Raw genomic sequence first — 228,071 nt, 5'->3', positions numbered from 1 at the left:
AGGACTACGTGGGTGCCGCCGACGCTTCGGATCCGCTGATCAGTCCCGTGTTCGCCGACTTGCGCGGCCTGCCGCCGCTGCTGATCCAGGCCGGGTCGAACGAGCTGCTGCTCGACGACGCGGTCAGGCTCGCAGCGCGCGCCGCCGCGGATGACGTCCCGGTCACCCTTGAGGTCACCCCCGGTGTCCCGCACCTGTTCCAGGCATTCGCCGCGATGCTGGAGGAAGGCGAAGCCGCGCTGCGGCGGGTGAGCGACTTCCTGTCCGCGGCGTTCACCTCCGGGGCTTCACGATGACCACGACGATGCGTGCCGTCCGGTTCGACCGCTACGGCGGCCGGGATCAACCCCGGTGAGGCGGCGATCCGTTCAGGCGCGCTGGCCGAACGCTTCCCCACGACGTTCCCCTCCGGCCAGGGCGGCGACTTCGCGGGCGTGGTGGCCGGTACCGGCGCCGAGGTGCTCGGCTGGACCTGGGGCCGGGCGAGCCACGCCGAGTACGTCGTCGCGCCCGAGACCCAGGTGGCGCCCAGGCCGGCCGCGCTCGGCCGGGAGGCGGCCGGGTCGCTGGCGCCCTGCGCCACGACGGGCAGTACACCGCCCTGCGCCGGACGACCGAATGACTTGAACGGCGAACCGGCGTTGGTGGTAACTGCCCTGCGTGCGGGACACGCATAACCACTCAGGGAACCTGCTGTGAGTCGGGCGCAGCCATGGCTCATGGCCGGGGGACGGTGACGGCCGTCCGATCCCGGCGAGTGTCTGCCGCCCGCCTTCGCCTGTCCGCGGCGGTGGGCTATCGCGAACGGCATTGGTGAGCAGGCTGGTTGGGGTCGGCGTGCAGGTCCGGGGCGGAGGGCTTTGGCAACTACGGCGCACCCTCGAAGGCAATGATCTGGTTCGGCCACATGCGCCGGGACCGGCTCGGCGCCATCGTCGTATCGAGGATCGTGAAGGATCGCCTCGACCCGCAGCCACACCACGTCAACGCGGACCTTCGGCAGGGCGATGCGCATCGCCTCTGGCGTCGGCGGCGTTGCCGGGTGAGCCTCGATCGAGTCACCCATGCAGCCGATGTCCGAGACCCGGTCAACTCGTGCGGACCTCAGTGGTGTTGGCTACTATGTACGTGGTTGGCGAGACTCTTGAAAGGCAAGGTGCATCGGTGCGGATGGCCGACTGGCACGGCGCGGCGGCAGAGTTTCTATAGGGGCGCCTGGCCGGCGCTCTCCTATGGCGACGCCCGTTGGGCGGCGACGTCGTGACTCAGATCCGGCGGCGGGTTGATTCCTGCCCTGGTTCCGTGACGGCGCTCTGACGATGCCTGGGAGGGCCTTCCTTGTCCGCATCCACTTCTACCTGCGACCACCGCGTGTACCACGTGGTCGTTATCGCTTTGATCTCCCTGATTGTTGGGCTTACCACCGGGGTCGGCTTTGCTGCTCTCGGGCAGTCCCCGCTCACCGCTGTTGCCTCCGGCGGGGCCGTCGTGCCGTTCGTCTTCTCTGCTGGCATGACCGCAGTCGCGTACGTGAAGCGGCAGGCACAGTAGGCGACTTCGTGGGGTGGCTCCTTCAGGCCACCCCACGCGTGTCACTCACCGAGCCCCAAGCCGTGGAGAAGCCGCACCGGTCGTGAATGAAGATGTCGGCCTCTGCACTGCGTAGCGATCGCGTTGTCGGTGCCGGGCCGGCGGAGCGTGTCCCTATAGGGGCCCGCCGATCAGTTGTGGCGTCCTCACGATTCTGACCGCCCGACGCGGCCCGGTACCGGCAACGCGACGCGCCATCGGACCGGAAGGAACGGGCATGTCCAGATCGACCATGCCCAGTACGCCGCCTGTCCCGCAGACCCGGGTGGTACAGCGGCAGCACGCGACTGACCAGCGTGAACAGCGCCCTTCGCGGCTTTGGCGCGATCGATGGCCCGGGAATGGTCCGGATCTTGACCGATGGGGTCCCTCGGGCTGGGTGGCCGCCCGGCGCCACGCAGCCGTCGGAGCCGTAAAGAGAGAGGGGCGCCACCTGCTGCACCCCTCGTTGAGCGTCGCGGGCCCGTCTTGCAGCACGTAGCGCCGACGTCCGAGGGCGAAGGTCGATTGCAGCCGTCCGGCCTCGGCGAGGACAAGCAGGTCGTTCCCGGCTTCCTGGGAGCGGATGCGGATGGCGCCCTGAAGAACTGTTCCACTCATGCCCGGTCGACCGGGCGCGGAGTAGACCCCGCGCCTGAACAGGTCAGTTGGCGGTGTGACCGCCGTCGACGTTGAGGACGTGGCCGGTGATGTATGAAGCTTCGTCCGATGCGATGAAGACGATTGCGTCGGCAAGCTCCTCCGGGAGGCCGAGGCGGCCCAGCGGAACTTCCGACGCCAACGCCGCCTTGTTCTCCGGCGCGCCCGTGAAGCGGGTGAGCATGCCGGTGTCCGTGGGGCCAGGGGCTACCGCGTTCACGCGGATTCCCGACGTGGCGACCTCCAGCGCCACCGACTTGGTGATGCCTTCGACGGCGTGCTTGCTGCCGACGTAGACGGAGGCCCCAGGCGCGCCCTCGTGCCCGTAGGTCGAGGAGATGTTGACGATGCTGCCGCTGCCCTGTCCCTGCATGACGCGCACTTGGTGCTTCATGCTCAGGATGACGCCGAGGACGTTCGTGTCGAACGTTGCGGCGTAGGTGTCCGCGGTCTGGTCCGTGATCGGGCCGGGCCGGCCTTCGGTGCCTGCGTTGTTCACCGCGACATCCAGTCGGCCGAACCGTGCGACGGTCTTGTCGACCAGTGCGCGGACGTCGTCTTCCTTGCGGACGTCGGCGTTGATGAACTCGGCCTCCGAACCGAATGAGCGCAGTTCCTCGGCGAGCGCGTTGCCGGCCTTGTCACGGCGACCGGCAACGACAACGTTCGCGCCCTTCTTGGCGAAGGCGACGGCGGAGGCGCGGCCTATGCCGCTGAGTGCTCCGGTGATCAGAATAACGGGCTTGTTCATTTCAATTCCTGTGGGTGCGTGCCGGGCGGCCTGGTCGCGGACGCGTTCGCTCCCGGACTCTGGGTCGTGCTTCTCGGTTGTATTTCGTGTCTCATCCGGCGGTGAGGTCGAATGCGTTGCCTTCGGGGTCGGCGAACGTCGTCCAGCGGGCGGACCCCTGGGTGGCGTCGACGTTCAGGCCGTACACGGTGTTGCTCATGAACGGTGTCCTCTTGAGAACCGGCGGGTTCAGATGGCGGTGCGGCCGCCGTCGACGGCGATGGTCGCGCCGGTGATGTAGCCGGCCTTCGGCGAGACGAGGAAGGCGACGGCTTCTGCGATCTCTGCGGGCTCGGCCGCGCGCTTCATCGCGGTGGTCCGGGCAAGCGCGTCGAACAGGTCGCGGGCTTCGGGGCGGGTGTGGACCGGGCCGGGGGCGACGGTGTTGAAGCGGACGCCGCGGCCGCTGTACTCGGCCGTCCAGCCTCGTGTCAGTGACGCCAGTGCAGCCTTGGTCGCGCCGTAGGCGGCGCCACCGGCCAGGCCGAGGCTGCCGGCCATGCTGCCGATGTTGATCACGCTCCCCGATCCCTTCGCCGCCATCGCCGGGGCGAACGCGGCCACGAGGAAGAAGGGCGCGCGGACGTTGCCGGCGAACATCGCGTCGTAGTCGGAGGCCTTCATCTCCTCGGTCGGTGCCCAGACGGCGTGCCCGGCATTGTTGACCAGCACGTCGACCTCCCCGACCTCGGCGGCGAGCCGGTCGATGCCGGCCGGGTCCTCGAGGTCCGCCGCGACGAACCGGGCGTGGCCGCCGGCCGCGGTGATCTCGTTGACGGTGTCGGCGCCGCGTCGGACGTTGCGGCCGGTCACGATGACGGACATTCCGTCCGCGGCGAGCCGCTTGGCGACCGCCTGGCCGATGCCGGACGTGGCCCCGGTGACCAGGGCGGTAATGGGATGCAGGTCGAGGTTGTCCGCACGCTCTACAGACATGGGATGCACCTTTCCGAGATGCCATCCAGACGGGTCTGTCTGGCAATTTCTAACCTAGACAGACCTGTCTGGATGCGTCAACGGTTGCGGGCGATCAATTGAAGACAGACAGACCTGTCTGGTAATGTTTGCCCATGTCTGAGAAGGTGCTCTCACCACGGGAACGCAGCGCGGCAGCGCGTGCGCGGCTGCTGGCCGCCGCCGACGAGTTGTTCTACGCCGAGGGCGTGCAATCGGTCGGAATCGACCGGGTCATCGAGCAGGCCGGAGTCGCCAAGGCGACGCTGTACAGCGCTTTCGGCAGCAAGAACGGCCTGGTCCGGGCCTATCTCCAGGCGCGGCACGCAGCGACCGTCGAGCGCATGACGCGCGAGCTCGAAGCGCGTTACGACACCCCGAAAGAGCGCCTGGTCGGTGCGTTCGAGGTGCAGGGACTGTCTTTCACCGAGCCGGGCTTCCGCGGCTGCGCCTTCATCGGTGCGAGTGTCGACGCCCCACCCGGCGGTGTCGTAGAACAAGCTGCGCAGGACTACCGCACCTGGCTGCACGAGCTGTTCTTCGGCCTCGCCCAGCAGGCCGGCGCCAAGGACGCGAAGTCGCTCGCCCACCAACTGGTCATCCTCTACGACGGCGCCGGCATCAGCGCCTGGCTGGACCGCGACCCCAGCGCCGAGACAGCGGCTCGCACCGTAGCAGCCGCCGTGGTCGACGCTGCCATCCCGGACTGAACCAGCCCACCTCGAACGCGATCGCTGACCCTCGATCAAGGCGACAGGCGGCGCAGGCAATGCGGAGGCAATGCGGAGGCAATTCCGAGCAGCAAGCTCCCGCTGCATCAGCGTGCCCTGGCTGGACTGGTCTACCTGCGCAGGCACGACACCCTTGCGCAGCTCGTGGCCGGCTTCGGCATCGCCGTCGGCACGGCACACGCCTGCACCACGACAGTCATCGACCTGCTCGCCGACCGCGTGCCTGGCCCGCTGCGCGTCCTGTGCGGAGCTGCCCCCGACTACGTCCTGCTCGACGGCACCCTCGCGGCGTGCGACCGGGGCGGTGACGGCCGGGCCGACTACTCGGCTGCACTGCCCGGCCGTGCCCATGACCTGACCGCCGTCCGCACCCACCGGATCATCCGGGTCTGCGAACGCCGGCGCATCCCGGTCCTCGGCGACCGCGCCCAGCTGGGCGCCGGCGCATGGGTGACGAGACCGATCAGACCCTCACCCGGCCGCGACCTCTCGCCGGCACGGCGAACGGTCAGCCGCGCGCCCTCCACGGCGCGGGCCCCGGTGGGGCGGGGCGTGGCCCGTCTGAAGTCCTGGCGATCTTCCGCAAAGCCCGGTGCAGCCCGAATCGAATGTCGGTGGTTGGTCACGTGCCGGCCCGGGCTTGCGGGCCCACGGGGCGTGATCATGTCCGTGCAGAGAGGGCCGTGGATGGTATCCACGCGGAGGCTGTCGCGGCTGAACCGCACACCGGTTCTGTTGCGCAGTCCTGGCCCCGCTCTGACCCGGATGCGGTGGAGTGGGGAAGCGCAGCTGTGCCGGCTCGGACACGGCCCTACGCGGCACCGGTGCGGCTGTGCACGTCGGTGCGCGCGCTGTCGAGGATTTCGTCGGCAAGGGCGGGGTCGGCGTCGGCGCGTGACAGAAGCAGTGCCCCGGCCATCTCGCTGAACAGTGCGATGGCCCGCGCTCGCCGCTCGCCTTCCTGGAGTCCGGGTGCTTGGGCGATCTGTGCGAAGCGGTCGAGGTTCGCAGCCAGGCCCTGCGCGTAGCGTGCGTGGCCGGCCGGGTCCAGTCGGCGGACGTCGCCTGCGAAGCCCGTGTTCGGGCAGCCGTGCTCGATGTCGGCGCGGTGTTCCGGCGACAGATACCAGTCGATTTGTTCTGCGAGCGGGTCGCTGCCGCGAGCCTGGTATGCCGGGGGATCTCGGAATGGTGATTCGATTCGCCATTCGCCATTCGCCATTCGACATTCGCCATTCGCCGTTCGGCGCGGCTGCAGCGGCTCCAGCTGGAACCCCCCGAAACTGAGATGCGCGGCGTCCGGGATGAACCGCGCCCTCCGGTCAACGGCATGTACCACTATCGGGAGTAGTGATTATGGGCAAATTGCAGGGAAAGGTAGCGGTCATCACCGGCGGCACCGAGGGGATCGGGCTGGCCACAGCAAAGCTCTTCGCCGAAGAGGGCGCCCATGTCTTCATCACCGGACGCCGCCAGAAACAACTGGATGACGCAGTGAAGGAGATCGGAGGCGCCGTGTCCGGCGTTCAGGGCGACGTCGCCGAACTGGCTGACCTGGATCGCCTCTACGAGACCGTCAAGGCGAAGGGGCGAATCGATATCCTTTTCGCCAACGCCGGTCTAGGTGAGTTCGCTTCGCTGGAAGAGGCCACGGAAGCGCATTTCGACAAGATTTTCAACGTCAACGTGAAGGGGGCGTTCTTCACGGTACAAAAGGCCCTACCGCTATTGAACGAGGGCGCGTCTATCATTCTCACGGGTTCCGTTGCGAGCGTCAAGGGGACCGCGGCGTTCTCGGTCTACGGCGCAAGCAAGGCCGCCATCCGGAATTTCGTTCGGGGGTGGACCGTGGAACTGAAGGATCGCCGTATCCGCTCCAATGTCCTCAGCCCTGGCCCGATCGAAACGCCACTTGTTGCGATGCAACCTCAAGACGCCATCGCGAAGATTGCGTCCACTATTCCGATGGGCCGCATGGGGCAGCCCGACGAAGTTGCCAAGGCGGCGCTTTTTCTGGCGTCAGATGACTCCAGCTTCGTCACGGGAATCGAACTGTTCATTGATGGTGGCAGAGCGCAAATCTGATACCGCAACGGCGGCGCCGTGCCGACCGTCCGCACGTGGCCAAGCTGTCGAGCATCGCCACCAGCCACGACTCGGCCTAGGGACTACTTGGCCGCGAGCCGCGGACCGTCGAGGAGTTCCTCACCGAGAATGCCACCCAATTCACAAAGTAGCGTCCGGCGCTGGCATGACCAGGTCCAGCTCAAGGTGCTGCACGACGTTTAAGGAGGCTGTCATGCCCTTTATCAACATGACCGTGCGAGAAGGCGCACTCACCACCGAGCAGCGCCACGAGACCATGGCCCGCCTGACAGACGCGCTCATGTTCTGGGAAAAGGTGCCCGAGACGCCCGCGGCTCGCAAGATCATGAAGGGCTGGGTCTACGAGGTCGCTGCCGACGCCGACTATATCGGCGGCAGCCCGGATCACGAGAAGCCGTTCTACTTCATCGAGGTGCGCATCCTGAGCGGACGCCTCGACGTCCTGGGCAAGCAGGGCATCATCCGCGACTTCACCGAGATCATCATGCGGCTCGAGAACAGCGAGCGCACCCCCGAGAACCTTCGTCGAGTCTGGGTGACGATCAACGAACTCGACCGCGACGACTGGGGCATCGGCGGCCACACCGACTGGCTACGCGACTACACCAGCGCTCTGGAAGAGCTCGGCTGAATCGGCGCATTGGGACGGAACAGTTCCGGTCCCGTGCTGCGGCGGCGGGAAAGCTCCGCACACCGCCCAGTCTCCTCGGCGACCAGTGCGCTGTCGGCGACTGTTCCCACGCCGCTCTGCGCGATGGAGAAGAGCAGGAGCAGTGGCAGCGCGGCGCGGGCGTAGGCGAGGACGAGGGTGTCGACCACGGAGGCGATGTGGTCGCGGCCGATGCGGATGCCCGCCCGGTACAGCCCGCGCCAGCCCATCGCCGGGTTGGCGTAGGGATGCCCCTGTCGGATGACAACGGCCTTGTGCCGTCCGCAGTTCGGCGTGGTGTAGCGCCGGTCACGGTTCGGGCGCCCTCAGCCGGTTCGGCGGCGACGACGAACCGCAGGGCAGGGTGTGGGGAAGCGAACTCGCCGAGTTGAGGTGCCGTTGACGAGCGGCGAACCGATCGACATGTAACCGAACGTGATGCCTGGACCGTGTCCTCCATGGCCATGAGCCGTTGTGAGGTGAGAGAGCAGGCGGTCGCGAACGCTGGGGTGCACATGACGTCCACTTCCCCTCATCGGGAGCTGATTCGTGTCGGTGTCGTGGGGCTGAGCGCGAGCGGCGGGTGGGCGGCCACCGCCCACGTGCCGGCGCTGGCCGGGCTCGACGGATACGAGTTGCGGGCGCTGAGCGCCAGTAGCGCCGAGTCGGCGCGTGCGGCCGGCGAGAAGTATGCGGTGCCGCTGGCCTTCGCCAGTGCAGAGGAGCTGGCCCGCAGTGAGGAAGTCGACCTCGTGGTGGTGACGGTGAAGGTTCCGCACCACCTGGAGCTCATCCGACCCGCGCTGGAAGCGGGCAAGATGGTGTTCAGCGAGTGGCCGCTCGGTGCCGACCTCGCGCAGGCCGAAGAACTGGCCGACCTCGCGCATCGCAGGGGTGTGCTCACGGCTGTCGGTCTGCAGGCCCGGTCGGCTCCGCCGCTTCGGTATCTGCGGGACCTGGTCGCCGACGGCTATGTGGGGCGGGTGCTGTCGACCAGCATGCTCGGGTCGGGCTGGATCGGGGGCGCTACGTACGACGACACCTATGCGTACATTCTGGACGTCACGAGCGGCGCCACACTGCTGTCGATCCCCTTCGGCCACTCGGTCGACGCGCTGACCATGGTGCTCGGGGAGTTCCGCGAGCTGTCGGCTCTCATCGAGAACCTGCGCCCGGAGGTCGTCCACGTCACGAGCGGGGCGGTCGCTGCCAAGAGCGCAGAGGACCAGATCGCCGTCACTGGTGTGCTGGAGTCGGGGGCCGTGGCCGCGGTGCACTTTCGCGGTGGGACCTCCCGCGCCACCGCGTTTCATTGGGAGATCAACGGCACGGAGGGCGATCTCGTCGTCAAGGCCGACCAGGCTCTGTGGTTCCAGGGGCGGCTGCGGCTGTACGGCGCCCGGGTAGAAGAAGGCGCGCTGACCGAGCTTCCGGTTCCCGTCCGCTATCAGCGCTCGCTGACGCAGTGGACCGAGCGATCCGCCGAGCCCGCCTGCAACGTCGCCCACGAGTACGCGCTTCTGCGCGACCAGATCACCGGGTGCCTTGCGCCGGACGAGGAAGGCGTTCCCGACTTCCGGCACGCCGTCCGGCGACACCGCATGCTGGAGCGGATCCGGGAAGCGGCACGCACCGGACGGAAGGTGACACTCACAGAGCAAGGCGTGTAGCCCCGCAGAGAATCCGGTCATGAGCTCGACTGTTTCGCCCTCGGCCAGGAGGCGGTAGGCCGCGGCGACCAAGGGGCGCCTGCCCTGGTTCTTGCCCGAGGTGACGACGAGCTCCAGTGGGTTCTCGGGGCGCTGGCCTCAGGCGACCGGCCCGGCCCGACCGAGGGCAGGACGTTCACCTGGAAGGCCACCCAATATCCGGAATGTCTGATGGCTGCAGCGGCGTTGGTGCCGGTGTGAGGACCTTCCTGCGACGAGAGGACGGGTGCCATGCCTCTTGAGGGCGAGTACGGACCCAGCACGACGCAGTGGGTGCGCGAGCAAGTGGAGGAGTACGAGAGCTCCGGCGGGACAAAGGGGACGACACTGTGGGACACGGGGTGGCCCGTGGTGGTGATGAGCACCCGGGGCGCCAAGACCGGCAAGATCCGCAAAGTGCCGGTGATGCGCGTCGAGCACGAGGGGCGTTATGCGGTGGTCGGCTCGCTGGGCGGATCCCCCAGGCATCCGCTGTGGTACTTCAACGTCAAGGCGGATCCGCATGTCGAACTCCAGGACGGCTCCGTACAGCAGGACATGACGGCCCATGAGGCCACCGGCGAGGAAAGGGCCGAGTGGTGGCGGCGCGCGGTCGCTGTCTTTCCCAGATACGCCGAGATGCAGAAGAAGACCTCGCGGCAGTTCCCGGTGTTCGTCCTGGAACCTGTCGTCGGGTAGTGAGCGCAGGGTGTCTCGGGGCCGGTGGCGGGCATCCGGCGATGACCAACGTGGATAGCGTCGACACCTCGACGGCAGTTCAAGGCGTTACCTCTCAGCGGGGGTCGCAGGTCGGAAGGCGGTCCCCTCGTTTCTTCGGCTACCGAGCGCCCCTCAAGGCGGCTTGGTGGCGTCCATGGAGATGCCGCCGACCGCGTGTGCAGGAGAGTTTCGAGCCGGCTCGCCGACGCCTGCCGGGTGGTTGAGGCGAGGGCGTACCCGATGCTCACTCGCCGCTCCGTACGGGACGCGGGGACGATCGCGCGCGCCGGTCCCTGTCGCACGGTCGAGTCAGGGCACGCTGGTGACGTCGGCCCAGTGGACGGCGCGTCCGGGTTCCGCACGGTCGCCGTGCGCGGCGGTGAGCTGATCGACGATCTCCAGCCCGCGGCCGTGCTCGTCGGGGGTTCAGCTGCCTGCCCAGTCGCCGTCCGCAGCGGCCGGGCCTCCGTCGGACACCTCGACGTGCACTCGCTGGGTGCCCGGGTCGAGGCTCAGTCCGAAGTTCAGTGGGGGCCGGGCATGCTCCACGGCGTTGGTGACCAGTTCGGAGACGGTCAGAAGGACCGAGTCGGCCGCGCCCTCGGTGACGCTCCACTGGGTCAGCAGCTCTGTGGCGATCTTGCGGGCTTCTCCGGCGGCTTCCGGGCGATGCGTCAGGGTCCATGTGCCGACGGATGCGGACGGACTGCGAGCAGGGTCCTGCCGTGGGGTTGCCCCTGGGGCGTAGGCGCAGGTCGCGATCATCACCTTCCTCCGGCGCCGACGTGGCGCCTGGGCTGTGACCAGAACCCTCAAAGGGCTACGAGTCATGTATATCACTCACCTATATAGTTTAGCTATATAGGTGGAGAATATAGACAAGCTATATAGAAGGTGGTATGGGTGGAGGTATGGATGAGACACCCGAAGAGGGTCTCCAGGAGGTGGCGGCGGCGTTGAACGAGCTGGCCACCGGGATGGTCAGGCACCTTCTGTCGGAGCGGCAGAGCATGAGTCTGACCACCGCCGCGACGCTCAGCCGGCTGGAGCGGGAAGGCCCGATCCGGCTGACCGTGCTGGCGGCGGCGGAGGGCATCGCCCAACCGTCGATGACCGCTCTGGTGCAGCGGCTGGAAGACCAGGGTCTGGCCACTCGAGTGGGCCATCCCGGGGACGGGCGGGTCCGCCTGGTTGCCATCACGGAAGCCGGGCGAGAGGTGATGGCCGAGCGCCGGCGCGCGCAGTGTGCCCGGGTGGCCGACATGCTGGCCGCGTTGCCCGAGCAGGACGTGCGGGTGTTGGGCGAGGCCATGCGCACGGCCCTGCCCGTCGTGCGCCGGATGGTGCAAGCCGCCTCGCGACCAAGTGTTTCCGGCGGCGAATCGCCCTCCTGAGCCTCCTGGCCGCGCTCTTCGGTGTCTCCTCCCGCAGACGGGATCTGCTCCGTCGCGCCCCGCGCGCGCCGGGGCCCGGTCCCGGCACTGCCCCCATATCCGACTTCGGAAAGGGCGGAGAACCATGAACACCTTCTCGGCATCCGGCACCGATGTGCCGTCGGCGCAGGTACCGGACTACCCCATGGCCCGCGCTGCCCGCTGCCCCTTCGATCCGCCGCCGGACCTGCACATTCTGCAGGACCAGGCTCCGATCAGCCGGGTGCGGCTGTGGGACGGCAGCACCCCGTGGCTGGTCACCCGCTACGACGACGTACGGGCTCTGCTGGCCGATCCGCGGATCAGCTCGGAGAGCGACCGCCCGCACTACCCCCATCTGAGCCCGGCCCAAAAGGAGCGCCGGAGGCAGTCGCGGACCTTCATCAACATGGATGATCCGGAGCACGCCCGGCTTCGCCGAATGGTGACCGCGTCCTTCTCCATCAGGCAGGTGGAGGCGCTGCGGCCAGCGATTGAGCAGATCGTCGACGGCCTGATCGACACCATGCTCGCCGGGCCCAGGCCGGTGGACCTGGTCGAGGCGTTCGCGTTGCCGGTGCCGTCGCTGGTGATCTGCGAGCTGCTCGGCGTCCCGTATGCCGACCACGACTTCTTCCAGGCCAACAGCAGGATCCTGGTCAGGAGAACCAGCACCGTGGAGCAGGCTCGGGTGGCCACACAGCAGCTGCTCGACTACCTGGACCGGCAGATCGGCGTCAAACTCGCCCACCCGGCCGACGACGTGCTCTCCACGCTGGCCGCGCGGGTCAGGGCCGGTGAACTCTCCCGGCATCAAGCGGCCAGCATGGGGATGCTGCTGCTGACCGCCGGGCACGAGACCACCGCCAACATGATCGCGCTGGGCACCCTGGCCCTGCTGCAGAACCCGGACCAGCTGGACCGGTTGCGCGGGAGCGCCGATCCGAAGGTGGTCGCCTCGGCGGTCGAGGAACTCCTGCGCCACCTCACCATCGTGCACAGCGGTCGGCGCCGGGTGGCCCGGGAGGACATCGAGGTCGGCGGCGTGACCATCCGCGCCGGCGAAGGTGTCGTCCTCGCCAACGACGTCGCCAACCGCGATCCCGAGGCCTTCCCCGACCCCGACGAGCTGGACGTCGACCGCAACCCCCGCCACCACGTGGCCTTCGGCTTCGGCGTCCACCAGTGCCTGGGCCAGCCGCTGGCCCGGGTGGAGCTGCAGGTCGTCTACAGCACCCTCTACCGCCGCATCCCCACGTTGAAGCTCGCCGTGGATCTCGACGAGATCCCGTTCAAGCACGACGGGAACGTCTACGGCGTCTACGAACTGCCCGTCACCTGGTGACCGGCGCACTGCCCGTCACCTGGTGAGCGCGGCCAAGTGCCGCCCCCTGAAAGGAGAATCCGATGAAGGTGATCGTCGACCAGAACAAGTGTGTGGCCTCCGGCCAGTGCGTGCTGAGCGCACCGGAGGTGTTCGACCAGCGCGAGGAGGACGGCATCGTCGTCCTGCGCGCCGAGAACCCGCCTGAGGGCCTCGCGGACGACGTCCGGCAGGCCGTCATCCTCTGCCCGGCCCAGGCGATCTGGCTGGAGGAACAGGAGGGCGAACAGTGAACCGGATCGTCGTCGTGGGAGCCTCGGCCGCCGGCCTGACCACGGCCGAGACCCTCCGTCGGCGAGGCTGGGACGGCACCCTCACGCTGATCGGTGAGGAGTCCCGTCCGCCGTACGACCGGCCGCCGCTGTCCAAGCAGATCCTGACCGGCGCCTGGGAGCCCGAACGCGCCACCCTGCGCTCCCGACAGGATCTCGCCCGGCTGGAGGCCGACCTGCGGCTCGGACAGTACGTCGCCGCCCTCGACGTCCCCGGCCACCGGGTACGCCTGGCAGGCGGCGAGAACATCGGCTTCGACGCGCTGGTCATCGCCACCGGTGTGGCTCCCCGGCGCCTGCCCGACAGCGATCTGGCCGCAGTCCACGTCCTGCGCACGCTCGACGACGCGATCGCCCTGCGCGCCGCGCTGCGATCCGGGCCCCGGGTGGTCGTCGTAGGAGCCGGATTCCTCGGCACCGAAGTCGCCGCGGCCGCACGGACCATGGGCCTGGAGGTGACCATGGTCGAGCCGGAGCCGGTCCCGGTGCGGCGCCCGTTCGGGGACCGGATCGGTGCGCTCGTCGCCGAGTTGCACCGGAGCCACGGAACCCGCCTGCGCTGCGGAGTGCCGGTGCGCAGGCTGCGTGGCGCAGGCGGCCGGGTGACCGGAGTGGATCTCGGCGACGGCACCACGCTGCCGGCCGACGTCGTCGTCCTCGCCCTCGGCGCCGCGCCCGCCACCGGCTGGCTGGAAGGTTCGGGCCTGCCGTTGGGAGACGGAGTGGAATGCGACGCGTACTGCCGGGCGGCACCCGGGATCTACGCCGCCGGCGACGTCGCCTCCTGGCCCAACGCCCACTTCGGCACCCGCATGCGGCTGGAGCACAAGATGAACGCCGTCGGACAGGCCATGGCCGCGGCCGGCAACCTGCTGGGCGACGCCACTCCGTTCGCTCCCGTGCCCTACTTCTGGACCGACCAGTACGACACCAGGATCCAGGCGTACGGGATCTTCCCGCCGGACGCGGAGATGCGGATCCTCTACGGCGACCCGTCGAACGGCCCCTTCGCCGCCGCCTACGGGCACCACGGGAGGGTGGTCGGCGTACTGGGCTGGAACGCCCCGCGCCAGGTGCGCACGCTGCGCCGCCTGGTCGTCGACCGCACATCGTGGGCCGCCTTCGCGGCCACACCCGCGCTCAGTCCGGCAACCGTGAACTGACCCGCAGCTCCCACAGGAGGCAAGGAGGGAGGGCAGCCGGTGATCCCCGACCGAACCCCCTGCCCTACGGGCACCGCCCCCGGCGTCCGGCCCCGCGGTCGCCGTGCCTGGATCGGCACCGACCACCCCCGCTACAAATGGGTGGCGCTGACCAACACCACGCTCGGCGTGCTGATCGCGACCATCAACGGCTCGATCGTGCTGATCTCGCTGCCCGGTATCTTCAGCGGCATCCGTCTCGACCCGCTGCGGCCGGGCAACGTCAGCTACCTGCTGTGGATGCTGATGGGCTATCTGCTGGTCACCGCCGTGCTGGTCGTGACCCTCGGCCGGCTCGGCGACATGCGGAGCCGGGTACGCATCTACAACGCGGGATTCGTCATCTTCACCGTCACCTCGGTGATCCTCTCCGCCGATCCGCTGCACGGCTCGGCCGGTGCGCTGTGGCTGATCGGGTGGCGGATCGTGCAGGCCGTCGGCGGTGCGATGCTGATGGCCAACTCGACCGCCATCCTCACCGACGCCTTCCCCGCCCGGCAGCGCGGCATGGCGCTCGGCGTGAACATGGTCGCCGGTATCGCCGGCACGTTCATCGGCCTGGTCCTCGGCGGCGCGCTCGTGGAGTGGAACTGGCGGGCCATCTTCTGGGTCAACGTGCCGATCGGACTGATCGGCACCGTGTGGGCGTACAAGTCGCTGCACGAGACGGGCACGCGCACCCCGGGACGCATCGACTGGTGGGGCAACCTCACCTTCGCCGCCGGCCTGACCGCGCTGCTGGCCTCCATCACCTACGGCATCCAGCCCTACGGCGGACACACCATGGGCTGGACCGACCCCTGGGTGCTCGCCGGCCTCGTCGGCGGCACGCTGACCCTGGCCGTCTTCCGCATCGTGGAGATGAAAGTCGCCGAACCGATGTTCCCGCTGCGGCTGTTCCGCAACGCCGCCTTCACCGGCGGCAACGCGGCCACCCTGCTGAGCGCGATCGCCCGCGGCGGACTGCAGTTCATGCTCATCATCTGGCTGCAGGGCATCTGGCTGCCCCTCCACGGCTACGACTACGCCCGCACCCCGCTGTGGGCCGGCATCTACCTGCTGCCCCTCACCATCGGCTTCCTCGCGGCCGGACCGGTATCCGGAGCACTGTCGGACAGATGGGGCGCCCGGCCGTTCGCCGTCGCCGGATGCATCGTGACGGCCGCCTCCTTCGCCGGGCTACTCCTGCTGCCCACCGACTTCCCCTACGGCTTCTTCGCAGCCCTGGTCCTCCTCAACGGCCTCGGAAACGGGCTGTTCGCCGCCCCGAACACCTCGATCATCATGTCCAGCGTTCCGCCGGACGCCCGCGGCGCAGCGTCCGGCATGCGCGCCACCTTCCAGAACGCCGGCACGGTACTGTCCATGGGCGTCTTCTTCTCCCTGATGGTCGCCGGACTCGCCGGCTCACTGCCGCACACCCTCAGCTCCGGGCTCACCGCCCAGCACGTGCCCGCCCCAGCCGCTCACACCGTCGCCACGCTGCCGCCGGTAGGAGTCCTGTTCGCCGCCTTCCTCGGCTACAACCCCGTCCAGCAGCTCCTCGGCCCAGCCATCCTCGGCCACCTGCCACGGGCCGACGCGGCCAACCTGACCGGGCGCGAGTTCTTCCCCCACCTGATCTCCCGGCCCTTCCACGACGGCTTGGTCGTCGTCTTCGCCCTGGCCATCGCCATGGCCCTCATCGCCGCGGCCACCTCCCTGATCCAAAGCCGCGCCGAGCCCACACCCACAGCAGCCTCTCTCAGCATCACGCCGAGAGCATCCACCGCCGTGGTGGCATCCGCCGGTTCACCGAAGGACAGATGGCTCGGCCGCGCACACTCTTCTTCGCCAGCACCCCGAGCGCAGAACAAGTCCAGGCCACCGGACAGGGCCGAGAGGCGGGAGGAACGCTTCTGATTCCTGCGGCTGCCCGGCCTCGAGCTGGGGGCCGATCTTGCCTGGCGCCTGCGCTGACGACCGCGGCGATCGGCCCCGCACGTCGCGGCGTCATGCGATGTGCGGATTGCCGTTCGAGGCACCGAGGCCACCATCGACGCGGATGTGGGCCCCGTTCACGAAACTCGCGGCCGAACTGGCCAGAAAGGTGATGACGGAAGCCGCCTCGGCAGGATCGCCGAAGCGTTGCATCGGTACACGGTTGAGCGCAGCGGCGACGATCTCGTCGTTCTGCAGGAACCCCGCAGTCATGTCAGTGGAGATCATGCTGGGGTGGACGGCGTTCACCCGCACGCCTTCCGCGCCGTGGTCGAGTGCCATCGCGTTGGTCAGGTTGGTCACCGCGCCTTTGGCGGCGTCGTAGGCGGCCAGGCCCCAGTCACCGCCGAGGCCGGATGCGGATCCGACATTGACGATGCTGCCGCCCACGGCACGCAGATGCGGAAGTGCGGCCCTGGACGCGAAGAAGACTCCGTCGAGATCGGTGGCCATGACCCGTCGCCAGCCGGTCGCGTCGATGACGGACACGGACCCCAGCGGCTCGCACGTCGCAGCGTTGTTGACCAAAGTGTCCAACCGGCCGTGGTCATGGGCCACGGCGTCCACCAGCCTGGTGATCTCCTCCTCGTTCGAGACGTCGCCGACCCGGGCGGTCAGTGTCGAGCCCGTTGGCGCGTCGGACACCACTTTGTCCAGCTTCGCCTGCGTCCGGCCGATGATCACCACCGTGGCGCCTTCGGCGACGAAGCGGTGAGCGGTGGCCGCGCCTATGCCCGATCCACCGCCGGTGACGATGACGACCTTGCCCGTGAACTTTTCCTCAGCCATCGGAGAACTCCAACTCCTCATGCATCAAACGATGTTGTCAGCCGCGCGTCTGAGCGGGCGAAAGGATCGAACAAGCCGGGACGGCCCGGGGCGGGATGTCCTGGGTCAAGTGAGGGCGCCGGTCTGGCGCAACAGGCTCAGCGCGTCGGCGACTGCCCAGTGCTCGGCCAGTTGCCCGTTGCGGTAGCCGACCATGTCCATCACCCTGAATTCGACCGGGTTGCCTGAGGGCGGGACACCGAACCACGCGCCCGTGTGCCGCCCTCGGAAGACCTTGTGGGTGGCCACCAGGTCTCCGTCGCCGACGCAGTGCAGGACCTCGACGCGCAGTTCCGAGAACGCCTCGTGCATGGCCGCCACGGTCTCGCGCACCCCCTCCCGGTCCGCCCTCTGCCCCGGCTCCACCGTGTGATTTCGGAAGTCGGAACGCACGAGCTCGTCGATCAGCTCGAGCCGCCCCTTCTCCTGCACCTGCTCGACGAAGAACCGCATGCGCTCCGCATTCGATGCTTGCTCGTTCATGCCGTACCGCCTCTCTCGGGATGGCCCCGACAGGTCGTGAGGTCGTGAGCCGTGAAGATGCGGCTGGTAGGAGTCCTGACGGTGGGCAGTCGGGTGATCACACGGTTGGCGCACCGCTGGACCGTGGGAATCGAGGACGACCTGGCTCGCGGCGGCGGCTTTGAGGGCGTGTTCGATGTCGGCACGGGTGGCGGCCTCGGTCAGGTGGCCGAGCGCCCCGGGCGTCCGCAGCCCAGGGACGTATCTCCGCATCCCCCGTGCCTTCCCGGGTGATCTGCTGGAGGGGCGGCTCAGTGTGTCCGACGAGCACCACGGTGTACCCGTCGACGGCGAATCGGAGCGCGGTCGCGGCTCCGATGCCGATGCCGATGCCGGTACCGGCGCCCGTGATGACGGCCACCGGGGCGGAATCGTGTTGGCGCACAAGCGTCTCCTCCTGGGTTTGCACCGGGCTCGAACGGGGGTTGTCCCTGCCTTCGAAGCCTAGGAAGATCGGCACAGCACCGGCTTGAACCATGGCGCCATCCGGGCAGAACATCGGCGCCAGGCGGCGTCGGAGCGACGAACGCGGAGGGGGGCGACCGTCGATGAACAGCACGGGAGCGAAAGCCTACGGGGCAGGCGTGGCGTCCTCCGCGGATTCCGCACTCCCGGACACCGCGCCGCGACCGTTCGACGCCTTCCGCAGCGGCTGGGAGACGGAGATCGGCGACGGCTTCCCGCTGCCGACCTTCAGTCCGGCCACGGTCCGTGATTTCCGGGTCAAGAGTCGCGCCGCCAAGGTGGGCGACGTGGCGATCACCGATCTGCACGGCGCCTCGCCGATCCGCACCGAGGGGCCCCTCGACGGCGTCGAGGATCAGGTACGGATGTACGTCGTGCAGCGCGGCGCATGGACGTTGGGTGCCCCGCTCGCCCGCAGCGAACAGACCGTGACGGCCGGGCAGTTCCTGCTCCGCCACATCGGACGGCCCCTGCACTTCGAGACGCCGCCGGACACGACGGCGAAGGTCCTCGTCCTGCCCGCCACCCTGCTCACACCACTGCTCGGTCAGCGGCAGGGCATCAGCGGGCCGTCGGACTGCGCCGAGGTGCGCCTGCTGGTGGCCCACTCGAACATGATCTACGAAACAGTCGCCGGCCTCGGGCCGGCGGGAGTGCATGCGGCCCACAGCACACTCATCGAGCTGGCCAAGGCGGTGGCGAGGCAGCGGGTCGACGACGCGGAACCCCAGCTGGCTCCCGCGCTCGCACAGGCCGCAAAAGACCTCGCGGACAGCCACCTTGCCGACCCCGAACTGTCCGGGACGATGCTGGCCCGTGAACTCAACGTCTCCGTACGCAACCTGCAGCGGGCGTTCGCCGCAACAGGAGAGCCGGTGACCGCCTACATCCGCCGGCGACGGCTGGAAGAGGCCCGGCTCGCCCTCACCGTGCCCTCCGGTCGGCTGAGCGTCTCCGAACTCGCTGCCCACTGGCAGTTCGCGGACAGCAGCCACTTCATCCGCGCGTTCAAGAAGCACTACGGCCGGACGCCCACCGAGTACGCCCGCTCGGCCATGTCGGCGGGGAACTGAGCGGCGAACTGCACCGACGTACGGGTGGCGAGCGCCGGGCAGACACCCTCTTGACGAGCCCCGCCGCCTGCGACCCCACGCGGCGTCGGCGCCGGGTCGACCACGCTTTCGGCCCGGCAGCGGGATCGGTCTCGGTCAGCCGGCGTCCGGTGTGAAGTGGGGCTGCTCGGAGGTGGCATGGGCGTGCATGCGGGTCCGGGGTCCGACTCATGACTTTTCTGACCGAAGTATCGACCATGTCCAGTACGCCGCCTGTCCCGCAACCTCCTGGCCCAGGGTGTGGACGTGATTGACGTGAACTGGATGGACCGAGCGGATCGCCGCCGACGCGGCAAATCGGACCCGCTCGATGCCCAGAACGCGGCGCGCGCCGTACTGAGCGGACGGGCCTGTGCGCGGGCCGAAGCAGGCGACAGGCCGGTGCAGATCGCCAGGATGTACAAACTCACGAAGGCGTCGGCCGTGAAAGCCCGCACGCGGTTCGCCGACGCGAGCAGTCGCGAGGAGGTCGGCGAGGAGTCGGTGCTGCAGGCCACTCGGATCACGTTGGGGGCCACAACCCGGAACGCCTGGACAGTGAGGCGTCCTTCGCCGCGCTGTGCGATGTCAGCCCGGCGCGAAATCGTCCGATGCCTCAATCGCTACGCGGCCCGAGAGGTCTTCCACCTGGTCAGACAGCTACAGCCAGCACCCCGCTCATAGGGGCTTTCGTGACAGATGAGAGGGTCGGGCGGGTGAGCGAGACACCACCGAACACCCTGCAATACCGCTTTGACGGGCCAGAAGACGCCCCGGTCCTGATCCTGGGTCCCTCACTGGGTACCACATGGCACAGGTAGTCTGAACCGTCTTCTGACGTCCATGTGGTCCAGGGTGACGCTGTTTGCGCAGGTGGGAACCTTGTGGTCCCGGTGCGTCGATGGGGTTCGTGATTCCCGTGTGACAGAAAAGCCGATACAGACCCCCCGCTGGCTGTCCTCAGTCGGGGGTTCTGTCGCGTACTGAGTCGGGCTCGGCCGCAGTGGCGTCCCCCTTGATGCCATATGCCATGCCGCGGGCGCCCAGCCCTTGTGCCCAGGACGACACGCTCGCCCTCGGAGCCCATCCCGATGCCTCAGTGGACCGGCCAACTGATCGCGTGGGCCGGGATGAGCCCGGAAGCCTGAACGCGCCGCTTGCCTTCTTCTGCTGCCACTGGCGCACCTTGGCTTCGGCCGCGGGCTTGCCTTCGGGGGTGGTCGAGGCGGCGGCGCGGTTCTTCCACTTCCTGATGTGCCGCTCGATCTCGTGTTGGCGCTGTCCTGCTTCGTACATGCCGTTTTGTGGCGCGCGAGGTCTACGGGTTGCGATAGACGCCATTGGTTCTTGAGTGTGACAGGCGATTGTCTTGTCGCGTCGGGAATCCAACGCCCTGCTGCACGGGGGATAGCAGCGGGGCGTCGAGTTGAGGTGTTTCCCCAGCGAGCTCCATGTTTCTTGGCATCTGCCTTGAGCTCGAACGGGACGCGTAGCCATATGCGGTCACTGTTCCGTCTCGTGAGAACGGCCCGCGAACTTTCACGCAGGGACTTCCACGCCTCGGTGGCCATAGCGCTCACGATTGCGGTGCTTCCGGCAGCCGCCAGAGCGTGTAGGTCGTCGTCCTGCTCTTCGTCCTCTTCGCTCACTGCGCCGATCCACAGGTCGTAGAAGCGGGGTTGCTCCTCTTCAGGAGCCGTCCGGGGGTGCCTGGTGCCCAACACCTCAACTAGTGCGTCAACAACCTGCCATGAGGGGAGGCGCGTGCTGGAGAAGGCGTCGTAGACCGTGCTGCGGGAGATGCCGGCTCCCTTGAGTTCTTGCGTCATGACAGCGAGGGACGGCAACCCTGCGCCCCTGTGTAAGTCGTGAAGTGCAACGTTAAGTTGAGCATGACTGCCGCTCAGTTGCGGCTTCCCTAGGGCCTGTCCGACGGGTCGCGGGACTGCCAAGTTGAAGGGCCGTGCCCGCTTCCGTAAGGCCACGGTCTGCAAAGCACGGCACCCCGGATCTCCGCGTTCGTCATGCCCAGCACGCTAGGGCCTGTCCGGCGGTTCATGCCTGGGACGTGGCGTGCTCGCGTAGGGGGGCTGTCACCCGAGCTGTGCCGAGGCGAGCAGGCAGGCCCTCGGGAATGAATCTCAGGGTCTCGTAGCTGTCGATCAGGTCGGGTGATCACAGCTGCCCGGCTCCGTGTGTGAAGTTTTGAGGGAGTGTCAGCAGTATGTCCGTCACACAGCCTGCCGCCGAGCGCGTGCGCGTCTCCGCGGAACCCGACTGGTACGAGTCGGCCGGTATCTCGCTCGGCGTCCGGGTCGGGAACTTGGTCTTCACCTCAGGGCAGGCGCCGATTGATGCCCAGGGAGCCACGGTCGGCGCGGGGGACTTCGAGAGGCAAGCCCGTCAGGCGCTCGCGAATCTGTCGACGGTCCTGACCAACGCGGGCTCCAGCCTCGCCGAGGTAGTCAAGGCGACCGTGTTCGTCACGGACATCGCACAGCAGGACATCTTCGCGAAGTTGCGCGCAGAACACTTCCCGGACAAGCCGCACCTCGCGGAGTCGTTCGTGGAGGTCTCCTCACTCGCCAACCCTGAGTGGATGATTGAGATTGAGGCCATCGGGCTCGTCCGGTGATGCTGGGTACTTACACGCTCATCGGCTGGTCTACGAGCCAAGCCACAGGCGAATTGCTGCAACGATCACGGTGCCGTGAAGGACGTAGGCCCTCTTGTCGAACCTCGTGGCCACTGCTCGGAAGTTCTTCAACGCGTTGATCGTTCGCTCAACTTCGTTCCTGCGCTTGTAGATCGTCTTGTCGAAGCCAGCGGGCCGGCCGCCCCTGCTGCCCCGGCGCTGGCGGTTGGCCCGCTGGTTCTTCGGTTCGGGGATGGTGTGGGATGCGGCGGGACGAGTACGCTCTATCGCCGCCGAGGTGGTCGGGCCGGGTGCGCGGATGCCCGCCGCCCAGGCGACTGACGCGGATGCGTTCCATGACCGGGATGAGTTGCGGGGCGTCGCCCCATTGACCCGGAGTTATCAACATGGCCAGCGGGCGGCGCCCGCCCTCACCAGCGAGATGGATCTTGCAGGTGAGGCCGCCCCGTGAGCGTCCGAGTCCCTCGTCGGGGCGGTGCTGCCGGGGGCGTGCGCGTGCACCCTTTCCCTGCACTCGGGGCGCTGTTCTGCGGGCCCCGGCGGCATGCTGGTGGGCCCTGCAGGAGGTGGAGTCCACGCTCACCATCGACCAGTCGATGCGGCCTTCTGCGTCGGCGTCAGCCAGTATGGCCGCGAAGACCTTGTCCCACGTACCGTCCGCCGACCAGCGTCTGTGCCGCTCGTACACGGTCTTCCAGGGACCGAAACGTGTGGGCAGATCCCGCCAGGGCACCCCGGTTCGCTGCCGGTACAAGATCCCGTTGATGATCCTGCGGTGGCTGACCCAACGGCCCCCGCGCCTCCCGGACTTCGGCAGATGCGGCTTCAGCCGGACCCACTCCGCGTTCGACAGATCTCCCCGCCTCATGGCCATGCCAACGACACGACACCACGACGGTCACAAGATCCGCCGGACAGGCCCTAGCCGCGCCAGCACGGTTCGAGATCACTTCATCGGGAAACGTCATGCTCTCGAAAGGAATTCGGCCGCCCAGAGCGGGTGCCCACCGTTGGAGTCGACAGTTCGGCAACTTGGGTACGCGCTGACCTGTTCCGGGCTGTCAGGACCGCTGCGGGAGGGAGCGCCGTTGGGTCGGAGGCCACGGCGGCCCGGCGGTTCCTGGAGGGCACGCTCCCTAGGTCGAAAGCTGAGGGTGAGGAGTCGGAGGTCGACTTCGCGGCTACGTGGCCGGCACTGGCCGGGCAGCGACGCGTGTGCGTCCTCGCGCTGCGGCTGTCCTGCTCAGGCAAGGCTGTGCACCGGCCCGACCGCCTCGCAGGAGGTGTTCCAGGAAGACTCATGTGGAGGCTTCGAGGTGCTGGACGGCGTGACGGCTGTATGGCGAAGCGCGGACGCCGGACAGGTTCCCAGCTTCCGCCAAGTGCCTGTCACAGCCAAGTGCCTGTCACACGGGTGGTCAGGACGGCGACGGGTGGAGTGCCGCGGATGTTCGGCGTGCCCTGTGGCCGGGAGACGTCCCTGTTCCGTAAGGCGGTCGGACGTTCCATGGCGGCCTTCCTCCGGGTGGGATGGAAGGCATGAGATCGCGCTTCTTTCCGCCCGTGTTCAAGGGCCGACTGCACGATGCCCGCACGGCGACCTCGATCGGGCGGTGGCTCGGCCTGGCGTTCGCGGTGTGCTTCTGCACCGGTTTGATCAGTCACTTCATGCAGCACCCGCCGGGATGGCTCGCGGGCGAGCTACCCAGCCGTCCGGTGTGGGGCTACCGGTTCACGCAGGGGCTCCACGTCGCGTCCGGTATCGCGGCGATCCCGTTGCTGCTCGCCAAGTTGTGGACGGTGTATCCCCGCCTGTTCGAGTGGCCCCCGGTGCGCTCGGTGCGGCACGCCCTGGAACGGGTGTCGGTGGCTGTCCTGGTCGCGGCCGCCCTCTTCGAGCTGGCGACCGGCCTGCTGAACACCGCCCAGTGGTACCCGTGGCCCTTCTCCTTCGTGGAGGTGCACTACGCCGTGGCCTGGCTGCTGATAGGAGCGCTGGTGCTCCACATCGCGGTCAAGGCACCTGAGATCGCGGCACACTGGAGCCGTCGCTCGGCGGGCACGCTGTCCCTGCCGGCCGAGGATGCCCCGGATCGGCGCTCCCTGCTCGCCGCGGTGGCAGCGGCGGTCGGCGCGGTCACCATCACCACGGTGGGGCAGTCCTTCACCCCGCTGAAGGACCTGACTCTCCTCGCACCCCGCCACCCTGACCATGGTCCCGAGGGCCTGCCGGTCAACCGGACCGCCGCCGCGGCCGGGGTCGGCCTGATCCACCCCGAGCGCTACCGCCTGACCATCTCAGGACCGCGGCCCTACACACTGACGTTGGACGAACTGCGCGCACTGCCCCAGCACGAGGTCGAGCTGCCCATCGCCTGCGTGGAGGGCTGGAGCAAGTCGGCGCACTGGACAGGCGTGCGCGTCGTGGACCTGCTGGAGCGGGCGGGCGCCCCGGTCCACGCGCGGGTACGGGTGGTGTCGTTGCAGACCCGGGGCGGTTACCGGGTCTCCGAGATGGGTCACGAGCACGCCCGGGACCCGCTGACCCTGCTCGCACTGCGGCTGAACGGTGAGGAACTGTCGCCCGACCACGGATACCCGGTGCGCCTGATCGCTCCGAACCGTCCGGGCGTACTGCAGACCAAGTGGGTCGGCCGACTGGAGGTCCTGTCATGAGAGTCAAGGTGCTGCGACTGCTGGCCGGTGCCGCCGGGCTGGCGCTGATGGGTGTCGGCGCTTCCTTGCTGTTGGACAGGCAGCAGGACCTGATGGGTGTACTGGAGTGGCTCGGCGGGGCGGTGGTGTTGCACGACGCGCTTCTCGCGCCGCTGGTGCTGCTCGTCGGACTGGTGCTGGTCCGTGGCGGGGTGCGGGGGCCCATCCGCGGGGCGCTGCTCGTAGGGGGTGCCCTTACCGCGGTGGCGCTACCGGTGCTGCTTCGACCGGGGCCGCGGGCCAACTCGACAGTGCTGCCGCTCGACTACCCGCGCAACTGGCTGCTGACCCTGGTGGCCGTGGCCACGTTCACGGTTCTGCTGGTGGTGGCGAAGGAGGTCCGCCGCAGCCGACGGCGTCCACCCTCGTAACGGCGGCGTCTTACGGGTGTCTTACGCACCGCCGGTACGGGCCCCGCCTGGCGTAGGGCATTCCTACGGTGGCGCCATGCGCACTCTTCGCACGGTGGTCCTCGTAACGGCTCCGCCCCTGTTCCTGGCTGTGGCGGGCCTGACCCACCCGCGGCATCTCACCGCGTCGACAGCCGCTCATTGGACGGCGCTGCATGTCGCCCTGCTGCCCGCCTTTCCGCTGCTGGCGCTCGGCCTGCTGGTGCCGCTGTGGGGCAGACCGTCGTATGACCTCGACGGAGCACTCACCGTGGTCGCCTGGGCCGGGTGTCTTGGTTACGCGGCCTACTACTCGGGGCTGGACGCGGTGGCCGGCATCTCTGCCGGGACAATCGCGGGCCATGGAGTGCACGAGGCGGTGGGGCGGCTGTTCTCGACCGGTGACGAGTTGGGCCGGGCAGGGGTGTACGCGCTGACCGTCGCCGCAATCGCCGCAGGCACGGTACTGCTGCGGCGCCACGGCGTCCGGGTGCTGCCCGGGGCCGTGGTGGTGCTGGGGGCGTGCTGGTCGTTCCTCGACAGTCACATCTTCTGGCCCCGCGGCGTGTTCACCATGTTCGCGTTCGCCGTGGGCTTCGGTCTGCTGAGCGTGGCGGCGTCCGGCCGGTCCGGAAGGCTTACGAACCCCTGACGGATCCGCGCCCCGGCATCCGCAGACGCGCACCCAGGCATAGCGTCGAAGCATGTTGATCCTGGTCACCGGAGGTGCGGGCTTCATCGGCTCGCACATCGTCAGCGCTTTCACCGGCGCCGGGCACGAGGTACGCGTGCTCGACGCGCTCCTGCCCGCCGCCCACCGTACGCCGCCGCCCGTTCCTGATGGTGTCGACTGGCGCCACGCGGATGTGCGCGACAGGGGAGCGGTGGCGGACGCTCTGCGGGGCGTGGATGCCGTCTGCCATCAGGCGGCGATGGTCGGGCTCGGCAAGGACTTCGCGGACGCGCCCGACTACGTCGGCTGCAACGACCTCGGCACTGCCGTACTGCTGGCAGGCATGGCTGCGGCCGGGGTACGCCGGCTCGTGCTGGCGAGTTCCATGGTGGTCTACGGAGAGGGCCGCTACGAGTGCGCCCGGCACGGCGTCGTGCGGCCGGGGCCGCGACGGATCGCCGATCTGGACGCGGGCCGTTTCGAACCGCCGTGCCCACACTGTGGCGAGCCCCTGTCCGCCGGGCTGGTGGGGGAGGAGGCGCCGACCGATCCGCGCAACGTCTACGCGGCCACCAAGCTCGCGCAGGAGCATCTGGCCGCGGCATGGGCACGGGCGACCGGTGCCCGGGTGGCATCGCTCCGCTACCACAACGTGTACGGGCCGGGTATGCCGCGGGACACCCCGTACGCGGGAGTCGCCTCCCTGTTCCGGTCCGCGCTGGCGCGCGGTGAGGCACCTCGTGTGTTCGAGGACGGCGGTCAGCGCCGGGACTTCGTGCACGTGCGGGACGTCGCGGGGGCCAACCTCGCGGCCATGGACGGGCTGGCCGCTCTGCCAGAGGGTGGATTGCGGGCGTACAACGTCGGCAGCGGCGAGCCGCACACGGTGGGGGAGATGGCCGCCGCGCTGGCCGCGGCACACGGCGGCGACGCACCCGTCGTCACCGGGGAGTACCGGCTCGGCGACGTCCGTCACATCACTGCCTCTTCGCGCAGACTCTGCGACGAGCTGGGCTGGAAACCGGTGGTGGACTTCGCCGAGGGAATGGCGGAGTTTGCGAAGGCTGCGCTGCGGGCCGGCTGAGCCTTCCCCGGTGACAACCCGGAGGGGCCGTCCATGTACTCCACAGGGACGGCCCTTCTCCGGACCGGAAAGCGCACTCAGGCGGCTGTCGGCAGGCGGACCTCGAAGCGGCAGCCGCCGGGCACGTTGTGGACGGCGGCCCGGCCGCTGTGGGCCTCGACGATGCCCCGCACGATGGCCAGTCCCAGGCCCGCACCGGCGGGCGGGGTGCGGGCGTCGGTGCCGCGCCAGCCGGTGTCGAAGACGCGGGGCAGGTCCTCGGACGGGATGCCGCCGCAGCCGTCGGTCACCGAGACGACGACGCTGCCGCCCTCCTCCCGGGCGGAGACGGCGACCGTTCCGTCGGTGGGCGTGCGGTGGATGGCGTTGACGAGAAGGTTGGCCAGGACGCGGGACATCTCGCGGCCGTCGACCTCGATCGGCACCGGTTCCACTCCGTCGCCGATGATCCGTACGCCGTGTTCCCTGGCGAGGGCGTCGGCACCCGCGATCGCGTCGCCGACGAGGTCGTAGACCGACATGCGGGCCGTGTTCAGGGCGAGTACGCCGGCCTGGATGCGGGAGAGTTCGAACAGGTCGCCGACCATCTCGCTGAGCCGCTCGACCTCTGTGCGGATCCGGGCGTGGTAGACGCTCGGATCGTCGACCACGCCGTCCTCCAGCGCCTCGGTCATCGCCTGCAGCCCGGCGAGCGGGGTGCGCAGGTCGTGGGAGATCCAGGCGACCAGCTCCCGTCGGGACTCCTCCAAGGCCTGCTCGCGCTCCCTGGAGGCGGCCAGCTTCGCACTGGTCGCGTCCAACTCTCGGACCAGTTGGGCAAGTTCAGCCGTGGGAGCGGCGCTGGGCGGGGTGAAGCGGCCCTCGTCACCGAGGGCGCGGGTGGCCTCGGCGAGGGCCCGGCTGCCCCTGACGACGCTGCGGCCCAGGACGAGCGCCACCGCGAGGGAGACGATCGCCGCTATGGAGCACACCATGGTGACGACCCACAGGTCGTGATCCGACAGCAGCATCGCCCACGACACGAGCATCGTCCCGGCGAGCATCGCCGCCACGGCGACGGCGGCGACCACGGCCAGCGACAGCGCGACCGAGCGGTTGCGCAGCAGCCTCAGCGCGGCCACACCGAGCAGTCCGGCGGCGCCCGCGCCGATCGCGGCGTACAGGGCGATCAGGAAGGTGTCACGCAGCATCGTCCGCCCCGCTCGCCTCAGGTACATCGAAGCGGTAGCCGACGCCCCACACGGTGTTGATCAGCCGGGGGCGGGCCGGGTCGTCCTCTATCTTCTCGCGCAGCCGCCGTACGTGGACGGTGACGGTGGACAGGTCGCCGAACTCCCAGCCCCACACGCGACGCATCAGTTCCTCCCGGCTGGTGGCTCGCCCGGGATTGCGCAGGAGGAACTCCAGTAGATCGAATTCCCTGATGGTCAGGGCAAGTTCCTGGCCGTGGCGGGTGGCCCGGCGGGCCGTGGGGTCCACAGCGAGCGGTCCGGCCCGTAGTCCGGTCAGGCGCGGTACGGACGGTGCGCTCCGCACCGCCGCCAGCGCTCCCGCACGGCGCAGCACCGACTCCACCCGCAGGACCAGCTCCCTCGGGCTGAAAGGTTTGGTGACATAGTCGTCGGCCCCGACCTCCAGGCCGAGGATGCGGTCCTCCTCGTCACCTCGCGCCGTCAGCATGATCACGGGCAGCGGGCCGGTCTCGCGGATTCGGCGGCAGACCTCCAGCCCGTCCATGCCGGGCAGCATCAGGTCCAGCACCACCAGTTCCGGCGGCTGTGCGGTGGCCTTGGCCACGGCGGTGGGGCCGTCGGCGGCCACAACGACGTCGAAGCCCGCCCGGGTCAGGTATCCGGCGACGACCTCGGAGACGGTCGGGTCGTCGTCCACGACGAGTACGCGGTTCACGGTATCGAGTCTCACACCGCCCCTCGGCTGTCAGGGGGAGTGGTGGCGGACGTCAGAGATCCGTAAGGACTGCCGCCGACGTCAGAGATCTGTAAGGACGCCAAGTCCCTTACGTCCCTTTTGTGTTCGTAGGGTGAGTGGGGTGATCGAGACTTCCCCCTCTTCTCCCGCCCGGGTCGATGTGGTGCTGCCCTGTCTGGACGAGGCCGAGGCCCTGCCGTGGGTGCTCGACCGGATCCCGCCCGGCTGGCGCGCCATCGTGGTCGACAACGGCTCCACCGACGGCTCGGCGGACATCGCCCGCGCACTCGGCGCCCACGTGGTGACCGAGCCGGTGCGCGGCTTCGGCGCCGCCTGCCACGCCGGCCTGACGGCCGCCACGGCCGACGTCGTCTGCTTCTGCGACTGCGACGCCTCCCTCGACCCCGCCCTGCTGCCGGACATCGCCGCACCCGTGCTGGGCGGCACCGCCGATCTGGTGCTGGGCCGGCGGCGCCCCACGTCCCCCAGGGCGTGGCCTGTGCACGCGCGCCTGGCCAACCTGGAGTTGGCCCGGCTCATCCGCAGGCGCACCGGGGTGCGTCTGCACGACCTCGGCCCGATGCGCGCCGTCCGCCGCGAGGCTCTGCTCGCCCTGGACCTGACCGACCGGCGCTCCGGGTACCCGCTGCAGATGGTGGTGCGCGGCGCCGATGCCGGCTGGCGGGTGCGCGAGACGGAGGTGCCGTATCACCCGCGCACCGGCCGTTCCAAGGTCACCGGTACCTGGCGGGGTACCTGGCAGGCGGTGCACGACATGCGTGCCGTGCTCGCCGAGACGCCCGCCACTACGACCGCCGTCGCCGGCGTGCGGGGAGGCGGACGATGAACGCCCTGCCTCCGGTGACTCTGCTGGTGATCGCCAAGGAGCCCGTGCCCGGCCGCGTCAAGACCCGGCTCACCCCGCCCTACACGCCCCAGGAAGCGGCCACTCTGGCCGAGGCTGCCCTCACTGACACGCTCCGCACCCTGCTGCAAGCCCCCGCACGCCGTCGCGTGCTCGCTCTCGACGGTACCCCTGGCCCCTGGCTGCCGTCCGGCTACGATGTCGTACCCCAGAGCCCCGGCGGCCTGGACGAGCGGATCGTCGCCGCCTTCGCTCACTGTGACGGCCCGACGCTCCTGGTCGGCATGGACACCCCGCAACTGACCGCCGACATGATCGCCGGAGTCGGCCGGGACGGCCGTGACGCCTGGTTCGGTCCGGCTGCGGACGGCGGGTTCTGGGCGCTCGGCCTCGCCGATCCCGCCCGGGCCGGTGCCTTGGTCCGTGGGGTGCCGATGTCGACGGACCGTACGGGCGCGATCCAGCGCATCCGCCTGGCCGAGGCAGGACTGGCCGTGACCGACCTGCCGGTACTGCGCGACGTGGACACCGCAACCGACGCCGCCGCGGTCGCCGCCTTCTGTGCGCGCGGCTCCCGCTTCGCCGCCGTCCTCAACTCGATGGCAGAGGTGGTCCGATGAGCGGGACGGTGGTCGGCATCGACTCCGCCGTGGCCGAGCGGCCGGAACCGGCCGTGGCGGAGCCCCGGGCGGAGAACCCGACGGTGGTCAGGGCCAGGAAGCGCATGGCGACGCTCCCCGTTCGCCCCGCCGTGTCCGTGGAACCGGGCGCACCGTGGATCGACGATCCCTATGCCCACGCTCTGCGCACCGGGCGCGGCCCGCTGTTCCTGCGCCGCCTGGCACAGCCCGATCACCCCGAGGGCTTCGGCGAGGAGCACATGCTGCCGCTGGACGTGGAGCGCTGGTGTGCACCTCCCGACGCGGCGGACACCAGCGTGCTGCGCCGATGTACGGGCTCCGTCCTGGACGTGGGTTGCGGGCCGGGACGCATGGTGGCCGCACTGGCCGCCCGCGGCGTACCGGCGTTGGGCGTGGACCTCAGCCGGGACGCCGTGAAGCGCACCCGGCGCAGTGGTGGCGCCGCCATCCGGCGCTCGGCCTTTGACCGCCTCCCGGGCGAGGGCCGCTGGGGCACCGTGCTGCTGATGGACGGCAACATCGGCATCGGCGGCGATCCCGTCGCCCTGCTCCGCCGCATGCGTGAACTCGTCGCCCCCGGTGGGGTCCTGCTGGCCGAAGCCGTCCCGCAGGACGTGGACCAGCGCCTCACCGTGCGCGTCGAGGACGCCCACGGCCACCACGGGCGGCCCTTTCCCTGGGCCAGGCTCGGCACCACCGCGCTCCTGAACGCCGCAGACTCCGCCGGCTGGACCCCGACCGGCAGGTGGACGTGCGAAGGACGCCCGTTCGCGGAACTACGCCGCCGGCGCGCGAATCACCCCGACGCGCAGCCCTCGAACACCGAAAGGCCGCACCACTCATGACCGACAGCGCCCCCACGCGTACGTCGGCTCCCCGGCCTGCGGAGCCATTGCCCGACCACCCCGCAGAGCCGGTGAACCGCCGCGTCGGCCGTACGCGTACCGCCCTGGTCGTGGCGGTGCTCGTCGCACTCGGCGCAGTTGTCATCGGCACGCTCCACGTCGGCGACAACCAGAGCGACCCGGGCCGCCTGCTCGTGGGATACGCCATAGCCTGGGCCCTGTTCGCCGCCGGGGTCTGGGCCGTGCGCAAACTCCCCGCGCGCGCCGCGACCTTCCTGGTGCTCGCGGGCTCCGCCGCCGTCGCACTGTCCGGCCTGGCGGCACCGCCCCGCACCAGCGACGACATGTACCGCTACGCCTGGGACGGCCGCGTGCAGGCGGCCGGTATCTCCCCCTACGCCCACCCGCCGGCCGCCCCCCAACTCGCCCGTCTGCGGGACGAGTGGCTGTTTCCCGCCGGCGGAGCCTGCGACGGCTGGGGGCTGAGGCGCACCGACAGCGGCGCGTGCGTCCGCATCAACCGGCCCGGCGTGCCGACGATCTACCCGCCCGTCGCGGAGGGCTGGTTCCTCGCCGTTCACGTCCTCTCGCCACCGGGTACTCGTCACAAGCCGCTCCAAGTGGGCGGAGCGGTACTGGCGTTCGGCACCACCGTCGCCCTGCTCGCTGTCCTGCGGCGACGCGGCGACCCGCAACGAGCCCCAGCCCGGGCCGCACTGTGGGGCTGGTGCCCGGCCGTCCCCTTCGAAGCCGTCAACAACGCCCACGTCGACACCCTCGGCGTCCTGCTCACCGTGCTGGCACTGGGCACCGCCACTTCCGGGGCGCGTCGTGGAGCCCTGCTCGGCGCGGCCGTCGCGGTCAAACTGCTGCCCGTGCTGGCGCTGCCCGGCGCCCTGTCCGGACAGCGCAGCGCGCGACGCATCGGGAGTGTGGCGGCGGCTGCCCTCGGCGCGGTCGCGCTCGCCTACCTGCCCTACGTCCTGGCCTCCGGCACCAGCGTCCTCGGCTATCTCCCCGGCTACCTGAACGAAGAGGGCTACGAACCCGGCGACGTACGCCGCTTCGCCCTGCTTCGGCTGGTCCTGCCGGACTCGGCCGCCGGAATCGCCGCTGTTGTCCTGCTCGCGCTGACGGCCCTGTTCATATGGTGGCGCGGAGACCCGGCACGTCCCTGGAGTGGTGCCCTCCTGGTGACCGGCACGGCGCTGCTGGTGTTCTCACCCAACTACCCCTGGTACTCCCTGCTCGTCATCGCCCTCGCAGCCCTGGACGGCCGCTGGGAGTGGCTCGCCGTCACCGTGGCCGGCACAGTTCTCTACCTCGCCGGGCGGCTGTTGCCCGGGTTCCCTTTGCAGGCATGGGCCTACGGCGTTGCCGCTCTCACGGTCGCACTGGGTGCCTGCCTGAGACGCATGAAGCCGACGCAGCCCCTGCTGAGTTGCTCCGGGCCTCAGCTGCCCGGCCCGGCGCCGTTCACGACATCAAGGCCGCCCGATCCCACGGCATCATCGGCGCCTTGACCCAGGCGGGCATCCCCTGCCGGGCCGGCAAGGCCGCCTGGCCACGTCAGCATGTGGTTGACGTGACTTCGAGCGATCGGTGGCCACGGGCCGGCCTGTCGACAGCAGTTCCTAGGGCCTGTCTGATGGGTCGATGACGAGCCAGGCTGTCAATCGTTCAAGGTCGCGTGGGACGGGGTGATCTGAGCGACTCTGAATGGATGCAGCTGGAGCCGCACTTACCGATGAACGCTGGTCGGGGCGGACGGTGGAAGGACCACCGGCAGGTCATCAACGGGATCTTGTTCCGCATACGGACCGGTATCCTGTGGCGGGATATTCCAAGGAGGTTCGGAAGCTGGCAGACCTGCTATGACCGGCACCGGCGCTGGTCCGCAGACGGCACTTGGGAGAGGCTTTTCCGTGTTGTCCAAGCTGATGCCGACGCGGAACGCCATATCGACTGGTCCATGGTGAGTGTGGACTCCACTGTGTGCCGTGCTCATCAGCACGCCGTCGGCGCACGCAAGCAGGCGCCGCGGAAATCTGGCAGGCGTGCCCGGCCCGCCGAGCACCGTCCGGATGAAGCCCTCGGCCGTTCACGTGGCGGTCTGACGGCAAAGATTCACTTGGCGGGTGAGGGCGGACGGCGGCCGTTGGCCATGCTGCTCACCCCCGGGCAGTGGGGCGATGCCCCGCAGATGATCCCGGTCCTGGAACGCATTCGCGTGCCCCGGCCGACCGGTGGCCGTCCGCGCAGCCGACCGGACCATGTGAGCGGCGACAAAGCGTACTCGTCACGCCGAAACCGCCGTTACCTACGGCGTCGGCAGATCAGCACACCATCCCCGAACGCCGTGACCAGCGGGCCCACCGTAGGCGCCGTGGCAGCAACGGCGGCAGGCCCACCGGCTTCGATCGAGCACGCTATGCCCGCAGGAACGAAGTCGAGCGACTGATCAACCGGTTGAGGATGAATCGGGCGGTGGCCACGCGCTTCGACAAGAGGGCGTATGTCTTTCACGGCACCGTGACTACCGCAGCCCTTCGGCTCTGGCTTTACGGATAACCCGCCGGACAGAACTCAAGAAGTGGCTCCGGGGGTGACGAGCGGCGCTGATGCAGGGCGCGCGCGGGCCGCTCGCGCGGTCAAGTGGCGTGTGTGACTGCGCTGTTGAGTGCTTCCGCACGCTGACCCACACGATGGACACGCAAAGCATTCGATTGAGTACACAGGGTAGTCACGTGGAGGTGTTGGCGTTCTCGCCGGCGGTGTGGGTGTCGCCCGGCTCGACGTCGTCGCGGAGCATGCGAGGCCCTGCTCCGCCTGATGCGCCGATTCGTCGTTTCGACCCGTTGGGGGGAGTTCTTGCAGGTGGACTCAGTGGCATCCCGCCCGTACCGGCTGGCCGTGGCATCTCCGGGGCGGTGTATGTCCATCGTGGCCCGGGTGTACGGGTATCCGCCGGACCACAACGCGGGCTCGGAGTGGATGCTGCACTCGATGCTCCGCCCTCTGGCCGCGCGTGGTCACCAGGTGGAGGTCTGGCTCTCGCACCCCGGAGGGACCGAGAAGACCTACGAGATCGACGGGGTGCAGGTCGTCCCGTATCAGGAAGGCCTGGACTTCGCCGCCCGCGCGCAGAAGGCGGACGTGCTGCTGTCCCACTTCGAGAACGTGCCCCTGCTGGCCGGGCTCGCGCGGGACCGGCGCATTCCCCTGGCCGTGATCTGCCACGACAACTTCGCCACCAGCTTCCACAACGCCGCGGGCGCTGACCTCGTCGTGTACAACAGCGAGTGGATCCGGCGGGACGGTGAGATCTTCTACGCCCGCTACCCGCGGGAGTTCCTGCCCCGGCACAGCATCGTCGTCCGTCCGCCGGTGCTCGCCGAGGAATACCGCACCCAGCCCGGCGACCGCGCGACCCTGGTCAATCTCAACCCGGACAAGGGTGGCGAGGTGTTCTGGCAGATCGCCGCCTGGACCCCGGAATGGAACTTCCTCGGGGTGCGCGGCGCCTACGGGCAGCAGATCATGCCGCCACCGCGGCTGCCCAACTGCGAAGTGGCTGATGGCGTGCCGGGACAGCAGATGCGCGAGCACGTCTACAGCCGCTCGCGCGTGATGCTCATGCCGAGCCTGTACGAGTCGTGGGGGCGGGTGGCGGTGGAGGCGTTCGCCTCCGGCATCCCGGTCATCGCCCATCCCACCCCGGGCCTGGTCGAGTCCCTCGGCGAAGCCGGGATCTTCGCCTACCGCGACGACCTCAACGCCTGGATCCACGCCCTGACCTCCCTGCGGGACCCGGACAACTGGGACCGCGCCTCCCGCCGGGCCAAGGCCCGCTCCATCGAACTCAGTGCAGCTCCCGACCTCGATGTCTGGTGCAACGCCGTCGAATCCCTGAGCAGGACCAGCCACCGCAACGGCGTGCGCAGGCGCGCGATCGGCACGCTCGTCGACGCCGGCGAGATGAGCCGCAGCCCCAGGGGCGACGTCGCGGATGCGGGAGCCGAAAGACACACCTGCCCCTGACGGCACTGCCCAGCGGAGCCGGACCACGCCTCCGCAGCCCCGAACAACCAGACCGACCCGCACCGCGACAGCCCCCGAACAACGCCCGGCACGCGCCGCGCACTTGGCTTGCGGACCTGTCTGCGTGCCACGCGAACCACGGGAAATCAGCTCAATCTGCAACGTAAGGACGACACACCATGCCCCAGGAAACCCTCCCCGCCGCTCTCGAGCCCGCCAGTGTGATCGAGCCCCGTGTGGCCATTGCCCCGGCCGCGAGCGCACCGATCGCTCCGTACACCCACAGCCGGCGCTTCAACTATTCCGGCAGCGTGGAGAACTTCACCGTTCCTCCTGGTGTCACCACGGTCAACGCCCGCTGCTGGGGTGGTGGGGGTGCTGGGTCCAGCAAGGGGGGCGGGGGCGGTTTCGCCACCGGGGACATCGCCGTCGTGCCGGGGGAGACCCTGCGGGTCGTTGTCGACCTGGGCGGAGGCCCCTCCGGCGGGGGCGGCATGAGCGGCCTGTTCAGCCAGCGGCTGGGGCAGACGCTGCTGATCGCCGGAGGAGGCGGAGCGTGCGCGTTGGACAACCCTGATGTGCGTGGTGGTGCGGGCGGCGGCACCAGCGGTTTTGACGCACGGACGGGCTCGTGGGGCGGCTGGACCGGACCGCCGGCGCATGGAGCTTCGGGTTCCACCGGCGGCGCCGGCGGGGCCATTTCCACCAACACCAGCTATGGGGGGCGCGGCGGCAACACCGGCCAGAACGGCGGCGCCAACGCGAACGGGACCCCTGGGGGCCAGGTACCGATCCCCGGCATGGGCGGAGGCGGAGGCGCGGGCTACGGCGGCTCCAGCGGCGGGGGCGCCGGCTACGCGGGCGGCGGTGGCGGCCTCGGCATCGGCGGCACCGCCGGCGCCTTCTACAGTGGCGGGGCCGGTGGCAGCAGCTTCGTGAACGGTCCCGGCGTTACCGGGGGACGCACCCTGGCCGGCAATGGCACCCGGGCGGGTGGCAAGGACGATCCCCTGTACCAGTCTCCCGTCGGCGACGCAGAAAGCCGCGGCCAGGTGGTGCTGCAGTGGACGGAGTTCACGGTGACGCCCGGCGGACCGCCCGACGTGGAGCTCAGGCAGGGCGGACGGGCCGGCTACCCCGGAGTACATGTCGAATCCGACATGGCGTTCGCCCCGGCGACAGTGACAGTGGCCCTGCCCGCCGACCGCGGTCTGCTCTTCGGCACGCAGACACTCGCCGACTACCAGCTGACCGTCCAGAACACCGACGGGGAAACCGCCCAGTACACGGGAACCCTGTCCGAGGACGGAACCTCGCTCGCCTTCTCGGACGTGGACCTGGAACTGCCCGGCACGGCCATCATGTGGGTCGCCGTGAGCGCCGGCCACGATGCCCCGCTCGGAGCCACCAGCCTGACCTTCACCGTGGGAGGAAAGCCATCTCCGTCCACGACGATCGTCGTCGCCCCGAACTTCTCCCTGTCGCCGGGCGGCGCTCCGGTGACCGCAGAGCGGGGAGGGCCGCCCGTGTATCCGGGTGTGGAGGTGCAGAACAACGGCTCGCAGGCCATCCCGCTGCAAACCGTCACCGCGGTCCTCCCGGCCGACGCCGACATGGGGTTCGGTACGCAGGGCAGCGCCGATCACCAGCTGACCGTCTGGGGTGCCGACCAGAACATCACCGTGTACGTGGGAAGCATTTCCGAGGACGGTCAGACACTGTCCTTCTCCGACGTAGACCTGGGAATCCCCGGGGACGGATCACAGTCGGTCATGTGGGTCTGCGTGAGTGCCTCCGACGACACACCCCACGGCACCACCAGCGTCCAGTTCACGGTCGGCGACCGTGTCTCACCGTCCACCGCCATCGAAGTCGTCTGAGGACGGATCCCTGCCACTGGCCGCCGATGCCTCCCGCACCTCAGCCGAGGCCTCCCGCGCTCCCGCCCCGCCCGTCACTGCGGCCAGGACCACCATGGGGCTGCGCCTGCCAAAACTGACACCCCGTGCTTGGGGCACTCCGCGTAGTGCCCCAAGCAATGTTCAGCCACGGAAGAGGGACGCAGACGAACCCCGTCGGCAGCCGGGCCTCGGCAACGTCGGCGCTTTCACCTTCGAAGTCGGCGTCATCACCGGCGACCTCACCGTTACCACGACCGACCTCGGCACCGAAGCCAGCATCACCGTGCAGTACACAGGCGCCGACGAGTGGTACCACCTCCAAGGAGGCCCCACCCTCCTACCCGAAGACGGCCTGACAGCACTTCATCACCCCGCTGTGGAAGCCATCCGAACCGGCGGCGGCACGGGCGCACCCCAGATGCCCCACCACCCGTGAACGACTGCATCACGGTAGGCCACGGCCCTGTTCGCACCGGCTCGGACTCCGGTCAGACGACCCATCAGACAGGCCCTAGGCGTGGATGTCTTGTCGCTCGGCATCGCGGATGGCGCGAGCGGCGTTGATGAGCCCGATGTGGCTGAAGGCTTGGGGGAAGTTGCCGAGGGCCTCTGATGTGGTGGAGTCGGTCTCCTCGGCCAGCAGGCCGAGGTCGTTGGCGTGTGCGAGGGCGGTTTGGAAGGCGTGTCGTGCACGGGTGGTGTGGCCGGTGAGGGCGAGGGCTTGGGCAAGCCAGAAGGTGCACAGCAGGAAGGTGCCTTCTTCTTCCTGTAGTTCGTCGGTGAGGTAGCGGCGGACCAGGCCGTTGTGGTCGGTCAGTTGGGTGGCGACGGCCTGCACGGTGGACTGGATGCGGGGGTCGTGTGGTGGCAGGAAGCCGACGATGGGCAGCATCAGTACGGAGGCGTCGAGGTCGTCGGTGTCGAATGCCTGGGTGAAGGCGCCCAGGTCGCGGTTCCAGCCGCGTTGTTCGATGGCTTGGCGGATCTGGTCGCGCTCGTGCTGCCAGTGGGGCAGGCGTTCGTCGGCCTGGAGGGCAGGGGCCATGCTGATGGCGCGGTCCAGGGCGACCCAGCACATCAGTTTCGAGTGGAGGAAGTGTCTGCTGGGTCCGCGTCTTTCCCAGATGCCCTGATCCGGTTGGGTCCACCGCTGGGCGGCTGTCTCGGCTGCCTGGAGCAGAAAGGTACGGGTGGCTGGGTCGAGAGGCTCATCGGGTGGAAGGGTCTGGGCTGCGGCGTCGAGGAGTTCGCCGTAGACGTCGAGTTGGCGTTGGCGCCAGGCGTCGTTGCCGATCCGAACGGGGCTGCTGTTGCGCCAGCCGGTCAGGTGAGGCAGGGGCCGCTCGCTCAGATCACGTTCTCCGCCGATGCCGTACATGATCTGCAGGTCGGCGCCGCGGTCGAGTTGGCTTGCCGCGGCCCGGGCGAGGAAGCCGAAGAACCGGTTCTTTTCCTTCTCGCAGGCGGCCGTGGCCAGTGCCTGAAGGGTAAAGCTGGCGTCGCGGACCCATGTGTAGCGGTAGTCCCAGTTGCGCGTTCCGCCCGTCTTCTCGGGCAGAGAGGTGGTGGCCGCGGCGACGATGGCCCCGGTGGGTGCGAAGGTCAGGGCCCGCAGCACGCGTCCACTGTGGCTCACTTCGTCCTGCCAGGGGCCGACGTAGCCGCGGTGGAGCTTCGACCAGGAGCGCCAGCCTTCGACGGTGTCGGACATGCGACGCTGGATCCGTCCCGTCCGCCAAGTCGCCGACTCCCTCTCCCACGCGGTCCCGACGTGCAGGGCGAATCCGAGGCGGTGCCCCGCCGTGAGCGGGATTCGGCCGTGGGCCGTGGAGCCGCTCATCCGCAGGTCGACGGGGCTCGACAGCAGCAGAACATGGGCGCCCCCGTACGCCGCAAGCCCACCCGGCACGGCTGAGAGGAGCGGGTGGACGAGTCCGAACTCCGGGCGCGGCGCGTAGGTGATCTCGATGTCCACCCGCCCTTCGGTGCAGGTGATCTGCCGCAGCAGCATTCCGGGGGAAGCGGTGCCGAGCGCGTGCCCGCGTTCGCGCCGTCCCAGGGCAAGGGCGTCCCGCAGGACCGCCGTGCCCCCGGCCGTGCGGAAGACCGTCTCCAGAACGAGGGTGTCCTCGACGTAACGGCGGCTGATGTCGACCGGGCCGGTGACAGGACGGATGGACCAGTGGCCGGCGTCCTCGTCGAGGAGCCGGGCGAAGATCGCCGGGCTGTCGAACCGGGGCACGCACAGCCAGTCCACCGAGCCGTCGGAGGTCACCAGCGCGGCCGAGCGGCAGTCCGACAGCAGGGCGTGGTCACCGATCGGTCGCGCACTCATGCGTCGCAGCCCGTCCACCTCGGGCCGGGCGCCGCCCGGCCGGGACGACGTGAGCAGTCGCCCGCGCCGCAGGTCTCTCCAGGTGCCTGACGGGTGACATGGATCCCAGCCTCCCTGAACAGCGGATTCCCCTCCAGCCAATCAGCACGATCGGCAGATCGCATGTGCCGCTTGCCGACGGTTGCTCCGACCGAGTGGCACGAGCTGGTGCCGCGCTCGGCGTACGTCGTGTCTCCCCGCCGCCCCGCAGCGCGCGGCCGCCCCTGCCGCTGATGTCCCTATCAGTGTTCGGGGTTCTCGTGGTCGCGCCGGCAACCGGCGTCCCGGGCGGTGCGCTGGTTCCCGTGGCCGGGGATGCCTCCAAGATCCTTCAGTACCCGGACCGAATGCAGCACGTTGCAGGTCATGAAGGTGGCGTCGCGGTTGGTGAGGTGAGCCTCGATCGCACGGCCGATCTTGCCTGCCCACAGCTCGGCGTCCACGAACGGCCGCTGTTCGTACGCATCGATCAGCGCGGCCATATGCTCGCTCGAACGTACGGTCAGACGCCGCTTCCCGTCCAGTTTCGGGTCATGACCATGGATCGCCGATGAATCCGGCACCAGCGCAGAAACCTTCGTATCGTCGGAGATCTCCCCGCACAGATCACATAGCTCCGGCAGGAACGCGCCATCGTCCGGTTCACCCCTATCGGTCACCCTTCCTTCCTACCGTTCAGCCACGACCGCTGAGCGTTGCGACCCTGGCGGCACCGTCCGCAGTCCACCCAGACCGCGAATCCCGCAACTGGTGCAGGGACGTGCCCCTGCACCCAGCACCGGTAAATTGCGGCGGGTGCCCTGGGGCTCGGCTCGTGGCGATCTGGCCGTCGATCTTCACATGCAGTCCGGTGACGAGGGTGTTCAGCTCGTCGTTCACACGGAGATCCTGAACACCCTCGTCGCGCGCTTGGAAGCGATGCGTGTGCCACGCCTGAGGTGGTTGCCGCAGCCGGGCCTACGGAGGCCCTGCACTCCGCTTCCTGATTCGAAGATCCCTAGCAGACTGGGACGGCGTGTTGGTCTGCGTATGTCCGTGCGCGCGTAGTCGGCGCACGGTGGTGGAGGCCAGCGGGGTCACGGCTGCGGTGGCGGAGACGGCGCCGGCGATGGCGGCGAGGCGGTAGCCGCCCATGGCGTGGGTGAGAGGTGCGACGCTGAGTTGGCCCATGGGGATGGTGAGGTAGGAGAGGAGGTCGTTGTACGACGCGACGCGGGAGAGCACGTGCCCGGGGACGTGTTCGTGGAGGGACGTCTCCCAGGCGATGCCGGTGATGGACATGCCGAGGCCGGAGATCAGGGCGGCTGTGATCAGCCAGGGGGTGTCCGCCCGGGTGCCGAGGGCGAGCAGGGGCAGGGCGGTGAGCGTGCTGGCCAGCTGGCCGAGGCGCAGCAGGTGGGTGATCGTCAGGCGGTACAGCAGAGTGCTGGCTGCCAGCAGTCCGATGCCGCGGGCGCTGAGCATGAATCCCCAGGTCGTCTCGCCGCTGAGCTGTTTGGTGAGGGTGGGGCCCAGGATCTGCCAGGTTCCGGTCTGGACGAGGTTGATCACGCAGAAGGACGCGGTGCCGATCCACACCCATCGAATGCGCCGGAACTCGCTCCAGCCGTCGCGGATGTCGGTCCACACAGTGACCGAGCGCGGCTTGGGCAGTGTGCCGGTCAGGGGGAGGCGGGCCAGGCATAGCGCCGCGAGGAGATAGGTCAGGGCGTCGAGGGCGAGGGCTGTGCCGCTGCCCGTGGTGACGACGATGACGCCTGCGAGGCTCGGCCCGAGGATCTTGGTCGCGTTGCGGATCGAGCCCAGCATGGCGTTCGCCTGCCTCAGCTGGTCCCGGTCGACCAGCTGAGGCACCACGCCGCGCAGCGCCGGGGTGGTGAAGGCGGCGAGCACGCCGTTGAGGAATTCCAGCGAGGCCACGGTGTGCAGGGCGTAGCGGCCGGTGAGCAGGACGGCGGCGACAGCGCCCTGGGTGAGTGCCGAGCCGAGATTGGCGGCCAGCAGCACCGTCCGGCGCGGATACCGGTCGGCCGTAACGCCGCCCACCAGCACCAGGCCGAGCAGCGGCACCATGCGGGCGGCCAGCACGACACCGAGATCGCCGGCGTCGGCCTCGGCGGCGAGGACCGCGAAGGTCAACGCGATGGGGGCCATGGAACTGCCGAGCAGAGAGATCGCTTGTCCGGTGAGGAACCACCGGAATCCGGCCCGTTTCAGAAGAGAGGAACGCACCGGCGAGAGTGTGGGGACACCGACCGGCTGACGGTATCGTTTCGGCAGGAGGCGAAAGGTGACACTGCTGCGCTTGAGCCCGCTGGCTCTGTCCCGGTCCCGGTTCGCCCTGTCGCCGCTGGCCGAAACCTTCGGCTCGATGCTCGTACTCAGCAAGCCCTGCACCGACCCCTGGCTGACCGCCTGGCACACCCGGCACCACGGCAGCCTGGCCGCCGCTGTGGAGGCCGACCCCTTCGCCAGGGGCCTGGTCGCCCTCCTCGGCTCGACCAAATGGATCCCCGAGTTCATCGCCGGCCCGCCCCCGGGCGGCATGCGCACACGTATCACCGACGAACTGACCGTCCTGAGCCGTGCCACCGATGACGAGGTGCGCGCCGGGCTGGAGAAGTCACTCGCGCACAGCTGGAAACAACACGACCTGAGCTGGCTGTCCGGACACGGACTCGCGGTCCGCGTGGCCGGCCTGCTCCAGTCGGTGTGGACGGCGTATGTGGCCCCGGACTGGCCACGCCGCCGGGCGCTGCTGGAACGGGACGTCATGTACCGGGCGGGCCTGCTGGCCGCCTACGGCTGGCCGCGCGCCCTGCAGCACATGACCCGCCGCAGCGCATGGGTGGGCACCGACGCCATCCGGTTCACTCACCACAACGGCCCCGACCTCATCGTCAGCGACGAGGGCATGCTCTTCGTGCCCGTCAGCTGTTCCACCGGCAGCTGGCTGTGCGCAGCACCACCGAACCACTACGCCTTGGTCTACCCCGCCCGCGGAACCGCCGCCACATCCCCGCCCACGAAACCCACGGGCGCACTGGCACGGCTGATCGGTACCGGCCGGGCAGCGATCCTGCAGGAACTCGACCAGCCCGCCACCAGCACCGAACTCGCTGCAAAGCTGGGTCAGTCGCTCGGCACCATCGGCGGTCACCTCGCCGTCCTTCGCGACGCAGACCTGATCACCGGAGCGCGCGTCGGCCGACGCGTGGTCTACCGCCGTACCGCTACAGGCGATCTGCTGGCCGCGCAGCAGCCGGCCGACACCTCTGCACCGGAGACCGGCCAAGACCCCTCAACGCGTTCGGAATAGCTCGTCCAGTGTGCGGGACTCGTGGCTGGCCAGTCACTTCGTCCAGGTCCTTCGCAGGCCACCGCACCCGCGAGCGCGTGTGCCCCGGTTCACCGGGCGCTGCCGACGTCAGCCGTTGCGGGTGGCCCACACCTCGACGTACGGGCCCGGATCCACACGGTCGACCTCGAAGCCCGCACCCGTCACGGCGGTGGCGAACTCGTCCGGATCCCAGACGGTGTACCACCGTCTTCCGTCCGGTTCGTCGAGCCAGCCCGTGTGCCCGGTGGCTTTGAGACACACGTACAGCTTGCCGTCGGGCCGCAGCAGCGCCCCGAACTGCCCAAGCACGTCCACCGTCTCCGCCGCATCGAGGTGGACGAGAGAGGCGGACGCCCAGACGCCGTCGAACGTTCCGGCCGGGAACCGCGTCCCGACCTCACGCAGATCGCACTGCGAGGTGGGCGCATGCGTGTTGGCCATCGTCACGAAGACCGGGTTCAGGTCGACGCCGCGCGCCACATGCCCGTACGCCCGGAACCTTGCGAGGTCGCGGCCCGGGCCGCATCCGGCGTCGAGGATCAACGAAGGCGCCGGCAGAGAGCCCGCGAACCGCTCGACTCGATCCGCCATCTTCGGAGCATGCACAGCCGCGTACTCGCCGGTGTGGTCGCTGTAGACGGCGACCGACTCAGCGACAGGATCCAGCTCTCTGCCGGCGGACGTGGTGTGAGACATCATCCCGTCCATCCTGGCCAGCTCCCGCGTCACCGACCAGTAGCCGGCGCGGAAAAGCGATCAAGCTCATACACGCCGCATAGCCCATCCACTGCATCCCCCTCCCCACCTCCGGGACACATGAGCGGCGACGGTGCCAGGGCCGCGACCGCGCAGGGACGAACTCCTGCTGCCAACCGACGCCGCTGCCCCTGCCGCTCAGTGCCTACCGGTGTTCGGGGTTCTCGTAGTCGCGGCGGCACCCGGCGTCCCAGGCAGTGCGCTGGTTGCCGTAGGCGGGGATGCCGCCGAGGTCCTTCAGAGCCCGTGCCAGGTGCAGCAGGTTCCAGGTCATGAAGGTGGTGTTGCGGTTGGTGAAGTCGTTCTCCGGGCCGCCCGAGCCGGGGTCGAGGTAGGAGGGGCCGGGGCCGGCCTCGCCGATCCATCCGGCGTCCGCCTGGGGAGGGATGGTGTAGCCCAGGTGCTGGAGGCTGTAGAGGACGTTCATGGCGCAGTGCTTGACGCCGTCCTCGTTGCCGGTGATCAGGCATCCGCCGACGCGGCCGTAGTAGGAGTACTGGCCGCGCTCGTTGAGCAGGCTGGAGCAGGCATAGAGGCGTTCGATCACCCGCTTCATCACGGAGCTGTTGTCGCCCAGCCAGATCGGGCCGGCCAGGACGAGGATGTCGGCCTCCATGACCTGCTGGTACAGGTCCGGCCAGGTGTCCGTCTCCCAGCCGTGTTCCGTCATGTCGGGCCACACCCCGGTGGCGATGTCGTGGTCCACGGCCCGGACGACATCGACATGCACTCGCTGTGCGTCCAGGATCGCGGTGCTCCGGTCGATGAGCCCCTGAGTGTTGCTGGTCTCCGGCGAGCGTTTGAGGGTGCAGTTGATCACCAGGGCACGCAGGTCGTCGTACCGGGCCGGCGGTGCGTCGGTGGCGGGCGACGAAGCAGTCACACGGTCCTCCAGAACCCTCTGCGCAGCTCGATGCTCGGCGGCGCACGTCCACATCCGGCTTCAGCGTGTGGGAGGCCCGCGGCAACCGCCACCCCGATGCCGCCGAACGGCCCCGGCAACCGCGCTCCCTCGCCACCATCCACAGCGGCACACTCAGTGTCCAGGCCCCACCAGCTCCCACGGCGGTTCCCGCCTCGTCCCGCGCCTGCCCGATGAGCACCCGAACGCCACTGCAAGATAGGAAAGTTGAGGGCGGCAGGGCTCTTGGCCCGGCGGACACGGCCCGTCCGGGCGGTGCCGGCGACGTACTCGGCGCCAGCACACTGAACCTGCACGGAATTACTCAGCGCCGACCGACAAGACGAACGCGGGCGCCGTCCGGATGCAGTAGCCCGGCCAGTGACTGCCAGTGGGCGGCTTCGACTGCTCTGCGTAGGCGGGCGGTCATGGTGCTCGGGCTGGCGGACATCGGGACATTTCCGGGGCGCCTGGCCGGCGACACCCCGGACGTGTTCACGGTCTGCGTGGTCTTGCTCCCTCCTGGACGGCGCCGGAGCCACGGTTCTCGGTCACCCACGACGGAATCGAGGCGAGTCGACGCAGGGGCGGCCCCTGCCTCCCCGTGAGGGAGATGCCTGCGAGGCGTTGCGCACCGGGCAGGTTGGAAAGCCGCAGGGCGGTCCGGCGGATCCGCAGGTGTCGTGGTGATTCGGGTACGAACCAGCGGGCCACTCGCCGGGCGGCGCGCTGCTTGTGTGTGATGACGGGCCGCCAGAGCCGTTCGTAGCCATGCAGTGCGTCTTCGATGTGGGAGGTGCGGGCGAGTTGGTCGGCCAGGACGTATGCGGCGCCGATCGCCAGGGAGGCGCCTTGTGCGGCGAGGAGGGAGACTGCCTGGCAGGCGTCTCCGACCAGGACGACCCGGCCGCGGCTCCAGGCCGGGAGGGTCGTCTGTGCGACGTGGTCGTAGTAAATCCGGGAAGACGGCGGGCAGTTCGCCAGGACGCGAGGTACGAGCCAGCCGAGCGTGCCGTATTTGTGGCGCAACGCCGCCTGCACGTCCCTGGGGCGAGGGGCGTCGGTGGCGCGGTGCACGGCGAACACGGCGACCGTGCTGTCGCGCAGCGCGTACAGCCCCATCTGCCGGCCGATGGTGTCGGTGAGGCAGAACCGGTCGCCGACTTCCGCGTGCGTCTCGGGGTCGTTGAACGTGAACGCGGCGGTGTGGTAGCCAAGATGGTGGACGTACCGCGCTTCCTCGCCGAAGACCAGGGCGCGCACGGTGGAGTGGATGCCGTCGGCGCCGACGAGCAGGTCGGCGTCGATGCTGTCGCCGTCGGTGAGTGTGACGCGCACTCCGTCCGGCCGGACATCGACGCGGGCCGGCCCCACGCCGAAGCGCAGACGCACCGCGAGGGACAGCCGCTCCCGCAGGGCGAGTTCGAGGTCGGGCCGCATGATGCTCAGCAGGCGCCCGTCCAGGAAGCGGGCGAAGCGGTCGTAGCGGAGCCCGACCCGGCACTCGCCGTGCTCGTCCACAAGGGCAGCCTCGGAAACCTGATAGCTCAGCCCCTCCAGGGAGGGCAGCATGCCCATGGCCTCGGCTGCGTCGTATCCGGTCCCGAAGAAGTCGATCATGTAACCGTCGGTGCGGGGCCGCTGCTCCTTCTCCAGGACGACGACGTCCCAGCCGAGCACGTTGTGCAGCCGGCCGGCCAGCGCGAGTCCCGCGATCCCGGCCCCGCAGATGACGACCCTCATCGGTGTGCACCGCCTCTCCTCCGTCACCTAATTTTTGCACCGTGCAAAGCTTGTGCGTCAAGAAGGTCCGCGGGCAACCAATACGCACCGGAGTGGACCGACGGCCGGGTGAAAGTCAGTTGCCGTCGCCACGGATGCGAGGGCTGGGCAGGCGACATGTCGCACGCAGCGCTGGCCGACCGAACCGAGGGAGTGCCGGTAAAAGCGCCGCTGGCGCGGACGGGAGCGGTCGCCGAAGGTCGTTCAGGCCCAAGGGGCGGACAGATGGTGCACACCCTTGACATCTTTTGCATAATGCAAAAGTAAGGAAGGGGAATCGATGAGCGGCATACGGGCAGCAACGGACAGAGGGCAAGGGGCCGACACGACGACAAAGAGCCCTACACCGGCGCCGACGATCGCGAGCCTGCGGAACGCCCCTTGGGGTGTGATGGCGCTGGCCGTGGTGGTCGGCGCCGGAGCGGGCGTCGGTTCGGTCGTCTTCCGCTGGTGCATCAAGACCTTCACCGGTCTGCTGTCCGGTCACTCCGACTACTCCGCTTCCCCTGGCGCGAGCAATCCGCACGTGCCGTGGCTGGGCCCGTACTTCGTGCTGCTCACCCCGGTGATCGGCGGCCTGCTCTACGGCCCGCTCGTGAACCGGTTCGCCAAGGAGGCCCGTGGGCACGGCGTGCCCGAGGTGATGCTGGCCGTGGCTCAGCGCGGCGGGCGGATCAGCCCGAAGGTCGCCGTCGTCAAGACGCTGGCCTCCGCGCTGACCATCGGCTCCGGCGGCTCGGTGGGCCGCGAGGGGCCGATCGTGCAGATCGGCTCGGCGCTCGGATCCACTCTCGGTCGTGTGACGAGGGCGACGGAGGGCCGCATGAAGCTCCTGGTCGCCTGCGGTGCGGCGGGCGGCATCGCGGCCACCTTCAACGCTCCCCTGGCCGGTGTCTTCTTCGCCATGGAACTGATCCTCGGCACTTTCAGTGCGGAAGCCTTCGGCGCGACCGTGTTGGCCAGCGTCACCGCGAGCATCATCGGACGTGCGTCCTTCGGCGACGTCGCCTTCCTGAACCTGCCCGCGTTCCACGTCGACCACCTCGCCCAGTACGGCCTGTTCGCCCTCCTCGGCGTGGTCGCCGCTGTGGTCGGGATGGGCTTCGCCCGCTTCCTGTACCTGGTCGAGGACGCCTGCGACTGGCTGTGGCGCGGTCCGGAGTGGCTGCGCCCCGCGGTCGGCGGACTGGCGCTCGGTGGGGTCTTGCTGGCCCTGCCACAGATGTACGGCGTCGGCTACCCGGTCCTGGAGAAGGCGACCGAGGGGGGCTATGCCGTCGGCTTCCTGCTCCTGCTCCTGGTCGGCAAGATGCTGGCGACCAGCCTGACCATCGGCATCGGCGGCTCGGGCGGTGTCTTCGCGCCCAGTCTGTTCATCGGCGCGATGCTCGGCTCGGCTTACGGCATCGGCGTCCACCACCTGATGCCCGGCACCGCTGGCGCGGTGGGCGCGTACGCCCTGATCGGCATGGGTGCGGTGTTCGCCGGCGCGGCCCGGGCGCCGATCACCGCCGTGGTCATCCTGTTCGAGCTGACCGGCGAGTACTCGATCATCCTGCCCCTGATGCTGGCCATCGTCCTGGCCACCGCCACCAGCCGCCTGCTCTCCCGCGACACCATCTACACCCTCAAATTGCGCCGCCGCGGCATCGACCTCGAAAGCCCCGCCCCCGGGGCGGCGATCGGCGCCCAGCACGTCGGCACCGTCATGGAACCGCTCCCCTCCGCCCTGCCCGCGACCACGTCCCTGACCGACGCCGCCGACCTGCTCAGCCTCTCGGGCCACGGCGCCCTCCCAGTCATGGACGACGCCGGCCGGTACGTCGGCGTCGTCACGGCGCAGGCGGTGGCCGAGGCTCTCGCGGAACAGCCGGAAGGAGCCCCCCCGGTGGTCGGACAGCTCGCCGCGCCGCCCGCACCGGTCACCGCCGACCAGCCCCTCGCGCAGGCGCTGCACACCCTGCTGTCGGCCGCCGGGACCGGGGTGCCCGTGCTCGACGCCGAGCAGGGCAAGCCGGTGGGCTGGCTCAGCCACCAGAGCGCATTGCGCGCGGTGCACGCGACCGCCTGAGCACCCACCGGGGCTCTTCACGGCCCGGCGGTCAACGGCTGGCTGATCCGATCCCGCTGAAAAGGGGGATGCGACAGCCACGAACAGCCCAATCAGGACTTTCTTTGCATACTGGAAACGTCGCCATGCGAGAGGGGGCGACTGCCATGTCGCATCCACGCCACTCGGCCGTATTTCGTGCGCCTGAATCGACCGAGATAAGGGCTGGCCGCGAGGCTGCGACCACAAACAGCCCGGCAGCCGTCGTTGACGGGTTCATGCTGCTGGTCGGCATCTACACGGCGATCTCACCCTGGGTGATCCACTTCGCCAGGACGAACCCGTATCTCACGGCGAACAACCTGATCATGGGGCTCGGCGTCGCCCTGCTCGCTATCGAAACCCCCCTCGCGCCACAGCGGATGCACCGATTCGCATGGACCCTGGTGCCGCTCAGCCTCTGGCTGATCCTCTCCCCAGCGGTCGTGACGGCATCCCACGGCGTGTCGCCCGGGATCTTGTGGAGCAACACGGGTGCGGGCGGCGCCGTGTGCCTGCTTGGTGTGATCGCCGCGAAGCTGGCTCACGACGCATCGGGGTAGACGCCCCGGACCCCGGCCATGCCATGACCGGCTGCCGTGCCGTGCCGTGCCGTGTCAGGCGTTGTGCGCCATCGCTCCGTCCACGAGCCAGCCGAGGGGGTGCGGCTCGGGGGCGTCCGCCGCCGGGGCCAAGGGCTCGCCTCCCGCCTCGTTGAAGGCGTTGAGGGCCTCGACGAGCGCGAGGCGCTCGGTCGGGCGGAGTCGTTCGACGATGCCGGCGATCTCGGCGCGACGCCGGGCGGTGACTTCCTCGACGGTGCGCCGGCCTTCGTCGGTCAGCCGCAGCAGAGTCTCGCGGCGGTTGGCGGGATTGGCCTTGCGGTCGGCGAGTCCGGCGGCGATGAGCCGGTCGACCATGCGCATGGCGGTGGAGGGCGCAACCTGGAGCAGCTCGGCGAGCGCGACCAGTTTGGTCTCCCCTCGGGTGGCCAGGACGACCAGCATCCGGAACTGCGGGAGGGTCACGCGCTCCTCCACCTCGGCGAGGGAACGGGCGGAGACCGCTACCAGCAGCCGGGACGCGGTCAGGACCGCCCGGGTGACCGCATCAACGTCGTCCATGGTTCCCGCAGGGGGCTCGTGCTCCGGCATGTGTCCTTTCTACCTTGCCGCAGCCGCCGCCTTCTCACTCGATGCGAACAGACTTTCCTCCCACACGACTGTTGTGGTGGCAGTGCAGCAGCACGGAGGCGTCATCGTGGAGCGGCCCGGTCGTCCGACTCTGCCCGGCCGATGTCCGTCACTGCGAGGCCCGTGTCAGGGCGGTCGCAGGACGATCCCTGGTGAGCCAGGGTGGCAAAGCAGCGGTGCCCGCTCGTCCACTGATCGGTGACGCTGAGGGCAAGGCTGGCGGCGATCCCGCGGAGCGCTCGCCGTCCGAGCAGTGCCCAGGGAAAGAACGGACCGCTCCGGCCCTGGAGGTCCTCGAACCGGGCGGTGCACAGCTCTTCGACGTCATGGGGGTCGACCTCGACGACGAGGAGCCCGGTGGGGGCGATGAGTCCGCCGCAGCGGCGCAGCAGGCCACGAGGATCGCCTCCGATGCCGATGTTGCCGTCGATGAGCAGCACCGTCTGCCAGCCGCTCTCGGCCGGCAGTCGGTCGAAGACCGATCGGCACAGTGCGAGCCCGCCCTGGACGGTGGTCAGGGCGACCGCGCGAGGTGCGATGTCGACCCCGAGGGCGAAGACTCCTCGGCTCAGGAGTGCCCTGCACATGCGGCCCGGGCCGCAGCCGACGTCGAGGACGGGGCCGATGCAGCGTTCCAGCACGGTCTTGTCGGCCGCCGTGGGCTGCTCGTGCCACCGATGCACCGGCATCCGGATCCGGCGCCCGTCGGCCAGCCGCAGGTACACCGGTTCCCGGCCGGGTTGCAGAGCGAGCGCATAGGGCTCCCCGTCGGCGTCGTACAGCTCGTCCTCGTCCGTTGTCACGGTGCTGCGCCATGCCCTGCGGCCGGTCGGCTCTTGTCACCGCGGCCGGCCCGCCTCAGGCGGCGCAGTCTCACCGCGAAGACCACCGCGGAGGCTGCGAAGAGTACGCCGGTGATCGCCAGCCATCGGCCGAGGTAGACGCTGTCGGACAGAGCGGTGTCGCCGGGGTAGGGGACCGCCAGACGGAAGACGAGGGGGAACCAGACCAGCAGGAGCAGACCTGACAGGAAGGCGGGGACGCGCAGGTGGTTGATCCACGGCACCCTCGGTCCGTCGGCGGCTCGGTGCCGCAGCACGGAGAGGGCCGACAGGTCGGCCAGCGAGTACAGGGGCAGCAGGATGAGGTCGTGGAGGATCGCCGCACCGACGAACCAGATCGCCACCTCCCAGGGCCGGACGGCGAACAGGCTCACCATGGCGTAGCCGGTCAGGGCGAACGAGGCGACCAGGACGAGCAGATGCAGGGGGCCGGAGCCGTACCAGCGGACGATTCGTGCCATGGTCACGCCCTGAAAGTGAGCCGGTGGACCCACTTGGTGTTGTTCACGCCGGGGTTGGCCGGGACGATGATGCGGGCCGGGTAGCCGTGGTCGAGTGAGAGGTGAGCGCCGTTGACGCGGAGGGCGAGCAGCGCTCGGGGGTCGTGGATCTGGTTGCCGCGCAGCACCACCCTGGTGAAGGGGCCGGGGGGTTGGATGGACTGGACCAGGACGCTTGCGGCGTCGGGCACTCCGGCCAGGGCGGCGAGGTCGGCCAGCCGCAGGCCGCTCCACTGCTGGTCTTCGGTGGACCATCCCTCCACGCAGGCGATCGGCAGTGCGGCGGCGTGCTGGGGCATCGCCAGGAGCTGATCGCGGGTGAAGACCCGTGGCACTCCGTGTCCGTGGACCTCCAGCCGCCAGGTGGGCCCGACGAGCGCGGGGGTGATGCCCACTTTGGCCGCCGTCTTGTTGACCTGGAAGCTGTTCGGGCCGCTGCCCGGGTCGCGGTTGTGCGGTGCGAGCAGCGCGGTGGCGCGCAGCCGGCCGCCGATGCTCTGTCCGGCGGTCACGACGAACAGGAGCAGCGATCCCGCTCCCACCATGCCCACCGCGCCACGGCGGGTCATCGTGGGCGAGGCGGGAGAGGCTGCCACCAGACCGTCGGGATCGGGTGGTTCGGGCACGGTGTGGGCGAGGTCGGTGCGCAGTTCGTCACCCAGGCTGCGCGAGCGCAGGGCCCGGGCCATCCGGCCGATTTTGAGGCACACGTGGACGACGAAGGCGGCGATGAACACCCAGGCGCCGTAGAAGTGCAGGCGGTAGAACGAGCCCGGGAAGACGTAGTAGAGCTGGATGTTGAAGATGCCGGTGACGAACTCGAAGATGACGCCGCCGACCAGCATCAGCAGCGAAAGCCGCTCCAGGCCGTGGGCGATGGAGCGCACCGGCAGCCATTCGAACAGCTTCGGGATCACCGACCACAACTTGGCCAGCAGCACCGGCACCAGCACCACGCCCAACGTCACGTGCACGCCCTGGAGCAGCCGGTACAGCCAGTACGGGTGTGTGGGCCAGGCGAAGAGGTAGAAGCCCAGGACGCCCTTGTCGGGGGTCTCGTCGTTGAGGGGGCTCAGCTCGGGGTTGTAGGAGGCGTAGGAGAGCAGTCCGGTGATAAACAACATCGGAATGCCGATCAGCAACACCAGTCCGAACACCGACGTCAGCCAAGGCCCACGAATCGGGCTGCGCCAGAATCCACGACGGAACGGACCCGGGGGCGGCGGAGTCCGCTCGACCCGGCGTACGAGGGCCCTGGCACGAGCGGCCCCCATGGTGGCCCGCGCCGCCGCGGCAGCGCGCACGCGCTCGAGGAGCCCCTGCGCGTCACCCTCGTCCGATCCCCGCCGCTGCGGCCCGCCGGAGCCCGCAGCCGGTGGCCGTCCGCCACTGTCCAACGACTGCCTCCCCTTTCCCCAGACCGTCCCTCAACGTGTGGATCGAACCCCACCGCTCCGTCAGTGCCTGTCAGATCGTCAGCCACAAACTGGCGCACATCGGGTCGGCTCTCCGTGCCTGTCGTACATGCGGGTGTCCGTCGTCAGCCGAACGGCAGAACCGGCGCTCCGCACGGCTCGACGGGTCGCACGGTGGCCGCATGATGGTGGGGTGCGACGCCTCAGCGCACGGCGCAGCGCCACCACCTGGCTCGGCCGCACCGCGCTGACCAGGGAAGTGTTCTGGTTCGTCGTGATCGGCGTGGTCTCCACGGTGGCTCAGGCCATGCTGTACTGGGTTCTGCGCCAGTGGTCGCCGCCCATCCTGGCCAATTTCATCTCCCTGCTTGTCGTCACCGTCCTCAACACGGAGGCCAACCGCCGGCTGACCTTTCGCGGGTCCCGGGTCCGGGTCCTCCAGGCGCATCTGACCGCGGGTGGCCTGTTCGTCCTGGCATACCTGGTCACCTCAGGCGCTGTCCTGCTTTTCCGTCACTACCGGCCCACCGCCTCACCAGCAGCGGAGACCGTGGTACTTGCGCCGAGCTTCGCCCTGGTGACCGTGGTGCGCTTCACGGTCCTGCGGATGGTCGTCTTCGGACGCCGCCACCAATGACCCCCTCGCGCCCGATGCGACCGACTCGCCTGCTGCTTTCGACAGGGTGAAAGGGAGCAACTTGGGCAACGGGAATGAGAGCCCCTGTGGTCTGTTCGTGAAGGTGGTGGAGCCCGCTACCTCGCCAGCCTCGAACTTCGCGCGTCGACGATCTTGCTCGAAGACCTCTTACGAGCAGCCGATTGATGACGACATCACACAGACCCTAGGCGGAGCTGGTCTCGGCGCTGTGTGGTGACTGGCCTCGCCCAGTCGCTGATGGACCGCTGCTGGCGAAGCCGTTCGAACCCGTTGAAGCGTGCAGTTCGGATGGATCACGTGCTCGTGACGACCGGGACGACGGCCTTGCGGGGAAGAATGGCCGGTCGACGGCAGCTGTGACTGGCGCGTCCCTGTGCTCGGCGCGATCTCGAAAGCGGTCATGGGTGATGACGGCCTGATGGTCTTCGAGGTCGGTGCCCAAGGCGGCTGCCGGGTCCGGATGTGGACCAGGATCTGGGATATGTCGGCCCGGTTCGGGGCGTGGGGAGCAGAGCGCCAAGGGGGCGTCAATGAGCCATCAGGAACGCATACTTGTTCGTGCGGGAAAGCCTCGCTGTGGTCCTGAGGAGCGTGTCAAAGGTGAGTGGTGGGGGCGAGGGGCTGGGCAAGGTCGAGGTACGGCTCAAGTGGGACCCGAGCCCGCTGGGTGAGGCACCGCGACATCTCGACATCATCGCCGCGACCTACTCGGCGGACGATCCCTACGGGCGGCCGGCGTACGTCGTGCACTACGACAGCCGGTCACCGGACGGCACCATCAACATGCCCCGGAACAGCCAGACCGGCATGGGCTTCGGGTTCGTCGAGGTGATGGTCCTGGAGTTCGACCGGCTGTCGCCCGCGTACGGGCGTGTGGTGGTCGGTGTGGCCATCCACCAGGACGGTGGACCCCGGACGTTCGGGGACATCTCCAACGCTGGGGTGGTCGTCGTACAGGGATACCAGCAGCTCGTGACGGACGGCTTCGCCCAGGTCGCCGACTTCACAGCCGCGACGGTCGCCGAGTTCACCCGGGACTCCTTCGGAGCGTGGGAGATGCGCGAGATGATCCGGGGCTTCGACACTGACCCGGCGCTCTTCACCATGGAGATGGGCAGCCCGCAGCACTGACCGCGCTCCGCGGCTTCTCGATCACCGGCTCTTTCCCCACCGTTCCGCAGGACACCGGAAACAGGTGCTGGTGCTCGTGACGGGGTGTCGGCTCGTGGCGAAGAAGACACGGCGGCAGCGACCGGTCTGTACGCGGCTGCGGCGGTTCAGGCGCAGTCCATCGGCGGACGAGCGATTTCGTCGAGGCGTGGCTGCTGCTCATCGCGTGGATCGTGGAAGAAGTGCTGGGGGGCGTGACCGCGGGAGTGATGGCCGCGATGGTCGCGGACCGGGGCTTGGAGGAGGACCGTTCCGGCCGCCGTGCGGTCGTGGCGGTCTTCCTGGAGAAGGCCCGGGATGTGGTGCCCACACATGCGCACGCGAGCACCACCGGTCCGACGGTCCGGTGGACGATGCCCGACGGCCGGACACACACCGGCCGGGCCGCCGTGCCCGTCGACGCTTCCGCCGGGACGCGCCTGCCGGTGTGGACGAATTCCCGGGAGAGCCTGGCATCCCGGCCCCCTACCGAGTCCGGGGCGGTCCCTGAGGTCCTCCTTCGCCGGCATGGACGCGGCCACCGTCACCGGAGGCGCGGTCTGGGGTTCCGCACAGGCCGCACGTGCCTTGCTGGACCGGCGCCTTATGAGGCAGTGGGCGCTGGTGTGGGAGAGCGTCGGCACCCGTCGGGGTGGCAGGATCGCCTGATCCGCCACCCCGCGGGTTTCCGGCTCCTCGGTTCAGGCAGTCTCCGCCTCGGCCTCGACGTCCTCGACGTTCACCGTATGGAAGCCGGTGCCGATGGCACAGGCTCAGGAACGGAGTTGCCTCCGGGCCGAAGGACCGGAGGCAACTCGGTGGTGGATCGAGGGCGGGGCGCCGTGTCCGGGTCAGTCCTTCGGGGCGACGGCGTTGAGGATTGCCGAGGTGACGTGGTCGGCGGCGTTTTCGTGGCCCTTGGCGTTGGGGTGCACGAGAGCCGCCTGGTTGTCCTCGTCGAAGACGCCTTCGACCCACTTGCCGGCATCACAGACGCTGTGCTTTTCGGAGGAGTCGTAGAGGTTGACGAAGGTGGCGGCGTCCTGGGTGCCGGCCGACTTCTCGATGACCTTGTTGAGGGGTTCCAGGACGTCGGTGCGCAGCCAGTTCAGGTCACCGGGGGTGATCGAGACAAACTGCTGCAGATTGTTGTACTGGCACTTGGAGATGTCCTTGGGGATGACCGTGGGGTAGCCGATGGCCAGGATCTTGGCGTGCGGGCCCTTCTCGTGGAGCTTGGCGAGCATCGCGTCGTAGTCCTTGCCGACCTTGGTCAGCTTGGCGGGGATGGAGGCGGCCAGTTCGTCCTTGCACGGCGTGCCCACGCCGCCGCTGCCCTGGCCCAGTTCCAGGCACTTGAAGAGGATGTTGCCGAACCCGAGGGTGTTGCCGCCCACGCCGACGGTGATCACGTCGGTGCCGGACTTGACCGCCTCGGACTGGGGCGGCACCGGGTCGAAGGGGGACTCCGGGTCGGGGGTGCCCGGCACGCTGCGGCCGATCGGCACCTGCGCTCGGAAGGTGACGTCCTCGATCGTGGCGGCGCCGCAGCTGACGTTGGTCAGCTCGAACAGCGCGCCGAGGTCGCGGTCGATGATCTGGGGGTAGGACCGGTCGGTGCGCTCACAGCCGTCGCGGGGGAATTCGAAGACGTCGCCGGTGGCCTTGATGACACCGGCGCTGTACGAGTCACCCAGGGCGACCCAGTCGTAGTCCGCTGCGGCGGCGGGCTGCGCACCGGCGAGTTGTACGGGAGCCAGTGCGCCGGCGGTGAGAGCCGCGGCCGAACCGAGCAGGGCCAGATGAGTGCGGAACCTTGCCACGAATCCTCCATGGATACGGTGTTGGCGGCACTTTGACCCTACGAAGACTGTAACTTTACGCACTAGATCCAATACGGACAGTCACACTCGGTGGGGTCCGAGGGTGTACACACTCGCGGCAGGCGCTTTTCGGATGGATTGATTCCGTATCTGGATCGTCCGCCTCCGAGGTCTGACCGACCCTGCGCGGTATGCGTGGTTCAACTAGCGGCCTCGACCATGTCGGCCCGACTCGCGGCCGTCACCGCATGTCTCATTCGTGATCACTAGCAGCCTGGGCTGGATGACCACCGACCCCCGCATCAACGTCCTCTGGGCTCACCCGCGCGGCAGGCGGGTGTTACGAACTCACCCCGCCCTGCGATCTCGCGGCTTGACCGACGGCATCAGGGATCGTTCGTATCTCCGAGTACTGGCACCCATCCCCAGACTCGTACGGCCAGTCAGGCCGAACCCACTCGTTCTACGTCGGAAACCCCAGGTTCGTGGACGGGTTCCCCGTCAGACCGTTGCCAGATTCTGCGAACCCGCGCGCTTCCAAGAGGCCAGCCCGAAAACGACCTGGACCGGCTCGACTTCACCGCGGCAGGACCATGGGGAGCCGCCGTCGATAACGCCGTATTCCAACTCCTGGGCGTCTGCTTCGCTGAGGACAGCGCCAACCTCCGCGATGTGCCTGGTGCAGGCGAGAGCCTGCTGATTCGTTGCGGCGTGGGTGACGGCCCGAAGCGTGACCTCGGGATCACTGTTGCCGCACTCCAGGCAGCAGCGATGGTCGGGGTTCCAGTCGTCGGGGACTTCATGGATCTGTGTCATAGGCGGTTCCAGGTGTGCTGGCGGTCGGTGTGCAGATGGAGATGGACGGCGCGTGAGGCTGCGTGGAACGAGGCGAAGGGCGAGTTCTACGCGGCGGTGTCGAAGTCGGACTGCTTGGGGCCGGCCTTGGCGACGGCACGGTCGGTGATGCCCTTCGAGGCACGGGCGGAGGCGGCGGACAGCTCGTCGGCGCCGGGCTCGAGATACCAGGGGTGCAGGTCGAGCATCGCGGCGCGCATGCCGGTGGCGAAACACAAGGCGGTGCCCTTGGCAGGGCGCGGATGGCGTCAGCGGCCAGGATCCGCTCCTGCCGCATCGACACCGAGGTTGACTTGCCGGACTCCGAGTGCGAGGTGGAGGTGGTCTCGACGTCGTGGTCGCCGATAAGCCGGGACAGCTTGTCGGCGAAGTCCGGGTCGTCGATCCCGGACCCGATCACCTTGATCGTGGAGGCGGACCACATGGCGTCCATGCCCGCGTCCCCCCACACTTTCTGACCCTGCCGGGGCCATGGTCAGCGTGCGGATCAACCGGCCGAGCGCGTCCGCCGACACTCCGCTGCGCTCCGCGAGGTCGGCGACGGTACGGGGGCTGTCGTCCAGCATCGTGCAGACGTCCAGCTTCGCTACGACGTACAGCGCCTGCGAGACCTGGAAGCCGCCAGGTGTTGAGGAACCCCTGGATCGGGATGCCGCCGTGGTACATCCAGTCGCGGTACATGTCTGTCGCGCCGTCGTAGGCCACGATCGTCCGCAGGTGCGGCGGGCGGGTCCGCGCGGCGTTCCACTGGCTCCAGCAGTAGTGGGACATGCCGATCATGCCGACCGCGCCGGTGGACCACGGCTGGACGGCGACGTGCTCGATCATGTCGTGGATGGCCTCGCCCTCGGTGCGCGAGACCGGGTCCCAGGTCCCCTCGGAGCGGCCCGTGCCGGGAAGGTCCATCGCGACGTAGGCGTAGCCGTGGTCGAGGTATAGCTGGATCGGGCCGTACTCGGTGAATGGGAACACCGGGTTCGGCGGGAGGTGGCGCAATGCCTTCTGATAGGGGGACGCACCCAGGACGATCGGGAAGTGGCCAACTCCGCCCGAGGGCAGGTAGACGTCGCCGCGCAGCAGGTCTCCCGTGCGTCCGCGCACCTCGACTTCAAACGGCTCTACGTTCACGTCAACCATGCCGATCCGTTTCTGTTCAGTCCTGCGAGAGTGAATCAGTGCTTGGAACTGCCGCCGTCGACGTTGATGGTCCCGCCGGTGAGGAAGGCCGCGCCGTGTCGTCGGAGGCGAGGGAGGGATCCGGCCCGGCGAGGTCCTCGGGCTTCTCGTCGCTGACCACATCGCGCGGTCTCAGCCTTGCGCGGAACGGCTCAATATTTGAGGTCCCCGTTATCCGACAGTGCCGGCATCTGGTTGCATGTCTTTGCTTTGCCGCACCATCCTCTCGTAGGTGAGGGCATGCACGTCATTCTCGGTTGCGAACCGCAAAAGCGACGTGGACCAGTCGGCGAACAGTGAGAAAACCCGGTCCACGATCAGTTTTGCTTCCTCTCGTTTGATCGCACTGAGCCCAGGCAGGCTCGATTCGGCCACTTCCGGCGATTTGATGCTGTGCGACGCCTCCGCGGCATAGTGCTTCGTGCCAAAGAATTCACATTCTCGCCCGTCTTGCATGGTGATGCCCCGGCAGTGCTTGAAGATCGTTATCGAAACGGCCTCGATGGCCTCGACCATCGCGAAGACGGCATACGTCGGCGAGTCGGACGCAAGCGATGCCAGCTCGAGGCACAGGCGTCGGGAGTGCTTGAAGTCCGCTCCCCACAGCACACGAGTGGCGTCCGACAGCGACATCCGACTGTCAGCTCCGAGCTTGTCCAAGTCGTTCAGCAGCCACTGCCAATGAAAGTCCTCTTCATAGGTGTGGGCATTCAACAGGACCTGCAAGTGCTCGAGTTGAGCATCGCCCTCGCCCTTACGAAAGACGTATTTGTTCAGGTCGGAGTAACCCATAATGAAGGGGATGACGCTCGGTGCCCACGCGAGGCGCCGCTCCCCGGACAGCGATTCGTCGGTCAGCAGCTGGACAAAGAAGTCATGCGCTTCGTACAGCTTCCGCTGCTTTTCGATGTAGTTGATAACTTCTTGCATTTCCCGCTCCATCCTGACCGTGGGCAGCGCATCATGGTGCTGAAGTATTCATTGAAGACTGAGGCGGCAAGAGATGGCCGGCGTGCCGGATCTCATTGCTCTGCCTGTGATCTGGTCCTACCTGCGCCGGATCGGGACCAGGAGCCCGGGGCGACGGCTCAGCCGGTGACCGTGGGCCGGTCCGGGATCCAGTTGCCGTGAAAGCCGAACGGCACCCGGACCGGCAGGTGCACGGTGGCCACGGGCTTGGCGTCGAGCTCCTCGGCATCCAGGATCACCAGGTCGCTGGTGTCGGTGGTGGGGTTGTAGACATAGCTGACCAGCCAGCCGGGTCCGTCCGGGGTGTCGTTGGCAGGTACGAACGCTGCCTCTCCGGGCACCTGGCCGTCGGCGAACTCGTGGCTGCCGATGGTCGCGCCGGTGTGCAGGTCATAGCGGGTGATCGCGCCGTGCTGCCCATCCGCCCCGGTGCGGGTGGTGGTGACGTGGGCGCATCGGGCGGGCAGACCCGCCTTGCGGTCGTCGATGCGCGGGAACTCGCCGGCGCGGTCGTCGAGCTGCTCCTCGTGGACGCTCCCGGCGTCCAGGTCGATGGTCCAGCGCCAGAGCGTGGCTGCGTGCGGGTGGCCGGCCTGTTCGTCGTCGAAGCGCCGCAGGTAGCGCAGGACGTACAGCACGATCCGACTGTCCGCCTCGTCGTACGCGTTGACGGTGTGGAAGACGTAGCAGGGGTTTACGTTGAGCCAGCGCACCTCGCCGTGCGCGTCGTCACGTCGGAGCACGCCGACGCGCGCCTGGTAGGTCTCGTCCCAGCGGTAGGGCATGAGGCCGCTGCCGGGCGGGACGGGGCTGAGAACCACCGGCAGATCCAGGAAGACGACGTGCTTCGCGGTCATGCTGAAGTCGTGCATCATGGTCGACGCCGGGACGTCGATCGGCCGGGTCAGCACGAGGTCGCCGGCGGCGTCGGCACGGTGGTAGGTGAGGAACGGCGCGCGGCGGCTGAAGCCGAAGAAGTGCAGTTCGCCGGTGGTCGGGCAGGTCTTGGGGTGAGCGGTCATCGCGGTGCGCAGCCGACCGCCGAAGTCGTAGCTCCCGACGGTCTCGAGCTCGGCGGTGATCTCGTAGGGGTACGAGGACTCGACGAGGGCGAGTAGCCGTCCGGCGTGCCGCACCACGTGGGTGTTGGCCGGCCCGGCGGTCAGGTCCTCGCCGCGCGGGCCTTCTGTTTGGGCGCCGTGGGTGAAGGTGCTGGTGCGCACCCATCGATTTCGGTAACTGACGGCGCGGCCTTGGTCGAGGCGTACGCCGTGGATCATGCCGTCGCCGAAGAACCAGTGTCCGCCCGCGGCGTCGTGCGGATTGGGGCCGTTGCGCAGGTACCAGCCGGCCAGCTCGGACGGGATCGCGCCGGTCACGGGAAGCTCGTGGGTAGTGAGTTCCCCGGCGACCGGGGCGTAGTTGCCGGCGAGGAAGTAGGGGAGGGCGGTGGTCATCAGCGCCTCTTCTCTCGGGTGCGGGCTCGTCGGGCTTCGCGTGGCGGACGCTGGTCAGGCGGCAGAGTTGCCGGCGGCCAGTGCGGCGCCCTTGGCGCGGGCGTGCGCGGCGTAGCGGACGGTCAGGAAGCCCGCGACGGCCAGGCCGATCAGCTGGACGAGCGAGGCGGCGAGGCTCTTGTGGGTGGCGTGGTAGGCCAGCGCGATCAGCGGCGCGGTGATGATGAACATCGAGGCCCAGAACGTGGTGATGATCATGTTCACCTTCAGGAAGCGCGGCTCGGCCCAGATCTCCTTGGGCGTGCTCTGCTTGGCGAAGGCCATCGTGAACGGCTTGCGGACGGCGATGCCGAACCACGCGACCAGGCCCAGGAAGGCATGCGATCCGGCTCCCGAGTAAGGCTGGAGGGAGGAGTGTGGCGAGACGGATGCGATGGCGGCGACGAGGACGAAATAGAGGAGCGTGCCGACATCGAGGATCAGGTCCTCCCATCCGGTGCCGGCGCGGCGCTTCTGCACCACGATCACGAGGGAACTCACGGCCGCGGCGATGGCGGCAGCCTTCCAGCTGGTCGAGACCAGCGCGGTGAAGAAGATCCACGGAAAGGCGCTGCGGAGCAGACTCATGGCGGTGTCCTTCGGTCGTCCCACTTGTGACAGGTGAAAAGTAGGTGGTCGACTGATGACCTGTCAACAGTGGGAGGTATAGTTAAGGACATGAGTCTCCGACATGCGCTTCTCGGCCTGCTCAACAACAAGTCGGCGAGCGGCTACGACCTGATCGCCGCGTTCAACACGACCTTGGCCAACGCATGGCCGGCGAATCAGAGCCAGGTCTACCGGGAACTCGGATACCTGTGCGACGAAGGTCTGCTGCAGGTGGGCGAGGAGGGGCCGCGGGGCCGCAAGGAGTACATGATCACGGAGGCGGGCCGCACCGAACTTGTGCACTGGCTGGCCGAAACCGAGCCCAACCGGGTGAGGCGCAACGAGACGCTGCTGCGGATCTTCTTCCTGGGCAACCTGACCCACCAACAGGCCACCGACTACCTGCGCCAGGAGGCTGAGGTGACGACACAGAAGCAGAAGATGCTGGACCATATCGAGGAGGCGGCTGACTGGGAGGCCGACGACATCGCGATCTACGGGCACCTGGCTCTCGAATACGGCCACCGCCTCATGGCCCTGAACCTGGAATGGACCGAGTGGGCCATCGGCCAACTCGACGCGCGCCAGGCCCACGCCGCTGGGGCCTCAGCCGGGACCACGGCCGACACGGCCTAACCGACTGGCTGCATGACTCAGCCCCGACGACTCCCCGACCTCCCAAGCTCGGACCGGCTTGTCAGTCTTCTTCTCGACTTCAGCGACGAAGGCGACGGCGCTCCGCCGATCACGTGTTCCTCGCTGGGCGGATGCGCCCAGGACCACGTCATCACCCAGCACTCGGTACGTCCCACCCAGCCGCCTCTGACATGGCACCGGGAGCCGATGGCTTCCTTCGGGTGTAGCGACTCGGATCGATGATGTTGGCGGCCCGCAGGGTGAACGTCAGCAGGCGGCGCCACCCCTTGCGGTGACCGACCCGCGCTTGCAGCTGGACCGTGTAGTCACGGGCCTCTGGCATGAACCCGGAGAACGGTGCCTCGAACTCGATGAAGAGCTGCTGCGCTTCTCTGCCGGGCACGACGAAGCCCGCCGGCAGCTTCGCGTCCTCGCGTCCGGCCCCGGCTGGAGGCGCAAGGGTGAGGACACCAGGCCGACACCACGCCTGAGCCTGTGAGTGATGAGGACGCGGCCTGATCGGCCGCTGCCAGGGCGCAGCAGCCGCTGAGCAGGAGGGGGTCCTGCATGTCACATGGGCCGCTGCACCGCTCGACCCACGTCATGAGTCGACACAGAGAAGGAGCACGAGGTACCAGGCGACCATTGCAGCGCACACCACCGCGGGGACGAGTTTCGGCAACGTCTCCCTCTTGCGCACGTGCGTGGTCACAGCAAGCCCGGTCGCCGTCGAGGTGGAGGAAACCTTCCCCTCGAGCAGGCAGGTGCGGCCCACGCCCGCGGCGAGGCCGGACGCACGCGCGGCAAGCTCGTCCTCGCCGTCACCAACTGACCATCCCCGCAAGCAGTTTGGAGTAGCACCATGTACTGCGAGATCCCGCCGCTACCAGGCGTAGCCCGGACGCCGCGAGGAATGGGTGCGCTACATGGAGGGCGTCGTCATCCCGCTCCAGACCTCGCTGGGCATGGACGTGACCGCTTCCTTCGTCGACGACCAGGACGAGGACGGCTATGTGTGGATCCGCCGGTTCGAGGTCGAGGCCCAGAGTGAGGCCCTGTACGCGGCGGTCTACGGCCACGACCGCTGGAAGAACGAGATCGGACAGGTCGTGTACGGCCTGCTGATTCCGGAGAAGACCGTCGTCACCCGCGTGGTCCCCACCCCGCCTCACCACTGCGCTGATCCTGCCGCGACGGCACCGACCGTCACCGCGCGACCCGTACGGCACAGTGACAAAGGGAACCGTTCATGAACACCGACACGCTCGAAAAGATGTCCGCCGCCTCCTTGGTCACCCAGGCCGCCGCCGGCGCACTCATCGCGGCGGTGCAGACGGCCGCCGCCCGGATCGGCTTCGCGACGGCCGTCGCCGTCACCGACCCGGGCGGGCACCTCAAGGCGTTCGACCGCGCCGACGGCGTGCCCTTCCCCGCCGCCGAGGTGGCCGTAGACAAAGCCTGGATCGCGGCCTCCTTCCCCATTCCCACCCATGTGTGGAACGACTACCTCGCTGATCCGCGGGTCGCGCCGCTGACCGGCCACCCGCGCCTGATGGCGGTCGGCGGCGGCTACCCGATCATCGACAGCGGTCGGTGCGTGGGAGGCCTCGGAATCTCCGGCGGAGGCGGAGGCTATGAGCAGGACCAGCAGGCCCCCGTAGAAGCCCTGGCCGCCCTCGGGTTCGAGCTGCCCGCCCGCTGACCCCGCGGTCTTCTTGCCTCCGAGGACATCCCGCTGCGGGCGGTCCCCGCGGTTCTGTCGGCCGAACCCTGCATGCGGTGTGGCATGCCGGGCGGACGGCGGACGATTCCTGGCCCGGTTCCGCCGCGAGGTACACGCGCTGCGGCGGGATTCGGTCCCGGGGAGCAGCCGCGTCGAAAGCCCGGTGGGCGCGACGTGCGCACCCCGTTCCTGATCCGTGGCCGCCGACACCGACGCCGACCGTAGCTGGTTTCCGTTGCGCGGGAAGAGAACGAGCCGCTGGTGTTCCAGGAGATCCACGACGGTTCGTCAGAGGGTGGGGAGAATCCCTCCGTCGACCGAAATGGTGACGCCGGTGAGGTAGGAGGCGCGGGGGGAAGCGAGGAAGGCGATCAGCTCTGCGGCTTCTTCGGGCCGTCCGGGACGGCCGAGCGGGGCGGCGAGGCGTTGCTGGAACTCCTTGCGGATGGTGTTCAGGTCGCGGCCGGTGCGTTCTGCCGCCTGCCGCAGGCTTGCTTCCACGGCGTCGGTCTCGATGACTCCGGGCATGACCGCGGTGACGCGCACGCCGTGCGGGCCGCAGGCGAGTGCGAGGCTCTTGCTGTACGCGTTGAGGGCGGCCTTGGCGGCGGCGTACGGAGCGCCGTTGGGCTGAGGGTAGCGGGCGGCGTTCGATGACACGTGGACGACTGCCCCGTGGCCTTGTGCGGTCATGTGTGGGACGAGGGCGCGGTCGAGACGGACGGCGGACAGGAGGTTGCCGTCGAGGTTGGCCAGCCAGTCCTCGTCGGTCGCAGCGAGAACGCCGTCCGGTACCTGGGTGTTGCGTCCGGCGTTGTCGACGAGCACGTCGACGCCGCCCAGCAGGTCGAGCGCTGCGGCTGCCGCCTGCTCGGCCCCGCCGGGGGTGTCGAGATCGGCGGTCACCACGTGCACTCGGGCCGGGACTTCGGCTCGGTTGCGGGCGACGGCGACCACGTGCGCGCCGGCCGCGACCAGACGGCGCACGGTGGCGGCACCGATGCCGCGAGTTCCTCCGGTGACGACGGCGCGTGCCCCGTGCAGGCCCAGATCCGCACTCGGATCGGGGAGCAGCGTCGGACGGGTGGGAGACATGGCGCTCCTCGGACGAAGAGTGGCGGTACGGAGGCGGAGGGAGTTGCGGTCCCTGTATCGTTCACATGCATTATTCATTTAACCATCTACACGATCGTGTGAGGTAAAGTACAAGTGTGACTTCGGCTACCTCCACCACCTCCGGCCCGGCGCTGCTCGGCGAGCACCGCAACAGCCCCGGCCTCATGCTCGCCCTTCTGGGGCACGAGGCCATGCGTCGCCTGAGGGATGCGCACACCGCCCATGGCCTCGCCCCGCGGCAGTTCCACATCCTCGGGCTGCTCCACGATCGCGGCCCGTTGGCGCAGACCGACCTGGCCGCCGAGACGGACACCGCGGCCAGCGTGCTCGTCACGCAGCTCAACCCTCTGGAGGCCGAGGGACTGGTGACGCGCACGCGTGACCCTCGCGATCGGCGCCGCCACCTGGTCGTGCTGACGGAGGCGGGACAGCAGCGGCTGCGGGACGCGGCAGCCGCGCAGCAGGAGGTGGAAGACGACCTGTTCCGCTCACTGACCGACACCCAGCGCTCGCGGCTGACGCAACTCCTTGTCCTGGTGCGCGACGACCTGACCGACGGCAACGAGCACTGCGGCACCCCGACCTCCCTCGACAGGAAGACGCCGTAAAGCCGTGATTGGGCTGGGCCAGGCGCCGAAGCGTCCTCCGGCCCGGACGGCGACGGGCGCCCTGCTCGGTCGCTCCACACGCGGGACCACTCGGCGACGAGGCCCTTGTCGCGCTGGTCCGTCCTGGGCCTGTTCGGAGCGCACTGCTTCTATCTCGGCAAGAATCGCCGCGGGCTTCTGTACCTGTGCGCCCTCGGCTGTGCGGGCTGGGCCGGCTGGTCGACCTCGTCACCCTCGTGCACCAGGTCCGCATGGCGGACGTCGCACGATGACGGCGCCGGGGTGGACGCGGGCTGAAGGCGGGGCAGGGGCGGCGGGCGGCCCCGGTGGTGCGGGCGGTGCGGAGGGTGAGGTCCTCGCGTCGCAGGATGCTGTGCGGGCTGTCGTTGTTCAGGCTCGTGTCGAGTATGTTCAGGTCGGCTTTGGGCAGTTGGTACCCGAGTGGGAGCACAGCTTGCGCAGGGAGATCACCGACCACGCCCAGCGGCTCGCGCTTGTGCGCCGGTCTCTGCGGGGGCGGGGGCTGGCCGCCTGCAACATGGCCGAACACGGCGGGCGTCGGCAAGTGCTCGCGAGAACTTCCGCCTTCGGCAAGGCTGGACGTCGGCGCCCTGCTCGCTCGATCAGGGCGCCGACCCTTTGGCGGGCCAGAGTGCATACGCGTCCGTGAGGGCCTTGCGGAACGCGTGCGCCGCGGGTGACGGTGGTGTGCGTTCGAGCAGGTGGATTCGCCTGGTGACCACGGGATCGGTCAGTGGTGTGACGGCGAGCGTCTGGGAGCCGAGGACCGGCAGGACTCCTGTCGGTACGGCGCTGACGCCGATGTCGGCCGCGACGAGTCCGGCCACCGTGGGGATTCCCCGGGCGGTGACGAGAGCGCGGGGGCTGGTGCTTGCCGCGTCGAATCCGAAGTCGGTCAGTGCGCGGACGCTGCTTCCGGGCAGCAGGGCGACGAACGGGTGCTGCGCCAGTTGCGCCCAGGTGATCTCGTCCAGGGCGGCGAGAGGACTGTCCGGAGGCATGACGGCGACGAGCGTGTCAGCGGTCAGCAGTTGCACGTCGGCGAAGTCGGGTGCCAGGTGTGTCTGCCGGGCTTCGCACATGGCCAGATCGACGTGTCCGGCCTTGAGCATGTTCAGGCCTTCGTCGGCCGGTACGTCGTAGACGGTGACCGAACGGCCCGGCCTGCCGCGGGTGAACTCTCTGACAGCGGCCGGCAGCACAGTGGCCGCCACGGAGGGCAGCACGGCGACGGCGACCTCGCCGTTCTCGCCCGCCTGGTATCCGTCCCATTGCCGGTGACCGCGGTCGGCGGCAGCGAGGACGCTCCGGGCGATCGCGAGGTAGGCGCGGCCGGCGTCCGTCACTTCAACCGTCCGCGTGGTGCGCGTGAACAGCGTGGCGTTCACCACGCGCTCCACGAGGGCCACGGTCCGTGACACCACCGGCTGGCCGATGTGCAGGTCGCGGGCCGCGCCGCTGAACGAGCGGTTGCGGGCCACGGCGTCGAGGACCGCCATCTGGGACAGGGACACCTCCATGCTTGCAGAGCATAAGCCTATGCGTAATTGATGTCTTCTTGCAGGCAAGTGGTCGGCCTAGCGTGGAGGCATCCCCCGCTTGAGCACAGGCAAACGGTCTTTCTTTTATGGAAGTTGGTGTCATGGAAGTCAGGACGCTCGCGGCAACCCGGATCGGCTGCGGGGCCGGGTTCGCCGGCGACCGCTTCGCCCCGGCGTCCGACCTGCTGGTCCGTGGTGGGCTGGACTACCTGGTGCTGGAGTGCCTGGCCGAGCGCACGATCGCCGCGGGCACGCTGCGCCGTCTGACGGACCCACAGGGCGGGTACGACCCGCTCCTCGAACGGCGGTTGACCCCGCTGCTGCCCGCGGCGGCCGCACACGGCACACGACTGGTCACCAACCTCGGTGCGGCCAACCCCGCGGCCGCGGGCGTTGCGGCGGCCCGGCTCGCCCGGCGACTCGGTCTTGACCTGACCATCGCCGTGGTGACCGGAGACGAGGTGACGGCGCTCATGGACCCCTGCCGACCGGCGCAGGAGGACGGACGGGCCCTGGCCGATCACGGCCGCCTGGTCGCCGCCCATGCCTACCTAGGAGCGGACGCCGTCCGCGCCGCGCTGGACACCGGTGCCGACGTGGTGATCACCGGTCGCGTCGCCGACCCCTCGCTGTTCGTCGGCTGCGTGGCCCACCATCGCGGGTGGGACCTGCGGGACGCCGACCTGGCCGCCCACGGCACGCTGGTCGGCCACCTGCTGGAATGCGCGGGTCAGGTCACCGGCGGGTACTTCGCCGACCCGCCGCTGAGCCAGGTACCCGACCTCGCGCACCTGGGCTTCCCCATCGCCGAGGTCACCGACACCGACGCCGTGATCACCAAGCTCCCGGGCACCGGCGGCCGGGTAGATGGTGCCACCGTCGCAGGACAACTGGGCTACGAGATCGGCGATCCGTCGGCCTACACCACTCCCGATGTGCGGGCCGACTTCACCGGCGTCGTCATCGAGGACCTGGGCGGCGACCGGGTACGTGTGAGCGGCGCACGGGGACGGACGGCTCCCGAAGACCTCAAGGTCAGCGTGGGCTTCCAGGCCGGCTACCGGTGCGAGGCCGAGATCGACTACTGCGGATCCGGTGCCCGCGCGCGGGCCGAACTCGCGGCGGCAGTCGTGCGCGAGCGCACCCGGGGAGTCTTCTGTATCTCGCCACGGTCATCGACGTCTGCTCGCGCCGCGTGATCGGGTGGTCGATCGCCGACCACATGCGCACGTCCCTGGTCGCCGACGCGATCGAGATGGCGGTCGCCGCCCGCGGCGGCCACGTCAACGGCGTCGTTTTCCACACGGACAGGGGCGCCCAATACGTCAGCCGGGCCTTTGCCGACGCCTGCCGACGGCACGGCATCCGCCGCAGCATGGGCCGCATCGGCTCGAGCTACGACAATGCCCTGGCCGAGTCGTTCTTCCAGGGCCTCAAGCGGGAACTGCTCCACGGACGGCGCTGGACCTCGAAGACACAGACGCGGCTCGAGCTGTTCCGCTGGCTCGCCTACTACAACCGGCGCCGACGGCATTCCGCCCTCGGCTACCTCACACCGATCGAGTTCGAACGGCAGCTGATCACACCAACTACGCTGTCACTCGCCGCTTGAAACCCAGTGTCCACTCCCTGGGATCAACCTCACCGCAGGGCCTCCACCCCACCCAAGTTCCGCCCGGTTTTGCACCCACCAGGCCGGGCAACATGGGACGGGCCGCGCGAAGTACTCACCGCCGACCGCTCCGTACGCAAGGAGAGCCAGCCGTGAAGGCTCACCACCGCATCGCCGTCCACCGCCTGCTCACCGAGACCCACGACCGCCTCGGTGGCCGGCGGCCCTCGTTGGGTGGCACGGTCGACGAGGTCGCCGCCTGCCTACTGAACCTGGTCAAGCCCCAGTACGTGGCCAGTCCCTTCGACGAAGACCTCCGCTCCCGGACGGGGGATCTTGACCGACTGCCACTACCCGAATGCCTCCGCCTGCTGAAGGCAGGCGCAGCGTGTACCGGGACGTGACCAGTCGCCGTTGAACAGGCGGGAACTGGCCCTGCAGCGCGGGATCTGTCCACCGCAGATGTGAGCAGCCGGTGCTTCCGGGTGCCTCGCTGGCCGATCGGTCAACCCAGCATGGCTCCGATCGCGGCCGGTGAAACGGTGCACGTGATACAGAAGTAGTCATGGCAACCGAAATACCGGGCCTTGCCCAACTGTGGCACAACCTCGCGACGTGGCTGGCCGAGCACGCTCCCGGAGACTATGAGTCCTTGCTGCCGGGAGCCTCGGAGGGCGAGATTAAGCGCCTGGAAGACGGCCTTGGCTTCTCCGTCCACGAGGACGTGAGGACAACCCTCAGACTCCATAACGGCGTGACCATGCGTAGGGCCAGTACGGAGCCGGGAGCTTTCGTCCTCGGCTACAGCCTCTTGGATGTTAACGGCATTCTGGGGGCTTATCGAGATCTCGTTTCGATGGTCGAGGATGCCCGCGAGGAGGGCGAAGAGGAGCTGGTCGTCGGCCGCATCGCCGATAGCCGATGGGTTCCTCTCGCCCAGAATATGTCCGGTGATCTACTGTTCGTGGACCACCGATACCACTATGCAGGAGAAATAGGGGAAATTTCCTTCGGTGATCCCGAGTACCGGATGTTGTGGCCGCGCATGGATCTCATGATGGCAGACCTGTGCAATTCGGTTAAGGCCCGGATTCCGGTGACGGCCGTCCCTCGAGTTCCTTCTCTGCATGAGGGGCGAATGCTTGAGTGGCATGTCCGATCGGCGCAGGAGTAACCCCATGACGGGTGCGGAGCGGCCCGCTGGATGTGGAGTCATCCAGCGGGCGGCTTGTTTGAGCCAGTGGTCAGGTCAGCTGATGTTGCAGACCTGACTGAGATCGCAGGATTCGAAACCGGTGTTGACCTAGTAGGCGTCGCTGTCCAACAGTCTCACGGCTGTGGTGAACCGGCCGAGCGCACCGCCGGCTGCCGTGTTCTGGGTGGTCGTGATGGCGGCCCGTCCGCAGATCTCATTCCATGTCGGGTAGGCGTAGTTCTCATCGAGCTTGAGCGTGTACGTGCCGTTGGAGTTCTTCACCGCACACATGTCATCGTGGCCGCCGCGCCAGGCGAACCGCGTCTCGTCGAAGTGTTCGCGGACGAGCGCCAGAGTGCGCTTGGCCTGTGACGGTGGGAGGCGGTCGAGATAGACCCGGATCAGCTCCACCAGGCCGTCACGCTGGTCGGCCGGCAGGCTTGCCGCGACGATCCCCTCGGTCCACTGCGTGCCCGCCGCCACCTGGATCTCTCCCGCGAGGTTGCCGAACGCGTGGGAGAATCCCTGGACATCGTGCGCACCGCGCAGGACCTCGCGGACGTCCTCGTACCCGCCTTCGGCGATCTCGCAGCAGTCGACCTTGCGCGGGCCGTCTTCGACGGTGACGAACCCCGCGAACGGCTGGGCGGAGGAGATCTGCATCTGCGCAACGCGGCCCTGGCTCCCGCCACAGCTGCGTGGCCGCCCGGCATCCAGCGCGGCAACCTCGTCCCGCCCCTGTCCGACCACCCCCTCCTGCGCCGCTTCCAACGCGGCGAGACGGTCGTCTACGGCCGGGACGACTACATCGCCCTGATCGGCGGCCCACAGCCGGCCGAGCAGCTCCTCCCGCACGACACCCACGCGGTGATGGTGGCACCGTTGCACGCCCCCGGCCTCACCCTCGGCGCGATCGTGGTCTGGCGCACCGTCCCGTCCGACCCGTTCACCGCGGACGAGACGGATCTCATGCGGCAGATCGCCTCACGGGGAGCGCTCGCCATCGACAACGCCCGTCGCGACACGCGCGAGTACAGAGCGGCCGTGGCCCTGCAGCAAAGACTCCTTCCCCCGGCCACGACCGGCACTCCGGCAGCCGAGACCGCCGGCGTCTACCTGCCCACAGGCCGTGGCGCGGGCACCAGAGGCGACTGGTACGACGCCATACCCTTGCCCTCTCTCCGGCTGGCCCTCGTCGCAGGAGACGTGATCGGCCGCGGCATACCCGCCAGTGCCACCATGGGCCGTCTGCGCGCCGCCATCCAGACCCTCGCCGACCTCGAACCGGAACCGGACGAATTGCTCACCCGGATCGCCGACCTGGTCCAGCGTCTCGCGGCGGAAGCGCCGCCCGGCGATCACGACGTCATGGGCGCCACCTGCCTGTACGCGGTCTACGACCCGGTCACCTGACACTGCGCCATGGCCAGTGCCGGGTGACCGCCGCCCGTGCTGGTCCGGCCCGACGGGACCGCCGAAGCCGTCGACCTTTTCCCGGGGCCGCCCCTCGCCGTCTGCGGCATGCCGTACGAGACCACGACGATCGAGCTCGAACCGGGCAGCGTCCTCGCGCTCTACACCGACGGCCTGGTCCACCGAGGCGCTCACGACGTCGGCGACGGGCTTGGGCGGCTGACCGATGCGCTCGCCACCTCCTGCCGCCCGGACCGCGCTCTGGACGAGACCGGCAGGGCGCTCCTCGACACCGAGGCCGTCGGCGCCCACGCACCGGCGCCCGTCACGCCGCCCCCTGAGCAGCGTCGCCACTCAGGGTGCCCGGCCTCCGGGATGCCTGGACATCCAGTACATCCACTACATCTAGCAGAGGCAGACCCCAGCTGCGGATGTTCCCCGAAGAACACCGGTGACTCGGCCGCCGCACCCACGACGATGCCGCCCGCGCCTGTTCCGGCCGAACAGGCGCGGGCGTGCTCTTCAGGACGGGCGTCGACCAGGTACTCAACGCGACCGTCGGCCGCGCATTCGGCGGTCCATGAAGAGCGCCAGCTCCGTCGCCAGGGCGACGGCGGCGAGCACGGTCTGCCACATCGGCCCGTGGGAGGCGAGGTTGGACACCAGGTACGTGACGAAGAGGGCGACGCGGACCGCCGCTTGGACGTCCTTGTTCGTCCACCATCGTGCGCGCGGGGCCGGCTGCTCCTCGGCGAGCCTGAGCGCGTACAGCTCGACGGCCCCGAACTCCTTCTCGGCATCGCGCCCGGTGGCGGTGAGGTGGTGAGCGGCTTCCCTGGTGAGTTCGGCGGCCCGATCGCGGGAGAGTCCGTGCCGTTCCTCAAGGAGCCGGGGCAGATCGACGAGCCAGTTCTCGGGCAGGGTTTGGGATGTCACGGTCAGCTCCTCAGGATCGGGATCACGGTCGTGGCGCGCGGCCGCCCAGAGCAGCGCGACGCCAAGTGCGCACAGAGCCGGTGCGGGAAACCGGCCGAGGGAGGTTGTGGGCAGAACGGTGAAGGCCGCGGCGGCCAGCAGCAGCGTTATGAGGGTGGCGGATCCCCAGCCGAGGACACCGCGGGCCCGGGAACGCGAGAGGGTCGCCGTCAGACAGGCACTGGGCACGGCGACACCGAGGAGCACGCCACCGGCCAGCCCGGCGGACGTCACGTCCGCCAGGGTGCCGCGCCACATCCACAGGCAGCCGCCGGCCACGAGGGCGGCAACTCCCGTCTGCGCGAGAGCGGCACTCTCGTGATCCACGCGGGTCAGGCCGTCCCAGCGCCGGCCCGTACGGTCCTCGGGCGGTAGGCGCTCGCGGACCACCGCGGCAGCGTACTCCTCCGGCTCACCGAAGGCGTCCTCGGGCGTCTCCCCGCTGTCTGCGCAGTGCTGCTCCACCTCGTCGAGCACCATGTCGGCCGTGGCCATGTCCACCGAACGGGCCGCCAGCGCCAGCCTCGTGCGGGCATTCCACCGGGTGTTCGCATCCGTCACCGCTCCTCCTTCGCTGCCTGTCCCAGCAGCTGGTCCATCGACTCGGCGAACTGCCGCCACATTGCGCTCTCTTCCAGCAGTCGGGCTCGTCCCTCGCCGGTGAGCCGGTAGACCTTGCGGCCCGGGCCGCCCTCACCCGGTTCCCAGTGAGCCTCCACCAGCCGTTCGGTCTCCATCCGGCCGAGCACCGGATACAGCGCTCCGCCGCGGATGGCACCGAACCCGTGGGCGGCCAGCTGCTGGACCAGCGCATAGCCGTGCTGTTCCCCCTTGGCAAGCACGGCGGCGACCGCCAACGGCAGCACGCCGCGCAGCCAGCCCGACGAGGGTTCACGCTCACGCATCCCCGTAGTCACTCATGCTCTCTACTCACAATTCTCGACTAGTTCGGATTCAGACTAGTGGCCGGAGAGGCGGGTTGTCCAGGGTCGACCGCCACGCTCCCGACCCGAAGTACCGGACAAACATGCGCCGTTCGCGTTCGGCTGCCAGCCGGGCCTGTTGGGAGACAACCCCGAGCGGCTGAACACCGAGGCGTCCTTCGCTGCTTTGTGCGGAGTCAGCCCCGTGGAGTATTCCTCGGGCCGTCGGAGTTCGCGTCGGCTCAACCACGGCGGCGACCGGCAAGCCAATGCGGCCCTGCACCGCATCGTCTTCACCCGGCTGCGCGTCGACCCCCCGCACCCAGGCGTACTACGAACGCCGCACCCAGGAGGGCAAGACCCGACGTGAGATCATCCGATGCCTCAAGCGATATGCCGCCCGCGAGGTCTTCAACCTGGTCAGGACGGTGTCTACCGACCCCCGTTATAGGGGCGTCCGTGACAGATGAGAGGGTCGGACGGGTGAGCGAGACACCACCGAACACCCTGCAGTACCGCTTTGACGGGCCAGAAGACGCACCTGTCCTGATCCTGGGTCCCTCCCTGGGTACCACATGGCACATGTGGGACCGCCAGGTGCCGGAGCTGACCGGACAGTGGCGGGTCTTCCGGTTCGACCTGCCCGGCCACGGCGGCGCAGCCGCCCACCCGGCCGGCTCCGTCGCCGAGCTGAGCACCCGGCTGCTGGCCACCCTGGACTCGCTCGGCGTGCAGCGGTTCGGCTACGCCGGTTGTGCGCTGGGCGGCGCCATCGGCGTCGAGCTGGCCCTGCGCCACCCCGAGCGGCTCGCCTCGCTGGCGCTGGTCGCGACCTCGCCCCGGTTCGGGACCGCCGACGAGTTCCGCCAGCGCGGGGTGATCGTCCGTACGAACGGCCTCGACCCGATCGCCCGGACCGCGCCGGAGCGCTGGTTCACCGGCGGGTTCGCCGCGGCCCAGCCGGCGATCACCGAGTGGGCGGTGCAGATGGTCCGCACCACCGACCCGGGCTGCTACATAGCCGCCTGCGAGGCGCTCGCCGCCTTCGACGTACGGTCCGAGCTGGGCCGGGTCGGCGTGCCGACCATGGTGCTGGTCGGCTCCGACGACCAGGTCACCGGGCCCGCCGAGGCCCGCACCCTGGTCGCGGGCATCCCGGACGCCCGGCTCGCGGTCGTCCCCGGCGCCTCCCACCTCGTCCCGGTCGAGCAGCCGGCGGCCGTCACCGACCTGCTGGCGCAGCACTTCTCCACCGCCTGGCAGCAGCCCTACGACACCGGCCAGACGGTTCTGCCGGCGGCGGCGATCGTGCCGGTCCCGGCGGCGGCGCTCGCACCCGTGCCGGTCGCCGAGATAGCCCCGGCCGCCGCACCCGCCCAGCCGGCCGCGCTGCCCGACCGGTACGAGACCGGCCTCAAGATCCGCCGGGAGGTGCTGGGCGACGCGCACGTGGACGAGGAACTGGCGCGGTCCGACGGGTTCTCCGGTGACTTCCAGCAGTTCGTCACCCGCTACGCCTGGGGCGAGATCTGGGACCGGCCGGGCCTAGACCGCCGTACCCGCAGCTGCGTCACGCTGACCGCGCTGGTCGCGGGCGGCCACCTGGAGCAGCTCGCCGTGCACACCCGCGCGGCCCTGCGCAACGGGCTCACCCCGGACGAGATCAAGGAGGTGCTGCTGCAGACGGCCGTGTACTGCGGAGCGCCTGCCGCGCACAGCGCGTTCCGGGTCGCCCGGCAGGTCATCCAGGAGGAGACCACGCCCGCCGAATGAGCCGCGGCACCGCCGTGCACGGCAGGATGGTGCGACATGAAGCTCACCAAGAAGTCCCATGCCTGCGTCCGCCTCGACAAGGACGGTCGGACGCTCGTCATCGACCCCGGAGGGTTCAGCGAGGAGGACGCCGCGCTCGGCGCGGACGCCATCCTGATCACGCACGAGCACCCGGACCACTTCGACGAGTTCCGGCTCCGGGCCGCCATGGAGAACAACCCGGCGGCCCGGATCTGGACGCTGCGGTCCGTCGCCGACCGGATCGCGGCGGCCTTCCCCGGCCGGGTGCACACCGTCGGCCACGGCGACACCTTCACCGCGGCGGGCTTCGACGTCCAGGTCCACGGCGAGCTGCACGCGGTGATCCACCCGGACATCCCGCGCATCACCAACGTGGGCTATCTGGTCGACGGCGGCCGTGTCTTCCACCCGGGTGACGCCCTCACGGTCCCCGACCGTCCGGTGCAGACGCTGATGCTCCCGGTGATGGCACCGTGGAACAAGATCTCCGAGGTGATCGACTACGTCCGGGAGGTCAAGCCGCAGCGCGCCTACGACGTCCACGACGCCCTGCTCACCGACCTCGCCCGCCCGATCTACGACCGCCAGATCGGCGCCCTGGGCGGCACCGACCACCAGCGGCTGACCCCGGGGGCCTGCGCCGAGGTGTGAGGCCGAACCGTGCGCCGGGCCGGTTGTCGGACCCTCCGGGTAGGTTGTGAGGCATGCGCATCGCTACCTGGAACGTGAACTCGATCACCGCCCGCCTTCCGCGGCTGCTGGCCTGGCTGGAGAGCAGCGGCACCGATGTGCTCTGTCTGCAGGAGGCCAAGGTCGCCGAGGAGCAGTTCCCGTTCGACCAGTTGCGCGAGCTGGGGTACGAATCGGCGGTCCACGCGACCGGCCGGTGGAACGGCGTGGCGGTGCTCTCCCGGGTCGGCATCGAGGACGTCGTCAAGGGCCTGCCGGGCGACCCCGGCTTCGAGGGCGTGACCGAGCCGCGCGCCCTCTCGGCGACCTGCGGCCCGCTCCGCGTCTGGTCGGTGTACGTCCCGAACGGCCGCGAGGTGGAGCACCCGCACTACGCGTACAAACTCCAGTGGTTCGAGGCCCTGAAGGCGGCGGTCGCCGGTGACGCGGGCGGCAGCCGCCCGTTCGCCGTCCTGGGTGACTACAACGTGGCGCCGACCGACGACGACGTCTACGACACGGCCGCCTTCGAGGGCTCCACCCATGTCACCCCCGCCGAGCGCGCGGCCCTCGCCTCGCTGCGCGAGGCCGGCCTGAGCGACGTGGTGCCCCGGCCGCTGAAGTACGACCACCCGTTCACGTACTGGGACTACCGCCAGCTCTGCTTCCCGAAGAACCGCGGCATGCGCATCGACCTGGTGTACGGCAACGAACCCTTCGCGAAGGCCGTCAAGGACGCCTACGTCGACCGCGAGGAGCGCAAGGGCAAGGGTGCCTCCGATCATGCGCCGGTGGTGGTCGACCTCGACGTCTGATGCCACGCTGGGTCCATGAACCTTCCGTTCCTGGGCCACCGGCACAAGAAGAACGGCGACGCGGGGGTGCCCTCCGACCCCGAGTCGGTCGCCGCGCTGCTGTCCGAGTGCGAACTGCTCCGCGCGCAGGCGACCCAGGAGGGCGTCCGCCTCGACGACACCCCGGCCTCGCTGGAGGCCCTCGACCAACTCGTCCCGCGCTGGCGCGACGACGCCGAGACCCTGCCCTGGCTGGGCAACGACGCGGGGCTCTATCTGGGCACGGTCGTGGTGCGCACGGTCCCCGGCGCCGCCTGGCGCATCCGCCCCGACGGCGAGCCCGTGATTCGGCTGGCCTCCGGCCGCGAGGTCGAGGTCACGGGCGCCGGACAGGACTGGGCCGCGAGCGGCGCCCCCGAACTGTCCCAGCTCTACGCGGAGATCGCCGAGGCCTAGACCTGCCCCGATGGGCTTAAATACGGCTTATGCCCGAAAAGTGCGTGTCGTCCCTCGACCCCGCTGTCGTCTGGATAGTTTGCGGCAACCACGACACAGCTGAGAGTGGGTAGGGCTGCGTATGGCCGTCGATCCGTTGATCGAGCTGCAGGGTGTCAACAAGTACTACGGGGAGCTGCACGTCCTCAGGGACATCGACCTCACCGTCGGCAGGGGAGAGGTGGTCGTGGTCATCGGCCCGTCGGGGTCGGGCAAGTCCACGCTGTGCAGGACGATCAACCGGCTGGAGACCATCGAGTCCGGCACCATCACGCTCGACGGGCAGCCGCTGCCCGCGGAGGGAAAGGCCCTCGCACGGCTCCGCGCCGAGGTCGGCATGGTCTTCCAGTCCTTCAACCTCTTCGCCCACAAGACGGTTCTGCAGAACGTCTCACTCGCCCAGGTCAAGGTCCGCAAGAGCAAGAAGGACGACGCCGACCGCCACTCCCGTGAACTCCTGCAGCGGGTCGGCCTCCTCGCGCACGCGGCCAAGTACCCCGCCCAGCTCTCCGGCGGCCAGCAGCAGCGGGTCGCCATCGCCCGCGCCCTCGCCATGGACCCCAAGGCGATGCTCTTCGACGAGCCCACCTCCGCCCTCGACCCGGAGATGATCAACGAGGTGCTGGAGGTCATGCGGCAGCTCGCCCGGGACGGCATGACCATGGTCGTCGTCACCCATGAGATGGGCTTCGCCCGCGCCTCCGCCAACCGGGTCGTCTTCATGGCCGACGGCCGGATCGTCGAGGACCGCGCCCCGGAGGACTTCTTCACCCACCCGCGCAGCGAGCGTGCCAAGGACTTCCTCTCCAAGATCCTCAAGCACTGAGCGGGGGTGCGACCCATGTTCCGTACCACCCGTGTGCCCCTCGCCCTCTGCTCCCTCCTCGCGCTGCAAGCAGCCGCCTGCGGCAAGGAAGGCAGCCCGCCGAGCAAGGGCCCGGCGGCCGACAAGCTCCCGCACTACCAGGTGGCCCAGGGCTACAGCCTGCCCGCGTCCGGCACCTGGAAGCGGGCGAAGCGGCGTGGCCACTTCGTCGTCGGCGCCAAGGAGGACCAGCCCTACCTGGGCGAGAGGGACCCGGCGACCGGCACCTACTCCGGCTTCGACGTCGAGATCGCCAAGATGGTGTCCGCCTCCCTCGGCTTCCCGCCGCAGGCGGTCCGCTTCCGCACCATTGCCTCGGCCAACCGCGAGACCGCCCTGCAGAACGGCCAGATCGACTACTACGTCGGCACCTACACCATCAACGCCAACCGGAAGAAGCTCGTGGGCTTCGCCGGCCCCTACTACATGGCCGGGCAGTCCCTGCTGGTCCGCAAGGGCGAGAACGACATCCACGGTCCCGAGGACCTCGACGGCAAACGCGTGTGCTCGGCGGCCGGTTCGACGCCGTACCAGCGCATCCGGGCCGACTACCCGAAGGCGGTCCTCGTCGCCTACGACACCTACTCCGTGTGCGTCGACAACCTCCTCACCTACCAGGTCGACGCGGTCACCACCGACGACGCCATCCTCATCGGCTACGCGGCGAAGGCCCCCGGCGAACTCAAGGTCGTCGGCAGGCCCTTCTCCAGGGAGCCGTACGGCATCGGCGTCCCGCGTGGTGACAACGCCCTGCGGTCCGCCCTCGACGACGCCCTGGAGGCACGGCAGAAGAACGGCGACTGGAAGAAGGCCTACGAGGCCACGCTCGGCCTGTCCGGCGTGCCCGCACCCGAACCGCCCGCGATCGACCGCTATCCGGCGAGCTGACGAGGACGGCATGAACGTACTGACAGACAACTTCTCGACCTACTGGGAAGGTTTCCTCGGCACGGTCGAACTGACCGTCTACGGCTCGGTGTTGGCGCTCGCGCTGGGCTTCCTGATGGCGTCCTTCCGGGTCGCGCCCGTCGGCTCGCTGCGGGTGTTCGGCACGGTATGGGTCACGGTGCTGCGCAACACCCCGCTCACCCTGCTCTTCTTCGCGGTGCTGCTCGGACTGCCGAGGTTCGGACTCGTGCTGCCCTTCACGGTGTTCGCGGTCCTCGCGCTCGGCTGCTACACCTCGGCGTTCATCTGCGAGGCGCTGCGCTCGGGCATCAACACCGTGCCCAAGGGGCAGGGCGAGGCGGCCCGCAGCCTCGGCATGACCTTCGGCCAGACGCTGAGCGCGGTCGTGCTGCCGCAGGCCTTCCGCTCGGTGATCCCGCCGGTCGGCTCCACGCTCATCGCGCTCGCCAAGAACTCCGCGATCGCGGGCGCGTTCAGCGTCACCGAACTGCTCGGCACCTACAAGACCATGAGTGAACTGGGTTACAACATCGTCTGGACCTTCGTCTGGATCGCCCTCGGCTACCTCGTCATCACGCTCGCGATCAGCGCGCTGTTCCATGTTTTGGAACGGACCTGGGGAGTCGCCCGATGACCGGCGCCACCGCCCTGTACGACGTCCCCGGACCACGCACCCGCCAGCGGCACCGCCTCTACGGCCTCCTCGCCACCGTCGTCATCCTCGGCCTGTTCGCCTGCGTGCTGTATCTCCTCTTCGACACCGAGCAGTTCACGTACACCAAGTGGATGCCCTTCGAGTACAAGGGCATCCAGGAACTGCTGCTGCGCGGCCTCGGCAACACGCTCAGGGCCTTCGCGATCGCCGCCGCCCTCTCCCTGGTCCTGGGCGGACTGCTGGCCACCGGGCGGCTGTCGGACCACCGGCCCGTGCGCCTGCTGTCCACGCTCGTCGTCGAGTTCTTCCGTGCCATGCCCGTGCTCGTGATGATCTTCTTCATCTTCGTGGCGCTGAAGGTGCAGCCGCTGCCCGCGCTGATCGCCGGACTCGCCCTCTACAACGGCTCGGTGCTCGCCGAGGTCCTCCGCTCCGGGGTGAACGCCGTCGAACGCGGCCAGCACGAGGCCGCGTTCGCGCTCGGGATGCGCAAGACCCAGGTCATGACGCACGTCCTCGTCCCGCAGGCCGTACGTGCCATGCTGCCCGCCATCATCAGCCAGCTGGTGGTCGCGCTGAAGGACACCTCCCTCGGCTACCTCATCACCTACGAGGAGTTCCTCCATGCCGGGAAACTGATCGCCTCCAACCTCGACTACGATTTGCCGTTCATCCCTGTGGTGATGGTGATCTCGCCGATCTACATCGGGATGTGCATGCTGCTCTCGTGGTTCGCCGGCCGGGTGTCCCGCCGTGAGCAGCGCAGTCCCAAGACCGAGGCCGTGGCGGTTGCCGCGGCCGAGCCTGGGACGCTGCTGCCGGGTGGGGAGCCCCCCACGGCCCCGAGACCCTAGGTCCCGGCGGGCGGCAGTTCACACGGGCCAGGCTCGTCCGGCGGCAGCCGGAGATCACTGCTCGCGCACGGGGACGGACACGTACGACGGGTCGTCCGGGGGCGAGGAGAAGGTCAGCTGCGCGCCGGACGGGTTGTGCTCGATGTACAGCGGGTCGACCGTGTCGACCACCATCGCGAGGCGGTGCCCGGCAGGGACGTCGTAGGCCGTGGAGAACAGGTCCAGGTCCACGTCGAACGGCTTGCCGGGCGTCCGCCCGTGCCAGGTGAACGGCGCGTGCGTGACCAGCTTGCCGATGCCGAGCGGGCCCACGTCGTACAGGTAGGCCACGAGGGTGCCGCTCTCCGCGCTCGGGGTGAGCGTGGTGTGCAAGGAGGCCGTGCCGCGCACCCGCTGGGCGGTCCCGTACCGCTGCGACTGCCACACGGCCGCCCAGCGGCGCGGCAGCAGCGGCACGGAGGCCATGGGCGGCAGCTGGGCCACCTGGTCCAGGATGCTGGAGAGGAACACGATGCCGCCGTCCGCGCCCGAGTCGACATTGGCGTGGATGGTGGTGGAGCCGGTGAGTGCGATCTTCCGGCGGGTCTCGGCGATCGACTTCCAGTCCGGGTAGCCCTCGTATCCCCCCGCGCTGCGGGACTTCAGCCGGACCGGCTGTTCGTGGTCGATGCCGTTGTCGGCGCCCTTCAGATAGTGGTCGAACCAGCGCTCGGTGTCCGTCCACACGTCGTTGGGCAGCCCGAACAGGCCGGTCAGCTCGGCGGTCGCGTGGTCGCCGGGGCGCAGCTCCAGGCGCTTGGGCACCTTCAGCTTCTCGTAGAAGTCGGCGTACTGGTTCGCCGGGAAGATGGAGTCGCCCCAGGCGTTGGCCAGCATGACGGCCGCGCCGTTCTTGTTCAGCCGGTCGACATAGGTCGTGGCGGAACGTTTCCGCCCCCAGTCGATCATCTCCTGCTCCTTGGACAGGTTCGAGGAGTACAAGTTGTCGAAGATCTGGCGCAGTTCGGGGCTCTCGCGGCCGGTGAGGGTGGCCGCGCCGTCCAGCACTCCCAGCGCCTGGACGTGCTGGGTGCGGCCCGAGTAGATCGAGCCGACCAGGTCCGCCCAGCCGCTGAGCGCGGCGACGGCCCTGACCCGCTTGTCGTGCGCGGCGGTGAGCAGGCCGATCCCGGCGCCGTACGACACCCCCGCCATGCCGACGTGCGCCGGATCGGCCGGTGTGTGCGCGAGGGCCCAGTCGATGACCTTGGAGGCGTCCGCCACGTCCGGCGGACCGGCCACTTCTATCTGTCCGCCGGACTGCCAGAAGCCGCGCACGTTGTAGGTGAGCACCACATACCCGGCGTCGGCGAGCTTCTGCGCCTGGGCGATGTACTCCACCTGCGGCAGGGCCCAGCTCGTGGGCAGCACGATGAGCGGGTAGCGGCGCGAGGCGTCCGCGCCGGCGGGCGTGACGACGTTCGCCTTCAGTACGGTGCCGCCGTCCGCGGTGATGTCGACGAAGCGGACGGACGGGGCGGCGGCCTGGGCGGTGGGCGCCAGGCCGACGACGGTACCGGCGATCAGCGCTGCCGAGACGGCCCCGGCTCCGGCGGTGCGCAGAGCGGCGCGACCAGTTCCCATGGGTCACTCCTTCAACTGTTGCATTGAAAAGTGACCCGACGGTAACCGCACACACTTACCCCGAGTAACCCGTCAGTAAGTTACGTACCAGTAAAGATTGTTGAACCTCTAGGAGGCCGAGTCGGCCGCCGGCTCCGGAAGAGGCGTTCGCGCCGCCCGCGTCACGTCCGCCACCAGCTCGACCACGTCGGGGCCGTACGCCTGCGAGTTGACGACCTTCAGCAGCAGGACGAACGAGCCGGTGCCGTGCTTGCGGTGCAGTCGCTCGTGGTGGCGGGCGAGATAGCGGGTGGCGGCCTGGTTGGTGATGGCGCGCTGGCCGCAGAAGAGGAACACCGGGCGGGAGTCCCCGTGCCGGTCCGCGGTGAGCCGGGCGAGCAGTACGTACTCGCTCCGGCCCCGGTCCATGCGGTAGTGCTCCCCGCCGATCCGGAAGGCGCCCAGTTCCGGACCGGCGTCGGCCTCGACGTTCACCCCCATGCCGGGCAGCAGCGAGGAGAGATGGGCCGCCATCCGGCGGTTCGAGTAGGGCCCGCCGACGCAGAACTCGGTCCGCTCGCCGAACCCCTGCTGGGTGGCGTCGTGCGCCACGAGGCGGGCGTGCGCGTTGCACTCCTTGATCAGGGCGGAGAGTTCCAGCAGGGCGAACATGTCGTGCCGGCTCACGGACAGCTCCGGCCCGCCCGCCTTCTGATTGACCACGAGCAGCGACTCCGAGTTCTCCGGCAGCCCGAAGAACGCCTGCTTGCGGCGGAGTTTGCGGCGCCACAGGTACGTACGGGCCAGCCAGCCCAGCGAGGCCGATATCCCGGTCGCCGCCAGGCCCAGGACGATATTGCGCACGTCGTCGTTCATGGCCGCGCATGGTAGCGGGCCGGGGCGACGGCTACGTACCGGTGTTCGACGCGTGACGTTCGTGTGGCAGGGCGCCGAGGCGTACTGTCGGTGTAACGGCGATCTGGTTACGCTGCGCGGACTGTCCCGACGGGAGGTTCGGATGGGTCGTCCTGGCACGCGGAAGCTGGCGGTTCTGGCGGTCTCGGCCGCTGTGGTGTCGATGGGGGCGGCGGCGCCGCCCGCCGCGACAACGAGCAAGACGGTCACCAAGGTTCCCGTGGCGGTGGGCTACGGCGGCGCGGTGTCCAGCGTCGACGCCGATGCCTCCGCCGCCGGCATCGAGGTGCTCAAGCACGGCGGCAACGCGGTCGACGCGGCCGTCGCGACCGCCGCGGCGCTCGGCGTCACCGAGCCCTACTCCTCCGGCATCGGCGGAGGCGGCTACTTCGTCTACTACGACGCCAAGTCGCGCACGGTGCAGACCATCGACGGGCGCGAGACGGCGCCGCTCAGCGCCGACTCCGACCTGTTCGTGGAGAACGGCAAGCCGCTCGCCTTCGCCGACGCCGTCAGCAGCGGCCTGAGCGTGGGCACCCCGGGCACGGCCGCGACCTGGCAGAAGGCGCTGGACGAGTGGGGCAGCGAACGGCTCGGCACGGTCCTTCGGCCCGCCGAGCGGATCGCCCGCGACGGCTTCACCGTGGACGACACCTTCCGCTCGCAGACCGCGTCCAACGAAACCCGCTTCCGCTACTTCCCGGACACCGCGAAGCTGTTCCTGCCGAACGGACAGCTGCCCGTCGTCGGCTCCCGGCTCAAGAACCCCGAACTGGCCCGCACCTACGAGGAGCTGGGCCGCGAGGGCGTCGACGCCGTCTATCGCGGAGACATAGGCGACGACATCGTCAAGACCGTCGAGCACCCGCCCGTGGCCCCCGCCTCCGGCTGGAACGCCCGCCCCGGCAAGCTGGCCGAGAAGGACCTCGCCGTCTACCGGGCCAAACCGCAGGCGCCCACCAGGACGTCGTACCGCGGCCTGAACGTGTACTCCATCGCGCCCTCCTCCTCCGGCGGCACCACGGTCGGCGAGGCGCTCAACATCCTGGAGAAGACCGATCTTTCGAAGGCGAGCGAGGTGCAGTACCTGCACCACTTCATCGAAGCCAGCCGGATCGCCTTCGCCGACCGGGGGCGCTGGGTCGGCGACCCCGCCTTCGAGGACGTACCGACCGGGCAGCTGCTGTCGCAGCGGTACGCGGACTCGCGCGCCTGCCTGATCAAGGACGACGCGGTCCTCACCAGCCCGCTCGCCCCCGGCGACCCGCGCCACCCCGCCGCCTGCGGCAAGGGCGGTACGGCGGCCCCGACCACGTACGAGGGCGAGAACACCACGCATCTGACCGTGGCCGACAGGTGGGGCGACGTCGTCTCCTACACGCTCACCATCGAGCAGACCGGCGGCAGCGCCATGACCGTGCCCGGCCGGGGCTTCCTGCTCAACAACGAGCTGACCGACTTCTCCTTCACCCCGGCCAACCCGGCCGTGCACGACCCGAACCTGCCCGGTCCGGGCAAGCGGCCCCGCTCGTCGATCTCCCCGACGATCGTCCTCGACCGGTACGACAGGCCGGTCGTGGCGCTCGGCTCGCCCGGCGGCGCCACCATCATCACCACGGTGCTGCAGACCCTCACCGAGTTCCTCGACCGGCATCTGCCGCTGGTCGACGCCATCGCCGCCCCCCGCGCCAGCCAGCGCAACGCGGCGAAGACGGAACTCGAACCCGCCCTCTACGACAGTGACGCGAAGAAGCAACTGGAAGCCATCGGACACTCCTTCACGCTCAATCCCGAGATCGGCGCGGCGACCGGCGTGCAGCGCCTGCCCGGCGGCAAGTGGCTGGCCGCCGCCGAGAAGGTACGGCGGGGCGGCGGCTCGGCGATGGTGGTGGACCCGGCGCCGTAGCGGTCACCGCTCGGGTGCGGGCGGCCGGGTCTCCTCCACGGGGGCGCCCCCCGCAGGTGCCTTCTTCACGGGAGAGTCCTGCACAGGCGCCTCCCTCGCGGGGGAGCCCGGCACCGGTGCCTGCGCCGCGGGAGCGTCCGCGTGGAAGTCCAGCCGTCCGTCCCGGACGTCCACCGTCACCCGGCCGCCCTCGACGATCGCGCCGCTCAGCAGCCGCTTCGACAGCTGGTTGTCGACCTCCCGCTGAATGGTGCGGCGCAGCGGCCGGGCGCCGTACTCCGGCTGGTAGCCGCGCTCGGCCAGCCAGTCGACCGCCGCGTCCGTGAACTCCACCGAGACGCCCTGCCCGTCCAGCAGCCGCCGGGTGCCCTCCAGCAACAGGTCGGTGATCTGCCGCAGTTGTTCGCTCGTCAGCTGCCGGAAGACCACGACCTCGTCGATGCGGTTGAGGAACTCCGGCCGGAAGTGCTCGCGCAGCGGCCGCAGGATCTGCTCCCGGCGCGCCTCCTCGTCCGCCTCCGAGCCGCCCGGCCCGAACCCGATCCCGGCACCGCGCCGGGTGATCGCCTCCGAACCCAGATTGCTGGTCATCACGATGACCGTGTTGGTGAAGTCCACCGTCCGGCCCTGGGAGTCGGTCAGCCGGCCGTCGTCGAGGACCTGGAGCAGGATGTTGAAGACGTCCGGGTGCGCCTTCTCCACCTCGTCGAGCAGCAGCAGCGAGTACGGATGCCGGCGCACCACCTCGGTGAGCTGCCCGGCCTCCTCGTGGCCGACATAGCCGGGCGGGGCGCCGACCAGCCGGGAGACGGTGTGCCGCTCCTGGTACTCGCTCATGTCGAGACGGACCATGCGGTCCTCGCTGCCGAACAGCGCCTCGGCGAGCGCCCGGGCCAGCTCGGTCTTGCCGACGCCGGTCGGACCGAGGAACAGGAAGCTGCCGATCGGCCGGCGCGGGCTCGCCAGTCCCGCGCGGGAGCGCAGTACGGCCTCGGAGACCACGCTCACGGCCTCGTCCTGGCCGACGACCCGCTGGTGCAGGTGCTCCTCCAGACCGAGCAGCCGTTCCTTCTCCTCCTGGGTGAGCCGGCTGACCGGGATGCCGGTCTGCCGGGACACCACCTCGGCGACGGCCTCCGCCGTCACCTCCAGGTCCAGTCCCTCGTCGGCCCGGTCGTCGCCGCTCTCCTCGGCGATCCGCAGCTTCAGCCCGCCGATCCGGTCGCGCAGCTCCTTGGCCTTGTCGTAGTCCTCGTCGGCGACCGCCTGGTCCTTGTCCCGGACCAGCTGCTCGACGTCCCGCTCCATCGCGCGCACGTCCGTGCCCTTGGTCCGCGCGCCGAGCCGCACCCGGGCGCCCGCCTGGTCGATCAGGTCGATGGCCTTGTCCGGCAGCCGCCGGTCGGTGAGATAGCGGTCGGACAGCTCCACGGCGGCGACGAGCGCCTCGTCGGTGTAGCGGATCTGGTGGTGGGCCTCGTACCGGTCGCGCAGCCCGCGCAGGATCTCGATGGTGTCCTCGACCGTCGGCTCGGGCACCAGGATCGGCTGGAACCGGCGGGCCAGCGCCGCGTCCTTCTCGATCCGGCGGAACTCCTCCAGCGTGGTCGCGCCCACGATGTGCAGCTCGCCCCGGGCGAGGGCGGGCTTGAGGATGTTGCCGGCGTCCATCGCGCCGCCCTCGCCGCCGGAGCCCGCGCCCACGACGGTGTGCAGCTCGTCGATGAACACGACCAGCCGGTCGGAGTGGGCGCGGATCTCCTCGACGATGTTGTTGAGGCGTTCCTCGAAGTCGCCCCGGTAGCGGGTGCCGGCCACGACGCCGGTCAGGTCCAGGGCCACGACACGTCGGTCCGTCAGCCCGTCCGGGACGTCCCCGTCGGCGATCCGCTGCGCGAGCCCCTCGACGACGGCCGTCTTGCCGACCCCCGCGTCCCCGATGAGGACGGGGTTGTTCTTGCCGCGCCGGGACAGCACCTCGATGGTCTGCTCGATCTCGGTGTCCCGGCCGATGACCGGGTCGATCCGGCCCTGCCGGGCCAGCTCGGTCAGATCGCGGCCGTACTTGTCCAGGGTGGGCGTGCCGGTGGCGCGCTGCCGCTCCGGGCGGGTCTGGGTGGTGCTCTCCGGGGCCTCCGGCGGCAGGCTGCCGCCCGAGAAGTGGGCCGCGTTCAGGATGTGACCGGCCGCCGAGTCCGGATTGGCGGCCAGCGCGCTCAGCACGTGCTCCGGGCCGATGTATCCGGCGCCGCTCGCCCGTGCCAGGTCGTGCGCGTCCAGCAGGGCGCGCTTGACGGCCGGGGTGAGCGACAGCGAGGTCGGCGGCGGCACCTCGCCGGGCGGGTGCTGGACCGGGCCGGCCCGGCCGTCGATCTCCGTGGCGAGCGAGTCCGGGTCCGCGCCCGCCCGGCTCAGCAGGCTCCGGGTGGGCTCGGCCGCCACGGCCGCGCGCAGCAGGTGCTGGGTGTCCAGATCGCGGCTGCCGTGCTCGGCGGCGTACTGGGCGGCCCCTCTGACCAGCTCCCGGGCCGGTTGGCTGAGCATGCGGCCGATGTCGATGTGCCGGGGCGCGGGGGCTGCGCCGGATCCGCCGAAGAAGCGGGACAGGAAATCGCCGAAGGGGTCAGAAGGGTAGCCGTTGGTCATGACGGTCCGTTCCTTCGCAGGCTGTTCATGCCCACGATGTCACGATCCGTTGGGGGTGGCATGTTCGCCTATGGGAGGTGGGGCCCGCCGTGTCCTCGGCGGCCGCGGGCCGTCGGTGGCCGGTCGCGCGGTGCCCCGCGCCCGCTCAGCGGGGCGCCCGTGCCGTGAGGACCCGGGGGCCGTTCTCCGTGATCGCCACCGTGTGCTCCACGTGGGCCGCGCGGGAGCCGTCCATCGTGCGCAGGGTCCAGCCGTCGTCCGCCGTGCGGTGGGCATCCCCGCCGCCGGCGATCAGCATGGGCTCGATGGCGAGGACCATGCCGGGGCGCAGGGGAAGGCCGCGGCCGGGGCGGCCCTCGTTCGGGACCTCGGGTTCCTCGTGCATGCGGCGGCCCACGCCGTGGCCTCCGAAGCCGCCCATGATGCCGTAGCCGGCGCCGCGGCAGACCCGGCCGACGGCGTGGGCGATGTCGCCGATGCGATGGCCGACGACGGCCGCCTCGATGCCGGCCGCGAGTGCCCGCTCGGCCGTCTCGATCAGCCGTACGTCGGCCGGGCGGGGGCGGCCCACGGTGAAGCTGAGCGCCGAGTCGCCCACCCAGCCGTCCAGCTCGGCACCGCAGTCGATCGAGACCAGGTCGCCGTCGCTGAGCCGGAGCCGCGTGGGGACGCCGTGCACGATCGCGTCGTTCACGGAGGCGCAGATCACCGCGGGGAACGGGGTCGGGGCGAAGGAGGGGCGGTAGCCGAGGAACGGCGAGGTCGCCCCGGCCTCACGCAGCACCTCCCGTGCCACCTCGTCCAGCTCCAGGAGTGAGACGCCGACGTCCGCGGCCTGCCGCACGGCTGTCAGAGCCCGCGCGACAACCTGGCCCGCCGCGTACATGGCGTCGATCGATGCGTCCGTCTTCAGTTCCACCATGCCAATTACTATACCGGTATTTGAATGGGGTGCATGCCGGTGGCCGGTATTAGAATGGTCGGCATGGTGCGCACCCCCCTCACCCCTGAAGAGCGTGAACGCGGCGAGCTGCTCGGGCAGTTGCTGCGCGAGGCGCGCGGCGGCCGGAGTATGGCGGAGGTGGCCGCGCAGGCGGGCGTGTCCGCCGAGACGCTCCGCAAGATCGAGACGGGCCGGGCGCCGACACCGGCGTTCTTCACGGTCGCCGCGCTGGCCGGGGCGCTCGGGCTGTCCATGGACGAACTGGTCACGCGGTGCGCGCTGGTGGCCGTCTGATCGAGTGCCGCCCGCCATGGCCCGCCGCCCGGCGCAGCCCGGTGCGGCCAGGTGTGCGCACCGGCCGGGAGTCCGCCGGGAGGATGCCGCGCTCTGCCGGAAAACTCTGCGTAGCAGGGCCGTAACACGACTGGTGTTGCCTGGCCGGCGAGAGGGTGCCGGCGGCCGGGCGGGAGCTGAGCGATGGCGGTGGAACAACTCCCCGACGGGGTGAGGGAGTTCGCGAGCTGTCTGGACGCCCTGCTGGCGCGCCTGGACCGGGACCGGGGCTGGAGCGGGGTCTTCTGGCGACGCGATCCCGACGGCATGCGGGCGTGCCGGCAGGGGCGCGAGGTGCCGCCGTGGGACGTGGTGGAGGCGCTGCTGGAGGACCTCGCGGAGGTGTACGGCTCCGCCGTCGCCGCCGCCGAGCGAGAACGCGCCCGCGTCCTGTACCGGGCCGCGCTCGTCGCGTACGACGCCCGGCCCGGCGCGCGGGACGCCCTGGCCGACCGCCTCGACGCGATGCTCCGCGAACAGCGCTGGGCCGCCGAACGCCACGCCGAACTGACCCGCCTCCTCTCCTCACCCGCCTGTGCCGAGGACGCCGACTCCCTCCGTCTCGACCTCGCCTGGGCCCAGGACGACCACGCACGCGCCACCGCGAGATGTGCCGAACTGCGGGACCGATTGGCGCAGTCGGACATCTCCTCGGCGATCGCCCCGCAGGGGGCCGCACCGCTCTCCTCGGGGATGGTCGCGGAGGCGAGTTCGCCTTCTTCCTCGGCGACCGTCCCCCAAGTCGCCCCGTCGTCCTCCCCCGCACCGGCCGGGCCCCGCAGGCGGCGGCGGGGCAGTGCGCGGTTCGCCGGGATGGCGGAGGACGCGGGGGGTGCCGTCGTGCCGCAGGCGTCCTCGCCGGCCGCGGGCGAGGTGACGCCGCGTGGGGCCCGGTTCGCCGGGGGCGGGCAGGCGGTCGAGCCCGCGGCGGCCCCGGTCGAGGCCGTGGACGTCGAGGCGGGGGCCGCCGTGGCCGGGGTCGTGGAGCGACTGGCGCGGTTACGGGGGGAGGGGCGCGGCGGGGAGGCGCATGTACTGCTGGCCGAGGTCGCGCAGTGGCCGCCCGGCCGCCTCCCCCCGCTCGCGGACGCGCTGCGCCGTGCCGGTCTCGGCGCCGACTGGGCCACGCTGCTGTGGGAGGCCGCCTCGCTGCCCGCCGAGCGGCTGGTCGCGGTCGCCCGGGCGCTCGCCGCCGCCGGCAGGGACGCCGACGGGCGGCTGCTGCTGCGGCAGGGCGTGTCCCGCCCGCCGGAGCAGATCGGCGCGGCCGTGCTGCGCCTGGCGGAGGCGGGGCACCGGCAGGAGGCGGAGGCCTTGGCGGACGCCTGTGTGCGGGTGCGCACGGCGGAGGAGGCCGCCCGGAGCGTCGTACCCGATCCGCGCCTGCTCGTGCCGCTGCTGCTGCGGGCCGCGCGGGCCGTCTCCGACGAGCGGCACTGGGACCTCGTGCACGCGCTGCGGGTGGCCGGACACGCGACGTGAGCCATGGCCGGTACCGTTGTCCCGGTATGCTCCGGTTCATCCCTTCGAGCGGTCCCTGCGCTCACCCACGGGGGCGTGACACGTGATCGACTCCGCGGGATGACGACGATGGTCTTGGCAAGGGCCTCCCGGAGGCTTACGTTCGTCCCTCTACGGCCTGTTCTACGGGCGTAGAGACTTTGACGGTCCCGTCGAAGGAGCAGCTCATGGCCGACGTCGTACGAGCCGCACTGGTCCAGGCCACCTGGACCGGCGACACCCAGTCCATGGTCGCGAAACACGAGGAGCACGCGCGCGAGGCGGCCCGCCGGGGCGCGAGGGTCATCGGCTTCCAGGAAGTCTTCAACGCCCCCTACTTCTGCCAGGTCCAGGAGCCGGAGCACTACCGCTGGGCCGAGCCGGTGCCCGACGGGCCGACGGTACGGCGGATGCAGGACCTCGCCCGCGAGACCGGCATGGTGATCGTCGTCCCGGTCTTCGAGGTCGAGCAGTCCGGCTTCTACTACAACACCGCCGCCGTGATCGACGCCGACGGGACCTGTCTCGGCAAGTACCGCAAGCACCACATCCCGCAGGTCAAGGGCTTCTGGGAGAAGTACTACTTCAAGCCCGGGAATCTGGGGTGGCCCGTCTTCGACACCGCTGTCGGACGCGTCGGCGTCTATATCTGCTACGACCGCCACTTCCCGGAAGGCTGGCGGCAACTGGGTCTCAACGGCGCCCAGTTGGTCTACAACCCCTCCGCCACCCACCGCGGGCTGTCCGCCCATCTGTGGCAGCTGGAGCAGCCCGCCGCGGCCGTCGCCAACGAGTACTTCATCGCCGCCATCAACCGGGTGGGCCAGGAGGAGTACGGCGACAACGACTTCTACGGGACCAGTTACTTCGTCGATCCGCGTGGGCAGTTCGTCGGCGAGGTCGCGAGCGACACGTCCGAGGAACTCCTCGTCCGCGACCTCGATCTCGACCTGATCGAGGAAGTGCGGCAGCAGTGGGCCTTCTACCGCGACCGCCGCCCCGACGCCTACGAAGGGCTGGTGCAGCCGTGAACGACCTCTACTCCCGCCACCGCCAGGTCCTGCCCGACTGGCTCGCCCTCTACTACGACGAGCCGATCGAGATCACCCACGGCGAGGGCCGCCACGTCTGGGACTCCGCCGGCAACAAGTACCTGGACTTCTTCGGCGGCATCCTGACCACGATGACCGCGCACGCGCTGCCCGAGGTCACCAAGGCGGTCGCCGAGCAGGCCGGGCGGATCGTCCACTCGTCCACGCTGTACCTCAACCGGCCGATGGTCGAACTCGCCGAGCGCATCGCCCAGGTGAGCGGCATCCCGGACGCCCGGGTGTTCTTCACCACCTCCGGCACCGAGGCCAACGACACCGCCCTGCTGCTCGCCACCGCCCACCGGCGCAGCAACACCGTCCTGGCCATGCGCAACAGCTACCACGGCCGCTCCTTCAGCACGGTCGGCATCACCGGCAACCGCAGCTGGTCACCCACCTCGCTGTCCCCGCTGCAGACCCTCTACGTGCACGGCGGCGTACGCACCCGGGGCCCGTTCGCCGAGCTGGACGACCGCGCGTTCATCGACGCGTGCGTCGCCGACCTGAAGGACGTCCTCGGGCACATCCGGCCGCCCGCCGCGCTGATCGCCGAACCCGTCCAGGGCGTCGGCGGCTTCACCTCGCCGCCCGACGGGCTCTACGCCGCGTTCCGGGAGGTCCTCGAGGAGCACGGCATCCTGTGGATCGCCGACGAGGTGCAGACCGGCTGGGGCCGCACCGGCGAGCACTTCTGGGGCTGGCAGGCGCACGCCCGAAGCGGCCCGCCGGACCTCGTCACCTTCGCCAAGGGCATCGGCAACGGCGCCTCGATCGGCGGGGTGATCGCCCGCGCCGAGATCATGAACTGCCTGGACGCCAACAGCATCTCGACGTTCGGCGGCACCCAGCTCACCATGGCCGCCGGCCTCGCCAACCTCAACTACCTGCTGGAACACGACCTCCAGGGCAACGCCCGCCGCGTCGGCGGCCTGCTCATCGAGCGGCTGCGGGCCGTCGCCGCCCAGCTGCCCGGGGTGCGGGAGGTGCGCGGGCGCGGGCTGATGCTCGGTGTCGAGCTGGTCAGGCCGGGGACCGACGAGGCCGATCCGCGGGCGGCCTCCGCCGTCCTGGAGGCGGCCCGCGAGGGCGGCCTGCTGATCGGCAAGGGCGGCGGCCACAACACCAGCGCCCTGCGCATCGCCCCGCCGCTGTCGCTCACCGTCGCGGAGGCCGAAGAGGGCGCGGCGATCCTGGAACGGGCACTGCGCACCACGTACTAGAGAGCAGGTGCACGGCCATGACCACCACCTCGCAGACGCGCCGCGGCTGGGAACCCGCGCTCTCCGTGCGCCATGTGCTGGCCCTGGAACGGGTCCTGGCCGGGGAACCCGAGGTGGTGGCCGGCGCCGGGCAGCTGGACCGGCCGGTGCGCTGGGTGCATGTCGCCGAGGCCGCCGACGTCGGGGTGATGCTCAGCGGTGGCGAGATGGTGCTCACCACCGGCGTGCTCCTGGCCGGCGACGAGGCCAAGCAGGCCGAGTACATCCAGTCGCTGCACCGGGCGGAGGCCTGCGCCGTCGTGCTCGGCCTCGGGCGGGCCTTTCCCACGCCCCCGGACGCGATGCGCCGCGCGGCGGACCGCTGCGGTCTGCCCATGGTGGTCCTGCACCGCCCCTTCCCCTTCGCCGAGCTGACGGAGGAGGTCCAATCCCGGCTGGTGCGGCAGAAGTTCGCCGCGGTCAGCCTCTCGGAGTCGGTCCGTACCGCGCTCACCGGCCTCATCACGGCCGGCGCCCCCCTGCAGCGCCTCCTCGACGAAGTCGCCGTGCACAGCGGCTGTCCGGTCGTGCTCACCAACGTCGCCCACCGTGTCCTTGCCACGGCGGGGGAGCGGTCCGCGGTGGACGACGTACTGCGCGACTGGGAGCGCATCGCCCGGCAGGCCTCTGCCCGCGCCGACGGCGGCTGGATCAGCGCCGAACTCGGCGGACGCGGGGAGCGCTGGGGACGGCTGCTGCTGTGCGGCTACCGGGGCGGGACGGCCACCGGGCGGCTGCTCGCGGACCGGGCCGCCGAGGCGCTGGTCCTGCACCGCATGCTCGGCGGCGGCTGCGGGCACTCCTGGGAGGAGGAGTCCGCACAGAGCCTGCTGACCGACCTGGTCTCCGGCGTCGTACCCGCCCGGCAGCTGCTGCCCCGGGCGCGCGCGGCCGGACTGCCGGTCAACCGGCGCACCTTCGTCCCGCTCGTCGTCCCGGGCCGCACCGCGGACGAACTCGATCGTGTGCTGCGCCTGCTGGGGATGTCCGGGCTGGCCGCCGAACTCGCCGACGGCGCGTGCGCCGTGCTGCTCAGCCTTCCCCGCGACCAGGACCCCGAGGCCCTCACCGGGCACTTCGCGGCCCGGCTGCGCGCCGGGTCCGGGGCCGTGGTCGCCGCCGCCGGGCCCCGTACCGCCTGGGACGAGGTGCCCGCGGGACTGCGCGAGGCCCGGCATGTCGCCGACGCCGTCGCCGACTCCTCGGCCGCCCTCGACCTGCCGGCCGTCGTCAGGCTGAAGGACGTACACCTGCGCGGGCTGATCCGGCTGCTGCGCGAGGACCCGCGGGTGCAGTCCTTCGCCGAACGGGAGCTGGACGGGCTGCTGCGCGAGGCCGAACCGGAGCTGCTGAACGTCCTGCGCAGCTATCTCGCGACCGGCCGCAACAAGTCCCGCACCGCCCAGCTCCACCATGTCTCCCGGCCCGCCCTCTACCGCCGACTGGAGGCCATACAGGCCCGCCTCGGCGTCGACCTGGACGACTTCGAACAGGCGGCCTCCGTCCACATCGCGCTCCTCGCGCACGATGCGCAACAGGGGTGAAACATGCGACGAGCTGGGAAGACGACGGTGAAACATGGGATCGCGAACAGGTGACACGGTGGCACGCCCACGGCCCGCAGACGTGACACGCTGCCACTCAAAGGGACCGCCCGGGCTTTCTAGGCTCGCCGTACACCGAGCTACCGGAGGTCCCGATGAGCCGAGTGATCCGTGCCGCCCTGTTCCAGACCGCGTGGACCGGCGACAAGGAATCCATGATCCAGGTCCACGAGCAGGCCGCCCGCGACGCGGCCGCCCAGGGCGCCCAAGTCCTCTGCTTCCAGGAGCTGTTCTACGGCCCCTACTTCTGCCAGGTCCAGGACAAAGCCTTCTACGAGTACGCCGAGCGGATCCCCGAGGGCCCGACCGTGGGCCGCTTCCAGTCCCTCGCCCGCGAGCTGGGCATCGTCCTGGTGCTGCCCATGTACGAGGAGGAGCAGCCGGGCGTCCTGTACAACACCGCCGCCGTGATCGACGCGGACGGCTCCTACCTCGGCAAGTACCGCAAGACCCACATCCCCCAAGTGCAGGGATTCTGGGAGAAGTTCTACTTCCGCCCGGGCAACAGCGGCTGGCCCGTCTTCGACACGGCCGTGGGAAGGATCGGCGTCTACATCTGCTACGACCGCCACTTCCCGGAGGGCTGGCGGGCGCTCGGCCTCGCCGGAGCCGAGATCGTCTTCAACCCCTCGGCCACCTCCCGCGGACTGTCGCGCTACCTCTGGCAGCTGGAGCAGCCGGCGGCGGCCGTCGCCAACGAGTACTTCGTCGGCGCGATCAACCGGGTGGGCGTGGAGGAGTTGGGCGACAACGACTTCTACGGCACGACCTACTTCGTGGACCCCGAGGCCCAGTTCGTCGGCGAGGTGGCGAGCGACAAGGAGACCGAGCTCGTGGTCCGCGACCTCGACCTGGCCAAGTTGCGCGAGGTCCGCGACCGCTGGCAGTTCTACCGCGACCGGGCGCCCGGCGCGTACACGCCGCTGACCGCACCCTGACCGCACTCTTGACCGAGGGAGCAGCATGAGCAGCCGTACCGTCATCCGCGGTGGTCTCGTGATCACCGCGTCGGACGAGATCCACGCCGACGTCCTGGTGGAGGACGGCCGCGTCGCCGCCCTCGCCGCCTCCGGCACGCCCGCCGCCGGGGCGTTCAACGCCGAGCGGTTCATCGACGCCACCGGGAAGTACGTCATCCCGGGCGGCGTCGACGCCCACACCCACATGGAGCTGCCGTTCGGCGGCACCTTCGCCTCCGACACCTTCGAGACCGGCACCCGCGCCGCCGCCTGGGGCGGTACGACGACGATCGTCGACTTCGCGGTGCAGAGCGTCGGCCACACCCTGCGCGAGGGCCTGGACACCTGGCACGCCAAGGCCGAGGGGAACTGCGCGATCGACTACGCCTTCCACATGATCGTCTCCGATGTGAACCAGGAGACGCTGAAGGAGATGGACCTGCTGGTGGAGGAGGGGGTGACCTCCTTCAAGCAGTTCATGGCGTATCCGGGCGTCTTCTACTCGGACGACGGGCAGATCCTGCGCGCCATGCAGCGCTCCGCCGAGAACGGCGGGCTGATCATGATGCACGCCGAGAACGGCATCGCCATCGACGTCCTGGTCGAGCAGGCGCTCGCCCGGGGCGAGACCGATCCGCGCCACCACGGCGAGGTCCGCAAGGCCCTGCTGGAGGCCGAGGCCACCCATCGCGCCATCCGGCTCGCCCAGGTCGCGGGCGCCCCCCTGTACGTCGTCCACGTCTCGGCCATGGAGGCGGTGGCCGAGCTGGCGCGGGCGCGGGACGAGGGACTGAACGTCTTCGGCGAGACCTGCCCGCAGTACCTGTTCCTGTCCACCGACAACCTCGCCGAGCCGGACTTCGAGGGCGCCAAGTACGTGTGCAGCACGCCGCTCAGGCCGAAGGAGCACCAGGCCAAGCTGTGGCAGGGGCTCAGGACGAACGACCTGCAGGTGGTCTCCACCGACCACTGCCCCTTCTGCTTCGTGGGCCAGAAGGAACTCGGCCGCGGCGACTTCTCCAAGATCCCCAACGGGCTGCCGGGCGTGGAGAACCGCATGGACCTGCTCCACCAGGCCGTCGTCGACGGGCATCTCTCCCGCCGCCGCTGGATCGAGATCGCCTGCGCCACCCCGGCCCGGATGTTCGGCCTGTACCCGAAGAAGGGCACCATCGCGCCGGGCGCCGACGCCGACATCGTCATCTACGACCCGCACGCCGAGCAGGTCATGTCGGCCGCCGAGCACCACATGAACGTCGACTACTCGGCCTACGAGGGCAAGCGCACCACCGGCCGGGTCGAGACCGTGCTCTCGCGCGGCGTACCCGTCATCACCGAGCGGGAGTACACCGGACACGCCGGCCACGGCGTCTACACCCCGCGCTCCACCTGTCAGTACCTCACCTAGGAGTGGCGCCCATGGACTTCGGACTCGTCCTGCAGACCGACCCGCCGGCCTCCCATGTCATCAGCCTGATGAAGCGGGCCGAGCGCAACGGCTTCACCTACGGCTGGACCTTCGACTCCGCCGTGCTCTGGCAGGAGCCGTTCGTGATCTACAGCCAGATCCTCGCGAACACCTCACGGCTGACGGTCGGCCCGATGGTCACCAACCCGGGCACCCGCACCTGGGAGGTCACCGCCTCCACCTTCGCCACCCTCAACGACATGTTCGGCAACCGCACCGTCTGCGGCATCGGCCGCGGCGACTCCGCGATGCGGGTCGCGGGCCGCAAACCCAACACCCTCGCGCGCATCAGCGAGGCCATGAAGGTCATCCGGACACTCGCCCGCGGCGAGGAGGCCGACCTGGGCGGCACCGCCATCCGCCTCCCGTGGATCAAGGACGGCGCCGAACTCCCCGTCTGGATGGCCGCGTACGGCCCGAAGGCGCTGAAGATGACCGGTGAGGAGGCCGACGGCTTCATCCTCCAGCTGTCCGACCTCTACCTCACCGAGTACATGGTGAAGGCGGTGAAGGACGCGGCCGTGGCCGCCGGACGCGACCCCGCCGAGGTCACCATCTGCGTGGCGGCCCCCGCCTACGTCACCGAGGACGACTCGCCCGAGGCCCTCGCCCACGCCCGCGCACAGTGCCGCTGGTTCGGCGGCATGGTCGGCAACCACGTCGCCGACCTGGTCGCCAAGTACGGCGAACACTCCTCCCAGGTCCCCGAGGAACTCACCGACTACATCAAGGCACGCCAGGGTTACGACTACTCCCACCACGGACGCAGCGGCAACCCCGACACCGAGTTCGTGCCCGACGAGATCGTGGACCGGTTCTGTGTGATCGGCCCCGTGGAGAAGCACATCGAGAAACTGAACGCGCTCCGCGCCCTGGGCGTCGACCAGTTCGCGGTGTACGACATGCACGACGCCCAGGAGGCCACCATCGACGCCTACGGCCGGACGGTGATCCCGGAGGTCAACGCCTGACCCTCTCGTTCGTCGTCCGAGTTCCCCGCACGCCCCTCTTGGTCTCCCCTCCCCGTCGCCTGGGGGAGGGGGCTGGTGCCCGCACGGCCACTGACGACCCACCTCACCGATTGGCCAGCCCATGACCGACACCGCTCCCACGGCCATACCGCCGTCCGGCCAAGTCACCCTCCCCGACGGGCGCGTGGAACTCGCTCCTGGCACCCCGCCGCCCAGCGGTCCCTACGCCAACGAGGACCTGCTCCCGGTGCCGCTGGAGAAGCGCACCTGGACCACGTACAACTTCTCCGCGCTCTGGGTCGGCATGGCCCACAACACCGCCTCCTGGACGCTGGCCTCCGGTCTGATCGCCGTCGGCATGGACTGGAAGCAGGCGGTGTTCACCATCGCCCTCGCCAACCTGATCGTGCTGGTGCCGATGCTGCTGACCGGGCACGCCGGCCCCAAGTACGGCATCCCGTTCCCGGTCTTCGCCCGCGCCTCCTTCGGCGTGCGCGGCGCCAACCTGCCAGCCGTCGTACGGGCGTTGGTGGCCTGCGGCTGGTTCGGCATCCAGACCTGGATCGGCGGTGAGGCGATCTACTTCCTCGCCGGGAAGCTGATCGGCGACGGCTGGTCGAACGCGGCGTACCTCGGCGGCTACGCCTGGACCATGTGGCTGTCGTTCGCGATCTTCTGGGTGATCCAGGTCGCGATCATCTATCGGGGCATGGAGACCATCCGCCGCTTCGAGAACTGGGCGGCGCCCTTCGTCCTCGTCGGCGCGTTCGTGATGCTGTGGTGGATTAGCAGCAAGGCGGGCGGCCTCGGCCCGCTGTTCGACCAGCCGTCGAAGCTCGGCTGGGGCGGGCACTTCTGGAAGCTGTTCTGGCCGTCCCTGATGGGCATGATCGGCTTCTGGTCCACCCTGTCGCTGAACATCCCGGACTTCACGCGCTACGGCAGAAGCCAGAAGGCCCAGACCTGGGGCCAGGCACTGGGCCTGCCGACGACCATGACGCTCTTCGCGTTCCTGTCCGTCCTGGTCACCTCCGGCTCCCAGGCGGTGTACGGCAAGCCGGTCTGGGACCCGGTGCAGCTGGCGGCGAAGACCGACAACGCGGTCGGCCTGCTCTACGCGCTGGTGACGGTCCTGGTGGCGACCCTGTCCGTGAACATCGCGGCCAACCTCGTCTCGCCGGCCTTCGACTTCTCCAACATGGCGCCCAGGAAGGTGAGTTTCCGCACCGGGGCGCTCATCACCGCCGTCCTCGCGGTCCTCATCTTCCCCTGGAAGCTGTACTCCGACCCGCAGGGCTACATCTTCACCTGGCTGGGCCTGGTCGGCGGACTGCTCGGCACCGTCGCGGGCATCCTCGTGGCCGACTACTGGTTCCTGCGCCGCACCCGCCTGGACCTGGCCGACCTCTACCGCACCGGCGGCCGCTACTGGTACGCGGGCGGCTGGAACTGGCGGGCCGTCGTCGCCTTCCTCGCGGGCGGCGTCCTCGCGATCGGCGGCGCCAGCTTCAAACCGCTGATCGACGGCCGCCCCGTCCCCGCCCTGTCCCCGCTCGCCGACTACGGCTGGGCGGTGGGCCTGGGCACATCCCTGGTGCTCTACCTCGCCCTCACACTGCTGACCGGACGCGAGGAGGCCGGCGCATAGCGGAGCCGGGGGCGGCCGCGAGCGGAGCCGGCGGGGTCAGCCGGACTGCGACCGCCCGCCCCCGAGAGCACCGACGGCGGCCCGCGCCGCCTGGATGGCACCCTTGTTGATCTCGTCCGTACCCGGCGCCTTCTTCGTCTCGAAGTCGCTGCCGTTGTAGGTGACGATCACCAGGGCGTTGGACACCTGGACCATCACCACGCCCTCGCGGGTCTGCTGTTTGTCCTCCGTGGTGAGGTTCACGACGGAGTAGGCGCTGTTCCCGAGCCCCGGCACGGTCCCGCCGCCGCTCTTCTCCTTCACCCGCTGCTGATACTCCGCCTGCGCCTCCTGCTGCGAGCCGCTGACCTCGAACGACACATCGAGCCAGCGGTAGTCGTAGCCCTGCAGCGCGTTCCAGGAGCAGGTGCGGCGCAGCGTGGCGTCCGTCGACGGGATCTCCTTGCCGGCCGTCTTCGCTCCGGGCACCAGCGACTTGACGGTCGCCCCGGGCACGCTGGTGCAGGGCGAGGGCGCGGTGGTGTACGCCCGCGCCGCGGCCGTGGACGACGGGCCGGAGGAGCCGGAGGAGGACTGGGTGGGCGTCGTCCGGTCCGTCTGGTGCCCGGCCGCCGACGGCGGCGCTGCCGGGCCGGACGTCAGCGCCCAGCCGGCACAGGCGAGGACCGCGACCGGCGAGATCCGCGCGGTGAGGGCGAGCGGCAGAGGAAGAGAACGCACGGCGCACTTCTCGTGGGGGAGGGGGTGGGGAAGGGGTCCGCATGGTGGACGGGGACGACAGTGTCACACGAGTCCCTGTGGGGCGGAAGTGGTAACTCCGCTGTGTGCCTGGGCGGTCACGGCACTGCGTTCGCGACGTCCCGTTCTGTCCGGTTTACCCTCCAGGTTCGGGGAGGGCGCCGACATCGCTCGGATGTGCGCTTCGCCGAACCGGGGAATCCGGCCGGGGCGGCTACGGCACCCTCGCCGTCCACTGCGGCGAGGCGAACTTCGTCCGGGCCAGGTGCTCCGCGCGTGCCAGCTCCTCGTCCGTGACCCCGCCCGGTGCCAGGCCGTAGCGCGCGCGGAAGGACTCGATCATCCGGTCGATGACCGCCTCGCGGGGCAGTCCCGTCTGCCGCCGCAGCGGATCGACCCGCTTCTTCGCGCTCCGCGTCCCCTTGTCGGACAGCTTCTCCCGCCCGATGCGGAGCACCTCGACCATCTTGTCGGCGTCGATGTCGTACGACATGGTCACGTGATGCAGCACGGCGCCCGGCCCGCCGCCCGGTCCGACGATCCGCTTCTGCGCCGCGCCCGCGATCTTGCCCTGGTCGGTCGCGATGTCGTTCAACGGCTGATACCACGCCCGGATGCCCATGTCGGCGAGGGCGCCCAGCACCCAGTCGTCCAGATAGGCATAGCTGTCCTGGAAGGACAGGCCCTGCACGAGGGCCTGCGGCACCGACAGCGAGTAGGTGATGGTGTTGCCCGGCTCCACGAACATCGCGCCGCCCCCGGAGATCCGCCGCACCACCTCGATGCCGTGCCGCGCGGCGCCCTGCGGATCCACCTCGTTGCGCAGCGACTGGAAGCTGCCGATGATCACCGCCGGGGCGGCCCACTCCCACACCCTGAGGGTCGGCGGCCGCCGGCCCGCGGCGACCTCGCTGGTCAGCACCTCGTCCAGCGCCATGTGCAGCGCGGGCGGCTGCGGGCTCTCGTGGATCAGCTGCCAGGCGTAGTCCGTCCAGTCCGTGGCGTGTGCGAGGGCCCGGCGCACCGCGATCGCGACGCCCTCCGACGTCAGGCCGTACATCACCGTCCCCGAGGGCAGCGCCGCGTCGACGCGGGCGGCCAGTCCCGCCGCGTCGGTGTCCGCCGGGGCGCCCTCCAGCGCGCCGTTCACCGCGTCCAGCGCCTCGTCGGGCTCCAGGAAGAAGTCGCCCGCCACGCGCACGTGCCGCAACACACCGTCCTCGGGCTCCACGTCCACGACGACGAGCTTGCCGCCGGGCACCTTGTACTCACCGTGCACTGCCTGGGCCTCCGTTCCTGCCGCCGCACGAGGTCAACGCCGCAGGTCGGCACCCTGTTCCCCGGAGGGCGACCACGCTCGTACGATCACCCGAAAGACGTACCCGAGCCGAGGAGTCCGCCCGTGTTCACCACCCGGCCCACCCTGCAAGGCACCTTCGGCATGGTGTCCTCCACCCACTGGCTGGCCTCCCAGTCGGCGATGGCGGTCCTGGAGGACGGCGGCAACGCCTTCGACGCCGCCGTGGCGGGCGCGTTCGTGCTGCACGTGGTGGAGCCGCACCTCAACGGGCCGGCCGGCGAGGTGCCCATCCTGCTCGCCCCGGCGACCGGCGAGGTGCAGGTGCTGTGCGGACAGGGCGTGGCCCCGGCCGGCGCCACCGTCGCGCACTACCGGGCGCTCGGACTGGACCTCGTGCCCGGCACCGGGCCGCTCGCGGCCGCCGTGCCCGGCGCCTTCGACGCCTGGCTGCTGCTCCTGCGCGACCACGGCACGAAGCCCCTGGACGACGTCCTCAAGTACGCCGTCGGCTACGCCGAGCACGGTCACGCGCCCGTGGAGAACGTCGGCGCGACCGTGGCGAGCGTGCGGGAGCTGTTCGAGACCGAGTGGACGTCGTCGGCCTCGGTGTACCTGCCCGGCGGCCGGGCGCCCCGGCCCGGCGAGCTGCTGCGCAATCCCGCCCTCGCCGCCACCTGGAAGCGGCTGCTCGCCGAGACCGCCCGGGCCGGTGACCGGGAGGCCCGGATCGACGCCGCGCGCGAGGTGTGGCGCTCCGGCTTCATCGCCGAGGCCCTGGTGCGGCAGTCCCGCCGGCCCACCCTCGACACCAGCGGCGAGCGGCACACCGGCACTCTCACCGAGACCGACCTCGCCGGCTGGTCGGCCACCTACGAGACCCCGGTGAGCTACGACTGGAACGGCTGGACCGTGTGCAAGGCCGGCCCCTGGAGCCAGGGCCCCGCCCTCCTCCAGCAGCTCGCCCTGCTCCCGCCCGAACTGCCCGCCTACGGCTCCGCCGACTACGTCCACCTGCTGGTCGAGGGCTGCAAGCTCGCCATGGCCGACCGCGAGGCCTGGTACGGGGACGCCGCCGAGGTGCCCCTCGCCGAGCTGCTCTCGGACGACTACAACGCCGGTCGGCGGGCCCTGGTCGGCGCCACGGCCTCCTGGGAGCTACGGCCCGGCAGCCCCGGCGGACGCACCCCGCGGCTGCCCGCGCAGGCGCACGCACGCGTGGAGAGCGGCGCGAGCCGCGGCTTCGACCCGCTGGGCGGGGGCGAGCCGACCGTCGCGGAGTACTCCGGCGAGCCGCTCGTGGCCGCCTGCGGCAGCACCCGCGGCGACACCTGCCACCTGGACGTCGTCGACCGCTGGGGCAACATGATCGCGGCCACGCCCAGCGGCGGCTGGCTGCAGTCCAACCCGGTCGTGCCCGAGCTGGGCTTCCCGCTCGGCACGCGGCTGCAGATGACCTGGCTGACGGAGGGCCTGCCGAACTCCCTCACCCCCGGCCGCCGCCCGCGCACCACCCTCACCCCGTCCCTCGCGCTGCGCGACGGCGTCCCGGTCCTGGCCTTCGGCACGCCCGGCGGGGACCAGCAGGACCAGTGGCAGCTGCACTTCCTGCTCGCCGCCGCCCTGCGCGCCCCGGTCCGCGGCGCACTGGACCTGCAGGGCGCGATCGATGCCCCGAACTGGCACAACGACAGCTTCCCCAGCTCCTTCCACCCGCGCGCCCGCCGCCCCGGCAGCGTCACCGTGGAGTCCCGCATGGACGCCGACGTGATCGAGGAGCTGCGGCGGCGCGGCCACGACGTCACCGTCGGCCCCGCCTGGTCCGAGGGGCGCCTGTGCGCGGTGGCCCGGGACCCGGAGACCGGGGTGCTGTCGGCCGCGGCGAACCCGCGAGGGATGCAGGGGTACGCGGTGGGACGCTGACGACAGGCGGGGGGCGACCCCTGCTCTTCATCGCGATTCCACCCGGAGTGCACCGGAGAGGCGGGGAATGTCAGTGCGACATGCTCTCATAGAGGCATGATCCAAGACACGGAAACCATCGACGAGTTTCTCGCGCGTTGCTCGGCCGACGTGGAGGAAGCGGTCCGCAAGGCCGCTGCGGCCGAGATCCTGCCCCGCTTCCGCCGCCTCGCGGCGCACGAGGTGGACCAGAAGAGCGGCCCCCACGACCTGGTGACGGACGCCGACCGGCTGGCCGAGCTGCGCCTCACCGAGGATCTGGGCGCGCTGCTGCCCGGCTCTGTCGTCGTCGGCGAGGAGGCGGTGCACGCCGACCCCGCGACCTACCGGGCGCTCCAGGGCGACGCACCGGTGTGGATCGTCGACCCGGTCGACGGCACCCGCCAGTTCGTGCACGGCGACGAGGGCTTCTGCACCCTGGTCGCGCTCGCCCACCGGGGCGTCGTCCTCGCCTCCTGGACCTACGCCGCGGCGCGCGACCAGCTCGCCACCGCGGTGCGCGGCCAGGGCGCCTTCCTCGACGGCGAGCGGCTGTTCGCGGGCCCACCCGCACCCGGCCGGGACCTCGTCGTCGCCACCTCCCACCCGGACTACACCACCGACGAGCAGAAGCGCGCGCTGCACGCCCTGCGCACCGACGGCTTCGCCCCCCGCGCCTGCGGTTCGGCGGGGCTGGAGTATCTCGCCGTCGCCCGGGGCGAGTTGGACGCCGTGGCGTTCTCCTGGGAGGCGGCCTGGGACCACGCCGCCGGTCTGCTGCTGGTCGAGGAGGCGGGCGGCACGCATCTCACGCTCACCGGCGAACCGTTCCGCGTGACCGGCGGCAACGCCCTGCCGTTCACCGCGGCCCGCGACGCCGCGACGGCCCAGCGGGTGAGCGACCTGCTCCGCACGGCGGCCTGAACCCCGCTCGGGCACCCGGGCCGGGGGAGTGTCGGCCGTGCGGCATATCCTGAACCCCGAGTGACCATCGGCTGACGAAGGGGTCCGAAGGTGCCGTCGATGCTCGATGCAGTCGTGGTGGGTGCGGGGCCGAACGGACTGACCGCTGCCGTGGAGCTGGCCCGCCGCGGATTCTCCGTCGCACTGTTCGAGGCGAAGTCCACCGTGGGCGGCGGTGCCCGCACCGAGGAGCTGACGCTGCCCGGCTTCCGGCACGACCCGTGCTCGGCCGCCCACCCCCTCGGCATCAACTCACCCGCGTTCCGCGCCCTGCCCCTCGATCGCTACGGCCTCCAATGGCTGCACGCCGAGCTGCCGATGGCGCATCCCTTCCCCGACGGCACGGCGGCCGTGCTGTCCCGCTCCGTGGCCGAGACGGCCGCCTCCTTCGGGCCCCGTGACGCGGGCGCGTACCGCAGACTGATCGAGCCGTTCCTCGCCCACTGGGACACGCTCGTGCGGGACTTCATGTCCCTGCCGCTGACCGCGCTCCCGCGCGACCCGGTCACGCTGGCCCGCTTCGGGCTGGCCGGGCTGCCGCCGTCCACCTGGCTGCTGCGCCGCTTCAAGGACGAGCGGGCCAAGGCCCTCTTCGCCGGCCTGGTCGCGCATGTGATCGCGCCCCTCGGCGGCCTGGCCACCGGCGCCGTCGGACTGGTCTTCGCGCTGGCCGCGCACGCCCGCGGCTGGCCCGTGCCCCGCGGCGGCTCCCAGGCGATCTCCGACGCCCTCGCCGGATATCTGCGGGACCTCGGCGGCGCCGTGCACACCGACTACGAGATCAAGCGGCTGGACGATCTGCCGCCCGCCCGCGCCTACGTCTTCGACACCTCGCCCACCGCCCTCGCCCGTATCGCCGGCTTGGGCGACCACTACGCGCGCTACCGCTACGGCCCGAGCGTCTTCAAGATCGACTATGCGCTCGACGGCCCGGTGCCCTGGACCGCGCCCGAGGCCCGCGCCGCCGGAACCGTCCAGGTCGGCGCGGACCAGGCCGAGATCGCGACCGCCCTGCGCGCCGCCTCCCGCGAGGGACGCGCCCCCGAGCGGCCGTTCCTGATCACCGTGCAGCCCAGCGTGGCCGACCCGACCCGCGCCCCCGAGGGCAAGCACGTCTTCTGGGCGTACGGCCATGTCCCGAACGGCTGGTCCGGCGACCTCACCGACGCCATGGAACGCCAACTGGAGCGCTTCGCCCCCGGATTCCGCGACCGCGTGCTCGCCCGCGCCGTCGCCGGCCCCGCCGAGCTGGCCGCCCACAACGCCAACTACGTCGGCGGCGACATCGCCTGCGGCGCGGCGTCCGGACTGCAGCTGCTGCTGCGCCCCAGACTGTCCCTGTTTCCTTACCACACCCCGCATCCGGCCGTCTTCATCTGCTCCTCGGCCACCCCGCCGGGACCCGGCGTGCACGGCATGTCGGGGCACAACGCGGCCAAGGCCGTGTGGCGAAGACTGAGGCAGACATGACCACCATCACCCTCGTCCGGGGCGACATCACCCGCCAGAGCGCCGACGCGGTCGTCAACGCGGCCAACTCCTCGCTTCTCGGCGGCGGAGGAGTCGACGGCGCGATCCACCGGCGCGGCGGCCCCGCCATCCTCGAGGAGTGCCGTGCCCTGCGCGCCTCCCGCTACGGCAAGGGACTGCCCACCGGCCAGGCGGTCGCCACGACGGCGGGCGCGCTCGACGCCCGCTGGGTCATCCACACCGTCGGCCCGGTCTGGTCCGCCACCGAGGACCGTTCGGAGCTGCTCGCCTCCTGCTACCGCGAGTCCCTGAAGATCGCCGACGAACTCGGCGCCCGTACGGTCGCGTTCCCGGCCGTCTCCACGGGTGTGTACCGCTGGCCGATGGACGACGCGGCGCGCATCGCCGTGGCGGCGGTGCGAGACACGGCGACGGCGGTCGACGAGGTGCGGTTCGTCCTCTTCGACGAGCGGGCGTACGAGGCGTTCGCCGCGCAGCTCGACTGACGGAATCAGCGGCTCGCGCCCGGTTCGCCTGCGCCACCGACTACGGCGGCTCCCGGCTGCTCGCGGTGGACCTGTCCGACGGCACCCGGCGCGTCGTGACCAGTCTCCCGGGGCGAACACCGCCCGCGTGGCGCTCGACGGCGCGGGCAAGGCGTCTGTGACGGATCAGTTGTGGCGGCTCTCCCGACGCGCTGCCCAGGCCCTCGGAGGCATCGGCAAGGTCATGGCGTGAGCGGTGCCCACGCGACGGGCCGTCCGCAGGTCCTGCCCCGGACGACCCGTCCCGTGGTGTTCACCGGCTGCTACGCCTCCCGGCGTGCGTTGACGCGTACGGCCATGTTGCCGGACGGGTGCTTGTTCTCGTACATCAACTGGTGGGCCAGGCCCGTCTCGTCGAAGTCGCCGACCCATGACAGGCAGGGGTCCAGCTTGCCGGCGGCGGCCAGTTCGATCACCTGGCGGCACTGCCGGATGTTGGCGAAGTGCGAGCCCTGGAGGCGCTTTTGACGCATCCACAGGAAGCGGAGGTCCACGTCGGCGTTGTAGCCCGTGGTGCCGCCGCAGATGACGACCATGCCCGCGGTGTCGCACAGGTACAGGGAGGTGGGAATGGTGTTCTGGCCGGTGTGCTCCAGGACGATCTTCGGCGCCCTGCGTTCGCCGAGGATCTCCCAGAACCTGGATCCGAAGGCGCGGGCGCCCTTCATCCACTCGTTCATGCCGGCCGCGTCCTGGGTGTCGGGCAGGCGTCCCCAGTGGCTGAACTCGTTGCGGTTGATGTAGCCCTTCGCGCCCAGGTTCAGGCAGAACTTGCCGCGGTCGTCGTCGGAGACGACGGCGACGGGGATGCCGCCGCGGATCCGGGTGATCTGGATGGCCATCGACCCGAGGCCGCCGGCGCCGCCCCAGATCAGCACGGGGTCGCCGGGCTCGACCGTGTGGGGCGCCCAGCCGCACAGCTGGCGGTAGGCGGTCGCGCCGGTCAGCAGGAAGCACGCGGCCTGCTCCCACGAGAGGTTGGCGGGTTTGGGGTGGCACTGGTAGTCGTCGACCAGCGCGTACTGGGCGAAGGAACCGAAGTTGGCCTCGTACCCCCAGGCGGACTGGGTGGCCGAGGTCATGGGGTCCGCGCCCATGCGGATGTCGGACGCGGTCTCGTCCCAGTTGCAGCCGGAGAGCATCACCTCGTCGCCGACCGAGACGGACGTGACGCCCTCGCCCACGGCCCAGACGACACCGGACCCCTCGGAGCCGCCGATGTGGAAGTTCTCTAACGCGCCCTTCTTGCGCCGTGCGGCGACGACGTCGAGCGGGTAGCCGAGCGAGGCCCAGACGTTGTTGTAGTTGATGCCGGCGGCCATCACGTAGACGAGCACCTGTCCGCGGCCGACGCGCGGTACGTCCACGACCTCCATGGCGAAGCCCTGGCGCGGTTCGCCGTAGCGTTCCGGACGGATGACGGCCGCGTGCATCCGCGCGGGGACCTCGCCCAGCGGGGGCATGTCTCCCAGCTCGTACAGATCCTTGGCCAGAAGCTTGGTCATCTCTCTCCCTTTGCTGCGGTGTTCGGTGCGGTGTTCGGTGCGGTGGTCAGGCGGCGTTGCGCGCGCCGAGGGCGCGGGCCAGGCCGGCGGTGGTCGTGCCGCGGGCCAGGCTGGTCAGGGGGACGGCGATCCCCAGGTGTTCCTCCAGGCGCTTGCGCAGCTCGGCGGCCATGAGCGAGTCCATGCCGAGCGCGTGGAGCGGTTTGTTCACGTCGAGCTTCGCCGTCCGGGTCCGCAGGACCGCCGCGACCTGCTCTGCCACGCGGTCCGCCATCGGGCGGTCGTCGGGCGCGGGACCCGCGTCGGGCGCGGTCTCGGGGGCCACGTCGGGGAGGGCTCGCGTGACGGTGCCGGGCGCCGGGCGCGGTGCGGGACGGGGCGCGGTGACCGGAGTCGGTCCGGCAAGCGGTGCGGCGACCGGTACCGGTGCGACCGTGGCCGGTGGAGCCGTCGGTGTCAGGGCCGGGGCCGTTTGCGGCACCGGCCGGTCCCGGGAGATCCGCAGGCTGCCCTGCAGCTCGATGACGAAGCCGCTGGAGGGGTCGGTGAGCCGCAGCTGCCCGGTCAGTTCGATGCCGCTGTCCGTGCCCTGCCCGGCCGCCGCCGACGGCCCCCTGCCGAGGTCGGCCGCCATGCCGTGGTTCTCCTTGCCGGGGGCGAGGCCGCCGGCGGTGTTCCCGTCCTCCGCCAGGGCCGACGTGCGGCGCATGCGCATTCCCTTCACGTCGGCGACGACCCGGCCGCCCTCGTCGAGCAGTGCCATGTCCAGGTGGAGCACCCCGTCGGGGGTGGCGTCCGTGATCCGGCACCTGCTCCACAGCACCTCGGCCTCCGGGCCGTACACGGCGACTTCGGCGACGTGCTCGGTGAGGTAGGACAGGTCGGGCAGCAGCGCCAGCGCGGGCTGGGAGGCCGCGGCGAGCAGCGCGGGGTGCACCGGGTGGGCGGGGTGGGACGGCAGTCCGGTGGGGCGGCGCAGTCGGGCGACGGCCTCGCCCCGGCCGAGCCAGACCGCTTCCAGGACGCGGTGGAGCTGCTTGTGGCCGGCCACGCGGCCGTAGAAGGCGTCGGCGTCCCAGTGCTCGGGGCAGCGGGCCAGTGTCTCCAGCACCGGCTCGGTCACGGGGGCCGGGGAGGCGGGCAGGACGGTCACGGCGCCGCCGCACAGCACCGGGCCCTCCGGGCCGCCGCCGGCCGGGCGGCTGGTGACCTCGAACCGCCAGCCCGCCTCGGCCGGTGCCGGTGTCAGCCGGACCCGGAGCACCGGCGCGTCGCCGTCCGCCACCGCCAGGGCGTCGTCGATGGACACATCGGTGAGCCGCAGCGCGTCGGTGCCCGCCGCCCGGACGGCGGCGACCCGTGCCGCCTCGGCGAACGCGGGCCCGTGCAGGAGGGCGGGGCCGTGGGCGGGCGCGTCCGCCAGGAACGGGGAGTCCGGATCCGACAGCGGGAACTCGTGGATCTGCTCGCCCGCGGACCTGGGCGGTCCGGCCGTGCCGTCCCCCGGGGCGCCGACGGGGGCGTCCTCGTCCAGCTCCTCGTACCAGTGGCTCTCGCGCTGCCACGGGTAGGCCGGCAGGGCGACGCAGCGGCCCTCCCCGTACAGGCCGGTCCAGTCGACGGCCACGCCCGCCTCGTAGACGGCGCCCAGCGCGGACAGCAGTGTCTCCCGCTCGGGTTCCGCGCGGATCAGCGAGCCGGTCGCGGTACCCGGCAGCGCCGCCTCCTGGAGCGACTCCTGGACGGCGCTGAGCAGCACCGGGTGGGGGCTGATCTCGACGAAGACGGTCTCCGCCTCCTCGGCGGTGCTCAGCACGGCCTCGCGGAAGTGGACGCGTCCGCGCAGGTTGCGGGTCCAGTAGGAGGCATCCAGCCCGCTGCCGTCCATGAGTTCGCCGGTGACGGTGGAGCGCAGCGGGATCCGGCCCGTGCGCGGGGCCAACTCCGCCAGTTCTGCGGCCAGTTCGTCGAGGACCGGGTCCATCTGGGAGCAGTGCGAGGCGGCTTCGGCCTTCATGACCCGGCAGAACACGTCGCGGACGTCCAGCTCGGCCTTGATCTTCTCGATGCCCTCGACCTCGCCGGCGAGGACGGTGGTGCGCGGTCCGTTGCTGGCCGCCACCGAGACGTTCACCGCCAGTTCGCCGATGACCTGCTCGGCGCCTTCGGCGGGCAGGGCGACCACGGCCATGGTGCCCCGGCCGGCGACCCGGTCGCGGATGAGCCGGCTGCGGCGGCAGACGACGGAGGCGGCGTCGGCGTGGCTCAGCGCGCCGGAGACGCACGCGGCGGCGGACTCGCCCATGCTGTGCCCGATCACGACGTCCGGCCGGACGCCCCAGGCCTGCCAGGTCTCGGCCAGCGACACCTGCAGCGCCCACAGCACCGGGTGTACGACGGCCACGGTCTCGGCGACCAGGTCGGTGCCGTCGGTCAGCCGGTCGATGACGGACCAGCCCGTCTCGGCCGCGACCGCCTCGTCGCAGCGCTTCAGCGCGGCCCGGAAGGCGGGCGAGACCGCCATCAGCTCACGCCCCATGCCGACCCACTGCGAGCCGTGGCCGGAGAAGACGAACGCCACCCGCGGGCTGCCCGCGAAGACCGGCTCGCGGCCCGTCTCCAGCGCCTCGCGCAGCCGCTCGGCCAGCGCCTCGCGGCTGTCGCCGACGACCGCCAGCCGGTAGCCGTGGTGGGCGCGGCGCTCGGCGGCGGTGTGGCAGATGTCGGCGAGGCCGACCGGGCGGTCCGCGCCCTCCCGCGCACCGGGCTCCGCGGGGGAGGTGAGGTGTTCGGCGAGGTCGTGGGCGCGGGCGCGCAGGGCCACGCGCGAGGCGGCCGACAGCGCCAGCAGGTGCTCCCGGCCGGTCTCCGCCGGAGCCGCCTCGCCCCGCGTGCGCAGGGTGTCGGCGGCCGGATCGGCCTCGCCGACCACCAGGTGCACATTGGTGCCGGAGATGCCGAAGCCGCTCACGCCCGCCGTCAGCGGCCTGCCTTCGGCGGTCAGGTGCCGGGCGGTGGTCGGCAGGTCGATACCGAGCCCGTCCCAGTCGACGGCCGGGGTGCGCTCGGTGACGTGCAGGGTGGGCGGGACGGTGCGGTGCTGGAGGACGAGGACGCTCTTGATGAGGCCGATGACGCCGGCCGCGGCACCGGTGTGCCCGATGTTGGACTTGACGGAGCCGACCGGCAGCGGGCGGTCGGCGGGGCGCTCGCCGGGCTCGCCCAGAACGGCGCCGATCGCGCCGAGTTCGACGGGGTCACCGGCGGGGGTGCCGGTGCCGTGCGCCTCGACGTAGTCCACCTCGGTGACGGGGACGCCCGCGTTCTCGTACGCACGGCGCAGCATCTGCCGCTGGCCGCCGAGGGCGGGGCTGATCATCGTGCCGCTGTCGGCTCCGTCGTTGTTCATCCCCCAGCCGCGGATGACGGCGCGGACGGGGTCGCCGTCGGCGAGGGCCTGCGCCAGGGGTTTGAGGAAGACGGCGCCCACGCCCTCGCTGAAGACGAAGCCGTCCGCGTGGGCGTCGCCGAACTTGCAGTTCTCGGCGGAGAACACGCCGGCGTCCACATAGCCCTGGGTCTCGGTGCTGGCGACGAGGAGCTGCGAGCCGCCCGCCACGGCCGTCGTCGACTCGCCCGCCCGCAGGCTCTGGCAGGCGAGGGCGATGGCGGCGAGCGAGGAGGAGCAGGCGGTGTCCACCGACAGGCCGGGGCCGTTGGCGTCGAGGGCGAAGGAGAGCCGGCCGGTCATGGTGGCCCGGGAGCCCGATCCGAGGGACGCGTGCATGTCGGGCGTTCCGGCGGTCGCGAGCAGATCCCAGTAGTGGACGTTGCAGGTGCCCACATAGACGCCGGTGGCGGTGCCGGCGAGCTTCGCGGTGTCCTGGCCGCCGTCCTCCAGCGCCTCCCAGGCGGTCTCCAGGAACAGCCGCTGCTGCGGGTCCATGCCCATGGCCTCACGGGGCGAGATGCCGAAGAACTCCGCGTCGAAGCGGTCGACGCCGTCGAGCAGTCCGGTCCGGATCGTGGTCCCGGGTACTCCGTACGGGCGGTTGAAGCGGGTGCGCGGCGCGTTCTCCACCGTGCACCCGCCGTCCATTAACAGCCGCCAGAATTCGGACAGGCCGTCCGCGCCCGGAACCCGGCAGGCCATCCCGACCACCGCGATCGGTAGCTGCGCTGGTCCATTGTCTTTTTGCATGGCGAAGCTGACTTCCTTACCTGTGAGAGGTGCTGCGGGTTGGCGAGTTCCCGCTGTTCAGAAGGGAGTTGACGCGGGCGCGCGCGGCTGCAGGGGAATGTTCCGGAAATGGATGACTCGTTTATGACCCGTACCGGCGGTAAGGTCGAACGGTTTGATTGAAAACCGTCAGAATCTCATCATGGCCCCTCGCTGTGAATGAGCGTTCCGCTCCTCACGATAAAACCGCTGAGTCATGAAACTAACAGTGAACGGGCGAATGCAACGTGTGACCTGCACCTCACTCCTTGCGTGCCGCGCATTGTTGCGTGGCGCGCAAGTTTCGGTACTGTGGCGGCATGGTGACAGCACCGAACGGCGTGCCCGCGCCGGGTCTGCGGGAACGGAAGAAGAGCGCCACACGCGCCGCACTGAGCCAGGCCGCGCTCCGGCTGGCCGTGGAGCACGGCTGGGAGAAGGTGCGCGTGGAGGACATCGCCGCCGCTGCCGGTGTGTCGCCCCGGACGTTCAACAACTACTTCCCCAGCAAGGAGGCGGCCGTCCTCGCCACCCATGCCGAACGGGCGGAGCGGATCGTCGAGGCGCTGCGGGCGCGGCCGGAGCAGGAGCCGCTGTGGGACGCGCTGACCCACGCGTTCCTCGACAGCTTCCGCGCCGACGGCCCCGACCCCAGCGCCCTCCAGCGGATCCGCCTGGCGATGGACCACACCCAGCTCGCGGCGGCGCAGTTGCGCTTCGAGGCGGAGGCCGCGGCGACGCTGGGCGCCGAGATCGCGCGCCGGACCGGTACGGACGCCGAGCGCGACCTCTACCCGCGGCTCGCCGCGACGCTGGCCATCACCACCTCCCGCCTCGCCTTCGAGCACTGGGTGGCGAGCGCGTCCGCCACTCCCGCCCTCGAAGCCGTACAGCAGGCGCTGGACCGCGTCAGGGTCATGCCGTAGCCCCCGGCCCTGCGCGGTCGTACACAACCGCCCGCCCGGTCCGCCCGCGTCACCCGCAGGAACCCTCTCGCACAGGAAGCCGAGCCCATGTCCCGTACGCCCCAAAGCCCCAGCACCCGCGCCCCGTTAGGCTGGCGCGCCGTCCCCGCGCTGGTGGCCGGCCTCACCCTCCTCCTCGTGGCGATGCTCACCGCCTTCGAGCTGCCGGCCGTCCACTCCGGCCCGCACAAGGTGCCCATCGCCGTCGCCGGACCGCAGCGCGCCGCGGCTCCCCTGGCCGAGAAACTGGACCGGGCCCGGCCCGGCGCGTTCGACATCTCGCTGGTGGACGACGCCCGCACCGCACAGCAGCGGATCGACGACCGCGAGATCTACGGCGCTGTGGTCGTCGGCGGCACACCGGGCACCGCCCCCGAGGTGCTCGTCGCCGGCGCCGCCAGCCCGCCCGTCGCCGCCACGCTGCGCGGCCTCGCGCCCGCGCTGGCCCCCACACCGGCCGGTGCGACGGCCGCCGTCCGTGATCTGCACCCGCTGCCGGCCGCCGACCCGAACGGCGTCGGGCTGTCGGCCGGCGCGCTGCCGCTGGTCCTGGGCGGCTATCTGGCGGCGATCCTGATCGTGACGCTGTTGCGCGCGCCCGCCCAACGCGCCGCGACCGCCTTCGGGTTCGCGCTCACCGGCGGCTTCGCCCTCACCGCGCTGCTGCGCTACGGCTTCGACGTGATCGGCGGGAACTACCTGCTCACCTCCCTCGCCGTCGCGTTCAGCACCGCCGCCACCTGCTGGACGATCATGGGACTGCGGGCGCTGCTCGGCGGACCCGGGCTCGGGCTGGGCGCGGCCATGATGATCTTCCTCGGCAATCCGCTGTCCGGACTCGCCGGCGGCCCGGAGTGGCTGCCCTCCGGCTGGGGCACCTTCGGGCAGTTCCTCCCGCCCGGCGCCGGCGGCACGCTGCTGCGCTCGATGGCCTTCTTCGACGGCGCGGGCAGCGCCCGGGCCCTGCTGGTCCTCGCGGCATGGCTGGCCGGTGGACTGGCACTGTTCGCCTACGGGACGCGCCGGGGCGAGCCGGGGGCGCGACCGGACGGCGGCCCCGCGGACCCGCGGGCCTCCGAGCGGGAGGAGCCCGCGGCACAGGTGTCCACGCCGTGACCCGGGCGGTCCCCGCCCGCCGCGGGGGTCAGGTCCGCCCCGCCCGAACGCCGTTCTCCACGAAGGCGACGACGCGGGCCGGCGCGGCGGTGGTGCCCATCAGCTTCATCGGGAAGAAGCCGACCATGAAGCCGGCGGGCGGCAGTGCGCCGAGGTTCTCCAACTGCTGGACGATCAGCACCTCCTTGTCCTTGACCGCGTAGTGGCCGTCCCAGATCTGCCCGGTGTCACCGGTCTCCTGGAACGCCTTGCGCATGGCGGGGATGGGGCGGTCCCAGCCGAGCGCGTCGGTGCCGAGGATCGTCGCGCCGAGGCCGGCGAGGTACCGCGTCCCCGCGCCCGACATGCCGGGGTAGGCGAAGTAGCGCGGGTCGCCGATGGCGTACCGCTCCTGGCCCGTCCGGATCAGCACCGCGTCGCCGTCCCGGATCTCCCGCCCCGTCGCCGCCACGGCGCGCTCCAGGGCCTCGACCGGGATGGCCCCGCCCGGCTCGGTCCAGGCCCGTACGTCGAGCACCAGACCGGGCCGGTACAGCTCCTCCAGGGCGAAGTCGCTCACCGAGCGGGACGGGCGGCCCTCGCAGAACCGGCCGCTGTGCAGCGGCGCGTCGACATGGGTGCCGCAGTGGCTGCTCATCCGGTGCAGGATCTCCCCCGCGGGGCCCTCACCGCCCGGGAGGTCGTCGGCCGTGCAGCCGAAGGAGGCGATCATCAGGTCGCGTCCGGACGTCTCGTGCGGCTGGTACTCCACGCTCGGGGCGATGATGGCGGCCAGGTCGGGCATGTTCTGCGGCACCAGGGCCAGATCGTTCGGGTCGAGTCGGCAGGTGAGGTCGATGAGTGTCATCGTGACTTCCTCCTCTCGGGCGCGGTCGCCCGGTCCGGGGGCGGCGGCTGGCGCAGCAGCCCCCGCAGTTCGGTCTTGAGCACCTTGCCGTAGGCGTTCTTGGGCAGCGCCTCGGCGAAGACGTAGTGACGCGGGCGCTTGAACCGGGCCAGCCGGGCCAGGCAGTGGCTGTCCAGCTCGGCCTCGCCGGCCGTGTCGCCGTCGGCGAGGACGACGAACGCGGCGGGCAGTTCGCCCCACTCCGCGTCCGGTGTCCCGACGACGGCGGCCTCCGCCACCGCGGGGTGGCACAGGAGTACCTCCTCGACCTCCCGCGGATAGATGTTGGAACCCCCCGAGATGATCAGGTCCTTGGCCCGGTCGACGAGGGTGAGCAGGCCGTGCCCGTCCAGCCGGCCGAGATCGCCGGTGTGCAGCCAGCCGCCGCGCACCGTCCGTGCGGTCGCCTCCGGGTCGTTCCAGTAGCCCGCCATCACCGTGTCGCCGCGGACCGCCACCTCGCCCACCGTCCCGGCCGGCACGGGCCGCCCGCGCTCGTCCACGACGCGCACCTCGACACCGGTGCGCGCCGTCCCCACGCTCTGCAACCGCCGCTCCAAGGCGGTCCCGTCAAAGCCTCGGTGATCCTCCGGGCGCAGGTGACAGATCGTGCCGGGCGACTCGCCCTGCCCGTAGCCCTGCCAGAGCCGCTGCGGGCCGAAGCGGGCGATGACCCGCCCGAGGTCCTCGGCGTGCAGGGGAGCGCCGCCGTAGAGGACGCGGTGGACGGACGGGAGCAGCTCGTCCGGCAGCAGCGCGGGGTCCAGCAGCCGCCGCAGGATCGTCGGCACCGCGAAGAACGCCGTCGGGCCGAAGGCCCGCAGCCCCTCGTCCAGCGTGCCCGCGTCCACGACGCCGCCGCGCGGGAACACCTGGGCGCGGGAGCGAGCGACGAAGGCCAGCCCGAACAGCCCGCTGGCGTGGGACATCGGGGCGATGTGCAGGAGCGACGCGTCCACGGCGCCGCCGAGGTCGGCCAGCGCGCTGAGCGTCGCGGCCATCAGGTTGCGATGGGTGAGCGTGGCTCCCTTGGGACGTCCCGTGGTGCCACTGGTGTAGAAGAGCCAGGCGGGGTCCTCGGGCCGGACCTCCGCGGGAGCCGGCCGCGCGGCCGGCTCCGGGCGCCCGGACCCCTCCAGGGAGTCCGCCGCCGCGCACAGCGCCCCCGCCCCGGTCAGGCGCGTGCCGCCCAGGTCCTGTTCGCCGAGCGGGCCGAGCACGTCGTCCGTGGCCACGCACACCCGGGCCGCGCAGTCCGCGACGAGACCGGCGAACTCCCTCGGGTGCAGACGGGCGTTCATCGGGGTCACGGCCAGCCCCGCCCACCACGCTCCGAACATGATCTCCCAGTACAGCGGCGTGTTGCGCAGGGCGAGCGCGACGCGGTCGCCGGGCCGCGCCCCGTGCTCGCGGACCAGCAGCGTGCCGATCGTCCGGGCGCGGTCGGCGAGTTGGGCGTAGCTGCGCAGCACGGTCGTGCCCTCGCAGACCGCCGGTGCGTGGGGGGTGCGGGTGGCCGCCTGGTCAAGGAGCGTCGCGATGTTCATCCGTGCCTCCCGGTGGTGGCCGGGGCCTCCAGCAGGGTGACGGCCAGTGCCGCCTCCTCGTACCCCAGGAACCCGCCGCCGTTCTCGGCCAGCGCGATCCGGGCGCGCGGCACCTGCCGCGCACCGGCCTCGCCGCGCAGCTGGGTGACCAGTTCGTGCAGCTGCCCGACGCCCGTGGCTCCCACGGGATGGCCGTTGCACTCCAGACCGCCTGAGGTGTTGACGGGCAGCCGTCCGCCGAGCGCGGTCTCGCCGCGCTCGGCCGCCACCGCCCCGTCGCCCGCCGCCGTGAGCCCGAGGGCCTCAAGCTGCAGCGCCTCGCCGACGGCCGTGGCGTCGTGCACCTCGGCCACGGACACGTCGTCCGGGCCGAGCCCCGCCTGTTCGTACGCGGCCGTCGCGGCGCGGCGACCGATCGACTCGGCGTCCTCGTCGAGCGCCCGGCCCGAGCCCGAGAGCACCACGCAGGCCCGCAGCCGCACCGCCCGGCGGCGGCCGTCGAGCCGGCGCAGTGCCCGCCGCGAGCACAGCAGGGCGGCGGCGCCGCCGTCGCCGATGGGTGCGCACATCGGCAGGGTCAGGGGCGCCGCGATCTCCCGTGCCGCCAGCACCTGTTCGACGGTGAGCCGGTCCCGGTGGGTGGCCCGCGGATTGAGGGCGGCGTGCCGCCGGTTCTTGACGGTGACGGCCGCGAACTGCCGTGCGGTGACGGCCGGGTGCCGGCGCAGATAGTGGGCGGCGAGCGCGGCGTAGACGTCCATGAACACCGAGCGGGACGCGGCGGGGGCGGTGCCGGTCGCCCCCGCGGCGCCGCGCAGCGCCTTCAGCTCCGCCTCCCAGCGAGTGACGTCCATCCCGGCCAGGAACGCCTCTCGGGTGCGGTCGCCGTCCGCGCCGTACATCTTCTCGGCGCCCAGGGCGAGGGCGAAGTCGCACTGGCCGGCCCGCACGGCGACGGCGGCGAGATGGACCGCGCCGGCCCCGCCGGCGCAGGCGTTCTCGATGTTGAAGACAGGGATGCCCGCCATCCCGAGGCCCCGCAGCGCGACCTGACCGCGGATCAGATGCTGTCCCTCCAGCACGCCCTGGGTGGCGTTGGCGAAGAAGACGCAGCCGACCGCGGACCCGTCGACACCCGCGTCCGCCAGGCACATGGCGAGCGCCTCTCCCGCGAGCGCGGCCACGCCACGGTCCGGGAACCGGCCGTAGGCCGTCCTGCCGACCCCGACGACGTAGACGTCGTCGCTCATGACCGGCCCCGGCCGCTGCCGTTCGGTCCGCCGCCGTGGCCACCGGGGATGCGCACGCGGTTGCGCAGCACCCCGATCCCGTCGACCTCCAGCTCGACCACGTCGCCGTCCCGCAGCCGCTTGCCGAGGTCGAAGGCGGTGCCCGACGGCACGGTGCCCGAGGCCATGACCTCCCCCGCGTGGATCGACCGGCCACGGCTGAAGTGCACGACGGCGTCCTCGAAGCTGTGCTGCATGCCGTCGGTACGACCCCGCGACCACTCCTCGCCGTTGACGCGGGCGGTCATGGTCAGGTCGTAGGGGTCGGGCAGCTCGTCGGAGGTGACGATGCACGGGCCCAGGGCGTTCGAGCCGTCGAAGTCCTTGCCCTCGCCCGGGCCCACGCCGGTGCGCATCAACGCGATCTGGAGGTCGCGCGCGCTCCAGTCGTTGAAGACGGTGTAGCCGAAGATGTGTTCCCGCGCGGCACTCGGGTCCACGTCGCGTGCCGTGCGGCCCAGCACGGCCGCGAACTCCAGTTCGTAGTCCAGTTCCTTGGCGCCCGCCGGGACCTCGATCTCGTCCTCGGGTCCGCTCACGGACAGGTGGTCGCAGGTGTAGTACAGGACGCGTTCGTAGAACAGCGGGTTGAGGTCGAACCGGCCGCTGGCCATGAGCCGTTCGAACTCCGCGTCGGGATCGGCCGCCTCGGCGGCCTGGCGCCGGGCCAGCTCCCGCAGGGCGGCCGCGGCGTGGGCGACGAACAGCCCGCAGTCGCGGATGCGGAGCGGGCGGGGCAGCGGCGCCAGCAGTCGTACCGCGTCCCGGGGGACCAGGGCGCGCTCGGGGCGCAGCGCGCACTGCGTCCGGGCGCGGTCCAGTCCGTCCGCGCCGGAGTCGATCAGCGACTGCATGGTCCGCAGGGCATCGTCCTCGGGGGCCGCGGCGGTGAGGTCGAGGACGGCCGAGTCGTCGTCGAGCAGTGCACCGAGGTGCTGCCGGTCGGGGTGGTCGTCCGCCACGAAGGTGACCAGGCGCATGACGTCTCCTCATCGAGATGTTGGGAGAGGTGCGGTGAAGTGCGGTGCGAGGGAAGGGGGTTGGGGGAGTGGGGTGCGGTGGGGGTGGTCCGAGGGCCGGGGTCCGGAAGCCGAAAAGCAACTGGACATCGGTCCATTCATTGGACGGCCGACACAGGATGTCAAGGGATGCCGCACGCCTTCCCCGCCTGTGCCAGAATCGCGGCATGGCCGGTCGTCGCGAGGAGAGCGCACAGGAGAGCCGCCTGCGCCTGCTGCAGGCCGCGACAGAGTTGGTGGCCGAGGCGGGACCGCGCGCCGCGTCCGTGCAGGCGGTCGCCGACCGCGCCGGCATCAGCCGAGGCTCGGTCTCCTGGCACTTCGGCTCCAAGGACGGGCTGATCGTCGAGGTCATCGACCAGGCGTTCCGGACGGCGCAGCAGGAGTACCGCCGTCGACTGGCCTCCGGCACGCTCTCGTTCGACCTCCTTGTCGACGCGCACCTGGCCGTGGTCGGCGCCCCGTGCGGCCGGGTCCTCACCACGACCCTGCCGGAGGTCATGCGCGCCGAAGGCCCGCTGCGCGACGCCTATCTGCGCGGGTACGAACGCACCCGGCTGCTCTGGGTGGAGTACCTGGAGCAACTGGTGGCGCAGAGTCCGGGGCTGCCGGACGCCAAGCATCTCGCGACGATCCTGTTCGGCAGCGGGATCGGCGTGAACACCCTCCACAGCCTCGACGCGCTGGTCGACCGCGAGGGCGGCCTGGGCGCGCTCAAGCACCTGCTCAACCTGGCCGCGACGGCCACGGCCGCGATGGCCGCGACGGCCACGACTGCGACAGCCACGACCGCGACGGCCACGGCAGCCCCGGCTTCACGTGCGCCGCGGGTTCGCTGACGATCCCGCTGACGGCCCGTCAATCGATGGGCAGGGCACCGGTGATGCCCGCAGGAGGGCCACGGGTGCGGTGAGCGGCTCGGTCAGGAGGACGGCGTCAGTGCGCCGCCGGGGGGACCCTCCGTGCCGCTCAGGCCAGCTCGCGCAGGCCGCGGCCGAGGAGTGCCACGCCCTCGGCGATCGCTCCCGGCGCGGTGGCCGCATAGCCGAGGACGAGACCGGGCGGGCCGGGCAACTGCCGGTGCCAGGAGAGCGGTTGGCACTTCACTCCCCGGGCCAGCGCGGCGGCCGCGACCTCGGTGTCGGGCACGTCCGCGGTGTACGTGACGGTCAGGTGCAGCCCCGCCGCGGCGCCGTGCACGGTCCCGCCGGGCAGATGCTCGGCGAGCGCGGCGATCATCGCGTCGCGGCGGTCGCGGTGCCGGCGACGCAGCAGCCGCAGCTGACGCTCCAGCCCACCGGACTCCATCAGCCGGGCCAGCACCAGCTGCGGCAGCACCGCGTTGCCGAGGTCGTCGAAACGCTTGGCGTCGATCAGTGCCGCGCGGTGGCGGGCCGGAGCCACCAGCCAGCCGATGCGCAGTGCCGGTGCGAGCAGCTTCGAAACGCTGCCCATGTAGCAGACCCGGTCGGCCAGCAGAGCCCGCAGCGCCGGGACCGGGGCCCGGTCGTAGCGGTGCTCCGCGTCGTAGTCGTCCTCCAGGATCAGCCCGCCCTCCCGTGCCCAGCCGAGCAGCTCACGGCGGCGCTCACCGCTGGTCACCACGCCGGTCGGGAACTGGTGGGCCGGAGTCAGCAGCACCGCGCGGGCGCCGGTCGCCCGCAGTGCGTCCACCCGCACCCCCTCCTCGTCGACCGGCACCGGCGGGGTGCCGAGGCCCCCGTTCGCCAGATGCTGGCGGCCTCCGAGCGAGCCCGGGTCCTCCACCGCGACGGCGTCGATGCCGTCCGCCCGCAGCACCTGGTGCAGCAGTGTGAGCGCCTGGGCGGTGCCCGCGACGATCAGCACCTCGTCAGGCGCCACCCGCACGCCCCGCATCCGCGCCAGCCAGTCGGCCACGGCCCGCCGCAGCGCGGGGGCGCCACGGGGGTCGCCGTAGCCGAGGTGCTCGGCGGACAGCTCCGCCAGCACGGCGCGCTCGGCCCGCAGCCAGGCGGTACGCGGGAAGGTGGCGAGATCCGGCCGCCCGGGGGTGAGGTCGACGACGGCCGGGGCGCTGCGCAACGCGTCGAAGACATCCGCACCGGGGGTGCCCGAGAAGGGCGTCGCCCCGCCCCCTGCGACACCGCCCCCGGCCGCGCCCCGCGGCACCGAGGGGGCCGCCACCACCACCGTGCCCCCGCGGCGGCGCCCCTCCAGATGGCCGTCCTCGGCGAGCCGCCGGTAGGCCTCGGTGATCACCCCGCGGGAGACGCGCAGGTCGGCCGCGAGCACCCGGGTGGGCGGGAGTCTGCTGCCGACCGCCAGCCGTCCGTCCGCGATCGCCTGCCGCAGCCGGCCGGCCAGCCACTCCGCCTTCCCGCCGCTGGGCAGGTCGCCGACCGCCAGCTGCAGGAAGTCCGAGCCGCGGCCGGGGTGTTCGCCCGCGGCGGCCGGCGCCTGTCGTTCCCCGTTCACGCCCGTGATGCTGCCATGCGCCGGGCTCACTCGCCGAAGACGAATTCCGGCGCGGTCGCGGTGAGCACGGCCGCCTCCGTGCCGGCCCCCCAGAGCGCCGCCACCTCCGCCTCCACCGTCTTGAGCAGCTCGGGCACGATCTGTGTGCCGCCCTCGTGCATGGCCTCCGCCACCACCAGCACCCGGCGGGTGTGCTCGCCGACCGCCGAGTGGCCGCTCTGGCGGTGGGTCCAGCGCCGGGCGTGCGCCCGGCCCGCCGAGTCGACGAAGGTCACCTCGCCGGGTGCCGGATGCTCGATGCCCCCGCCGAACGCTGTGTACGTCTCCTCTCCGCCGGCCGGCCGCACCTCCAGCAGCGGCTCCGCGACCCGGTCCACGTCGAGGACGGCCACCGGGATCGCGTACGCCACGGACAGCGCGTTGCACAGGTCGACCAGGGGGTGGATGCGCGGCAGCGTCCCCTCCTTGCGCAGCCGGCGCAGCAACGACTCCGAGGCGCACCGGACCTGCGTCGGCTTCAGCCCCATCCGGCTGAACGTCCGCCGCCAGGCCAGCACTTCGGGGAACTCGCCCTCGGTCGCGCCGGACAGCCGGTCCAGGGCGCGGGCGGTGTACTCGGCGGCGCGCGGCCCGGTGTCCGCACGGGCGTCGACGCCGGTGGCGTACAGCGCGCCACAGGCCAGTTCGGGGTACGTCGACCGGATGCTCGCCGCGTGCCGGAATCGCATGCTCGGGTTCTCCTCGGGTTCGGGATCACCACCTTGCCGGGGCGATGGTCCGCTCACCAGGGCCAAAGCCGCAGCGTCCGACCGGTCCATAACCGCGCCCCGAGCACCGGTGCCGCGTGACCCGGCAGATCCGACGGGGGCCGTGTTCCGGGGACGGGCGGGGATGCCCGGGCGTCGGTCGCCCGGGCCCGGTGCCACCGGTAAGCGGCCCGGCCCGACCCTGGGCCGCGGCCCCCGCGCCGCGCGTGGCATCATCGGCCGGGGTCAGGAACGCCGTCGCACGAGGAACACGATGAACCCCGCTCTCACCGCCACCCCGGCCGTCGGTGCCGCTCTGCTGGACGACTTCTCGCTGGAGATGACCGGCAAGGACGTGCCTCGACTGGAGGAGGCGCGGGGCAGCATCCCGCGCGGCACCCGGATCAACATCACCTTCCTCGCCGGCGAGGACCTCGGCATGCGGCTCGCCGCCGCCCGCGCGGTCAAGCGGCTCGGTTTCGTCCCCGTACCCCACATCTCGGCGCGCCGCCTGCCCTCCCGCGCCGCCCTGGAGGAGTTCCTGTCCGGGCTGGCCGCGGACGGCACCGCCGAGAACGTCTTCGTCGTCGGCGGCGACCCCGCCCGGCCCGAGGGCCCCTACGAGGACTCCCTCGCCCTGCTGCGCACCGGACTGCTCCAGGACCACGGCGTCCGCCACATCGGCATCAGCGGCTACCCGGAGGGCCACCCCGTGATAGCCGACCCCGCGCTGTGGTCGGCGCTGACCGACAAGGCGGCGGCCATCGGGGCGCACCGGTTCGGCGGCGATGTCATCACCCAGTTCGGCTTCGACGCCGACCCCGTCCTCACCTGGCTGGAGGCCGCCCGCGAACGGGGCGTGCACCTGCCCGTCCGCATCGGCGTGCCCGGACCGGCGGGGGTACGTCGGCTGCTCGGCTACGCCACCCGGTTCGGCGTCGCGACCAGCGCCTCGGTCGCCCGCAAGTACGGCTTCTCGCTGACCAACCTCATGGGCACGACCGGCCCGGACCGCTTTCTGCACACCTTCGCCCACCGCTACGACCCCGAGCGGCACGGCGTGGTGAAGGTGCACTTCTACACCTTCGGCGGGCTGCGCGACACCGCCGAGTGGATCGCCGGATTCCGGCGGAGCCTCCACGGCAGCGCCTAGCTGGACCGACCCGGGCCGGATCGGCACCGCACCCGCAGCCCGGGTCCGATCGGGAACCCGGCAGGCCGGTGGACGCTGATGTCGGATTTCCGCCAGCGATCGCCGTCCGACGGGCCGATGCTGGAGACATGCAGACAGCGACGCACCTCGACCGGGAACACTGCGTACGCGCCGTGCAGTCCAAGGACGCCCGGTTCGACGGGTGGTTCTTCACGGCGGTCCTGACGACCCGGATCTACTGCCGGCCCAGCTGTCCGGTCGTCCCGCCCAAGCCGGAGAACATGACGTTCTACCCGAGCGCGGCCGCCTGCCAGCAGGCCGGGTTCCGGGCCTGCAAACGCTGCCGCCCGGACACCAGCCCCGGCTCGCCCGAGTGGAACCAGCGCGCCGACCTGGTGGCCCGCGCGATGCGGCTCGTCGCCGACGGCGTCGTGGACCGCGAGGGCGTGCCCGGACTCGCCGCCCGGCTCGGCTACAGCACCCGCCAGGTGGAGCGGCAGCTGCTCGCCGAACTGGGCGCGGGGCCGCTCGCACTCGCCCGTGCCCAGCGCGCCCAGACCGCCCGCCTGCTCATCGAGACGACCACGCTGGCCATGGCGGAGATCGCGTTCGCGGCCGGCTTCTCCTCGATCCGCAGCTTCAACGACACCGTCCGCGAGGTCTTCGCCCTGACCCCGAGCGAGCTGCGCGCCCGCGCGCCGAAGTCCGGGGCCGGCACGCCGGGCGGGCTCAGCCTGCGGCTGCCGTTCCGTGCCCCGCTCAACCCCGCCAACCTCTTCGGCCATCTCGCCGCCACCGCCGTACCCGGCGTCGAGGAGTGGCTGCCCGACTGCCTCGACGGCACGGACGGCGCCCCCACCGGCGCCTACCGGCGCACGCTGCGACTGCCGTACGGCCATGGGATCGTCTCCCTCGCCCCGCGCCCCGACCACATCGCCTGCCGGCTCACGCTCAGCGATCTGCGCGATCTGACCGTGGCGATCAGCCGCTGCCGCCGCATGCTCGACCTGGACGCCGACCCGGTCGCCGTCGACGACCGGCTGCGCACCGATCCGCTGCTCGCGCCGCTGGTCGACCGGGCGCCCGGCCGCCGGGTGCCGCGCACGGTCGACGAGGCCGAGTTCGCCGTCCGTGCCGTACTCGGGCAGCAGGTGTCCACGGCCGCCGCCCGCACCCACGCGGCCCGGCTGGTCCAGGCGCACGGCAAGCCCCTGGACGACCCCGAGGGCGGGCTCACCCACCTCTTCCCGGCGCCCGAGGCGCTGGCCGCCGTCGACCCCGAGACCCTGGCGATGCCGCGCACCCGGCGCACCACCTTCACCACTCTCGTCCGCCAACTCGCCGACGGCACCCTCCACCTGGGCGTCGAGTCCGACTGGGCCGAGGCCCGCGCCCGGCTGCTGGCCCTGCCCGGCTTCGGGCCCTGGACGGTCGACGTGATCGCCATGCGCGCCCTCGGCGACCCCGACGCCTTCCTCGCCACCGACCTCGGCATCCGGCGCGCGGCCCAGGAACTGGGACTGCCCTCCACCCCGGCCGCGCTCACCGCCCGCGCCGAGGCCTGGCGGCCCTGGCGGGCGTACGCCGTCCAGTATCTGTGGGCGACCGACAGCCACCCCATCAACTTCCTTCCCGTGTAAGAAGGTTCCTCCATGACGTCCCACACCGTGATCGACAGCCCGTACGGCCCGCTCACCCTGGTCGCCGACACCGACGGCGCCCTGTGCGGCCTGTACATGACCGGCCAGCGCCACCGGCCGCCCGAGGAGGACTTCGGTCCGCGCGAGGACGACCTGCCCTGCTTCGGCGTGGCGCGGGAGCAGCTGTCGGCCTACTTCGCGGGCGAGCTGAAGGAGTTCACCCTCGAACTCGTCCTGAAGGGAACGCCGTTCCAGCGCAGCGTCTGGGAACAGCTCACCCGCATCCCCTACGGCGAGACCCGCACCTACGGCCAGCTCGCCGACGCCCTCGGCAACCCCCAGGCCTCCCGCGCGGTCGGCCTCGCCAACGGCCGCAACCCCGTCGGCATCATCGTCCCCTGCCATCGCGTGGTCGGCTCCGACGGCAGCCTCACCGGCTACGGCGGCGGCCTGGACCGCAAGCGCCGTCTGCTGGACTTCGAACAGGGCGCGGCGCTGTTCTCGTCGTGAGCCCACGGCGGACGGCCCGGTGCGGCGCCGGTGCCCCGCCCAGCCCGGTCGGACTCGTCCTCCTCAGGCTCACCGGGCGGTCCGGCCCAGCCGGTCCAGCAGCGGGGGCAGGGCCGTGCCGATCGGCTCGCGCACGACCTCGTGGGCCAGCTCGTCGTACGGTGTCGGCTCGGCGTTGACGATGATCAGATGCGCGTCGTTCTCGGCGGCGACGCCGACCAGCCCGGCCGCGGGCTGCACCTGCAGACTGCTGCCCACGGCGAGGAACACGGTGCACGCCTTGCTGATCGCCAGGGCCTCGCCGAGCACCACCGGATCCAGCCGCTCGCCGAACATGACCGTCGCCGACTTCAGGATGCCCCCGCACTCCCGGCACTCCGGGTCCGCCTCACCGGCCTCGACCCGGGCGAGGGCGTCCTCCATCGTCCCGCGCGCATGACACCGGGTGCACACGACACTGCGTGCGCTGCCGTGCAGTTCGAGCACCTTCCGGGCGGGCATCCCGGCCAGCTGGTGCAGCCCGTCCACGTTCTGCGTGAGCACCCGCACCGGGGTGCCGGACTTCTCCAGCTCGGCGACGGCCCGGTGCGCGGCGTTCGGCTCGGCCTGGAGCGTGCGGTTCCTGCGCCGCAGCTGCCAGGAGCGCCGCCGGATCTCGGGGTCCGCCATGTAGTACTCGTACGTGACCAGCTTCTCGGCCTCGGGGTCCTTCCGCCACAGTCCGTTCGGACCGCGGTAGTCGGGGATCCCCGAGTCGGTGGAGATCCCTGCGCCGCTGAGTATGGCTACGAGAGGCCTGTTCATGGGCCGAGGGTAGGGCGCCCGGCGGCCCGGAGCGAGCGGAATTCGACGGCGCCCGGCCGGCGCAGAACGCTGCGCGGGCGCCACCCGAACGCCTGCCGATAAAATTCGGTGTGCCGGGTCACGGCCGGGCCCGAAACCCTCGTGAGGGGAGCGGCGCCGTGAGACTCACGGGACGCGCGTTGCGTCTGACGATCTTCGTCGACGACACCGACACGTGGCATCACAAGCCACTGTTCACGGAGATCGTGCACCGTGCCCACCGGGCCGGGCTGGCCGGGGCGACGGTGCTGCACGGTGTGGAAGGGTTCGGCGCGAGTTCCGTCGTCCATACGACACGCCTGCTGTCCTTGGCGGACGACCTGCCGGCGGTGGTCGTCATCGTCGACGAGGAGGAACGGATCCGCGCCTTCATGACGGAGCTGGAGGAACTGCCCATCGACGGTCTGGTCACCGTGCAAGAGGTCGAAGTGGTCCGTTACGGAGGCCGGAAGGCCGAGAGCGGATGAGACGGCGCCGCGGGCCGCACGGGTGAGGGCCGGGCCGTCAGGCCACCCGGTGGCCGTTCTCCAGTTCCGTCGTGGCCGAGCCGTCCGCGAGGACGTCCAGCGCGGTCAGGACCCGGCGGCCGAGGGCCCCGGGCAGATGGTCGGTGATCTCCTCGCGGGGCACCAGACGCCAGGACAGCAGCTCCTCCTCCTGCAGCCGGATCGCCTTGAGGTCGGCCTCTTCGAGGACACCGCCGTCGTACAGGTACGCCACCAGCGGCGGCCGGCCCGGGCCCTGCACCCAGTCCACGGTCAGCAACCGGCCGAGTTCCCGGTCGAGCCCGATCTCCTCCAGCGTCTCCCGGCGCGCGCCCTGGCGCGGGGTCTCCCCGTCGTCCGACTCGACCGTGCCGCCCGGAAGCGCCCAGCCCTCGCGGTAGTTGGGCTCGACCAGCAGCACGCGCCCCGCACCGTCCCGGAAGAGTGCGGCGGCACCGGCGAGGACACGGGGCAGGCTCGCGATGTACGCGGCGAAATCAGGAGTCGTGGTCATTCAGGAAGGGTAACCAGCCGCCGCACCCTCACGGCCCCGCCGTCGCCAGGCGCAGGGTGCGTTCCGCCAGCGCACTGATCCGTACGCCGTCGAAGCCGAACACGGCGCTGCGGACCGTGTCCCGAAGCGGCTCCGTCCACCGGGCGGGGATCGCGGCCGCGCCGGTCAGGACCCCGGCCACCGAGCCGGCCGTCGCCCCGTTGGAATCGGTGTCCAGGCCGCCACGCACGGTCAGCGCGAGGGTCCGGGTGAAGTCGCCGTCGCCGTACAGCAGCCCGGCGGTGAGGACGGCGGCGTTCGGCACGGTGTGGATCCAGCCGAGCCCGGCCGTCTGCGCGGTCAGCTCGGCCAGGGTCTCCTCCCAGGGCAGCCGGGTCTCGTGCAGGGCCATGACCCGCCGCACGGTACGGGCGAGCCGGCTGCTCGCCGGGATCACGCCGAGCGCGCTCTCCAGGGCCTCCCGCACGGTCGGCGCGGTGAACGCGGCCGAGATCAGCGCCGCCGCCCACATGGCGCCGTAGACGCCGTTCCCGGTGTGCGACAGCACCGCGTCCCGGCGGGCGAGGCCGGCGGCGCGCACCGGGTCGCCGGGGCTGGTCCAGCCGTGCACGTCGGCACGGATCAGCGCGCCGATCCACTCCTGGTACGGATTGTCGTACGTCGCCGTCAGCGGCGGCTTCAGCCCGTTCGCGAGATTGCGGTACGCCGCCCGCTCCGCGGTGAAGGTCTGCAGGTACGGCAGTCGCAGCAGCCACAGCTCACCGACCTGCTCGGTGCTGAAGCCGAAGCCGTACGTCTCCAGCAGGTGCAGGCCGAGGATCGCGTAGTCGACGTCGTCGTCGCGCACACTGCCGTGGACCCGGCCCCGTACGCACTGGCGCCACTCCGGGCGCAGTACGGCGGCGTCGGCCGGGTCGGCGGGCTCGGGCAGGTAGTCGGTGAGCGGCAGGGCCGCGGCCTTGCGCAGATAACGGTCGATGCGCTCACGGGTCCACACCTCGCCCTGCTCGATGGGCTTGCCGAGCATGTTGCCCGCGATCCGGCCGAGCCAGCCGCCGTGGATCCGGTCGGCGAGGTCGGCGGATCCGGGGCGCTCGCTGGTCATGGCTGGGGTCTACCCGTTTTCCCCAGGACGTTCCCAGGCGCTTCCCAGCCTTCGGGCGGAGCATGACGACGGGGGCCGCTTGAGGTTATGGTCGCAACGGCGCGACTGGCCCTGACGTGCGCGGGGCCCGGAGAGCAAGGGGAAAGCAAGGTGGCGGACGCTGCAGTGGACGAGACCCGTCGGGTGCTCATCGCCGCGGACAAGTTCAAGGGCTCGCTGACGGCCGTGCAGGTCGCCGAGCGGGTGACAGCCGGGCTGCGCCGGGTCGTACCGGACCTCCGGGTCGAAGCGCTGCCCGTGGCCGACGGCGGCGACGGGACCGTGGACGCGGCGGTCGCGGCAGGCTTCGAGCGCCGCACGGTCCAGGTCGCCGGGCCGCTCGGGCAGGAGGTGACGGCCGCGTTCGCGCTGCGCGGCGACACCGCGGTCGTGGAGATGGCCGAGGCCAGCGGTCTGCAACGGCTGCCGGCCGGGGTCTTCGCGCCCCTTGGGGCCTCGACGTACGGCTCCGGCGAGCTGCTGCGGGCCGCGCTCGACGCGGGCGCGCGGACCATCGTGTTCGGCGTCGGCGGCAGCGCCACGACGGACGGCGGCGCGGGCATGCTGTCGGCGCTCGGCGCGCGGTTCCTGAACGAGGCCGGCGACCCGGTGTCCCCGGGCGGCGGTGGCCTCGCCGAGCTGGCGAGCGCCGATCTGTCGGACCTGGATCCCCGGCTCGCCGAGGTCGAGCTGGTCCTGGCGAGCGACGTGGACAACCCGCTGACCGGCCCGAAGGGCGCGCCGGCCGTGTACGGCCCGCAGAAGGGCGCCTCCCCGGACGACGTGGAGACCCTGGACGCGGCGCTCGCGCACTTCGCCGAGGTGCTGGAGGCGGCCGTGGGGCCGCGGGCGGCCGAGTACGCGGCGGCACCGGGCGCGGGCGCGGCGGGCGGCATCGGCTACGGCGCGCTGCTCCTGGGCGCCCGTTTCCGGCCGGGCATCGAGGTCATGCTGGACGTCCTCGGCTTCGCGCCCGCGCTCGACCGGGCGGCTCTGGTGATCACCGGTGAGGGATCGCTGGACGAGCAGACCCTGCACGGGAAGGCACCGGCCGGTGTCGCCGCGGCCGCGCGCGCCGCGGGCAAGGCCGTGGTGGCGGTGTGCGGGCGGCTGGCGCTGGAGCCCGCGGCGCTCGAGCGGGCCGGGATCGAGCGGGCGTACCCGCTGACGTCCGTCGAGCCGGACGTGGCCAAGTGCATCGCCGACGCGGGTCCGATCCTGGAACAGGTCGCCGCCCGCATCGCCGAGGACCGCCTGCGCTGAGGCATCTGGGGGGCTCCGCCCCCAGATGGGCCGTACAGCAGGTGGGCCGCACGAGCGAGGGGCCCCGGACCGTCGACCGGTCCGGGGCCCCTCGGCACAAGCGCCGCCAGGCGAGCGCGCCGCTACGGCAACTGCGCCGCCCGCGCCTCACGTCGGTTGTCGCGGAAGTTGTTCACCCGCCGAGCCGTGGCGAACAACGGAATCACCGCGCCCATGACCAGCTGCAGCGCACAGCCCGTCTGCAGCAGCAGCTGCCCGCTCGGCGCGTCGAAGGCCCACGCGGCCAGCAGACCCATCGAGAGCACGATCCAGGACAGCATGGCCCCGGCGAGGCGCCCCCGCGGCTTCGGGTACTCGACCCGGCTCACCATCAGCCACGCCGTACCGAGGATCGCGAGCAGCGTCGCCACGAAAGGCAGCTCCAGCAGCACGATGGAGACCACCGTCAGCGCGCCGAACGGCGAGGGCATGCCCTGGAACATGCCGTCCTTCATCGTCACGCACGAGAAGCGGGCGAGTCTGAGCACCACCGCCAGCAGCACCACGATCGCGCCCAGCGCCGCCATCCGCTGGTGCGCGTCGTCCGCGACCATGCCGTAGACGAGTACGAAGTACGCGGGCGCGAGGCCGAAGCTGATCAGGTCGGAGAGGTTGTCCAGCTCCGCGCCCATGGGCGAGGAGCGCAGCTTCCGTGCGACCAGCCCGTCGAACAGGTCGAAGACGGCCGCGCAGAGCATCAGGATGACGGCCGTGGCGGCACTGTGCCGTGCCATGCCCGCGGACTCGTCGTTGCCTGTCAGGTGCGGGATCAGGATGCCGGTGGTGGTGAAGTACACCGCCATGAAGCCGCACGTCGCATTGCCCAGCGTGAGGGTGTCCGCTATCGACAGGCGGAGAGAAAGAGGCATCTCCTCCTCGTCGTCCACCTCGTCGGCCTCGGGCACCCAGCCCGCCTGGGTCTCCGGATCAATCACGGTCAATGCGAGTCACCCCAGCCACGGTCTTCTGACCGACCTCGACCGCGACCTCCACGCCCTCGGGCAGGTAGAGGTCGACACGCGAGCCGAAGCGGATCAGACCGATTCGGTCGCCCTGCTCGACCTTCGTGCCCTCAGGGATGTAGGGCACGATGCGGCGGGCCACCGCGCCGGCGATCTGGATCATCTCGATGTCGCCGAGTTCGGTGTCGAAATGCCAGACTACGCGCTCGTTGTTCTCGCTCTCCTTGTTGAAAGCCGGAACAAAGCCGCCGGGGATGTGCTCGACGGACGTCACCGTGCCCGCGAGGGGCGCGCGGTTGACGTGGACGTTCAGCGGGCTCATGAAGATCGCGACGCGGGTGCGTCCGTCCTTCCACGGCATGATGCTCTGCACCACACCGTCGGCGGGCGAGATCACCCGGCCGGAGCCGATCTCGCGCTCGGGGTCGCGGAAGAACCACAGCATGCCCGCCGCGAGCGCGGTGGCGGGCACGGCCACGGCCTTGGCCGCGCCGGAGCGGCGGGCCCGGGCCAGGCTGAGGGCTGCGGTGGCGACGGTCGGGAGAAGCCACGGCGATGCTCCGCGCGCGAGGCGTACGCCGGCTCGGCTGTCGCGAGGTGCAGAGGTTTGGCTGTGGGGCATGGATGACCTTCGTAGCGGATGATGCCGCGCAAGACGGGGGACGGCGGCTTTCCGGGGATCGTACCGGTCGCGGGCTGCAACTGGGCAAGCCAGCCAGCCGAGTCGGCGGCCGAAGACCGTCTACGGGGTGTGATCTTCTTCTCGAAGAAAACACCCCATACTCGGACATTCAGCCCTGGAATCGATACTCTTCGAGCAACCTGCGCCCGATGATCATTTTCTGGATCTCGGCGGTACCTTCACCGATGAGCAGCATCGGGGCCTCGCGGTAGAGGCGCTCGATCTCGTACTCCTTGGAGAAGCCGTAGCCGCCGTGGATCCGGAAGGCGTCCTCCACGACCTCCTTGCAGTACTCGGAGGCGAGGTACTTCGCCATCCCGGCCTCGAGGTCGTTTCGCTCGCCGGAGTCCTTCTTGCGTGCAGCGTTGACCATCATCGCATGCGCGGCCTCGACCTTGGTGGCCATTTCCGCCAGTTTGAACTGAATGGCCTGGTGCTGGGCGATCGGCTTGCCGAAGGTGTGCCGCTGCTGGGCGTACTGCACACCCAGCTCGAAGGCGCGCTGGGCGACACCGCAGCCACGCGCCGCCACATTGACCCGGCCGACCTCGACACCGTCCATCATTTGGTAAAAACCCCGGCCGGTGACGCCGCCGAGCACCCGGTCGGCCGGGAGGCGCAGACCGTCCATGATCAGCTCGGTGGTGTCGACGCCCTTGTAGCCCATCTTCTCGATCTTGCCCGGGATCGTGAGGCCGGGGCGGACCTCGCCGAAGCCGGGCTCCTTCTCGATCAGGAAGGTCGTCATCGACTTGTGGGGCGCCGTGCCCTCGGGGTGGCCTTCGTCACTGCGGACGAGAACGGCCACGAGGGAGGACGTGCCGCCGTTCGTCAGCCACATCTTCTGGCCGGTCAGGACGTACTCGTCGCCCTCCTTGACCGCCTTCGAGGTGATCGCCGACACATCGGAGCCGAGGGCCGGCTCCGACATCGAGAAGGCGCCCCGGATGTCGCCGGCCGCCATCCTCGGCAGGAAGTGGTCCTTCTGCTCCTGCGTGCCGTGCTGCTTGAGCATGTACGCGACGATGAAGTGGGTGTTGATGATGCCGGACACCGACATCCAGCCGCGGGCGATCTCCTCCACGCACAGGGCGTAGGTGAGCAGCGACTCGCCCAGGCCGCCGTACTCCTCGGGGATCATCAGACCGAACAGCCCGAGTTCCTTCAGGCCGTCCACGATCGCTTGCGGGTACTCGTCGCGGTGCTCCAGCTCGGTCGCGACAGGAATGATCTCTTTGTCGACAAAGTCCCGGACGGTGGAGAGGATCTCCTGCTGGACGTCGGTCAGACCGGCGGTCTGGGCGAGGCGCGCCATTACTTCTCCTGCTGCTTCAGCTCGGGGCGGCCCGGCTGCTCGCCGCCGCGCTCCTTGATGTACGTCTCGGTCGGCACCATGACCTTGCGGCGGAAGACGCAGACGAGCGTGCCGTCCTGCTTGTAGCCCTTGGTCTCGACGTAGACGATGCCGCGGTCGTCCTTCGACTTCGACGGCCACTTGTCGAGCACGGTCGTCTCGCCGTAGAGCGTGTCGCCGTGGAAGGTCGGCGCCACGTGCTTGAGCGACTCGATCTCCAGGTTGGCGATCGCCTTGCCGGAGATGTCCGGCACGGACATGCCGAGCAGCAGCGAGTAGATGTAGTTCCCGACGACGACGTTCTTGCCGAAGTCCGTCGTCCTCTCCGCATAGTTCGTGTCCATGTGGAGCGGGTGGTGGTTCATCGTGAGGAGACAGAACAGGTGGTCGTCGTACTCGGTGACCGTCTTGCCGGGCCAGTGCTTGTACGTCGCCCCGACCTCGAACTCCTCGTAGGTGCGTCCGAACTGCATCGCGCTCAGGCCTCCGGGATCTCGAACTTCGACGTGCGCTGCATACCGGCGGCGCGTCCCTTGCCGGAGACGACCAGGGCCATCTTGCGGCTGGCCTCGTCGATCATCTCGTCGCCGAGCATCGCGGAGCCCTTCTTGCCGCCCGCCTCGGACGTGTAGTAGTCGTACGCGTCCAGGATCAGCTCGGCGTGGTCGTAGTCCTCCTGCGAGGGCGAGAAGATCTCGTTGGACGCCTCGACCTGGCCCGGGTGCAGCACCCACTTGCCGTCGAAGCCGAGCGCGGCGGCCCGCTGGGCGACCGCGCGGTAGCCCTCGACGTTGCGGATCTGCAGGTAGGGGCCGTCGATCGCCTGGAGGTTGTTGGCGCGGGCGGCCATCAGGATCTTCATCAGGATGTAGTGGTAGGCGTCCGCCGGGTAGCCGGGCGGCTGCTCGCCCACGACCAGCGACTTCATGTTGATGGACGCCATGAAGTCGGCCGGGCCGAAGATGATCGTCTCGATGCGCGGGGAGGCCTCGGCGATCGCGTTGACGTTGTTGAGGCCCTGCGCGTTCTCGATCTGCGCCTCGATGCCGATCTTGCCGACCTCGAAGCCCATGGTCTTCTCGATCTGGGTCAGCAGGAGGTCCAGGGCGACGACCTGCTCGGCGTTCTGGACCTTCGGCAGCATGATGCAGTCCAGGTTCTGGCCCGCGCCCTCGACCACCGTGACGACGTCGCGGTACGTCCACTCGGTCGTCCAGTCGTTGACGCGCACGACCCGCGTCTTGCCCGTCCAGTCGCCCTCGTTGAGGAACTTGACGATCGTGTGCCGGGCCTCGGGCTTGGCGAGCGGGGCGCACGCGTCCTCCAGGTCCAGGAAGACCTGGTCCGCCGGCAGGCCCTGGGCCTTCTCCAGGAAGCGCGGGTTGCTGCCGGGCACGGCCAGGCAGGAGCGCCGCGGGCGAAGGCGGTTGACGGTCGTCATGCGGGGACCTCCAGGGGGTCGAGCTTGTTCGCTTTCCGGATCTCGTCGACGATGCGGCCGATGATTCCGGTGATGTCGAAGTCCTTCGGGGTGAACACCGCGGCCACACCGGCGGCCCGGAGTTGTTCGGCGTCACCGTTCGGGATGATGCCACCTGCGATCACGGGTATATCTGTGGCACCGGCCACACGCAGCCGCTGGAGCACGTCCGGGACCAGCTGGGCGTGCGAGCCGGACAGGATCGACAGGCCGACCGCGTGCACGTCCTCCGCGAGGGCCGCGTCCACGATCTGTTCGGGCGTCAGCCGAATGCCCTGGTAGACCACCTCGAAGCCGGCGTCACGGGCGCGTACGGCGATCTGCTCGGCGCCGTTGGAGTGCCCGTCCAGGCCCGGCTTGCCGACCAGGAAGCGCAGCTTGCCGACGCCGAGGTCGTGGGCGGTGGCGTCCACCTTGGCGCGGACCTCGGCGAGCGCGGAGCCCGGCTCGGCGGCGACCGCCACCGGCGCGGAGGAGACCCCGGTGGGTGCCCGGAACTCGCCGAACACCTCGCGCAGGGCCGCCGTCCACTCGCCGGTGGTGACCCCGGCGCGGGCGCACTCCAGCGTGGCCTCCATCAGGTTGGCGGTGCCCTTGGCGGCCTCCTTCAGCCGCTCCAGCGCCTTGCAGGGGCGCGGGTGGTTGAAGGGCGGCTGGTAGCGCGTGTCGCGCCAGTTCTGCAGCGAGGCGATGACACGGGCCTCGACCGCCGGGTCGACCGTCATGATCGCGGTGTCCAGGTCGGCCGTCAGCGGGTTCGGCTCGGTCGTCTCGTAGATGTTGACGCCGACGATCTTCTCCTGGCCGGACTCGATCCGGGCCCGCCGCTCGGCGTGCGAGGAGACCAGCTGGGCCTTGAGGTAGCCGGACTCGACGGCGGCCATCGCGCCGCCCATCTCCTGGATCCGGTCCATCTCGGCGAGCGACTCCTCGACCAGGGCGGCCACCTTCGCCTCGACGACGTGCGAGCCCGCGAAGATGTCCTCGTACTCCAGCAGGTCGCTCTCGTGCGCCAGGACCTGCTGGATGCGCAGGCTCCACTGCTGGTCCCAGGGCCGGGGCAGGCCCAGGGCCTCGTTCCAGGCCGGCAACTGCACGGCACGCGCGCGTGCGTCCTTCGACAGCGTCACGGCCAGCATCTCCAGCACGATCCGCTGGACGTTGTTCTCCGGCTGCGCCTCGGTCAGGCCGAGGGAGTTGACCTGGACGCCGTAGCGGAACCGGCGCTGCTTGGGGTTCTCGATGCCGTAGCGCTCGCGGGTGACCTTCTCCCAGATGCGGCCGAAGGCGCGCATCTTGCACATCTCCTCGACGAAGCGGACGCCCGCGTTCACGAAGAAGGAGATACGGGCCACCACGTCGCCCATGCGCTCGCGCGGCACCTGGCCGGAGTCGCGCACGGCGTCGAGGACGGCGATCGCGGTGGACATCGCGTACGCGATCTCCTGCACCGGCGTGGCCCCGGCCTCCTGCAGGTGGTAGCTGCAGATGTTGATCGGGTTCCACTTCGGGATGTGGGAGACCGTGTACGCGATCATGTCCGTCGTCAGCCGGAGCGAGGGCCCCGGCGGGAACACATGGGTGCCCCGGGACAGGTACTCCTTGACGATGTCGTTCTGGGTCGTGCCCTGGAGCTTGGTGATGTCCGCGCCCTGCTCCTCGGCGACGACCTGATAGAGCGCCAGCAGCCACATGGCGGTGGCGTTGATCGTCATCGAGGTGTTCATCTGCTCCAGGGGGATGTCCTGGAACAGCCGGCGCATGTCACCGAGGTGCGCGACGGGCACACCGACCCGGCCGACCTCGCCGCGGGCGAGGATGTGGTCGGAGTCGTAGCCCGTCTGCGTCGGCAGGTCGAACGCCACCGACAGACCGGTCTGGCCCTTGGCGAGGTTGCGCCGGTACAGCTCGTTGGACGCCTCGGCCGTCGAGTGGCCCGCGTACGTCCGCATGAGCCACGGACGGTCCTTCTGACGCTCTGTCATCTATGGCTCTCAGACGTTGCGGAAGCGGTTGATGGCGTCGATGTGCTTGGCGCGCATCTCCTCGTCGCGCACGCCGAGCCCCTCCTCGGGGGCGAGGCACAGCACGCCGACCTTGCCCTGGTGCAGGTTGCGGTGCACGTCGTAGGCGGCCTGGCCGGTGTCCTGGAGGGAGTAGACCTTCGACAGGGTCGGGTGGATCTTGCCCTTGGCGATGAGGCGGTTGGCCTCCCAGGCCTCGCGGTAGTTGGCGAAGTGCGAGCCGATGATCCGCTTCAGCGACATCCACAGGTAGCGGTTGTCGTACTCGTGGTTGTAGCCCGAGGTCGAGGCGCAGGTGACGATGGTGCCGCCCTTGCGCGTGACGTACACGGAGGCGCCGAAGGTCTCGCGGCCCGGGTGCTCGAAGACGATGTCCACGTCCTCGCCGCCGGTCAGCTCGCGGATGCGCTTGCCGAAGCGCTTCCACTCCTTCGGGTCCTGGGTGTTCTCGTCCTTCCAGAACCTGTAGCCCTCGGCGTTACGGTCGATGATCGCCTCGGCGCCCATCGAGCGGCAGATGTCCGCCTTCTGGTCGCTGGAGACGACGCAGATCGGGTTGGCGCCGCCGGCCAGCGCGAACTGGGTGGCGTACGAGCCGAGTCCGCCGCTCGCACCCCAGATCAGGACGTTGTCGCCCTGCTTCATCTGGGCGCCGTTGCGGGAGACCAGCTGGCGGTAGGCGGTGGAGTTCACGAGGCCCGGGGCCGCGGCCTCCTCCCAGCTGAGGTGGGCCGGCTTCGGCATCAGCTGGTTGGACTTCACGAGCGCGACCTCGGCGAGGCCGCCGAAGTTGGTCTCGAAGCCCCAGATGCGCTGCTCGGGGTCGAGCATGGTGTCGTTGTGCCCGTCGGAGGACTCCAGCTCGACGGAGAGGCAGTGGGCGACGACCTCGTCACCGGGCTTCCAGGCGTTGACGCCCGGGCCGGTGCGCAGGACGACACCCGCGAGGTCGGAGCCGATGATGTGGTACGGCAGGTCGTGGCGGCGGGTCAGCTCGCTGACCTTGCCGTAGCGCTCCAGGAACCCGAACGTGGACAGCGGCTCGAAGATCGAGGTCCACACCGAGTTGTAGTTGACCGAGGAGGCCATGACGGCCACCAGGGCCTCGCCCGGGCCGAGTTCCGGCACGGGCACCTCGTCGAGGTGGATCGACTTGCGCGGGTCCTTGTCGCGGGTCTCGAGGCCCGCGAACATCTCCGTCTCGTCCTTGTGCACGGTGATCGCGCGGTACGAGTCGGGGAGCGGCAGGGCGGCGTAGTCGGCGGACGTGGCGTCCTTCGACTGGATCGCGTCCAGGATGTCCTTCACGGTCACGGTGTTGCCTCCGGCGGTGAGCGCCCCTGAGGGAGGGGCGCTGAGGGTTCGTCGGTGCTGCGGTGCGTGCTGCTGAGGGTGGTGGAAAGGTGCCGTCGGTTCGGCTCGGTGGTGCTTCGGCAGCGCTTTGTGGCGCGGGAGGTTGCCTGTGACGCAGGCGTCCGGGCGCGCTCAGCCGTTGGCTTGCGGGGACAGCCGACGAGCGAAAGGTCTCTGCTCGCCGGCCGCCCGGACACCATCAACGTATGACACCGCGTGTCAGGCGGCAAGGCACTGAGTGCCAGAAGTTGGGCTCAGGTGAAATCTTTACGTAACAAATGAGCGATGATCGATCGAACGAGGTCTGAAATCTCCACGAAAACGGTCCCTGACATGGCAAAACGGCCACCCCGAAGGGTGGCCGTCCGCGCAGCGGGGGAGCGGGGTCAGCGCTCCTTGAGTGCCTCCTCGATGGTCCGCATGACCTCGTCCAGCGGTGCGTCGGTGCGGGCGACCGTGACCAGCACCTCGCCGTGCGTCGACGCCGTCGCCGGGGCCGTGCCGGCGGCCGTCCTGGGCGCCGGACCGCGCCCGGCCCCGATCCCCGTGCCGAAGGTCTTGCGCACGATCGCGAAGGCGTGGTCCAGCTGAGTCTCGACATCGCCCTGGCCGCCCGCCCGCAGCCAGCGCCGCAGGACGTGGTTGTGGGCGGTGACGACGGCGGAGGCGGCCACCTCGGCCAGCAGCGGGTCGTCGTTGGCGTCGTCGGCGTGGGCGTGCTCGTCGAAGTGGCCGAGCAGGTAGCGGGTGAAGAGGCGCTCGTAGCGGGCCACCGAGGCGATCTCGGCCTCCCGGAGGGTGGGCACCTCACGGGTCAGCTTGTAGCGGGCGACCGAGACCTCCGGTGCGGCCGCGTACATCTTCATGACTTCCTTGATGCCGCGGCACACGGTGTCGAGCGGATGCTCGTGCGCGGGGGCGGCGTTGAGGACCGCCTCGGCGCGGATCAGCGTGTCGTCGTGGTCGGGGAAGATCGCCTCTTCCTTGGAGCGGAAGTGGCGGAAGAAGGTGCGGCGGGCGACTCCGGCGGCGGCCGCGATCTCGTCGACGGTGGTCGCCTCGTACCCCTTGGTCGCGAACAGCTCCATGGCTGCGGCCGCCAGTTCTCGGCGCATCTTGAGCCGCTGGGCGGCGGCGCGACTGCCTGCGGCACTTTCCGGCGCGTCGGGCGTAGCTGGTGTACGTGAGGACTTGGCGGGCTGGGACATGACCCGAACGTACTGCATGTGCGCAGCTCGATGCGCAGGTGTGCCGTTTCCCCCGCCCGGTGAGGGCGGGGGAGGGCCGGGCCGGCCGGGTGGGGCGAGAGAACCGGGATCGAGCAGCCCGCCCCAGTCCGCGTCCGCGTGGGACCAGTCGCCGACGCCGTCAGCGGCGGGCATACTCGCGGAAGCCGCGGCCGGTCTTGCGGCCGAGGCAGCCCGCGGCCACCAGGTGCTCGAGCAGCGGGGCCGGGGCCAGGCCGGGGTCGCGGAACTCGCGGTGCAGGACCTTCTCGATGGCCAGCGAGACATCCAGGCCGACGACGTCCAGCAGCTCGAAGGGGCCCATCGGGTAGCCGCCGCCGAGCTTCATCGCGGCGTCGATGTCGTCCAGGGAGGCGTAGTGCTCCTGGACCATCTTGATCGCGTTGTTCAGGTACGGGAACAGCAGCGCGTTCACGATGAAGCCGGCCCGGTCGCCGCAGTCCACCGCATGCTTCTTGATCTTCGTGCAGACCTCGCGGACGGTCGCGTGGACGTCGTCGGCCGTCAGCACGGTCCGCACGACCTCGACCAGCTTCATCGCCGGCGCCGGGTTGAAGAAGTGCATCCCGATGACGTCCTGCGGGCGCGAGGTGGCGCGGGCGCAGGCGACGACGGGCAGCGAGGAGGTGGTGGTCGCGAGGACCGCGCCCGGCTTGCAGACCTTGTCCAGCGTGGCGAACAGCTGCTGCTTGACCTGAAGGTCCTCGGCGATCGCCTCGACGGCCAGGTCGACCTCGGCGAAGGCGTCGTAGGACCCGGCCGGGGCGACCCGGTCCAGGATCTGCGCGGCGGCCTCGGCCGTCAGGCGGCCCTTGTCGACAGAGCGCGAAAGGGACTTGCCGATACGGGCCTTGGCGGCCTGCGCCTTCTCCGCGCTGCGGGCGGCCAGGACGACGTCGTAGCCCGCCTTGGCGAACACCTCGGCGATGCCCGAGGCCATGGTGCCCGAACCGGCGACGCCCACCGAGCGGACGGTGCGGCCCGTCGCCCCGTCGCCCGCGACGGCCGGGGTGAGCCCGTCCGGCACGACCGTGGCGCTGCCCGGCGCCGCATAGGTGTAGAAGCCGCGCCCGGACTTGCGGCCGGTCAGGCCCGCCTCGCTGAGCTGCTTCAGGATCGGCGCCGGGGCGTGCAGCCGGTCGCGGGACTCGGCGTACATCGCCTCCAGGACGGTACGCGCGGTGTCGACGCCGATCAGGTCCAGCAGCGCGAGCGGGCCCATCGGCAGGCCGCAGCCCAGCCGCATCGCCGCGTCGATGTCCTCGCGGGAGGCGTAGCGCGCCTCGTACATCGCGGCGGCCTGGTTGAGGTAGCCGAACAGCAGCCCGTCGGCGACGAAACCGGGGCGGTCGCCGACCGCGACCGGTTCCTTGCCCAGCTCGAGCGCGAGGTCCGTGATCGTGGCGACGGCCTGCGGCGCGGTCAGCACCGAGGAGACCACCTCGACCAGCTTCATCGCCGGGGCCGGGTTGAAGAAGTGCAGCCCGAGCACCCGCTCGGGGCGGGCCGAGTCGGCGGCGAGCCGGGTGACGGACAGGGCGTTGGTGCCGGTGGCGAGGATCGTCTCGGGGCGGACGATGCCGTCCAGCTCGCGGAAGATCTGCTGCTTGATCTCGTACGACTCCGGGGCCACCTCGATGACGAGGTCGGCGTCGGCCGCCGCGGCGAGGTCGGTGGCGGTGCGGACCCGGGCCAGTGCCTCGGTGCGCTCCTGCTCGGTGAGCCGGCCGCGCTCCACGCAGTGGGCGGTGGAGGCTTCCAGGGCCGCCAGGGAGCGCGCGGCCTGGGCCTCGCTGACGTCGATGCCGATCACCTCGCGACCTGCCTTGGCGAGGACCTCGGTGATGCCGGTGCCCATGGTGCCGAGGCCGACGACGGCGATCGTCTTGAACGGGGACATCGGGGTGTCGGACTGGGGGGACAGGGGAGTGGCCATCGCGGGACTCCAGAAATGAGGGTGACGACGAGGAGCGCGCCGGGTGCGCCGGGAGGCGCACCGCGGTGCGGAGAAGGATGCGGGTGTTGTCGGGCTGCAAGCGCACACGCCCGGAGCTGCCGGTGCCACGGGCGCGCACACGCCCGGGAGCGGCAGGGATGCCGACCGGCCCTGTCCCGGAGCCGGGTCGTACTGCGGTACATGTCGTACCGAACCGACAACGCTCGCGACGGCCGCGTCACCAAACCGTCGCCAACGGAAGTGCGAGTGGGTAACTCGCTCGTCTGAGCTTAACCGGCGGGTAACGAGCGCGCCAGACCTGAGTCGCACCGGACTTTGTGATGTAGCTCCCCCGGTCCCCGTGACGCGCCTACGCTGGACTTCGTGGACGAAGAGTTGCGATCGCTCACGGAGCGCTTACGGCAGGAGTCGCGCGGCCCGGTGGCGTTCGACCGGCTGCTGGCGACCGAGGACCACGACGAACTCGCGGAGGTGCTCACCGCGCCCGGACAGCCGCTGTGGGCCAGGGAACTGGTCGCGTTCCGGCTCGGAGTCGCCGGTGACCGGCGGGCCTTCGAGTCCCTGGTGCTCCTGCTCAACCACCGTGACCCACCGCGCTGCGCGTCCGCCGCCCACGCCCTCGCCCGGCTCGGCGACCCGCGCACGGCACGGGCGGCGGCGGCCCTGGCGACGAACGAACTGCGGGTGGCCTACGCCCTGCACCCCGTGCGCCTCCTGGTCGAACTGCGCGCCCCCGAGTCCGTCCCCGCGCTCATCACCACGCTGGAGCGCCGACTGCGCCCGCACGACCCCTACCGCCGGGTGGCCCTCGCCTGCGTCGAGGGTCTGGGCACCCTCGCCGATCCCCGTGCCCGCCGCGTCCTGAAGGAGGCCCTCGCCCATCCGGCCCTGGCAAGGGCGGCGGCGCGGGCGCTGGGCAGCATCCCGGAGGAGGAGCAGGCCAGATGACTGCCGGCCGGCCGGACCGTGGCGCGGCGGTCGGGGCGCGATGTGCCAAGGAACCGGCCGTGGCGCGGTGTTGAGAGGGCCCGTTCGGTGCGCGGGCCGTTCGACGGGCATGGTGGGGAGGCGCTGTTAGGGTGCCCTGCCGTGAGTGAGACATGAGCGGCAAGGGCCGCGGCGGGTCGAAGGACCCCGACCCCTCGGCGGACGGACTGTTCCGCCGCCTGAGCGGGGAACTGGACCGGTCCGCTGGCCGAGCGCGAGATCCCGCTGCGGCTCGTCGTACGGCGGTGGTCGCAGCTGCTCGCCTTCGACCTCGTCGTGGTGGCGGCCGGCTCCCTCGTCGCCGTGAAGGTGGGGAACTGGCCCGCGGTCGCCACCTGGGTCGCGTTCACCCTCGTGTACGTCTGCCGGCTGCGGCGGCGGATGCCGCGCTCCCCGGGGCACGAACTCGCCGGGATCCTCGCGGGGTTCGGCTATGTGATCCTCGTCGTCGGCGCCGGCTACGGCACCCCCGGGGTCTACCTCGACATCTGGGGCGAGCAAGGCACCGCGACCGTCGTCGACCAGAGCACCACGCGCACGCGCGGCGGCGGCGAGGAGTACACCTGCACGGTCGTCCTCCCCAACGGCGACTCGCGACGCCTGCAGGCATCCAGCGGGACTTGCAGGAACCTGGAGCCGATGGCCGACGACCGGGTGCCGGTGGTCTACGACCCGGCGCATGTGATCCTCCCCGTGGCCGGGACCAAGGCCCGGCTCGGGACGGCGAAGAGCGTACTGCCGTCCGGGATCGGGCTGTTGCTGGTCCTCACCGGCGCCGCCCACGTGATCGGCCGCACGGCGAAGGCTCGGCGCGAACGTTGCCTGCCGGGGCACTAGGGCCTGTCCGATGGGTCAGGCCGGGTGGGCCGAATCCGGCGGGCGCGGTGTGCCGCTCCCGCGGCCAACTGCCCGGCAAAAAGGCCGTGGTGCGATGCAACCTGCCTCCGTGCCCGTGCGTATTAGAGGCGATACCGCACCTCACCAGGGGGATTTACATGTACTTGGACCGTTCGGCCGGACGGGCCGCCGGCCGTTTCGGCGCTGTTGTCGTGGCCTGCGCGGCCCTGTTCTCGGCCGCCGGCTGTTCGACGGACGCGGGTACCGGCATCAGGGCGGCCACGGACGCGCCGACCTCCCGGGCCTCCACCGCGGCGGCCGACAAGGCCGCGGGCGGACACGGCGACGGCGCGGGCAAGGCGTCCGCGGCCCGCCCGGCTCCGTCGGGGCCGGAGCCCGCCGTGCTCGCGCAGGCGAGGGTGAACATGTCCGACGGGCAGACGGTCGGTGTGGGCATGCCCATATCCGTCACCTTCTCCCGGCCGGTCCCCGCCGCCGAGCGCAAGGACGTGGAGGGCTGGCTGCGCGTGCAGACCTCCTCGGGCACGTCCGGCGCGTGGAGCTGGGTGAACGACGACGCCCACCTGGACGGACAGCGGGTCGACTTCCGCCCCCGCACCACCTACTGGCAGTCCGGCACCAGGATCACCCTCCGTCTCGGCTCGCACGGCGCCCGGCACTTCACCATCGGCCGGTCGCTGGTCGCCACGGTCGACGCGAAGACGCACATGATGACCGTCCGCACCGGCGGTACGGCACAGCGAATCCCGGTCACCACCGGGGCGCCCGGGACGGACACCTGGAACGGGACGATGGTCGTCATGGGCAAGCAGCCCAAGGTGTACATGGACTCCCGCACCGTGGGCCTCGGCGACACCTACCACGGCTACTACTACTGGGCCGTGCACCTGACGACGTCGGGGACGTACGTGCACCAGAACCCGCGGGCCAACACCGAGGCCGGACACCGCAACGTCACGCACGGCTGCGTCGGCCTCGCCTCCGACGGCACCGCCCAGCGCTTCTACGACCGCATACGCATCGGTGACGTCATCACGGTCACCGGGGCGGACAAGGGCGTCGTCGCCACCGGCAACGGCTACGGCGACTGGAACCTGACCTGGAAGCGGTGGCTCGCGCACAGCGCCTTCGGCGCCACCACGACCGCATGACCCCCGTCGCACCGCCCCTGCGCCACACGCGCCCCGCGCCGTGAGAAGAGAGCACGACAAGGTGACCGAGGACGAGTTCGACCTCTTCTACACGGCCGCCTGCCCGCGTCTGGTCGGTCAGCTGTACGCCCTGACGGGCGACTACGCCGAAGCCCAGGACGTGGTCCAGGAGGCGTTCGCACGCGCCTGGGAGCGGCGTTCGTCCGTTCTGAACGGCGACCGGGATCCCGAGGCGTGGATCCGCACGGTGGCACATCGTCTGGCGATGAGCAGCTGGCGTCGGGCGCGCCGCTGGTGGGAGCTGGTGCGGGGCGAGTCCGCCCCGCAGCCGGCGTCCGAACCGAACCCCGACCATGTGGCACTGGTCGCCGCTCTGCGGCGCCTGCCCGAGGCCCAGCGGACCGCGATCGTGCTGCACCACCTGTGCGATCTGAGCGTGGAGCAGATAGCCGCCGAGACAGGTGCGGCCGTCGGCACCGTCAAGGCGCGTCTGTCACGCGGCCGTTCGGCACTCGCCGCTCACCTGGTGAGCGAGGAAAACCACTCCCCGGAGGAAGCCTGTGTCTGACCAGCCACCACCGCACCCCCTGACCGAGACGGAGCTGTCGGCCCGGCTCCGCGGCCTGGCCGCGCAGGGCGCGGCACCGGCCACCGGGGCACAGGCGAGGAGCCGGGCGCGACGACGCCGCACCGGCCAGCGCGTCCTGCTGTCCACCACCGCGCTGGCGGCGGTGGCCCTCGCCGCCGTCGTCTCCGGCGCCCTCGGTTCCTCCACCGAGTCGGCCGCACCCCCCGCGGCGTCAGCGCCCCACATCCCCGCACCCGCCCCGTCCCCGACGCCCGTGCAGCGGGTGACGATCGACCTGGACGCCCACACCCTGACCATCGAGGGCAGGACGTTCCCCATCAGCGGGGTGCAGGAGAACTGCCCGATCGGCGAGAAGACGGTCACGGTCGCCGCCAAGTACCCCACCTTGACCATGCCCCCCAACAAGTACATGAAGTTGACCAAGCACGTGGACGTCAGGCGGTGGGCCGTCACCTTCACCGACCGCAGTCACCACCAGCGGCTGCTGATGAACGCCCTGGATCCGTCCGCCGGTCTCGCCAGCATCGGCGAGGACGCCGGCCCCGGCGCCATCGCCCTCTCACCCCAGGACGGGAAATGGGTGTACGACGCCGTCAAGCCCGGCGCGCGCGTGCAGATCAAGGGCCGACAGGCCGCGAGCGCAGACCCGGACTCCGTGTGCTACGAGCGGAAGCCGGTCACCGGCGGCCACTGAGCGACGGACGTATGCACTGATGCAGCACGTCTGACCTCCCCTTACCCAAGGCCCCCAAGGCCCCCACTCCTGGAATCTTCGAATCCCGATGACCGAAATGACTGCCAAGACACCCGAGAACACCTTCCTTCCGGCGGGCCGGCGCCGACACCGCAAGCCCGGACCGAACGGCACGGGAACCGGTCTGCGCCGGGCCCTCGTCCTCGCCATGGCCGTGCCCGTGGCGTCCGCCGCCCTGGCGGGCCCGTCCGCCTTCGCCGCCCAGAAGGGGGTCGGCGCGACGGCCGGGGCCCGCGGCCTGGACACCGACGACCGGCACATGGCCAAGAACCTGAAGACCCGGGTCCTCGACCGGCGGCTGGGCTCGAACGTGAGCGGCGTGGTCCTCGACGCCGCCTCGGACACCACCGTCTGGGGCCACAACGCCTCCGCCGCACTGATGCCGGCGTCCAACACCAAGCTCGCCACCTCGACCGCCGCCCTGACCGTGCTCGGACCGCAGCACCGGTTCACCACGAAGGTCGTCTACGGCCACGGCACCCTGACCCTCGTCGGGGGCGGCGACCGCACCCTGACCACCGCCGACCTCGCGGAGTTGGCGAAGACCGCGATCGCCGGACTGAGGGCCGCGGGCCTGACCACCGTGAAGGTCGGCGTCGACGACAGCCTGTTCCCCGAGCCGACCCTGGCCAAGGGCTGGAACGAGGGCTACTACCCCGACACCGTCGCCCCGGTCCGCGCGCTGGTCGTCGACGGGCACGGCGTCCAGGACACCTCCATCGACGCCGGGCGGGTCTTCGCCGGGCAACTCGCCGCGGGCGGCGTCACGGTCACCGGCGACGTCACCCGCGCCGCCGCGCGCTCGACGGACGTTCCGGTCGCCCAGCACACGTCGGCGCCGCTGTCGGCCGTCGTCCGCACGATGCTCAAGCGCAGCGACAACGACATCGCCGAGACACTGCTGCGGATGACGGCCCTGGGCGCCGGCCGCCCGGCCACCTTCCAGAACGGCACCGAGGTCGTGCGCCAGGTGCTGAGCCGGGTGTACGGCGTTTCGCTCGACAACGTCAAGCTCTACGACGGCAGCGGCCTGTCCCGGGCCGACCGCATCCCGGCCGCCACCCTCGCGCAGATCCTCGAACTGCTGACGCAGCCCCGTCACGAGCACACCCTCGGCGCCATCCGCGACGGCCTTCCCGTCTCCGGCGAGGCCGGCAGCACGCTCGGCCCGGAGTACGGCCGCTTCGACGACGCCCACTCCGTCTGCGCGGTGGGCAAGGTGCGCGCGAAGACCGGCACCCTCACCGGTGCCGTCTCGCTGAGCGGTCTGACGCGGGGCAAGGACGGTGCGTGGAAGGTGTTCTCCTTCGTCGAGAACGGTGCCACGGCCGACCCGAACGCCGTCAAGGACGCCATGGACGACCTCGCGGCGACCGTCAACGGCTGCTACGCGTAAGGGATTCGGCCTCGGTGGCGGTGGGCGGGCCCTGTCAGGCGCCCTCCGTGCCCACCACCGCCAGTGCCTCGATCTCCATCAGGAACTCCGGGGCCACCAGGGCCGCCACCTGCAGTGCGGAGGACGCCGGGAGGCGGTCGTCGGGTATGTGGGCGGCGCGGGCCGCGCGGATCGCCGGCAGGTGGGCCGTGTCGGTGACGAAATAGGTCAGCTTCACCACGTGTTCGAAACCGGCGCCCGCGGCGGCCAGGCAGCGCCTCAGGTTCTCGAAGACCTGGCGGGCCTGGGCGGCGGGGTCGCCCTCGCCGACCAGCTTGCCGTGCTCGTCCAGGGCGAGCTGGCCGGAGACGGCGACGAAACGCCCGGTCGCCGAGACGACGTGGCTGTACTGGGCCGCGGGGGCCACGCCGTCGGGGGCGGGGATCCGGGTCGGTTCACTCATGTCACTCATGGCCTCGTGCTGATCGCTCATGGCTCCATGGTGGACCATCCCACTGACAACGCCCCCGACGTCCGGCCCGGTTGCTCAGCGGCGGGAGCCGAGCAGGTCGTGCAGGACCGAGCCGTGGGAGGCGGTCGGCGCGGCCTTCGTGGCCAGCGGCTTCGGGTCCGGTGACTTCTTGCACACCGCGTCGGCGACACCGGAGCCGCGCGGCACCGTGCCGTCCGTCAGGTACGCGGCCAGATATGTGTCGAGGCAGGTGTTGTCGCTCAGCGTGACACCGTGGTTGCCGCCGCCGTCCTCGACCACGAGGCTGGAGTGGGCGAGCAGCCGGTGGACCGTGACGCCGCCGGGGTACGGCGTGGCCGCGTCGTCCGTCGCCTGGAAGAGCAGCGTCGGCGGCAGCTTGGTGTTGGCGATGCTCATCGGCTTGCGCTTCGCGGTCGACCAGAAAGCGCACGGCGCGTTGTACCAGGCGTTGTTCCAGGCCATGAAGGGTGCCTTGCGGTACACCGACCAGGTGTCCGCGCGCCATTGGTTCCAGCCGATGGGCCAGGAGGTGTCACGGCACTGCACCGCCGCGTAGATGCTGTAGCCGTTGTCGCCCGAGCCGTCCACGGCTCCGTACTTCTCGTACGCCTCCAGCAGCGGCCCGGTGTCGTGGTCGCGCACGTACGCCGCGAACGCCTCGGCGAGATAGGGCCAGTCGCCGTTGTAGTAGCCGCCGGGGATGAAGGTGTCCTCCAGCTCCGAGGCGCCCACCTTGCCGTCGGCCGGCTGCTTGGCCAGGGCCGCCCGCATCGCGTACCACGCGGCCTCGACCTTCGCGGGGTCCTTGCCGAGGTGGTAAGCGGAGTCGTAGCGGGCGATCCACGCCATCAGCGCGCGGTGGCGGTTGTTGAAGGCGTAGTCCTGGGCGAGGTTGTCCTTGTACCAGACACCGGTCGGGTCGACGATCGAGTCCAGCACCAGGCGGCGGACCCGCTGCGGATACATCTTCGCGTAGACCGCGCCGAGGTAGGTGCCGTAGGAGTAGCCGAAGTAGTTGATCGTCGGTGTGCCGAGCGCCTGGCGGATGGAGTCCATGTCGCGCACGGCGCTGATGGTGTCGATGTACGGCAGCACGTCGGCGTACTTGTGGGCACAGGACGTGGCGAAGGCCTTCGCGCGCGCGAGGTTGGTCCGCTCCAGCGTGGCCGAGGCGGGCACGGTGTCCGGGCGCACCGTCTTGAAGTGGCCGGGCGCGCAGTCCAGCGCCGGGCTGCTCCTGCCGACCCCGCGCGGGTCGAAGCCGATGACGTCGTACTGCGCGGCGACGCTCGCCGGCAGGGCCGAGGCGACGTATCCGGCGAGCTTCAGACCGCTGCCGCCGGGGCCGCCGGGGTTGACCAGGAGGGGGCCCTGGGAGGTCGGCGCGGTGTGCGGGACGCGGGAGAGGGCGAGCGAGATCTGCCGGCCCGACGGGTGGGTGTGGTCCAGCGGCACCTTCAGGGACGCGCACTGGAGCGTCGGATAAGAGTTGGTGCCGCACGCCCTCCAGGCGATCTGGGCGGCGGGATCGGGCTCGGCGGCTGCCTGGGCGGGCAGGGCCGTGACCGAGCCCGCCAGCACGGCGGCGGCTGCGCACAGCACGGCTGCGCGTGGTGTCATGCGTCCTCCCGGGACGGAGGTTTCGGCGGACCGCGAAGGTCACATCTGTCGCCGCATCGTCCCGGCGTCGGCGCCCTGAAGAACGTCTTATAGGCATAGTTGACCCGATTGGGTCGCCCGAAGCCCTCGAACGCCGCTCAGCCGAAGGCGGCCACGGCTCGTCACGCGGGCCCGAGCGCGGGCGCGGCTCTCCTGTGCGGGCGGGCGTCGCACTCACATGAGGGTGAGCTGGGTCGGTTCGGTCACGGCCGGGGGGCCGGCCGGGCGCGCCGGTTCGATCCGGCGGGCCAGGCCCGCGCGGGTGGGCCCGATGCCGTACTCCCGTGCCAGCTCGTGCACCTGACGGGTGATCCGGCGCTGGTACCACTTGGGCGCGTAGGCGCCCTCCGCGTACAGCCGCTCGTAGCGCCGCACCAGACAGGGATGGTGCTGGGCGAGCCAGGCCATGAACCACTCCCGCGCGCCGGGCCGCAGATGCAGCGTGAGCGGGGTCACCGAGGTGGCCCCGGCCTCCGCTATGGCCCGTACGGTGGCCCGCAGCCGATCCGGATGGTCGCTCAGGAACGGGATGACCGGCGCCATCAGCACCCCGCAGCCGATGCCGTGCTCACCGAGGGCGCGTACGACGTCCAGCCGGCGCTCGGGCGCGGGCGTGCCCGGCTCCACCGTGCGCCACAGCTCGGTGTCGAGGAAGCCGACGGAGACCGAGATGCCCACGTCCGTCACCTGGGCCGCCCGCACCAGCAGGTCGAGGTCGCGCAGGATCAGGGTGCCCTTGGTGAGGATCGAGAACGGGTTGGCGTGCTCGGTGAGGGCGGAGATGATGCCCGGCATCAGCCGGTAGCGGCCCTCCGCGCGCTGGTAGCAGTCGACGTTCGTGCCCATCGCCACGTGGTCGCCCTGCCAGCGGCGGGAGGCCAGCTGACGGCGCAGCACCTCGGGCGCGTTCACCTTGACCACGATCTGGGTGTCGAAGCCGAGGCCGGTGTCGAGGTCCAGATAGCTGTGCGTCTTCCTGGCGAAACAGTAGACGCACGCGTGCGTGCAGCCCCGATAGGGGTTCACCGTCCACTCGAACGGCATGCGTGAGGCGCCCGGCACCCGGTTCAGCACCGAGCGTGCCCTGACCTCGTGGAAGGTGATCCCGTGGAACTCGGGCGTGTCGAAGGTGCGGGTGGTCACGGCGTCCGCGCCGAACAGCGCGGCCTCGGCCGCCCGGCCGTGCTCGACACGCTCCCCGGGCGGCTCGGACGCCCTGGCCGCCGCGGGCTCGACGGTGAGGTTCTCCCAGCGCATGACGCCTCCTCGATCGCACTGCGGCATAGAATAGAACAACTGTTCCCATGATCGTGCGGCCCTTGCTGAGGACCCCCGATTTGGGTGGCCGGGCACCGGGGTGGTTGGCTTGTTCCAACCCCGAGAAACCAGGTCGTGGAGGAACGCAATGGCGCAGGTCGAGGCCACTACGGAGCGGGTCGTCGCGGCGGACGCGGAGAAGGTGTTCGACGCCCTCGCCGACTACCGCGGCACGCGGCAGAAGCTGCTGCCCGAGCACTTCAGCGAGTACGAGGTCCGTGAGGGCGGCGACGGCGAGGGCACCCTCGTCCACTGGAAGCTCCAGGCCACCAGCAAGCGCGTGCGTGACTGCCTGCTGGAGGTCGGCGAGCCCACCGACGGCGAGCTGGTCGAGAAGGACCGCAACTCCTCCATGGTCACCACCTGGACCGTCACCCCGGCCGGCGAGGGCAGGTCCAGGGTCGTCGTCCACACCACCTGGCAGGGTGCCGGCGGCATCGGAGGCTTCTTCGAGAAGACCTTCGCGCCCAAGGGTCTCGGCCGGATCTACGACGCCCTGCTCGCCAACCTCGCCGCCGAGGTCGAGAAGTAGAGCCAAGCTCCCACCGGTGAAGGGGCGTTGTGCCCCTTCACCGGTTCGAGTGGATCTCCGTGCCCTCCCCAACCCTGCCGTAACTCGCCGCAGTTGTTCGCAGTTGTCGCCTTGTGCGGGACATGTGACAGGTGTGACGAGGGGAGCGGTACGTGGGCGGGACGACTCTGGTGACGCACGAGCCGGTCGCGGCACCGGCGCCGGGGGAGGAGAGCGCCCCGCGCGAGGAGACCGCCGCGGCACCGCCCCCGCCCGCACCGGCCGCCGCACTCGGCACGCGCCGAGTCCGGTTGGTGTTCTTCGGACTGATGCTCGCCCTGCTGCTCGCGGCGCTCGACCAGATGATCGTCGCGACCGCGCTGCCGAAGGTCGTCGGCGAACTGCACGGCCTGGACCGGATGTCCTGGGCGATCACCGCCTATCTGCTCACCTCCACCATCGGCCTGCCGCTCTACGGCAAGCTCGGCGACCTCGTCGGCCGCAAGGGCGTCTTCCAGTTCGCCATCGCCGTCTTCGTCGTCGGCTCCGCGCTCGCCGGCCGCGCCCAGTCCATGGACCAGCTGATCGCCTTCCGCGCGGTCCAGGGCATCGGCGCGGGCGGGCTCATGATCGGTGTGCAGGCGATCATCGCCGACATCGTGCCGCCCCGCGAACGAGGCCGCTACATGGGCCTGATCGGTGCCGCCTTCGGACTCGCCTCCGTCGCCGGGCCCCTGCTCGGCGGCTACTTCACCGACCACCTCTCCTGGCGCTGGTGCTTCTACGTCAACGTCCCCTTCGGACTGCTCACCCTCGCCGTCGTCACCCTCGTCCTGAAACTCCCCAAGCCCACGAGCCGCGGGCGCCTCGACGTCCTGGGCACCCTGCTGCTCGCCGCCGCCTCCACCTGCCTGGTCCTGCTGAGCAGCTGGGGCGGAACCGAGTACGCCTGGGGCTCGCGGCAGATCATCGGCCTCGGCGCCGGCGCGTTCGCCGCCACCGTCCTCTTCCTCGTGGCCGAGCACCTCGCGGCCGAACCCCTCATCCCGCTCCGGCTGTTCCGCGACTCCGTCTTCAACATCAGCGGCCTGGTGGGCCTCGTGATCGGCGTCGCCCTGTTCGGCGCCGCCAGCTATCTGCCGACCTTCCTGCAGATGGTCGACGGGGCCAGCGCCACCGAGTCCGGGCTGCTGATGCTGCCCATGATGGGCGGGATCGTCGGCGCCTCCATCATCGGCGGCCAGCTCATCAGCCACACCGGCCGCTACAAGATCTACCCCGTGCTCGGCGGCGCCGTCTCCGCCGTCGGCATGTGGCTGCTGTCCCGCCTCGAAGTCGACACGCCCCGGCTGCAGTACAGCATCTGGATGGCCGTCCTCGGCGCCGGCATCGGCCTGGTGATGCCGGTCCTCGTCCTCGCCGTGCAGAACTCGGTGCGGCCCGCCGACCTCGGCACCGCCACCAGCGCCAACAACTACTTCCGGCAGATCGGCGGCAGCGTGGGCGCCGCGATCTTCGGCACCCTCTTCGCCAACCGGCTCACCGACGCCCTGCGCACGGAACTGCCGCCGCGCGCCGGAGTCCGGCTGCCCGACCCCCAGTCCATCACCCCGCAGCTCGTCCACGCGCTGCCCCCGGCGCTGCGCGACGCCTACATCCGCGCCTACGCCGACGCGATGCCCCGGATCTTCCTCTACCTGGTCCCGGTGCTCGCCCTCGGCCTGCTCATCGCCTTCTTCCTCAAGGAGAAACCTCTGGTGTCCCACCACACCGCCGAAACAGAGCCGGATCCCGAGACCGACGACGTGAGCGCGAACGTCCCCATCCCGCAGGCCCGTTCGTCGTACGCCGCCGGGATCCCCGTCTGCGGCACGGTGCAGCACCCCGACGGCACCGTGGTGCCCCGCGCCGCGCTCACCCTCATCGATGTCGCCGGAGTGCAGATCGGGCGGGGCGCGAGCGGCGATGACGGACGGTACGCGCTCAGCACGCCCGGCTCGGGGGCGTATGTGCTGATCGCGGCCGCCGGCGGCCACCAGCCGCAGGCCGTCTCCGTCACCGTCGGCGAACGGCCCGTCGAGCTCGACGTGGTCCTCGGCGGCGCCGGACGCCTCGCGGGCAGCGTCGTGACCGCCGACGGCACCCCCGTGCGCGACGCCACCGTCACCCTCACCAATGTGCACGGCGAGGTCGTCGCCACCACCCGCAGCGGCCGCGAGGGCGGCTACGTCATCACCGAGCTGGTCGCCGGCGAGTACACCCTCGCCGCCAGCGCCCCCGCCTTCCGCCCGGCCGCGCTCCCGGTCACCGTGCAGGCCGCGCGGGAGACCCGGCAGAACGTCGAACTCGCGGGTGGCGCCGTGCTGAAGGGCACCGTGCGGGCGAGCGGCGGACGGCCCGTGGAGGACGCGCGGGTGACGCTCCTCGACGCCGCGGGCAACGTCGTCGACACCCTCACCACCGGCATGGACGGAACCTTCCGGTTCGTCGACCTGTCCTCCGGGGAGTACACCGTCATCGCCGCCGGCTACCCGCCGGTCGCCACCGTGCTGCAGGTCGCGGGCGGCGGCCGTACCGAACGCGACCTGCAGTTGGGCCACGAGGACTGAGCGAGCACGCGGCCGCGGCGCCCGCAGGGCGCTGAGCTGCGCGCGGGTGCGATGCGGTGAAACCAATTCCAGGATTGCCACACATCGCGACCGACCGCCGCCGTACCGTAGTGGGGGGCGGCACAGATCGTTTGCGTACAGCCGTGGGGAGAGAGGGCCTGGGCCATGGACCGTGGCAGCGAGCGGGACACACCTCCCGGGCGCGACACCGGCAGCACGGCGGCAGGCCGGATCCCGCTGGCCGTGGTCGTCGTCGACCGCGACGGCCTGGTGTCCCACTGGAGCAGTGGCGCGCGGCGCCTGTTCGGCGCGAGCAGGGAGGACGCCGTCGGGCGTGCCGCGGCCGATCTGCTGCCGGTCTCCGGCGCCCTGCCCGAGGACCCGCACGGCGGGCCGATGCCGGACGCCTGCGCGCAGTACGACGGACCCGGCCCCGACCTGGAGGCCTCGCTCGGCGGCCACACCGCCTACGCCACCGCCGGCCGCGCCCGCCTTGTCCCGCACGGCCGGGCACAGGGCGGTGACCGCCTCGACGTGCTCTGGTGGGCCTACCCGCTGGTCGGGCCGGGCTCGTCCCGGCTGCTCGTGCTCGCCGCCGACGCCACCCGGCTGCGCGACGAGCGCGGCTACGACGACGAGACCGCCGAACGCATCTCGCCCGGCTTCGCCCGCCACACCGAACTGCCCGCCCCTGACGACCTCGAGCGGCGACTTCCCGAGATCCTGCCCAACATGGGTCCCGGGCTGAGCGGCCGCATCGTCTCCCAGGTGCTCGAACTGGGCTATCCGGTCCTGGAGTTCAGCCAGTTCGACCGGGTGCCGGTCACCCCGTACTGGGGCGTGCCCCGCCGTCCCGGCCGCCCGCGGCACCAGGCCGTCGTACCGCGACCGCGGCCGGTGGCCGCAGTGATCCCGGAAGGCGCCGAGCAGGACCTGGAGTACGCCGCCGTGCGCGAGCGACTGGAGTTCCTCAACGAGGTCAGCTCCGGCATCGGCTCCTCCCTCGACCTCGGCGAGACCATCCGCGAGGTCACCAGCGCCGCCGTACCCCGTTTCGCGGACTTCGCCGGCACCCATCTGCGCGCGGCCGTCCTCGCCGGCGAAGGCTTCCCGGACGGACCGCCGGACGCCAGCACCGTGATGTTCCGGGTGTGGGTCGAGCACAACGACGAACCGGGCCGCTGGGACGACACCGTGCCGGTCGGCGAGGCCTTCGCCTTCCCCGAACACACCCCGTTCTACAAGTGCATGAGCACCGGTGAGCCGGTGCTCGTCCCGAGGGTCACCGAGGAACTGTCCGAGCGCATCTCCGGCGAGTTCGAGAAGCGTGACCTCAGGCCGCTCATCGGCGGCCGGTCCCTGCTGATCGTCCCGCTCAAGGCGCGCAACGTCGTCCTCGGCTTCATGGTGCTGATGCGCCGCCCGGACCGCCCCGCCTTCGACGACATGGACCGCACCACCGGCGCCGAACTCGCCGCCCGCGCGGGACTCGTGCTCGACAACGCCCGGATGTACACCTACCAGGAGAACGTCGCCGACACCCTGCAGGACAGCATGCTCCCGCAGGTCAGCCCGCGGATGGCCGGCTGTGACATCGCCACCCGCTATCTGCCGGGCACCCGGCTCGGCCGGATCGGCGGCGACTGGTTCGACACCATCAAACTGCCCGGTTCGCGCACCGCCCTCGTGGTCGGCGACGTCATGGGCCACGGACTCAACTCGGCCGCCATGATGGGCCAGTTGCGCACGGCCGTACAGACCATGGCCACCATGGAGACCCCACCCGCCCAACTGCTGCGCAACCTCGACGACCTCGCCCGCCGGCTCGGCGACAACTACCTCGCCACCTGTCTGTACGCCGTCTACGACCCGATCCGCGGCGATCTGCACCTCGCCAACGCCGGACACATCCCGCCCGTCCTGGTCCGCGCCGAGGACGGCAGCAGCGAACTCCTGGAGCTGCCCACCGGCGCCCCCGTCGGCGTCGGCGGTGTCCCCTTCGAGGCCACCCGGGTCGAGGTCGCGCCCGGCGACCGGCTGGTGCTGTGCACCGACGGCCTGGTCGAGGTGCGCGGCTCCGACATCGGCGAGGGCCTCGCCGCGCTGTGCGAGTCCGCCGCCCACCCCGCCGCCTCCATGGACGACGCCTGCGACACCATCATCCGCGCCCTGAACACCCGCGGCGGACGCAAGGACGACGTTGCCCTGCTGATGGCCCGCCTCAACGGCATCCCCGACGACCATGTCGCCGAATGGCGGCTCGACGCCGACCCGCGCGAGGTCGCCCGAGCCCGCCGCCTGGTCCGTGAACGGCTTCTGTCATGGGCGCTGCCGCAGGCCGTGGAGACCGCCGAGCTACTGGTCAGCGAGGTCGTCACCAATGCCGTCCGGTACGCCGTGAGCGATCCGGTCGGGCTGCGTGTGGTCCGTACCGACGCGCTGCTGTTCGAGGTCACCGACGACGAACCCGGCCTGCCCGCCATGCTGAGCGCCGGTCCCGGCGACGAGTCGGGCCGGGGTCTGAGCGTGGTCAGCCGGCTGGCCCGGGAATGGGGCGCCAGCGCCTCCGGGCACCGCAAGACCGTCTGGTTCGAACAGGCCATCGTCGGAAGGGGATGACCAGGGGGCGTGCGGTCCACCGCCGCACGCCCCGAGTTGTCCGGGTTCCATACATCCAGTGAAGGTGGCCTCCCACCCCTTGCCCCGGTCCGGGCCGCCGCGATATCCCGATCACGGAACCGAACCCGTGGGGAGAGCGCATGAACGTCTCGGACAAGTACCGCAACGCCTGGGAGAGTTACTGGAGCGAGACCTCCGACGCGCCGGGCGAGGCGATCTGGGACTCCGATCCCTCCCTCACGGCCGAACCGCACAGCGCCCTGCTGCTGCCCCATGCGGACCCTGAGCGCACCATCGTCGACCTCGGCTGCGGCAACGGCACCCAGACCCGGTATCTGGCCACCCGGTTCGCGCGCGCCGTCGGCGTCGACCTCTCGCACGCCGCCGTCGAGCACGCCCGCCGCGGCACGCGGGACGGCGCCGTGGAGTTCCAGCAGCTCGACCTCACCGACATCGGCGCCGTACGCGCCCTGCACGAGCGGCTCGGCGACGCGCACGTCTACATGCGGGCCGTCATCCACCAGAGCGAACCCGAGGCGCGGCCCGCGGTCGCCGCCGCCGTCGCCGAGCTGATCGGCAGCGAGGGCCGTGCGTTCGTCGTCGAACTCACCACCGACTCCCGGGACGTGCTCAAGCAGGCCGCGTCGCAGCCGAACGGTCCGGGCCCCAAGCTCCAGCGCGTCTTCCACCATGGGCTCAAGCCCGCCGACGCCGACGACATGGAGATCCCGCGCGTGCTCGCGCAGGCCGGTCTGAAGGTCCTCGCCGAGGGCGGGACGACCCTCCCGCAGACCGAGAACCTGGCCGACGGCACCCGCATCGACCTGCCGGCCCGCTGGTTCGTCCTCGCCGGCGCGTAGCCGGACCCGGGACTCGCCCGAACCAGGGTGCGCGGGGGAGGCCCCGCGCACCCCGTCCGCCGCCCGGAACCGGACGGGCCGACGTCGGTGCGCCGTGGTGCGCTACGCCTCGCCGCCACGTGGCGCGATGTGGAAGTCGAACGCGAGGGTCCCCGGATCCAGGGCCGTCGCCCCGCCGTCCACGGTGAGCACCGCCCCGTTGACGTACGACGCCGCCGGGGACAGCAGCCAGCCGATCGCCTCCGCGACCTCGCGCGGCTCGCCCGGCCGTCCCCGGGGCAGCAGCCGGGTCGCCTCCGCATAGGCGGCCTGCGCGCCCCCGTCGCCCAGGCCCGCCTCCTCGGCGAAGCGCGCCATCCGCCGGTCGGCCATCTCGCTCCGCACCCAGCTGGGGCACACGGTGTTGGCCCGCACCCCCTGACGCCCGTAGTCGACGGCCACGGAGCGGCACAGCTGGAGCAGGGCCGCCTTCGAGGTGGCGTACGGGGCGCTGCTCGTGCCGGGGCGCAGCGCGGCCACCGAGGCGACGGCGACCACCGCCCCCCTGGACTCGAGCAGATGGGGGATGGCCGCGCGCAGCAGGAGCAGCGGGCCGGTGACGTTGGTGCGCATCACCTCCTCCCAGTCCCGCAGCGACAGATCCCCGACGGCCCCGCCACGCCCGATCCCCGCGTTCAGCACCACCCCGTCGATGCGTCCGTACGCGTCCAGGGCCGCCCGGACCAGCCCCTCGGCCGCTTCGGGCTCGCCGACGTCCGACGGATACGCCAGCGCCCCGGTGTCCCGTGCCAGGCGGTGCAGGGGTTCGGCCCGCCGGCCGGACGCGACCACGTGGTGGCCCCCTTCGCCCAGCAGCCGGGCCGTGGCCTCCCCGATGCCCGAGCCCGCACCGGTCACGATGACAACCCGCTCGTTCGCCACTGAAGTCAGACCGCCTTCGCCGAGTTCGTCCACGGCGTCCGACTCTATGAGCGACGGCCCCACGGACGACGAGTTCCGGCCAGGACGGCTCCCGGTCCCGTCCGAGCCCGTGTGCCAGGTCAGGCCGTGAACAGGCCATGACCGGCTCCCTCAAGGGCAGCGAACAGTGCTGCTGTGGGTGGTGTGGTGACGTGGGCGGCCTGCGTAGTCGGCGTCTGCGGAGGTGTCCGGTCGTTCCCGGTGAGGGCGGCTCTCGGCGCGTCGAAGGCGTACGAAGGCGTCGAGCCCACCGCCGGGGGATGCCTCCAGGGCGACCTCGCCACCGCAGGCGCGGGTGAGTTGCCGGACCATCGGAAGGCCGAGGCCCGTACCGTCGTGGTCGGCATCAGCGGCCCGCCAGAACCGGTCGAAGGCCCTGTGCCGTTCGGACTCGGACATACCGGGCCCTTGGTCGATCACATGCAGTTCCGTCATGGGCGGGGTGCGGCTGCCTTCCCTCGGGGCGGTGACGGTTGCCAGCGTGATGGCGGTTCCCGGCGGGGACACGCGCAGCGCGTTGGAGAGCAGATTGTCGATGATCTGCTCCAGTGCTCCCGGGACCGCCCACACGCGAACGCCTGTGGCCCCGGAGACGATGATGTCGACCTGCTGCTCGTCGGCGAAGGCCGTCCAGATGGCTGCGCGATCGGCTACGACGGCGTCGAGATCGACCGCCTCCGGCCTGATCGCGGAGTTCTCCAGCCGGGCGAGCGCGAGCAGCCCCTGCACCATACGACTGAGCCGCTCCAGTTCCCCGAGTGCTTCGTCGAGGCTGTCATGAGCGCAGGGGGCGAGGTGCGGCTCGAAATTCTCCAGGCGCAGGCGCAGTGAGGTCAGGGGAGTCTTCAGCTGGTGGGACGCCTCGGAGGCGAACGCCTGCTGGGCCTGGAGCAGGTGCTGGAGCCGAGTCGCGGTTGTCGTGAACGACGCGGCGAGCCGCCGTAGTTCCGGCGGCCCGTGATCGGTGGCCGGTGGGTCGGTGATCCGGCCTTCGGCGAGTTGTGCGGTGGCGCGTTCCAGTGCCTGGACGGGACGGGTGATCGAGCGCGCGAGAGCGAAGCCGATCAGGGAGACGGCGGCCAGCACCCCGAACCCGACGGCGGCGAGGACCAGCCAGGTACCGTGGACCTTCGCCTTGAGCGGGCCCAGCGTGTACACCGTTCGCACCACACAGGCGATGGCGGCGTTGGAGCCACCTGGCACGGTGACGGAGAGGACTTCGCCGCCTGTGGACGGGTCGCTGCGGGTGCCGACGGCGGGCTGATCGCGCAGCGCGGAGGAGATGTCCGGCTCGGCGGACAGGTCCCTGCCCACCTGGGTACGGGCCGCGGTGTCGGTGAGGACGGTGCCCTTGTGGCCGGCGACGAGCACGCGACTGCCGGTGCGCTGCCCGTACGCGCGGGCCAGTTCGGGCAGGTCGGTCGTCAGCCCGTGCTCCATCTTGTCCTCGCAGACCTCGGCGAGCGTCATCGCCCCCTGCTGTGCCGCATGGGAGAAGCGGGACAGCTCGCTGCGGGCGTAGAGGATGCCGAACGGCACTTCGAGCGCGAGCAGGACGAACAGCATGAGGCTCAGATGGCTGAGCAACAGGCGACGGGTCACCGGGGCCCTCCGCCGCGCGCCGGACCTGCGGGGGACGCGGCGTCGCTGTGAGCCGGGGGGACCAGGCGGAAGCCGATTCCGCGGATGTTCTCGATCCAGGAGGAGTCACCGAGTTTGCGGCGCAGCGCGGCGATGTGGACGTCCAAGGTCTTGGTGGGGCCGAAGAAGTTCGGTTCCCACGCCGTGTCGAGAATCTGCCGGCGGGAGCACACGGCCCCGGGGTCCTCGGCGAGGCAGACGAGCAGGTCGAACTCCTTGGGCGCGAGAATGACGGGCGCTTGGTGCAGGTGCACCCGCCGGGTGCGACGGTCGATGGCCAGGGGGCCGACCCGCTGGATGTGGGACGTCCCAGGTTGTTGCGCCAGGCCGTCCGAGGGCTGCGGCTCCTGACTCGGGGTGGTCGGCTCGGGCGGTCGGGCGCGGCGTGTCACGGCACGGATTCGGGCGACGAGCTCCCGCACGCCGAACGGCTTCGAGACGTAGTCGTCCGCGCCCAGCTCAAGACCGAGCACCCGGTCCACTTCGTCGTCTCTGGCCGTGATCATGATGATCGGCACGGATGAGCGGGAGCGGAGGGCTCGGCAGACGTCGATGCCGTCCATGTCGGGCAACCCCAGGTCCAGCAGCACCATCTCCGCCTCCTGCGCTGCCAGGCCGGCGGCCCCGTTTCTGGCGTGTTCGACGGTGAATCCGAAACGGCGAAGTCCCTCCGCCAACGGTGCGGCCACCCGGTCGTCGTCCTCGATCAGCAAGACACGCATGCCGAAAGGCTCACAGACCTCGGCCGGAGAATGCGGCGCAAACGCCGAAACCTCCCCCGAGCCGGTGATCCTTCACGGTCGGCGTAACGGCTGAAGCGTGACGTGATGACGATATCCAAGGCATGGACAGCGCGGAGTTAGCCGAGAGTTAAGGCCGCGAACGGCGGTTTTTCAATCCCCCAGGTGACAGCCGGAAAATGATTCAACGCCAGGCCGCCCGACAGGAAAGCCCTATCGGTGGAATCGACTGGAGGAGAGGAAGGAAAAACGCTTCATCGGAGGAATCCGAGATCCCCGCTGTACGTGCTCTGGCAATTCGCTTGATCGTCTTCCCGTAGCGTCGGTTGCCCGGCCGGTGCCACTGGAGCACCGCGCGCCAAGCGCCCCCACGAGCACCTGGGATGCCCCATGCCCCTTGATGAACTACGCCGCGCTCGCCCGGACCTGGTGGAGCCTTTCACGACCGCGCTGCCGGGAGCACGTGCCACCGTGCTGGGCCGGCTGTGGGGCGCTTTCGTACGAGAACCCCTGCCCGGAGTGACCGGGCATCGACGGGAGTCCGACGCCGTGGTGGTCGAGTTGCAGCGGGGCGGCTCGCTCGCGGCGGCCGAGTCCAGTGCGCGGCCGTTCGCCGTGGTACCCGACGACTTCGCCGTATCCGGGCCGCAGGGGCCGATCCATGGTCCGGCGGAACTGCTGGCGCAACTGGGCCTGCGTACCCCCGCGGCGGAGCGACTGGCGGCCGAGCTGGACAACAGCGTGGTCAATCTGGCCCTGGCCAGAGCCGCGAACGCCGGCGAAAGAGCGCCACTGAATGACTCGGCGGATGCTGAGCAGGCGGTGGTCGACGGACACCCGCAGCATCCTTGCTGCAGGACGCGCACCGGTATGTCGATCGACGACGTGCTCGCGTACGCTCCTGAGCACCACCCGGTCGTCCGGCTGGCGCTGCTCCGTGTCCCGGCCGACCGCTGGCAGGGGGCCGGTGACTGGCCGTGGCGACTGCGTGACGGCGACACGATCCTCCTCCCGCTGCACCCCTGGCAGCGGAACCACATGCTTGCGCACCACCCCGACCTGGCCCTCGCGGAGGAGACGATTCCGGCCCGGCCGCTGCTGTCGCTGCGTACCCTCGCCCCGCTGGACGTCCTGCCGGGCTGCCACATCAAGACAGCGCTCGACGTGCAGGTCACCAACTACCGGCGCACCATCTCCCCGGCCGAGGTCGCCGACGGACCCCCGCTGTCCGATCTGGTCGCGGCCGTCATCGACAAGGCCGGGTATCGCGGCAGCCTGCGCATCCTGCGGGAGCTGGGCGGCGGCGCGGTGCGCGTGGGCGGACAGCCCTCCGAGAGCCTGTCCGCAATGATCCGGGAGTCGGCCGAGTGCTACCTCGATGCCGGAGAGATCGCGGTTCCGCTCACCGCCGTCCACGCGACCGGAGCCACTGTGGTGTCAGGTGACCCGGTGCGCTGGCTGGCGGACTTCGCAGGGCTCGTGCTGCCGCCCGCACTGACGCTGCTGTCCATGGGGGTGGCGCTGGAGGCCCACGGCCAGAACACCCTGGTCGTGCTGCGGGACGGGTGGCCGGTACGGGTGCTGTACCGGGATCTGGACGGCGTACGGGTCGGCCCACGGCGTCTGGCCCGGTGCGGTTTCACACTGCCGCCGTTGCTGGGCACCCGCGCGGGGGACGACGTGGACGCGCTGCGCACCAAACTCTTCGGCGGCCTCATCAGCGGAGTCTTCGCCGAGCTGGTCGCCGTCCTCAGCCGGACACGCGCGGCCGATCCCCGGGCGCTGTGGGGCGCGGTGGCCGAGGTCGGCCGCCGGGTGTACGCCAGCCTGCCGGACCAGGGGGACGCAGAGGCCTTCTTCGGCGACACGGTGCCGCTGAAGGCGACCGTCGCCATGCGCCTGGCCGAGAACCCGGGCAAGGCCCAGTGGATGCCCGTCCCCAACCCCCTGGCGTTGTGCCGTTGACGCCCTGCACCGACCCCTGTCCCCCTGGAGCGACCGTATGAACACCGGCACTGCCACCCACGCCACCACGACCGGCGCACGTACGCCGGCGACGACAGCCGACATCGTCACCGCTCACACGCTCCTCAACTGCCTGATCCGCGAGGTGTCAGCCCCCGAACATCAGCTGACGGTCGACGACGACCACCTCCTGCTACGTCTGCCCCGCCGGGGCATCCTGCTGCGTTCCCCGCTGCGCAGGGTCTCGCTGATCGGAGCCCACCGCTTCCAGGGCCCGGTGCAGCGGCTCGACAACGACACCTGGGTGACGGTCGGCTGGAAAGAGCTGGCCGGACACATCCAGGACGAACTGGAACTGCGTACGGGTGTCGGGAACGAGGAGTTCCTGAGCCAGGTCACCGAAAGCCGGGAGACGATCCGCGCTGCCCTGGAAGAGCGGGCGGGCGCCTCTCCGCACCCGGATCCGTACGTGGCCTCGGAGCAGTCCCTGGTGTTCGGCCACCGCTTCCACCCCACACCCAAGTCCCGCACCGGCGACCCGGACGACTGGCTGGTCTACGGCCCGGAGACCGGCGCGCGCTTTCGTCTGCGCTACCTGGCCGTGCGCCGCCATCTCGTGTGCGAGGAGGGAGATCTGCGGGAGATGGACGCGCTGCGCCCGGCGTCCGATCCGGGATTCGCCGTACTGCCGGTGCATCCCTGGCAGTACCGGCTGCTTCAGGGCCACGACCGGCTACGGGAGGCAGTGGCCGTCGGCGATGTCGTCGACATCGGAGTGAGCGGACCGGCACTGGTGCCGACCGCATCGGTGCGCACCCTGTACCACCCGGACAGCGACACCTTCCTGAAGTTCAGCCTGAACGTCCGCCTCACCAACTGCGTCCGCAGGCACGCTTGTTACGAGCTGTCCGGTGCCGTCGCCCTCAACCGCCTGCTCCAGCCCGTCTTCGCCGAACTCGCCGGCCGCTTCCCCGGGTGTGCGCTCCTGGCCGAGCCCGGCTACCGCACCCTCGAAACCGCCGGTGACACCGCACTCCTGGAGGGCCTCGGCGTCATCGTCCGCTCCGGCCTGCGCCACCACCTGCGTCCCGGGGTGACACCCCTGCTCGCCGCCGCGGTGGCGGACGAGTACCCGACCAGTGCGGCCCACGTCTCCCATCTGCTCGCCCGCGGCGACGGGGACGTCCTGACCTGGTGGGACGCATACCTGCGACTGCTGCTGCCGCCCGTGCTGGCCGCCTACTTCGAACACGGCGTCGTCCTGGAACCCCACCTGCAGAACGTCGTCGTCGGTGTGCATCCCGACGGCACCCCGGCGCAGATGCTCTTCCGGGACCTGGAGGGCACCAAACTCCTGGCCGAACACCACCGGCACGCCCTTGGCGAACTGCCTCGGGACGTCCGGGACCCCCTCACCTACGACCCCGAACGCGGCTGGAACCGGGTCGCGTACTGCCTCCTGGTCAACCATGCCGCCGAAGTCCTCAGTGCCCTGGCCGACCTCGAACCGACGCTGGAACCCGCCCTCTGGGGCCTGGTCCGCGACCACCTCGACGCCTACGCCCGCACCGCCGCCCAACCGCCACGCCTGCGCGCCCTGCTGTCCGGCGTCCCGCTGCCCGCCAAAGCCAACCTCCTGCTGCGCTGGGCCCGCCAGGCCGACCGGCACGCCACCTACGTCCCTCTGCCCAGCCCGCTCGGCGCGGACTTTCCCCGGGAGGTGATCCGGTGAGGCCCGTACTGCGCGACCGCATCGGCCGGCTGACCGATGACGACCTGCCCGCGTACATCTACGACCTCCGGGCCCTGCGCGAACACGTACACGCGATCCGGGCCGCACTGCCGCAAGGCGTCGAGCTGCTGTACGCGGCCAAGGCCAACTCCGATCCCCGAATCTTGCAGGCCCTGGCCGCCCACGTCGACGGATTCGAGGTGGCCTCGGGCGGCGAACTGAGCCACGTCCGCGGACTCGCCCCCGATACGCCGCTCGCCTTCGGAGGCCCTGGCAAGACACAGGCAGAGCTGGCCCAGGCACTCGACGCCGGAGCGGAGCGCCTGCACATCGAGAGCGAACACGAACTACGTCTCCTCACCACCCTGCTGGGCGACCGGAGCGCCGACGTCCTCCTGCGCGTCAACCTGCCCGTCGACCTGGGCCGTGTCGCCCTCGCGATGGGCGGCCACCCGAGTCCCTTCGGCATGGATCCCGCGCAACTGGACGGCTGCCGGGAGCTGATCGCCTCCGACCCGCGCATTCGTCTGCGCGGATTGCACTCTCACCTGGCCAGCGGACTCCAGGCCCAGGCTCAACTGGCCCTGATCGACCAGATCCTGACCTGGGGCGAAGGCTGGGCTCACGACTGCGGAGTCGACCTGGCCGAGGTGAACGTCGGAGGGGGAATGGGCGTCGACTACACACATCCCCACAGAGTGTTCGACTGGTCCGCGTTCGGCGCCGGACTGGCTCGGTTCCTGGCCCGCCGTCCTCGCCTCACGCTGCGGATCGAGCCCGGCCGTTCGGTCACCGTGTACTGCGGCTGGTACGTCACCGAGGTCCTGGACATCAAGTCCAGCCGTGGAGAGACGTTCGCCGTGCTACGCGGAGGCACCCACCATCTGCGCACTCCGGCCGCCAAACAGCACGACCAGCCCTTCGAGGTGATTTCCGGCGACGTCTGGCTGCGGCCCTGGGCCCGGCCGGAGGCCCGTGACGAGCCGGTGACTTTGGTCGGACAGCTGTGCACGCCGAAGGACGTCCTGGCTCGCCGGGTCATGGTGGAGCGGCTGCGCGTCGGCGACCGAGTCGCCTTCGCCATGGCCGGCGCCTATGCCTGGAACATCGCGCACCACGCGTTCCTCATGCACCCTCACCCGACCTTCCATCACCTCGACGATGCCGAGGTGTCCGTCGGCTGCGGCACGTACGCCCATCAGATGCCATGAGCGCGGGCTCCCGCCCGCCGGTGTCGGCCGCACTCGCGGTCCGCAACCTTCGCCGCTACCTGCTCGGGCAGCTGACCTCCAACATCGGCACGTGGATGCAGCGTGCCGCCCAGGACCTGCTCGTCCTCCACATCACCGGCAACAGCGGCAGCGCGGTCGGCATCGTGACCGCACTGCAGTTCCTGCCGCAGACCCTGTTCGGCCTGGCTGGAGGCATGCTCGCCGACCGGTACCCCAAGCGGCGGATCCTGCTTCTGACGCAGACGGCCATGGGAGTGCAGTCACTCCTGCTCGGACTGCTGACCGTCACCGGCGCGGTGAATCTGCTGTCCGTCCACGTGCTGGCCTTCGCTCTCGGCACCGCCACCGCCGTGGACGGTCCCGCCCGCAACGCCTACATCTGCGAACTGGTCGATCGGGAGCGGGTGGCCACCGCGGTCAGCCTGAACTCCGCCCAGTTCAACGTGGCCCGCGCCGTCGGCCCCGCCCTCGCCGGTCTCACGGTCGCCGCCTTCGGCACGGGCCCGGTGTTCCTCGCGAACGCGGCCTCCTACCTGGCTGTCCTGTACGGCCTGGTCACCATCCGTACAGACAACCCGGACGAGCACGGTCGACCCCGACCCGGCCGTACCCGACTGCGCGACGCCTTCCGTCACATCACCTCCATCCCGGAACTGCTCCTGCCGATCAGTCTCATCGCCTTCGTCGGCACCTTCGGCCTCAACTTCCAGGTCACCATCTCCCTCGTCGCCATCACGGCCTTCCACACGGGCGCCGCCACCTTCGGCTACCTCTGCGCCGCATACGCCCTGGGCAGCCTCATCGGCGCGATCTACGGGGCAAACTGCGACAGGCCACCGACCACACGCCGACTGATCTCCACCGCGATCGTCTTCGGGGCGCTGGAAGCCGTGCTGGGCCTGATGCCGGACTGCGGCTCGTTCATGGCCCTGCTGATCCCCACCGGTTTCGCCGCGGTGATCGTGACCACCACCGCCAACGCGCTGACCCAGCTTCATGCCGCCCCACACCTGCGTGGCCGCGTCATGTCCGTCTACTTCCTGCTCCTCCTCGGCGGCACCCCCGTAGGCGCCCCGCTGGTCGGCCTGGTGTCGGACGCTCTCGGCGCCCGCTCCACCCTGGTCCTGGGCGGCGTCATCTCGATGTCCTCCGCACTCGCGCTCTCCGCCTTGATCAGAGGCCGAATCCAACGGCGTCCCCGAATCACAGGAGCGGCTTCCGTCACCAGCTCGCCCTTCGCCTCGGCCCAGCCGACGAGGGACCGACAGCCCGACGTCTGACACATCGGCAGCGACGCCAGGGTGCGAACAGCGGCGGAAGGACGCCGACGTAGACTGCGCTGTCGGCCGCAGGGGCCAGTCAGGTCGGGGACCCGCGCACCCCATCGGCCCGTGCAGCAGCTTCCTGGGGTGGAAAACGTGACGTCGAGTGCCGCATCTCTTGTACCGGTCAACCCGGCCCTCGGCGTCCTGCTCGCCGCTCTGCTGCTGGTGGCGGTGGTGGTCGCGGGTTGGTTCCGTCTCGATCCGCACCCGTACAAGAGCCGGGCCCGGGAGACCCTCTTGGCCGGTCTGCGCGCCGCCGTCCAGCTTGCTCTGGTCTCGGTGGTCGTCACCTGGGCCGTCAAGTCAGTGCCGGGGCTCCTGGCGTTCCTCGTGGTCATGTTCGCGGTGGCCGTGCGCACGGCCGGACGGAGAATCACCGGCAACCACACCTGGTGGCTGACGGCCGCCCCGATCGCCGCCGGCGTGGTACCGGTCGTCGCGGCGCTCCTTGCCACCGGACTCGTCCCTCTGAAGGGCGTCGCCCTGATTCCGGTCACCGGCATCCTCATCGGTGGCGCACTCACCGTGACCGTACTCGCCGGACGGCGTGCCCTGGACGAACTGTCCCAGCGTCGCGGAGAGGTGGAAGCCGCGATGGCGCTGGGACTCCCGGACCGCGACGCGCGCATGGAAATCGCACGTCCCGCGGCCTCCGAGGCCCTCCTGCCCGGCCTGGACCAGACGCGTACGGTCGGGCTGGTCACACTCCCTGGCGCGTTCGTCGGCATGCTCCTCGGAGGGGCCGGCCCGGTGCTCGCCGGAGCAGTGCAACTGTTCGTCCTCATCGCGCTCATGGCCGTGCAGACCATCGCGGTGGCGGTGACCCTTGAGCTCGTCGCCCGGCACCATCTGTATCGCCCAGAGCCGGACGCCCGCACGGGTTCCCCGCGCAAAGCCAGAAGGTTTCCCAGGGTACCGGCGCCGAGCCGACCTTCCGAGTAGGAGCCGGGCCGGCCATGCGCGGTCACCTGGCGCTTGCCGGCCGGCGGTGATCAGGACGGCGCTCGCGCTGCTGTGCTCCAGTACCGCAGGTGCCGCCCTCGCTGCGGGACTCGGCCTGCCGATCGCCGTCGCACACCACATCCGGCCCGACAGCACCTTCACGGTGCTGGAGCGATACCGTGCGGCGTTCGTCCCGTCCCGCTGGTGCGAGCAGCCCCGGGTCGTCCCCACGCCCGCGGATGCCGCCACCCATCCCTTCACGGCGGAGGAACGGCACGCGCTTGCGGGTTTCCGTGCACAGCAGGCGTGCGGGACGCCCGAGACCGTCGTACGCCGGCTCGACCCCCTCGCCGGCTCGTAGGAAGATCCCTCGCCGACGCGTAACGTGGAGCAGCATGAAGAGCCCCGTCACCGCGGCACGGTTCACCGCATGCTTTCGAAAACTGCTGTCACCAGCCGGACGACAAGCCTCTGACCTGCGAGGGGGCAGGCCTGCATGAAGATCCTCATCAGTGCCGACATGGAGGGGGCCACGGGCGTCACCTGGCCTGCCGATGTGCTGCCGGGGACACCGCAGTGGGAGCGGTGCCGGGTGATGTTCACCTCGGACGTGAACGCCGCCGCGGAGGGCTTCTTCGACGGGGGCGCCGGCCAGGTGCTCGTCAACGAGGCCCACTGGAGCATGCGCAACCTGCTGCTGGAACGGCTCGACGAGCGCGTCGAGATGCTCACCGGGCGGCACAAGACGCTGTCCATGGTGGAGGGCGTGCAGCACGGGGACATCGACGGGATCGCCTTCGTCGGCTACCACGCGGGTGCCGGCGCGGAGGGCGTCCTCGCCCACACCTATCTGGCCAACCAGATCACGGGGGTGTGGCTGAACGACGTCCGCGCCAGCGAGGGTCTGCTCAACGCGCATGTCGTCGCCGAGTACGGAGTCCCCGTCGTCCTCGTCACCGGCGACGACGTGGCCTGCGAGGACGCGCTCGGTTACGCGCCGGAGGCACTGAAGGTCGCCGTCAAGGACCATGTGTCGCGGTACGCGGCGGTGTGCCGGACCCCGGCCCGCACCGCCGCCGACATCCGGGCGGCGGCCAAGGAGGCCGCCCGGCTGGCGGTGGGTCACGCGCCCGTCGAGGCCGGGCCGTTCACCGTCGCCGTCGAGTTCGACGCGGAACATCTGGCGATGGCCGCCACCGTGGTGCCCGGGGTCGTGCGGATCGGGGAGCGGAAGGTGGCGTACACCAGCGCCACGATGTACGAGGGGATCAGGACGTTCAAGGCGGTCACCACGATCGTCTCCGCCGCCGTGGAGGAGCAGTATGGCTGACCAGCGGGCCGCCGACCACCAGGCCATGGACGAGGTCGTGGAGTTCACCTCGGGACTGATCCGGATCGACACGACCAACCGGGGCGGCGGCGACTGCCGGGAGCGGCCCGCGGCCGAGTACGCGGCCGAGCGGCTGGCCGGTGCGGGCCTTGAGCCGCTGCTGCTGGAGCGCACCCCGGGCCGCACCAACGTGGTCGCCCGGATCGAGGGCACCGACCCGTCCGCGCCCGCGCTGCTGGTCCACGGTCACCTGGACGTGGTGCCCGTCGAGGCCGCCGACTGGAGCGTGGCCCCGTTCTCCGGCGAGATCCGGGACGGGGTGGTGTGGGGGCGCGGAGCCGTCGACATGAAGAACATGGACGCGATGATCCTCGCGGTCGTCCGCGCCTGGGCCCGGCAGGGGGTACGGCCCCGCCGGGACCTCGTCATCGCCTTCACCGCCGACGAGGAGGCCAGCGCCGAGGACGGCTCCGGCTTCCTCGCGGGCCACCACCCCGAGCTGTTCGAGGGCTGCACCGAGGGCATCAGTGAGTCCGGCGGCTTCACCTTCCACGACGGCGCGGGCCGGGAGATCTACCCGATCGGGGCGGGGGAGCGCGGCACCGGCTGGCTGAAGCTCACCGCGCGCGGCCGGGCCGGGCACGGCTCCAAGGTGAACAAGGAGAACGCGGTGACACGGCTCGCCGCCGCCGTCACCCGTATCGGTGAACATGAGTGGCGGATCGGGCTCACCGCGACCGTGCGGGCCGCGCTCACCGAACTCGCCGCCCTGTACGGCATCGAGCCCGACTTCACCGATGTGGACCTGCTGCTGGAGAAGCTCGGCCCGGCGGCCAAGCTGGTGGAGGCGACCGTCCGCAACAGCGCCAACCCGACGATGCTGGACGCCGGTTACAAGCTCAACGTGATCCCGGGCGAGGCGGTCGCCTTCGTCGACGGGCGGTTCCTGCCGGGCGCCGAGGAGGAGTTCACGATCGCCCTCGACCACCTGACGGGCCCCGATGTGGACTGGGAGTTCGCGCACCGCGAGGTGGCCCTCGAGGCGCCGGTGGACTCACCGACCTTCGCGAAGATGCGGGCCGCCGTCCGGGAGTTCGCACCCGGGGCGCATGTGGTGCCGTACTGCATGTCCGGCGGCACCGACGCCAAGCAGTTCTCCCGGCTCGGCATCACCGGATATGGTTTCGCCCCGCTGAAGCTGCCCGAAGGCCTCGACCACCAGGCGCTGTTCCACGGCGTGGACGAGCGCGTGCCCGTCGAGGCGCTGCACTTCGGCGTCCGGGTGCTCGACCGCTTCCTGCGGACGGCCTAGGGGATGGGAAGGGGGGACGAGGTGCTGACGTCGGCGTACGGATCGTGGCCGTCGCCGGTCGACGCGGCGCTGGCCGCCGCGCACGACGGGCACCCCGAGTGGGTGGGCTTCGTCGGGGACGAGGTGTGGTGGACCGAGCCCCGGCCGGCCGAGGCCGGCCGCCGGGCGCTGGTGCGGCGGACGGCCGAAGGCACCGAGGAGGTCGTGCTCCCCGCGCCGTGGAACGTGCGCAGCCGGGTGGTGGAGTACGGCGGCCGGCCCTGGACCGGGGCGGTGCGCGGCGGCACCCCCCTCGTGGTGTTCACACACTTCGCCGACCAGCGGCTCTACCGGTACGAGCCCGGCGGCGAGCCGCGTCCGCTGACCCCCGTCTCCACCGTGGGAGCGGGCCTGCGCTGGGCGGACCCGCACCTGGACCTCGCGCGCGGCGAGGTGTGGTGCGTGCTGGAGGAGTTCACCGGCGACCACCCCGGCGACGTACGGCGGGTCCTGGTCGCCGTACCGCTGGACGGGTCCGCCGCCGAGGACCGGTCCGCGGTGCGCGAACTCACCGCCGAACGCCACCGGTTCGTCACCGGGCCCCGCCTCTCGCCCGACGGCCGCCGGGCGGCCTGGCTCGCCTGGGACCATCCCCGCATGCCGTGGGACGGGACGGAACTGCTGGTCGGCGAGGTCGGCGGCGACGGTCTGCTGCACGGCGTCCACACGGCCGCCGGCGGGCCGCAGGAGGCGATCGCCCAGGCCGAGTGGTCGGCGGACAACCGTCTTCTGTACGCGAGCGACCGCAGCGGCTGGTGGAACCTGTACCGGGACGGCACCCCGCTGTGCCCGCGCGAGGAGGAGTTCGCCGGCCCGCTGTGGAAGCCGGGCCTGCGCTGGTTCGCCCCGCTGGACAACGGGCTGATCGCGGTCGTCCACGGCCGGGGGGCGAGCGTACTCGGGATAGTCGACCCGGAGTCCGGGGAGATCGTCGACGCCGCCGGACCGTGGACCGAGTTCGCCGCCACCCTCGCCGTGCACGGCGGGCGTGTCGTCGGGGTCGGCGCCAGTCCGCGCACCGCGCCCGAGGTGGTCGAGCTGGACATCTCCACCGGACGGGCCCGCGCCGTCGGCGCCCGGCACCAGGACGCCGTCGACCCCGCCTACTACCCCGAGCCGCGCATCCGCACCTTCGCCGGTCCGGACGGCCGCGAGGTGCACGCCCATGTCTACCCGCCGCACCACCCCGAACGGGCCGCGCCCGACGGCGAGGCGGCGCCGTACGTCGTCTGGGCGCACGGCGGCCCGACCGGCCGGGCCCCGCTCGTGCTGGACCTGGCGATCGCCTACTTCACCTCGCGCGGCATCGGCGTCGCCGAGGTGAACTACGGCGGCTCCACCGGGTACGGCCGCGCCTACCGCGAACGGCTGCGCGAGCAGTGGGGCGTCGTCGACGTCGAGGACTGCGCGGCGGTCGCCCGCGCCCTCGCCGAGGAGGGCACCGCCGATCCGGACCGGCTCGCGATCCGCGGCGGCAGCGCGGGGGGCTGGACCACGGCCGCCTCGCTGACCACGACGGACGTCTACGCCTGCGGCACGATCGTCTACCCGGTCCTGGACCTGGCCACCTGGGGCCCGGGGGACACCCACGACTTCGAGTCCCGCTATCTGGAGTCGCTGATCGGACCGCTCGGCGATGTGCCGGCCCGGTACGCCGACCGGTCGCCGACCACCCATGCCGACCGGCTCACCGTGCCGTTCCTGCTGCTGCAGGGCCTGGACGACGTGATCTGCCCGCCCGCGCAGTGCGAGCGCTTCCTCGCCCGGATCGAGGGCCGGGGTCTGCCGCACGCCTATCTGACGTTCGAGGGCGAGGGGCACGGGTTCCGGCGCGCCGAGACCATGGTGCGCGCCCTGGAAGCCGAACTCTCCCTGTACGCCCAGGTGTTCGGGCTGGACGCGTGCGACGTGCCGAGACTGGAGCTGAACCCGTGAAGGAACTGACACGACCGAGCCGGCTGGCCCCGGGCGCCCGGGTGGCCGTCGTCGCTCCGAGCGGGCCGGTGCCCGAGGAGCGGCTGCAGGCCGGGCTCGACGTGCTGCGCGGCTGGGACCTGGACCCGGTGGTGGCCCCCCATGTGCTGGACCGCCACGGCGAGTTGGGGTATCTCGCGGGCTGCGACGCCGACCGGGCGGCCGACCTGCAGCGGGCCTGGTGCGACCCGTCCGTGGCCGCGGTGCTGTGCGCCCGTGGCGGCTACGGCGCCCAGCGGATGGTCGACCTGCTGGACTGGGAGGCGATGCGCGAGGCCGGGCCCAAGGTGTTCGTCGGCTTCAGCGATGTCACCGTCCTGCACCAGGCGTTCGCCACCCGGCTCGGCCTGGTCACCCTGCACGGACCGGCCGCCGCCGGCGTCGACTTCCTCAAGAGCGCCCGCGCGCAGGAGCATCTGCGGGCGACCCTGTTCACTCCGGAGGCGACGCGGACGCTCACCTCGGCCGGGGCGGCGCTGGCGCCGGGACGGGCCAGGGGCGTGACGCTCGGCGGCTGTCTGAGCCTGCTGGCCACCGATCTCGGCACCCCGTCCGCCCGGCCCGGCGCCCGGGGCGGGCTGCTGCTCATCGAGGACGTCGGCGAAGTGCCGTACCGCATCGACCGTTTGCTGACCCAGCTGCTGCGCTCCGGCTGGCTCGACGGGGTCGCCGGGATCGGGCTCGGATCCTGGCGCGGCTGCGGCCCCTACGACGAACTGCGTGCGGTCTTCCGCGACCGTCTCGGTGCGCTCGGTGTGCCGGTCGTCGAGGAGCTGGGTTTCGGGCACTGCGACGACGCGCTGACCGTCCCCTTCGGGATATCCGCCGAACTGGACGCAGAGTCGGGCACCTTGAGGCTCGACGAGCCCGCGCTGCTCTGACCGCGTTCGCTGAATTTCCGTCGACAAACCACACGTCCAGGGGATTGACCAGCACCTGACACGTGTCACAGCATGCTCCTCGGCCAGACCTACTGGTCGGTATCCGTGCGCCTCAGTGTGGAGGTCCCCGTGCCCCGACGTGTGCCCCGACCGGCACCCCGCCGTGCGTCCCGAACCCGTGCCGCGCTCGCCGCCCTGCTCGGCGCGGCCCTCACCGCACCCCTCGCGCTCGCCGCCGGCCCGGCCCACGCCGGCGACCGCTACACCGTCACCCCGCTGAAGTTCACCGTGCGGGCCGGCGGCCGCAGCTGCGCGGTCGACGCCGACCTGTACCGGCCCGCCGGGGTCGACCGCACCCATCCCGCGCCCGCCGTGCTCGCCACCAACGGCTTCGGCGGCAGCAAGTCCGACGGCTCCACCGACGCCATCGGCAAGGCGTTCGCCGAGCGCGGTTACGTCTCCCTCATCTACTCCGGCCTCGGCTTCGGCCACACCGGCTGCCTGATCTCCCTCGACGACCCCGGCATCGACGGCAGGGCCGCCTCCCGGCTGGTCGACTTCCTCGGCGGCAGGCGCGCCGCCGACGACGGCACCCGCGCCGACTTCGTCGCCCTCGACGCCCCCGGCGACCCGCGCGTCGGCATGATCGGCGGCTCCTACGGCGGCGCCGTCCAACTCGCCACCGCCGCCAACGACCACCGCGTCGACGCCCTCGTCCCGCTCATCACCTGGAACGACCTCGCCTACTCCCTGGACCCCAACAACGCCGTCGGTGCCCGCGAGGTGCCCGGCGCCTTCAAATGGCAGTGGTCCAACGGCTTCTATCTGATGGGCGAGGGCCAGCCGCTGACCACCCCGAGCCTCGACCCGTCCCGGATCAACTCGCTGACCTGCCTGCACTTCGTCACCGACGCCTGCGACACCGTCCACACGCTCAACTCCGGCAGCTACCCCGCCGATCGCACCGCCCGGCTGCTCGGCTACGCCCGCAGCGTCTCCCCGACGACCTACCTCTCCCGGGTCAAGGCGCCGACCCTCCTCGTCCAGGGGCAGGCCGACACGCTGTTCAACCTCAACGAGGCGACGGCCGGCTACCGCACGCTCAAGGCGCAGGGCACCCCCACCGCCCTGATCTGGCAGTCCTGGGGCCACAGCGGCGGCATCACCGACCCGGCGCCCGGTGAACTCGACCTCGCCCAGGGCAACTTGGAAACCAGCTACGTCGGCCGCCGCATCCTCGCCTGGTTCGACCGCTACCTGAGGAAGCACCGGCACACCGACACCGGCCCCGCCTTCGCCTACTACCGCGACTGGGTCGGCGACCCGCACCACACCTACGCCACCGCCGACCGGGTCCCCGCCCCCGACCGGACCCTCTACCTCTCCGGGGACGGCAGGCTGGTCGACAACCGCGCCGAGGTGACCCGCGGCAGCCGCGGCTACACCAACTGGCTCGTGCCCACGAGCCATTCGGAGAGCTCCCTGGCCGGCACCATCGGCCTGCCCGACCCCGCTCCGTACGACACCGAGGGCACCTTCCTCGCCTGGACCGGCGCGCCCCTGACCGGCGACCTCGATGTCGTCGGCGCCCCGCGCGTCACCCTGAGGGTCGTCTCGCCGAAGGCCGAACGCACCCAGGACTCCGGCGACGCCGCCGACCGGCTGGTGCTGTTCGCCAAGCTGTACGACGTCGCGCCCGACGGCGCCCAGACCCTCGTCCACCGGCTGGTCGCACCCGTCCGGGTGCCCGACGTGACCCGGCGCTTCACCGTCACCCTGCCCGGCATCGTGCACCGCTACCCGGCCGGGCACCGGCTGCGCTTCGTGATCGCGGCGAGCGACGACGCCTACTTCGGCAACCGGGGGATCAAGCCGGTGACCGTGGTCAGCGCGCCCGGGGACACCGAAGTGCTGCGGCTGCCGGTCGTCGGCGGCTGAGCGGCGCGGCCGGGGTCTCCGGTGCCCCGGCGGCGGGCGGTATTCGGCGAGACGCGGCCGCCGAGGGCGCCGTAGGCTGGCCGGATGCCGCACACCGCACCCCAACACCTCGCCGAAGGCCCCCGCGTGGCCATCCGTCACTTCACCCTCGCGGACGGCCCCGAGTTCACGGCACGCTCGCGCGAGAGCAAGGATCTGCACCGGCCCTGGCTGTTCCCGCCGGACACGGACGAGGGCTACGCGGGCTACGCACGCCGGCTGATCGAGGACCCGACCAAGGCCGGCTTCCTGGTGTGCGAGAAGGACGGCGGAGGCATCGCCGGGTTCATCAACATCAACAACATCGTGCGCGGCGGCTTCCAGTGCGGCGCGCTCGGATACGGCGCCTTCGCGCACGCCGCCGGGCGCGGCCTCATGCGCGAGGGCCTCGACCTGGTCGTCGCCCACGCCTTCGGACCGCTGGGACTGCACCGGCTGGAGATCAACGCACAGCCCGAGAACGCCGCCTCCCTCGCCCTGGCGCGGGGCGCGGGCTTCCGGCTGGAGGGCTTCTCCCCGGACATGATCTACATCGACGGCGCCTGGCGCGACCACGAACGCTGGGCCCTCACCGCCGAGATGCGCAACACCGGCTGAGACCGTCCCGCAAGTTTCCGTTGCCCGGGCCTTTGCGCAATCCTGACCAGCACATCCCCTGGCCGACTCATCGCGCGCCGGGTTCCATGGTGATCGTGACGAGGATCCGACGTGAGGTACTGACGCTGCCCGCCGCGCAGTTGGGCCCGGACAACCCCCTGCCCCCGCTGCTCCCCCTGGACGAGGTCCACCGCATCGAGGACCGCGACCGGGACGGCATCCCCGCGGACATGGCCCGCCAGCTCGGCCACGAGCCGCTCACCAGCCTGCTCCCGGTCCGGGTCCGCGACGGCTACGACAGAACCCGCGAGCCCCGCGCCCTCGACGCCCTCGTGATCGAGAACGACCGGCTGCGCGCCACCGTCCTGCCCGGCCTCGGCGGCCGCGTCGCCTCCCTCCTCCACCTGCCCACCGGACGCGAACTCCTCTACCGCAACCCCGTGTTCCAGCCCGCCGACTTCGCCCTCAACGGCGCCTGGTACTCCGGCGGCATCGAATGGAACATCGGGGCCACCGGCCACACCACCCTCTCCTGCGCACCCCTGCACGCCGCCCTCGTCCCCGCCCCCGACGGCGGTCGGATGCTGCGCCTGTGGGAGTGGGAGCGGCTGCGCGACCTGCCCTTCCAGGTCGACCTCTGGCTGCCCGACGGCTCCGACTTCCTCTACGTCGGCGTCCGCATCCGCAATCCGCACGAGCGCCCGGTGCCGACGTACTGGTGGTCCAACATCGCGGTGCCCGAGGACCGCCGGATCCTGGCCCCCGCCGACGAGGCCTGGCACTTCGGCTACGAGCGCCGGTTGCACCGGGTGCCCGTCCCCTCGTACGACGGCATCGACCGCACCCACCCCCTCAACAGCCCTTACGCAGCCGACTACTTCTACGAGGTGCCGGACGGCCGCCGTCGCTGGATCGCCGCGCTGGACGCCGACGGGCACGGGCTGGTGCAGACCTCCACCGACGGCCTGCGCGGCCGCAAGCTCTTCGTGTGGGGCCACCGGCCCGGCGGCCGGCGCTGGCAGGAATGGCTCACCGAGCCCGGCACCGGCGGCTACTGCGAGATCCAGGCCGGACTCGCCCGCACCCAGCTGGAGCACGTCCGGCTGGAGGCGGACAGCGAGGTGTCCTGGCTGGAGGCGTACGGCCCGCTCGACGAGCCGCCCGAGGGGGAGTGGACCGGCGCCGTGCGGACCGCCGAGGAACGCCTCGCCGCCGCCCTGCCCCGCGCCCGCGTCGACGAGGCCTACGCGGCATGGCAGCCGAGCGCCGACACCGAACCCGTCGAGCTCCTGGCCACCGGATCCGGCTGGGGCGCGCTCGAAGTGCTGCGCACCGACCGGAGACTGCCCGGCACCCCGTTCCCCGAGTCCACCCTCGGCGCCGCCCAGGCGCCCTGGCGCGAACTGCTGCGCACCGGGTCCCTGCCGGAGCCGCGCCGGGTCCGGCCGCCCGGCGAGAGCCTCGTCGCCCCGCACTGGCGGGACATGCTGGAGACCGCGCCCGCCACCCCGCACACCGAGTACCACCTCGGTGTCGCCCAGTGGCACGCCGGCGACCGCGCCCAGGCCGTGCGCAGCTGGGAACGCGCCCTCCCGCTCGCCCCGTCCCTCTGGCCCCTGCTGCGCTGCCTGGCCGTCGCCGACCAGGAGTCCGGCCACCACGAGCGGGCCGCCGAACGGTACGCGGACGCCTTCGACGACCTGTGCCGCGAGCGCCGCGACGACGGCGAGGCATGGACCGCCGCCGTGGCCGCGCTCGGCCGGGAAACCCTGCGCGCGCTGCTGCGGGTGCGGCGGGCGGCGGACGCCCGCACCGTCTGGGACCGGCTGCTGCCCGCCGTCCGCCGGCGCGGCCGGTTCCAGCTCCTGGAAGCCGAACTGCTGCTCGCGGAAGGACGGACCGCCGCGGCGCGGGCTGTCGTCGACGCGGGGTTCGAGGTCGCCGACCTGCGCGAGGGCGAGGAGGTGCTCGGCCGGCTGTGGGCCCGGCTCACCGACGAGCCGCTGCCCGCCCGCCTCGACTTCCGGATGCGGCCGGACGCTCAATGACGGGCCGCCGTACCCGACCCGGCCGACGGCCCGACATGGTACGGCCGACTCAGCCGCGCTGGTCGACGTACTCGAACACCGAACCGTCCGGATGCATCGCCAGCAGATTCCGGCCGCCGGGCGTCTGCACGGGCCCCGCCAGGATCCGGGCGCCGAGGCCGGTCAGCACCTGGTGCGCCTCGTCCACGTCCTTGACGGCGATGGTGGCCGTCACCTTGCGCAGGATCTCCAGCTCCGCCTCCGGGCCGCTCATCAGCAGAAAGGAGCCGATCGCGGCCACCTGGACCCCACCGCGCTCGAACCGAAGGGCTCTGCCGCCCGCCAGCCGCTCGTAGAAAGGGACCGCGGTCTCGAGGTCGTCGACGCAGATGCGCAGCGAGGCGCCCATAATCTCCATGCCCACGAGCCTAGTTGGGCAAGCGGCCCGCGTTCGGCAGACGGCCGGGCAGCCGGCCCCGACGGGCGCGGGGAGTCGCGCGGCGAGCCCCGCCGGCCCGCACCCGGCGGCGCACCGCCCCCCCACTCGCCCGCCAAGCCGCACCCGCACCCTTCATACGGGTGACCAGCGGAGCGTTTACGTGGTGCGGCCCCGGTTACGCGGAATGCCTCGGACAAGCCGCACCGCCGGACGGCACCGTGCAAGGAGACTCATGAACACCGATGAACTCGCCGAACTGGGACAGCAGTTGCGGGTGGACAGCGTCCGGGCGTCCGATGCCGCGGGATCCGGGCACCCCACCTCCTCGATGTCCGCAGCCGACCTGATGGCCGTCCTGCTCGCCAACCATCTGCGCTACGACTTCGAACGCCCCGAACATCCCGCCAACGACCGCTTCGTGCTGTCCAAGGGACACGCCACACCCCTGCTGTACTCCGCCTACAAGGCCGCCGGTGTCGTCGAGGACGGCGAACTGCTCACCTTCCGCAAGCTCGGCAGCCGCCTGGAGGGGCACCCGACACCCCGACGGCTGCCGTGGGTGGAGACGGCCACCGGATCCCTCGGCCAGGGCCTGCCGGTCGGCGTCGGCATCGCCCTCGCCGGGAAGCGCCTGGAACGCACCGGCTACCGGGTGTGGGTGCTGTGCGGCGACAGCGAGCTGGCGGAGGGCTCGGTGTGGGAGGCCGCCGAGCACGCCGGGTACGAGCGCCTGGACAACCTGATCGCGATCGTGGACGTCAACCGGCTCGGCCAGCGCGGCCCCACCCGGCACGGCCACGACCTGGACGCCTACGCCCGCCGCTTCGAGGCCTTCGGCTGGCACGGCATCGAGGTCGACGGCCACGACGTCGACGCGATCGACCGTGCCTACGGCGAGGCCCTGGCCACGACCGGGCGGCCCGTCGTGATCCTCGCCCGCACCCTCAAGGGCAAGGGCGTCGCCGCCGTCGAGGACCGCGAGGGACACCACGGAAAGCCGCTGCCGGACGCCGAGGCGGCCGTCGCCGAACTCGGCGGACCGCGCGACGCGCACGTCCGGGTGCACGAACCACCGGCCGCCGCGGCCCTGCGCGACCTGACCACCGAGGTGCTCCGGCTCCCGCGCTACGACGAGGGCGACCAGGTCGCGACCCGGGACGCCTTCGGTGCCGCCCTCGCCGCGCTCGGCACCGCCCGCGGCGACGTGGTCGCCCTGGACGGCGAGGTCGGCGACTCCACCCGCACCGAGGAGTTCGCCAAGGCGTACCCCGACCGGTTCATCGAGTGCTACATCGCCGAGCAGCAGTTGGTCGCCACGGCCGTCGGCGTCGCCGCGCGCGGCTGGCTGCCGTACGCCTCGACGTTCGCCGCGTTCCTCACCCGTGCCTACGACTTCGTGCGCATGGCGTCCATCAGCGGCGCCGGCATCAACCTGGTCGGCTCGCACGCCGGAGTCGCGATCGGGCAGGACGGGCCCTCGCAGATGGGCCTGGAGGACCTGGCCATGTTCCGCGCCGTGTACGGCTCCACCGTGCTCTACCCGTGCGACGCCAACCAGACCGCCCGGCTGGTCGCCGCCATGGCCGGCCTGGACGGCGTCCGCTATCTGCGCACCTCGCGCGGGAAGACACCGGTGCTCTACGGCCCCGACGAGGAGTTCCCGGTGGGCGGCAGCAAGACGCTCCTGTCGAGCGACGAGGACCGGCTGACGATCGTCGCGGCCGGGGTCACCGTGCCCGAGGCGCTGGCCGCGGCCGACCGGCTCGCCGAGGACGGCATCCGGGTGCGCGTGATCGACCTGTACTCCGTCAAGCCCGTCGACGCGGACACGCTGCGCCGGGCAGCCGAGGAGACCGGCTGTCTGCTCACCGCGGAGGACCACCACGCCGAGGGCGGCCTCGGCGACGCCGTCGCGGAGGCGTTCGGCGACGGCCGGCCCGTGCCCCGGCTGGTCCGGCTCGCGGTGCGCACCATGCCCGGCTCGGCCGCCCCCGACGAGCAGCTGCACGCGGCCGGCATCGACGCCGTGGGCATCGCGACGGCCGCCCGGCTGCTGGTGGAGGAGGCGATCGTGCGCTGAGCCGCGCGGCCGCCGGGACCGCGCGGGCGGGCACGGTGTGGCGGGCGAAGGGCCGCCGAGCCAGGCTGGAGCTGAAGAACCCCGCCTGTTTCCTCACCCTGGAGGGAGCCGGCAGGGAACCGGGCGCGCGCCGAAGGAGACACCATGACCGGACCGCGCTACGTCTACGCAGTCTGCCGCCCCTTCGGGACGCCCCTGCAGTCCCAGCTCACGGGCATCGGAGGCGCCCCGCCCGCACTGCTGCGCCACCGCGACCTGATCGCGGTCGTCAGTACGGTCCCCGAGGCCGACTTCGGCGAGGAGGCGCTGCAGACGCACCTGGAGGACGTGGACTGGCTCGCGGTGACCGTCCGCGCCCACCAGGGCGTGATCGACGCGCTCACCACGGTCACCACCCCGCTGCCGCTGCGCCTCGGGACGGTCTGCCCGGACGACAGCGCGGTGCGCGGCATGATCGAGACGCACGGGGACGACTTCCGGCGCGTCCTGGACCGGCTGGAAGGCCGGGTCGAGTGGGGCGTGAAGCTGATCCTGGAGCCGGAGCCGGCTGAGTCCGCCCCGCTGGCCCAGGCGTTCGCCCGGTCGCTGCACGAGCGTCTGTCCCGGCACGCCGAGGCTTCCCGGCTGCACGCCCCGCGGATGCCCGCGCCGGCCGTGCCGCCGGGCCGGAACCTCCTCGACGCGGCCTATCTGGTCTCCCGCGCGCATTCCGAGGAATTCGTGGAACTGGTGGACCGCACCAGGGACGAGGCGCCCGGGGTCCGGGTGGAACTCACCGGTCCCTGGGCCGCCTACTCGTTCACCGGGGAGGAAGCGCGGTGACCGCCGTCACCCTTCCTTCCGGCACAGGATCTCCGCGTGCAGGACCGCGAACCAGCCGTCCTCCTGCCGACCCCACTCCCGCCACGCCCCGGACACCGCCCGCAGCCGCTCCTCGCTCGCGTGCCCGCCGCGCGTGGCCCGTTCCGCGTAGTCGGAGGCCAGGGTGCGCTCCGCCCACAGGCCGCTCCACCAGGCCCGCTCCTCGGGCGTGCTGAAGGTCCAGGTGCTGGAGGTGGCCGTGACGTCCCGCAGCCCCGCGGCGCGCGCCCACGCCGTCAGCCGCCGCCCCGCGTCGGGCTCGCCACCGCCTGCGCGGGCCACCCGCTCGTACAGGTCCAGCCAGTCGTCCAGGCCCGGCACCGCCGGGTACCAGGTCATGGCCGCGTAGTCCGCGTCGCGTACGGCGATGAACCCGCCCGGCTTCGTCACCCGGCGCATCTCGCGCAGCGCCTGCACCGGGTCGCCGACGTGCTGCAGGACCTGGTGGGCGTGGACCACGCAGAACGTGTCGTCGGGGTGGTCCAGCGCGTGCACGTCGGCGACCGCGAAGTCCACGTTGGCCAGGCCGCGCCCGGCGGCGGTGGCGCGGGCCCGGTCCAGGATGCCCGGGGCGCGGTCGACCCCGGTGACATGGCCGTTCGGGACCAGAGCCGCCAGATCGGCGGTGATGGTGCCCGGCCCGCAGCCGATGTCCAGGATCCTCATGTGCGGCTTCAGGGAGCCGAGCAGATACGCCGCGGAGTTGGCGGCGGTCCGCCAGGTGTGCGAACGCAGCACCGACTCGTGGTGCCCGTGTGTGTAGACGGCGGTCTCCTGCGCCTTCGACATGGCCGTTCCCCTTCGCCCTCGTCTCCGCTGGTGCCTGCCACAGTACGCATGCATGTCGAATGATGAGACCCGTGTTTCACATGCTGGACCGAGCGGAGGGGGGGCGGGGCGGCGGCGGGCGCGCCGGGCGCGGTTACCCTGAAGTGCCCGTTCCTGTGCCTGTCTGCGCCGGGCGCCCGACCGGCGCGTAAGGAGAATCCCCGGATGCGCCTGCTCCTCGTCCGCCACGGTGAGACCCCCTCCAACGTGGACCACCTGCTGGACACCGCCGTGCCCGGCCCCGGGCTGACCCCGCTCGGCACGGCCCAGGCCGCCGCGCTGCCCGAGGCGCTCGCCGGGGAGGAGATAGCGGCCCTCTACGTCTCCACGCTGCTGCGCACCCAGCTCACCGCCGCCCCGCTGGCCGCCGCCCGGGGCCTTGAGCCGATCGTCCGCGACGGCATCCGCGAGGTCTGCGCCGGCGATCTGGAGATGCTGCCCGGCGAGTCCCCCGAGGGCCGCTCCTACATGGGGACGGTGTTCGCCTGGGCGGCCGGCGACACCGCCCGGCGCATTCCCGGCGGGGAGAACGGCGAGGAGGCCCTCGCCCGGTACGACGCCGTGGTGGCCGAGGCCGCCGCGAGCGGCGCCGACGCCGTCGCCATGGTCAGCCACGGCGCCGCGATCCGCCTGTGGACCGCCGCCCGCGCCGACAACGTCGACGTCGCCTTCGCCGCCGCCCACCCCCTGCGGAACACCGGGGTGGTCGTCCTGGAGGGCTCCCCGTCCGACGGCTGGAAGGCCCTGTCCTGGGAGGGCGCCGCGGTGGTACCGGCGGGCGAGGCCGGTCCTGCGGGGGAGCCGGTGGAGCTGGTGGAGCCGGCCGGGGAAGCCGGAGCGCCGGTGGGGACGGCGGGCTAGCCGCTTCCGCTCCGCTCACTCTCCGCGGCCGGTTATGCGTTTGCCCTGGTGCGGGGCCGACCCGGAGAATGCATGCCCATGGGACATCTGGAAGCCGCGCACCTCGAGTACCACCTCCCCGACGGGAGGACCCTGCTCGGGGATGTCTCCTTCCGGGTCGGCGAAGGCGCCGCCGTCGCCCTGGTCGGACCGAACGGCGCCGGCAAGACGACCCTGCTGCGGCTGATCTCCGGTGAGCTGAAGCCGCACGCCGGCACCGTGACCGTCAGCGGCGGCCTCGGTGTCATGCGCCAGTTCGTGGGCTCCGTGCGCGACGAGACGACCGTACGGGACCTGCTCGTCTCCGTCGCCCCGCCCCGCATCCGCGAGGCCGCCAAGGCCGTCGACGAGGCCGAGCACGCCATCATGACCGTCGACGACGAGGCCGCCCAGCTGGCCTACGCCCAGGCCCTCGCCGACTGGGCGGAGGTGCGTGGCTACGAGGCCGAGACCCTGTGGGACATGTGCACCACCGCCGCGCTCGGCATGCCCTACGAACGCGCCCAGTGGCGCCAGGTGCGCACCCTCTCCGGCGGCGAGCAGAAACGCCTGGTGCTGGAGGCGCTGCTGCGCGGCACCGACGAGGTACTGCTGCTGGACGAGCCGGACAACTACCTCGACGTGCCCGGCAAGCGGTGGCTGGAGGAGCAGCTCAAGGAGACCCGCAAGACGGTCCTGTTCGTCTCCCACGACCGGGAACTCCTCGCCCGCGCCGCCGAGAAGATCGTCTCCGTGGAGCCGGGACCGGCCGGCGCCGACGCCTGGGCGCACGGCGGCGGCTTCGCCACCTACCACGAGGCCCGCCGGGAACGCTTCGCCCGCTTCGAGGAGTTGCGCCGCCGCTGGGACGAGAAGCACGCCCAGCTGAAGAAGCTGGTCCTGAACCTCCGTCAGGCCGCCTCCATCAGCCACGAGATGGCCTCCCGGTACGCGGCCGCCCAGACCCGCCTGCGCAAGTTCGAGGAGGCCGGCCCGCCCCCGGAGCCGCCGCGCGAGCAGGACATCACCATGCGCCTGAAGGGTGGCCGCACCGGCGTCCGGGCCGTCACCTGCAAGGGGCTCGAACTGACCGGCCTGATGCGGCCGTTCGACCTGGAGGTCTTCTACGGCGAGCGCGTCGCCGTCCTCGGCTCCAACGGCTCCGGCAAGTCGCACTTCCTGCGGCTGCTCGCGGGCGGGGACGTCGCGCACGCGGGGCAGTGGAAGCTGGGCGCACGGGTCGTGCCCGGGCACTTCGCGCAGACCCACGCGCACCCCGAACTGCAGGGCCGCACCCTGCTCGACATCCTGTGGAAGGAGCACTCCCAGGACCGTGGCGCGGCCATGTCGCGGCTGCGCCGCTACGAGCTGACCCAGCAGGCCGAGCAGTCCTTCGACCGGCTCTCCGGCGGCCAGCAGGCCCGCTTCCAGATCCTGCTGCTGGAACTGGAGGGCGTCACCGCGCTGCTGCTGGACGAGCCGACCGACAACCTCGACCTGGAGTCCGCGGAGGCCCTCCAGGAGGGCCTGGAGGCCTTCGAGGGCACGGTCCTCGCGGTCACCCACGACCGCTGGTTCGCCCGCTCCTTCGACCGCTACCTGGTCTTCGGCAGCGACGGCCGTGTCCGCGAGACCTCGGAACCGGTCTGGGACGAACGCCGCGTGGAGCGTGTCCGCTAGGGGGTGTCGTCGTCCGGATGCGGATGCGGAGGCCCGGGGACCGGGATGTTCGTACAGTGGTCTGAGGGAACGCCACACGGACACGACGAGCGGGGCACCACATGACCGGAGTCGACCCCAGCCGACTGGACGACCAGCAACTCATGAAGGAGCTGGAGACGATCCACCGCACGCGCCACGACACCCTCCTGTACGGCTCCAACGACGCGCTGCGCACCCACAACGAACGCATGGCGCAGCTGGAGGGCGAGTATCTGCGCCGTAACCCGCGCCGCCTGGTCAGCGCGGCCCGCACCCGCGAGGGCGCCCGGGAACGAGGCTGCGCCGAGGCGGTGACCCCGGACACGTCCGGCACCTGACCGGCCGGGACCGCGCTCCCGGCCGGCCGGCCCCGGCGGGCGGGGTCGGGTTCCGCCTCATCCGCCGCCCGCCAGCGCCGCGGCCAGCTGCTGCACGTTCTCGTAGCGCGCCGAGCGCGGCAGCCTGGCCACCGCCTCGACCAGCGCGGCCGGCGCGTTCCGGCGGCGCAGCATCCGGGCCACGTCATGCGCGGTCGCGGGGAACGAGCCGCGGTTCAGGGTGCGGGCCAGCTCCGCGCGCACCCGCTCCAGCGATGCCGGCGACCCCAGGCCGCCCACGGGCCCGCTCCACACCTCCGGGTCGTCGTCGGCGGCCGGTTCCGGATCGTGCCACTCCGCCACGCGCGTCGGATGCCCGGACCTCAGCAGGTCCTTCAGCTCGTGCTTCATCTCGTCGTCCCGATGGACGCTCAGCCGGTCACTGCCTCGTTGCATGTCTGCCTCCACAGGGGGCTGACCCTTGTCCTCTTCCGGTCTGCGCCTACCGAGTGACCTGCGGGGAGGACGGAAAACCTCGGAATCCGTCCCGCGAACCGCCGGGTACGGCCGTCGTCCGTCACCCTGCCGGGCGTCCGTGTCGCGCGAATGGGGTCCGGCCGCGCGCGCCGCGGCCCCGCGCGGGCTGTGATGGCAGCGGGGCACACCCGGTGCCCCGAAGCCGTGACGCCGCCCGGCCGTGTCGCTGTACCGGTGCCCGACTCACCGGTGTACCGGCGATCCGGTGTCCGGCGTGCCACTGCCGACCGTACCGCCGAGCATGCCGAGGAGTCCTATGCGCCCCACCGTCCGTGCCCTGTCCGTCGCCTTCGTCGCCGGTGCCGCGTTCGCCCTCGCCGGGCCCGTCGCCTCCGCCGCCGAGACCGGCCCCACCACCGTGTCCCCGACCCGCACCGTCGCCTCCGTCGGCGCCTCCGTCGGCGCCTTCGGCCCGTCCCGGGCCGACTCGACCCCGTGCCGGGACGGCGAACCCTGCCAGGACGGCACCGGATGCCGCGAAGGCGAGTCCTGCCCGGGCTCGGACTCCGCGGACTGCAAGGCGGGTGAGCCGTGTCAGGGAGGCGCGGACTGTAAGGCGGGTGAGCCGTGTCAGGGAGGCGCGGACTGCAAGGGGGGTGAGCCGTGTCAGGGAGGCGCGGACTGTAAGGCGGGTGAGCCGTGTCAGGGAGGCGCGGACTGTAAGGCGGGTGAGCCGTGTCAGGGAGGCGCGGACTGCAAGGCCGGTGAGCCGTGCCAGGGCGGCACGGGCGGGACGGGCTGCACGGCGGGCGAGACCTGCACCAGTAAGCCCCCGTGCCAGGAGGCCGGCCAGTGCCACTGCCAGTGCCAGGGCAGCGGCAGCGCGCAGGGCTACGGCAACGACGATCAGGGCTCCGGCCACGAATGCGGCAGCGGAGCCTGTCCCGGCGGCGGTCAGGAGTGCACCGGCACCCAGGGATGCTCCGACGACGACCGCCGCAGCTGCGGCGGATCCGACGACCGTCAGGCCCACGGCCCCGACGGATGCGCCCCGGCCGCCGTGCAGCACGCAGCCCAGGCCGGTGCCGGCGGCCGCTTCACCGGCTCGGCCCCCGCCGCCACCGGTTCCGCCCTCGCCGCCGCGGCCTTCGGCGGGGCAGGCTTCCCCGGCCGCCGTCGCCCCGTGGAACGCCGGCCCATGGACGTGTGACCGGGAAACACCGGCCACTCCCATGGCGGGCCGCCCGGCGGGTACACACACCACGCAAAGGCCCATGACGACACGGCCCGCCCCGGCCGGGCGGCGCACGGCACCAGGACCCCGCGGAGGCGTACATGCGGCGGACGGACCCCGAGGGCCACGGACCGGTCCGCTACGGCCCGCCCCTGCCCGACGACGGCCTCCCCGTGCTCCCCGACCTCACCGCCGTGCTCGCCGCCGCGGCGGGCCGCGCCGCCGCCCAGCCCGTCGGCGGCGCACCCGCCCTCCTCGAAGCGGCCTGCGGCTACTGGACGCGACGCGGACTGCCGACCGTCCCCGACCGCGTGGCCGCAGGACCCGGCGCCCCCGCGCTGCTGCTCGCCGTCACCGCCGCACTCGCCTCGGACGGCGCCGACGTCCTCGTCCCCCGCCCCTGTGCCGCCTGGTGGGCGCCGTACGCCCGGCTGCTCGGCCGACCGGTCTACCACGTGCCCACCCCCGCCGAGAGCGGCGGCGTCCCCGACCCTTACGCCCTGCTGGAGACCGTCCGCCGGGTCCGTGCCGAGGGCGGTGAACCCCGGCTGCTCGTGCTGTCCGTCGCCGACGATCCCACCGCCACCGTCGCCCCGCCCGAAATGCTCCACGAGACCGTCGAGGCCGCCACCGCCGAAGGGCTGCACCTGGTCAGCGACGAGACCTGGCGCGACACCCTGCACGACCCCCATCAGACGGTCCTGCTCAGCCCCGCCGAGATGCTCCCCGACCAGGTCACCGTCGTCACTGACCTCGCCGGATCCCTGCTGCCGCCCGGCTGGCCCGCCGCAGTCGCCCGCTTCCCGGCCACCGAACCGGGACGACACCTCCACGCGCGCGTGCTCGACATCCTCACCGCACTGGGCGCCCGTGTCGCCGCGCCGGTCGCCGCGGCCGCCGGCTACGCCCTCGACGAACCCCCGCCCGTCATGGAGCGCCGCGAGGCCGTCGTACGGCTGCACGCGCGCGTGGCCGCCGCCGCGCACGCCGCCGTCGTCGCCGGCGGTGCGCTCGCCCGCCCGCCGCAGGCCGGCCGCCACCTGTACGCCGACCTCGGCCCGCTGCGCGAACCCCTCGCCGCGCAAGGCGTCGGTGACGCACAGGAGTTGGAGGACCTCCTCACCGCCCGGCTCGGCATGCCGGCGCCCGGCGGCCACCGCTTCGGCGACGACCTCGGGGCGCTGCGCGTACGACTCGCCACGGGGCCCCTGCTGGGCGGCACGGACGAGGAGCGCATGGAATGCCTCGCCTCACCCACGCCGTTGGAACTGCCATACGTGCAGCGCGCGTTGATCTCCTTGACGTCGGTCCTCGACGATCTCCGCGACGACGCTCAGCGATGGGAGTCTCCTCGATGACGCAGCAGACGCACGAGCCCGCGACGCATGAGCCCGAGGTCATCGAGCCCAACCCCCTTGAGCACGAGACGTTTGAGCCCGGGACCTCTGAGCCCGGGACCTTCGAGCCCGGTTCCGCCGCGACGGCCGTGACGCCCACGACGACTCCCGCGTCCGCGTCGGCCCTCGCCCCGGTGACGGCCGGTGCCGCGGTGCCACAGCCCCTCGCCGCCCCCTTTCCGCCACTCGCCGGGCCCCGCCCGCTCGGCGAGCACCGCGTGTGGCCCCGTACGTTCCACGACCGGCTCACCGCCCCCCTGCCCGGCCTCAAGGCCCTCGCCCGCTTCGCCCGCGAAGGCGCCGTACGCCCCGGACGCGTCGGCCTCGCCGACATCCCGCGGCTCCCCTGCGCGCCCGCCCCGCTGCCCCGGGTCGACTCCCGCGCCCTCGCCGTCACCTGGGCCGGGCACGCCAGCTGGATCGTCCGGATCGGCGGCCTGACCGTCCTCACCGACCCGGTCTGGTCCGACCGCATCCTCGGCACCCCGGCCCGCGTCACCCCCGTCGGCGTCCCCTGGGCCGCCCTGCCGCCGGTCGACGCCGTCGTCATCAGCCACAACCACTACGACCACCTCGACGCCCCCACCCTGCGCCGACTCCCGCGGGACACCCCGGTGTTCGCACCGGCCGGCCTCGGTCGCTGGTTCCACCGCCGCCGCTTCACCCGCGTCACCGAGCTGGACTGGTGGGAAGGGGCCGAACTGGCCGGAGTCCGCTTCGACTTCGTCCCCGCCCACCACTGGTCCAAGCGCACCCTCGTCGACACCTGCCACAGCCTCTGGGGCGGCTGGGTCCTCACCGACGCCGACGGACAGCGCCTCTACTTCGCCGGAGACACCGGATACGGCCACTGGTTCTCCCGTATCGGCCGCCGCTATCCCGGCATCGACCTCGCCCTCATGCCCATCGGCGCCTACGACCCGCGCTGGTGGCTCAGCGACGTCCACTGCGACCCCGAGGAAGCCGTCCGCGCCGCCCTCGACGTCGGCGCCCGCCGGATGGCCCCCATGCACTGGGGCACGTTCATCCTCTCCGCGGAGCCCGTCCTGGAACCGCTCACGCGAGTCCGGGAGGCTTGGGAGGAGGCGGGACTGGAGCGGGAAGACCTGTGGGACCTGCCGGTCGGCGCTTCAAGGGTGCTGGAGCACGAGGCCCTTCAAGAGGCGCGGGGCTGAGTCGGTGTGCGGCTCCGCCGCGCGGGCGCGACCAGCCGCACACGGCCCGCACCGCGTACACGGCCCGCACCGCGCACACGGCAAAAACCCGACGGCGCTACCGGAACCGGCGCACCACGCTCGGAGCCGCACCGATCACCACGGTCAGCGCCACCGCCACCACCACCCCCTCCCACGGCTCCGGGAACAGCGAACCCCCCAGAATCCCGATCACCTGATACGTGGCCGCCCACGCCAGACACGCGGCCACGTTCCCCCGAGCGAACCGCCGAGGCGGCCACTCCGCCAGCAGGCAGGCCAACATCACCGGTATCCGCCCCGCGGGGACGAGCCGGGACAGCACCAGCACCGCAACCCCGTGCTCGGCCAGCTTCTCCCGCGCCGACGCCAGCCGCTCCTGCGGAGCCCGGGACCGGATCGCCTCCAGCCAGCGCGAGCCGTTCCGCGACCGCATCCCGCGCCGTCCCAGCCAGTACAGCGCCGCGTCCCCCAGGAACGCCGCCAGCGACGCCGTCACGAACACCAGAGCCAGCGAGAACGGCGCCGTCTGATGGAACGCCACCGCCGCCGCCGAACTCACCAGCGCCCCGGTCGGCACCACCGGCACCAGCGCCCCGACCAGCACCAGCAGGAACAACGACGGATAGCCGATCACCTGCTGCGTCGACTCCGGCGGCACACTCGACGTCGAGGTGGCGGCGAGCGCCGCCACCGAGTCAGGCCACCTCACCGCGCGACCTCCAGCCGCACGCTCTCCCCGTGCCCCAGCTTGTGCACCGCGACCTGCGGCGCCGCCACGGCCGCCAGCCGTACGAACTCGTCACCCGGCGCGTGGAACTCGTGCGGACGCACCGCGTCCATGCCGATCGGCCAGTACGTCCCGTAGTGCACCGGCACCGCGGCCCGCGGCGCCAGCCGCGCCAGCGCCCGCGCCGCCCGCCCCGCGTCCAGATGCCCCTCGCCGAGATACGGTCCCCAGCCGCCCACCGGCAGCAGCGCCACGTCCACCGGTCCGACCCGCTCGGCCATCGCGTCGAACAGCCCGGTGTCCCCGGCGAAGTAGGTGCGCGCCTCGCCCTCCACGACATAACCGAGCGCGGGGGAGCGCTGCGGTCCCACCGGCAGCCGCCGCCCGTCGTGCCGCGCCGGCACCACCCGCACCAGCAGCTCGCCGATCCGCACCTCGTCCCCGGGCGTCACCTCCGTCACCCGCAACTGCCGCAGCCGGCGCAGCCCCGGCACCGCCCGTGGTGCGCCCCGGGGCACGAGCAGCCGCGTGCCCGGCGCGAGGTCGGCCAAGGAGGGCAGATGCAGATGGTCGGCGTGCAGATGGGAGACGAGGACCACGTCCGCGCGCCGGGCCCGCGCCGGGGGCACGGAACCCTGGCGCCGCCGCAGATGCGCCAACCGGCGGGCGAACAGGGGATCGGTGAGCACTCGTATGTTCGCGTCCTGGATCGTGCAGGTGGCGTGACCCCACCAGGTGATCTCCACCGGCACCTTCTTCGCCTCCTTCACGCGACTCCCCGAAGCCTACGGGCAGGAGTAGGGTCTGCGACGAAACCCGGAGGTGAGGGGGGACGCCATGGGAGAGGTGCGGGGTTCTTCCGACGTGCCCACGACCGTGCGGGTCATCGCCATCGCGAGTCTGACCCCCCTGGAGGAACTGGAGGCGGACCCCTTCCTCGTCGACTCCCGCAGCCAGCACGCGATGTGCGCCCGCTGGGCCGCCGAACGCGGATACGTCATCGCGCGGGAACTGCTCGTCGGCGGACTGCGCTTCGACCACGGCGCACTGTGGGACGGCGTCCGCCCCGGAGTGGACGTCTTCGTCGCCCCCAGCATGCGCGTGCTCCGGCGGGCCCTGTCCTCGGTCGAGGCGTTCACCGCCGAGTGCGCCCGGCGCGGCGTACGCGTGGAGACCGTCGGGCGGGCCGAGCCGTCGTACGACGCGCAGATGAAGGCGCGTGTCCACCGCCGTCTGTCCATGCCGACGGCCGGCTACGACGGCCGCTGACCCACCCCTCGCCGCACCGCCGCCGTACCGACGGCGCCCGCATCCCCACGGCCCCGGGCGTGCCCTGCCGGTATGACAAGGTGGAGGGCGGCCCGGTCGGCCGACCGGGCGATACGGGGTCCCTCCCGCCGAAGTGGCGGGGGAGGGCCGGGACGTGAGGTGTACGGGGCGTGCGAGGCGTGCGATGGCGGCGGATCGCCAGTCAGATCGGGCGGAGCGTCGCCGTATGGGCGGTCTCCACCCTCACCATGCTGGTCCTCGCCGCGCTCCTGCCCGACTTCCAGCTCCAGTCCGCCGACGGTGACAGCGCCACCCGCATCGCCGTCACCGCCGCCTGCGGCGCCGGCGCCTTCGGTGTGCTGTCGGCCGTGGTCTGGCCGCTCCTGGTCCGGCTCCTGCTGCTCGTCCCCGCCTTCGTGCTCGGTCTGCTGGTCTTCTTCCTCAACGGCTCGCTGCTGCTGCTCGCCCTGCGCATCAACCCCTCCGGCCGCGGCGCGGCGGCCCCCGAGACCGCCGTGATCGTGGCCGCGGTGATGTCCGCCGTCGCCTCGGCCACCGGTGCGGCCCTCGCCGTCCGCGACGACGAGACCTACCGGCGCCGGCTGCACCGCCTGGCCGCCCGCCGCCGCAGATCCGACCCGCCCTGCCCGGCCACCCCCGGCCTGGTCTTCGTGCAGCTCGACGGGGTCGGCCACGACGTCCTCGTGGACGCGGTCCGCAAGGGCCTGATGCCGACCGTCGCTCGCTGGCTGGGCACGGGCGGGCCCGGGGCGGACGGCCTCCCGTCGAGCGGCCACGGCCTGCGGCCGACCCATCGGCTCAGCCCGTGGCGCACCGACTGGTCGAGCCAGACCGGGGCCAGTCAGCTCGGGATCCTGCACGGCAGCACCTTCGACGTGCCGGCCTTTCGCTGGTACGAGAAGGACCGCGGGGAGGTGATGGTGTGCAACAGGCCGACCAGCGCCGCCGAACTGCAGCGCCGCGCCGTGCTGCGTACGGCCGACGGCGGACTGCTCTCGGTGGACGGCGCCAGCCGAGGCAACCTCTTCAGCGGCGGCGCCGGCGAACAGGCCCTCGTGCTGTCGATCGCGGCTCGCCGCCGCAGCCGGGAGAACCGTTCCCGCGCCGGTTACTTCGCCTACTTCTCCGACCCCGCAGGTGCCGTCCGCACCGCCCTGTCCTTCGTCGCCGAGGTGGTCCGTGAGATCGGCGAGTCCACCCGGGCCCGGCTGCGCAGACAGCGCCCCCGGGTGAGCCGCGGCGGCCTGTATCCGTTCGTCCGCGCCTTCGCCACCGTCGTCGAGCGGGACGTCGTCGTCGCCGCGGTGATGGGCGACATGCTCGCCGGCCGCACCGCCGTCTACGCCGACCTCGTCGCCTACGACGAGGTCGCCCACCACTCCGGACCGTGCAGCCGGGACGCCGAGAAGGTCCTGCGGCGCCTCGACCGGTCCCTCGCCCTTCTTCAGCGGGTCGCCGAACACGCCCCCCGCCCCTACCGCCTCGTCGTCCTCTCCGACCATGGGCAGAGCCCCGGCGAGACCTTCCACGCCCGCTACGGGCTCACCCTCGGCGACCTGGTCCGGGCGGGCTGCGGGCTACCCGTGCCGCGCCGCGCGCAGCGGACGCACAGCGGTGCCGAGGCCCGCGCCGCCGTCCGTGCCGCGCTGGGCAGGCCCGTCGAGGAGGACAGGGGCGAGCGGCGCCGGGCTTCCCGTGGCTCCGAGCCGATCGTGCTGGCCTCCGGCAACCTCGCACTCGTCTCCTTCCCGGACGTGCCGCACCGCATGACCAAGGAGGAGATCGACGCCCGCCACCCCGCCCTGCTCACCACCCTCGCCAACCACCCCGGCATCGGCTTTCTGCTGGTGCGCAGCGAGGAGCACGACGGTGTGGTGCTGGGTGCGCACGGCGTCGAAATCCCGCTCGCCGACCTCGACGACGAGCCCGGCCCGCTGGCCCGATTCGGCGCCGGTGCCGCCGACGCGGTCCGCCGCACCCACTCCTTCCCGCACACCGCCGACGTCATGGTGAACTCCGCCCACGATCCGGCCGACGGCGAGGTCCTCGCCTTCGAGGAGCAGATCGGCTCCCACGGCGGGCTCGGCGGCGCCCAGTCCCACCCGTTCCTGCTCTCTCCGGTGGAGCTGTCCGCACCGGCCGGGGACCGGGAGGAGGTGGCCGGCGCCGAGCAGGTGCATCACCTCCTGCGCCGCTGGCTGGGCGAACTGGGCGGCCCCGAGGTGCCGCTGGAGGCCGACACCGAGGAGGAGAGGGCGGCCTGACCGCCGCGGGACGCCGCCCGGCACGCGACGTCACCTCCCGTTCACCGGGTGTGGGCCGGTCTTCGGTGTGCGACGGGCGCGGATGTGATCGGATAGGACCTGGAATCCCGGAAACCGGGCCGACCACCCGCGAAAGGAACCACCGTGGCCACCACGCGCACCGCGCACACCGTCTGGGAAGGCAACCTGCTCGAGGGCAGCGGCGTCGTCACCTTCGACTCCTCCGGCATCGGCCGGCAGCCGGTGTCGTGGCCGTCGCGCGCCGAGCAGGCGAACGGCAAGACCAGCCCCGAGGAGCTGATCGCCGCCGCCCACTCCAGCTGCTTCTCCATGGCCCTCTCGCACGGCCTGACCGGTGCCGGCACCCCGCCCACCCGTCTGGAGACCAAGGCCGACGTGACCTTCCAGCCGGGCACGGGCATCACCGGCATCCACCTCACCGTCCGCGGCGAGGTGCCGGGCCTGGACGCCGAGGGCTTCGCCTCGGCCGCCGAGGACGCCAAGAAGAACTGCCCGGTCAGCCAGGCCCTGGCCGGTACGACGATCACGCTGACGGCCGAGCTGGCCTGACGGCACGCAGGTCCCCGATGCCGCGTCCCGCTCCGGGGGCGCGGCATCGCCGTGTCCGGGCACCCTGGCATTGACAGGGCGGCGGGCACGCCCTGTGCTGGGAGTGCGGCAGGCGCCCGGGCGGAAGGGGACGAACCATGGCACGTGCGGTCGGGATCGATCTCGGAACGACGAATTCGGTGGTGGCCGTCCTGGAGGGCGGTGAGCCCACCGTCGTCAGCAACGCGGAGGGTGCGCGCACCACACCGTCGGTGGTGGCGTTCGCCAAGAACGGTGAGGTACTGGTCGGTGAGGTCGCCAAACGGCAGGCCGTGACGAACGTGGAGCGCACCGCCCGCTCGGTGAAACGGCACATGGGCGACGCCGGCTGGCGCTTTCCCGAGCAGGGCACCGTCGACGGCTCCCGGCTGCGCGCGCAGGAGCTGTCGGCACGGGTGCTGCAGAAGCTGAAGCGGGACGCGGAGGCCTACCTCGGCGAGGACGTCACGGACGCGGTGATCACCGTACCCGCGTACTTCGACGACGCCCAGCGGCAGGCCACCAAGGAGGCCGGCGAGATCGCGGGCCTGAAGGTGCTCAGGATCATCAACGAGCCGACCGCCGCCGCCCTCGCCTACGGCCTGGACCGCGGCGAGGAGCAGACGGTGCTGGTCTTCGACCTCGGCGGCGGCACCTTCGACGTGTCCCTGCTGGAGATCGGCGACGGAGTCATCGAGGTGAAGGCCACCAACGGCGACACCCACCTCGGCGGCGACGACTGGGACCAGCGGATCGTCGACCATCTGGCGAAGCGGTTCAAGGCGGGGCACGGCATCGATCTGGCCGCCGACAAGATGGCGGTGCAGCGGCTGCGCGAGGCCGCCGAGAAGGCCAAGATCGAACTGTCCTCGTCCTCGGAGACCTCCGTCAATCTGCCCTACATCACCGCCTCCGCCGACGGCCCGCTGCATCTGGAGGAGAAACTGACGCGGGCTCAGTTCCAGGAGCTGACGGCCGACTTGCTGGATCGCTGCAAGAAGCCCTTCCACCAGGCCGTCCAGGACGCCGGGATCCAGCTGTCCGCGATCGACCACGTCATCCTCGTCGGCGGCTCCACCCGGATGCCCGCCGTGACGGACCTGGTGCGTGAACTCACGGGCAAGGACCCGCACAAGGGCGTCAACCCCGACGAGGTGGTCGCGGTCGGCGCCACTCTCCAGGCCGGTGTCATCCGCGGCGACGTCAAGGACGTGCTGCTGCTCGACGTCACCCCGCTGTCCCTCGGTATCGAGACCAAGGGCGGCATCATGACCCGGCTGATCGAACGCAACACCACGATCCCCACCCGCCGTTCGGAGATCTTCACCACCGCCGCCGACAACCAGCCGTCGGTCGGCATCCAGGTCTATCAGGGCGAACGCGAGATCGCCGCCTACAACAAGAAGCTCGGCGTCTTCGACCTCACCGGGCTGCCGCCCGCCCCGCGCGGCGTCCCGCAGATCGAGGTGGCCTTCGACATCGACGCCAACGGGATCATGCACGTCTCCGCCAAGGACCTCGCCACGGGCCGCGAGCAGAAGATGACCGTCACCGGCGGCTCCGCCCTGCCCAAGGACGACATCGACCGCATGATGCGGGAGGCGGAACAGTACGCCGAGGAGGACCGCACACGCCGGGAGGCCGCCGAGACCCGCAACCAGGCGGAGCAACTCGTCTACCAGACGGAGAAGTTCGTCGGTGACAACCGGGACCGCATCCCCGCCGACACACGCGGCGAGGTCGAGGCGGCCGCCGCGGAGCTGAAGACCCTCCTGGGCCAGAACGCCGACACCACCGCCCTGCGCACCGGGGTGGAGAAACTCGCCACCGTCAGCCAGAAGATGGGGCAGGCCATGTACGCCGACGCCTCCTCCTCCACCTCCTCCACGTCCTCGGCCTCCGCCGCGGGGGCTGCGCCGGAGAGCGAGGCGGCGGACGGTGTGGTCGACGCGGAGATCGTGGACGACGAACCCGGCGGCAAGGACGGGGCCGTCTGACGCCGGCCCCCGGGCTCCGGCGCGGCGGCCCTCACATGAGCGCCGTCAGGTTTCTGATCGCCTCGTGGGCCCATTCCTGCGTGGCCGCCCCGACCCCGGCCGCCGCACCCGTGGCGACCGGGGCCAGCACTCCCTTCAGCCCGTTCAGCGCCCGCCGCAGCCGGCCCGGTTCGGGCGCCTCGGGCCCGGTGACCTCCGCCAGCACCTCCTGGGCGGCGGCCACGGCGTCCAGCCGGTCCCGCTCGGCGAGCCCCGCCCCCGGCAGCTGCCCGAGGAGATCGCCGACGAGCCGCGCGAGCGCCTCGAAGCCGGGCGCGACCGCACCGTCGTTGCGCTGGTTCTGGGTGACCTGGTCGTTGTTCCAGGCGAACTGGTTGCCCGAGGCCGGTCCGTGGAACACCGGACCGCCGTGGGCCTCCCGCCGCTGCGGGTCGCTCATGAGCCTGCTCCGTCCTGTCGGGTCTGCTGCTGGTTGACGCTGGCGTTGCCCCAGGCGAACTGGCAGTTGTGGACGGCGCCGTAGAAGACCGGGGCGTTGTAGTGGTTGATGACGGGCGGCGGCGGGGGAGCGGGCGGCTCGGCGAACTCCTTGGCGACCCGCAGCGAGGAGTCGAGCGAGACGACGTCGACACGGCCGTTGTGCTGTACGGCCGTACCGCCCGGGGCGCCGGTCACGGAGCAGTCCACCAGCCGGCCGCTGCTCATCCCCTGCACGGACACGGCCGCGTGCCCGCAGTCGGCGAAGCGGCTCCCGGCGACGTCCACGAACGCCGAGTCCGTGGAGCCGAGACCCGGTCCGTCCGGGCCGGTGACGGACAGGTTCCGGGCGACCAGCGTCGAGCTGCCGATGGCGAGGACCCCGAGACTCATCTCGGCGACCTCGCAGTCGTGCAGGGACAGCTGGGACTCCTCGATGGCGGAGAAGCCCACGAGCCCGCGCCGCGTGGTCACCCCCCGCACCGTGACCCGCGACGTCCCGCACGAACCCACGGAACCCAGCTCGCAGTCCTGGAACCACCCGCCGGTCAGCTCCGCCGCGGTGTCGGAGTCGCCGAGCGTCTCCAGGCCCGCCGCGCACGCCTCGACCCGCACGTCCTCGAAGACGGCCTTGGACCCCTCCCGTACCCGCAGGGCGACGCTCGTCAGGCGCCGGGCGTCGATGCGGCTGAAGCGGCCCCGGGACCTGTCGAGGACCGCGACACCGACGTGGCCGCCCACGATCCGGCAGTCCGTGACCGAGGGCGCCCCGCCCCGTGTGACGAACACCGCCACGGTCCCGGCGTCGCGCACCTCGCAGTCCTCGAACGTCCCGCGGCCCGCGTCCGGGACGTTGATGCCGGTGTCCCGGCAGTCGGTGAACACGCACGAGCGGACGACGGGATCGCTGCCGGTCGTCGCCGCGACCCCGTGCTCGGCGTCGCTCACCCGGCAGCCCCGCATCAGCCCCCGGGACTGGCCCGTGAACAGCACCCCTTCGGCCTGTACGGCGCTGATCACACAGTCGGCGAGGGTGAGTTCCGCCCGGGTGTCCGCGCACACGGCGGCCCGCCCGGTGCCGGTCAACTCGCACCCCGTCACCTCGGCCCAGGCGTCGCTGACCCGTACCCCGTGGATCCGGCTGTCCTCGAACCGGCTGTCGCGCAGCTCCAGCCGGCCGCCCTTGATCACCGCGACGGCGTTGTCGGCGGCGTCGGTGAACCGGCATCCCCGCACGCTCCCCGTGGCACCGGTGAACAGCACCCGTCCGTACCGGAAGGAGCAGTCGGTGAGCGTGGCCGCGGTGCCGTGCCGGGCGTGCAGACACACCCCGTCATGGGCGCGGACCGCCACCCGGTCCAGCACGAGGGCGCCCGCACGCAGATCGACCACGTCGGCCTCGCGTCCGACCAGCTCCAGTCCGCGCACCACCACCGACCCTGCGGCCTCCAGCACGGTGCCCCGGGGCGGGGTCACCAGCACGGAGCCCGGCGCGCCGAGCGCGGCCAGCTCGACCTCGCCCCGGACCGTCAGGCACTCCTCGTAACGTCCCGGCTCGATCTCCACCCGGGCCGGACCGCGGCGCCCGGCGGCAGCCCGCAGCGCGGACCCGATGTCCGGGTAGCGTCCCCGTCGCCCCTGCGGTGCGACCACATACCGCCTGACCATGCCCGCGTTCCCCCGCCGTGCTCGTCGGTGGTGCCGTCCGCTCGCAGCGACCGATGCTACCGGAGCACTCAGCCGCCGAGCCGCTCCCAGCCGCGCCGCTCCGGCCGCGGGCCCAACTGCCGTGGATCCCGGCGGCGGTAGACGACATAGGGCCGGAACAGATACTGCAGCGGCGCGCTGAACATGTGCACCAGCCGGCTGTACGGCACGAACGCGATCAGCACCATGCCGATCACCGCGTGCACCTGGAACAGCACGGGCACGTCGGCCATCAGATGTGTCTTCGGCCGGAGGGTGAACAGGCTGCGCGCCCAGGGGGCGATCGTCTCGCGGTAGTTGTAGCCGTTGCCGGAGGCGTGCGAGAGTTTGGCGGTCATGCCCAGCACGATCGCGCCGAGCAACAGGACGTACATCGCCTTGTCGTTGGCCGTCGTCGCCCGGAAGACCGGCGCGCGGGTGCGGCGGCGGAAGACGAGCAGCCCGATCCCGGCGACCGCGAGCGCTCCGGCCGTCGTGCCACCGTAGAGCGAGAACAGGTGGTACGTGTGCTCGTCCACCCCGATCGCCTCGGTCCAGGACATAGGCACGAACAGGCCGATGAGATGCCCGGCCAGCACGAACAGGATGCCGTAGTGGAACACCGGCGAGGCGATGTTCAGCAGCCGGGACTCGTACACCTGCGAGGAGCGGGTGGTCCAGCCGTACTTGTCGTAGCGGTAGCGCCAGACGAGCCCGGCCACCAGCAGGGCGAAGGCGATGTAGGGCAGGGCGCCCCACAGGAGTGTCGTCATCGGCGCACCCCGGTGCAGACGGTCGGCAGCGCGGCCGACACGGCGTCCAGGACGGCCGCGTACGGCGTGCCGTGGTCGGTCAGCCGGGTACGCAGCTGGTCCAGGCCGTCGCGGTATTCGGTCAGCAGGCCGGTGTCGCCGGTCCGCGCGGTGAACTCCAGCACCGCCGGCAGGAAGTCCGGCAGCTCCTCGCCGCTGAACGTGAGGCCGTGCGCGCGGTAGACGTCCTGGAAGCGGACCAGGGACATACCGCGCCGCCGGGTGTCCCCGTCGTGCCACCAGCTCAGGTAGAGGCTGTGCCGGTTCTTGAAGTCGAAGACCTGCACATAGTGCGCGGTCAGCTCCCGCAGCGGGGTGAGCGCGGCGTGGTCGGTGAACGTGCGCAGCTGCGGGGCGGCCTCGCGCAGCAGCGGAAGCCGGGCGACCAGATCGTCGTCCGGGTAGGTCAGGCAGAGCGCCGCCGCCTGGAACAGCACCGCGTCCGAGGGCATCAGATCTCCTCCGCGTCGGCCGGGTCGTCGGAGGTCTGCCGTCTGCGCAGGCCGTGGAAGTTCTCCACGGACACCAGCGGCAGGCTCCTGCGCCCGGAGTCCTGGCCGAACGGGCCGTCGCCGCCCATGCCGGGCCCGCCGTCGTACTCGAGGCTGCACCCCTCGGGCAGCGCGGACTCCTCCAGCCGGCGGGCGTCGCCGACGGCGGCGGTCGGGATGACGTACCGGTCCTCGTACTTGGCGACGGCCAGCAGCCGGTACATCGACTCGATCTCCTGCGGCGCCATGCCGACCGCGGCGGCGACCGAGGTGTCCGGTTCCTCGCCGATGTTGAGGGCGCGCATGTGGGAGCGCATCGCGGCGAGCTTCTCCAGCGAGGCCCGCACCGGGGCGGTGTCCCCGGCGGTGAACATCTCCGCCAGGTACTCCAGCGGGATGCGCAGGGTGTCGATCGCGCCGAACAGATTGGCCGCGTCCTCCCCGTCGTGCCCGCTCTCGCTCAGGGCGTCCACGACCGGCGACAGCGGCGGGATGTACCAGACCATCGGCATCGTCCGGTACTCCGGATGCAGCGGCAGCGCCACCCGGTACCTGCTGATCAGCGCGTGCACGGGGGAGCGGCGGGCGGCCTCGATCCAGTCGTACGGGATGCCGGCCCGCTCGCAGGCCGTCCGCACCCCTGCGTCCTCCGGATCCAGGAACACTCCCAACTGGGCCTGGTACAGATCCTTTTCGTCCCGGACGGACGCGGCGGCGGTCACCTCGTCGGCGTCGTAGAGGACGACGCCCAGATAGCGCAGCCGGCCCACACAGGTCTCCGAGCAGACCGTCGGCAGGCCGACCTCCAGCCGCGGATAGCACAGGGTGCACTTCTCGGCCTTGCCGGTGGCGTGGTTGAAGTAGACCTTCTTGTACGGGCATCCGGTCACGCACATCCGCCAGCCCCGGCAGTGGTCCTGGTCGACCAGGACGATGCCGTCCTCGGCCCGCTTGTACATCGCGCCGGACGGGCAGGAGGCGACACAGGCCGGGTTCAGGCAGTGCTCGCAGATCCGCGGCAGATAGAACATGAACGTCTGCTCGTAGGAGAACCTCACCTTGTCCGAGGCCTGCTCGCGCAGCCGCTCCACCATCGGGTCGAGGTCGCCGTAGGCGGGAGCGCCGGCCAGGTTGTCGTCCCAGTTCGACGACCACTCGATCTTCATCGGCTTGCCGGTGATCGACGACACCGGCCGTGCGACCGGGTAGTCGTCGCCGAGCGGGGCGTCGGTGAGGTTCCTGTAGTCGTACGTCCAGGGCTCGTAGTAGTCCTTGATCTCCGGGAGCCTGGGGTTGGAGAAGATCCCGGCGAGCTTGTGCAGCCGCCCGCCCGCCTTGAGCCTCAGCGATCCGCGCCGGTTCAGCTCCCAGCCGCCGCGCCACTTCTCCTGGTCCTCGTACTGGCGCGGACAGCCCTGTCCGGGCCGGGTCTCGACGTTGTTGAACCAGACGTACTCCATGCCGCGCCGGTTGGTCCATGCCTGCTTGCAGGTGACCGAACAGGTGTGGCAGCCGATGCACTTGCCGAGGTTCATGACCATCGCGATCTGGGCCATGGGACGCATCAGTACTCGACTTCCTGGCTGCGGCGCCGGATCACCGTCACCTCGTCGCGCTGGTTGCCCGTCGGGCCCAGGTAGTTGAAGGCCCAGGAGAGCTGGGCGTATCCGCCGATCAGATGGGACGGCTTGAGGATCAGACGGGTGAGCGTGTTGTGGATGCCGCCGCGCATCCCGGTGGTCTCCGTCTTCGGGACGCCCACCGTGCGTTCCTGGGCGTGGTGCATGTAGACCGTGCCGGCCGGCATCCGGTGCGAGACGATCGCGCGGGCGACCACCACGCCGTTGCGGTTGACCGCCTCGATCCAGTCGTTGTCCCGCACCCCGATCGCGTCGGCGTCCTGCGGGGCCATCCAGATGCTCTGCCCGCCCCGGGAGAGCGCCAGCATGAACAGGTTGTCCTGGTACTCGGAGTGGATCGACCACTTGTTGTGCGGGGTCAGATAGCGGACCGTCACCTCGGCGCCCTTCGCCGACGAGCCCAGCAGGTTGGCCCGCCACAGCGTCAGCACCCGCGGCCAGTTCTCCGGCGCGTCCGGGTCCTCGCAGGCGAACCTCAGTGCCCCGGTGCGCAGTTCCGCGACCGCCTTCGCCACCGGGTCGCCGAACTCCTCGCCGAGGTCCAGGGAGTTGCGGTTGAAGGTGGGGTACGACGGCATCCAGCCGGCGCGGGCCGACAGGGCGAGGCAGTCCGCGCCGGTCATCCCCGCGAACCGGCCCTCGCCCAGCGGCGAGGCGAGCACATCGGCGCCGAAGCGGTCGTAGCGCCACTGGTCGGTGTTGAGGAACCAGTACGCGGTGCCGATCATCTGCCGCGGCGGCCGGGCCCAGTCCGAGGCCGCCGCCAGCGTCGCCCAGCCGGTCGCCGGGCGGCACTTCTCCTGGCCGACGTAGTGCGCCCAGCCGCCGCCGTTCCGGCCCTGGCAGCCGGTGAGCTGCAGCAGGGCCAGGAAGGCCCGGTAGATGGTCTCGGAGTGGAACCAGTGGTTGGTGCCCGCGCCCATCAGGATCATGCAGCGGCCCTCGGACCGCTCGGCGGTCCGCGCGAACTCCCGGGCGATCTTCACGCACTTGGCGGCCGGCACCGAGGTCAGCGCCTCCTGCCAGGCGGGGGTCGCCGGCGTCCGGTCGTCCTCGTACGAGTCGGGCCAGTCGCCGGGCATCCCCGGCCGGTGCACACCGTACTGCGCCAGCAGCAGGTCGTAGACGGTCGTCACCAGGGGGCCGCCCGCGCCGCCCAGCCGTGTCGCCGGCACACCGCGCGCCAGCACCGCACCGCGGCCCTGTCCGTGTGCGCCGCCCTCGGTGTCGAACCGCGGCAGCAGCACCTCCACCGGGGCCGCGACGTCACGGCCGTACAGGCTCAGGGCGGGGGTGATGTCGCCGAGTTCGAGATTCCATCTGCCCTCGCCGGACGTGGTCCAGCGAAAGCCGAGGGAGCCGTTCGGGACCACGGCCCGGCCGGTCGTCTCGTCCAGCACCACCGTCTTCCACTCGGCACCCTCGCCGTCCTGCCGGAGATCGGTGGCGCGCAGGAACTTCGCCGGCACGTACCCGCCGTCCCGCTCGGTCAGCGTCACCAGGAACGGCAGGTCGGTGAACTTCCGTACGTAGTCCGCGAAGAACGGGGTCTCCCGGTCGACGAAGAACTCCCTGAGGATCACATGGCCCATCGCCAGCGCCAGTGCGCCGTCCGTGCCGGGATGCGGATGCAGCCACTCGTCGGCGAACTTGGTGTTGTCCGCGTAGTCCGGCGACACCACCACGACCTTCTGTCCCCGGTAGCGCGCCTCCACCATCCAGTGGGCGTCCGGGGTGCGGGTCACCGGCACGTTCGAGCCCCACATCATGAGATACGCGGCGTCCCACCAGTCGCCCGACTCCGGTACGTCGGTCTGGTCGCCGAAGACCTGCGGGGAGGCCACGGGAAGGTCGGCGTACCAGTCGTAGAACGACAGCATCGGCGCGCCGATCAGCGAGTGGTACCGGGCGCCGGCCGCGTGCGACACCATCGACATCGCCGGGATCGGCGAGAACCCGGCGACGCGGTCCGGGCCGTAGGTCCTGATGGTGTGCACCTGGGCGGCGGCGACCAGCTCCACCGCCTCGTCCCAACTCGCCCGCACCAGGCCGCCCTTGCCGCGCGCCTGCTGGTAGCGGCGGCGCCGCTCGGGGTCGCCCTGGAGGTCCGCCCAGGCCGGCACCGGGTCCTTCAGCCGCTCCCTGGCCTCGCGGTACATCTCCAGCAGCACACCGCGGACGTAGGGGTAGCGCACCCGGGTGGGGGAGTAGGTGTACCAGGAGAACGCGGCGCCGCGCGGGCAGCCGCGCGGCTCGTACTCGGGCCGGTCCGGGCCCACCGAGGGATAGTCCGTCTCCTGGGTCTCCCAGGTGATGATGCCGTCCTTGACGTACACCTTCCACCGGCACGAACCCGTGCAGTTCACGCCGTGCGTGGAGTGCACGACCTTGTCGTGGCTCCACCGGTCCCGGTAGAAGGCGTCGGCCTCACGCCCGTCGGTCATGGTCACGCTGTGCAGGTCGGGCGAGGGCGTGCCGGGCCGGAAGAAGCGCCCCGCGGACAGCAGGGCCGCGCCGGGCTCCGTGGGCGGTGTCTGCGTGTCGGTCACGTACGCTCCCTCGGCTCACCCCGTGGTCAAACCTAGGGGCGGGCGCGGGGGCGCACCTGTTCGTAGACCCGTACGGGTCACAGGGTCGCGCGGAACTCCCGCAGCAGGGTCCGGGTGCGCTGTGTCGACGCGGCGCGCGCCGTCATGTGGTCCAGCACCTCCAGGTGCGCGGAGACCTCACGGCGGGAGTCCAGGTAGAGGGCGCCGGTCAGATACTCGGTGAACACCATGTCCGGCAGCTCCGGCTCGGCGAAGCGGAACAGCGTGAAGGGCGCGTACGTCCCCGGATGCGGGCCCGCCGCGAACTCGGCGACCTGCAGGGTGACCCGGTCCCGCTCGGCGTACTCCAGCAGCTTGTCCACCTGGCCCCGCAACACCTCGGGCCGGGTGCTCACCGGGCGTCTGAGGACCGTCTCGTCCATGATCACCCACAGATGGGGCGGGTCGTCCCGCTCCAGCAGCCGCTGGCGCTCCATGCGCAGCGACACATGCCGGTCCACGGTCTGCGGCGAGGTCTGCCCGATCGTCCCGGCCTCCAGCACCGCCCGCGCGTACTCCTCGGTCTGCAGCAGACCGGGAATGAAGTGCGGCTCGTAGGAGCGGATGATCCGGGCGGCGCCCTCCAGGCTGACGTACAGGCTGAACCAGTCCGGGAGCACGTCGTGGAACCGCTGCCACCAGCCCGGCTGGTTCGCCTCCTCGGCCAGCCGCACGAAGGAGGCCGCCTCCTGCTCGGTCACCCCGTAGGTGTCCAGCAGCACCTGGACGTACGGGATCTTCAGGGCGACCTCGGCCATCTCCATCCGCCGCACCGTCGCCGACGCCACCCTGAGGACCCGGGCGGCCTCCTCCCGGCTGAGGCCCGACGCCTCGCGCAGTTCCTGCAGCCGTTTGCCGAGCACCACCTGGCCCACGGTGGGCGCAGCCCGCCGCTCACTCACGCCACGCCCTCCCCTACGCGCCGAGACACCCGGGCAGTCTGCCATGCGATCCCCTCTCGCACACCGGTCCGAGGGAATCGGGCGTTCCGGGGGAGCGGTCAACCGGCCACGGTGTGCAGATACTTGGCGGTCGCCGGGTCGGCCGGCAGAAACGTCTCGATGGCGAGTTCGGCGACGGTGACGTCCATCGGGGTGTTGAACGTGGAGATCGACGACACGAACGACAGGATCCGGCCGTCGTGCTCGATCCGCAGCGGCAGCGCGAAATACACGGCGGGCCCGGCCGGTTCGTCGTCCTGCGCGCCCTCGGGCAGCGGGTAGGCCGCGACCTCCTCGTACAGGGCGCGCAACTGGTCCGAGCGCTGCAGGGCGATCTGCCGCTCCATCTGCGACAGCAGATGCCCCCGCCACTCGCGCAGATTGCGGATGCGCGGCGCCATCCCCTCCGGGTGCAGGGTCAGCCGCATCGCGTTCGGTGCAGGCGACATCAGCTTCTCCGGCACGCCCTCCAGCAGCATCGCGATGCCCCGGTTCGCGGCGACGACCGTGTAACCGGCGTCGACCACCAGCGCCGGGTAGGGCTCATAGCCCTGGATGAGCCGCTCCATGCCGTCGCGCAACGCGTCCAGCGACGGGTCGTCCAGCGGGGTCTCCGGGTAGCGCGGGGCGTAACCGGCCGCCAGCAGCAGGGAGTTGCGCTCGCGCACCGGCACGTCCAGATGCTCGGCGAGCCGCAGCACCATCTCCTCGCTCGGCCGGGACCGGCCGGTCTCGATGAAGCTGATGTGCCGGGCCGAGGAGTCGGCGCGCAGCGCCAGCTCCAGCTGGGAGACCCGGCACCGCTCCCGCCAGGCGCGCAGCAGGGGGCCGACACCCTTGCCCTCGGCGGGGGCGGTGGCGGACGCGGAAGGGCCGGTGGCGAGAATGGTCATACGACCGACCGTAGCCGAGTCGCTCATACATGTGACCGAAGTCGAGGAGTTACGTATGAACCAGCCGTGGCCGAAGCCGTGGCAGACGCCGTCCCTGCAGGCCGCCGCCGTGTACCGGGCGAGAGTGCGCGGCTGTCTCCTCGGTGGCGCGATCGGTGACGCCCTCGGCTACCAGGTGGAGTTCTCCACCCTGGACCGGATCCGCGCCGCACACGGCCCGCGCGGCGTCACCGGTTTCGTCCTCGGTACGCCCGGTGCGGTCGGCCTGATCAGCGACGACACCCAGATGACCCTGTTCACCGTCGAGGCCCTGGTCCAGGCGCGGACACAGCCGCGCGAGTCGTGGTCCCTGGTGCTGCGCCAGGCGTACGAGCGCTGGCTGCGGACCCAGTCCCAGCGCGGCCCCGAGCAGCCGGCGCCGGGGGAGCCCGCCGCCTCGGCGGGCGGCCTGGTCACCGAGGCCTGGCTGTACTCCCGTCGCGCCCCCGGGAACGCCTGTCTGTCCGGCGTCGCCCAGATGTACGCGCCCGACCCCGCGCTCCCGCTCGACGGCTCGCCGGGCGAGGTGAACCCCGACTCCAAGGGCTGCGGCACGGTGATGCGCTCGGCCCCGTTCGGCCTGGTGGCCCCCGCCGACGCGGCCTTCGCCATGGCGGCGCGCGGCGCCCAGATCACCCACGGCCATCCCACCGGCTACTACGCGGCCGGCGCGTTCGCCGCGATCGTGGCACATCTGGTCGCCGGGGACGGTCTTCAGGGCGCGGTGCTGCGCACGCTGCGGCTGCTGGAGCGGCACCAGGGGCACACCGAGACGTCGGCCGCCCTGCGCGCGGCCCTGGACCTCGCCGACGGCGGGGCACCGACGGCCGAGAAGGTGGAGTCCCTCGGCGCGGGCTGGATCGCCGAGGAGGCCGTCGCCGTCGCCGTCTACTGCGCGCTCGCCGAGCCCGACCCCGAGGCGGCGCTGCTGCTGTCCGTCAACCACTCGGGCGACAGCGACTCCACCGGCTCCGTCTGCGGCAACCTGCTCGGCGCGTGGCACGGCGACACCGGTCTGCCGCACGGCTGGGTGGCCCGGGTGGAGGGCCGGGACCGCATCGCGGCGCTCGCCGACGACCTCGCGGCGGCGTACACGCAGGGCTGAGCGCGCTCGCGGGGCGGCGTACGCGCGGGGCCGCCGTGGCAGGCTGAACCCGTAACCGCCGTCCCGCCCCTCGAAGGGAGCCCGGCCATGGCCGTAGAACCGTTGTCGCAGAAGGAGATCGAGGACCGGCTGGCGGAGCTGCCCGGCTGGTCGGTCGACGACGCCGGCCGGCTCACCCGCTCCTACCGCCTCGGCTCGCATGTCGCGGCGGCGGCGCTGGTCATGCACGTCGCCGCCGTCCAGGACGAACTGGACCACCACTCCGACCTCGTCCTCGGCTACAACACCGTCTCCCTCAGCGTCCACACACACAGCGCGGGCGGCGCACTCACCGCCAAGGACTTCGCGCTCGCCCACAGGGTGGAGGACATCGCCCCAGGTCACGGCGGACACTGAGGGGTGTGCTGGACTACGACAAGGAAGCCGACGCCTACGACGTCTCACGGGGCGGCGAGGCCCGCGCCGCGGCGGCCACCGAAGCGGTGCTCGGTCTCGTCCCCGACGGGCCGGGTCATCTGCTCGACGTGGCCTGCGGCACCGGCATCGTCACCCGCCGCCTGGCCGCCGACCGTCCGGGGCTGAGGGTGACCGGCGCCGACCTCACCCCCGCCATGGTGTGCAGGGCGGGGGCCCGGCTGCCCGGCGCGGTCGTACGGGCCGACAGCCGCCGACTGCCCTTTCGCACCGGCGCCTTCCACGTGGTCACCAGCATCTGGCTGCTGCATCTGCCGGACGCCCCCGAGGACGTCCGCGCGATCGTCGCCGAGTGCGCCCGGGTGCTGCGGCCCGGCGGGATCTACGTCACCACCGTCGACAAGGCCGCGGCGCACGACGTCGGCAGCGACATCGACGCCGTGCTCGCCCCCCGCCCGCGCCGCACCGCCCAGGACGCCGCCGCCACCGTCACCGGGCACGCCGTCCGCCACGGGCTCCGGCCGGCCGGCGACGGCGTGTTCCGCGGCGTCGGCCAGGGCCGCAGCCCGCGCGCCACCATCGCCGACCTGCGCCGCGGCTGGTTCACGATGCTGCCCCCCGGCCAGTCCCGCACGGAGGAGTTCGCCACACGCCTCTCCCGCCTCCCCGACCAGGACCGCCCGCGACCCGACCCGGTGTTCGCGGTACGGGCGTTCCGCAAGCCGACGGCGGCGTGAGGAGACGGGAAGGCGGGAGGCAGGCCGGGCGCGGCCGGTGCGGGTGACGACGGATGCGGGGCGGAACGCCTGCCCGCCGCTGTCGTGGCGCCGCCCCCGGCGGATCGCGTGCCCGCGATGTGTTGCGCGGCACCCGCAATTTTTTGCGGCACCGGCAACGAAGGTGGCATCCGTCCGTGCGCCGTCGCAGGCTGGCCGCATCCGAGCGAGAGGCTGACCACCATGGCACACGACCACCACGACCCCGACGACCGCCACGGGCACTCCACACACCAGGGCCACAGCCACGGGCACGGAGACGACATCGACTGGGGCGCCATGGTGGCGCTGCTGGAGGCGGAGGCCGAGGTGCACAGCCCGGCCTACGCTCGTGCCCTGGCCTGGCTGGGCGAGGAGGTGACCGAGCCCGGTCTGATCGTGGACGCGGGCAGCGGGCCCGGGGTGATCGCATGCCTCATGGCGAAGACGTTCCCCGGCGCACGGGTGGTCGCCGCCGACGGCTCCGCGCCGCTCCTGGAGCACGCCCGGGCCCGAGCCGCCCGCCAGGGCGTCGCGGACCGCTTCGACACCATCACCGGTGAACTGCCCGATTCCCTGGCCGAGTTGGACTATCCGGCGGACCTGTTGTGGGCCAGCCGCAGCCTGCACCACCTCGGCGACCAGAAGGCCGCGCTCGCCGCGTTCGCGGACCGGCTCGCCCCCGGCGGCACACTGGCCATCCTGGAGGGCGGCCTGTCCGGCCGCTGTCTGCCTCGCGACATCGGCTTCGGCCACCCCGGACTCCAGGCCCGCCTCGACGCGGTCCAGGAGGACCGCTTCGCCCGGATGCGTGCCGAGCTGCCCAGCGCGGTCGCCGTGACCGAGGACTGGCCGGCCCTGCTGGCGGGTGCCGGTCTGAAGCACACCGGCACCCGCAGCTTCCTCCTCGATGTGCCCGCCCCCCTCCCGGACCGGGCCCGCGCCTTCGTCGTCGCCAGGCTGACCCGCGCCAGGGAGGCCTACGCCGACGCCCTGGACGCCGAGGACCGCGCCACCCTCGACCGCCTCCTCGACCCCACCGATCCCGCCGGCGTCCACCGCCGCCCCGACGTCTTCGTCCTGGCGGCCCACACGGTGCACCGCGCGGTACGACCGGTCTAGGGCCTGTGTCGGCCCGAGCCGTCCGGCACCGCCGCCTCCCCTCGGTCCCCTACCGCCGTACGTGCGACGGGACTTGACTTCGAGGGCTCTCCAAGTGATGGACTGCCCGGCGTTCACCGACGCACAGGGGGAAACCGTGCACGATTCTCCGGTCGCACTCATCACCGGCGGCGCCACCGGCATCGGTGCCGCCGTAGCCCGGCAGCTGCTGGCCACCGGCCACAAGGTCACCGTCACCGGCCGTACGGAGTCCCGGCTGCGGGACTTCGCCGACAGCCTGGGCAATCCCGGTGAACTGCTGACCGTCGCCGGTGATGCGGCGGCGTTCAATGACATCCAGGACGCCGTCGACCGTACGCTCAAGGCGTACGGCCGGCTGGACACGGTCGTCGCCAACGCCGGTTTCGCCACCCACGACACCGTCGCGGAAGGCGACCCGTCCGGCTGGACCGAGATGGTGCTCACCAACGTGCTCGGTCCGGCCCTGCTCGTCAGGGCTTCCGTCGAGGCGCTGAAGGAGTCCCGCGGCCGGATCGTCCTCATCGGCAGCGTCGCCGGCTTCGTGAACGCTCCGGGCAACCTCTACGGCGCCACGAAGTGGGCGGTCACCGGGCTCGCCGAGAACACCCGGCGCCAGGTCACGGAGTTCGGGATCGGTGTGACGCTGGTCGCCCCCGGCCGGGTGGAGACCCCGTTCTGGGACGGTCTCGGCAGCCTGCCGCCGGGGCTGCTGCTGACGGCCGACCAGATCGCTGACTCGGTGGTCTGGGCGATCCGGCAGCCGGCCGGGGTCGACGTCAACACCGTGGTCGTCCGCCCGCTGGGTCAGCCCAACTGACGTACGACACAGGTCAGTTGTCGGCCAGGAACTGCTTGGCCAGCTGGTCCCCGAGGGAGACGGCCGCGCTGTGGCTCTCGATGGGGGAGACCTTGGAGTTCTTGAACAGGATGTAGGTCACGCCGGAGTCGGCCCCGCCGGTCTTCGGGTCGGGGTCGATGCCGAGCGCCTTGGCGGTGGCGTACGACGCCTCGCCGATGATCTTCGTGGGGCCGGTGTCGCCGACGACGGCGTACTCCACCTTGTTGCCGTAGACGACCGCGACCACACCGCCGCCCTTGATGCCGGCGCCGGAGTAGTTCCAGATGCTGCTGGAGCTGGGCACCACGACGTACGGCAGCGACTCCGCCTTCAGCGGCTTGCCGTCGGACTGGTGGAAGGCCGTGTCGTCCTGGTACCAGGGGTCGCGGTTCTTGTTGCAGTTGGTGGTGGTCTGGCCGTCGCAGTCGATGTCCATGTCGGCCTTCCAGAACACCGCGCCGTTCTTGCCGCACACGGGGACGGTGGCCGACGTCTCGTCGTCCGTCTTGTACTTCCCGTTCGATATCTGCGAACAGGACTTCACCTTGGCGAGCAGGTCGGCCGCGCTGACCGAGCCCTCCCGGGCGGAGGCCGGGGCGGTCCCGGCCGCCGAACCGGCGGTCGCGTGCGCGGGCAGTACTCCGGCGGCGAGCAGCGCGGCACCGGAGGCCGCGGCGAGGGTCAGGTTTCGAAGGCGCACGGTGGGGGGCCCTTCTGTTAGGAAAGTTTCCTTACCAGGTGCCGTACACGGTGGACCCGTGTGCATGTCCTCGTCAAGACTCCGGTTGCGAACTCCCGAATCCTGTGCGGATTGCGGTGATTTACGACCGTGGCAAGACTGAAGGGGATGACTTTTCCGGATATGTCAGCCGCCGTGGGCCGGCCTGGCCACGGCTCCGGGAGGCGAGGCGCATGTTCGTACGCACGGTGTACGCGACCGGCGATCCGGCACAGCTGGGCGCGGCCGTCCACGCCCTGAACACCCAGGGCCACGACCTGCTGGAGGAACGGCCCGGCTATCGGGGGGCGGGCGTCTTCATCGACCGCGACCTCGGCAAACTGCTCTCGGTCAGCTGGTGGGAGTCCGTCGAGGCGCGCCACAACAGCGACGAGGTGATGCGCGCGCGTCGGCCGGAGCTGCTGCAGCCCTTCGCCGGGACCGTCGCGGTCGAGAACTACGAGGCGGCCGTCCTCCATGCCGGGCGGCGGACCCTCGCCGGCGGCGGGCTGCGGCTCACCCGGGTGGAGTTCGCACCGGCGGACGCGGATCTGGCCGCCGACACCTTCCGCACCGGTGTGCTGCCCCGGCTGGAGGACCTGCCCGGTTTCGCCGGGGCGGCCCTCTTCCTGGACCGTGCACGCGGCCGCGGCATGACCGGTGTCCTCTTCACCGATCGCGGCGCACTCGTGGCGTCCCGGACCGGTCAGGCTACGGTCCGGCGCGAGGGCGCGGCCAAGGCGCATGTCGCGGTGATCGCCCTGGAGGAGTTCGAGATCGTGCACGCGGACGTGCGGAGCGACTGAGGGCGCGGGCGTAGCGGTCCCCACGGACGGGGCACGGCCGCCCGCCCCGCGGTGCCGGCGGGGCGGACGGCCGTGGTGTGCCGCGGTGTCAGCTCATGTCGAAGGTGGCCGGGTCGGGGCCGATCCGCCGGTCCTCGTTGAGGGCGCTGATCGCCGCGAGGTCCTCGTCGTCCAGGCTGAAGTCGAAGACCTCGATGTTCTCCTTGATCCGCGAGGGCGTCACGGACTTGGGGATCACGACGTTGCCGAGCTGGATGTGCCAGCGCAGCACGATCTGGGCCGGTGTACGGCCGTGCTTCTGCGCGATGGCGACGATCGCCGGCACCTCCAGGAGGCCCTTGCCCTGGCCGAGCGGCGACCAGGCCTCGGTCGCGATGCCCTGCTCGGCGTGGAACTCGCGGGCGGCGTGCTGCTGAAGGTGCGGGTGCAGCTCGATCTGGTTGACGGCCGGGATGACGTTCGTCTCCGCGATCAGCCGGTCCAGGTGCTCGGGAAGGAAGTTCGAGACACCGATGGCCTTGGCCCGGCCGTCCGAATGGATCTTCTCGAACGCCTTGTACGTCTCCACGTACAGGTCCTTCGAGGGCAGCGGCCAGTGGATCAGGTACAGGTCCACGTAGTCCGTGCCCAGCTTGGTCAGCGAGGTGTCGAAGGCGCGCAGCGCGGCGTCGTAGCCCTGGTCCGCGTTCCAGACCTTCGTCGTGAGGAACACTTCCTCGCGCGGAACGCCGGAGGTGGCGATCGCCTTGCCGGTGCCCTTTTCGTTGCCGTAGATCGCCGCTGTGTCGATGCTGCGGTACCCGGCCTCCAGAGCCGTGACGACGGCCCGCTCGGCCTCGTCGTCCGGCACCTGCCACACGCCGTAGCCCAGCTGGGGCATCTCGACGCCGTTGTTCAGGATGATCGGGGGGACCTTGCTGCTCACGAGCCTATTGATCCTTCGGTTGTCGACGGGTCGTACTCCTATGGTCAACGATCACACGCCGCGCCGCATTCCTGACCGCGCGATCTTTCTCAACTGACCGGTCAGTCAGTGTCGTGGGTGGAGATTGGCCGGAAACGCATCCGACGTTTTCGGTCCGGACCATTGACCGGGGCGCGTCGCCCCGCGACTCTGTATCGCGCCACCGGTCGTGTCAATGAACCTGGTGCATACATGTGAACCGGCCCTGACCATGGCCGCTGCATCCCCTGTGACTCCCTTGACTCTCTTCTGAGACTCCCCACCCTCAGGAAAGCGAGTACGCACACATGAACGAGAGCCCTTCGCTGTCTGCAGTGACACCGCACTTCGACCCCCAGACATCCGATGAAAAGGTCTGGCGAAGCCCTGGCTTCCACATCGTGGAGACCGCGCTGGAGGTGACCGCGTACGCGCTCGCCGACCGTCGTCCGCCCGAGCCGCCCCCGGCCGCATGACCGCGGCGCCACCGGAACTCGACGGCCGCGCCGCCTGGCCGGCCGCCGAGTTCACCGCGCGACTGCGCGCGGTCACCGCGACGCGCTACCACGACCGCCACCCCTTCAACCAGCGGATGCACCGCGGTGAGCTGACCCCCGCCGAACTGCGCCGCTGGATCGCCGCCCGCTTCCACTACCAGCGGCACATCCCCGTGAAGGACGCGCTGATCCTCGCCGGGCTCGACCGGCCCGAGGAGCGCCGGGCCTGGCTGCGCCGCATCCACGACCAGGACGGCATCGACGCCGACCCGGCGCGGGGCGGCGGTATCGAGCGCTGGCTGCGGCTCGGCGAGGCGGCCGGCCTCGCGCGCGAGGAGCTTCTGGACGCCTCCCGGGTGCCGCCCGGGGTGCGTTTCGCGGTCGAGGCGTACGTCACCTTCTGCCGCCGGCGCCCGGTGCTGGACGCCGTGGCGGCCTCCCTGACCGAGCTGTCCGCCCCGGACCTGATGCGCACCCGCATCGCCGCCTTCGAACGCCACTACCCGTGGATCGATCCGTCGGGCCTCGCCTACTTCCGCACCCGCGTCACCCAGGGCGCCCGCGACGCCGACCAGGCCCTCGCCCTGGTGCTCGACCGCGCCCGCACCCTCGAGGAGCAGCAACGGGCCGTCGCCGCACTGGAGTTCAAGTGCGATGTGCTGTGGGCCCTGCTGGACGCGGTGGACCGGAGCGGGCCATGACCCGACCACCGGCACCACCCGTCCGCGCCCCCGCCCCGACGCCGTGGCGCCCCGTCCCGGCCCGAGGCGTGATGCTGCGCCACGACCCGGTCCGGGGCACCGACCTGTTGCTGCTGCCGGAGCGGGTGGTGGTGCTCGACGGCAGCGCCGGCGACGTGCTGCGGCTGTGCGACGGCGTCCGGGACATGGCCGCCGTCGTCGCCGAGCTGGCCGTACGCCATCCGGGCGCGCCGGTCGCCGCCGAAGTCCCCGAGTTTCTCCACCGGTTGCGGAAGGAGGGCTGGCTGAGATGACCGAACCCCCCGGCCCGCCCTGGGCCCTGCTCGCCGAACTCACCCAAGCCTGCCCGCTGCGCTGCGGCTACTGCTCCAACCCGGTCGAACTGACCCGTCGGTCAGCGGAGTTGACCACCGACCAGTGGTCGGATGTCTTCCGGCAGGCGGGTGACCTCGGTGTCGTGCACACCCATCTGTCCGGCGGCGAGCCGCTGCTGCGGCGCGATCTGCCCGAGCTGGTGGCCGCCGCGGACGGCGCCGGCCTGTACACCCAGCTCGTCACCAGCGGGCTGGGGCTCGGCGAGGGACGGCTGGCCGCGCTGACCGGGGCCGGGCTGCGCAGTGTGCAGCTCTCGGTGCAGCACGCCGATCCGAGCACGGCCGAACACGTCGCGGGGGCGCGGTCGTTCACGGCGAAGGAACGCGCCGCGCGGCTGGTCCGCGAGGCCGGACTGCCCCTCGGGCTGAACGCCGTCCTGCACCGCGCCAACCTGGACGACCTCGACGGCCTGGTCCGGCTCGCGCTCGACTGGGGCGCCGACCGGATCGAGCTGGCGAACACCCAGTACCACGGCTGGGCGGCCCGCAACCGCGCCGCCCTGCTGCCCACGCCCGCCCAGGTCGAGCGGGCCCGCACCCGGGTGGCCTTCTGGCGGGCGCGGCTCGGCGACGCCCTGGAGCTGGTGTGGGTGGCCCCCGATCTCGTGGACGCCACCGCGAAACCCTGTATGGGCGGCTGGGGTGCCGTCTCCCTGACCGTCGCCCCGGACGGCACGGTGCTGCCCTGTCCGGCCGCCGGCACGCTGCCCGACCTGGACCCACCCCGTGTGCAGGACTGTCGGCTCAGCTGGATATGGCGGGAGTCGAGCGCTTTCCGGGCCTTCCGGGGCGAGGACTGGATGCCCGAGCCGTGCCGCGGCTGCGCACTGCGCACGGTCGACCACGGCGGCTGCCGCTGCCAGGCCCACGCCCTGACCGGGGACGCCGCCCGCACCGACCCCGCCTGTCGGCACGCCCCGGAGCGCCCGCTCGTCGACGCCCTGGTGGACGGTGCCGCCCGCACCCCGCACCCACCCGCGTACGCCTACCGAGAAGGAGGACCATGAGACGCCGACGCCTGCGCGCGGCGCTGACCGCCACCGCGCTCGCCACCGCCGTCCTTGCCGCGCTGCCCGCCGCCGTACCCCCGGCGAGCGCCGCCCCCGCGACCCTCGCCCCGGCCCGCCCGGCCGCCGCCCGCGACTGGTCCAGGGCCGTCACCGACTCCACCATGGCGCGCTACACACCGGCCACCATCGGCGGCTGGTCGTACCCGGTGGGCCTGTACCTGTACGGCCAGTACCTGGTCTACCGGCGCACCCACGACCCGCGCCTGCTGTCGTACATCAAGGCCTACGTCGACCGGTTCGTGAGCGCCGACGGCGGCATCGCCCAGTCCTTCGACAGCCTCGACAGCATGCAGGCGGGCCGGCTGCTGGTGATCCTGCACCACGAGACCGGCCAGGACCGCTACCGCAAGGCGGCACAGAAGATCCGCGACCGTCTGCGGACCTATCCGCGCACCTCGGACGGCGGCTTCTGGCACGCCGACACCAGCAGCCGGGCCCACCAGCTGTGGGCGGACGGCGCCTACATGGTGAACCCGTTCCTCGTCGAGTACGGCAAGGAGTTCGCCGACAGCGCCTACACCGACGAGGAGGCCGCCCGGCAGCTCGCCGTCTACGGCGGTCATCTGCAGGTGGCGAACGGCCTGTTGCGGCACGCCTACGACGAGTCGAAGTCGGCGAGCTGGGCCGACCCGGCCACGGGGCTCGCGCCCGAGCACTGGTGCCGTGCCGTCGGCTGGTACGCCATGGCGCTCACCGACGTCCTGGACGCGATCCCCGCGGACCAGCCCCGGCGTCCCCAACTGCTGCACATCTTCGGCGCGTTGGCGTCAGCGCTGGAGAAGTACCAGGACCCGGCCTCCGGGCGCTGGTTCCAGGTCGTCGACAAGGGCGGGCGATCGGACAACTGGACGGAGACCTCCTGCTCCAGCATGTTCACCTACGCCCTCGACCGCGGCGCCCGGCAGGGCTATCTGGACCGGCACTTCGAGGCCGTCGCCCGGCGCGGCTACCAGGGGGTGCTGGCGCGGCTGTCGGTGGGCGGCGACGGGCGCACCGATCTGTCCGACATCTCCGTCGGCACCAACGTCGGCGACTACGCGTACTACGTCGGCCGCACCCGGGCCGTCAACGACTTCCACGGGCTCGGCGCCTTCCTGATCATGAACGAGCAGCTGCGAGGTGATTCTGTGTCATGAGCACGTCCAGAAGGGCTGTGCTGGGCGCCGCGCTGGGCGGTGCCGCGGCAGCCGCCAGGGTCCTGCCGGCCACCGAGTCCCCGACGCTCGGCCCCGCTCGCGCGAGCGGTGCCCCCATCGCCGCCTCCTGGCGGCTGAAGTGGTCGCCGTCGGCGCGCACCGACGGGCTCGGCGCCTTCGAGACCGTCGAGGACGACCGCGCCCACTCCCACCCGGCCGGCCATCCGCACATCTTCGCCACGGGCGACAACTGGCGCTTCGACATCCACACCGTCGACCGGGACACGTCCACCGACCGCCAGCGCCAGGAGGTCACCGGCCTGCGCACCGGCCCGAGCGGCTACCTGAAGTGGGCCGAGGGCCAGACCTGGCGGATCACCTACTCGATGTACATCCCCGGCACGCTCAAGGCCACGACCACCTTCACCCACATCATGCAGATGAAACAGCCCGGCAACGGTACCTCGCCGATCGTCGTGCAGTCGCTGCGAAGGGACGGGCGAGGGAGGCAGACCATCGAACTCCGGCTCGCCGGCGACGACATCCTCGTCGGCCGTACCGACCTCGACCCGCTGCACGACAAATGGACCGACGTCGACTTCCAGATCAAGGTCGGCAACGGCTCGGCCGGTTCCGTCCGCTGGATCCTCAAGAGCGGTTCCACGACCGTCGTCGACACGTCGAGAACCGGTGTCGACACCTTCCTCGCCGACCGGGTGCGCCCGAAGTGGGGCATCTACCGCTCCCTCGGCGACACCTCCGGGTCCCTGCAGGACACCTACCTGCTGCTGACCGATCTCCGAGGCTACCAACTCGTCTAGAGGAGCCGTCCCGTGAAACCCCACATCGCCGGCCCGAGACGGGCGGCGGCGATCGTCCTGTGCGCCCTCGCCGTCGTGCTCGGCCTCTCCCACCCCGCCGCCCTCGCGGCCCCGCGTCCCGACACGCCCCGCCCCGCCGCCGTGTACGACGTGCGCGACTACGGCGCCAAGGGCGACGGCTCCGCCAACGACACCCCCGCCATCGACAAGGCCGTCGACGCCGCGAGCGCGGCGGGTGGAGGCACCGTCCGCTTCCCGGCCGGCACCTACAAGTCAAAGAACACCATCCACATGAAGAGCCATGTGACGCTCCAGGTCGACAAGGGCGCCACGATCCAGGGCTCCTCGGCGAACACCTACGACCCGCCCGAGTCCAACCCGAACGACAAGTACCAGGACTACGGGCACAGCCACTTCCACAACGCGATGATCTACGGCGACAGGCTGACCGACATCGGCTTCACCGGTGCCGGGGTCATCGACGGTGCGGGCGACCTGATCACCGGCAACCCCAAGTCCGGCCAGGCCGACAAGATCCTGTCGCTGACCCGCTGCGACGGACTCCGCCTCGGCGACGGCCTCACCCTGCGCCGCGGCGGCCACTTCGCCGCCCTGATCAACGGCTGCACGAACGTCGTCTCCGACCGTCTGACCATCGACACCGCGAGCGACCGCGACGGCTGGAACATCATCTCCACCACGAACGTGACGATCACCGGCGCGCACATCGCCGCCAACGACGACGCCCTGGTCTTCAAGAGCGACTACGCCCTGGGCGCCAAACTCCCGAGCGGCCATGTGCGGGTGAGCGGTTCGGTGCTCTCGGCGCGCTGCTGCAACGCCCTGATGTTCGGCTCCGAGACCTGCGGCGACTTCTCGGACTACCAGTTCGAGAAGATCCGCATCGAGGGCGCCGACAAGTCCGGCCTCGGCATGGTCTCCATGGACGGCGCGAAGATCTCCGACGTCCACTACCGCGACATCACGATGACGGACGTCCACTCGCCGATCATGGAGAAGATCGGCACACGCGGACGATGCGGCGACAGCCCGGGTGTGGGGTCGATCAGCGACGTGACGTACGACAACATCACCGCCACCGGCAGCAGCCCCTCCTTCAGCCCGACCCTGTGGGGCGAGAGCGGCCACCGGATCAGCGGGATCACCTTCACGCACGTCGACATCACCGTCCCGGGCGGCAACGGCACCATGTCCACCGGGGTGCCGGGCAACGACCCGAACGACTACAACCCGAAGAGCATCGGCACCCGGCCGGCGTACGGCTGGTACCTGCACAACGCCGACGACATCCAGTTCACCGACAGCGCGGTGCGCTACGCCGCCGACGACGGCCGCCCCGCCGTCATCGCGAACGCGGCCGACGGCATCCGGCTGACCCGCTTCACGGCGCAGAAGGGGAGCAGGTCCCCCCACGACATCGGCCTGCAGAACGTCACGGGCTACTGCCTGACCGACAGCCACACCACCACCGGCGGCGCCCTGCGGGTCTCGGCGAGCGGATCCACCCGGAACTGCGGCACACCGCTGCGCCCGCGCGATGTGGAGAACCCCCGCCAGGCCTTCCTGCGCGCCTCCGTCGGCGGCCTCTTCCTGCACTGGGGCCTGCGCACCGCACCCGGCCACACCAGCTGCGGCGCCTGGGAGAAGGACGTCACCGAGGGCGGCTGGACGCCGGACTACTGGGTGAACGAAGCCAGGAAACTGCACACGCAGTACATCGTGCTGGCGACGTTCCACAGCCGGCTCGGCTACGCCCGCCCCTGGCCGTCGAAGATCCCCGGCTCCTGCTCCACCGAGCGGGACTTCCTCGGCGAACTGATCGGCGCCGCCAAGGCCAAGGGCATGAAGGTCATCCTCTACATGACCGACGACCCCCAGTGGCACGACGACGGCGGCCACGAGTGGCTCGACTCCGCCGCCTACTCCGCCTACAAGGGCAAGAACGTCGACCTGACCACCCGCGACGGCTTCGGGCAGTTCTCCTACGACAACTTCTTCGAGGTCATGGACCGCTACCCCGACCTCGGCGGCTTCTGGATCGACAACGACAACGCGTACTGGGAGAGCCACGACCTCTACGCGCAGATCTACGCCAAGCGCCCGAACTACACCCTCAGCAACAACAACGAGGACACGCCGATCATGGACATGATCAGCAATGAGCAGAAGACGGGAATGACGCCCGCCTACGACTATCCGCAGGCGATCTACACCGCCCAACCCCGGCTCACCGAGGCCGACTTCAAGCTCCCGTCGACCGGCGCGTGGTGGTACGACGGCTCCGACCCCACGGTCGACCGCAAGCTGACCATCGGCCGCCTCGTCACCAATGCAGGCTCCTCGGTGAAGGCGCTGATGGCGGAGACCGCTGAGGTCAACGGCAGGTTCCCGGCCAACCAGGCCGCCTTCAACACCTTCGCCGACAGCTACCTGAACCCCATCTGGGAGTCGCTGCACGGCACCGAGGGCGGCGGCTACATGTACGGCGGCCTCAAACCCGGTTTCTGGAACGACGGCGCCCACGGCGTCACCACCGTCGCCAAGGACGACCCGAACCGGCAGTACATCCACGTCCTGACCCCGCCGAGCACCAGCACCCTGCGCATCCGCGACAACGGCTACCGCATCGCCTCCGTCACCGACCTGCGCACCGGGGCGGCGGTCTCCTGGTCGCAGTCCGGCGGTGTGCTCACCCTCGGCGGACTGGGCAGCTGGGACCCCTACGACACCGTGTTCAAGGTGATCACCGCCGGCCGCCAGGGCATCGCGACCGGCGTCGAGGTGGCCGCCGGCGCGTCGGCCGGCGGCCACCCCGGCTCCGCCGCCGCGGACGGCGACTACCTCACCTATTGGGACAACGACAAGACCCTGCCGGTCAGCCTCACCTTCGACCTCGGGGCGCCGAAGAGGGTGCAGTACCTCGGGCTCAACCAGCGTGAGGACTCCGTCGCCTACGCCCGCTCGGCCACCGAGCAGTCCGCGCGCATCAAGGCCTACAAGGTCTACCTCAGCGCCGACGGCAAGAACTGGGGCAGCCCGGTCCGGACCGGCCAACTGCCCAGCGCCCGCGGCGTCCAGGGCATCGACCTGACCGCCGCCACCGCCCGCTATGTCCGCCTGGAGGTCGACACCACCTGGGCCGCCGCCGGCGACACCACCCACTATCGGCGGCTGCGGATCGACGAGGCCTGGATCGGCACCTCCTACGCCACCCCCGCGCCGAGGGGAGGGCGGCGATGACCAAGGCCATGACCCGGGGCAGGGCACTCACGGCGGCCGGGCTGCTCGCCGCCGCCGCGCTGCCGCTCACGGCCACCGCCCCTCCCGCGGCGGCCTCCGACAACGGCCAGTCCCTGCGGCCCGCCCTGGGCTGGAGCAGCTGGAGCTTCGTCCGCCGCGAGCCCACCGAGGCGAAGATCGAGGCACAGGCCGACGCCCTGGCGGCGAGCGGCCTGAAGGACCACGGCTTCGTCTTCGTCAACCTCGACGACTTCTGGCAGAAGTGCGATGCCGACGGGTTCGCCGTCGACTCCTACGGCCGCTGGAGCGCGGACACCGCCAAGTTCCCCGGCGGCATCAAGGCTCTCGCCGACCACATCCACGCCAAGGGGCTGAAGTTCGGCTTCTACGTCACCCCCGGCATCGCCAAGAACGCCGTCACCAGGAACACCCCGATCGAGGGTACGCCGTACCACGCCAAGGACATCGCGGACACCTCGACGACCGAGAAGAACTACAACTGCAAGAACATGTACGCCATCGACTACACCCGGCCCGGAGCGCAGGAGTTCGTCAACTCCTGGGCCAGGCAGTTCGCTTCGTGGGGCGTCGACTACCTGAAGATCGACGGCGTGGGCGCCCAGGACGTCCCCGACGTCAGAGCCTGGGACAAGGCCCTGCGCGCCACCGGCCGGCCGATCACCTTCGCCCTGTCCAACAACCTCCCGATCGACCACGCCACCACCTGGCGGGCGCTCGCCAACAGCTGGCGCACCCAGGGCGACGTCGAGTGCTACTGCGGCCCCGGCCCCCACGGCAGCGGCTACCCCCTCACCGACTGGTCCCATGTCCTTGCCCGTTTCGCCTCGGCCGCCTCCTGGCAGCCGTACGCCGGACCCGGCGGCTGGAACGACCTCGACTCCCTGGAGATCGGCAACGGCGACCGGGCGGGGCTCACCGCCGACCAGCGCCGCTCCCAGCTCACCCTGTGGTCGATGGCGGCGGCCCCCCTGCTGCTGGGCACCGACCTCACCCAACTCGACCCGGTCGACAAGCCGATGCTCACCAACGACCGGCTCGTCGCCGTCGACCAGGACGGGATCGCGGCGCGCCGGATCGTCGACAGCGGGGTCAAGCAGGTGTGGAGCAAACGCGAGAGCAGCGGCGCCTATGCGGTGGCGCTGTTCAACACCGGCACGTCCGGTACCGCCACGGTCTCCGTGAACTGGTCGCAGGTGGGCTTCACCGGCTCCGGTGACGTCACGGACCTCTGGTCCGGCTCCCACAAGGGGGCGATCGCCGACGCGTACAGCGCGACGCTGCGGCCGGGCGAGACCCGGCTGATCCGTGTGACACCCGTCAACAGCTAGCCGAGGGAACCCTCATGAAACGCGAAAGAGTACTCGTCTGCGCCGTCTCCCTGGCCCTCGCCGTGCCCTTCGTCGTACTGAGCCAGGGCACCGCGAGCGCGGCCACCGACTACCAGGCCGAGGACGCAAAGATCTCCCAGGGCACCGTCGCCACCAACCACACCGGCTACTCCGGCACCGGCTTCGTCGACTACACCAACGTCAAGGGCTCCTCCGTGGAGTTCACGGTCGCCGCGGCCGCCGCCGGACCCGCGTCGCTCACCCTGCGCTACGCCAACGGCACCGGCACCGACCGGCCGATGGACCTCTCCGTCAACGGAACCGTCGTCGCCTCCGCCGTCTCCTTCCCGGCGACGGCGGACTGGAACACCTGGGCGTCCAAGTCCGTCGGCGTCACCCTGAAGGCGGGCAGCAACACGATCCGGGCCACGGCCACCACCGCGAACGGCGGACCCAACCTGGACCGCATCAGCCTCGGCACCCCGTCCGACACCCAGGCCCCCACCCGCCCCGGCCAGCCCTCCTGCTCGGACATCGGCGAGGACGGCCTGACCCTGTCGTGGGGCGCCTCGACCGACGACGTGGGCGTGGCCGCCTACGACATCTACGAGCACGGCAACAAGATCAGTGAGGCAGCGGGCGGCGCGACCTCCAAGGCGCTGACCGGGCTCGCCCCGAACACTCCGTACAACCTCACGGTCATCGCCCGTGACGCGGCCGGCAACACCTCACCCGCCAGCCCGGTCGTCGACTGCACCACCAAACCCAGCTCCGACAGCACCCCGCCGACCGCCCCCGGCACCCTGAAGGCGGCCGGCATCACGGCGAACACCGTCGACCTCACCTGGGGCGCCGCCACCGACGACCGCGCCGTCACGGCCTACGACGTGCGCAGCGGCACCACCGTGTACAAGAGCGTCACCAGCGGCACCTCCACCACGCTCAACGGGCTCGCCTGCAACAGCCCCTACAGCCTGAACGTCGTCGCCCGCGACGCCGCCGGCAATGTCTCCCCGGCGAGCAACACGGTCTCCTTCACCACCAAGGCCTGCGCCACCGACGGCGGTGTCCCGTCCTCCGTCGCCACCCTCTCCACGGGCTGGACCATCCCCTGGGGCACCTACTGGATGCCCGACGGCAAGACCGCGCTGGTCACCGAGCGGGACGACTTCCGGGTCTGGAAGGTCACCAAGGACGGCGCGAAGACCCAGGTCGGCACCGTGCCGGGCGCCGTGACCACCAACGGCGAGGGCGGCCTGCTCGGCGTCGCCGTCGACCCCAAGTGGGAGACGAACCACTACGTCTACTTCATGCACACCGCCGCCGAGGGCAACCGGGTCGTGCGCATGACCTACGACGGCACCAAGCTCGGCGACTACAAGGTCCTGCTGCAGGGCATCAAGAAGAACCGCTACCACAACGGCGGCCGCCTCGCCTTCGGCCCCGACGGCTATCTCTACGCCTCCACCGGCGAGGCCCAGCAGCCCGACCTCGCCCAGGACAAGAACTCCCTCAACGGCAAGATCCTGCGCCTGACCACCGACGGCAAGCCCGCCCCCGGCAACCCGTTCGGCAACTACGTCTACTCCCTCGGCCACCGCAACCCGCAGGGCCTCGCCTTCGACCGCAACGGCCGGCTGTGGGAGGCGGAGTTCGGCAACAGCTCCAAGGACGAGCTCAACCTCATCAAGCCCGGCGCGAACTACGGCTGGCCCACCTGCGAGGGCAACTGCAACGTCGCCGGCATGACCAACCCCAAGGCCACCTGGAACGTGAGCGAGGCCTCGCCGAGCGGCATCGCGATCGTCCGCAACGTCGTCTACATGGCCTCCCTGCGCGGCGAACGCCTGTGGCGCATCCCCATCAACGGCGACAGCGAGAGCGTCGGCACCCCGACCGCGTACTACGTCGGCACCTACGGCCGGCTGCGCACCGTCACCAAGGTGCCGGGCGCCGACCAGCTGTGGCTGTCCACCACCAACTGCGACAACAACGGAGGCGCAGCGGACGGATCGGACAAGATCTTCCGGGTCGACATCAGCTGACCGCACGAGAATTGACGTTACGTCAGGTGTGGTAGAGGGCCTCGACCTCGTTGTCGTACGCCTTCTCGATCGCCTTGCGCTTCAGCTTCAACGACGGTGTGAGCAGGCCGTGTTCCTCGGTGAAGGGCTGCGCGAGGATACGGAAGGTACGGATCGACTCGGCCTGGGAGACGAGGGTGTTGGCGGCGACCACCGCCCGCCGCACCTCCGTCTCCAGGTCCGGGTCGCGCACCAGCTGGGCCGGGGTCAGCTTCGGCTTCCCGCGCATCTGCAGCCAGTGCTCGACGGCCTCCTGGTCGAGAGTGACCAGGGCGGCGATGTAGGGGCGGTCGTTGCCCACGACGATGCACTGGTTGATCAGCGGATGGTCGCGGACCCGCTCCTCCAGCACACCGGGGGAGACGCTCTTGCCGCCGGAGGTCACGAGGATCTCCTTCTTGCGGCCGGTGATGGTCAGATAGCCGTCCTCGTCGAGCGAGCCCAGGTCGCCGGTGGCCAGCCAGCCCTCGTGCAGGGTCTCGTCGGTGGCCTTCGGGTTGTTGAGGTAGCCCTGGAAGACATTGCCGCCGTGCAGCCAGATCTCCCCGTCGTCGGCGATGTGCACGGTCACGCCCGGCACGGGCTGCCCGACGGTGCCGTAGCGGGTGCGCTCGGGCGGGTTGGCCGTCGCGGCGGCCGTGGACTCGGTCAGCCCATAGCCCTCGTAGATCTGCACACCGGCGCCCGCGAAGAACAGCCCCAGCCTGCGGTCCATCCCCGAACCGCCGGACATCGCGTTGCGGATCCGGCCGCCCATCGCCGCGCGGACCTTGGAGTAGACGAGCTTGTCGAAGAGCTGGTGCTGCATGCGCAGCCCCGCCGACGGGCCGGGTCCGGTGCCCCACGCCTTGGCCTCCACGGCCTCCGCGTACTTCACGGCGATGTCGACCGCCTTCTCGAACGGCCCCGACCGGCCCTCCTTCTCCGCCTTCCGGCGGGCCGCGTTGAACACCTTCTCGAAGATGTACGGCACCGCGAGGATGAACGTGGGCCTGAACGCGGCCAGATCGGGCAGCAGTGCGGCGGCGTGCAGCTGCGGCTGGTGCCCGAAGCGGACCCTGCCGCGGATCGCCGCGACCTCCACCATCCGCCCGAAGACATGCGCGAGCGGCAGGAACAGCAGCGTGGACGCCTCGTCGTCCTTCTTCGTGTGGAACACCGGCTGCCACCGCTGGATCATCGTGTCCGCCTCGAACATGAAGTTGCCGTGCGAGAGGACGCAGCCCTTGGGGCGGCCGGTGGTGCCCGAGGTGTAGATGATGGTGGCGACCGACTCCGGGGTGACCGCCTGCCGGTGCCGGTGCACCAGCTCGTCGTCGAGATGCGCCCCGGCGTCGTACAGCTCCTGCACACAGCCCGCGTCCAACTGCCAGAGCTGGCGCAGCTGCGGGAGGCGGTCGATGACGGTGGCGATGGTCATCGCGTGGTCCTCGTGCTCCACGATCGCCGCGGACACCTCGGCGTCGTAGAGCATCCAGAAGCACTGCTCGGCCGAGGACGTGGGGTAGACCGGCACCACCTGGGCGCCGATGGCCCACAGCGCGAAGTCGAACAGGGTCCACTCGTACCGGGTGCGGGACATGATCGCGACGCGGTCGCCGAAGCGGATGCCGCGTGCGAGGAGGCCCTTGGCGAGCGCCAGGACCTCGTCACGGAACTCGGCGGCGGTCACATCCCGCCACTGCCCGGTGGCGTCCTTGCGGCCGAGGGCGATGTGCGTGGGGTCCGTCCCGGCATGCTCGAAGACCACGTCGGCCAGACCGCCCACCGGCGGTGCCGACGTGAGCGGTGGGTTGGTGAACTCGCGCAAACCTCGCTCCCCGATCCTCGCTGCATGGTCACGCCCGTGATGCTCGGCACAGCGCGGTGAAAGCTACCCCACGCCGTCACCGGGCGGGAGGGGGTCGGAAACCGAGCAAACCTCACGATTCCCCTGGGCGGTGACCGGAAAATGCCCGCACATGGGGAAGGGCCGGACACAATACTGACGGGTCAGTAAGTTTCGGTGCCGTAATCTCCACCGAATCTGTACGCGCCGATTACGGTGCACACCGCCCCGATCGTCGCATACGAGGCACGTCCCGGTCAGGACGGGCACACGGGCGGGGGCGGCCCCGGCCAGATGCTCCGGGACCGCCCCGCATGTGCGCCGTGGTCAGCGGTGGGCCGGCACCGCCTGCTCCCGCTGGGCGCCGGACGCCTGCGCCGCCGCGGGCCGGTCCGTCCGCACGAGCAGCAGCACCAGCGCCCCCGCGACCAGCCCCGTCAGCCCCGCCGCCAGCAGCGCGCCGTTCAGACCCGAGGCGAACGCGGTGCGCAGGGTGTGCTCCGGGAAGCCGCCGCGCAGCGCGTCGGCGCCGCCGCCCGCCAGCGCGTGCGCCGCGCCGCTCGGCAGCGCGCCGGTCATCCGGGAGGTGAGCACGGTGCCGAAGACGGCCACGCCGAGCGCGTACCCGAGCTGCCGGACCGTGTTCACCGCACCGCCCGCCATCCCGGCCCGCTCCGCCGGCACCGCGGCCAGGGCCGCCCCGCCGAAGGTGGTCGAGATCCGTGTCCACCAGCTCCTGCACCGCTTCTACGGCGGTCCGCAGGGCTGGATCCTCAAGTTCGGCGCACTCACCGACGACCAGGTCGCGGCCCTGCGCCCCGTCGGCGAACCCGTCCCCGCACCCGCTCGCCTCGAACCCGAGGACGAACCCCTGCTGGCCGTCCTGGAGCGCGACGGCCGGGCCGGCTATCCCGAGCTCCAGCGCGCCACGGGCCGCTCGGAGTCCTCGGTCAGACGCCGGCTGGCCGCGCTGCGCGCCTCCGGTGCTGTCTACACCGACGTCGAGTACCAGCCCCAGGTCCTCGGCCACACCGTCGTCGCCGCCCTGTGGATCACCGCCGCGCCCGCCGCGCTGCACTCCGTCGGCGAGGCCCTGGCCGGGCACGAGCAGACCGCCTGGGTCTCGGCGACGGCCGGGCCGTCCAACCTCGTCGTCACCGCACTGGCCCGCGACACGGCCGGTCTGTACGCCTACCTCAGCGGTCCCCTCGGCCAGTTGGAGGGAGTCCAGCACGTGGACACCGCGATCTTCCAGCGCCGGGTCAAGCAACTGACGTACCCGGTGCCCCGCTGACGGGACCCCGGCCGACCCGCCCGCGAACCTCAGCCGCCCTGGCGGCGAAGCCGCTCCCCGCCCGCCAGGATCGCCGCCGCCAGCGCGTTCGCGGCCTCCTCGGCGGCCCCCCGGCGGCGGCCGTGGACGAGCACGAAGTCGATCCTGCCCAGCTCGGGCAGTCCGGCGCGATCCGGCAGCCGGAACAGGCCGGGCGGGATCAGGCGCCGGGAGTGGGCCATCACGCCGAGCCCCGCGCGAGCCGCCGCGATCAGCCCGTTGAGGCTGCCGCTGGTGCACACGATCCGCCAGCCGCGGCCCTCCCGCTCCAGCGCCTGGAGCGCACGGGCCCGGGTGATGCCGGGCGGCGGGTACACGATCAGCGGGACGGGCCGCTCGGCGTCCAGGCGCAGCCGTTCGGCGCCGATCCACACGAGGTCGTCGCGCCAGACCAGCTCGCCGCGGGGATCCTCCGGGCGCCGCTTGGCCAGCACCAGGTCCAGCTTCCCGGCCGCCAGCTGCTCGTGCAGGGTGCCGGACAGCTCCACGGTCAGCTCCAGGTCGACCTCCGGGTGGTCGTAGCGGAAGCCCTCCAGGATCTCCGGCAGCCGGGTGAGCACGAAGTCCTCCGACGCCCCGAAGCGCAGTCGGCCGCGCACCCGGGTGCCGGTGAAGAACGCCGCCGCCTGCTCGTGTACTTGCAGGATCCGCCGGGCGAAGCCCAGCATCGCCTCGCCGTCCTCGGTCAGCTCCACCGAATGGGTGTCCCGGGTGAACAGCTGCCGCCCGGTCGCCTCCTCCAGCCGGCGCACATGCTGGCTGACCGTGGACTGGCGCAGCCCCAGCCGGCGCGCGGCCTGGGTGAAGCTGAGGGTCTGGGCCACGGCGAGGAAGGTGCGCAGCTGCGTCGGGTCGTACACGAGTGGCAGCCTACGCGGCTATCGCTCATCATGATGGCAGTCAGAGTGGTATGCGGGATTCCCGATCAGCGACGCGGGGAGGACGATGGAGGGGGGCCCTGTGGGCCCGCCGAGGTACGACATGTCAACAGACGCGTACAGACGCGCGCACAGCAATCGGAGCACTGTGAATCGCCTGCGCCGGCCGAGTTGGCTGCCGATCGACCCGTACATCGTCCTGCTGCTCGGGACCGTGGGCCTCGCCGCGCTGCTACCGGCCCGGGGCGCCGCCGCCGACGTGGCCTCGGGCGCCTCGACGGCCGCGATCGCCTTCCTCTTCTTCCTCTACGGCGCCCGCCTGTCCACCCGTGAGGCGCTGGACGGACTGCGCCACTGGCGGCTCCATGCCACCGTGCTGGTCTGCACCTTCGTCCTCTTCCCCGTGTTCGGGCTCGCGGCGCGCGCACTGGTGCCGGTGCTGCTGACCCAGCCGCTGTACCAGGGACTGCTGTTCCTGACGCTGGTGCCGTCCACGATCCAGTCGTCCATCGCCTTCACCTCGATCGCCCGCGGAAACGTCCCGGCGGCGATCTGCGCGGGCTCCTTCTCCTCCCTGATCGGCATCGTCCTCACCCCGCTGCTGGCGGCCGGACTGCTGGGCAGCAGCGGTGGCGGGTTCTCCGCCGACTCACTGTTCAAGATCGTGCTGCAGCTGCTGGTGCCGTTCCTCGCGGGGCAGCTGCTGCGCCGCTGGATCGGCGGCTTCATCGCCCGGCACAAGAAGATCCTCGGGCTGGTCGACCGCGGCTCGATCCTGCTGGTCGTCTACACCGCCTTCAGCGAGGGCATGACCCGGGGCATCTGGCACCAGGTCAGCCCCGCGCGCCTCGGCGCCCTGCTCGTCGTCGAGGCCGCCCTGCTCGCCGTGATGCTCGTGCTGACCTGGTACGGCGGCAAGGCCCTCGGCTTCGGCCGGGCGGACTGGATCGCCATTCAGTTCGCCGGGTCGAAGAAGTCGCTCGCCTCCGGGCTGCCCATGGCCAGCGTCCTGTTCGGGGCCCACGCCTCCCTCGCCGTGCTGCCGCTGATGCTCTTCCACCAGATGCAGCTGATGGTGTGCGCGGTCATCGCGAGGCGCCGGGCCCGGGACCCGCAGGAGGTCCCGGACACCGTCGCCGAGTCAGCCGCTCACATGGTCCAGGGGCAGCCACAGGACCGTGTCCTTCGGTGACCGCAGCGCCCTCGGATCCGACACCTCCTCGTCGGTGAGGGCCCGGTCCCACACATGCACCTCGTCGATCGCGCCGGTGAAGAAGGCCCTGCTGTCCATGCGCTGGCCTATGTGCACACCGAAGGGCGAGTTGCGGCTGACCGAACCGGGGACGTCGGCGACGGAGGTCTTCGCGCCGTCCACGAACAGCGACAGCTCGCCCGCACCGCGGCGCAGCACGAGATGATGCCACTCGCCGTCGTTGTAGGCCTTGTCCGTACGGACGTACGCGGTCTGCGGCGCGATCGCCCCGTCGCGTACCGTGATCAGCCCTTGGACGCGGTTGCTCGCCGGCTCCCCGCGCACCCACACCTGCGGCTGGCTGGTGCCGATCCCGCCCATCCACAGCAGCGGCTGCTCGCCGCTCGTCGCCGTGTACCGGAACCACAGGGACGCCGTGAAGTCCTTGGTGCCCAGTGGGAGGTCGCTGCGGTAGGGCAGCCGTACGGCGTCGTCGATGCCGTCGAACTCCAGCGCGCCGCCGAAGACCCCGTCCGTCCGGCTCGCGCCGCCGAGCACCGCGGCCGGGCGGGCGCGCGGGCTCCAGTCGGAGGTGACCGGGTCGGGGCCCCGGCGCGGGGCGAGCCAGTCCTCGGTGAAGCGGGCGAAGCGGATCTCGTCGCGCGCGTCCACCGCGCCGCCCTCGTAGATCAGGCCCACCGTGTCGGCGTCGGCACGCACCAGGTCGGAGTAGCCGGACCAGTCGGTGGTGACGACCGTGCCGCGGTCCACGCTGTCCCAGGTGCGGCCGCCGTCGTAGGAGGAGCGGATCATCATCGTCCGCCGCCGGTCGGGGTCGGCGG

At 71.2% G+C, this 228,071-nt stretch carries 195 protein-coding genes and 15 pseudogenes (2 of these 210 cut by a window edge); 125 read left to right on the top strand and 85 right to left on the bottom strand.

Annotated elements, in window-relative coordinates; genetic code table 11:
- A protein-coding gene (locus AQI95_RS24210) for an alpha/beta hydrolase (RefSeq protein WP_067127397.1) crosses the window boundary here: on the top strand, nt 1-296 show its final stretch. 616 nt of this gene lie to the left of the window's left edge; 296 of the gene's 912 nt are visible here — the last part of the coding sequence; its start codon lies beyond the left edge, outside the window; its stop codon occupies nt 294-296.
- A gap of 12 nt (nt 297-308) precedes the next feature.
- On the top strand, nt 309-677 hold the full coding sequence (locus AQI95_RS50170) for an MDR/zinc-dependent alcohol dehydrogenase-like family protein (protein ID WP_067127395.1): 369 nt from the start codon (nt 309-311) through the stop codon (nt 675-677).
- 1,556 nt (nt 678-2,233) lie between these two features.
- Here the strand turns inward: AQI95_RS50170 and AQI95_RS24195 are convergent.
- Together AQI95_RS24195 and AQI95_RS24190 are read right to left on the bottom strand one after the other, a co-directional pair.
- Entirely contained in the window at nt 2,234-2,980 is a 747-nt protein-coding gene (locus tag AQI95_RS24195; protein WP_067127389.1) for an SDR family NAD(P)-dependent oxidoreductase, read from the bottom strand.
- Between the two features lie 228 nt (nt 2,981-3,208).
- Entirely contained in the window at nt 3,209-3,955 is a 747-nt protein-coding gene (locus AQI95_RS24190) for an SDR family NAD(P)-dependent oxidoreductase (RefSeq protein ID WP_067127386.1), read from the bottom strand.
- A gap of 134 nt (nt 3,956-4,089) precedes the next feature.
- Between AQI95_RS24190 and AQI95_RS24185 the strand changes: the two genes are divergently transcribed.
- Nucleotides 4,090-4,683, top strand: a complete 594-nt coding sequence (locus AQI95_RS24185) for a TetR/AcrR family transcriptional regulator (protein ID WP_067127383.1) — start codon at nt 4,090-4,092, stop codon at nt 4,681-4,683.
- Nucleotides 4,684-4,776: 93 nt separating this feature from the next.
- Nucleotides 4,777-5,324, top strand: a pseudogene (locus AQI95_RS45140) (transposase); the annotation flags it as partial.
- A 191-nt stretch (nt 5,325-5,515) separates the two neighbouring features.
- On the opposite strand, the gene AQI95_RS47405 reads toward AQI95_RS45140, so the two are convergent.
- Complete coding sequence (locus AQI95_RS47405; protein ID WP_067127380.1) at nt 5,516-5,926, bottom strand: hypothetical protein; 411 nt, start codon at nt 5,924-5,926, stop codon at nt 5,516-5,518.
- 134 nt (nt 5,927-6,060) lie between these two features.
- On the opposite strand from AQI95_RS47405, the gene AQI95_RS24175 reads away from it, so the two are divergent.
- Nucleotides 6,061-6,789: an SDR family NAD(P)-dependent oxidoreductase gene (locus AQI95_RS24175; RefSeq protein WP_067127377.1), complete on the top strand. Its 729-nt coding sequence runs from the start codon at nt 6,061-6,063 to the stop codon at nt 6,787-6,789.
- Between the two features lie 214 nt (nt 6,790-7,003).
- Nucleotides 7,004-7,441 (top strand): tautomerase family protein, encoded by a 438-nt coding sequence (locus AQI95_RS24170; RefSeq protein WP_159056562.1) that lies wholly within the window; start codon nt 7,004-7,006, stop codon nt 7,439-7,441.
- A 62-nt stretch (nt 7,442-7,503) separates the two neighbouring features.
- Here AQI95_RS24170 and AQI95_RS24165 read toward each other — a convergent pair.
- Nucleotides 7,504-7,701 (bottom strand): annotated as a pseudogene (locus AQI95_RS24165) (YibE/F family protein); the annotation flags it as partial.
- Between the two features lie 273 nt (nt 7,702-7,974).
- Between AQI95_RS24165 and AQI95_RS24160 the strand changes: the two are divergent.
- The gene (locus AQI95_RS24160; protein WP_067127368.1) at nt 7,975-9,129 is read left to right on the top strand and encodes a Gfo/Idh/MocA family oxidoreductase; all 1,155 of its coding nucleotides are present in this window, start codon (nt 7,975-7,977) and stop codon (nt 9,127-9,129) included.
- Between the two features lie 270 nt (nt 9,130-9,399).
- The gene (locus AQI95_RS24155) at nt 9,400-9,846 is read left to right on the top strand and encodes a nitroreductase family deazaflavin-dependent oxidoreductase (RefSeq protein ID WP_067127365.1); all 447 of its coding nucleotides are present in this window, start codon (nt 9,400-9,402) and stop codon (nt 9,844-9,846) included.
- A gap of 447 nt (nt 9,847-10,293) precedes the next feature.
- Here AQI95_RS24155 and AQI95_RS24150 read toward each other — a convergent pair whose 3' ends face one another.
- Nucleotides 10,294-10,632 carry an ATP-binding protein gene (locus AQI95_RS24150; RefSeq protein ID WP_244188829.1) on the bottom strand — a complete coding sequence of 113 codons (339 nt, stop codon included), beginning with the start codon at nt 10,630-10,632 and terminating at the stop codon, nt 10,294-10,296.
- Between the two features lie 146 nt (nt 10,633-10,778).
- Between AQI95_RS24150 and AQI95_RS24145 the strand changes: the two genes are divergently transcribed.
- From AQI95_RS24145 to AQI95_RS24125, 5 genes are all read left to right on the top strand, one after another.
- Entirely contained in the window at nt 10,779-11,261 is a 483-nt protein-coding gene (locus AQI95_RS24145) for a MarR family winged helix-turn-helix transcriptional regulator (protein WP_067127362.1), read from the top strand.
- 124 nt (nt 11,262-11,385) lie between these two features.
- Complete coding sequence (locus AQI95_RS24140; protein ID WP_067127359.1) at nt 11,386-12,624, top strand: cytochrome P450; 1,239 nt, start codon at nt 11,386-11,388, stop codon at nt 12,622-12,624.
- 62 nt (nt 12,625-12,686) lie between these two features.
- On the top strand, nt 12,687-12,896 hold the full coding sequence (locus AQI95_RS24135) for a ferredoxin (protein WP_067127356.1): 210 nt from the start codon (nt 12,687-12,689) through the stop codon (nt 12,894-12,896).
- Nucleotides 12,893-14,098 carry an NAD(P)/FAD-dependent oxidoreductase gene (locus tag AQI95_RS24130; RefSeq protein WP_067127352.1) on the top strand — a complete coding sequence of 402 codons (1,206 nt, stop codon included), beginning with the start codon at nt 12,893-12,895 and terminating at the stop codon, nt 14,096-14,098. Before AQI95_RS24135 ends, AQI95_RS24130 begins: the two co-directional genes overlap by 4 nt.
- 111 nt (nt 14,099-14,209) lie before the next feature.
- Complete coding sequence (locus AQI95_RS24125) at nt 14,210-16,039, top strand: MFS transporter (RefSeq protein WP_208614251.1); 1,830 nt, start codon at nt 14,210-14,212, stop codon at nt 16,037-16,039.
- Between the two features lie 90 nt (nt 16,040-16,129).
- On the opposite strand, the gene budC is transcribed toward AQI95_RS24125, so the two are convergent.
- Both budC and AQI95_RS24115 read right to left on the bottom strand, forming a co-directional pair.
- The gene (budC, locus tag AQI95_RS24120; protein WP_067127349.1) at nt 16,130-16,906 is read right to left on the bottom strand and encodes a meso-2,3-butanediol dehydrogenase; all 777 of its coding nucleotides are present in this window, start codon (nt 16,904-16,906) and stop codon (nt 16,130-16,132) included.
- Between the two features lie 105 nt (nt 16,907-17,011).
- The gene (locus AQI95_RS24115; protein WP_067127346.1) at nt 17,012-17,428 is read right to left on the bottom strand and encodes an ester cyclase; all 417 of its coding nucleotides are present in this window, start codon (nt 17,426-17,428) and stop codon (nt 17,012-17,014) included.
- Between the two features lie 587 nt (nt 17,429-18,015).
- Here AQI95_RS24115 and AQI95_RS49135 point away from each other — a divergent pair.
- The gene (locus AQI95_RS49135) at nt 18,016-19,005 is read left to right on the top strand and encodes a helix-turn-helix domain-containing protein (RefSeq protein ID WP_244188828.1); all 990 of its coding nucleotides are present in this window, start codon (nt 18,016-18,018) and stop codon (nt 19,003-19,005) included.
- A gap of 978 nt (nt 19,006-19,983) precedes the next feature.
- On the opposite strand, the gene AQI95_RS50390 is transcribed toward AQI95_RS49135, so the two are convergent.
- Entirely contained in the window at nt 19,984-20,364 is a 381-nt protein-coding gene (locus AQI95_RS50390; RefSeq protein ID WP_482255586.1) for a phage minor capsid protein, read from the bottom strand.
- Nucleotides 20,365-21,247: 883 nt separating this feature from the next.
- Here AQI95_RS50390 and AQI95_RS24105 point away from each other — a divergent pair.
- Nucleotides 21,248-21,658: a RidA family protein gene (locus AQI95_RS24105; protein ID WP_067127343.1), complete on the top strand. Its 411-nt coding sequence runs from the start codon at nt 21,248-21,250 to the stop codon at nt 21,656-21,658.
- A gap of 30 nt (nt 21,659-21,688) precedes the next feature.
- Here the strand turns inward: AQI95_RS24105 and AQI95_RS45125 are convergent.
- Nucleotides 21,689-22,547: pseudogene (locus tag AQI95_RS45125) on the bottom strand (IS5 family transposase).
- Nucleotides 22,548-23,218: 671 nt separating this feature from the next.
- Between AQI95_RS45125 and AQI95_RS24100 the strand changes: the two are divergent.
- From AQI95_RS24100 to AQI95_RS24085, 4 genes are all read left to right on the top strand, one after another.
- Entirely contained in the window at nt 23,219-24,355 is a 1,137-nt protein-coding gene (locus AQI95_RS24100) for a molybdopterin-dependent oxidoreductase (protein WP_425264897.1), read from the top strand.
- Nucleotides 24,352-24,765: a hypothetical protein gene (locus AQI95_RS24095; protein ID WP_067127337.1), complete on the top strand. Its 414-nt coding sequence runs from the start codon at nt 24,352-24,354 to the stop codon at nt 24,763-24,765. The genes AQI95_RS24100 and AQI95_RS24095 overlap by 4 nt, the downstream gene beginning before the upstream one ends.
- A 76-nt stretch (nt 24,766-24,841) precedes the next feature.
- Nucleotides 24,842-25,435, top strand: a complete 594-nt coding sequence (locus tag AQI95_RS24090) for a hypothetical protein (protein ID WP_067127334.1) — start codon at nt 24,842-24,844, stop codon at nt 25,433-25,435.
- A gap of 52 nt (nt 25,436-25,487) precedes the next feature.
- Entirely contained in the window at nt 25,488-26,540 is a 1,053-nt protein-coding gene (locus tag AQI95_RS24085; protein WP_067127331.1) for an NAD-dependent epimerase/dehydratase family protein, read from the top strand.
- Nucleotides 26,541-26,617: 77 nt separating this feature from the next.
- On the opposite strand, the gene AQI95_RS24080 is transcribed toward AQI95_RS24085, so the two are convergent.
- Together AQI95_RS24080 and AQI95_RS24075 are read right to left on the bottom strand one after the other, a co-directional pair.
- Nucleotides 26,618-27,730, bottom strand: a complete 1,113-nt coding sequence (locus AQI95_RS24080) for a sensor histidine kinase (protein WP_107121719.1) — start codon at nt 27,728-27,730, stop codon at nt 26,618-26,620.
- Entirely contained in the window at nt 27,720-28,448 is a 729-nt protein-coding gene (locus AQI95_RS24075; protein ID WP_067127561.1) for a response regulator transcription factor, read from the bottom strand. Before AQI95_RS24075 ends, AQI95_RS24080 begins: the two co-directional genes overlap by 11 nt.
- A gap of 142 nt (nt 28,449-28,590) precedes the next feature.
- Here AQI95_RS24075 and AQI95_RS24070 point away from each other — a divergent pair, with 142 nt between their 5' ends.
- The 8 genes and pseudogenes from AQI95_RS24070 (at nt 28,591) to AQI95_RS24045 (ending at nt 36,741) form a co-directional block, all read left to right on the top strand.
- Nucleotides 28,591-29,316: a glycosyltransferase family 2 protein gene (locus tag AQI95_RS24070; RefSeq protein WP_067127328.1), complete on the top strand. Its 726-nt coding sequence runs from the start codon at nt 28,591-28,593 to the stop codon at nt 29,314-29,316.
- Nucleotides 29,313-29,954, top strand: a complete 642-nt coding sequence (locus tag AQI95_RS24065) for a TIGR04282 family arsenosugar biosynthesis glycosyltransferase (protein ID WP_067127326.1) — start codon at nt 29,313-29,315, stop codon at nt 29,952-29,954. Before AQI95_RS24070 ends, AQI95_RS24065 begins: the two co-directional genes overlap by 4 nt.
- A complete protein-coding gene (locus AQI95_RS24060) occupies nt 29,951-30,820 on the top strand; it encodes a class I SAM-dependent methyltransferase (protein WP_067127323.1) in 870 nt (289 codons plus the stop codon). The genes AQI95_RS24065 and AQI95_RS24060 overlap by 4 nt, the downstream gene beginning before the upstream one ends.
- A pseudogene (locus tag AQI95_RS50165) lies at nt 30,817-32,256 on the top strand (glycosyltransferase family 87 protein); the annotation flags it as partial. The gene AQI95_RS24060 and the pseudogene AQI95_RS50165, both read left to right, overlap by 4 nt.
- 5 nt (nt 32,257-32,261) lie before the next feature.
- Nucleotides 32,262-32,370, top strand: a pseudogene (locus tag AQI95_RS49125) (IS5/IS1182 family transposase); the annotation flags it as partial.
- A 140-nt stretch (nt 32,371-32,510) separates the two neighbouring features.
- Nucleotides 32,511-33,391, top strand: a protein-coding gene (locus tag AQI95_RS45120; protein ID WP_425264896.1) for an IS5 family transposase whose coding sequence is annotated in 2 segments (ribosomal slippage) — nt 32,511-33,159 and nt 33,159-33,391 — 882 coding nt in all. Because the reading frame shifts where the segments join, the coding sequence is not laid out codon by codon here.
- Nucleotides 33,392-33,754: 363 nt separating this feature from the next.
- Nucleotides 33,755-34,861, top strand: coding sequence for a glycosyltransferase family 4 protein (locus tag AQI95_RS24050; protein ID WP_067127320.1), 1,107 nt, complete (start codon nt 33,755-33,757; stop codon nt 34,859-34,861).
- A gap of 179 nt (nt 34,862-35,040) precedes the next feature.
- Entirely contained in the window at nt 35,041-36,741 is a 1,701-nt protein-coding gene (locus AQI95_RS24045) for a hypothetical protein (protein WP_067127317.1), read from the top strand.
- 532 nt (nt 36,742-37,273) lie between these two features.
- Here the strand turns inward: AQI95_RS24045 and AQI95_RS24040 are convergent.
- From AQI95_RS24040 to AQI95_RS24030, 3 genes are all read right to left on the bottom strand, one after another.
- A complete protein-coding gene (locus AQI95_RS24040; RefSeq protein ID WP_067127314.1) occupies nt 37,274-39,097 on the bottom strand; it encodes a glycoside hydrolase family 15 protein in 1,824 nt (607 codons plus the stop codon).
- 281 nt (nt 39,098-39,378) lie between these two features.
- Nucleotides 39,379-39,795, bottom strand: a complete 417-nt coding sequence (locus AQI95_RS49120; RefSeq protein ID WP_244188827.1) for a hypothetical protein — start codon at nt 39,793-39,795, stop codon at nt 39,379-39,381.
- Between the two features lie 298 nt (nt 39,796-40,093).
- Complete coding sequence (locus tag AQI95_RS24030) at nt 40,094-41,368, bottom strand: MFS transporter (protein WP_067127308.1); 1,275 nt, start codon at nt 41,366-41,368, stop codon at nt 40,094-40,096.
- 58 nt (nt 41,369-41,426) lie between these two features.
- On the opposite strand from AQI95_RS24030, the gene AQI95_RS24025 reads away from it, so the two are divergent.
- The gene (locus AQI95_RS24025) at nt 41,427-42,455 is read left to right on the top strand and encodes a helix-turn-helix domain-containing protein (RefSeq protein WP_067127305.1); all 1,029 of its coding nucleotides are present in this window, start codon (nt 41,427-41,429) and stop codon (nt 42,453-42,455) included.
- Between the two features lie 108 nt (nt 42,456-42,563).
- On the opposite strand, the gene AQI95_RS24020 is transcribed toward AQI95_RS24025, so the two are convergent.
- The 3 genes from AQI95_RS24020 to AQI95_RS24010 all read right to left on the bottom strand — a co-directional run bounded on the left by AQI95_RS24020 (nt 42,564) and on the right by AQI95_RS24010 (nt 45,876).
- A complete protein-coding gene (locus tag AQI95_RS24020; protein ID WP_159056561.1) occupies nt 42,564-43,067 on the bottom strand; it encodes a class I SAM-dependent methyltransferase in 504 nt (167 codons plus the stop codon).
- A 310-nt stretch (nt 43,068-43,377) separates the two neighbouring features.
- Complete coding sequence (locus AQI95_RS24015; RefSeq protein WP_067127299.1) at nt 43,378-44,115, bottom strand: flavodoxin family protein; 738 nt, start codon at nt 44,113-44,115, stop codon at nt 43,378-43,380.
- A 513-nt stretch (nt 44,116-44,628) separates the two neighbouring features.
- Complete coding sequence (locus AQI95_RS24010; RefSeq protein ID WP_067127297.1) at nt 44,629-45,876, bottom strand: FAD-dependent monooxygenase; 1,248 nt, start codon at nt 45,874-45,876, stop codon at nt 44,629-44,631.
- Nucleotides 45,877-46,306: 430 nt separating this feature from the next.
- Here AQI95_RS24010 and AQI95_RS24005 point away from each other — a divergent pair, with 430 nt between their 5' ends.
- Nucleotides 46,307-47,986 carry a chloride channel protein gene (locus AQI95_RS24005; RefSeq protein ID WP_107121717.1) on the top strand — a complete coding sequence of 560 codons (1,680 nt, stop codon included), beginning with the start codon at nt 46,307-46,309 and terminating at the stop codon, nt 47,984-47,986.
- A 146-nt stretch (nt 47,987-48,132) separates the two neighbouring features.
- Entirely contained in the window at nt 48,133-48,567 is a 435-nt protein-coding gene (locus AQI95_RS24000) for an SPW repeat protein (protein ID WP_067127555.1), read from the top strand.
- 54 nt (nt 48,568-48,621) lie between these two features.
- Here AQI95_RS24000 and AQI95_RS23995 read toward each other — a convergent pair whose 3' ends face one another.
- From AQI95_RS23995 to AQI95_RS23980, 4 genes are all read right to left on the bottom strand, one after another.
- Entirely contained in the window at nt 48,622-49,158 is a 537-nt protein-coding gene (locus tag AQI95_RS23995; protein WP_067127292.1) for a MarR family winged helix-turn-helix transcriptional regulator, read from the bottom strand.
- 101 nt (nt 49,159-49,259) lie between these two features.
- A complete protein-coding gene (locus AQI95_RS23990) occupies nt 49,260-50,000 on the bottom strand; it encodes a class I SAM-dependent methyltransferase (protein WP_107121716.1) in 741 nt (246 codons plus the stop codon).
- Entirely contained in the window at nt 49,997-50,500 is a 504-nt protein-coding gene (locus AQI95_RS23985) for a hypothetical protein (protein ID WP_067127289.1), read from the bottom strand. Before AQI95_RS23985 ends, AQI95_RS23990 begins: the two co-directional genes overlap by 4 nt.
- 2 nt (nt 50,501-50,502) lie before the next feature.
- Complete coding sequence (locus AQI95_RS23980) at nt 50,503-51,813, bottom strand: molybdopterin-dependent oxidoreductase (RefSeq protein ID WP_079071438.1); 1,311 nt, start codon at nt 51,811-51,813, stop codon at nt 50,503-50,505.
- A gap of 334 nt (nt 51,814-52,147) precedes the next feature.
- On the opposite strand from AQI95_RS23980, the gene AQI95_RS23975 reads away from it, so the two are divergent.
- Both AQI95_RS23975 and AQI95_RS23970 read left to right on the top strand, forming a co-directional pair.
- Complete coding sequence (locus AQI95_RS23975; RefSeq protein WP_067127283.1) at nt 52,148-52,591, top strand: GtrA family protein; 444 nt, start codon at nt 52,148-52,150, stop codon at nt 52,589-52,591.
- A 621-nt stretch (nt 52,592-53,212) separates the two neighbouring features.
- Nucleotides 53,213-53,743 (top strand): TerD family protein, encoded by a 531-nt coding sequence (locus tag AQI95_RS23970; protein WP_079071424.1) that lies wholly within the window; start codon nt 53,213-53,215, stop codon nt 53,741-53,743.
- Nucleotides 53,744-54,612: 869 nt separating this feature from the next.
- On the opposite strand, the gene AQI95_RS23965 is transcribed toward AQI95_RS23970, so the two are convergent.
- From AQI95_RS23965 to AQI95_RS23940, 7 genes and pseudogenes are all read right to left on the bottom strand, one after another.
- Nucleotides 54,613-55,584, bottom strand: coding sequence for an SGNH/GDSL hydrolase family protein (locus AQI95_RS23965; RefSeq protein WP_208614245.1), 972 nt, complete (start codon nt 55,582-55,584; stop codon nt 54,613-54,615).
- A 501-nt stretch (nt 55,585-56,085) separates the two neighbouring features.
- Complete coding sequence (locus tag AQI95_RS23960; RefSeq protein ID WP_067127281.1) at nt 56,086-56,400, bottom strand: hypothetical protein; 315 nt, start codon at nt 56,398-56,400, stop codon at nt 56,086-56,088.
- Nucleotides 56,401-56,486: 86 nt separating this feature from the next.
- Nucleotides 56,487-56,905 (bottom strand): annotated as a pseudogene (locus AQI95_RS45105) (TraM recognition domain-containing protein); the annotation flags it as partial.
- 110 nt (nt 56,906-57,015) lie between these two features.
- Nucleotides 57,016-57,576, bottom strand: a pseudogene (locus tag AQI95_RS45100) (CocE/NonD family hydrolase); the annotation flags it as partial.
- Between the two features lie 210 nt (nt 57,577-57,786).
- On the bottom strand, nt 57,787-58,545 hold the full coding sequence (locus AQI95_RS23950) for a hypothetical protein (RefSeq protein ID WP_067127275.1): 759 nt from the start codon (nt 58,543-58,545) through the stop codon (nt 57,787-57,789).
- A gap of 158 nt (nt 58,546-58,703) precedes the next feature.
- Entirely contained in the window at nt 58,704-60,041 is a 1,338-nt protein-coding gene (locus tag AQI95_RS23945; RefSeq protein ID WP_067127272.1) for a carotenoid oxygenase family protein, read from the bottom strand.
- A 54-nt stretch (nt 60,042-60,095) separates the two neighbouring features.
- Nucleotides 60,096-60,668: a hypothetical protein gene (locus tag AQI95_RS23940; protein WP_067127268.1), complete on the bottom strand. Its 573-nt coding sequence runs from the start codon at nt 60,666-60,668 to the stop codon at nt 60,096-60,098.
- Nucleotides 60,669-60,758: 90 nt separating this feature from the next.
- Between AQI95_RS23940 and AQI95_RS23935 the strand changes: the two genes are divergently transcribed.
- From AQI95_RS23935 to AQI95_RS23920, 3 genes are all read left to right on the top strand, one after another.
- Entirely contained in the window at nt 60,759-61,325 is a 567-nt protein-coding gene (locus tag AQI95_RS23935; RefSeq protein ID WP_067127265.1) for a PadR family transcriptional regulator, read from the top strand.
- Nucleotides 61,326-62,242: 917 nt separating this feature from the next.
- Nucleotides 62,243-62,578: an NIPSNAP family containing protein gene (locus AQI95_RS23925; RefSeq protein WP_244188826.1), complete on the top strand. Its 336-nt coding sequence runs from the start codon at nt 62,243-62,245 to the stop codon at nt 62,576-62,578.
- A complete protein-coding gene (locus AQI95_RS23920) occupies nt 62,575-63,027 on the top strand; it encodes a GlcG/HbpS family heme-binding protein (protein ID WP_067127259.1) in 453 nt (150 codons plus the stop codon). The genes AQI95_RS23925 and AQI95_RS23920 overlap by 4 nt, the downstream gene beginning before the upstream one ends.
- Before the next feature lie 309 nt (nt 63,028-63,336).
- On the opposite strand, the gene AQI95_RS23915 is transcribed toward AQI95_RS23920, so the two are convergent.
- A complete protein-coding gene (locus AQI95_RS23915) occupies nt 63,337-64,143 on the bottom strand; it encodes an oxidoreductase (protein WP_067127257.1) in 807 nt (268 codons plus the stop codon).
- Nucleotides 64,144-64,259: 116 nt separating this feature from the next.
- Between AQI95_RS23915 and AQI95_RS23910 the strand changes: the two genes are divergently transcribed.
- Both AQI95_RS23910 and AQI95_RS50385 read left to right on the top strand, forming a co-directional pair.
- Nucleotides 64,260-64,772 carry a MarR family winged helix-turn-helix transcriptional regulator gene (locus AQI95_RS23910; RefSeq protein WP_244188825.1) on the top strand — a complete coding sequence of 171 codons (513 nt, stop codon included), beginning with the start codon at nt 64,260-64,262 and terminating at the stop codon, nt 64,770-64,772.
- Nucleotides 64,773-64,877: 105 nt separating this feature from the next.
- Entirely contained in the window at nt 64,878-65,069 is a 192-nt protein-coding gene (locus AQI95_RS50385; RefSeq protein WP_079071423.1) for a TM2 domain-containing protein, read from the top strand.
- A 326-nt stretch (nt 65,070-65,395) separates the two neighbouring features.
- On the opposite strand, the gene AQI95_RS23905 is transcribed toward AQI95_RS50385, so the two are convergent.
- Complete coding sequence (locus tag AQI95_RS23905) at nt 65,396-66,313, bottom strand: LysR family transcriptional regulator (protein WP_067127254.1); 918 nt, start codon at nt 66,311-66,313, stop codon at nt 65,396-65,398.
- Nucleotides 66,314-66,420: 107 nt separating this feature from the next.
- Here AQI95_RS23905 and AQI95_RS23900 point away from each other — a divergent pair, with 107 nt between their 5' ends.
- The 4 genes and pseudogenes from AQI95_RS23900 to AQI95_RS23885 all read left to right on the top strand — a co-directional run bounded on the left by AQI95_RS23900 (nt 66,421) and on the right by AQI95_RS23885 (nt 69,120).
- On the top strand, nt 66,421-67,533 hold the full coding sequence (locus AQI95_RS23900) for an acyclic terpene utilization AtuA family protein (protein ID WP_079071422.1): 1,113 nt from the start codon (nt 66,421-66,423) through the stop codon (nt 67,531-67,533).
- Nucleotides 67,485-67,946, top strand: a pseudogene (locus AQI95_RS23895) (IS3 family transposase); the annotation flags it as partial. The gene AQI95_RS23900 and the pseudogene AQI95_RS23895, both read left to right, overlap by 49 nt.
- Nucleotides 67,947-68,098: 152 nt before the next feature.
- Nucleotides 68,099-68,350 carry a hypothetical protein gene (locus AQI95_RS23890; RefSeq protein WP_067127246.1) on the top strand — a complete coding sequence of 84 codons (252 nt, stop codon included), beginning with the start codon at nt 68,099-68,101 and terminating at the stop codon, nt 68,348-68,350.
- Nucleotides 68,351-68,511: 161 nt separating this feature from the next.
- Nucleotides 68,512-69,120, top strand: coding sequence for an SMI1/KNR4 family protein (locus AQI95_RS23885; protein WP_067127243.1), 609 nt, complete (start codon nt 68,512-68,514; stop codon nt 69,118-69,120).
- Between the two features lie 129 nt (nt 69,121-69,249).
- Here the strand turns inward: AQI95_RS23885 and AQI95_RS48035 are convergent, their stop codons facing one another.
- On the bottom strand, nt 69,250-69,624 hold the full coding sequence (locus tag AQI95_RS48035; RefSeq protein ID WP_067127240.1) for a DUF3500 domain-containing protein: 375 nt from the start codon (nt 69,622-69,624) through the stop codon (nt 69,250-69,252).
- Between the two features lie 30 nt (nt 69,625-69,654).
- On the opposite strand from AQI95_RS48035, the pseudogene AQI95_RS49115 reads away from it, so the two are divergent.
- Nucleotides 69,655-70,833: pseudogene (locus AQI95_RS49115) on the top strand (PP2C family protein-serine/threonine phosphatase); the annotation flags it as partial.
- A 267-nt stretch (nt 70,834-71,100) separates the two neighbouring features.
- Here the strand turns inward: AQI95_RS49115 and AQI95_RS49110 are convergent.
- Both AQI95_RS49110 and AQI95_RS23865 read right to left on the bottom strand, forming a co-directional pair.
- On the bottom strand, nt 71,101-72,090 hold the full coding sequence (locus AQI95_RS49110) for a hypothetical protein (RefSeq protein WP_067127233.1): 990 nt from the start codon (nt 72,088-72,090) through the stop codon (nt 71,101-71,103).
- A complete protein-coding gene (locus tag AQI95_RS23865) occupies nt 72,087-72,434 on the bottom strand; it encodes a PadR family transcriptional regulator (RefSeq protein ID WP_067127230.1) in 348 nt (115 codons plus the stop codon). Before AQI95_RS23865 ends, AQI95_RS49110 begins: the two co-directional genes overlap by 4 nt.
- A gap of 160 nt (nt 72,435-72,594) precedes the next feature.
- On the opposite strand from AQI95_RS23865, the pseudogene AQI95_RS45080 reads away from it, so the two are divergent.
- The 9 genes and pseudogenes from AQI95_RS45080 to AQI95_RS23825 form a co-directional block, all read left to right on the top strand.
- Nucleotides 72,595-72,922: pseudogene (locus AQI95_RS45080) on the top strand (transposase); the annotation flags it as partial.
- Nucleotides 72,923-72,935: 13 nt separating this feature from the next.
- Nucleotides 72,936-74,225 carry a bifunctional 3-oxoadipate enol-lactonase/4-carboxymuconolactone decarboxylase PcaDC gene (gene pcaDC / locus AQI95_RS23860; protein WP_067127227.1) on the top strand — a complete coding sequence of 430 codons (1,290 nt, stop codon included), beginning with the start codon at nt 72,936-72,938 and terminating at the stop codon, nt 74,223-74,225.
- 36 nt (nt 74,226-74,261) lie between these two features.
- The gene (locus AQI95_RS23855) at nt 74,262-74,897 is read left to right on the top strand and encodes an MBL fold metallo-hydrolase (RefSeq protein WP_067127224.1); all 636 of its coding nucleotides are present in this window, start codon (nt 74,262-74,264) and stop codon (nt 74,895-74,897) included.
- Between the two features lie 53 nt (nt 74,898-74,950).
- Nucleotides 74,951-75,730: an exodeoxyribonuclease III gene (locus AQI95_RS23850; RefSeq protein ID WP_067127221.1), complete on the top strand. Its 780-nt coding sequence runs from the start codon at nt 74,951-74,953 to the stop codon at nt 75,728-75,730.
- 15 nt (nt 75,731-75,745) lie between these two features.
- On the top strand, nt 75,746-76,165 hold the full coding sequence (locus tag AQI95_RS23845; RefSeq protein WP_067127217.1) for a DUF6278 family protein: 420 nt from the start codon (nt 75,746-75,748) through the stop codon (nt 76,163-76,165).
- Between the two features lie 121 nt (nt 76,166-76,286).
- Nucleotides 76,287-77,030, top strand: coding sequence for an amino acid ABC transporter ATP-binding protein (locus AQI95_RS23840; protein ID WP_067127214.1), 744 nt, complete (start codon nt 76,287-76,289; stop codon nt 77,028-77,030).
- 15 nt (nt 77,031-77,045) lie between these two features.
- The gene (locus AQI95_RS23835) at nt 77,046-77,957 is read left to right on the top strand and encodes a glutamate ABC transporter substrate-binding protein (protein WP_067127212.1); all 912 of its coding nucleotides are present in this window, start codon (nt 77,046-77,048) and stop codon (nt 77,955-77,957) included.
- Between the two features lie 10 nt (nt 77,958-77,967).
- Complete coding sequence (locus AQI95_RS23830; RefSeq protein WP_067127209.1) at nt 77,968-78,612, top strand: amino acid ABC transporter permease; 645 nt, start codon at nt 77,968-77,970, stop codon at nt 78,610-78,612.
- Nucleotides 78,609-79,487, top strand: coding sequence for an amino acid ABC transporter permease (locus AQI95_RS23825; RefSeq protein WP_067127206.1), 879 nt, complete (start codon nt 78,609-78,611; stop codon nt 79,485-79,487). Before AQI95_RS23830 ends, AQI95_RS23825 begins: the two co-directional genes overlap by 4 nt.
- 54 nt (nt 79,488-79,541) lie before the next feature.
- Here the strand turns inward: AQI95_RS23825 and AQI95_RS23820 are convergent, their stop codons facing one another.
- Both AQI95_RS23820 and AQI95_RS23815 read right to left on the bottom strand, forming a co-directional pair.
- Complete coding sequence (locus AQI95_RS23820; RefSeq protein WP_067127203.1) at nt 79,542-81,110, bottom strand: CocE/NonD family hydrolase; 1,569 nt, start codon at nt 81,108-81,110, stop codon at nt 79,542-79,544.
- Between the two features lie 108 nt (nt 81,111-81,218).
- Nucleotides 81,219-81,965: a hypothetical protein gene (locus tag AQI95_RS23815; RefSeq protein ID WP_067127200.1), complete on the bottom strand. Its 747-nt coding sequence runs from the start codon at nt 81,963-81,965 to the stop codon at nt 81,219-81,221.
- Nucleotides 81,966-82,107: 142 nt separating this feature from the next.
- Here AQI95_RS23815 and ggt point away from each other — a divergent pair, with 142 nt between their 5' ends.
- Nucleotides 82,108-83,910, top strand: a complete 1,803-nt coding sequence (gene ggt / locus AQI95_RS23810; RefSeq protein WP_067127197.1) for a gamma-glutamyltransferase — start codon at nt 82,108-82,110, stop codon at nt 83,908-83,910.
- 3 nt (nt 83,911-83,913) lie between these two features.
- Here the strand turns inward: ggt and AQI95_RS23805 are convergent, their stop codons facing one another.
- Nucleotides 83,914-86,556 (bottom strand): AAA family ATPase, encoded by a 2,643-nt coding sequence (locus AQI95_RS23805; RefSeq protein ID WP_244188824.1) that lies wholly within the window; start codon nt 86,554-86,556, stop codon nt 83,914-83,916.
- Between the two features lie 145 nt (nt 86,557-86,701).
- Nucleotides 86,702-87,478, bottom strand: coding sequence for a type I methionyl aminopeptidase (gene map, locus AQI95_RS23800; RefSeq protein WP_067127194.1), 777 nt, complete (start codon nt 87,476-87,478; stop codon nt 86,702-86,704).
- A 63-nt stretch (nt 87,479-87,541) separates the two neighbouring features.
- Here map and AQI95_RS23795 point away from each other — a divergent pair, with 63 nt between their 5' ends.
- From AQI95_RS23795 to AQI95_RS23755, 9 genes are all read left to right on the top strand, one after another.
- Nucleotides 87,542-87,793, top strand: a complete 252-nt coding sequence (locus AQI95_RS23795) for a helix-turn-helix domain-containing protein (RefSeq protein ID WP_067127540.1) — start codon at nt 87,542-87,544, stop codon at nt 87,791-87,793.
- Between the two features lie 183 nt (nt 87,794-87,976).
- On the top strand, nt 87,977-89,314 hold the full coding sequence (locus tag AQI95_RS23790) for a hypothetical protein (protein WP_067127191.1): 1,338 nt from the start codon (nt 87,977-87,979) through the stop codon (nt 89,312-89,314).
- A gap of 206 nt (nt 89,315-89,520) precedes the next feature.
- Entirely contained in the window at nt 89,521-90,363 is an 843-nt protein-coding gene (locus tag AQI95_RS23785; RefSeq protein WP_067127188.1) for a nitrilase-related carbon-nitrogen hydrolase, read from the top strand.
- Complete coding sequence (locus AQI95_RS23780; RefSeq protein ID WP_067127185.1) at nt 90,360-91,643, top strand: aspartate aminotransferase family protein; 1,284 nt, start codon at nt 90,360-90,362, stop codon at nt 91,641-91,643. The genes AQI95_RS23785 and AQI95_RS23780 overlap by 4 nt, the downstream gene beginning before the upstream one ends.
- Before the next feature lie 17 nt (nt 91,644-91,660).
- Complete coding sequence (locus tag AQI95_RS23775) at nt 91,661-93,226, top strand: PucR family transcriptional regulator (protein WP_067127182.1); 1,566 nt, start codon at nt 91,661-91,663, stop codon at nt 93,224-93,226.
- A gap of 155 nt (nt 93,227-93,381) precedes the next feature.
- Entirely contained in the window at nt 93,382-94,224 is an 843-nt protein-coding gene (locus AQI95_RS23770; protein ID WP_067127179.1) for a nitrilase-related carbon-nitrogen hydrolase, read from the top strand.
- A 25-nt stretch (nt 94,225-94,249) separates the two neighbouring features.
- Nucleotides 94,250-95,653 (top strand): dihydropyrimidinase, encoded by a 1,404-nt coding sequence (gene hydA, locus AQI95_RS23765; protein WP_067127176.1) that lies wholly within the window; start codon nt 94,250-94,252, stop codon nt 95,651-95,653.
- Between the two features lie 11 nt (nt 95,654-95,664).
- Nucleotides 95,665-96,684: a TIGR03842 family LLM class F420-dependent oxidoreductase gene (locus AQI95_RS23760; RefSeq protein ID WP_067127174.1), complete on the top strand. Its 1,020-nt coding sequence runs from the start codon at nt 95,665-95,667 to the stop codon at nt 96,682-96,684.
- Nucleotides 96,685-96,805: 121 nt separating this feature from the next.
- Nucleotides 96,806-98,332 (top strand): NCS1 family nucleobase:cation symporter-1, encoded by a 1,527-nt coding sequence (locus AQI95_RS23755; protein WP_067127171.1) that lies wholly within the window; start codon nt 96,806-96,808, stop codon nt 98,330-98,332.
- A gap of 36 nt (nt 98,333-98,368) precedes the next feature.
- Here the strand turns inward: AQI95_RS23755 and AQI95_RS23750 are convergent, their stop codons facing one another.
- Both AQI95_RS23750 and lplAB read right to left on the bottom strand, forming a co-directional pair.
- Nucleotides 98,369-99,052, bottom strand: a complete 684-nt coding sequence (locus AQI95_RS23750; RefSeq protein ID WP_067127168.1) for a hypothetical protein — start codon at nt 99,050-99,052, stop codon at nt 98,369-98,371.
- Between the two features lie 232 nt (nt 99,053-99,284).
- Complete coding sequence (gene lplAB / locus AQI95_RS23745) at nt 99,285-100,349, bottom strand: lipoate-protein ligase LplAB (RefSeq protein WP_067127165.1); 1,065 nt, start codon at nt 100,347-100,349, stop codon at nt 99,285-99,287.
- Nucleotides 100,350-100,472: 123 nt separating this feature from the next.
- On the opposite strand from lplAB, the gene AQI95_RS23740 reads away from it, so the two are divergent.
- The 4 genes from AQI95_RS23740 (at nt 100,473) to AQI95_RS23725 (ending at nt 105,247) form a co-directional block, all read left to right on the top strand.
- Nucleotides 100,473-102,290 (top strand): gamma-glutamyltransferase family protein, encoded by a 1,818-nt coding sequence (locus AQI95_RS23740; RefSeq protein ID WP_067127162.1) that lies wholly within the window; start codon nt 100,473-100,475, stop codon nt 102,288-102,290.
- 96 nt (nt 102,291-102,386) lie between these two features.
- Nucleotides 102,387-103,232 (top strand): inositol monophosphatase family protein, encoded by an 846-nt coding sequence (locus AQI95_RS23735; protein ID WP_067127159.1) that lies wholly within the window; start codon nt 102,387-102,389, stop codon nt 103,230-103,232.
- Nucleotides 103,233-103,331: 99 nt separating this feature from the next.
- The gene (locus AQI95_RS23730; RefSeq protein ID WP_067127155.1) at nt 103,332-104,741 is read left to right on the top strand and encodes a phytoene desaturase family protein; all 1,410 of its coding nucleotides are present in this window, start codon (nt 103,332-103,334) and stop codon (nt 104,739-104,741) included.
- Nucleotides 104,738-105,247: an O-acetyl-ADP-ribose deacetylase gene (locus AQI95_RS23725; protein ID WP_067127152.1), complete on the top strand. Its 510-nt coding sequence runs from the start codon at nt 104,738-104,740 to the stop codon at nt 105,245-105,247. Before AQI95_RS23730 ends, AQI95_RS23725 begins: the two co-directional genes overlap by 4 nt.
- Nucleotides 105,248-105,549: 302 nt before the next feature.
- On the opposite strand, the gene ccrA (AQI95_RS23720) is transcribed toward AQI95_RS23725, so the two are convergent.
- Both ccrA (AQI95_RS23720) and AQI95_RS23715 read right to left on the bottom strand, forming a co-directional pair.
- Nucleotides 105,550-106,791 carry a crotonyl-CoA carboxylase/reductase gene (gene ccrA, locus AQI95_RS23720; RefSeq protein ID WP_067127149.1) on the bottom strand — a complete coding sequence of 414 codons (1,242 nt, stop codon included), beginning with the start codon at nt 106,789-106,791 and terminating at the stop codon, nt 105,550-105,552.
- A gap of 46 nt (nt 106,792-106,837) precedes the next feature.
- The gene (locus AQI95_RS23715) at nt 106,838-110,992 is read right to left on the bottom strand and encodes a type I polyketide synthase (protein WP_079071420.1); all 4,155 of its coding nucleotides are present in this window, start codon (nt 110,990-110,992) and stop codon (nt 106,838-106,840) included.
- Nucleotides 110,993-111,330: 338 nt separating this feature from the next.
- Between AQI95_RS23715 and AQI95_RS23710 the strand changes: the two genes are divergently transcribed.
- Complete coding sequence (locus AQI95_RS23710; protein ID WP_067127140.1) at nt 111,331-111,936, top strand: TetR family transcriptional regulator; 606 nt, start codon at nt 111,331-111,333, stop codon at nt 111,934-111,936.
- A gap of 87 nt (nt 111,937-112,023) precedes the next feature.
- A complete protein-coding gene (locus tag AQI95_RS23705) occupies nt 112,024-113,091 on the top strand; it encodes a hypothetical protein (RefSeq protein WP_067127138.1) in 1,068 nt (355 codons plus the stop codon).
- A gap of 28 nt (nt 113,092-113,119) precedes the next feature.
- On the opposite strand, the gene AQI95_RS23700 is transcribed toward AQI95_RS23705, so the two are convergent.
- From AQI95_RS23700 to AQI95_RS23685, 4 genes are read right to left on the bottom strand one after another with little or no spacing between them, the layout of a single operon-like run.
- Nucleotides 113,120-113,938 carry a cyclase family protein gene (locus tag AQI95_RS23700; protein WP_067127135.1) on the bottom strand — a complete coding sequence of 273 codons (819 nt, stop codon included), beginning with the start codon at nt 113,936-113,938 and terminating at the stop codon, nt 113,120-113,122.
- Nucleotides 113,935-115,524 (bottom strand): AMP-binding protein, encoded by a 1,590-nt coding sequence (locus AQI95_RS23695; protein WP_067127132.1) that lies wholly within the window; start codon nt 115,522-115,524, stop codon nt 113,935-113,937. The genes AQI95_RS23700 and AQI95_RS23695 overlap by 4 nt, the downstream gene beginning before the upstream one ends.
- A complete protein-coding gene (locus AQI95_RS23690) occupies nt 115,521-116,774 on the bottom strand; it encodes a thiolase family protein (RefSeq protein ID WP_067127129.1) in 1,254 nt (417 codons plus the stop codon). The genes AQI95_RS23695 and AQI95_RS23690 overlap by 4 nt, the downstream gene beginning before the upstream one ends.
- Nucleotides 116,771-117,793, bottom strand: coding sequence for a fumarylacetoacetate hydrolase family protein (locus AQI95_RS23685; RefSeq protein WP_067127126.1), 1,023 nt, complete (start codon nt 117,791-117,793; stop codon nt 116,771-116,773). The genes AQI95_RS23690 and AQI95_RS23685 overlap by 4 nt, the downstream gene beginning before the upstream one ends.
- A 206-nt stretch (nt 117,794-117,999) precedes the next feature.
- Between AQI95_RS23685 and AQI95_RS23680 the strand changes: the two genes are divergently transcribed.
- Complete coding sequence (locus AQI95_RS23680; protein WP_067127123.1) at nt 118,000-118,671, top strand: TetR/AcrR family transcriptional regulator; 672 nt, start codon at nt 118,000-118,002, stop codon at nt 118,669-118,671.
- A gap of 130 nt (nt 118,672-118,801) precedes the next feature.
- Here AQI95_RS23680 and pdxR read toward each other — a convergent pair whose 3' ends face one another.
- Together pdxR and AQI95_RS23670 are read right to left on the bottom strand one after the other, a co-directional pair.
- Nucleotides 118,802-120,289, bottom strand: coding sequence for a MocR-like pyridoxine biosynthesis transcription factor PdxR (gene pdxR, locus AQI95_RS23675; RefSeq protein WP_067127537.1), 1,488 nt, complete (start codon nt 120,287-120,289; stop codon nt 118,802-118,804).
- Between the two features lie 26 nt (nt 120,290-120,315).
- Nucleotides 120,316-121,017, bottom strand: a complete 702-nt coding sequence (locus AQI95_RS23670) for a B3/B4 domain-containing protein (protein ID WP_079071418.1) — start codon at nt 121,015-121,017, stop codon at nt 120,316-120,318.
- 292 nt (nt 121,018-121,309) lie between these two features.
- Between AQI95_RS23670 and AQI95_RS23665 the strand changes: the two genes are divergently transcribed.
- The 3 genes from AQI95_RS23665 to AQI95_RS23655 all read left to right on the top strand — a co-directional run bounded on the left by AQI95_RS23665 (nt 121,310) and on the right by AQI95_RS23655 (nt 124,338).
- Entirely contained in the window at nt 121,310-122,188 is an 879-nt protein-coding gene (locus tag AQI95_RS23665) for a methylenetetrahydrofolate reductase (RefSeq protein ID WP_067127120.1), read from the top strand.
- A gap of 128 nt (nt 122,189-122,316) precedes the next feature.
- On the top strand, nt 122,317-123,828 hold the full coding sequence (locus tag AQI95_RS23660; RefSeq protein ID WP_067127114.1) for an AlkA N-terminal domain-containing protein: 1,512 nt from the start codon (nt 122,317-122,319) through the stop codon (nt 123,826-123,828).
- Between the two features lie 12 nt (nt 123,829-123,840).
- The gene (locus AQI95_RS23655) at nt 123,841-124,338 is read left to right on the top strand and encodes a methylated-DNA--[protein]-cysteine S-methyltransferase (RefSeq protein ID WP_067127112.1); all 498 of its coding nucleotides are present in this window, start codon (nt 123,841-123,843) and stop codon (nt 124,336-124,338) included.
- Between the two features lie 69 nt (nt 124,339-124,407).
- Here AQI95_RS23655 and AQI95_RS23650 read toward each other — a convergent pair whose 3' ends face one another.
- Nucleotides 124,408-125,142, bottom strand: a complete 735-nt coding sequence (locus AQI95_RS23650) for an SIR2 family NAD-dependent protein deacylase (protein WP_067127108.1) — start codon at nt 125,140-125,142, stop codon at nt 124,408-124,410.
- A 158-nt stretch (nt 125,143-125,300) separates the two neighbouring features.
- Here AQI95_RS23650 and AQI95_RS23645 point away from each other — a divergent pair, with 158 nt between their 5' ends.
- The gene (locus tag AQI95_RS23645; RefSeq protein WP_067127105.1) at nt 125,301-125,648 is read left to right on the top strand and encodes a DUF190 domain-containing protein; all 348 of its coding nucleotides are present in this window, start codon (nt 125,301-125,303) and stop codon (nt 125,646-125,648) included.
- A 37-nt stretch (nt 125,649-125,685) separates the two neighbouring features.
- Here AQI95_RS23645 and AQI95_RS23640 read toward each other — a convergent pair whose 3' ends face one another.
- The gene (locus tag AQI95_RS23640) at nt 125,686-126,180 is read right to left on the bottom strand and encodes an NUDIX domain-containing protein (protein ID WP_067127102.1); all 495 of its coding nucleotides are present in this window, start codon (nt 126,178-126,180) and stop codon (nt 125,686-125,688) included.
- Between the two features lie 28 nt (nt 126,181-126,208).
- Entirely contained in the window at nt 126,209-127,285 is a 1,077-nt protein-coding gene (locus tag AQI95_RS23635; RefSeq protein WP_067127099.1) for an ADP-ribosylglycohydrolase family protein, read from the bottom strand.
- Between the two features lie 150 nt (nt 127,286-127,435).
- Between AQI95_RS23635 and AQI95_RS23630 the strand changes: the two genes are divergently transcribed.
- The gene (locus AQI95_RS23630; protein WP_244188823.1) at nt 127,436-128,587 is read left to right on the top strand and encodes a glycerate kinase; all 1,152 of its coding nucleotides are present in this window, start codon (nt 127,436-127,438) and stop codon (nt 128,585-128,587) included.
- Nucleotides 128,588-128,709: 122 nt separating this feature from the next.
- Here AQI95_RS23630 and pssA read toward each other — a convergent pair whose 3' ends face one another.
- From pssA to AQI95_RS23585, 9 genes are all read right to left on the bottom strand, one after another.
- Entirely contained in the window at nt 128,710-129,531 is an 822-nt protein-coding gene (gene pssA, locus AQI95_RS23625) for a CDP-diacylglycerol--serine O-phosphatidyltransferase (protein ID WP_031224460.1), read from the bottom strand.
- A gap of 22 nt (nt 129,532-129,553) precedes the next feature.
- Nucleotides 129,554-130,210: a phosphatidylserine decarboxylase gene (locus AQI95_RS23620; protein WP_067127091.1), complete on the bottom strand. Its 657-nt coding sequence runs from the start codon at nt 130,208-130,210 to the stop codon at nt 129,554-129,556.
- Nucleotides 130,211-130,379: 169 nt separating this feature from the next.
- Entirely contained in the window at nt 130,380-131,585 is a 1,206-nt protein-coding gene (locus tag AQI95_RS23615) for an acyl-CoA dehydrogenase family protein (protein ID WP_067127088.1), read from the bottom strand.
- Complete coding sequence (locus AQI95_RS23610; RefSeq protein ID WP_067127085.1) at nt 131,585-132,097, bottom strand: MaoC family dehydratase; 513 nt, start codon at nt 132,095-132,097, stop codon at nt 131,585-131,587. The genes AQI95_RS23615 and AQI95_RS23610 overlap by 1 nt, the downstream gene beginning before the upstream one ends.
- A 5-nt stretch (nt 132,098-132,102) precedes the next feature.
- A complete protein-coding gene (locus AQI95_RS23605) occupies nt 132,103-133,065 on the bottom strand; it encodes an HpcH/HpaI aldolase/citrate lyase family protein (protein WP_067127081.1) in 963 nt (320 codons plus the stop codon).
- Entirely contained in the window at nt 133,062-135,089 is a 2,028-nt protein-coding gene (locus tag AQI95_RS23600; protein WP_067127078.1) for a protein meaA, read from the bottom strand. Before AQI95_RS23600 ends, AQI95_RS23605 begins: the two co-directional genes overlap by 4 nt.
- A 9-nt stretch (nt 135,090-135,098) precedes the next feature.
- Nucleotides 135,099-136,436, bottom strand: a complete 1,338-nt coding sequence (ccrA, locus tag AQI95_RS23595; RefSeq protein WP_208614250.1) for a crotonyl-CoA carboxylase/reductase — start codon at nt 136,434-136,436, stop codon at nt 135,099-135,101.
- A gap of 431 nt (nt 136,437-136,867) precedes the next feature.
- Nucleotides 136,868-137,689, bottom strand: coding sequence for a TetR family transcriptional regulator (locus AQI95_RS23590; RefSeq protein ID WP_208614244.1), 822 nt, complete (start codon nt 137,687-137,689; stop codon nt 136,868-136,870).
- 160 nt (nt 137,690-137,849) lie between these two features.
- Nucleotides 137,850-139,664 carry a 3-hydroxyacyl-CoA dehydrogenase family protein gene (locus AQI95_RS23585; RefSeq protein ID WP_067127068.1) on the bottom strand — a complete coding sequence of 605 codons (1,815 nt, stop codon included), beginning with the start codon at nt 139,662-139,664 and terminating at the stop codon, nt 137,850-137,852.
- A gap of 384 nt (nt 139,665-140,048) precedes the next feature.
- Between AQI95_RS23585 and AQI95_RS23580 the strand changes: the two genes are divergently transcribed.
- The 6 genes from AQI95_RS23580 to dacB all read left to right on the top strand — a co-directional run bounded on the left by AQI95_RS23580 (nt 140,049) and on the right by dacB (nt 145,420).
- Nucleotides 140,049-140,633, top strand: coding sequence for an adenylosuccinate lyase (locus tag AQI95_RS23580; protein ID WP_067127065.1), 585 nt, complete (start codon nt 140,049-140,051; stop codon nt 140,631-140,633).
- 318 nt (nt 140,634-140,951) lie between these two features.
- Nucleotides 140,952-141,509 carry a hypothetical protein gene (locus AQI95_RS23575; RefSeq protein ID WP_159056559.1) on the top strand — a complete coding sequence of 186 codons (558 nt, stop codon included), beginning with the start codon at nt 140,952-140,954 and terminating at the stop codon, nt 141,507-141,509.
- 158 nt (nt 141,510-141,667) lie between these two features.
- The gene (locus AQI95_RS23570) at nt 141,668-142,681 is read left to right on the top strand and encodes a L,D-transpeptidase (RefSeq protein WP_079071416.1); all 1,014 of its coding nucleotides are present in this window, start codon (nt 141,668-141,670) and stop codon (nt 142,679-142,681) included.
- Nucleotides 142,682-142,742: 61 nt separating this feature from the next.
- Nucleotides 142,743-143,249 carry a SigE family RNA polymerase sigma factor gene (locus AQI95_RS23565; protein ID WP_067127058.1) on the top strand — a complete coding sequence of 169 codons (507 nt, stop codon included), beginning with the start codon at nt 142,743-142,745 and terminating at the stop codon, nt 143,247-143,249.
- Nucleotides 143,242-143,964: a L,D-transpeptidase gene (locus tag AQI95_RS23560; RefSeq protein ID WP_067127055.1), complete on the top strand. Its 723-nt coding sequence runs from the start codon at nt 143,242-143,244 to the stop codon at nt 143,962-143,964. The genes AQI95_RS23565 and AQI95_RS23560 overlap by 8 nt, the downstream gene beginning before the upstream one ends.
- An 88-nt stretch (nt 143,965-144,052) precedes the next feature.
- Complete coding sequence (gene dacB / locus AQI95_RS23555; RefSeq protein ID WP_067127052.1) at nt 144,053-145,420, top strand: D-alanyl-D-alanine carboxypeptidase/D-alanyl-D-alanine endopeptidase; 1,368 nt, start codon at nt 144,053-144,055, stop codon at nt 145,418-145,420.
- 34 nt (nt 145,421-145,454) lie between these two features.
- On the opposite strand, the gene AQI95_RS23550 is transcribed toward dacB, so the two are convergent.
- From AQI95_RS23550 to AQI95_RS23540, 3 genes are all read right to left on the bottom strand, one after another.
- On the bottom strand, nt 145,455-145,862 hold the full coding sequence (locus tag AQI95_RS23550) for a RidA family protein (protein ID WP_067127528.1): 408 nt from the start codon (nt 145,860-145,862) through the stop codon (nt 145,455-145,457).
- An 84-nt stretch (nt 145,863-145,946) separates the two neighbouring features.
- Nucleotides 145,947-147,512, bottom strand: a complete 1,566-nt coding sequence (locus AQI95_RS23545) for an alpha/beta hydrolase (protein ID WP_067127050.1) — start codon at nt 147,510-147,512, stop codon at nt 145,947-145,949.
- 213 nt (nt 147,513-147,725) lie between these two features.
- Nucleotides 147,726-148,808 carry an Rv2578c family radical SAM protein gene (locus tag AQI95_RS23540; protein ID WP_067127047.1) on the bottom strand — a complete coding sequence of 361 codons (1,083 nt, stop codon included), beginning with the start codon at nt 148,806-148,808 and terminating at the stop codon, nt 147,726-147,728.
- Between the two features lie 148 nt (nt 148,809-148,956).
- On the opposite strand from AQI95_RS23540, the gene AQI95_RS23535 reads away from it, so the two are divergent.
- The 4 genes from AQI95_RS23535 (at nt 148,957) to AQI95_RS23520 (ending at nt 155,467) form a co-directional block, all read left to right on the top strand.
- Nucleotides 148,957-149,400 carry an SRPBCC family protein gene (locus AQI95_RS23535; RefSeq protein ID WP_067127044.1) on the top strand — a complete coding sequence of 148 codons (444 nt, stop codon included), beginning with the start codon at nt 148,957-148,959 and terminating at the stop codon, nt 149,398-149,400.
- 152 nt (nt 149,401-149,552) lie between these two features.
- Nucleotides 149,553-151,988, top strand: a complete 2,436-nt coding sequence (locus AQI95_RS23530) for an MFS transporter (protein ID WP_067127041.1) — start codon at nt 149,553-149,555, stop codon at nt 151,986-151,988.
- Between the two features lie 165 nt (nt 151,989-152,153).
- Nucleotides 152,154-154,607, top strand: a complete 2,454-nt coding sequence (locus tag AQI95_RS23525; RefSeq protein WP_067127039.1) for an ATP-binding SpoIIE family protein phosphatase — start codon at nt 152,154-152,156, stop codon at nt 154,605-154,607.
- A gap of 140 nt (nt 154,608-154,747) precedes the next feature.
- On the top strand, nt 154,748-155,467 hold the full coding sequence (locus AQI95_RS23520; protein WP_067127036.1) for a class I SAM-dependent methyltransferase: 720 nt from the start codon (nt 154,748-154,750) through the stop codon (nt 155,465-155,467).
- Nucleotides 155,468-155,569: 102 nt separating this feature from the next.
- On the opposite strand, the gene AQI95_RS23515 is transcribed toward AQI95_RS23520, so the two are convergent.
- The 3 genes from AQI95_RS23515 to AQI95_RS23505 form a co-directional block, all read right to left on the bottom strand.
- Entirely contained in the window at nt 155,570-156,388 is an 819-nt protein-coding gene (locus AQI95_RS23515) for an SDR family NAD(P)-dependent oxidoreductase (RefSeq protein ID WP_067127525.1), read from the bottom strand.
- 150 nt (nt 156,389-156,538) lie between these two features.
- Nucleotides 156,539-158,029, bottom strand: a complete 1,491-nt coding sequence (locus tag AQI95_RS23510; protein WP_067127033.1) for a sensor histidine kinase — start codon at nt 158,027-158,029, stop codon at nt 156,539-156,541.
- Complete coding sequence (locus AQI95_RS23505; protein WP_067127030.1) at nt 158,026-158,790, bottom strand: response regulator transcription factor; 765 nt, start codon at nt 158,788-158,790, stop codon at nt 158,026-158,028. The genes AQI95_RS23510 and AQI95_RS23505 overlap by 4 nt, the downstream gene beginning before the upstream one ends.
- A gap of 408 nt (nt 158,791-159,198) precedes the next feature.
- On the opposite strand from AQI95_RS23505, the gene AQI95_RS23500 reads away from it, so the two are divergent.
- The 13 genes and pseudogenes from AQI95_RS23500 (at nt 159,199) to AQI95_RS23440 (ending at nt 176,162) form a co-directional block, all read left to right on the top strand.
- Nucleotides 159,199-160,773, top strand: a complete 1,575-nt coding sequence (locus AQI95_RS23500) for an IucA/IucC family protein (protein WP_067127027.1) — start codon at nt 159,199-159,201, stop codon at nt 160,771-160,773.
- A 37-nt stretch (nt 160,774-160,810) separates the two neighbouring features.
- Nucleotides 160,811-162,505, top strand: coding sequence for an IucA/IucC family protein (locus AQI95_RS23495; RefSeq protein WP_067127024.1), 1,695 nt, complete (start codon nt 160,811-160,813; stop codon nt 162,503-162,505).
- Nucleotides 162,502-163,716, top strand: coding sequence for a type III PLP-dependent enzyme (locus tag AQI95_RS23490; RefSeq protein ID WP_067127021.1), 1,215 nt, complete (start codon nt 162,502-162,504; stop codon nt 163,714-163,716). Before AQI95_RS23495 ends, AQI95_RS23490 begins: the two co-directional genes overlap by 4 nt.
- The gene (locus AQI95_RS23485) at nt 163,713-165,017 is read left to right on the top strand and encodes an MFS transporter (protein ID WP_244188822.1); all 1,305 of its coding nucleotides are present in this window, start codon (nt 163,713-163,715) and stop codon (nt 165,015-165,017) included. Before AQI95_RS23490 ends, AQI95_RS23485 begins: the two co-directional genes overlap by 4 nt.
- Before the next feature lie 138 nt (nt 165,018-165,155).
- Complete coding sequence (locus AQI95_RS23480) at nt 165,156-166,004, top strand: ABC transporter permease (RefSeq protein WP_067127015.1); 849 nt, start codon at nt 165,156-165,158, stop codon at nt 166,002-166,004.
- A gap of 67 nt (nt 166,005-166,071) precedes the next feature.
- Nucleotides 166,072-166,356 (top strand): annotated as a pseudogene (locus AQI95_RS23475) (LLM class flavin-dependent oxidoreductase); the annotation flags it as partial.
- A 144-nt stretch (nt 166,357-166,500) separates the two neighbouring features.
- Nucleotides 166,501-167,334: a M55 family metallopeptidase gene (locus AQI95_RS23470; protein ID WP_067127011.1), complete on the top strand. Its 834-nt coding sequence runs from the start codon at nt 166,501-166,503 to the stop codon at nt 167,332-167,334.
- Complete coding sequence (locus AQI95_RS23465; RefSeq protein ID WP_067127009.1) at nt 167,327-168,646, top strand: M20/M25/M40 family metallo-hydrolase; 1,320 nt, start codon at nt 167,327-167,329, stop codon at nt 168,644-168,646. The genes AQI95_RS23470 and AQI95_RS23465 overlap by 8 nt, the downstream gene beginning before the upstream one ends.
- A gap of 3 nt (nt 168,647-168,649) precedes the next feature.
- Complete coding sequence (locus tag AQI95_RS23460; protein ID WP_067127007.1) at nt 168,650-170,620, top strand: dipeptidyl-peptidase 5; 1,971 nt, start codon at nt 168,650-168,652, stop codon at nt 170,618-170,620.
- Nucleotides 170,617-171,540 (top strand): S66 peptidase family protein, encoded by a 924-nt coding sequence (locus AQI95_RS23455; RefSeq protein ID WP_067127005.1) that lies wholly within the window; start codon nt 170,617-170,619, stop codon nt 171,538-171,540. Before AQI95_RS23460 ends, AQI95_RS23455 begins: the two co-directional genes overlap by 4 nt.
- 72 nt (nt 171,541-171,612) lie before the next feature.
- On the top strand, nt 171,613-173,478 hold the full coding sequence (locus AQI95_RS23450) for a CocE/NonD family hydrolase (RefSeq protein WP_079071415.1): 1,866 nt from the start codon (nt 171,613-171,615) through the stop codon (nt 173,476-173,478).
- 84 nt (nt 173,479-173,562) lie between these two features.
- On the top strand, nt 173,563-174,114 hold the full coding sequence (locus tag AQI95_RS23445) for a GNAT family N-acetyltransferase (protein WP_067127003.1): 552 nt from the start codon (nt 173,563-173,565) through the stop codon (nt 174,112-174,114).
- An 86-nt stretch (nt 174,115-174,200) separates the two neighbouring features.
- On the top strand, nt 174,201-176,162 hold the full coding sequence (locus AQI95_RS23440) for a DUF5107 domain-containing protein (RefSeq protein WP_067127001.1): 1,962 nt from the start codon (nt 174,201-174,203) through the stop codon (nt 176,160-176,162).
- Nucleotides 176,163-176,211: 49 nt separating this feature from the next.
- Here AQI95_RS23440 and AQI95_RS23435 read toward each other — a convergent pair whose 3' ends face one another.
- Complete coding sequence (locus AQI95_RS23435; protein ID WP_067126998.1) at nt 176,212-176,559, bottom strand: VOC family protein; 348 nt, start codon at nt 176,557-176,559, stop codon at nt 176,212-176,214.
- 205 nt (nt 176,560-176,764) lie between these two features.
- On the opposite strand from AQI95_RS23435, the gene AQI95_RS23430 reads away from it, so the two are divergent.
- Together AQI95_RS23430 and AQI95_RS23425 are read left to right on the top strand one after the other, a co-directional pair.
- Complete coding sequence (locus tag AQI95_RS23430; RefSeq protein ID WP_279617020.1) at nt 176,765-178,660, top strand: transketolase; 1,896 nt, start codon at nt 176,765-176,767, stop codon at nt 178,658-178,660.
- A gap of 144 nt (nt 178,661-178,804) precedes the next feature.
- Nucleotides 178,805-179,482 (top strand): GvpL/GvpF family gas vesicle protein, encoded by a 678-nt coding sequence (locus AQI95_RS23425; protein ID WP_067126992.1) that lies wholly within the window; start codon nt 178,805-178,807, stop codon nt 179,480-179,482.
- Between the two features lie 6 nt (nt 179,483-179,488).
- On the opposite strand, the gene AQI95_RS23420 is transcribed toward AQI95_RS23425, so the two are convergent.
- Complete coding sequence (locus AQI95_RS23420) at nt 179,489-180,310, bottom strand: class I SAM-dependent methyltransferase (protein WP_067126988.1); 822 nt, start codon at nt 180,308-180,310, stop codon at nt 179,489-179,491.
- 204 nt (nt 180,311-180,514) lie between these two features.
- On the opposite strand from AQI95_RS23420, the gene AQI95_RS23415 reads away from it, so the two are divergent.
- The 3 genes and pseudogenes from AQI95_RS23415 to AQI95_RS23405 all read left to right on the top strand — a co-directional run bounded on the left by AQI95_RS23415 (nt 180,515) and on the right by AQI95_RS23405 (nt 183,267).
- Nucleotides 180,515-181,210, top strand: a complete 696-nt coding sequence (locus AQI95_RS23415) for a histidine phosphatase family protein (RefSeq protein ID WP_067126985.1) — start codon at nt 180,515-180,517, stop codon at nt 181,208-181,210.
- 78 nt (nt 181,211-181,288) lie between these two features.
- A complete protein-coding gene (locus AQI95_RS23410) occupies nt 181,289-182,908 on the top strand; it encodes an ABC-F family ATP-binding cassette domain-containing protein (protein WP_067126982.1) in 1,620 nt (539 codons plus the stop codon).
- Between the two features lie 45 nt (nt 182,909-182,953).
- Nucleotides 182,954-183,267, top strand: a pseudogene (locus AQI95_RS23405) (DUF6158 family protein).
- A 57-nt stretch (nt 183,268-183,324) separates the two neighbouring features.
- On the opposite strand, the gene AQI95_RS23400 reads toward AQI95_RS23405, so the two are convergent.
- Nucleotides 183,325-183,702 carry a DUF2795 domain-containing protein gene (locus AQI95_RS23400; protein WP_067126976.1) on the bottom strand — a complete coding sequence of 126 codons (378 nt, stop codon included), beginning with the start codon at nt 183,700-183,702 and terminating at the stop codon, nt 183,325-183,327.
- 1,081 nt (nt 183,703-184,783) lie between these two features.
- On the opposite strand from AQI95_RS23400, the gene AQI95_RS47390 reads away from it, so the two are divergent.
- The 3 genes from AQI95_RS47390 (at nt 184,784) to AQI95_RS23385 (ending at nt 187,529) form a co-directional block, all read left to right on the top strand.
- Nucleotides 184,784-184,933: a hypothetical protein gene (locus tag AQI95_RS47390; protein ID WP_159056558.1), complete on the top strand. Its 150-nt coding sequence runs from the start codon at nt 184,784-184,786 to the stop codon at nt 184,931-184,933.
- 125 nt (nt 184,934-185,058) lie between these two features.
- Nucleotides 185,059-186,315, top strand: coding sequence for an aminotransferase class I/II-fold pyridoxal phosphate-dependent enzyme (locus AQI95_RS23390; RefSeq protein ID WP_067126971.1), 1,257 nt, complete (start codon nt 185,059-185,061; stop codon nt 186,313-186,315).
- Complete coding sequence (locus AQI95_RS23385; RefSeq protein WP_244188821.1) at nt 186,312-187,529, top strand: MBL fold metallo-hydrolase; 1,218 nt, start codon at nt 186,312-186,314, stop codon at nt 187,527-187,529. The genes AQI95_RS23390 and AQI95_RS23385 overlap by 4 nt, the downstream gene beginning before the upstream one ends.
- A 97-nt stretch (nt 187,530-187,626) precedes the next feature.
- Here the strand turns inward: AQI95_RS23385 and AQI95_RS23380 are convergent, their stop codons facing one another.
- Both AQI95_RS23380 and AQI95_RS23375 read right to left on the bottom strand, forming a co-directional pair.
- Complete coding sequence (locus AQI95_RS23380) at nt 187,627-188,241, bottom strand: DedA family protein (protein ID WP_107121727.1); 615 nt, start codon at nt 188,239-188,241, stop codon at nt 187,627-187,629.
- Nucleotides 188,242-188,255: 14 nt separating this feature from the next.
- Entirely contained in the window at nt 188,256-189,029 is a 774-nt protein-coding gene (locus tag AQI95_RS23375) for an MBL fold metallo-hydrolase (protein ID WP_067127516.1), read from the bottom strand.
- A gap of 85 nt (nt 189,030-189,114) precedes the next feature.
- On the opposite strand from AQI95_RS23375, the gene AQI95_RS23370 reads away from it, so the two are divergent.
- The 4 genes from AQI95_RS23370 (at nt 189,115) to dnaK (ending at nt 194,416) form a co-directional block, all read left to right on the top strand.
- Nucleotides 189,115-189,546: a hypothetical protein gene (locus tag AQI95_RS23370; protein ID WP_067126965.1), complete on the top strand. Its 432-nt coding sequence runs from the start codon at nt 189,115-189,117 to the stop codon at nt 189,544-189,546.
- A gap of 170 nt (nt 189,547-189,716) precedes the next feature.
- Nucleotides 189,717-191,831, top strand: coding sequence for a phage holin family protein (locus tag AQI95_RS23365; protein ID WP_067126962.1), 2,115 nt, complete (start codon nt 189,717-189,719; stop codon nt 191,829-191,831).
- Nucleotides 191,832-191,975: 144 nt separating this feature from the next.
- Nucleotides 191,976-192,401: an OsmC family protein gene (locus tag AQI95_RS23360; RefSeq protein WP_067126960.1), complete on the top strand. Its 426-nt coding sequence runs from the start codon at nt 191,976-191,978 to the stop codon at nt 192,399-192,401.
- A 137-nt stretch (nt 192,402-192,538) separates the two neighbouring features.
- On the top strand, nt 192,539-194,416 hold the full coding sequence (gene dnaK / locus AQI95_RS23355; RefSeq protein ID WP_067126957.1) for a molecular chaperone DnaK: 1,878 nt from the start codon (nt 192,539-192,541) through the stop codon (nt 194,414-194,416).
- Between the two features lie 31 nt (nt 194,417-194,447).
- On the opposite strand, the gene AQI95_RS23350 is transcribed toward dnaK, so the two are convergent.
- The 9 genes and pseudogenes from AQI95_RS23350 to AQI95_RS23315 form a co-directional block, all read right to left on the bottom strand.
- A complete protein-coding gene (locus tag AQI95_RS23350) occupies nt 194,448-194,855 on the bottom strand; it encodes a hypothetical protein (RefSeq protein WP_067126954.1) in 408 nt (135 codons plus the stop codon).
- Nucleotides 194,852-196,561, bottom strand: coding sequence for a right-handed parallel beta-helix repeat-containing protein (locus AQI95_RS23345; protein WP_067126951.1), 1,710 nt, complete (start codon nt 196,559-196,561; stop codon nt 194,852-194,854). The genes AQI95_RS23350 and AQI95_RS23345 overlap by 4 nt, the downstream gene beginning before the upstream one ends.
- 68 nt (nt 196,562-196,629) lie before the next feature.
- The gene (gene narI / locus AQI95_RS23340; protein ID WP_067126948.1) at nt 196,630-197,352 is read right to left on the bottom strand and encodes a respiratory nitrate reductase subunit gamma; all 723 of its coding nucleotides are present in this window, start codon (nt 197,350-197,352) and stop codon (nt 196,630-196,632) included.
- Complete coding sequence (narJ, locus tag AQI95_RS23335; protein ID WP_067126945.1) at nt 197,349-197,843, bottom strand: nitrate reductase molybdenum cofactor assembly chaperone; 495 nt, start codon at nt 197,841-197,843, stop codon at nt 197,349-197,351. The genes narI and narJ overlap by 4 nt, the downstream gene beginning before the upstream one ends.
- Nucleotides 197,843-199,447: a nitrate reductase subunit beta gene (gene narH / locus AQI95_RS23330; RefSeq protein WP_067126942.1), complete on the bottom strand. Its 1,605-nt coding sequence runs from the start codon at nt 199,445-199,447 to the stop codon at nt 197,843-197,845. The genes narJ and narH overlap by 1 nt, the downstream gene beginning before the upstream one ends.
- Nucleotides 199,447-199,899 carry a molybdopterin dinucleotide binding domain-containing protein gene (locus tag AQI95_RS50575; protein WP_482255587.1) on the bottom strand — a complete coding sequence of 151 codons (453 nt, stop codon included), beginning with the start codon at nt 199,897-199,899 and terminating at the stop codon, nt 199,447-199,449. Before AQI95_RS50575 ends, narH begins: the two co-directional genes overlap by 1 nt.
- Nucleotides 199,882-202,071 (bottom strand): annotated as a pseudogene (locus tag AQI95_RS23325) (molybdopterin-dependent oxidoreductase); the annotation flags it as partial. The gene AQI95_RS50575 and the pseudogene AQI95_RS23325, both read right to left, overlap by 18 nt.
- A gap of 77 nt (nt 202,072-202,148) precedes the next feature.
- A complete protein-coding gene (locus AQI95_RS23320) occupies nt 202,149-203,012 on the bottom strand; it encodes a helix-turn-helix domain-containing protein (RefSeq protein ID WP_067126936.1) in 864 nt (287 codons plus the stop codon).
- Nucleotides 203,013-203,110: 98 nt separating this feature from the next.
- Complete coding sequence (locus AQI95_RS23315; RefSeq protein ID WP_067126933.1) at nt 203,111-203,944, bottom strand: helix-turn-helix domain-containing protein; 834 nt, start codon at nt 203,942-203,944, stop codon at nt 203,111-203,113.
- 55 nt (nt 203,945-203,999) lie between these two features.
- On the opposite strand from AQI95_RS23315, the gene AQI95_RS23310 reads away from it, so the two are divergent.
- The 5 genes from AQI95_RS23310 (at nt 204,000) to AQI95_RS23290 (ending at nt 208,217) form a co-directional block, all read left to right on the top strand.
- Entirely contained in the window at nt 204,000-205,088 is a 1,089-nt protein-coding gene (locus AQI95_RS23310) for an ADP-ribosylglycohydrolase family protein (protein WP_067126930.1), read from the top strand.
- Between the two features lie 87 nt (nt 205,089-205,175).
- On the top strand, nt 205,176-205,484 hold the full coding sequence (locus AQI95_RS23305; RefSeq protein WP_067126927.1) for a 4a-hydroxytetrahydrobiopterin dehydratase: 309 nt from the start codon (nt 205,176-205,178) through the stop codon (nt 205,482-205,484).
- Between the two features lie 5 nt (nt 205,485-205,489).
- Nucleotides 205,490-206,239 (top strand): class I SAM-dependent methyltransferase, encoded by a 750-nt coding sequence (locus AQI95_RS23300; RefSeq protein ID WP_067126923.1) that lies wholly within the window; start codon nt 205,490-205,492, stop codon nt 206,237-206,239.
- A 222-nt stretch (nt 206,240-206,461) separates the two neighbouring features.
- Nucleotides 206,462-207,379, top strand: a complete 918-nt coding sequence (locus AQI95_RS23295) for a class I SAM-dependent methyltransferase (RefSeq protein WP_067126920.1) — start codon at nt 206,462-206,464, stop codon at nt 207,377-207,379.
- A gap of 136 nt (nt 207,380-207,515) precedes the next feature.
- The gene (locus tag AQI95_RS23290) at nt 207,516-208,217 is read left to right on the top strand and encodes an SDR family oxidoreductase (protein ID WP_067127513.1); all 702 of its coding nucleotides are present in this window, start codon (nt 207,516-207,518) and stop codon (nt 208,215-208,217) included.
- A gap of 13 nt (nt 208,218-208,230) precedes the next feature.
- Here the strand turns inward: AQI95_RS23290 and AQI95_RS23285 are convergent, their stop codons facing one another.
- The gene (locus AQI95_RS23285; RefSeq protein ID WP_067126918.1) at nt 208,231-208,938 is read right to left on the bottom strand and encodes a glycoside hydrolase family 75 protein; all 708 of its coding nucleotides are present in this window, start codon (nt 208,936-208,938) and stop codon (nt 208,231-208,233) included.
- 212 nt (nt 208,939-209,150) lie between these two features.
- Here AQI95_RS23285 and AQI95_RS23280 point away from each other — a divergent pair, with 212 nt between their 5' ends.
- Nucleotides 209,151-209,762, top strand: coding sequence for a hypothetical protein (locus tag AQI95_RS23280; protein WP_067126915.1), 612 nt, complete (start codon nt 209,151-209,153; stop codon nt 209,760-209,762).
- 88 nt (nt 209,763-209,850) lie between these two features.
- Here AQI95_RS23280 and AQI95_RS23275 read toward each other — a convergent pair whose 3' ends face one another.
- Nucleotides 209,851-210,687 carry an aldo/keto reductase gene (locus AQI95_RS23275; protein WP_067126912.1) on the bottom strand — a complete coding sequence of 279 codons (837 nt, stop codon included), beginning with the start codon at nt 210,685-210,687 and terminating at the stop codon, nt 209,851-209,853.
- 326 nt (nt 210,688-211,013) lie between these two features.
- On the opposite strand from AQI95_RS23275, the gene pqqA reads away from it, so the two are divergent.
- From pqqA to AQI95_RS23235, 9 genes are read left to right on the top strand one after another with little or no spacing between them, the layout of a single operon-like run.
- Nucleotides 211,014-211,181 carry a pyrroloquinoline quinone precursor peptide PqqA gene (pqqA, locus tag AQI95_RS46565; protein ID WP_107121713.1) on the top strand — a complete coding sequence of 56 codons (168 nt, stop codon included), beginning with the start codon at nt 211,014-211,016 and terminating at the stop codon, nt 211,179-211,181.
- Nucleotides 211,178-211,903, top strand: coding sequence for a pyrroloquinoline-quinone synthase PqqC (pqqC, locus tag AQI95_RS23270; protein WP_067126909.1), 726 nt, complete (start codon nt 211,178-211,180; stop codon nt 211,901-211,903). The genes pqqA and pqqC overlap by 4 nt, the downstream gene beginning before the upstream one ends.
- Nucleotides 211,900-212,196, top strand: a complete 297-nt coding sequence (pqqD, locus tag AQI95_RS23265) for a pyrroloquinoline quinone biosynthesis peptide chaperone PqqD (RefSeq protein ID WP_067126907.1) — start codon at nt 211,900-211,902, stop codon at nt 212,194-212,196. Before pqqC ends, pqqD begins: the two co-directional genes overlap by 4 nt.
- Nucleotides 212,193-213,284, top strand: coding sequence for a pyrroloquinoline quinone biosynthesis protein PqqE (gene pqqE, locus AQI95_RS23260; RefSeq protein WP_067126903.1), 1,092 nt, complete (start codon nt 212,193-212,195; stop codon nt 213,282-213,284). Before pqqD ends, pqqE begins: the two co-directional genes overlap by 4 nt.
- Nucleotides 213,281-214,483 carry a glycoside hydrolase family 88/105 protein gene (locus tag AQI95_RS23255; protein ID WP_067126900.1) on the top strand — a complete coding sequence of 401 codons (1,203 nt, stop codon included), beginning with the start codon at nt 213,281-213,283 and terminating at the stop codon, nt 214,481-214,483. Before pqqE ends, AQI95_RS23255 begins: the two co-directional genes overlap by 4 nt.
- Nucleotides 214,480-215,304, top strand: a complete 825-nt coding sequence (locus AQI95_RS23250) for a heparin lyase I family protein (RefSeq protein WP_067126897.1) — start codon at nt 214,480-214,482, stop codon at nt 215,302-215,304. The genes AQI95_RS23255 and AQI95_RS23250 overlap by 4 nt, the downstream gene beginning before the upstream one ends.
- Before the next feature lie 12 nt (nt 215,305-215,316).
- Nucleotides 215,317-218,565, top strand: a complete 3,249-nt coding sequence (locus AQI95_RS45075) for a glycosyl hydrolase family 28 protein (protein ID WP_244188820.1) — start codon at nt 215,317-215,319, stop codon at nt 218,563-218,565.
- Nucleotides 218,562-219,914: a glycoside hydrolase family 27 protein gene (locus AQI95_RS23240; RefSeq protein ID WP_079071414.1), complete on the top strand. Its 1,353-nt coding sequence runs from the start codon at nt 218,562-218,564 to the stop codon at nt 219,912-219,914. Before AQI95_RS45075 ends, AQI95_RS23240 begins: the two co-directional genes overlap by 4 nt.
- Before the next feature lie 14 nt (nt 219,915-219,928).
- The gene (locus tag AQI95_RS23235; RefSeq protein ID WP_067126894.1) at nt 219,929-221,959 is read left to right on the top strand and encodes a PQQ-dependent sugar dehydrogenase; all 2,031 of its coding nucleotides are present in this window, start codon (nt 219,929-219,931) and stop codon (nt 221,957-221,959) included.
- A 22-nt stretch (nt 221,960-221,981) separates the two neighbouring features.
- Here the strand turns inward: AQI95_RS23235 and AQI95_RS23230 are convergent, their stop codons facing one another.
- Together AQI95_RS23230 and AQI95_RS49105 are read right to left on the bottom strand one after the other, a co-directional pair.
- A complete protein-coding gene (locus AQI95_RS23230) occupies nt 221,982-223,808 on the bottom strand; it encodes an AMP-dependent synthetase/ligase (protein ID WP_067126891.1) in 1,827 nt (608 codons plus the stop codon).
- A 345-nt stretch (nt 223,809-224,153) separates the two neighbouring features.
- Nucleotides 224,154-224,546 (bottom strand): annotated as a pseudogene (locus AQI95_RS49105) (MFS transporter); the annotation flags it as partial.
- On the opposite strand from AQI95_RS49105, the pseudogene AQI95_RS49100 reads away from it, so the two are divergent.
- Nucleotides 224,530-225,120: pseudogene (locus AQI95_RS49100) on the top strand (Lrp/AsnC family transcriptional regulator); the annotation flags it as partial. The pseudogenes AQI95_RS49105 and AQI95_RS49100 sit on opposite strands and share 17 nt — an antisense overlap.
- Before the next feature lie 29 nt (nt 225,121-225,149).
- Here AQI95_RS49100 and AQI95_RS23215 read toward each other — a convergent pair.
- Nucleotides 225,150-226,019: a LysR substrate-binding domain-containing protein gene (locus AQI95_RS23215; RefSeq protein WP_067126885.1), complete on the bottom strand. Its 870-nt coding sequence runs from the start codon at nt 226,017-226,019 to the stop codon at nt 225,150-225,152.
- Nucleotides 226,020-226,185: 166 nt separating this feature from the next.
- Here AQI95_RS23215 and AQI95_RS23210 point away from each other — a divergent pair, with 166 nt between their 5' ends.
- Nucleotides 226,186-227,229, top strand: coding sequence for a bile acid:sodium symporter family protein (locus AQI95_RS23210; RefSeq protein WP_067126882.1), 1,044 nt, complete (start codon nt 226,186-226,188; stop codon nt 227,227-227,229).
- Here AQI95_RS23210 and AQI95_RS23205 read toward each other — a convergent pair.
- Nucleotides 227,179-228,071: the final stretch of a sialidase family protein gene (locus tag AQI95_RS23205; RefSeq protein WP_067126879.1), read on the bottom strand. It continues 985 nt past the right edge of the window; the window shows 893 of its 1,878 coding nt (coding positions 986-1,878); its start codon lies off the right edge, out of view — the gene reads right to left on this strand; it ends in the stop codon at nt 227,179-227,181. The two genes, AQI95_RS23210 and AQI95_RS23205, sit on opposite strands and share 51 nt — an antisense overlap.

The sequence above is a fragment of the Streptomyces yokosukanensis genome (assembly GCF_001514035.1).
Lineage (GTDB): Bacteria > Actinomycetota > Actinomycetes > Streptomycetales > Streptomycetaceae > Streptomyces > Streptomyces yokosukanensis.
This window is presented reverse-complemented; position numbering and strand designations above follow the sequence as displayed.

What these genes read in the sequence shown, in the direction of transcription:
- AQI95_RS24195 (WP_067127389.1), bottom strand. Translation starts at nt 2,980, where the DNA reads ATGAACAAGCCCGTTATTCTGATCACCGGAGCACTCAGCGGCATAGGC.
- AQI95_RS24190 (WP_067127386.1), bottom strand. Translation starts at nt 3,955, where the DNA reads ATGTCTGTAGAGCGTGCGGACAACCTCGACCTGCATCCCATTACCGCC.
- AQI95_RS24185 (WP_067127383.1), top strand. Translation starts at nt 4,090, where the DNA reads ATGTCTGAGAAGGTGCTCTCACCACGGGAACGCAGCGCGGCAGCGCGT.
- AQI95_RS47405 (WP_067127380.1), bottom strand. Translation starts at nt 5,926, where the DNA reads ATGGCGAATGGCGAATGGCGAATCGAATCACCATTCCGAGATCCCCCG.
- AQI95_RS24175 (WP_067127377.1), top strand. Translation starts at nt 6,061, where the DNA reads ATGGGCAAATTGCAGGGAAAGGTAGCGGTCATCACCGGCGGCACCGAG.
- AQI95_RS24170 (WP_159056562.1), top strand. Translation starts at nt 7,004, where the DNA reads ATGCCCTTTATCAACATGACCGTGCGAGAAGGCGCACTCACCACCGAG.
- AQI95_RS24160 (WP_067127368.1), top strand. Translation starts at nt 7,975, where the DNA reads ATGACGTCCACTTCCCCTCATCGGGAGCTGATTCGTGTCGGTGTCGTG.
- AQI95_RS24155 (WP_067127365.1), top strand. Translation starts at nt 9,400, where the DNA reads ATGCCTCTTGAGGGCGAGTACGGACCCAGCACGACGCAGTGGGTGCGC.
- AQI95_RS24150 (WP_244188829.1), bottom strand. Translation starts at nt 10,632, where the DNA reads ATGATCGCGACCTGCGCCTACGCCCCAGGGGCAACCCCACGGCAGGAC.
- AQI95_RS24145 (WP_067127362.1), top strand. Translation starts at nt 10,779, where the DNA reads ATGGATGAGACACCCGAAGAGGGTCTCCAGGAGGTGGCGGCGGCGTTG.
- AQI95_RS24140 (WP_067127359.1), top strand. Translation starts at nt 11,386, where the DNA reads ATGAACACCTTCTCGGCATCCGGCACCGATGTGCCGTCGGCGCAGGTA.
- AQI95_RS24135 (WP_067127356.1), top strand. Translation starts at nt 12,687, where the DNA reads ATGAAGGTGATCGTCGACCAGAACAAGTGTGTGGCCTCCGGCCAGTGC.
- budC (WP_067127349.1), bottom strand. Translation starts at nt 16,906, where the DNA reads ATGGCTGAGGAAAAGTTCACGGGCAAGGTCGTCATCGTCACCGGCGGT.
- AQI95_RS24115 (WP_067127346.1), bottom strand. Translation starts at nt 17,428, where the DNA reads ATGAACGAGCAAGCATCGAATGCGGAGCGCATGCGGTTCTTCGTCGAG.
- AQI95_RS49135 (WP_244188828.1), top strand. Translation starts at nt 18,016, where the DNA reads ATGAACAGCACGGGAGCGAAAGCCTACGGGGCAGGCGTGGCGTCCTCC.
- AQI95_RS50390 (WP_482255586.1), bottom strand. Translation starts at nt 20,364, where the DNA reads ATGGCGTCTATCGCAACCCGTAGACCTCGCGCGCCACAAAACGGCATG.
- AQI95_RS24105 (WP_067127343.1), top strand. Translation starts at nt 21,248, where the DNA reads ATGTCCGTCACACAGCCTGCCGCCGAGCGCGTGCGCGTCTCCGCGGAA.
- AQI95_RS24100 (WP_425264897.1), top strand. Translation starts at nt 23,219, where the DNA reads ATGAGATCGCGCTTCTTTCCGCCCGTGTTCAAGGGCCGACTGCACGAT.
- AQI95_RS24095 (WP_067127337.1), top strand. Translation starts at nt 24,352, where the DNA reads ATGAGAGTCAAGGTGCTGCGACTGCTGGCCGGTGCCGCCGGGCTGGCG.
- AQI95_RS24090 (WP_067127334.1), top strand. Translation starts at nt 24,842, where the DNA reads ATGCGCACTCTTCGCACGGTGGTCCTCGTAACGGCTCCGCCCCTGTTC.
- AQI95_RS24085 (WP_067127331.1), top strand. Translation starts at nt 25,488, where the DNA reads ATGTTGATCCTGGTCACCGGAGGTGCGGGCTTCATCGGCTCGCACATC.
- AQI95_RS24080 (WP_107121719.1), bottom strand. Translation starts at nt 27,730, where the DNA reads ATGCTGCGTGACACCTTCCTGATCGCCCTGTACGCCGCGATCGGCGCG.
- AQI95_RS24065 (WP_067127326.1), top strand. Translation starts at nt 29,313, where the DNA reads ATGAACGCCCTGCCTCCGGTGACTCTGCTGGTGATCGCCAAGGAGCCC.
- AQI95_RS24060 (WP_067127323.1), top strand. Translation starts at nt 29,951, where the DNA reads ATGAGCGGGACGGTGGTCGGCATCGACTCCGCCGTGGCCGAGCGGCCG.
- AQI95_RS24050 (WP_067127320.1), top strand. Translation starts at nt 33,755, where the DNA reads ATGTCCATCGTGGCCCGGGTGTACGGGTATCCGCCGGACCACAACGCG.
- AQI95_RS24045 (WP_067127317.1), top strand. Translation starts at nt 35,041, where the DNA reads ATGCCCCAGGAAACCCTCCCCGCCGCTCTCGAGCCCGCCAGTGTGATC.
- AQI95_RS24040 (WP_067127314.1), bottom strand. Translation starts at nt 39,097, where the DNA reads ATGAGTGCGCGACCGATCGGTGACCACGCCCTGCTGTCGGACTGCCGC.
- AQI95_RS24020 (WP_159056561.1), bottom strand. Translation starts at nt 43,067, where the DNA reads ATGGCGGATCGAGTCGAGCGGTTCGCGGGCTCTCTGCCGGCGCCTTCG.
- AQI95_RS24010 (WP_067127297.1), bottom strand. Translation starts at nt 45,876, where the DNA reads ATGAGGGTCGTCATCTGCGGGGCCGGGATCGCGGGACTCGCGCTGGCC.
- AQI95_RS24005 (WP_107121717.1), top strand. Translation starts at nt 46,307, where the DNA reads ATGGCGCTGGCCGTGGTGGTCGGCGCCGGAGCGGGCGTCGGTTCGGTC.
- AQI95_RS24000 (WP_067127555.1), top strand. Translation starts at nt 48,133, where the DNA reads ATGTCGCATCCACGCCACTCGGCCGTATTTCGTGCGCCTGAATCGACC.
- AQI95_RS23995 (WP_067127292.1), bottom strand. Translation starts at nt 49,158, where the DNA reads ATGCCGGAGCACGAGCCCCCTGCGGGAACCATGGACGACGTTGATGCG.
- AQI95_RS23985 (WP_067127289.1), bottom strand. Translation starts at nt 50,500, where the DNA reads ATGGCACGAATCGTCCGCTGGTACGGCTCCGGCCCCCTGCATCTGCTC.
- AQI95_RS23980 (WP_079071438.1), bottom strand. Translation starts at nt 51,813, where the DNA reads ATGGGGGCCGCTCGTGCCAGGGCCCTCGTACGCCGGGTCGAGCGGACT.
- AQI95_RS23960 (WP_067127281.1), bottom strand. Translation starts at nt 56,400, where the DNA reads ATGACACAGATCCATGAAGTCCCCGACGACTGGAACCCCGACCATCGC.
- AQI95_RS23950 (WP_067127275.1), bottom strand. Translation starts at nt 58,545, where the DNA reads ATGCAAGAAGTTATCAACTACATCGAAAAGCAGCGGAAGCTGTACGAA.
- AQI95_RS23945 (WP_067127272.1), bottom strand. Translation starts at nt 60,041, where the DNA reads ATGACCACCGCCCTCCCCTACTTCCTCGCCGGCAACTACGCCCCGGTC.
- AQI95_RS23940 (WP_067127268.1), bottom strand. Translation starts at nt 60,668, where the DNA reads ATGAGTCTGCTCCGCAGCGCCTTTCCGTGGATCTTCTTCACCGCGCTG.
- AQI95_RS23935 (WP_067127265.1), top strand. Translation starts at nt 60,759, where the DNA reads ATGAGTCTCCGACATGCGCTTCTCGGCCTGCTCAACAACAAGTCGGCG.
- AQI95_RS23920 (WP_067127259.1), top strand. Translation starts at nt 62,575, where the DNA reads ATGAACACCGACACGCTCGAAAAGATGTCCGCCGCCTCCTTGGTCACC.
- AQI95_RS23915 (WP_067127257.1), bottom strand. Translation starts at nt 64,143, where the DNA reads ATGTCTCCCACCCGTCCGACGCTGCTCCCCGATCCGAGTGCGGATCTG.
- AQI95_RS23905 (WP_067127254.1), bottom strand. Translation starts at nt 66,313, where the DNA reads ATGGAGGTGTCCCTGTCCCAGATGGCGGTCCTCGACGCCGTGGCCCGC.
- AQI95_RS23900 (WP_079071422.1), top strand. Translation starts at nt 66,421, where the DNA reads ATGGAAGTTGGTGTCATGGAAGTCAGGACGCTCGCGGCAACCCGGATC.
- AQI95_RS23885 (WP_067127243.1), top strand. Translation starts at nt 68,512, where the DNA reads ATGGCAACCGAAATACCGGGCCTTGCCCAACTGTGGCACAACCTCGCG.
- AQI95_RS23865 (WP_067127230.1), bottom strand. Translation starts at nt 72,434, where the DNA reads ATGCGTGAGCGTGAACCCTCGTCGGGCTGGCTGCGCGGCGTGCTGCCG.
- AQI95_RS23855 (WP_067127224.1), top strand. Translation starts at nt 74,262, where the DNA reads ATGAAGCTCACCAAGAAGTCCCATGCCTGCGTCCGCCTCGACAAGGAC.
- AQI95_RS23850 (WP_067127221.1), top strand. Translation starts at nt 74,951, where the DNA reads ATGCGCATCGCTACCTGGAACGTGAACTCGATCACCGCCCGCCTTCCG.
- AQI95_RS23845 (WP_067127217.1), top strand. Translation starts at nt 75,746, where the DNA reads ATGAACCTTCCGTTCCTGGGCCACCGGCACAAGAAGAACGGCGACGCG.
- AQI95_RS23840 (WP_067127214.1), top strand. Translation starts at nt 76,287, where the DNA reads ATGGCCGTCGATCCGTTGATCGAGCTGCAGGGTGTCAACAAGTACTAC.
- AQI95_RS23835 (WP_067127212.1), top strand. Translation starts at nt 77,046, where the DNA reads ATGTTCCGTACCACCCGTGTGCCCCTCGCCCTCTGCTCCCTCCTCGCG.
- AQI95_RS23830 (WP_067127209.1), top strand. Translation starts at nt 77,968, where the DNA reads ATGAACGTACTGACAGACAACTTCTCGACCTACTGGGAAGGTTTCCTC.
- AQI95_RS23825 (WP_067127206.1), top strand. Translation starts at nt 78,609, where the DNA reads ATGACCGGCGCCACCGCCCTGTACGACGTCCCCGGACCACGCACCCGC.
- AQI95_RS23820 (WP_067127203.1), bottom strand. Translation starts at nt 81,110, where the DNA reads ATGGGAACTGGTCGCGCCGCTCTGCGCACCGCCGGAGCCGGGGCCGTC.
- AQI95_RS23815 (WP_067127200.1), bottom strand. Translation starts at nt 81,965, where the DNA reads ATGAACGACGACGTGCGCAATATCGTCCTGGGCCTGGCGGCGACCGGG.
- ggt (WP_067127197.1), top strand. Translation starts at nt 82,108, where the DNA reads ATGGGTCGTCCTGGCACGCGGAAGCTGGCGGTTCTGGCGGTCTCGGCC.
- AQI95_RS23805 (WP_244188824.1), bottom strand. Translation starts at nt 86,556, where the DNA reads ATGACCAACGGCTACCCTTCTGACCCCTTCGGCGATTTCCTGTCCCGC.
- map (WP_067127194.1), bottom strand. Translation starts at nt 87,478, where the DNA reads ATGGTGGAACTGAAGACGGACGCATCGATCGACGCCATGTACGCGGCG.
- AQI95_RS23795 (WP_067127540.1), top strand. Translation starts at nt 87,542, where the DNA reads ATGGTGCGCACCCCCCTCACCCCTGAAGAGCGTGAACGCGGCGAGCTG.
- AQI95_RS23790 (WP_067127191.1), top strand. Translation starts at nt 87,977, where the DNA reads ATGGCGGTGGAACAACTCCCCGACGGGGTGAGGGAGTTCGCGAGCTGT.
- AQI95_RS23785 (WP_067127188.1), top strand. Translation starts at nt 89,521, where the DNA reads ATGGCCGACGTCGTACGAGCCGCACTGGTCCAGGCCACCTGGACCGGC.
- AQI95_RS23775 (WP_067127182.1), top strand. Translation starts at nt 91,661, where the DNA reads ATGACCACCACCTCGCAGACGCGCCGCGGCTGGGAACCCGCGCTCTCC.
- AQI95_RS23770 (WP_067127179.1), top strand. Translation starts at nt 93,382, where the DNA reads ATGAGCCGAGTGATCCGTGCCGCCCTGTTCCAGACCGCGTGGACCGGC.
- hydA (WP_067127176.1), top strand. Translation starts at nt 94,250, where the DNA reads ATGAGCAGCCGTACCGTCATCCGCGGTGGTCTCGTGATCACCGCGTCG.
- AQI95_RS23760 (WP_067127174.1), top strand. Translation starts at nt 95,665, where the DNA reads ATGGACTTCGGACTCGTCCTGCAGACCGACCCGCCGGCCTCCCATGTC.
- AQI95_RS23755 (WP_067127171.1), top strand. Translation starts at nt 96,806, where the DNA reads ATGACCGACACCGCTCCCACGGCCATACCGCCGTCCGGCCAAGTCACC.
- AQI95_RS23735 (WP_067127159.1), top strand. Translation starts at nt 102,387, where the DNA reads ATGATCCAAGACACGGAAACCATCGACGAGTTTCTCGCGCGTTGCTCG.
- AQI95_RS23730 (WP_067127155.1), top strand. Translation starts at nt 103,332, where the DNA reads ATGCTCGATGCAGTCGTGGTGGGTGCGGGGCCGAACGGACTGACCGCT.
- AQI95_RS23725 (WP_067127152.1), top strand. Translation starts at nt 104,738, where the DNA reads ATGACCACCATCACCCTCGTCCGGGGCGACATCACCCGCCAGAGCGCC.
- ccrA (WP_067127149.1), bottom strand. Translation starts at nt 106,791, where the DNA reads ATGACCAAGCTTCTGGCCAAGGATCTGTACGAGCTGGGAGACATGCCC.
- AQI95_RS23715 (WP_079071420.1), bottom strand. Translation starts at nt 110,992, where the DNA reads ATGCAAAAAGACAATGGACCAGCGCAGCTACCGATCGCGGTGGTCGGG.
- AQI95_RS23710 (WP_067127140.1), top strand. Translation starts at nt 111,331, where the DNA reads ATGGTGACAGCACCGAACGGCGTGCCCGCGCCGGGTCTGCGGGAACGG.
- AQI95_RS23705 (WP_067127138.1), top strand. Translation starts at nt 112,024, where the DNA reads ATGTCCCGTACGCCCCAAAGCCCCAGCACCCGCGCCCCGTTAGGCTGG.
- AQI95_RS23700 (WP_067127135.1), bottom strand. Translation starts at nt 113,938, where the DNA reads ATGACACTCATCGACCTCACCTGCCGACTCGACCCGAACGATCTGGCC.
- AQI95_RS23695 (WP_067127132.1), bottom strand. Translation starts at nt 115,524, where the DNA reads ATGAACATCGCGACGCTCCTTGACCAGGCGGCCACCCGCACCCCCCAC.
- AQI95_RS23690 (WP_067127129.1), bottom strand. Translation starts at nt 116,774, where the DNA reads ATGAGCGACGACGTCTACGTCGTCGGGGTCGGCAGGACGGCCTACGGC.
- AQI95_RS23685 (WP_067127126.1), bottom strand. Translation starts at nt 117,793, where the DNA reads ATGCGCCTGGTCACCTTCGTGGCGGACGACCACCCCGACCGGCAGCAC.
- AQI95_RS23680 (WP_067127123.1), top strand. Translation starts at nt 118,000, where the DNA reads ATGGCCGGTCGTCGCGAGGAGAGCGCACAGGAGAGCCGCCTGCGCCTG.
- AQI95_RS23670 (WP_079071418.1), bottom strand. Translation starts at nt 121,017, where the DNA reads ATGCGATTCCGGCACGCGGCGAGCATCCGGTCGACGTACCCCGAACTG.
- AQI95_RS23665 (WP_067127120.1), top strand. Translation starts at nt 121,310, where the DNA reads ATGAACCCCGCTCTCACCGCCACCCCGGCCGTCGGTGCCGCTCTGCTG.
- AQI95_RS23660 (WP_067127114.1), top strand. Translation starts at nt 122,317, where the DNA reads ATGCAGACAGCGACGCACCTCGACCGGGAACACTGCGTACGCGCCGTG.
- AQI95_RS23655 (WP_067127112.1), top strand. Translation starts at nt 123,841, where the DNA reads ATGACGTCCCACACCGTGATCGACAGCCCGTACGGCCCGCTCACCCTG.
- AQI95_RS23650 (WP_067127108.1), bottom strand. Translation starts at nt 125,142, where the DNA reads ATGAACAGGCCTCTCGTAGCCATACTCAGCGGCGCAGGGATCTCCACC.
- AQI95_RS23640 (WP_067127102.1), bottom strand. Translation starts at nt 126,180, where the DNA reads ATGACCACGACTCCTGATTTCGCCGCGTACATCGCGAGCCTGCCCCGT.
- AQI95_RS23635 (WP_067127099.1), bottom strand. Translation starts at nt 127,285, where the DNA reads ATGACCAGCGAGCGCCCCGGATCCGCCGACCTCGCCGACCGGATCCAC.
- AQI95_RS23620 (WP_067127091.1), bottom strand. Translation starts at nt 130,210, where the DNA reads ATGCCCCACAGCCAAACCTCTGCACCTCGCGACAGCCGAGCCGGCGTA.
- AQI95_RS23615 (WP_067127088.1), bottom strand. Translation starts at nt 131,585, where the DNA reads ATGGCGCGCCTCGCCCAGACCGCCGGTCTGACCGACGTCCAGCAGGAG.
- AQI95_RS23610 (WP_067127085.1), bottom strand. Translation starts at nt 132,097, where the DNA reads ATGCAGTTCGGACGCACCTACGAGGAGTTCGAGGTCGGGGCGACGTAC.
- AQI95_RS23605 (WP_067127081.1), bottom strand. Translation starts at nt 133,065, where the DNA reads ATGACGACCGTCAACCGCCTTCGCCCGCGGCGCTCCTGCCTGGCCGTG.
- AQI95_RS23600 (WP_067127078.1), bottom strand. Translation starts at nt 135,089, where the DNA reads ATGACAGAGCGTCAGAAGGACCGTCCGTGGCTCATGCGGACGTACGCG.
- AQI95_RS23590 (WP_208614244.1), bottom strand. Translation starts at nt 137,689, where the DNA reads ATGTCCCAGCCCGCCAAGTCCTCACGTACACCAGCTACGCCCGACGCG.
- AQI95_RS23585 (WP_067127068.1), bottom strand. Translation starts at nt 139,664, where the DNA reads ATGGCCACTCCCCTGTCCCCCCAGTCCGACACCCCGATGTCCCCGTTC.
- AQI95_RS23570 (WP_079071416.1), top strand. Translation starts at nt 141,668, where the DNA reads ATGTACTTGGACCGTTCGGCCGGACGGGCCGCCGGCCGTTTCGGCGCT.
- dacB (WP_067127052.1), top strand. Translation starts at nt 144,053, where the DNA reads ATGACCGAAATGACTGCCAAGACACCCGAGAACACCTTCCTTCCGGCG.
- AQI95_RS23550 (WP_067127528.1), bottom strand. Translation starts at nt 145,862, where the DNA reads ATGAGTGAACCGACCCGGATCCCCGCCCCCGACGGCGTGGCCCCCGCG.
- AQI95_RS23545 (WP_067127050.1), bottom strand. Translation starts at nt 147,512, where the DNA reads ATGACACCACGCGCAGCCGTGCTGTGCGCAGCCGCCGCCGTGCTGGCG.
- AQI95_RS23540 (WP_067127047.1), bottom strand. Translation starts at nt 148,808, where the DNA reads ATGCGCTGGGAGAACCTCACCGTCGAGCCCGCGGCGGCCAGGGCGTCC.
- AQI95_RS23535 (WP_067127044.1), top strand. Translation starts at nt 148,957, where the DNA reads ATGGCGCAGGTCGAGGCCACTACGGAGCGGGTCGTCGCGGCGGACGCG.
- AQI95_RS23525 (WP_067127039.1), top strand. Translation starts at nt 152,154, where the DNA reads ATGGACCGTGGCAGCGAGCGGGACACACCTCCCGGGCGCGACACCGGC.
- AQI95_RS23520 (WP_067127036.1), top strand. Translation starts at nt 154,748, where the DNA reads ATGAACGTCTCGGACAAGTACCGCAACGCCTGGGAGAGTTACTGGAGC.
- AQI95_RS23505 (WP_067127030.1), bottom strand. Translation starts at nt 158,790, where the DNA reads ATGCGTGTCTTGCTGATCGAGGACGACGACCGGGTGGCCGCACCGTTG.
- AQI95_RS23500 (WP_067127027.1), top strand. Translation starts at nt 159,199, where the DNA reads ATGCCCCTTGATGAACTACGCCGCGCTCGCCCGGACCTGGTGGAGCCT.
- AQI95_RS23495 (WP_067127024.1), top strand. Translation starts at nt 160,811, where the DNA reads ATGAACACCGGCACTGCCACCCACGCCACCACGACCGGCGCACGTACG.
- AQI95_RS23485 (WP_244188822.1), top strand. Translation starts at nt 163,713, where the DNA reads ATGAGCGCGGGCTCCCGCCCGCCGGTGTCGGCCGCACTCGCGGTCCGC.
- AQI95_RS23470 (WP_067127011.1), top strand. Translation starts at nt 166,501, where the DNA reads ATGAAGATCCTCATCAGTGCCGACATGGAGGGGGCCACGGGCGTCACC.
- AQI95_RS23465 (WP_067127009.1), top strand. Translation starts at nt 167,327, where the DNA reads ATGGCTGACCAGCGGGCCGCCGACCACCAGGCCATGGACGAGGTCGTG.
- AQI95_RS23460 (WP_067127007.1), top strand. Translation starts at nt 168,650, where the DNA reads ATGGGAAGGGGGGACGAGGTGCTGACGTCGGCGTACGGATCGTGGCCG.
- AQI95_RS23450 (WP_079071415.1), top strand. Translation starts at nt 171,613, where the DNA reads ATGCTCCTCGGCCAGACCTACTGGTCGGTATCCGTGCGCCTCAGTGTG.
- AQI95_RS23445 (WP_067127003.1), top strand. Translation starts at nt 173,563, where the DNA reads ATGCCGCACACCGCACCCCAACACCTCGCCGAAGGCCCCCGCGTGGCC.
- AQI95_RS23440 (WP_067127001.1), top strand. Translation starts at nt 174,201, where the DNA reads ATGGTGATCGTGACGAGGATCCGACGTGAGGTACTGACGCTGCCCGCC.
- AQI95_RS23435 (WP_067126998.1), bottom strand. Translation starts at nt 176,559, where the DNA reads ATGGAGATTATGGGCGCCTCGCTGCGCATCTGCGTCGACGACCTCGAG.
- AQI95_RS23430 (WP_279617020.1), top strand. Translation starts at nt 176,765, where the DNA reads ATGCCTCGGACAAGCCGCACCGCCGGACGGCACCGTGCAAGGAGACTC.
- AQI95_RS23425 (WP_067126992.1), top strand. Translation starts at nt 178,805, where the DNA reads ATGACCGGACCGCGCTACGTCTACGCAGTCTGCCGCCCCTTCGGGACG.
- AQI95_RS23420 (WP_067126988.1), bottom strand. Translation starts at nt 180,310, where the DNA reads ATGTCGAAGGCGCAGGAGACCGCCGTCTACACACACGGGCACCACGAG.
- AQI95_RS23415 (WP_067126985.1), top strand. Translation starts at nt 180,515, where the DNA reads ATGCGCCTGCTCCTCGTCCGCCACGGTGAGACCCCCTCCAACGTGGAC.
- AQI95_RS23410 (WP_067126982.1), top strand. Translation starts at nt 181,289, where the DNA reads ATGGGACATCTGGAAGCCGCGCACCTCGAGTACCACCTCCCCGACGGG.
- AQI95_RS23400 (WP_067126976.1), bottom strand. Translation starts at nt 183,702, where the DNA reads ATGCAACGAGGCAGTGACCGGCTGAGCGTCCATCGGGACGACGAGATG.
- AQI95_RS23390 (WP_067126971.1), top strand. Translation starts at nt 185,059, where the DNA reads ATGCGGCGGACGGACCCCGAGGGCCACGGACCGGTCCGCTACGGCCCG.
- AQI95_RS23385 (WP_244188821.1), top strand. Translation starts at nt 186,312, where the DNA reads ATGACGCAGCAGACGCACGAGCCCGCGACGCATGAGCCCGAGGTCATC.
- AQI95_RS23370 (WP_067126965.1), top strand. Translation starts at nt 189,115, where the DNA reads ATGGGAGAGGTGCGGGGTTCTTCCGACGTGCCCACGACCGTGCGGGTC.
- dnaK (WP_067126957.1), top strand. Translation starts at nt 192,539, where the DNA reads ATGGCACGTGCGGTCGGGATCGATCTCGGAACGACGAATTCGGTGGTG.
- AQI95_RS23350 (WP_067126954.1), bottom strand. Translation starts at nt 194,855, where the DNA reads ATGAGCGACCCGCAGCGGCGGGAGGCCCACGGCGGTCCGGTGTTCCAC.
- AQI95_RS23345 (WP_067126951.1), bottom strand. Translation starts at nt 196,561, where the DNA reads ATGGTCAGGCGGTATGTGGTCGCACCGCAGGGGCGACGGGGACGCTAC.
- narI (WP_067126948.1), bottom strand. Translation starts at nt 197,352, where the DNA reads ATGACGACACTCCTGTGGGGCGCCCTGCCCTACATCGCCTTCGCCCTG.
- narJ (WP_067126945.1), bottom strand. Translation starts at nt 197,843, where the DNA reads ATGCCCTCGGACGCGGTGCTGTTCCAGGCGGCGGCGCTCTGCCTGACC.
- narH (WP_067126942.1), bottom strand. Translation starts at nt 199,447, where the DNA reads ATGCGTCCCATGGCCCAGATCGCGATGGTCATGAACCTCGGCAAGTGC.
- AQI95_RS23315 (WP_067126933.1), bottom strand. Translation starts at nt 203,944, where the DNA reads ATGACCATTCTCGCCACCGGCCCTTCCGCGTCCGCCACCGCCCCCGCC.
- AQI95_RS23310 (WP_067126930.1), top strand. Translation starts at nt 204,000, where the DNA reads ATGAACCAGCCGTGGCCGAAGCCGTGGCAGACGCCGTCCCTGCAGGCC.
- AQI95_RS23305 (WP_067126927.1), top strand. Translation starts at nt 205,176, where the DNA reads ATGGCCGTAGAACCGTTGTCGCAGAAGGAGATCGAGGACCGGCTGGCG.
- AQI95_RS23295 (WP_067126920.1), top strand. Translation starts at nt 206,462, where the DNA reads ATGGCACACGACCACCACGACCCCGACGACCGCCACGGGCACTCCACA.
- AQI95_RS23280 (WP_067126915.1), top strand. Translation starts at nt 209,151, where the DNA reads ATGTTCGTACGCACGGTGTACGCGACCGGCGATCCGGCACAGCTGGGC.
- pqqA (WP_107121713.1), top strand. Translation starts at nt 211,014, where the DNA reads ATGAACGAGAGCCCTTCGCTGTCTGCAGTGACACCGCACTTCGACCCC.
- pqqC (WP_067126909.1), top strand. Translation starts at nt 211,178, where the DNA reads ATGACCGCGGCGCCACCGGAACTCGACGGCCGCGCCGCCTGGCCGGCC.
- pqqD (WP_067126907.1), top strand. Translation starts at nt 211,900, where the DNA reads ATGACCCGACCACCGGCACCACCCGTCCGCGCCCCCGCCCCGACGCCG.
- pqqE (WP_067126903.1), top strand. Translation starts at nt 212,193, where the DNA reads ATGACCGAACCCCCCGGCCCGCCCTGGGCCCTGCTCGCCGAACTCACC.
- AQI95_RS23255 (WP_067126900.1), top strand. Translation starts at nt 213,281, where the DNA reads ATGAGACGCCGACGCCTGCGCGCGGCGCTGACCGCCACCGCGCTCGCC.
- AQI95_RS23250 (WP_067126897.1), top strand. Translation starts at nt 214,480, where the DNA reads ATGAGCACGTCCAGAAGGGCTGTGCTGGGCGCCGCGCTGGGCGGTGCC.
- AQI95_RS23240 (WP_079071414.1), top strand. Translation starts at nt 218,562, where the DNA reads ATGACCAAGGCCATGACCCGGGGCAGGGCACTCACGGCGGCCGGGCTG.
- AQI95_RS23235 (WP_067126894.1), top strand. Translation starts at nt 219,929, where the DNA reads ATGAAACGCGAAAGAGTACTCGTCTGCGCCGTCTCCCTGGCCCTCGCC.